Annotated in this window: 195 protein-coding genes, 3 tRNA genes, 3 pseudogenes and 1 riboswitch (1 of these 202 only partly in view); of the genes and pseudogenes, 88 read left to right on the forward strand and 113 right to left on the reverse strand. The window is 71.5% G+C overall.

Annotation, left to right across the window (positions count from 1 at the left end; translation table 11 throughout):
- Positions 1-629: 629 nt before the first annotated feature.
- Positions 630-2270 (reverse strand): DUF2142 domain-containing protein, encoded by a 1641-nt coding sequence (locus tag ACQEVI_RS07765; RefSeq protein WP_432896490.1) that lies wholly within the window; start codon positions 2268-2270, stop codon positions 630-632.
- 96 nt (positions 2271-2366) lie between these two features.
- Here ACQEVI_RS07765 and ACQEVI_RS07770 point away from each other — a divergent pair, with 96 nt between their 5' ends.
- On the forward strand, positions 2367-3767 hold the full coding sequence (locus ACQEVI_RS07770; protein ID WP_432896493.1) for a hypothetical protein: 1401 nt from the start codon (positions 2367-2369) through the stop codon (positions 3765-3767).
- On the forward strand, positions 3768-4385 hold the full coding sequence (locus ACQEVI_RS07775) for a metallopeptidase family protein (protein WP_432896496.1): 618 nt from the start codon (positions 3768-3770) through the stop codon (positions 4383-4385).
- 3 nt (positions 4386-4388) lie between these two features.
- Here ACQEVI_RS07775 and ACQEVI_RS07780 read toward each other — a convergent pair whose 3' ends face one another.
- From ACQEVI_RS07780 to ACQEVI_RS07790, 3 genes are all read right to left on the reverse strand, one after another.
- Positions 4389-5990 carry a DUF5719 family protein gene (locus ACQEVI_RS07780; RefSeq protein WP_432896499.1) on the reverse strand — a complete coding sequence of 534 codons (1602 nt, stop codon included), beginning with the start codon at positions 5988-5990 and terminating at the stop codon, positions 4389-4391.
- Positions 5987-9406: a glycosyltransferase gene (locus ACQEVI_RS07785; protein WP_432896502.1), complete on the reverse strand. Its 3420-nt coding sequence runs from the start codon at positions 9404-9406 to the stop codon at positions 5987-5989. The genes ACQEVI_RS07780 and ACQEVI_RS07785 overlap by 4 nt, the downstream gene beginning before the upstream one ends.
- A 101-nt stretch (positions 9407-9507) precedes the next feature.
- A complete protein-coding gene (locus ACQEVI_RS07790; protein WP_432905851.1) occupies positions 9508-9849 on the reverse strand; it encodes a WhiB family transcriptional regulator in 342 nt (113 codons plus the stop codon).
- A gap of 370 nt (positions 9850-10219) precedes the next feature.
- On the opposite strand from ACQEVI_RS07790, the gene ACQEVI_RS07795 reads away from it, so the two are divergent.
- The 3 genes from ACQEVI_RS07795 to ACQEVI_RS07805 all read left to right on the forward strand — a co-directional run bounded on the left by ACQEVI_RS07795 (position 10220) and on the right by ACQEVI_RS07805 (position 13983).
- Entirely contained in the window at positions 10220-10966 is a 747-nt protein-coding gene (locus ACQEVI_RS07795; protein WP_432896505.1) for a TIGR03089 family protein, read from the forward strand.
- Between the two features lie 147 nt (positions 10967-11113).
- Positions 11114-12409 (forward strand): LCP family protein, encoded by a 1296-nt coding sequence (locus ACQEVI_RS07800; protein WP_432896508.1) that lies wholly within the window; start codon positions 11114-11116, stop codon positions 12407-12409.
- Between the two features lie 53 nt (positions 12410-12462).
- Positions 12463-13983 carry an LCP family protein gene (locus ACQEVI_RS07805; RefSeq protein ID WP_432896511.1) on the forward strand — a complete coding sequence of 507 codons (1521 nt, stop codon included), beginning with the start codon at positions 12463-12465 and terminating at the stop codon, positions 13981-13983.
- Positions 13984-14073: 90 nt separating this feature from the next.
- Here ACQEVI_RS07805 and purE read toward each other — a convergent pair whose 3' ends face one another.
- The 4 genes from purE to ACQEVI_RS07825 all read right to left on the reverse strand — a co-directional run bounded on the left by purE (position 14074) and on the right by ACQEVI_RS07825 (position 17882).
- Positions 14074-14595, reverse strand: coding sequence for a 5-(carboxyamino)imidazole ribonucleotide mutase (gene purE, locus ACQEVI_RS07810; protein ID WP_432896514.1), 522 nt, complete (start codon positions 14593-14595; stop codon positions 14074-14076).
- On the reverse strand, positions 14592-15755 hold the full coding sequence (locus ACQEVI_RS07815) for a 5-(carboxyamino)imidazole ribonucleotide synthase (protein ID WP_432905854.1): 1164 nt from the start codon (positions 15753-15755) through the stop codon (positions 14592-14594). Before ACQEVI_RS07815 ends, purE begins: the two co-directional genes overlap by 4 nt.
- An 83-nt stretch (positions 15756-15838) precedes the next feature.
- Positions 15839-17194, reverse strand: a complete 1356-nt coding sequence (locus tag ACQEVI_RS07820) for a sensor histidine kinase (RefSeq protein WP_432896517.1) — start codon at positions 17192-17194, stop codon at positions 15839-15841.
- A gap of 4 nt (positions 17195-17198) precedes the next feature.
- Positions 17199-17882: a response regulator transcription factor gene (locus ACQEVI_RS07825; protein ID WP_026366105.1), complete on the reverse strand. Its 684-nt coding sequence runs from the start codon at positions 17880-17882 to the stop codon at positions 17199-17201.
- Between the two features lie 152 nt (positions 17883-18034).
- Between ACQEVI_RS07825 and ACQEVI_RS07830 the strand changes: the two genes are divergently transcribed.
- Together ACQEVI_RS07830 and ACQEVI_RS07835 are read left to right on the forward strand one after the other, a co-directional pair.
- Entirely contained in the window at positions 18035-19459 is a 1425-nt protein-coding gene (locus ACQEVI_RS07830; RefSeq protein ID WP_432896522.1) for a DUF7134 domain-containing protein, read from the forward strand.
- On the forward strand, positions 19456-20163 hold the full coding sequence (locus ACQEVI_RS07835; RefSeq protein WP_432896525.1) for a response regulator: 708 nt from the start codon (positions 19456-19458) through the stop codon (positions 20161-20163). The genes ACQEVI_RS07830 and ACQEVI_RS07835 overlap by 4 nt, the downstream gene beginning before the upstream one ends.
- Before the next feature lie 13 nt (positions 20164-20176).
- Here ACQEVI_RS07835 and ACQEVI_RS07840 read toward each other — a convergent pair whose 3' ends face one another.
- Genes ACQEVI_RS07840 through ACQEVI_RS07850 form a run of 3 tightly spaced genes read right to left on the reverse strand, consistent with a single transcriptional unit; the run spans position 20177 to position 26253 of the window.
- Positions 20177-22813, reverse strand: coding sequence for an FtsX-like permease family protein (locus tag ACQEVI_RS07840; RefSeq protein ID WP_432896527.1), 2637 nt, complete (start codon positions 22811-22813; stop codon positions 20177-20179).
- 3 nt (positions 22814-22816) lie between these two features.
- Complete coding sequence (locus tag ACQEVI_RS07845; RefSeq protein ID WP_432896531.1) at positions 22817-25408, reverse strand: ABC transporter permease; 2592 nt, start codon at positions 25406-25408, stop codon at positions 22817-22819.
- 11 nt (positions 25409-25419) lie between these two features.
- Positions 25420-26253, reverse strand: coding sequence for an ABC transporter ATP-binding protein (locus ACQEVI_RS07850; RefSeq protein WP_432896534.1), 834 nt, complete (start codon positions 26251-26253; stop codon positions 25420-25422).
- 410 nt (positions 26254-26663) lie between these two features.
- On the opposite strand from ACQEVI_RS07850, the gene ACQEVI_RS07855 reads away from it, so the two are divergent.
- A complete protein-coding gene (locus tag ACQEVI_RS07855) occupies positions 26664-29756 on the forward strand; it encodes an FtsK/SpoIIIE domain-containing protein (protein WP_432896537.1) in 3093 nt (1030 codons plus the stop codon).
- On the opposite strand, the gene ACQEVI_RS07860 is transcribed toward ACQEVI_RS07855, so the two are convergent.
- The gene (locus ACQEVI_RS07860) at positions 29704-30126 is read right to left on the reverse strand and encodes a hypothetical protein (protein ID WP_432896540.1); all 423 of its coding nucleotides are present in this window, start codon (positions 30124-30126) and stop codon (positions 29704-29706) included. The two genes, ACQEVI_RS07855 and ACQEVI_RS07860, sit on opposite strands and share 53 nt — an antisense overlap.
- A gap of 287 nt (positions 30127-30413) precedes the next feature.
- On the opposite strand from ACQEVI_RS07860, the gene ACQEVI_RS07865 reads away from it, so the two are divergent.
- Entirely contained in the window at positions 30414-30662 is a 249-nt protein-coding gene (locus ACQEVI_RS07865; RefSeq protein WP_026365970.1) for a WhiB family transcriptional regulator, read from the forward strand.
- A 218-nt stretch (positions 30663-30880) separates the two neighbouring features.
- Here ACQEVI_RS07865 and ACQEVI_RS07870 read toward each other — a convergent pair whose 3' ends face one another.
- Positions 30881-32359 carry a sensor histidine kinase gene (locus ACQEVI_RS07870; protein WP_432905858.1) on the reverse strand — a complete coding sequence of 493 codons (1479 nt, stop codon included), beginning with the start codon at positions 32357-32359 and terminating at the stop codon, positions 30881-30883.
- Positions 32360-32525: 166 nt separating this feature from the next.
- Here ACQEVI_RS07870 and ACQEVI_RS07875 point away from each other — a divergent pair, with 166 nt between their 5' ends.
- From ACQEVI_RS07875 to ACQEVI_RS07905, 7 genes are all read left to right on the forward strand, one after another.
- Positions 32526-33080, forward strand: a complete 555-nt coding sequence (locus tag ACQEVI_RS07875) for a DUF2505 domain-containing protein (RefSeq protein ID WP_432896543.1) — start codon at positions 32526-32528, stop codon at positions 33078-33080.
- Between the two features lie 274 nt (positions 33081-33354).
- The gene (locus tag ACQEVI_RS07880; RefSeq protein WP_432896546.1) at positions 33355-34701 is read left to right on the forward strand and encodes an ABC transporter substrate-binding protein; all 1347 of its coding nucleotides are present in this window, start codon (positions 33355-33357) and stop codon (positions 34699-34701) included.
- A 191-nt stretch (positions 34702-34892) separates the two neighbouring features.
- Positions 34893-36224: an ABC transporter substrate-binding protein gene (locus tag ACQEVI_RS07885; RefSeq protein WP_432896549.1), complete on the forward strand. Its 1332-nt coding sequence runs from the start codon at positions 34893-34895 to the stop codon at positions 36222-36224.
- Positions 36225-36334: 110 nt separating this feature from the next.
- Complete coding sequence (locus ACQEVI_RS07890) at positions 36335-37354, forward strand: carbohydrate ABC transporter permease (protein WP_432896552.1); 1020 nt, start codon at positions 36335-36337, stop codon at positions 37352-37354.
- Positions 37351-38268 carry a carbohydrate ABC transporter permease gene (locus ACQEVI_RS07895; RefSeq protein ID WP_432896555.1) on the forward strand — a complete coding sequence of 306 codons (918 nt, stop codon included), beginning with the start codon at positions 37351-37353 and terminating at the stop codon, positions 38266-38268. The genes ACQEVI_RS07890 and ACQEVI_RS07895 overlap by 4 nt, the downstream gene beginning before the upstream one ends.
- A gap of 8 nt (positions 38269-38276) precedes the next feature.
- A complete protein-coding gene (locus ACQEVI_RS07900; protein WP_432896558.1) occupies positions 38277-39878 on the forward strand; it encodes a GH1 family beta-glucosidase in 1602 nt (533 codons plus the stop codon).
- A gap of 29 nt (positions 39879-39907) precedes the next feature.
- A complete protein-coding gene (locus ACQEVI_RS07905) occupies positions 39908-40900 on the forward strand; it encodes a LacI family DNA-binding transcriptional regulator (protein WP_419705575.1) in 993 nt (330 codons plus the stop codon).
- A 68-nt stretch (positions 40901-40968) separates the two neighbouring features.
- On the opposite strand, the gene ACQEVI_RS07910 is transcribed toward ACQEVI_RS07905, so the two are convergent.
- Positions 40969-44532: a proline dehydrogenase family protein gene (locus tag ACQEVI_RS07910; RefSeq protein WP_432896561.1), complete on the reverse strand. Its 3564-nt coding sequence runs from the start codon at positions 44530-44532 to the stop codon at positions 40969-40971.
- 108 nt (positions 44533-44640) lie between these two features.
- Between ACQEVI_RS07910 and ACQEVI_RS07915 the strand changes: the two genes are divergently transcribed.
- The 3 genes from ACQEVI_RS07915 to ACQEVI_RS07925 all read left to right on the forward strand — a co-directional run bounded on the left by ACQEVI_RS07915 (position 44641) and on the right by ACQEVI_RS07925 (position 47863).
- Entirely contained in the window at positions 44641-45405 is a 765-nt protein-coding gene (locus tag ACQEVI_RS07915) for a helix-turn-helix domain-containing protein (protein WP_432896564.1), read from the forward strand.
- Positions 45406-45584: 179 nt separating this feature from the next.
- Complete coding sequence (locus tag ACQEVI_RS07920) at positions 45585-46892, forward strand: Glu/Leu/Phe/Val family dehydrogenase (RefSeq protein ID WP_432896567.1); 1308 nt, start codon at positions 45585-45587, stop codon at positions 46890-46892.
- A gap of 119 nt (positions 46893-47011) precedes the next feature.
- The gene (locus ACQEVI_RS07925) at positions 47012-47863 is read left to right on the forward strand and encodes a putative protein N(5)-glutamine methyltransferase (protein WP_432896569.1); all 852 of its coding nucleotides are present in this window, start codon (positions 47012-47014) and stop codon (positions 47861-47863) included.
- Between the two features lie 31 nt (positions 47864-47894).
- Here the strand turns inward: ACQEVI_RS07925 and hemQ are convergent, their stop codons facing one another.
- The 3 genes from hemQ to ACQEVI_RS07940 form a co-directional block, all read right to left on the reverse strand.
- A complete protein-coding gene (gene hemQ / locus ACQEVI_RS07930; RefSeq protein WP_432896572.1) occupies positions 47895-48644 on the reverse strand; it encodes a hydrogen peroxide-dependent heme synthase in 750 nt (249 codons plus the stop codon).
- Positions 48645-48678: 34 nt separating this feature from the next.
- Positions 48679-49833 carry a ferrochelatase gene (locus ACQEVI_RS07935; RefSeq protein WP_432896575.1) on the reverse strand — a complete coding sequence of 385 codons (1155 nt, stop codon included), beginning with the start codon at positions 49831-49833 and terminating at the stop codon, positions 48679-48681.
- A 132-nt stretch (positions 49834-49965) separates the two neighbouring features.
- Positions 49966-50853 (reverse strand): LysR family transcriptional regulator, encoded by an 888-nt coding sequence (locus ACQEVI_RS07940; protein WP_432896578.1) that lies wholly within the window; start codon positions 50851-50853, stop codon positions 49966-49968.
- A 21-nt stretch (positions 50854-50874) separates the two neighbouring features.
- Between ACQEVI_RS07940 and ACQEVI_RS07945 the strand changes: the two are divergent.
- Positions 50875-52083: pseudogene (locus ACQEVI_RS07945) on the forward strand (MFS transporter); the annotation flags it as partial.
- A 54-nt stretch (positions 52084-52137) separates the two neighbouring features.
- Here ACQEVI_RS07945 and ACQEVI_RS07950 read toward each other — a convergent pair.
- A complete protein-coding gene (locus tag ACQEVI_RS07950; protein ID WP_432896581.1) occupies positions 52138-53289 on the reverse strand; it encodes a glycerate kinase in 1152 nt (383 codons plus the stop codon).
- A gap of 26 nt (positions 53290-53315) precedes the next feature.
- Entirely contained in the window at positions 53316-54434 is a 1119-nt protein-coding gene (gene ald / locus ACQEVI_RS07955; protein ID WP_432896584.1) for an alanine dehydrogenase, read from the reverse strand.
- 86 nt (positions 54435-54520) lie between these two features.
- On the opposite strand from ald, the gene ACQEVI_RS07960 reads away from it, so the two are divergent.
- Positions 54521-55420 (forward strand): LysR family transcriptional regulator, encoded by a 900-nt coding sequence (locus ACQEVI_RS07960; RefSeq protein WP_432896587.1) that lies wholly within the window; start codon positions 54521-54523, stop codon positions 55418-55420.
- 31 nt (positions 55421-55451) lie between these two features.
- On the opposite strand, the gene ACQEVI_RS07965 is transcribed toward ACQEVI_RS07960, so the two are convergent.
- A complete protein-coding gene (locus ACQEVI_RS07965; protein WP_432896590.1) occupies positions 55452-55919 on the reverse strand; it encodes a MarR family winged helix-turn-helix transcriptional regulator in 468 nt (155 codons plus the stop codon).
- 147 nt (positions 55920-56066) lie between these two features.
- On the reverse strand, positions 56067-56828 hold the full coding sequence (locus tag ACQEVI_RS07970; protein WP_116676796.1) for an isoprenyl transferase: 762 nt from the start codon (positions 56826-56828) through the stop codon (positions 56067-56069).
- Between the two features lie 405 nt (positions 56829-57233).
- Here ACQEVI_RS07970 and trhA point away from each other — a divergent pair, with 405 nt between their 5' ends.
- Positions 57234-57917 (forward strand): PAQR family membrane homeostasis protein TrhA, encoded by a 684-nt coding sequence (trhA, locus tag ACQEVI_RS07975; protein ID WP_432905861.1) that lies wholly within the window; start codon positions 57234-57236, stop codon positions 57915-57917.
- Positions 57918-57925: 8 nt separating this feature from the next.
- Here trhA and ACQEVI_RS07980 read toward each other — a convergent pair whose 3' ends face one another.
- From ACQEVI_RS07980 to mca, 3 genes are read right to left on the reverse strand one after another with little or no spacing between them, the layout of a single operon-like run.
- Complete coding sequence (locus ACQEVI_RS07980; protein WP_432896593.1) at positions 57926-58792, reverse strand: carbon-nitrogen hydrolase family protein; 867 nt, start codon at positions 58790-58792, stop codon at positions 57926-57928.
- Positions 58773-59192, reverse strand: coding sequence for a hypothetical protein (locus ACQEVI_RS07985; protein ID WP_432896596.1), 420 nt, complete (start codon positions 59190-59192; stop codon positions 58773-58775). The genes ACQEVI_RS07980 and ACQEVI_RS07985 overlap by 20 nt, the downstream gene beginning before the upstream one ends.
- Positions 59189-60076, reverse strand: coding sequence for a mycothiol conjugate amidase Mca (mca, locus tag ACQEVI_RS07990; protein WP_432905863.1), 888 nt, complete (start codon positions 60074-60076; stop codon positions 59189-59191). Before mca ends, ACQEVI_RS07985 begins: the two co-directional genes overlap by 4 nt.
- Positions 60077-60218: 142 nt before the next feature.
- Between mca and ACQEVI_RS07995 the strand changes: the two genes are divergently transcribed.
- On the forward strand, positions 60219-60728 hold the full coding sequence (locus tag ACQEVI_RS07995; RefSeq protein WP_432896599.1) for a DUF4307 domain-containing protein: 510 nt from the start codon (positions 60219-60221) through the stop codon (positions 60726-60728).
- A 206-nt stretch (positions 60729-60934) separates the two neighbouring features.
- On the forward strand, positions 60935-61417 hold the full coding sequence (gene greA / locus ACQEVI_RS08000; protein ID WP_357454871.1) for a transcription elongation factor GreA: 483 nt from the start codon (positions 60935-60937) through the stop codon (positions 61415-61417).
- A gap of 48 nt (positions 61418-61465) precedes the next feature.
- Here greA and ACQEVI_RS08005 read toward each other — a convergent pair whose 3' ends face one another.
- The 6 genes from ACQEVI_RS08005 to ACQEVI_RS08030 form a co-directional block, all read right to left on the reverse strand.
- Positions 61466-62830 carry an RNA polymerase sigma factor gene (locus ACQEVI_RS08005; RefSeq protein WP_432896602.1) on the reverse strand — a complete coding sequence of 455 codons (1365 nt, stop codon included), beginning with the start codon at positions 62828-62830 and terminating at the stop codon, positions 61466-61468.
- Positions 62831-62832: 2 nt separating this feature from the next.
- Complete coding sequence (locus tag ACQEVI_RS08010) at positions 62833-63186, reverse strand: YciI family protein (protein ID WP_432896605.1); 354 nt, start codon at positions 63184-63186, stop codon at positions 62833-62835.
- Between the two features lie 107 nt (positions 63187-63293).
- The gene (ilvA, locus tag ACQEVI_RS08015) at positions 63294-64553 is read right to left on the reverse strand and encodes a threonine ammonia-lyase (RefSeq protein WP_432896608.1); all 1260 of its coding nucleotides are present in this window, start codon (positions 64551-64553) and stop codon (positions 63294-63296) included.
- 29 nt (positions 64554-64582) lie between these two features.
- On the reverse strand, positions 64583-65842 hold the full coding sequence (locus ACQEVI_RS08020) for an AI-2E family transporter (protein ID WP_432896611.1): 1260 nt from the start codon (positions 65840-65842) through the stop codon (positions 64583-64585).
- Positions 65843-65989: 147 nt separating this feature from the next.
- Entirely contained in the window at positions 65990-66589 is a 600-nt protein-coding gene (locus ACQEVI_RS08025; RefSeq protein WP_432896614.1) for a YdeI/OmpD-associated family protein, read from the reverse strand.
- A 55-nt stretch (positions 66590-66644) separates the two neighbouring features.
- Entirely contained in the window at positions 66645-67415 is a 771-nt protein-coding gene (locus ACQEVI_RS08030) for a metallophosphoesterase family protein (RefSeq protein WP_432896617.1), read from the reverse strand.
- 191 nt (positions 67416-67606) lie between these two features.
- Here ACQEVI_RS08030 and msrA point away from each other — a divergent pair, with 191 nt between their 5' ends.
- The gene (msrA, locus tag ACQEVI_RS08035; RefSeq protein WP_432896620.1) at positions 67607-68296 is read left to right on the forward strand and encodes a peptide-methionine (S)-S-oxide reductase MsrA; all 690 of its coding nucleotides are present in this window, start codon (positions 67607-67609) and stop codon (positions 68294-68296) included.
- 91 nt (positions 68297-68387) lie between these two features.
- On the opposite strand, the gene ACQEVI_RS08040 is transcribed toward msrA, so the two are convergent.
- The 3 genes from ACQEVI_RS08040 to ACQEVI_RS08050 form a co-directional block, all read right to left on the reverse strand.
- Entirely contained in the window at positions 68388-69284 is an 897-nt protein-coding gene (locus ACQEVI_RS08040; protein ID WP_432896622.1) for a hypothetical protein, read from the reverse strand.
- A 236-nt stretch (positions 69285-69520) separates the two neighbouring features.
- Positions 69521-70267: a hypothetical protein gene (locus ACQEVI_RS08045; protein WP_432896625.1), complete on the reverse strand. Its 747-nt coding sequence runs from the start codon at positions 70265-70267 to the stop codon at positions 69521-69523.
- Between the two features lie 439 nt (positions 70268-70706).
- Positions 70707-71681 (reverse strand): hypothetical protein, encoded by a 975-nt coding sequence (locus tag ACQEVI_RS08050; RefSeq protein ID WP_432896628.1) that lies wholly within the window; start codon positions 71679-71681, stop codon positions 70707-70709.
- Between the two features lie 136 nt (positions 71682-71817).
- Between ACQEVI_RS08050 and ACQEVI_RS08055 the strand changes: the two genes are divergently transcribed.
- From ACQEVI_RS08055 to ACQEVI_RS08065, 3 genes are all read left to right on the forward strand, one after another.
- Positions 71818-72420, forward strand: a complete 603-nt coding sequence (locus tag ACQEVI_RS08055; RefSeq protein WP_432896631.1) for a pentapeptide repeat-containing protein — start codon at positions 71818-71820, stop codon at positions 72418-72420.
- Between the two features lie 113 nt (positions 72421-72533).
- Positions 72534-75086, forward strand: coding sequence for a glycoside hydrolase family 2 protein (locus ACQEVI_RS08060; RefSeq protein ID WP_432896634.1), 2553 nt, complete (start codon positions 72534-72536; stop codon positions 75084-75086).
- A 66-nt stretch (positions 75087-75152) separates the two neighbouring features.
- The gene (locus tag ACQEVI_RS08065) at positions 75153-77330 is read left to right on the forward strand and encodes an alpha-galactosidase (RefSeq protein ID WP_432896636.1); all 2178 of its coding nucleotides are present in this window, start codon (positions 75153-75155) and stop codon (positions 77328-77330) included.
- 134 nt (positions 77331-77464) lie between these two features.
- Here the strand turns inward: ACQEVI_RS08065 and ACQEVI_RS08070 are convergent, their stop codons facing one another.
- The 4 genes from ACQEVI_RS08070 to ACQEVI_RS08085 form a co-directional block, all read right to left on the reverse strand.
- Complete coding sequence (locus ACQEVI_RS08070) at positions 77465-79069, reverse strand: IS1634 family transposase (RefSeq protein WP_432905779.1); 1605 nt, start codon at positions 79067-79069, stop codon at positions 77465-77467.
- A gap of 148 nt (positions 79070-79217) precedes the next feature.
- Entirely contained in the window at positions 79218-79898 is a 681-nt protein-coding gene (locus ACQEVI_RS08075; RefSeq protein WP_432896639.1) for an LPXTG cell wall anchor domain-containing protein, read from the reverse strand.
- Between the two features lie 597 nt (positions 79899-80495).
- Complete coding sequence (locus tag ACQEVI_RS08080) at positions 80496-81167, reverse strand: LPXTG cell wall anchor domain-containing protein (protein WP_432896642.1); 672 nt, start codon at positions 81165-81167, stop codon at positions 80496-80498.
- 134 nt (positions 81168-81301) lie between these two features.
- On the reverse strand, positions 81302-82300 hold the full coding sequence (locus tag ACQEVI_RS08085; RefSeq protein ID WP_432896645.1) for a LysR substrate-binding domain-containing protein: 999 nt from the start codon (positions 82298-82300) through the stop codon (positions 81302-81304).
- A gap of 121 nt (positions 82301-82421) precedes the next feature.
- On the opposite strand from ACQEVI_RS08085, the gene ACQEVI_RS08090 reads away from it, so the two are divergent.
- The 3 genes from ACQEVI_RS08090 to ACQEVI_RS08100 all read left to right on the forward strand — a co-directional run bounded on the left by ACQEVI_RS08090 (position 82422) and on the right by ACQEVI_RS08100 (position 86262).
- Positions 82422-82823 (forward strand): DUF5997 family protein, encoded by a 402-nt coding sequence (locus ACQEVI_RS08090; protein WP_419705540.1) that lies wholly within the window; start codon positions 82422-82424, stop codon positions 82821-82823.
- Positions 82820-84142 (forward strand): class I SAM-dependent methyltransferase, encoded by a 1323-nt coding sequence (locus tag ACQEVI_RS08095; protein ID WP_432896648.1) that lies wholly within the window; start codon positions 82820-82822, stop codon positions 84140-84142. Before ACQEVI_RS08090 ends, ACQEVI_RS08095 begins: the two co-directional genes overlap by 4 nt.
- A 104-nt stretch (positions 84143-84246) precedes the next feature.
- The gene (locus ACQEVI_RS08100) at positions 84247-86262 is read left to right on the forward strand and encodes an adenylyl cyclase (protein WP_432896650.1); all 2016 of its coding nucleotides are present in this window, start codon (positions 84247-84249) and stop codon (positions 86260-86262) included.
- Positions 86263-86476: 214 nt separating this feature from the next.
- On the opposite strand, the gene ACQEVI_RS08105 is transcribed toward ACQEVI_RS08100, so the two are convergent.
- Positions 86477-86878 (reverse strand): FKBP-type peptidyl-prolyl cis-trans isomerase, encoded by a 402-nt coding sequence (locus tag ACQEVI_RS08105; RefSeq protein WP_357454817.1) that lies wholly within the window; start codon positions 86876-86878, stop codon positions 86477-86479.
- 59 nt (positions 86879-86937) lie between these two features.
- On the reverse strand, positions 86938-87849 hold the full coding sequence (locus tag ACQEVI_RS08110) for a LysR family transcriptional regulator (protein WP_432896653.1): 912 nt from the start codon (positions 87847-87849) through the stop codon (positions 86938-86940).
- A gap of 82 nt (positions 87850-87931) precedes the next feature.
- Between ACQEVI_RS08110 and ACQEVI_RS08115 the strand changes: the two genes are divergently transcribed.
- Complete coding sequence (locus ACQEVI_RS08115; RefSeq protein WP_432896656.1) at positions 87932-88891, forward strand: DMT family transporter; 960 nt, start codon at positions 87932-87934, stop codon at positions 88889-88891.
- A 20-nt stretch (positions 88892-88911) separates the two neighbouring features.
- On the opposite strand, the gene ACQEVI_RS08120 is transcribed toward ACQEVI_RS08115, so the two are convergent.
- A complete protein-coding gene (locus ACQEVI_RS08120; protein ID WP_432896659.1) occupies positions 88912-90246 on the reverse strand; it encodes an RNA polymerase sigma factor in 1335 nt (444 codons plus the stop codon).
- Positions 90219-90641 (reverse strand): YciI family protein, encoded by a 423-nt coding sequence (locus ACQEVI_RS08125; protein ID WP_432896662.1) that lies wholly within the window; start codon positions 90639-90641, stop codon positions 90219-90221. Before ACQEVI_RS08125 ends, ACQEVI_RS08120 begins: the two co-directional genes overlap by 28 nt.
- A gap of 309 nt (positions 90642-90950) precedes the next feature.
- Between ACQEVI_RS08125 and ACQEVI_RS08130 the strand changes: the two genes are divergently transcribed.
- The 4 genes from ACQEVI_RS08130 (at position 90951) to ACQEVI_RS08145 (ending at position 95214) form a co-directional block, all read left to right on the forward strand.
- Complete coding sequence (locus ACQEVI_RS08130) at positions 90951-92879, forward strand: glycoside hydrolase family 15 protein (protein WP_432896665.1); 1929 nt, start codon at positions 90951-90953, stop codon at positions 92877-92879.
- Positions 92880-93033: 154 nt separating this feature from the next.
- Positions 93034-93954, forward strand: coding sequence for an alpha/beta fold hydrolase (locus tag ACQEVI_RS08135; RefSeq protein WP_432896668.1), 921 nt, complete (start codon positions 93034-93036; stop codon positions 93952-93954).
- Positions 93947-94573 carry a WHG domain-containing protein gene (locus ACQEVI_RS08140; RefSeq protein ID WP_432896671.1) on the forward strand — a complete coding sequence of 209 codons (627 nt, stop codon included), beginning with the start codon at positions 93947-93949 and terminating at the stop codon, positions 94571-94573. The genes ACQEVI_RS08135 and ACQEVI_RS08140 overlap by 8 nt, the downstream gene beginning before the upstream one ends.
- Positions 94570-95214, forward strand: coding sequence for a hypothetical protein (locus ACQEVI_RS08145; RefSeq protein WP_432896673.1), 645 nt, complete (start codon positions 94570-94572; stop codon positions 95212-95214). Before ACQEVI_RS08140 ends, ACQEVI_RS08145 begins: the two co-directional genes overlap by 4 nt.
- Positions 95215-95288: 74 nt before the next feature.
- Here the strand turns inward: ACQEVI_RS08145 and ACQEVI_RS08150 are convergent, their stop codons facing one another.
- Positions 95289-96188, reverse strand: coding sequence for a Bax inhibitor-1/YccA family protein (locus ACQEVI_RS08150; protein ID WP_432896676.1), 900 nt, complete (start codon positions 96186-96188; stop codon positions 95289-95291).
- A 222-nt stretch (positions 96189-96410) separates the two neighbouring features.
- On the opposite strand from ACQEVI_RS08150, the gene ACQEVI_RS08155 reads away from it, so the two are divergent.
- Together ACQEVI_RS08155 and ACQEVI_RS08160 are read left to right on the forward strand one after the other, a co-directional pair.
- Positions 96411-97364 carry an ABC transporter ATP-binding protein gene (locus ACQEVI_RS08155; RefSeq protein WP_432896679.1) on the forward strand — a complete coding sequence of 318 codons (954 nt, stop codon included), beginning with the start codon at positions 96411-96413 and terminating at the stop codon, positions 97362-97364.
- Positions 97361-98248, forward strand: a complete 888-nt coding sequence (locus ACQEVI_RS08160; RefSeq protein WP_432896682.1) for an ABC transporter permease subunit — start codon at positions 97361-97363, stop codon at positions 98246-98248. The genes ACQEVI_RS08155 and ACQEVI_RS08160 overlap by 4 nt, the downstream gene beginning before the upstream one ends.
- A gap of 94 nt (positions 98249-98342) precedes the next feature.
- On the opposite strand, the gene ACQEVI_RS08165 is transcribed toward ACQEVI_RS08160, so the two are convergent.
- Positions 98343-101780 (reverse strand): efflux RND transporter permease subunit, encoded by a 3438-nt coding sequence (locus ACQEVI_RS08165; RefSeq protein WP_432896685.1) that lies wholly within the window; start codon positions 101778-101780, stop codon positions 98343-98345.
- 265 nt (positions 101781-102045) lie between these two features.
- Between ACQEVI_RS08165 and ACQEVI_RS08170 the strand changes: the two genes are divergently transcribed.
- From ACQEVI_RS08170 to ACQEVI_RS08180, 3 genes are all read left to right on the forward strand, one after another.
- Complete coding sequence (locus tag ACQEVI_RS08170; RefSeq protein WP_432896687.1) at positions 102046-102261, forward strand: hypothetical protein; 216 nt, start codon at positions 102046-102048, stop codon at positions 102259-102261.
- 62 nt (positions 102262-102323) lie between these two features.
- The gene (locus tag ACQEVI_RS08175; protein WP_432896690.1) at positions 102324-103022 is read left to right on the forward strand and encodes an ArsR/SmtB family transcription factor; all 699 of its coding nucleotides are present in this window, start codon (positions 102324-102326) and stop codon (positions 103020-103022) included.
- 104 nt (positions 103023-103126) lie between these two features.
- Positions 103127-103729 (forward strand): ClpP family protease, encoded by a 603-nt coding sequence (locus ACQEVI_RS08180; RefSeq protein ID WP_432896692.1) that lies wholly within the window; start codon positions 103127-103129, stop codon positions 103727-103729.
- Between the two features lie 4 nt (positions 103730-103733).
- Here ACQEVI_RS08180 and ACQEVI_RS08185 read toward each other — a convergent pair whose 3' ends face one another.
- Positions 103734-104228 (reverse strand): helix-turn-helix domain-containing protein, encoded by a 495-nt coding sequence (locus ACQEVI_RS08185; RefSeq protein WP_432896695.1) that lies wholly within the window; start codon positions 104226-104228, stop codon positions 103734-103736.
- A gap of 155 nt (positions 104229-104383) precedes the next feature.
- On the opposite strand from ACQEVI_RS08185, the gene ACQEVI_RS08190 reads away from it, so the two are divergent.
- Positions 104384-106624, forward strand: coding sequence for an excinuclease ABC subunit UvrA (locus tag ACQEVI_RS08190; protein WP_432896698.1), 2241 nt, complete (start codon positions 104384-104386; stop codon positions 106622-106624).
- Between the two features lie 15 nt (positions 106625-106639).
- Here the strand turns inward: ACQEVI_RS08190 and ACQEVI_RS08195 are convergent.
- The 6 genes from ACQEVI_RS08195 to eno all read right to left on the reverse strand — a co-directional run bounded on the left by ACQEVI_RS08195 (position 106640) and on the right by eno (position 112535).
- Positions 106640-106713: transfer RNA gene (locus ACQEVI_RS08195), tRNA-Leu, on the reverse strand.
- Positions 106714-106829: 116 nt separating this feature from the next.
- Positions 106830-108287: an NAD(P)/FAD-dependent oxidoreductase gene (locus ACQEVI_RS08200; protein WP_432896701.1), complete on the reverse strand. Its 1458-nt coding sequence runs from the start codon at positions 108285-108287 to the stop codon at positions 106830-106832.
- A 247-nt stretch (positions 108288-108534) separates the two neighbouring features.
- A complete protein-coding gene (locus tag ACQEVI_RS08205; protein WP_432896703.1) occupies positions 108535-109485 on the reverse strand; it encodes an exopolyphosphatase in 951 nt (316 codons plus the stop codon).
- Between the two features lie 82 nt (positions 109486-109567).
- Positions 109568-110068, reverse strand: coding sequence for a DUF501 domain-containing protein (locus ACQEVI_RS08210; RefSeq protein WP_432896706.1), 501 nt, complete (start codon positions 110066-110068; stop codon positions 109568-109570).
- Between the two features lie 68 nt (positions 110069-110136).
- The gene (locus ACQEVI_RS08215) at positions 110137-111036 is read right to left on the reverse strand and encodes a septum formation initiator family protein (RefSeq protein ID WP_432896709.1); all 900 of its coding nucleotides are present in this window, start codon (positions 111034-111036) and stop codon (positions 110137-110139) included.
- Between the two features lie 218 nt (positions 111037-111254).
- Positions 111255-112535 (reverse strand): phosphopyruvate hydratase, encoded by a 1281-nt coding sequence (eno, locus tag ACQEVI_RS08220; protein ID WP_432896711.1) that lies wholly within the window; start codon positions 112533-112535, stop codon positions 111255-111257.
- Positions 112536-112866: 331 nt separating this feature from the next.
- Here eno and ACQEVI_RS08225 point away from each other — a divergent pair, with 331 nt between their 5' ends.
- The 10 genes from ACQEVI_RS08225 to ACQEVI_RS08270 all read left to right on the forward strand — a co-directional run bounded on the left by ACQEVI_RS08225 (position 112867) and on the right by ACQEVI_RS08270 (position 126963).
- Positions 112867-114393 (forward strand): ABC transporter permease, encoded by a 1527-nt coding sequence (locus ACQEVI_RS08225; RefSeq protein ID WP_432896714.1) that lies wholly within the window; start codon positions 112867-112869, stop codon positions 114391-114393.
- Between the two features lie 28 nt (positions 114394-114421).
- Positions 114422-115099 carry an ABC transporter ATP-binding protein gene (locus ACQEVI_RS08230; protein ID WP_432896717.1) on the forward strand — a complete coding sequence of 226 codons (678 nt, stop codon included), beginning with the start codon at positions 114422-114424 and terminating at the stop codon, positions 115097-115099.
- Positions 115100-115348: 249 nt separating this feature from the next.
- The gene (locus ACQEVI_RS08235; protein WP_432896720.1) at positions 115349-119377 is read left to right on the forward strand and encodes an endo-1,4-beta-xylanase; all 4029 of its coding nucleotides are present in this window, start codon (positions 115349-115351) and stop codon (positions 119375-119377) included.
- 284 nt (positions 119378-119661) lie between these two features.
- The gene (locus ACQEVI_RS08240; RefSeq protein WP_432896722.1) at positions 119662-121257 is read left to right on the forward strand and encodes a peptide ABC transporter substrate-binding protein; all 1596 of its coding nucleotides are present in this window, start codon (positions 119662-119664) and stop codon (positions 121255-121257) included.
- Positions 121258-121357: 100 nt separating this feature from the next.
- Entirely contained in the window at positions 121358-122362 is a 1005-nt protein-coding gene (locus ACQEVI_RS08245) for an ABC transporter permease (RefSeq protein WP_432896725.1), read from the forward strand.
- On the forward strand, positions 122355-123242 hold the full coding sequence (locus ACQEVI_RS08250; protein ID WP_432896728.1) for an ABC transporter permease: 888 nt from the start codon (positions 122355-122357) through the stop codon (positions 123240-123242). The genes ACQEVI_RS08245 and ACQEVI_RS08250 overlap by 8 nt, the downstream gene beginning before the upstream one ends.
- Positions 123239-124270 (forward strand): ABC transporter ATP-binding protein, encoded by a 1032-nt coding sequence (locus tag ACQEVI_RS08255; RefSeq protein WP_432896731.1) that lies wholly within the window; start codon positions 123239-123241, stop codon positions 124268-124270. Before ACQEVI_RS08250 ends, ACQEVI_RS08255 begins: the two co-directional genes overlap by 4 nt.
- The gene (locus tag ACQEVI_RS08260) at positions 124263-125402 is read left to right on the forward strand and encodes an ABC transporter ATP-binding protein (RefSeq protein WP_432896734.1); all 1140 of its coding nucleotides are present in this window, start codon (positions 124263-124265) and stop codon (positions 125400-125402) included. Before ACQEVI_RS08255 ends, ACQEVI_RS08260 begins: the two co-directional genes overlap by 8 nt.
- Positions 125399-126112, forward strand: a complete 714-nt coding sequence (locus tag ACQEVI_RS08265) for a type 1 glutamine amidotransferase (protein ID WP_432896737.1) — start codon at positions 125399-125401, stop codon at positions 126110-126112. Before ACQEVI_RS08260 ends, ACQEVI_RS08265 begins: the two co-directional genes overlap by 4 nt.
- Before the next feature lie 47 nt (positions 126113-126159).
- Positions 126160-126963: a serine hydrolase gene (locus ACQEVI_RS08270; protein ID WP_432896740.1), complete on the forward strand. Its 804-nt coding sequence runs from the start codon at positions 126160-126162 to the stop codon at positions 126961-126963.
- A 23-nt stretch (positions 126964-126986) separates the two neighbouring features.
- On the opposite strand, the gene ACQEVI_RS08275 is transcribed toward ACQEVI_RS08270, so the two are convergent.
- Positions 126987-128225 (reverse strand): kynureninase, encoded by a 1239-nt coding sequence (locus ACQEVI_RS08275; RefSeq protein WP_432896741.1) that lies wholly within the window; start codon positions 128223-128225, stop codon positions 126987-126989.
- A 175-nt stretch (positions 128226-128400) separates the two neighbouring features.
- Between ACQEVI_RS08275 and ACQEVI_RS08280 the strand changes: the two genes are divergently transcribed.
- Positions 128401-131790, forward strand: a complete 3390-nt coding sequence (locus ACQEVI_RS08280) for a discoidin domain-containing protein (protein ID WP_432896744.1) — start codon at positions 128401-128403, stop codon at positions 131788-131790.
- Between the two features lie 94 nt (positions 131791-131884).
- Here ACQEVI_RS08280 and ACQEVI_RS08285 read toward each other — a convergent pair whose 3' ends face one another.
- The 6 genes from ACQEVI_RS08285 to mfd all read right to left on the reverse strand — a co-directional run bounded on the left by ACQEVI_RS08285 (position 131885) and on the right by mfd (position 140091).
- Positions 131885-132772 (reverse strand): hydrolase, encoded by an 888-nt coding sequence (locus tag ACQEVI_RS08285; protein WP_432896746.1) that lies wholly within the window; start codon positions 132770-132772, stop codon positions 131885-131887.
- A complete protein-coding gene (gene kynA / locus ACQEVI_RS08290; protein WP_432896749.1) occupies positions 132765-133625 on the reverse strand; it encodes a tryptophan 2,3-dioxygenase in 861 nt (286 codons plus the stop codon). The genes ACQEVI_RS08285 and kynA overlap by 8 nt, the downstream gene beginning before the upstream one ends.
- Before the next feature lie 46 nt (positions 133626-133671).
- Positions 133672-134925: a type II toxin-antitoxin system HipA family toxin gene (locus ACQEVI_RS08295; protein ID WP_432896752.1), complete on the reverse strand. Its 1254-nt coding sequence runs from the start codon at positions 134923-134925 to the stop codon at positions 133672-133674.
- Between the two features lie 14 nt (positions 134926-134939).
- Complete coding sequence (locus ACQEVI_RS08300; protein ID WP_116676849.1) at positions 134940-135242, reverse strand: helix-turn-helix transcriptional regulator; 303 nt, start codon at positions 135240-135242, stop codon at positions 134940-134942.
- A gap of 194 nt (positions 135243-135436) precedes the next feature.
- Entirely contained in the window at positions 135437-136369 is a 933-nt protein-coding gene (locus ACQEVI_RS08305; protein ID WP_432896756.1) for an ABC transporter substrate-binding protein, read from the reverse strand.
- A 116-nt stretch (positions 136370-136485) separates the two neighbouring features.
- Positions 136486-140091: a transcription-repair coupling factor gene (gene mfd, locus ACQEVI_RS08310; protein WP_432896758.1), complete on the reverse strand. Its 3606-nt coding sequence runs from the start codon at positions 140089-140091 to the stop codon at positions 136486-136488.
- A 187-nt stretch (positions 140092-140278) separates the two neighbouring features.
- Here mfd and ACQEVI_RS08315 point away from each other — a divergent pair, with 187 nt between their 5' ends.
- A complete protein-coding gene (locus tag ACQEVI_RS08315) occupies positions 140279-141376 on the forward strand; it encodes an acyltransferase family protein (RefSeq protein ID WP_432896760.1) in 1098 nt (365 codons plus the stop codon).
- Between the two features lie 145 nt (positions 141377-141521).
- Positions 141522-143195 (forward strand): Coagulation factor 5/8 type domain-containing protein, encoded by a 1674-nt coding sequence (locus ACQEVI_RS08320; RefSeq protein WP_432896763.1) that lies wholly within the window; start codon positions 141522-141524, stop codon positions 143193-143195.
- 77 nt (positions 143196-143272) lie between these two features.
- Here ACQEVI_RS08320 and pth read toward each other — a convergent pair whose 3' ends face one another.
- The 6 genes from pth to ACQEVI_RS08350 form a co-directional block, all read right to left on the reverse strand.
- Complete coding sequence (gene pth, locus ACQEVI_RS08325; RefSeq protein ID WP_432896765.1) at positions 143273-143878, reverse strand: aminoacyl-tRNA hydrolase; 606 nt, start codon at positions 143876-143878, stop codon at positions 143273-143275.
- A gap of 111 nt (positions 143879-143989) precedes the next feature.
- Positions 143990-144589: a 50S ribosomal protein L25/general stress protein Ctc gene (locus tag ACQEVI_RS08330; RefSeq protein ID WP_432896767.1), complete on the reverse strand. Its 600-nt coding sequence runs from the start codon at positions 144587-144589 to the stop codon at positions 143990-143992.
- Between the two features lie 219 nt (positions 144590-144808).
- On the reverse strand, positions 144809-146014 hold the full coding sequence (locus tag ACQEVI_RS08335; RefSeq protein ID WP_432896770.1) for a glycosyltransferase: 1206 nt from the start codon (positions 146012-146014) through the stop codon (positions 144809-144811).
- A 115-nt stretch (positions 146015-146129) separates the two neighbouring features.
- Entirely contained in the window at positions 146130-147116 is a 987-nt protein-coding gene (locus tag ACQEVI_RS08340; protein ID WP_432896773.1) for a ribose-phosphate diphosphokinase, read from the reverse strand.
- Positions 147116-148753 (reverse strand): bifunctional UDP-N-acetylglucosamine diphosphorylase/glucosamine-1-phosphate N-acetyltransferase GlmU, encoded by a 1638-nt coding sequence (gene glmU, locus ACQEVI_RS08345; RefSeq protein ID WP_432896776.1) that lies wholly within the window; start codon positions 148751-148753, stop codon positions 147116-147118. Before glmU ends, ACQEVI_RS08340 begins: the two co-directional genes overlap by 1 nt.
- Positions 148754-148787: 34 nt before the next feature.
- Positions 148788-148862: transfer RNA gene (locus ACQEVI_RS08350), tRNA-Gln, on the reverse strand.
- Between the two features lie 232 nt (positions 148863-149094).
- Between ACQEVI_RS08350 and ACQEVI_RS08355 the strand changes: the two genes are divergently transcribed.
- Positions 149095-149697, forward strand: coding sequence for a TetR/AcrR family transcriptional regulator (locus tag ACQEVI_RS08355; RefSeq protein WP_432896779.1), 603 nt, complete (start codon positions 149095-149097; stop codon positions 149695-149697).
- Positions 149698-150505: 808 nt separating this feature from the next.
- Entirely contained in the window at positions 150506-151159 is a 654-nt protein-coding gene (locus ACQEVI_RS08360) for a class I SAM-dependent DNA methyltransferase (RefSeq protein ID WP_432896782.1), read from the forward strand.
- Positions 151160-151179: 20 nt separating this feature from the next.
- On the opposite strand, the gene ACQEVI_RS08365 is transcribed toward ACQEVI_RS08360, so the two are convergent.
- Positions 151180-152223, reverse strand: coding sequence for a maleylacetate reductase (locus ACQEVI_RS08365; RefSeq protein WP_432896785.1), 1044 nt, complete (start codon positions 152221-152223; stop codon positions 151180-151182).
- A gap of 103 nt (positions 152224-152326) precedes the next feature.
- On the opposite strand from ACQEVI_RS08365, the gene ACQEVI_RS08370 reads away from it, so the two are divergent.
- Positions 152327-152830 (forward strand): MarR family winged helix-turn-helix transcriptional regulator, encoded by a 504-nt coding sequence (locus ACQEVI_RS08370; protein WP_116676863.1) that lies wholly within the window; start codon positions 152327-152329, stop codon positions 152828-152830.
- A gap of 17 nt (positions 152831-152847) precedes the next feature.
- Here the strand turns inward: ACQEVI_RS08370 and ACQEVI_RS08375 are convergent, their stop codons facing one another.
- Positions 152848-153276, reverse strand: coding sequence for a hypothetical protein (locus ACQEVI_RS08375; protein ID WP_432896788.1), 429 nt, complete (start codon positions 153274-153276; stop codon positions 152848-152850).
- Positions 153277-153437: 161 nt separating this feature from the next.
- Here ACQEVI_RS08375 and ACQEVI_RS08380 point away from each other — a divergent pair, with 161 nt between their 5' ends.
- Together ACQEVI_RS08380 and lat are read left to right on the forward strand one after the other, a co-directional pair.
- Positions 153438-154655 carry an MFS transporter gene (locus tag ACQEVI_RS08380; protein WP_432896791.1) on the forward strand — a complete coding sequence of 406 codons (1218 nt, stop codon included), beginning with the start codon at positions 153438-153440 and terminating at the stop codon, positions 154653-154655.
- Between the two features lie 56 nt (positions 154656-154711).
- Positions 154712-156019 (forward strand): L-lysine 6-transaminase, encoded by a 1308-nt coding sequence (gene lat, locus ACQEVI_RS08385; RefSeq protein WP_432896794.1) that lies wholly within the window; start codon positions 154712-154714, stop codon positions 156017-156019.
- Between the two features lie 93 nt (positions 156020-156112).
- Here the strand turns inward: lat and ACQEVI_RS08390 are convergent, their stop codons facing one another.
- The 3 genes from ACQEVI_RS08390 to ACQEVI_RS08400 all read right to left on the reverse strand — a co-directional run bounded on the left by ACQEVI_RS08390 (position 156113) and on the right by ACQEVI_RS08400 (position 158209).
- Entirely contained in the window at positions 156113-156796 is a 684-nt protein-coding gene (locus ACQEVI_RS08390; RefSeq protein ID WP_432896797.1) for a hypothetical protein, read from the reverse strand.
- 1 nt (position 156797) lies between these two features.
- Entirely contained in the window at positions 156798-157328 is a 531-nt protein-coding gene (locus ACQEVI_RS08395; RefSeq protein WP_432896800.1) for a peptidoglycan-binding domain-containing protein, read from the reverse strand.
- A 161-nt stretch (positions 157329-157489) separates the two neighbouring features.
- The gene (locus ACQEVI_RS08400; protein ID WP_432896803.1) at positions 157490-158209 is read right to left on the reverse strand and encodes an SDR family NAD(P)-dependent oxidoreductase; all 720 of its coding nucleotides are present in this window, start codon (positions 158207-158209) and stop codon (positions 157490-157492) included.
- 61 nt (positions 158210-158270) lie between these two features.
- On the opposite strand from ACQEVI_RS08400, the gene ACQEVI_RS08405 reads away from it, so the two are divergent.
- A complete protein-coding gene (locus ACQEVI_RS08405) occupies positions 158271-158804 on the forward strand; it encodes a MarR family winged helix-turn-helix transcriptional regulator (protein WP_432896806.1) in 534 nt (177 codons plus the stop codon).
- Here the strand turns inward: ACQEVI_RS08405 and ACQEVI_RS08410 are convergent.
- Together ACQEVI_RS08410 and ACQEVI_RS08415 are read right to left on the reverse strand one after the other, a co-directional pair.
- Entirely contained in the window at positions 158783-159250 is a 468-nt protein-coding gene (locus ACQEVI_RS08410) for an Lrp/AsnC family transcriptional regulator (protein ID WP_432896809.1), read from the reverse strand. The two genes, ACQEVI_RS08405 and ACQEVI_RS08410, sit on opposite strands and share 22 nt — an antisense overlap.
- Positions 159247-161118: an ABC-F family ATP-binding cassette domain-containing protein gene (locus ACQEVI_RS08415; RefSeq protein ID WP_432896812.1), complete on the reverse strand. Its 1872-nt coding sequence runs from the start codon at positions 161116-161118 to the stop codon at positions 159247-159249. The genes ACQEVI_RS08410 and ACQEVI_RS08415 overlap by 4 nt, the downstream gene beginning before the upstream one ends.
- 185 nt (positions 161119-161303) lie before the next feature.
- Here ACQEVI_RS08415 and ACQEVI_RS08420 point away from each other — a divergent pair, with 185 nt between their 5' ends.
- A complete protein-coding gene (locus ACQEVI_RS08420; RefSeq protein ID WP_432896815.1) occupies positions 161304-162293 on the forward strand; it encodes an acetylxylan esterase in 990 nt (329 codons plus the stop codon).
- An 86-nt stretch (positions 162294-162379) separates the two neighbouring features.
- Positions 162380-163189 (forward strand): acetylxylan esterase, encoded by an 810-nt coding sequence (locus tag ACQEVI_RS08425; RefSeq protein WP_432896817.1) that lies wholly within the window; start codon positions 162380-162382, stop codon positions 163187-163189.
- A 24-nt stretch (positions 163190-163213) separates the two neighbouring features.
- Here ACQEVI_RS08425 and ACQEVI_RS08430 read toward each other — a convergent pair whose 3' ends face one another.
- The 10 genes from ACQEVI_RS08430 to ACQEVI_RS08475 form a co-directional block, all read right to left on the reverse strand.
- Complete coding sequence (locus tag ACQEVI_RS08430; RefSeq protein ID WP_432896820.1) at positions 163214-164164, reverse strand: 4-(cytidine 5'-diphospho)-2-C-methyl-D-erythritol kinase; 951 nt, start codon at positions 164162-164164, stop codon at positions 163214-163216.
- The gene (gene rsmA, locus ACQEVI_RS08435; protein WP_432896823.1) at positions 164161-165072 is read right to left on the reverse strand and encodes a 16S rRNA (adenine(1518)-N(6)/adenine(1519)-N(6))-dimethyltransferase RsmA; all 912 of its coding nucleotides are present in this window, start codon (positions 165070-165072) and stop codon (positions 164161-164163) included. The genes ACQEVI_RS08430 and rsmA overlap by 4 nt, the downstream gene beginning before the upstream one ends.
- Positions 165073-165091: 19 nt before the next feature.
- Positions 165092-166426 (reverse strand): ubiquitin-like domain-containing protein, encoded by a 1335-nt coding sequence (locus tag ACQEVI_RS08440; protein ID WP_432896826.1) that lies wholly within the window; start codon positions 166424-166426, stop codon positions 165092-165094.
- A gap of 433 nt (positions 166427-166859) precedes the next feature.
- Positions 166860-167840 (reverse strand): ubiquitin-like domain-containing protein, encoded by a 981-nt coding sequence (locus ACQEVI_RS08445; protein ID WP_432896829.1) that lies wholly within the window; start codon positions 167838-167840, stop codon positions 166860-166862.
- Between the two features lie 568 nt (positions 167841-168408).
- Complete coding sequence (locus tag ACQEVI_RS08450) at positions 168409-169578, reverse strand: ubiquitin-like domain-containing protein (RefSeq protein ID WP_432896832.1); 1170 nt, start codon at positions 169576-169578, stop codon at positions 168409-168411.
- Between the two features lie 93 nt (positions 169579-169671).
- Positions 169672-170673 (reverse strand): TatD family hydrolase, encoded by a 1002-nt coding sequence (locus ACQEVI_RS08455; protein WP_432896835.1) that lies wholly within the window; start codon positions 170671-170673, stop codon positions 169672-169674.
- Between the two features lie 7 nt (positions 170674-170680).
- Positions 170681-172399 (reverse strand): methionine--tRNA ligase, encoded by a 1719-nt coding sequence (gene metG / locus ACQEVI_RS08460; protein ID WP_432896838.1) that lies wholly within the window; start codon positions 172397-172399, stop codon positions 170681-170683.
- 117 nt (positions 172400-172516) lie between these two features.
- A complete protein-coding gene (locus tag ACQEVI_RS08465; protein ID WP_432896841.1) occupies positions 172517-173173 on the reverse strand; it encodes a nucleotidyl transferase AbiEii/AbiGii toxin family protein in 657 nt (218 codons plus the stop codon).
- On the reverse strand, positions 173173-173538 hold the full coding sequence (locus ACQEVI_RS08470) for a hypothetical protein (protein ID WP_432896843.1): 366 nt from the start codon (positions 173536-173538) through the stop codon (positions 173173-173175). Before ACQEVI_RS08470 ends, ACQEVI_RS08465 begins: the two co-directional genes overlap by 1 nt.
- Before the next feature lie 123 nt (positions 173539-173661).
- Positions 173662-174915 carry a PQQ-dependent sugar dehydrogenase gene (locus ACQEVI_RS08475; RefSeq protein ID WP_432896846.1) on the reverse strand — a complete coding sequence of 418 codons (1254 nt, stop codon included), beginning with the start codon at positions 174913-174915 and terminating at the stop codon, positions 173662-173664.
- A 140-nt stretch (positions 174916-175055) separates the two neighbouring features.
- Here ACQEVI_RS08475 and ACQEVI_RS08480 point away from each other — a divergent pair, with 140 nt between their 5' ends.
- Positions 175056-175652: an isochorismatase family protein gene (locus ACQEVI_RS08480; RefSeq protein WP_432896849.1), complete on the forward strand. Its 597-nt coding sequence runs from the start codon at positions 175056-175058 to the stop codon at positions 175650-175652.
- A 12-nt stretch (positions 175653-175664) separates the two neighbouring features.
- Here the strand turns inward: ACQEVI_RS08480 and ACQEVI_RS08485 are convergent, their stop codons facing one another.
- Positions 175665-177449 carry a dolichyl-phosphate-mannose--protein mannosyltransferase gene (locus ACQEVI_RS08485; protein WP_432896852.1) on the reverse strand — a complete coding sequence of 595 codons (1785 nt, stop codon included), beginning with the start codon at positions 177447-177449 and terminating at the stop codon, positions 175665-175667.
- A gap of 33 nt (positions 177450-177482) precedes the next feature.
- Between ACQEVI_RS08485 and rsmI the strand changes: the two genes are divergently transcribed.
- Positions 177483-178358, forward strand: coding sequence for a 16S rRNA (cytidine(1402)-2'-O)-methyltransferase (gene rsmI / locus ACQEVI_RS08490; RefSeq protein WP_432896855.1), 876 nt, complete (start codon positions 177483-177485; stop codon positions 178356-178358).
- A gap of 80 nt (positions 178359-178438) precedes the next feature.
- On the opposite strand, the gene ACQEVI_RS08495 is transcribed toward rsmI, so the two are convergent.
- Both ACQEVI_RS08495 and ACQEVI_RS08500 read right to left on the reverse strand, forming a co-directional pair.
- Positions 178439-180007: a family 20 glycosylhydrolase gene (locus tag ACQEVI_RS08495; protein WP_432896858.1), complete on the reverse strand. Its 1569-nt coding sequence runs from the start codon at positions 180005-180007 to the stop codon at positions 178439-178441.
- 48 nt (positions 180008-180055) lie between these two features.
- Positions 180056-181675, reverse strand: coding sequence for a hypothetical protein (locus ACQEVI_RS08500; RefSeq protein WP_432896861.1), 1620 nt, complete (start codon positions 181673-181675; stop codon positions 180056-180058).
- A gap of 185 nt (positions 181676-181860) precedes the next feature.
- Between ACQEVI_RS08500 and ACQEVI_RS08505 the strand changes: the two genes are divergently transcribed.
- The 3 genes from ACQEVI_RS08505 (at position 181861) to ACQEVI_RS08515 (ending at position 184262) form a co-directional block, all read left to right on the forward strand.
- Positions 181861-182451 (forward strand): TetR/AcrR family transcriptional regulator, encoded by a 591-nt coding sequence (locus ACQEVI_RS08505; RefSeq protein WP_432896863.1) that lies wholly within the window; start codon positions 181861-181863, stop codon positions 182449-182451.
- Between the two features lie 187 nt (positions 182452-182638).
- Positions 182639-183067, forward strand: coding sequence for an organic hydroperoxide resistance protein (locus ACQEVI_RS08510; RefSeq protein WP_432896866.1), 429 nt, complete (start codon positions 182639-182641; stop codon positions 183065-183067).
- A gap of 82 nt (positions 183068-183149) precedes the next feature.
- Positions 183150-184262: a DNA alkylation repair protein gene (locus ACQEVI_RS08515; RefSeq protein WP_432896869.1), complete on the forward strand. Its 1113-nt coding sequence runs from the start codon at positions 183150-183152 to the stop codon at positions 184260-184262.
- Positions 184263-184285: 23 nt separating this feature from the next.
- Here ACQEVI_RS08515 and ACQEVI_RS08520 read toward each other — a convergent pair whose 3' ends face one another.
- Positions 184286-184858, reverse strand: coding sequence for a TetR/AcrR family transcriptional regulator (locus ACQEVI_RS08520; RefSeq protein ID WP_432896872.1), 573 nt, complete (start codon positions 184856-184858; stop codon positions 184286-184288).
- 75 nt (positions 184859-184933) lie between these two features.
- Here ACQEVI_RS08520 and ACQEVI_RS08525 point away from each other — a divergent pair, with 75 nt between their 5' ends.
- A complete protein-coding gene (locus ACQEVI_RS08525) occupies positions 184934-185335 on the forward strand; it encodes a PaaI family thioesterase (protein ID WP_432896875.1) in 402 nt (133 codons plus the stop codon).
- Positions 185336-185485: 150 nt separating this feature from the next.
- Positions 185486-186166 carry a fasciclin domain-containing protein gene (locus ACQEVI_RS08530; RefSeq protein ID WP_432896878.1) on the forward strand — a complete coding sequence of 227 codons (681 nt, stop codon included), beginning with the start codon at positions 185486-185488 and terminating at the stop codon, positions 186164-186166.
- Between the two features lie 164 nt (positions 186167-186330).
- Here ACQEVI_RS08530 and ACQEVI_RS08535 read toward each other — a convergent pair whose 3' ends face one another.
- The 8 genes and pseudogenes from ACQEVI_RS08535 to ACQEVI_RS08570 form a co-directional block, all read right to left on the reverse strand.
- The gene (locus tag ACQEVI_RS08535) at positions 186331-187176 is read right to left on the reverse strand and encodes an anti-sigma factor domain-containing protein (protein WP_432896881.1); all 846 of its coding nucleotides are present in this window, start codon (positions 187174-187176) and stop codon (positions 186331-186333) included.
- Positions 187169-187753 (reverse strand): ECF RNA polymerase sigma factor SigK, encoded by a 585-nt coding sequence (gene sigK / locus ACQEVI_RS08540; protein ID WP_432896884.1) that lies wholly within the window; start codon positions 187751-187753, stop codon positions 187169-187171. Before sigK ends, ACQEVI_RS08535 begins: the two co-directional genes overlap by 8 nt.
- Positions 187754-187867: 114 nt before the next feature.
- Positions 187868-189082 carry a D-mannonate dehydratase ManD gene (manD, locus tag ACQEVI_RS08545; RefSeq protein WP_432896888.1) on the reverse strand — a complete coding sequence of 405 codons (1215 nt, stop codon included), beginning with the start codon at positions 189080-189082 and terminating at the stop codon, positions 187868-187870.
- 64 nt (positions 189083-189146) lie between these two features.
- Positions 189147-189782: pseudogene (locus ACQEVI_RS08550) on the reverse strand (zeta toxin family protein); the annotation flags it as partial.
- A gap of 185 nt (positions 189783-189967) precedes the next feature.
- The gene (locus ACQEVI_RS08555) at positions 189968-190390 is read right to left on the reverse strand and encodes a sigma factor-like helix-turn-helix DNA-binding protein (RefSeq protein ID WP_432896891.1); all 423 of its coding nucleotides are present in this window, start codon (positions 190388-190390) and stop codon (positions 189968-189970) included.
- Positions 190391-190581: 191 nt separating this feature from the next.
- The gene (locus ACQEVI_RS08560; RefSeq protein ID WP_432896894.1) at positions 190582-191436 is read right to left on the reverse strand and encodes an endo alpha-1,4 polygalactosaminidase; all 855 of its coding nucleotides are present in this window, start codon (positions 191434-191436) and stop codon (positions 190582-190584) included.
- 88 nt (positions 191437-191524) lie between these two features.
- Positions 191525-192175, reverse strand: coding sequence for an SDR family oxidoreductase (locus tag ACQEVI_RS08565; protein ID WP_432896897.1), 651 nt, complete (start codon positions 192173-192175; stop codon positions 191525-191527).
- Positions 192176-192256: 81 nt separating this feature from the next.
- Positions 192257-193120 carry a bifunctional 5,10-methylenetetrahydrofolate dehydrogenase/5,10-methenyltetrahydrofolate cyclohydrolase gene (locus ACQEVI_RS08570; protein ID WP_432896900.1) on the reverse strand — a complete coding sequence of 288 codons (864 nt, stop codon included), beginning with the start codon at positions 193118-193120 and terminating at the stop codon, positions 192257-192259.
- A 17-nt stretch (positions 193121-193137) separates the two neighbouring features.
- A riboswitch (ZMP/ZTP riboswitch) is annotated at positions 193138-193215 on the reverse strand.
- Between the two features lie 358 nt (positions 193216-193573).
- On the opposite strand from ACQEVI_RS08570, the gene ACQEVI_RS08575 reads away from it, so the two are divergent.
- Positions 193574-194659 (forward strand): phosphotransferase family protein, encoded by a 1086-nt coding sequence (locus ACQEVI_RS08575; RefSeq protein WP_432896903.1) that lies wholly within the window; start codon positions 193574-193576, stop codon positions 194657-194659.
- Positions 194660-194695: 36 nt separating this feature from the next.
- Here ACQEVI_RS08575 and ACQEVI_RS08580 read toward each other — a convergent pair whose 3' ends face one another.
- Positions 194696-195805, reverse strand: a complete 1110-nt coding sequence (locus ACQEVI_RS08580; RefSeq protein WP_432896905.1) for a TDT family transporter — start codon at positions 195803-195805, stop codon at positions 194696-194698.
- Positions 195806-195891: 86 nt separating this feature from the next.
- On the opposite strand from ACQEVI_RS08580, the gene ACQEVI_RS08585 reads away from it, so the two are divergent.
- Positions 195892-196782, forward strand: a complete 891-nt coding sequence (locus tag ACQEVI_RS08585) for a LysR family transcriptional regulator (RefSeq protein WP_432896908.1) — start codon at positions 195892-195894, stop codon at positions 196780-196782.
- 38 nt (positions 196783-196820) lie between these two features.
- Here ACQEVI_RS08585 and ACQEVI_RS08590 read toward each other — a convergent pair whose 3' ends face one another.
- Positions 196821-197192: a winged helix-turn-helix transcriptional regulator gene (locus tag ACQEVI_RS08590; RefSeq protein ID WP_432896911.1), complete on the reverse strand. Its 372-nt coding sequence runs from the start codon at positions 197190-197192 to the stop codon at positions 196821-196823.
- 94 nt (positions 197193-197286) lie between these two features.
- Between ACQEVI_RS08590 and ACQEVI_RS08595 the strand changes: the two genes are divergently transcribed.
- From ACQEVI_RS08595 to ACQEVI_RS08620, 6 genes are all read left to right on the forward strand, one after another.
- The gene (locus ACQEVI_RS08595; RefSeq protein ID WP_432896914.1) at positions 197287-197697 is read left to right on the forward strand and encodes a RidA family protein; all 411 of its coding nucleotides are present in this window, start codon (positions 197287-197289) and stop codon (positions 197695-197697) included.
- Between the two features lie 54 nt (positions 197698-197751).
- Positions 197752-197922 (forward strand): hypothetical protein, encoded by a 171-nt coding sequence (locus tag ACQEVI_RS08600; RefSeq protein ID WP_432896917.1) that lies wholly within the window; start codon positions 197752-197754, stop codon positions 197920-197922.
- Positions 197922-198638 (forward strand): DsbA family oxidoreductase, encoded by a 717-nt coding sequence (locus tag ACQEVI_RS08605; RefSeq protein WP_432896920.1) that lies wholly within the window; start codon positions 197922-197924, stop codon positions 198636-198638. Before ACQEVI_RS08600 ends, ACQEVI_RS08605 begins: the two co-directional genes overlap by 1 nt.
- Entirely contained in the window at positions 198635-199207 is a 573-nt protein-coding gene (locus tag ACQEVI_RS08610; RefSeq protein WP_432896923.1) for a TetR/AcrR family transcriptional regulator, read from the forward strand. Before ACQEVI_RS08605 ends, ACQEVI_RS08610 begins: the two co-directional genes overlap by 4 nt.
- A gap of 17 nt (positions 199208-199224) precedes the next feature.
- A complete protein-coding gene (locus tag ACQEVI_RS08615; protein WP_432896926.1) occupies positions 199225-199932 on the forward strand; it encodes a haloacid dehalogenase type II in 708 nt (235 codons plus the stop codon).
- 152 nt (positions 199933-200084) lie between these two features.
- Positions 200085-200468, forward strand: coding sequence for a zf-HC2 domain-containing protein (locus ACQEVI_RS08620; protein WP_432896929.1), 384 nt, complete (start codon positions 200085-200087; stop codon positions 200466-200468).
- Between the two features lie 45 nt (positions 200469-200513).
- On the opposite strand, the gene ACQEVI_RS08625 is transcribed toward ACQEVI_RS08620, so the two are convergent.
- Positions 200514-201047, reverse strand: coding sequence for a GNAT family N-acetyltransferase (locus tag ACQEVI_RS08625; RefSeq protein ID WP_432896932.1), 534 nt, complete (start codon positions 201045-201047; stop codon positions 200514-200516).
- A 151-nt stretch (positions 201048-201198) separates the two neighbouring features.
- On the opposite strand from ACQEVI_RS08625, the gene ACQEVI_RS08630 reads away from it, so the two are divergent.
- Entirely contained in the window at positions 201199-202524 is a 1326-nt protein-coding gene (locus ACQEVI_RS08630; RefSeq protein WP_432896935.1) for a glycoside hydrolase domain-containing protein, read from the forward strand.
- A 184-nt stretch (positions 202525-202708) separates the two neighbouring features.
- Here the strand turns inward: ACQEVI_RS08630 and ACQEVI_RS08635 are convergent, their stop codons facing one another.
- The 6 genes from ACQEVI_RS08635 to ACQEVI_RS08660 form a co-directional block, all read right to left on the reverse strand.
- Positions 202709-203371 carry an ANTAR domain-containing protein gene (locus ACQEVI_RS08635; protein WP_432896937.1) on the reverse strand — a complete coding sequence of 221 codons (663 nt, stop codon included), beginning with the start codon at positions 203369-203371 and terminating at the stop codon, positions 202709-202711.
- Between the two features lie 114 nt (positions 203372-203485).
- Positions 203486-204922 carry a copper resistance CopC/CopD family protein gene (locus ACQEVI_RS08640; protein ID WP_432896940.1) on the reverse strand — a complete coding sequence of 479 codons (1437 nt, stop codon included), beginning with the start codon at positions 204920-204922 and terminating at the stop codon, positions 203486-203488.
- 60 nt (positions 204923-204982) lie between these two features.
- Positions 204983-205552, reverse strand: coding sequence for a DUF305 domain-containing protein (locus ACQEVI_RS08645; protein WP_432896943.1), 570 nt, complete (start codon positions 205550-205552; stop codon positions 204983-204985).
- Positions 205553-205670: 118 nt separating this feature from the next.
- Entirely contained in the window at positions 205671-206141 is a 471-nt protein-coding gene (locus ACQEVI_RS08650) for a hypothetical protein (protein ID WP_432896945.1), read from the reverse strand.
- 109 nt (positions 206142-206250) lie between these two features.
- Complete coding sequence (locus ACQEVI_RS08655; protein WP_432896946.1) at positions 206251-207072, reverse strand: C40 family peptidase; 822 nt, start codon at positions 207070-207072, stop codon at positions 206251-206253.
- Between the two features lie 108 nt (positions 207073-207180).
- Complete coding sequence (locus tag ACQEVI_RS08660; RefSeq protein ID WP_432896954.1) at positions 207181-207642, reverse strand: hypothetical protein; 462 nt, start codon at positions 207640-207642, stop codon at positions 207181-207183.
- 135 nt (positions 207643-207777) lie between these two features.
- Here ACQEVI_RS08660 and ACQEVI_RS08665 point away from each other — a divergent pair, with 135 nt between their 5' ends.
- The 3 genes from ACQEVI_RS08665 to ACQEVI_RS08675 all read left to right on the forward strand — a co-directional run bounded on the left by ACQEVI_RS08665 (position 207778) and on the right by ACQEVI_RS08675 (position 210889).
- On the forward strand, positions 207778-208620 hold the full coding sequence (locus ACQEVI_RS08665) for an SDR family NAD(P)-dependent oxidoreductase (RefSeq protein WP_432896957.1): 843 nt from the start codon (positions 207778-207780) through the stop codon (positions 208618-208620).
- A 69-nt stretch (positions 208621-208689) separates the two neighbouring features.
- The gene (locus ACQEVI_RS08670; protein WP_432896960.1) at positions 208690-209205 is read left to right on the forward strand and encodes an N-acetyltransferase family protein; all 516 of its coding nucleotides are present in this window, start codon (positions 208690-208692) and stop codon (positions 209203-209205) included.
- A gap of 130 nt (positions 209206-209335) precedes the next feature.
- Positions 209336-210889, forward strand: a complete 1554-nt coding sequence (locus tag ACQEVI_RS08675; RefSeq protein ID WP_432896962.1) for an alpha-L-fucosidase — start codon at positions 209336-209338, stop codon at positions 210887-210889.
- Between the two features lie 90 nt (positions 210890-210979).
- On the opposite strand, the gene ACQEVI_RS08680 is transcribed toward ACQEVI_RS08675, so the two are convergent.
- From ACQEVI_RS08680 to ACQEVI_RS08690, 3 genes are all read right to left on the reverse strand, one after another.
- Positions 210980-211052: transfer RNA gene (locus ACQEVI_RS08680), tRNA-Ala, on the reverse strand.
- Positions 211053-211154: 102 nt separating this feature from the next.
- Positions 211155-212282 (reverse strand): hypothetical protein, encoded by a 1128-nt coding sequence (locus ACQEVI_RS08685; RefSeq protein ID WP_432896965.1) that lies wholly within the window; start codon positions 212280-212282, stop codon positions 211155-211157.
- A 60-nt stretch (positions 212283-212342) separates the two neighbouring features.
- Positions 212343-212954, reverse strand: a complete 612-nt coding sequence (locus tag ACQEVI_RS08690) for a GNAT family N-acetyltransferase (protein WP_432896968.1) — start codon at positions 212952-212954, stop codon at positions 212343-212345.
- Between the two features lie 227 nt (positions 212955-213181).
- Between ACQEVI_RS08690 and ACQEVI_RS08695 the strand changes: the two genes are divergently transcribed.
- On the forward strand, positions 213182-213832 hold the full coding sequence (locus ACQEVI_RS08695; RefSeq protein ID WP_432896971.1) for a 5-formyltetrahydrofolate cyclo-ligase: 651 nt from the start codon (positions 213182-213184) through the stop codon (positions 213830-213832).
- A gap of 32 nt (positions 213833-213864) precedes the next feature.
- Here ACQEVI_RS08695 and ACQEVI_RS08700 read toward each other — a convergent pair whose 3' ends face one another.
- Entirely contained in the window at positions 213865-216423 is a 2559-nt protein-coding gene (locus ACQEVI_RS08700; protein ID WP_432905866.1) for a penicillin acylase family protein, read from the reverse strand.
- Positions 216424-216756: 333 nt separating this feature from the next.
- Between ACQEVI_RS08700 and ACQEVI_RS08705 the strand changes: the two are divergent.
- Positions 216757-216897: pseudogene (locus ACQEVI_RS08705) on the forward strand (FmdB family zinc ribbon protein); the annotation flags it as partial.
- Positions 216898-216911: 14 nt separating this feature from the next.
- On the opposite strand, the gene ACQEVI_RS08710 reads toward ACQEVI_RS08705, so the two are convergent.
- Complete coding sequence (locus ACQEVI_RS08710; RefSeq protein ID WP_432906162.1) at positions 216912-217112, reverse strand: hypothetical protein; 201 nt, start codon at positions 217110-217112, stop codon at positions 216912-216914.
- Positions 217113-217512: 400 nt separating this feature from the next.
- Between ACQEVI_RS08710 and ACQEVI_RS08715 the strand changes: the two genes are divergently transcribed.
- Together ACQEVI_RS08715 and mscL are read left to right on the forward strand one after the other, a co-directional pair.
- Positions 217513-218370 (forward strand): SAF domain-containing protein, encoded by an 858-nt coding sequence (locus ACQEVI_RS08715; RefSeq protein WP_432896974.1) that lies wholly within the window; start codon positions 217513-217515, stop codon positions 218368-218370.
- A 172-nt stretch (positions 218371-218542) separates the two neighbouring features.
- Positions 218543-218968 (forward strand): large conductance mechanosensitive channel protein MscL, encoded by a 426-nt coding sequence (gene mscL, locus ACQEVI_RS08720; RefSeq protein WP_432896977.1) that lies wholly within the window; start codon positions 218543-218545, stop codon positions 218966-218968.
- A gap of 119 nt (positions 218969-219087) precedes the next feature.
- Here mscL and ACQEVI_RS08725 read toward each other — a convergent pair whose 3' ends face one another.
- Together ACQEVI_RS08725 and ACQEVI_RS08730 are read right to left on the reverse strand one after the other, a co-directional pair.
- Positions 219088-219381 carry a hypothetical protein gene (locus tag ACQEVI_RS08725; RefSeq protein WP_432896980.1) on the reverse strand — a complete coding sequence of 98 codons (294 nt, stop codon included), beginning with the start codon at positions 219379-219381 and terminating at the stop codon, positions 219088-219090.
- A 74-nt stretch (positions 219382-219455) separates the two neighbouring features.
- On the reverse strand, positions 219456-223493 hold the full coding sequence (locus ACQEVI_RS08730; protein WP_432896983.1) for a hypothetical protein: 4038 nt from the start codon (positions 223491-223493) through the stop codon (positions 219456-219458).
- A gap of 580 nt (positions 223494-224073) precedes the next feature.
- Between ACQEVI_RS08730 and ACQEVI_RS08735 the strand changes: the two genes are divergently transcribed.
- Positions 224074-225303: an MFS transporter gene (locus ACQEVI_RS08735; RefSeq protein ID WP_432896986.1), complete on the forward strand. Its 1230-nt coding sequence runs from the start codon at positions 224074-224076 to the stop codon at positions 225301-225303.
- A gap of 51 nt (positions 225304-225354) precedes the next feature.
- On the opposite strand, the gene ACQEVI_RS08740 is transcribed toward ACQEVI_RS08735, so the two are convergent.
- The gene (locus ACQEVI_RS08740) at positions 225355-226668 is read right to left on the reverse strand and encodes a winged helix-turn-helix domain-containing protein (protein WP_432896989.1); all 1314 of its coding nucleotides are present in this window, start codon (positions 226666-226668) and stop codon (positions 225355-225357) included.
- Positions 226669-226788: 120 nt separating this feature from the next.
- On the opposite strand from ACQEVI_RS08740, the gene ACQEVI_RS08745 reads away from it, so the two are divergent.
- Positions 226789-227667: a L,D-transpeptidase gene (locus tag ACQEVI_RS08745; protein WP_432896992.1), complete on the forward strand. Its 879-nt coding sequence runs from the start codon at positions 226789-226791 to the stop codon at positions 227665-227667.
- Positions 227668-227679: 12 nt separating this feature from the next.
- Here ACQEVI_RS08745 and ACQEVI_RS08750 read toward each other — a convergent pair whose 3' ends face one another.
- The 4 genes in view from ACQEVI_RS08750 to ACQEVI_RS08765 are tightly spaced (at most 1 nt apart) and all read right to left on the reverse strand, a layout consistent with a single transcriptional unit that may run on beyond the window.
- Positions 227680-228672, reverse strand: coding sequence for an ABC transporter ATP-binding protein (locus tag ACQEVI_RS08750; protein ID WP_432896995.1), 993 nt, complete (start codon positions 228670-228672; stop codon positions 227680-227682).
- A complete protein-coding gene (locus ACQEVI_RS08755) occupies positions 228672-229622 on the reverse strand; it encodes an ABC transporter ATP-binding protein (RefSeq protein ID WP_432896998.1) in 951 nt (316 codons plus the stop codon). Before ACQEVI_RS08755 ends, ACQEVI_RS08750 begins: the two co-directional genes overlap by 1 nt.
- Before the next feature lies 1 nt (position 229623).
- On the reverse strand, positions 229624-230556 hold the full coding sequence (locus tag ACQEVI_RS08760) for an ABC transporter permease (RefSeq protein WP_432897001.1): 933 nt from the start codon (positions 230554-230556) through the stop codon (positions 229624-229626).
- Positions 230553-230686: the end of an ABC transporter permease gene (locus tag ACQEVI_RS08765; protein ID WP_432897004.1), read on the reverse strand. Its footprint extends 862 nt past the window's final position; the window shows 134 of its 996 coding nt (coding positions 863-996); its start codon lies beyond the right edge, outside the window — the gene reads right to left on this strand; its stop codon occupies positions 230553-230555. Before ACQEVI_RS08765 ends, ACQEVI_RS08760 begins: the two co-directional genes overlap by 4 nt.

The raw sequence follows: 230686 nt of genomic DNA on the forward strand, positions 1-230686 counted from the left end.
GTCGCGCTGTCCGTGGCCGGGCCGCTGACCGTGCTCGCGGCCAGCGGGTGGTTCTACCTCCGCAACCTGGCCCTGACCGGGACCGTCACCGGCTCGCACTTCGACTGGGCGCTGGCGAACCAGAACCGCACGGAGCGCCCCGTCTGGCTGGTCCTGGTGGACCCGGTGACCTGGGCCCGGCTGCCCGACGTCTTCTGGTGGGCGGGCCGCCTGCCCCCGAGCAACCCGTACGTCATCACGACGCTCGTGGTCACGGCGCTGCTGCTCGTCTGGGTCCCCCTGGTCATCGCGGGCAGGGCCGCGCTGCGGCGAGCCCGCCGGCTCCCGCACGAGTCGACGACCGGCGGCGCCGATGCCCCCGGCACCCAGCACATCGACAAGCTGCTGCTCCTCGCGCTGCCGGCCGGAGCGGTCGCCGTGGCCGTCACCATGCAGGTGCTGTACGCGGCGAACAGCGGCGGCGTCTACCCGCGCTACCTGCTCGTGGTCTCGCTACCGCTGTGCCTTGCCGTGGCGGCAGGCCTGTCGACGCGCCTGCGCCGGTACCTCCCCGCCTGGACCGCGATCTCCTTGGCCGACCTCGTGGTCTGGCTGGCGGTGGAGCTGTCCTCGGCTCCGCCCGCGGGCTACTACGCGGAGCTGCCGGTACCGGCCGCGGTTGTCGCCGCGCTCGCCTGCGGCACCGCCGTCGTCTCCGCGAGGGTGGTGCTGCGGGCGAACAGGCCGCAGGCCAGCACCGCTGCCACGGCCGCCAGCGCGAGCAGCACGACCAGCGCCGCGAGCTGAGACCCGGTCAGCGGGCTCCAGCCGGCCCAGCGGACCGCGGCGTCGGCCACCGTCGACGTCGGGCCCTGGTAGAAGCCCCAGAACCCGAAGACGAGGCCGCTCGCGGCGGCCGCGCAGGCCGCGCCCACGATCCAGGGCACGGCCCGGTCGATCCGCGGACCGAGCAGGGCGGCCGCGCCGAGCGCCGTCGTCACCGACAGCGCCGTGAGCCCGGCGAACAGGTACCTGCCCTGCACCGCGACGATCAGGCCGGTCTCCTGGTAGCCGGGCCAGGCGTTGGCCAGGACCGCGAGCCATAGCGCGGCGGGCAGCAGCAGGAGCACGGCCACCGCGCGCCGGGCAGCGGACAGGCGCACCAGCGCGATCACGGCCAGCGCACCGATGGTGACCGCGGCGGTCCAGAAGACCGCGTCCGGTATCCGCAGCTCGAGCCAGCCGAAGTTGCCGAAGAACGACCTGGTCACCTGCGTCACCCCGGTCCGCAGGAAGTACCAGAGGCCGGCCGGCTCGCCGCCGGCGAAGCGGTCCGGGATACCGACCGGCTGCACGGTCCCCAGGACCAGGAGGTTGCGCAGCCACCACCAGCCCCCGACGACCAGCGCGACGGCGCCCGCGAGGAGCGTGCCGCGCAGCCGGCGGCTGCGGGAGCCGGGCGCGACCAGGTAGGCCGCGGCCACCATCGGCAGCGCGAACACGACCATCACCTTGGTCAGCAGGCCCACCCCGAGCGCGACACCCAGCCAGACGGCGGTCCGGACCCGCAGGTCGCCGCCGAGGACGACGACGCACAGGTAGGTGATCGCGGCCCCGCTCAGCGTCACGAGCGCATCGTTGGTCACGCTGCCCATGATGTGCCCGGCCTGTGGCACGAACAGCGTGAACGACGCCGCCACGAGCGCCACCGGACGCGACCCCGACAGCCGCCGCGCCGCCGCCGCGGCCAGCAGCGGCACCGGCACCAGCAGCGCGACGTCGAACAGGCGCAGGGCGAGCAGCTGGTGGTCCCAGCGCGCCTCGGCCAGCCCGGTCCCCCGCAGGACCAGCGCGGCGACCGCGTAGTACAGCGGCGGGTGCTGCGTCATCTGGTCGACGGCGTCCTCGGGCAGGTGCCGCGTGCTGGTGCCGGCAGGCACCGGGTCGGCCGGGGCGTTGCCGGCGTCGACCACGAACCGGTCGCCGTCCGGAAGGGGCGGGGCCGCGATGAACGGCGGGACGTCCTCCCGGTCGAAGTGCCTGCCGGGCAGATCGGTCTCCAGCTTCGCCTGGTCCCGGGCGGCGGTGACGGCGGGACCCACCAGGGCCTCGCCGGCGGCCGGCCACCCGCCGCCGTAGGCCAGCCGGAGCACGCTGTTGACGTGCTGCGGCTCGTCCGGCGCCCGGAACGGCGGGGCCAGCACCGTCCACAGCACACCCGTGAGCATGATCAGGGCGGTGATGAGAGCGAGGCCCCGGCGGTACGCCACCTCGGCAGGATCATCGCGCACGCTCACAGGATAGGGGGCACGTTCGCCGCCGTCCGGACGACGGCGGGACACCCTCGCGTCGTCGGCACGTCGACCGGGGCCCCTACTGTGGGCCCCGTGCGCCTCCTCGTACCCGTCGCCGTGCTGGCCGCGATCCTCACCTCGCTCGTCCAGGCGCTGCTGAGCCCTCCGCTGCACACGGGCGACGAGACGGCGCACCTCGACTACGCCTACCAGGTGTGGACCGGGCACCTGCCGGTCTTCGAGGACGGCCTGGTGCTCGCGCCCGAGGACGGCTCCGTGCCGCCCGTGCAGTGGGCAGCCCAGCATCCGCCGCTGTACTACCTGGTGCTGGCGCCCGTGGTCGGCCCCCTCGTGGACGGCGGGCACGTCTTCGCGGCCGTCTACGCCGCGCGGGGTCTGAACGTGCTGGGCGCGGGTCTGCTCGTGCTGGTGGCGGCCTGGGCGGCCCGGCGGGCCTTCCCGGCGTCGCCGCTCCTCGCCCCCGTGACCGCGCTGGTCGTCGGCACGACGGCGTGGGTCGCCCGGGTCGGCGGCTCGGGCTACAACGACATCTTCGCCGCCCTGCTCACCACCTGGCTGCTGGGGCTCGCGGCGGGTGCCGTCCGGTCCGGCCTGACCTGGCCGCGCGCCGCCGGGCTGGTCGTGGTCTCGGCGCTGTGCCTCGGCACGCGCCTGCACACGATGGTCATGGTGGGCGTCCTGGTCGCCGCCGTGCTGGCCGGGGTGCTCCTGCGGACCGCGGGCCCGATCGCCATTCACGGCGAGGCCGGACGCGGCGCGACCGTCCGGGGCGAGGCCGTGCGCGCAGCGGTCGTCGCGTTCGGCGTCCCGGCCGCCGTGGCGGCGACGTCCGGCTGGTTCTACCTGCGCAACGTCGCCCTGACCGGGTCCGTCACGGGCGGGCACCCGGACTGGGCGGCCGAGAACCTGGACCGGGTGGTCCGTCCCGTCCCCGAGGTGCTCGCCGACGCCGGGTTCTGGACCCAGCTCCTCGCGGTGTTCGGGCACGACAGGCTGCCCGACGCCGCGGTGGTGCTGCTCCTGCTGGTCGTGCCCGCCGCGCTGGCGGCCGTCGCGGGCGTCCGCACCGTGCGGGACGTCCGGCTGCCCGCGGCCGGCCGGGCCGACGTGCTGCTCCTCGTGACCGGCGCGACGGCGGTCGCGGCGACCCTGGCGATGCAGCTCGTCTACACAGCGGGCGGCGGCTCACCGCATCCGCGCTACCTCCTCCCGGTGATCGGGATCCTCGCGATGCTCGTGGCCCAGGGCCTGGTGTCGACGCGCCACCGGCTGCCCTGGGCGGTCGGGGTCTGGTGCGCGGTGCCCCTGGTGGACCAGGCCATCTGGATCGCGGTCTCCGCCCCGCGCTACGCCGGGCCGTGGCCCGACGGCTCGCTCTCTGCGCCCGGCGCGTGGGTGGCCTGGGGGTTCGCGTGCCTCGCGGTTGCCGTGGCGGTGGCGAACCGGGACCCCGATCGGACGTATCGTCGGTAGGTGCCTCCGTTCTCTCCACGCGGCCGGAACCGGCGGCCGGACCGCGGTCCCGGCCCGGCCGGCAGCTCATCCGGCAGCTCCAGCAGTGCCGGCAGCTCATCCAGCAGCTCGGCCGCCGGCCCGGCCGGTATCCCCAAGGCCTCCCAGGCAGACCTGCTCCGGCTCGCGGCGATCCGCTCCGGCGACACCTCCGGCGAGGCGGTACGTCCCCGCCGCAGGGACCGGCGAGGGCGCGGTCTACGGGGCCTGATGTTCCCGCCCGGCACTCCCGCGCACCGCACGCGGGCGCAGCGGTTCGACGACTTCGTGCTCGACGTCGTCGAGGACCTCGACCGGACCTGGGCCGCGCAGCTGCGGGGCACCGAGTTCGCCGTCGAGGACGTGCCGCCGTCGGACCCGGCGCCGTGGGAGGACGGCGGTGTGCTGCTCGGCCGGTTCTTCCCGGCGGAGGCCGGCCGGCCCGGGCGCGTGGTGGTCTACCGCCGGCCCGTCGAGGTGCGCGCGCTCGACCGCGAGGACCTCGCCGACCTGGTGCGCGACGTCGTGGTGGAGCAGGTGGCGCACATGCTGGCCCGGACCCCCGAGGAGATCGACCCGAACTTCGGCGACCGCTCCTGACCCTCAGCCGGCCGCGTCGACCCGGCGCACGCGCACGTCCCCGCCCGCGGCGAGCGGCGCCGTCGGCGAGAGCACCGAGAACAGGGACGTGTCGCTGTCCTCGGCGATGCGCACCGACCAGATGACGCCCGGCTGCCCGGCGGGCTGCTCCGCGACCACCGCGACGGTGGCGCCGAGCTCCTTCAGCTCCGCCCACCCCAGCTCGACGGTCTCGCCGGTCGGCACCTCCACCGTGCGGTTCCAGGCCTCCTCGCCGTCCGGTCCGACCCCGCGCAGCGTCACCGCCGTGCTGTCGTCCACGTCGTCGATCCGGTCCGGGTCACGCTCGTCGGGCACGCCGCTCAGCGTCACCACGTACGCGGCATGGTCGGGGACGGCGACCGCGCCGTCGGCCGCCGGGCCTGTCGCGCGTACCGCCTGCCCGGCCAGCCAGGCCCGGTCGTACGGGTCGCCGTCGACCACGGCGTCGTCGGCGGCGGAGCCCTTCTTGTCCAGGACACCGCCGGCGACGACCGGCACGTCGGCATCCACGACCACGGTGTAGGCACCGGCGGGCAGCCCGCCCAGGGGCAGGGTGGTGACCCTGCCCGGTTCGAGAGGCAGCTCCTCGCCACCACGCAGCCGGACCGGTCCGTCGGGCCCGAGCACCGCGACGTTCGCCGTGCCGGCCGCGGTGCCGGGAGTCAGCAGGTCGAGGCGCGGCGCGTGCGGGTCGTCCACCGGCTCGCCGGTGCTGACCACTCCGGAGACGGCGGTCGTGCGGGACGGCGCGGCGCCTCCCACGACGAGGTCGGCACCAGCGGGCACCAGGCCCTCGATGCGGTGGTGCTGCACGTAGGCGCCTACACGTCCGCCCTCGGCGGTGACGTGCAGCGCGAGCCGGGTCTGATCGGGTGCGACGGCCTCGAGCATCGTGACGACCTGCTCGCCAGGCGGCACGACGACGAGCGACTGGCTCCCCAGCACCACGGGACCGGACGCCCCCCAGGCCTCGAGCGACACCGTGGCCGGCGTCCGGCCGGGGTTCTGCAGCACCAGGCGGCCGCTCGAACCCACCGAGGTGCTGCCGCCGACCAGCCAGTGCTCGACGGACGGTACCGCGCACGGCCCCGCGACCATGCCACGCAGGTCGCCGTCGGTGGTCACCGACGCGACGGTCGCCGTCGCGTAGGTGGCACCGCTCGGCGTCACGCGCACCGCGCGCGCCCCGGTGACCGCACCCTCGCGCACCGCGGCGAGACCGCCGGTCACGAGCGGACCGGGGAGGTCCGGCGCCGCGGACCCGTCCAGGGTCGTGACAGAAGGTTCCGCACCCTCCGCGGCGTCCAGCACCGCGGCGGTGAGCGACGTGGTGGTCTCGCCACGGACCGCGCTGAACTCGTCGTCGCCGACGTCCGGCTGCTGCAGCTCGGCGGGCATGGGGCAGACCAGCCCGGTCTCGGCGGCGGCCACGGGGACGGCACGTACGGCGTCCGCCGGTGGCGCGACCCGCTCGCCGCCGCCCGTGGTGGCGAGGGCGGCGACCGCCATCGCGCAGAGCAGGCCACCCACTGCTGCGGCCGCCCGCCGGGCGACCGGCGGAACCACCAGCTTCTTGCGCTTCATCGAACCCTCCTGCGTCCCACCGGCAGGGCCAGCAGAGTGAAGACCACCAGCGTGAACGCCGTGAGCACCAGCCATGCCGTGCGGTGGGGCGCCTCGTAGCGCACCACGAGCTGCCCGGCGTCGGGCCCGAGCGCGAACGCCTGCAGGCCCGCCGACTCGTCGACGGCCACCGGATCCAGCCGGCGCCCGTCGAGGGTCGCGTGCCAGCCCGGTCCCGCGGCCTCCGCCAGCACGACGACGCGGTCCGTACCGCCCGCGGTCACGTCCGCGCGGAGGGCGGTGCCCCCGGACGGCAGCACCCGCTGCGTGGCGCCCGCCGCCTCGATCCGTGCCCAGCCCGGCGCGGGTTCGCCCGCCGGGGCGACCCGCCACACGGAGATCGCCTGGCCCTCGGTGACCCGGCTCATGCCAGGCACCATGTCGAGCGTCGCCACGAGATCGCCGACGGCGCGCGCGGAGTCCGTCCCGGGCGTCGCGCCCAGGCCGCCGTCCGATCGGACCTGGACCGCACCGATCCCGAGGTCGGCCAGCTGTTCGGGCACCCCTTCGGTGGCGCCGGAGACCAGCGCCGCGACCGCGGTGTCCAGCGTGCCCACCGGTTCGTCGCCCGCCCCGGCGCGATCGTCCGCCGTCGCCCGTGCCGTCGCCGAGATGTCGGCGAGCTGCGAGCCGTCGGCCCGCAGGAGGGCGTACTGCACCGTGTCTTCCGCACCGCCGCCACCCGCGCCGCCGGCTTCCACGTCACCGGCGAACCCGACCTCCAGCACGCGTGCCTGCCGTGGCGGCGCCTGCATCTGCTGCCCGACGGCGGGCACCACCGGGTCGGTGGTCACGTGCAGCATGCCGCTCCGCCCGGAGCCCGCGATGCTGCCCGAGCCGGTCAGCCACGCAGCAGCCTGCGCGGCGGGAAGCAGCAGCGCGGCCACGACCAGCCCGACCGCCGCGACCTTGCGCGCCGAACCGAGAAAGCCCTGGAACGACGCCCCGCTGTCGGCGAGCGCACGAACACCCGCGAGGGCGGCGGCGCTCAGGCCGAGCAGAACGAGTGACAGCCCGGGGCCGGACCACCTGCCGTCGCCCTGGGCCAGGACCGCGACGGCGAGACCCGCCGCCGCGGCCAGCCAGCCCACGAGCGACGTCGCGGCGACGAGCTGCGCCGACTCCGCGACCCGCTTGCGACCGATGCCGAGCAGCGCCGCGCCGAGGCCGACCGTCGCCAGCACGAGCACCAGCGCACCGAGCGCCCACGGGCCCGCCGTCACGATCGCGCGGACGGCGGACGGGACGAGACCGGCACCGGGCACGTCGAACCAGGGGGCGGGGACCGCGGGCAGGCCGAGGAGCAGCTCGAGGCCCGAGGCGGCACCCGGTGCCGGGACGCCGGACCCGGCCAGCGGTTCTGTTGTGAGCAGCCTGCTGTTGCCGTGGCGCAGCGCCGACCACCAGAGCGGGGCGCCGACCACCAGCGCCGGCACGACCGCGAGCGCGAGGTAGACGCGGCGGCGCGGGGCGGCGAGCAGCGCTCCGAGCAGCACCGCCACGGCCGCCGGGAGCAGCGCGGGCGCTCCGGCCACCACGCAGGCGAGCAGCAGACCGCTCGCGCCCGCCGCACCCAGCGAGCCGGAGCTCGTCCGGGACGCGCGTGCGGTAACGCCTGCGGTCTCCTCGGCGGCGCCGTCGGGCGGCCCGAGCCGGTCGACCGCCTGGACGCCCACCGCACGGACCAGCGCGACGGCCGTCCAGGGCAGCAGCGCATGTGCCAGCACTCCGCCGAGCAGGCCGCCGTCCAGTGCGCCGAGGAATGCCGGGGCGACGGTCCAGGCGAGCGCGGCGAGGACACGCGGCCACATCGACCGCGTCACGGCGCCGGCCGCGGCCCACGCTCCGACGGCGGCGACGGGCAGCGCGAGCAGGAGCACGGCGTTCACGGCATGCTGCAGCGATCCCCCGACCAGCGCGGAGAGGCCGGTCAGCACGAACAGCAGCGGGTCCGCCGGGGCGGCGGTGCCGAGCCCGTCGCGCACCCAGCCGGACGTCGCCGCCGACCAGGCGGTCGCCGTCGTGCCGCCCGCCGGGAGCAGCGCCCCGCCGACCAGGCGTCCGCCGGCCGCGAGGGCGCCGAGGGCGGGCCCGAACAGCGCCGCCGCCAGGCCGACGGCAGAGAGCACAACGGCGGCCAGCGCGGCCCGGCGCCGGACGGCGAGCGCCTGCAGCTCTGCCTGCTCCAGCTCGGACGGGGCGGCGTCCACCCGGTGCGCCTCGCCGCGGGCGAGCCGCTTGTCGCGTCGCTCGGCGGCCACCTCGCGCCAGGTGCCCAGCAGCGGCCGCAGCACGCTGCGGGGCACTGTCGAGGTGCGTGCGATCCGGCGTCGGGCGCGCAGCAGCGGCCCGAGCCGGAACACCGCCCACAGCGGTGCGAACAGCTCGTCACGCGCCTGGTCGGGCTGCTTCATCGCGAGCCGGTAGCTCGCGGCGAACGGCGCCCACAGCACCATCGCGAACATCGCGAACGGCAGGATCCACGGCGCCACCGAGGTCAGCCGCAGGTAGAGCTGGCTGCGGCGCCGGGCCCCCGAGGAGCCGGGAGCGTGCAGCGCGACCTGGGCGTGCCGCACCACGGCGTCGGGCACGACGACCACCCGGTGACCGGCGAGCCGTACCCGCAGGCAGAAGTCCGTCGAGTCACCGAGCTGGCCGTAGGCCGGGTCGGTGCCGCCGACCTCGCGCCAGACCGACGCCCGCACCAGCGCCCCGGCGAGACCGACGGCGAGCACGTCCTCGCGCGCGTCGTGCTGGCCCTGGTCGATCTCCGTGTCGTCGATGCCGGTCATGCGCCTGCCGAGCGGTGAGACGGTGTGCCCCACCTCGACGAGCACCCCCCGGTCGGACAGGTCGGGGTCGAGGGGCGTGCCGTCCGGGCCCGTCTCCCAGCGCCGCTGCTTGCAGCCCGCGACGGCCACCGTGTTCGAGTGCTCCACCGAACGGGTGAGGGCCGCCAGAGCGCCCGGGGCGGGGGCCGAGTCGTCGTGCAGGAACCAGAGCCAGCCCTGCTCCGGGGTGCCGACGGCGGCGAGCGCCGCCTCCACCGCGTCACCGAAGGTGCGGGCGCCGGCACCGGCCACGAAGCGCGCGCCACCGAGCTGCAGGTCCTGGTGGCCGGACGTCGCGGGTGCGGTGTCGACGTCGACGACCACGACGGAGTCAGGGGTGCGGGACTGCGTCCGTAGCGCCGCGAGCGTCGCGGCGAGGTAGGGACTGCTGCCGCGCGTCACGACGACGGCCGTGACCGTGACGGCCACCGGCGCAGCGGTGGCCGTCTGGGCCGGGACCTTGGCCCACACGGGACCGACCGTGTCCTCGTGGGGACCACGGTCCGGGCTGGGAGCCGACAGGCTGTCGGTACGTGGAGCGCTCATCTCGCTTCACATGATGCGGCGCGTCTGCGCCGACACGCCGCCGACGCGCCGGTCGAACGGTCAGACTCCGACGTTCGCTCTGACGTTCGGGGACAAGTCTCTCAAACGGCGCGGCGCTTCAGCTTGCGCCGCTCACGCTCCGAGAGACCGCCCCAGATACCGAACCGCTCGTCGTTCTCCAGCGCGTAGTCCAGGCACTCGGCCCTGACCTCGCAGCCGGAGCAGACCTTCTTGGCCTCGCGGGTGGACCCACCCTTCTCCGGGAAGAAGGCCTCGGGGTCGGTCTGCGCGCACAGGGCACGCTCCTGCCAGCCGAGCAAGGAGTCGTCCGCTTCGGTCAGCTCGTACAGCTCACCGAAGAGCGGCAGGACCCGTGCGACCGGTGCCGCCGTGTTCTCGGCGTCAGTCGGGAACTCCACGTCCGATTCCAGAATGTTCCACATGACGTGCCCCTCCATGCCGTGTCCGTGCTCCGGGCCTTGCCGGCCGACCATGCCGATCCATCTGCCGATCTGTTCCTGCCGATCCATCGTGCCTGGCCAGACCTGCAGCTTCGAGGCCCCGTTGCATATGCGCTACGAAAACTGCATACATGGAATTACACGCGTGTCGCCTGGAGTCGTCAAGCGGAAATGTGCTATCGCCCACGGATTCCACGGGTAATTCACCAGTCCTTCCGCAGGTCGTGGCGTACGTCTCACCTACTGCCCCGCTTTTCATATGCCGGGACACCCGGCGAGTCGCCACGCCGAAGGTCCGAGATGTGCCTGCCGGAGACCGAGCGAGCGCTGCCCGACGTCCTAGGCTGGCGGCATGCAGATCGCGCCCCGCACCGGCGGCCCCGTGCCCGACGTCGCCACCCTCCTCGCCCGTCTCGCCGCCGACGGCGGCCGGCCCCGCCTCACCTGGTACGGGGACGACGGCGAGCGCGTGGAACTCTCCGGCGCGGTCCTCGCCAACTGGGCGAGCAAGACCGTCAACCTGCTCGTCGAGGAGTTCGACGCCGCCCCCGGCACGCGGATCGTCGTCGACCTGCCCGTGCACTGGCGCACCGCGGTGTGGACACTGGCGGCGTGGCGCGCGGGCGTGACGGTCGTGCTCCCCGGCACCGAGGGGGCGTACCCGGACGTTGTGGTCACCGACGGCCCGGACCGCTGGGCCGACGACGGGGCGGACCTCGTCGTCGTCTCGCTGCCCGCGCTCGCCCGCCGGTACGACGGCGAGCTGCCGTCCGGCGCCATCGACGCGGCCTCCGCGGTGATGACCTACGGCGACGCCATCGGCTGGGTGCCGGAGGTGGACCCCGACCAGGAGGCCCTGGTGACCGCTGCGGGCGCCGTCGGGCACAAGGGCCTGGTCCCGGAGCCCGGCGAGGGTGCGCGCGTCCTGGTGGACGGGCGCGGGCCCGTGGCGGAGGTGCTGCGCGGACTGCTGGGTATCTGGGCAGGCGGCGGCTCGGTGGTCCTCACCTCGCCGGCGACCGCCGCGGAGCTCGAGCAGGACGAGGCCCGGCTGACGCGTCTGCTGAGTACGGAGCAGGCGCGGCTGCCGCAGGGGTAGGCGCCCGGTTGAGGGCGTCGAAATGCCCGGTCGCAGGCCGTTTCGGACGTAGCCGCACAACGTCTTCGGTCTTCTCCACGAACCCTCTACGGTCCGACCCCGGGGGGCGCGCCGCCGTCCGACAGGCAGCCCCTAGGATCTGAGGCCGTGACGTTCCCTGACTTCAGCGCCGCAGACGCGACGAGCCCAGACTCCGGGCCGTCCCATGCCCGCACGCTGAACGGGATGAGCGGCGCGGCCCGGACGGTGGCGCTGGTGCTCGTCGCGGCGGTCTCGCTCGCGACGGCGGGCGGGGTGGCGGCGGTGACCCAGCTGACCGGGAACATCGAGACCGCCCAGATGACCGTCCTCGGACCTGACCGGCCCAAGGTGGTGCTGCCGAAGGACCCGAATGCGGGCACCCCGCTGAACATCGTGATCATGGGCAGCGACTCGCGCGACGGGGACAACGGCGGTCTGGCCGGCGGCGGCGAGATGGGCGCCCGGTCGGACACGACCGTCGTCATGCACATCTCGGGCGACCGGTCGCGGATCGAGATGATCTCGATCCCCCGCGACTCGACCGTGGACGTCCCGAGCTGCACCACCGAGGACGGCGCGACGACCGCCGAGCTGTACAGCACCAAGTTCAACGCCGCGTTCTCCCAGGGGGTGCTGGCCGGCGGGAACGTCGCCGACGGCGCCCTGTGCACGGTCAAGACCGTCGAGAAGCTGACCGGCGTCTTCATGGACGGCTTCATCGTGGTCGACTTCGCCGGGTTCTCCTCGATGGTCGACGCCGTGGGTGGCGTGGAGGTCTGCGTCGAGGAGCCGATCTACTCCGAGGACGCGAACCACCTGTCGCTCGACGCGGGTGCGCACACGCTCAAGGGCGTCAAGGCTCTCGACTACGCCCGGGCCCGCAAGGGCGACGGACTGGGCGACGGCTCCGACCTGGGCCGGATCGGCAGGCAGCAGGAGGTCATGGCCTCGCTCGCCCGCAAGGTGCTGAGCCAGGAGGTCCTGACGAACCCCGCCAAGTCGCTCAACTTCCTCAAGGCGGTGACCCAGTCCCTCACCATGAACGAGGAGCTTGCCAGCATCGACGGACTCGCCGGGTTGGCTTACTCCATGCGGAACGTACGGCCTGACACGATCACCTTCATGACTGTCCCCAACGTGTACGACCCGGTACAGACGGCGAACGTGATCTGGACCGACGAGGCCGTACAGCTGTGGGACAACGTCAAGCACGACCGGCCCCTCGACTTCGACCCGGACGCGCCGTCGGCCGAGGCGTCGCCGTCCGCCTCGAGCGACGACGCGAGCCCGTCCGCTCCGAGCGACGACAAGAGCGCGGAAGGTACTTCCGAGCCCGGATCGCCCTCTCCCAGTTCGACAGAGATCAAGCAAGCCGGTGAAGAGGCCTTCACCGGCGCCGACACCACCAAGGTCTGCGGCTAGCCATGTCAGATCCCAGAACGTCGAACCGATCGGCCCCAGGTGCCGACGACGACGTGACGCGCGTCCGGATCCCACCCAGCTTCACGCCGCAGGGCGTGAGCGGGCGGCCGGGCGCCGACGATGCCATCCCGGTGGGTGACACCGGCGAGAGACCACGTACTCTGCCGGGCGTGGCGTCGAGCCCTGAGCAGGGCGGGCTCGCCAACGCGGAGACGCCGGGCGTCGGGGTTCCCGGCGTCGGCGGCGCGCACCGCATCGGACGGCCGGAAGGCTCCTCCGACGGTGCCCGCAGCGAACCACGCATACGCAGACAGTCTTCTCGGGAGGTACCGGTGTCCGGCCAGAGCAACAATCCCCCGCCCGTCCCACGGAGGTCGGGGATGCCGGCGCGCAACGAGTCCGGCGGGGCACCACGCTCCATCCCGCCGCGTTCCGCGCCGCGCGCCGGTGGCCAGCCACCGCAGGCGATCCCGCCGGGCCGCCCGGTCCGGGCGAGCGCGGGCCCCGTGCGTCCGACGCCGGTGCGCAGCGCGCCGCGTCCCCCGGCCGGCGGCGGTCGTGGTGGTGGCTACCCCGCTGGTGCTCTCGCCTCCGGCGGGCGTGGCGGACGCGGCGGCGGCGACATCCGCATCCGCAAGGGCCGCGTGGTCGGCGTCATCGCGGTGCTGGTGCTGCTCGCGGTCATCGCCTGGCCGGTCGGGCTCCTGATCTGGGCCAACGGCAAGATCCAGCACGTCGAGGCACTGTCCGGGGCGGAGAACACGCCGGGTACGACATATCTGCTCGCGGGCTCCGACGCGCGCGGCAGCGGCGGCATCAACGACTCCACCTCGGGTGCGCGCACCGACACGATCATGCTGCTGCACAAGCCGTCGTCGGGGCCGGTCGCGCTCATCTCGATCCCCCGGGACACCTGGGCGGTGATGCCCGACGGCTCGGGGAGCAACAAGATCAACGCCGCGTACTCCTACGGCGGCGCGCCGATGCTGGTCCAGACGGTCGAGACGCTCAGCGGGCTCACCGTGGACCACTACGTCGAGGTCGGCTTCGGCGGCGTCGAGGGGGTCGTGGACGCCGTCGGCGGCGTGCGGCTCTGCCTGGACTACGACGTGCACGACGTGAAGTCGAAGCTCAAGTGGCAGAAGGGCTGCCACGTCGCGGACGGCAAGACGGCACTCGCGTTCTCCCGGATGCGGTACGCCGACCCGACGGGCGACATCGGCCGCGCGCAGCGCCAGCAGCAGGTCATCGCCCAGATCGGCAAGAAGGTCGCGGACCCGGCAGTCCTGCTCAACCCGGCCACACAGGTCGGGCTGGCCGACGCCGGGCTCTCGGCCCTCGTGACCGACACCGACTCGGGCATCATCGACGTGGCCATGATGGGCCTCGCGTTCCGGACCGCGAACGGCGACGACGGTGTGACCGGCACCCCGCCGATCGCGTCGATCGGCTTCCGCACCCCCTCCGGTGCCTCGGCGGTGCTGCTCGACGAGAACCAGACCCCCGAGTTCTGGGCGAAGATCCGCGACGGCGGCTACGAGGCGGGCCAAGAGGTCGGCGGTATGCCGAAGTGATCTGGCCGTAGGGCCAGACCTGTCCGGTGGTCGGGCTTGTCGAGACCGCGCCTGGTCTCGACAAGCCCGACCACCGGGGGGCGACTCAGGTCAGAGCTGGGCGCGGAGCTTCGCGCCCTTGGCGTGCGCCACCGCGCTCAGCTCCGCCTGGAACGCCTCCATGCGCTCCCGCAGGGCCGCCGCCTCCTCGCCCGCGCCGGAGGCCAGGATGCGCGCCGCCAGGAGACCCGCGTTGCGCGCCCCGCCGATCGACACCGTCGCGACGGGCACGCCGGCGGGCATCTGCACTATCGACAGCAGCGAGTCCATGCCGTCCAGGTACTTGAGGGGCACCGGCACCCCGATCACGGGCAGCGGCGTCACCGAAGCGAGCATGCCCGGCAGGTGTGCGGCGCCGCCGGCGCCCGCGATGATCACGCGCAGCCCGCGCCCCGCGGCCTGCCGCCCGTAGTCGATCATCTCGGTGGGCATGCGGTGCGCGGAGACGACGTCGACCTCTACCGGCACGTCGAACTCGCGCAGCGCCTCGGCGGCCGCCTCCATGACCGGCCAGTCGGAGTCCGACCCCATCACGATGCCGACCTGTATGCCGGTCTGCGGAGTGGTGCTCATGCGTTCGCCTCTTCCTCGGTGTTGTCGCCGCGCAGCAGTGCCGCAGCCGCGATCGCCCGACGCCGGACCTCGTCCAGGTCGTCGCCGCTCACGTTCACGTGGCCGAGCTTCCGGCCGGGCCGGATGCCCTTGCCGTACAGGTTCACGCGTGCCTCCGGGAAGGCCGCGAGCAGCTCGGGCAGCGCGCCGGTGAGCTCGTCCAGCGTGGAGCCGAGCACGTTCGCCATGACGGTCCAGGCAGCTACCGGCTCGGTGGCGCCGAGCGGCAGGTCCAGGACGGCGCGCAGGTGCTGCTCGAACTGGCTGGTCACGGCGCCGTCGATGGTCCAGTGGCCGCTGTTGTGCGGGCGCATGGCGAGCTCGTTGACCAGGACCGTCGGCGTTCCGTCAGGCCCACCCGTGACCTCGAACATCTCGACCGCCAGCACGCCGGTCACGTCGAGCCCTTCGGCAACCGTCGTCGCGATCTCTCGCGCACGGACGTCGAGCTCCGCGGTCAGGCCGGGCGCCGGGGCGATCACCTCGGAGCACACGCCGTCGCGCTGCACCGACTCCACGACGGGCCATGCCCGCACCTCGCCGGACGGCCGCCGGGCCACCAGCGCGGCCAGCTCGCGCACGAACGGCACCTTCTCCTCGACCAGCAGGGGCGGGCCGCCGTCGGCCACCCCGGCGAACCAGTCGGCGACGTCGTCCGCGGACGAGACCACGCGGACGCCCTTGCCGTCGTAACCGCCGCGGGAGGTCTTGACGACTGCCTCGCCGCCCACCTCCGTCAGGAAGGCGGCCAGGGCGGCCCGCCCCTCCTCGGGGGACGACGACGGCAGCGGAGCCCACCGCGGGCACGGCACGCCGAGCTCCGTGAGCCGCTGCCGCATCACGATCTTGTCCTGCGCCTGCACCAGCGCGTGCGGGCCGGGGCGTACCGGCGTCCCGTGCTCGATGAGGTCCGTGAGCAGGGCGTTCGGCACGTGCTCGTGCTCGAACGTCAGCACCGACGCGGCAGCGCCGTCGGTGGGCGCGATGAGCGAACGGATCGCGGCCTCGTCCGAGGCCGCACCTACCGGCGTGTCCGTCACGACCTGCGCCGCGGACGAGCCCGGCTCCTCCACCAGGACCCGCAGGTGGATGCCCAGCTCGCCGGCGGCGGGGGCCATCATCCGGGCCAGCTGCCCGCCTCCCACGACTGCTACGACGGGCGGCCCGGACTGAAGAGTTTCTCTTGCGCTCACGTAGGTGAAGCCTACCGTCGGCCGCGGCTCTTCTTCTGGCCGAAGCTGGAGATCTTCGACCCCACCGGCAGCACCTGGTGCGGGTCGAGCGTCTTGGGCACGCCCGACAGGAACACCGAGAACACCGGCGGGGTGCGCTGGGTGAGCTGGAGGTTTCCGCCGTCCGCCGCGACCAGGTCCTTGGCCAGCGCGAGCCCGAGGCCCGTCCCGGCACCCAGCGTGACACCGCGCTCGAAGATCTTGCCCTGCATGTCCTCGGGCACGCCTGCGCCCTCGTCCGTGACCTCGATGGCCATGGCGCCCCGCTGGCCCTCACGGATCCGCAGGGTGGTGGTGCCGTCGCCGTGCTTGAGCGAGTTCTCCAGCAGCGTGGACAGCACCTGGGCGAGCGCACCGGGGGTGGCCAGGACGCGGGCTCCGCCGGAGTCCTCGACGTTCAGGTGCCGGCCCGCCCGTTCGAAGGACTCGCGCCACTCCTCCTCCTGCTGGAGGAAGACGACGGCGACGTCCACGGACTCCGTGGTGCCGCCCTGGGCACGCCGCGAGCGGGAGAGGAGATCGTCGACCACCCCGACCAGCCGCTCCACCTGCTCGAGCGAGATCCGGGCCTCCTCCTGCACGTCCGGCTCGGTGGAGGTGAACGTGATCTCCTCCAGGCGCATGGTGAGCGCCGTGAGCGGCGTGCGCAGCTGGTGGGAGGCGTCCGACGTGAACTGTCTCTCCACGGCGAGCCGCGCCGCGAGTCGGTCGGAGCTCCGCGCCAGCTCGGCCGCGACCAGGTCGATCTCCTCCACGCCGGACGGGTCCAGCCGTGGCCGCACCTGTCCCGCGCCGAGCTGTTCGGCCGAGGCCGCCAGGTACACGAAGGGTTGTGCGAGCCGGTTCGCCTGCCAGGCCGCCGTGACGGCACCCGCGGCGAAGGCGCCCACGCTGCCGAACACGACGAGCACGACGACGTTGATCGCCTTGATGTACGCCGGCCAGGCCGAGACGGAGACCAGCACACCCATCACCGGTTGCGCCTCGGAGATGAGGCCCAGCTCGATGGTGGCACCGGAGACGGGCTCGCCGGCGACGAGCTGCTTCCCGTCGGGCTGGTTCACCGTCACGTAGGCGACGATGTCCGTGTCCTGGGGCTGCACGGCCCGGTCGAGGACCGACTGGTCGACGAAGCCGGCCTCCGCGGCCGAACGGTTGCGTTCGTAGGAGTTGACGGAAGAGGACAGGAGGTCCTGCACCCGGGTCTCGACCCGCTGAACTTCCTGGCCGTAGATGTACCGGGCACCGAAGATCGCGAGCGGGATGCCCAGGAGCAGGACGGCGACCGCAACCGCGGCGATCGTCGCCTGCAGCACGCGGGCGCGCATCTGGCTAGCTCGCCCCGATCTCGAAGCGGAAACCGAGACCGCGCACGGTCGAGACGTAGCGCGGTGCGTTGGCGTCGTCGCCGAGCTTGCGGCGCAGCCAGGAGACGTGCATGTCCAGCGTCTTGGTCGAGCCGACCGGGTCCGAGCCCCAGACGTCGCGCATGAGCGTGTCCCGGACGACCACGGAGCCGGCGTTCTGCACGAGGACGCGCAGCAGGTCGAACTCCTTGGTGGTCAGGTGCAGCTCGCGGTCCCCCTGGAAGGCACGGTGCGCGGAGACGTCGACGCGGACGTCCTGCGCGTGCAGCTCCTCCTCCTCGCCGGTCTCGCCGTGCGAGCGGCGCAGGAGAGCCCGCACCCGCGCCAGCAGCTCGGCAAGTCGGAAGGGCTTGGTGACGTAGTCGTCGGCACCGGCGTCCAGGCCCACGACGAGGTCTACCTCGTCGGCACGGGCAGTCAGCACCAGCACGGGCACGGTGAGGCCGTTGGCCCTGATCTCGCGCGCGACATCGAGCCCGTCCATGTCCGGAAGGCCCAGGTCCAGAACTACGATGTCCGCACCGGTCGAGCTCTCGATCGCACCTTTGCCGGTTCCTTGCACGACGACGTCGTATCCCTCACGGGAGAGCGCTCGTGCCAACGGCTCGGCAATGGCCGGGTCGTCCTCGGCTAGGAGTACGTGAGTCATTTCGCCATCGTAGGGCATAACCGACGCTCTGGCGCTACCCGGGCACACACGGGACGGCCGTACTACCGAATCCTTTCGGCAGAGCGAGCCATGGCGCAAGTGCTACCACGGTATGACGCGCCACCGCAACGGTTCGACCTACTCTGACCTGCATGGGTTGGTACGAGCGGTGGGCGCAGTGGTCGGAGCGGTACCGGTTCCTCATGGACCTCGCTCTGACGGCGCTGGTTTGCCTGTTCGTGGTGGTGACCGCCGGCAACACGGGCCCCTACTACCTCACCTCCGTCGAGGCCGCCCTGATCTCCGCCGCGGTGGTCGCGCCGCTCGCCTGGTGCCGCACCCGCCCGGTCGCGTCGTGCATCGCCGTGTTCGTGGTGTGCATGGTGCAGATCATCGCCTTCAACGTCTCCCTGCTCCTGCCGGCCAACCTGGCCGTGCTGGTATCGATGTACTGCGTCACGGTCTACGGGCCCCGCTGGGCCTATCTGATGGCGTGCGGGATGGCCGTGGTCGGCCCGCTCACCTTGGGTGCCATGATGTGGCTTCAGGTCCAGGACGCGCCCTTCGCGGCCGATCCTGCCCCGACCGTCGGCACGGTCGTGGTGATCATGACCTTCTTGGCCTGCTCGTTCGCGTTCGGCCTCGTACGCCGGTCCCGACGCACGATGCTCGTGGCCATGCGAGACCGCGCCGAGCGCCTCGAGATCGAGCGGGACCAGCAGGCCCAGATCGCCACGGCGGCCGAGCGGTCGCGCATCGCCCGCGAGATGCACGACATCGTCGCCCACTCCCTGTCGGTGATCATCGCGCAGGCCGACGGAGGGCGCTACGCCGCGGCCGCGGACCCCGCCGCCGCGGCGCGCTCCCTCGGCACCATCGCCGAGACGGGCCGGGCCGCCCTCGCCGACATGCGGCGGCTGCTCGGGGTGCTGCGGCAGGACCAGCCCAGCGTCGCCACTCCGCTCGGCCTGATGGCGCCGGACGCGATAGCGCCCGGGCGCGCGCCGGGCTCCGGGACTCCGTCCGGCACGGCCCCTCAGGGCGCGGGCGGCTCCCCGCCCGCGGCGTCACCGTCGTCGGGCGGCGCTGCCCCCTTGCAGCCCCAGCCCGACACCAACGACATCGCGGGCCTGGTCGACCAGGCCCGCGACGACGGCCTGCGGGTCTCGTTCGCCCGGGTGGGCGCGGAGCGTCGCCTGCCGCCCGGTGTGGGGCTCACGCTGTTCCGGGTCTGCCAGGAGTCGCTCACCAACGTGCGCAAGCACGCGGGCCCGCGGCCCGCCGTCACGGTCCTGCTGCGCTGGGGCGAGGACGAGGTGGAGCTGCGGGTGGACGACGACGGACGCGGCCTGGCCGCCGACGGCTCCCCCGGCCCCGACGAACCACCGCCCACCGCCGGGTACGGCCTGCTCGGGATGCGCGAGCGTGCCGAGATGTTCGGCGGCACGCTCACCGCCGGCCCGCGCCGCGGCGGCGGGTTCTCGGTGCGGTTCGTCATCCCCATCCCGCGTGCCGAGCACGCGGGCCAGCACGACACCCAGAACGACACACAGGCCGACACACGAGGAGCACGATGACCTACGCCCCCGACGAACCCGCCCGGCCCGTGCGGGTCGCGCTCGTCGACGACCAGCCACTGGTCCGCGCAGGCCTGCGCATGGTCATCGACTCCCAGCCCGACCTGCAGGTGGTGGTCGAGGCCGACGACGGGCGCGACGCGCTGCACCGCCTGGCGACCACGGCGACCGACGTCGTGCTGATGGACGTGCGCATGCCCGGGATGGACGGTCTCTCCGCCACCCGGGCCCTCCTGGCCGACGGCGCCGCCGCCGCGGCGGGCGACCCCCGCGTCGTGGTGCTCACGACGTTCGACCTTGACGAGTACGTGCTCGACGCCATCCGGGCCGGGGCCAGCGGCTTCCTGCTCAAGGACGCACAGCCGGAGGAGCTGCTGACGGCGATCCGGACGGTGTACCAGGGCGACGCGGTGATCGCGCCGTCGTCCACCCGGCGGCTCATGGAGCGCCTGGTCACGGCGCTGCCGCCGGACGAGGCGGCAGGCCCGCAGGAGGCCCTGGCCGCCCTGACGAGCCGCGAGCGCGAGGTGCTCGTGCTCATGGCCCGGGGGCGTTCCAACACGGAGATCGCCACCGACCTGTTCGTCGCCGAGGCGACGGTCAAGACGCACGTCGGGCGCATCCTGTCGAAGCTCGACGCCCGTGACCGCGTGCAGGCCGTGGTCACCGCCTACGAGACCGGCCTGGTCCGTCCCGGCTCCTGATCCGCCGCACCCCTCACGCCGCCGCGAGCGCCGCCAGCGGATGGGTGCGGACGGCGGCCCGCGCGGGCCCCACCGAGGCGACCAGGCCTGCGACCAGCGCGACGCCGAGGACCACCGCGATCTCGGTCCACGGCACCACGAGCGGCACGCTGCCGAGGGCGGACAGCGCGGTCGTGGCGCCGGCCCAGCCGTACAGGAGGCCGAGCGCCACGCCGAGCACGGCGCCCACCGCGGCGATGACCATGCCCTCGACGGCGAGCGTGGCCCGTAGCTGTGCCTTCGAGAGCCCGATGGCCCGGAGCACGGCGTTCTCCCTGGTGCGGTCCATGACGGACAGCGAGAGGGTGTTGGCCACCCCGACGAGGGCGATGACCACGGCCACGGACAGCAGCCCGACCACGATGCCGAGGATCACGTCGACGATTCTCTGGTAGGCGGCCTGCTCGACGAACATCCCGGCGACCCGCACGGTCTCCCCGGTGGTCGAGACGGCCTCCTGCACGGCCGAGACGACGGCGGTGGCGTCCTGGCCCTCGTCGACCTTCGCCCAGACCTCGCCAGCGGCGGCGCCCGCGTCGAAGGCGACGAGGTCCTGCGGCGTCAGATAGGCACGGTCGGCCTGGGAGTCCGTGTGCACCACGTCGAGGATCGCGGCCCCGTCCGGCCCGGTGAGCTCTATCGCGTCGAGGCCCGCCAGGCCGTACAGCTCGGCCGCCCGCTCAGGGACCACGAGGGTGCCCGGCCGCAGCGCGTCCGCGTCGACCGGGGTGTTCGCGACCGACCGCAACGCCTCCGGGTCGACGACGGCGAGCTGGACCGGCCTCCCCCCGTCCGCCCGCTCGGCGGACACACCCGTCACCTCGATCACGGTGCGCAGCCCGTCGGCGCCGCGCAGGGCGTCGAGCACCGCTGCGGGAACGGCCGCGGCGGAGCCGTCCCGGTCGTACGTGGTGCTCGTGGCCTGGAGGTCGACGGGGAAGCGCTCGTCCAGCTTCTCGTCCATCGCGACCCGGGCGCTCGCGGCGCCGGCCGTCATCATCGAGACCAGGGTGACGCCGATGAGCAGCGCGGTGGACGTCGCCGCCGTCCGGTGCGGGTTGCGCAGGGTGTTGGCCGACGCGAGTCGTGCCGCCGGTCCTCCGACGCCCACGACGCGCCCGAACGCGGCGGCGACGCGGGGCAGCCAGAAGACGGATCCGACGATGACACCGACCAGCGACAGGGAACCACCGAGGACCGTGGCGAACAGTCCGACGTCGATGCTGCCGGACGTCCCGAGGGCCACGCCCCCGGCCAGGAGCGCGAGCCCGCCGACGGTGGCGAGCACGGCGAGCACCGCCCTGCCGCGAGCAGGCCCGCGCGGGCCGGGTGCGGCGGCGGCGCGCATGGCGGCGAGCGGGGCGACGAGGGACGCGGCCTTGGCCGGGGCGAGCGCGGCGGCGAGGGTCACCAGGAGACCGACCGCGAGGGGGATCAGGAGGGCGGGGGCGCTCGGGGTGATGGTCGCCGGCAGGGCGACGCCGAGGTCGAACCCTGGCGCGACCATGAGGCCGACCTGCACGAGCAGGGATCCGACGACGACGCCCACGGCCGAGGCGAGCGTGCCGAGGACCGCGGCCTCGAGCAGGACGCCGCGGTAGACCTGTCCGGTGCTCGCGCCCACGCAGCGCAGGAGCGCGAGGTCGCGCGACCGTCGCGCGACGAGGACCTGGAGCGTGTTCGTGATGACGAGTGCCGCGACCACCAGGGAGACGGCGGCGAGGGCGAGGGCGAAGACGAGGTAGACGATGTTCTGGCCGCCGGAGATCGCCGAGACGACGTCCTCCGCGCGTTCCTCGGGCGTGGTGATCTCGGTGGCGGACGGGACGGCCGCGGCGAGGGCGCTCTTCGCCGCCTCGAGGGCGGCCTCGTCGCCGGGCCGGTCCAGGGCGACGACGAGCGTCCTCATGCCTGGCGGCTCGGCCGCGCCCGCCTCGTCGGCGATCCGCTGCTCCAGCGCCCCGGCGGTGATGACCGCGACGCCGCCGCCCGCCGCGTAGGTGCCCTGCGGATCGTCGACGATGCCCGACACCGTCAGCTGCTCGGTGGTCTCCTGGCCGCCGTAGCACTCGGCGCCGTCCTTGTCGGCGGCGGGGTCGCCGCCCCGCAGACAGCGGGTCGACGCGATGGTGTCGCCCACGGAGACGCCGAAGAGCTTCGCGGCGTCCACGGGGAGCACTATCTGGTCGGGGCGGTCGAGGCGGTCGGCCCGGACGGGGCGGTCGGCCCAGGCGCCGTCGACCAGGACCAGGGGCGACAGCCGCGGGTCGGAGGGGTTGGCGACCAGCGACTGGTGGACCGTCCGGCCGCCGTGGCTGAGCTCCGCGTAGGCGCCGCGGAACCCGTCGGCCGCCGCCACACCCTCGACGGCGCGTACCGCCTCAGTGTCGGCGGAGGTCATGGTGCCGTCGCGTTCGAAGACCACGAGGTCGGCGGCGGCGTACTGCGCTGACACCTGGGCGTACGTGGTGCGGGTGACGATGTCTCCGGCCTGCAGCGTCGCGGCCACGAACGCGGTGCTGATGACCACGGCGACGCCTGCCGCGGCGAGCCGGCGGACGCTGTGCCGCAGCTGGCGCAGGGCAAGACGGGTGACGGGGGCGGTGGTCACGGGCTACTCCGCCGCGAGCGCCGCCACCGGGTGGGTGCGGACGGCGGCCCGCGCCGGCACGACGGAGGCGAGCAGCCCGGCCACGAGGGCAACGCCGAGCACCATCGCGATGTCGGCCCACGGGATCACGAGCGGCACGTCGCCCATCGAGGAGAGCGCGGTGGTGGCGCCGGCCCAGCCGTACAGGACACCGAGCAGCACCCCCAGCGCCGCCCCCACGCCGGCGATGAGCATCCCCTCGATGGCGAGCATGCTTCGCAGCTGCGCCTTCGAGAGCCCGATGGCCCGGAGCATGGCGTTCTCCCGGGTGCGCTCGATGACGGACAGCGACAGCGTGTTGGCGACGCCGATCAGGGCGATCACCACTGCCACTGCCAGCAGGCCCACCACGATGCCGAGGATCACGTCGATCACCTGCTGGTAGCTCTGGCGCTGGACCACCGCGCCGGTCACCTCCACCACCTCGTCGGTGGTGGACACCGCGTCCTGCACGGAGGCGACCGTGGCGGCGACGTCCTCTCCCTCGGCGACGCTCGCCCATACGCGGTTGGGTTCGAGATCCGGATGGATGGTCGCGAGGTCCTGCGGCACGAGGAACGCGTACGCGTACTGGGCGTCGACCCCGACGACGTCGAGGGTCGTCGTCCCGCCGGGGCCGGTGAGCTCGATCTGGTCCCGGCCCTCGAGCCGGTAGGTCTTGGCCACCCCGTCCGGGACGACGAGCGTCCCGGGCTGCAGCGCACCGAAGTCCTCCGGCGTGTTGACGACGTCGCGCAGCTGGTCGGGTGCCGCCGCGAGCGTGGGGATCCACTGCTCGTCGCCCGCCGTGGAGACCGATGCGTCGGTGACGGCCGCGGTGGACCGCAGCCCGTCGACGCCGTCGACCACGTCGGCGACCGCACCGGGCATGGCGGCCATCTGCTCGCCGTCGTAGGTGGTGGTCGCGACGTCGACGTCGACGGGGAACTGGGCGTCGAGCTCGTTGTCCAGGGTGGTGCGTGCGCTGGCGGCGCCCGTCGTCATCATGCCGACGAGGGTCACGCCGATGAGCAGCGCGGTGGACGTCGCCGCCGTCCGGCGCGGGTTGCGGAGCGTGTTGGCCGCCGCGAGGCGGGCCGACGGCCCTGCCGCGCCCACGAGCCTGCCGATGCCCGCGGCGACCTTCGGCAGCCAGAACACCGAGCCGATGATCACGCCGATCAGGGAGACGGACCCACCGCCGACGGCGGCCAGCAGGCCGACGTCGATGCGTCCCTGCAGGCCCAGCACGATCCCCAGGGCCAGCGACGCGAAGCCGCCGACGGACATGATCGTCGCGAGGACCGCGCGGGCCCGCCCGGCGCCCTTGCCCAGGGTCGGGGCGTCGGCCGGCCGGAGCGCGGCCAGGGGCGCCACCCGCGAGGCCGCACGCGCCGGGGCGAGGGCGGCGGTGAGCGTGACGAGGATGCCGACCGCGAGGGGGGCGATGAACACGGGTGCGCTGAGCTCGACGGTCTCGGGGAGCGGCACACCGAGGTCGAAGGCCGGCGCGACCATGAGACCGCCCTGGACCAGCGCGGTACCCACGACGATGCCCGCGAGGGATGCGAGCGTGCCGAGGATCGCCGCTTCGAGGAGGACGCTGCGGTAGAGCTGACCGGTGCCGGCCCCGACACAGCGCAGCAGCGCGAGGGTGCGGGACCGCTGCGCGACGAGCACCTGGAAGGTGTTCGCGATGACGAGGCCCGCCACGACGAGCGCGACGGCGGCGAACGTCAGGACGAAGATCAGGAAGACCAGGTCCTGACCGCCGGACATGCCGGCCACCATCTGCTCGGCGTGCTCGTCGGTGGTGGTGACGTCCGTAGCGGAGGGGACTGCGTCCGCCAGCGCGGCGCGCACCGACTCGACGGCGGCGGGGTCGTCGAGCGCGACGACTATCGTGCCGGTCGTCGACGACATGTCCGGCGATGACTCGTCGGACATCCACTGCGCGAGCGTGGGTGCGCTCAGGACGGCGACGCCGCCCATGGCGCTGTAGGCGTCGTACGGGTCCTGGACGAGGCCGACCACCGTCAGCTTGTCGACGACCTCGTGACCCTCGTAGGTCTCCGAACCGTCCTCGAGCCTCGTCGGCTCGGTGTCCGTCACCCAGCGGGAGGAGGAGACGGCGTCGCCGAGGCCGACGCCGAGCCGTTCGGCGACGTCCTCGGGCAGCGCGATCTCGTCGCCGGCCGCCGGCCACTCGCCGTCGGACACCTGGAGCGGCGTGAGTCGCGGGTCGGACGCTGCACCGACCACGCCCTGGAAGATCGACCTCCCGCCGTGGTTGAGCTCCGTGTAGAACGTCTCCTGCGCGTCGGCGGCGGCGACGCCCTCGACACCCCGGGCGGCCTCGACGTCGGCCTCGGTCAGGGACTGGGCGTCGTCGAAGACCACCAGGTCGGAGTCGGCGAGGGTCGCCGAGACCTGGGCGTACGTGGTGCTGGTGATGATGTTGCCGGCCAGCAGCGTGGCGGCGACGAAGGCGGTGCCGATGGCGATGGCGACACCTGCCGACGCCAGCCGGCCCGCGCTACGACGCATCTGCCCCAGGGTGAGGCGGGTTGCGGGCATGGAGCCGGCCATCAGGCACCTGCCGCACTGGTCGTGCTGCCCGGACCACTGGCGACGGCGGGTTCGAGGGTACGCAGCGCGTCCAGGCCGGCCATCGCGGAATCAGGCGTGGGATCACTGATGTCCCCCGCGATCCGGCCGTCAGCGATCAACACCGCACGATCCGCGTACGCAGCCGCCGACGGGTCGTGCGTGACCATGATGATCGTGCGACCCAGCTCCCGCACCGAACGCCGCAGGAACGACAGCACCTCGGCCCCCGAACGCGAGTCCAGGTTCCCCGTGGGCTCGTCCGCGAACACCACGTCCGGCTGCGCGATCAACGCGCGCGCGATCGCGACACGCTGCTGCTGCCCACCGGAGAGCTCACCCGGCCGGTGCGTGAGGCGCCCCTTCAACCCCAGGGTCTCCACCAGGGTGTCGAACCAGGCCCGGTCCACGCTCCCGCCCGCCAGCTCCACCGGCAGCGTGATGTTCTGCTCCGCCGTGAACATCGGCAGCAGGTTGAACTGCTGGAACACGAACCCGACCCGATCCCGACGCAACCGCGTCAACGCCTTGTCGTTCAGACCCGTGATCTGCGTGTCACCCAGGAACGCCTGCCCGCTCGTCGCCGAGTCCAGACCCGCCAGCAGGTGCATCAGGGTCGACTTGCCCGAGCCCGACGGGCCCATGATCGCCGTGAACCGGCCCTGCTCGAAGTCGACGTCCACCCCGTCCAGGGCCCGCACGGTCGCCTCACCCTTCCCATAGGTCTTGGTCAGGTTCCGGGCCCGTACGGCGCGGGCGGAGCTGCCCGGCATGGGGGCCGGCTGGTCCGCCGGGACGTACACGGTGGTGTCCACGAGTTTTCTCCTCGAGTCGTCGATCGCTGCTGGTACCGCGGGCGGGCGCTGCGGGCCGTGCCGCAGGCCTCTGCGGCACGGCCGCCGGTAGCGGCTCGCGCCGGGCGGTGCGTGCGGGGAGGTCCCCTGCTCGCCGCCCGGAAGTGGTCCGGCCTTCCCGGGTCTGACCCCGGTACGGCCGGCGGATACGAACCTACGGAGCCGGGACCGGTCTGGGCATCGGGCGTCGGCCTGATCCTTCCCGGACCGTGTCATCCCCTGGTCGTACATCCGGCCGACCCCGAGTAGGGGCAGTCACCCAGGGGTTGTGCCGTAGCGAACACGACGGCGAGCCTGTGGAAACCGGCATCGTGCACAGGAATCCCCGCAACGGTCCCGATCTGGGCACCTGAACGACAAGGCTGAGGTCCATGACCCGACCCCCGTCGTCCGACGGCGCCGTGCGCGTGACCCTGCACCCTGGTGAGGACCTCCTCCTGCGCCCCGGCACCCGCCTGGCCGACCTCCGTGCGCCCCTCGCCTCGCTCGTCCGACGTCCGGAGCTGCGGTACGCCACGTTCGCCGTCGACGGCGAACCGCTGACCGACGACCAGATGGTCGGCGAGCGCCCCCTGCTGCCCGGCGCGGTCCTCGGGGTGCTGCGACCGGGCCCGTGCGGGGCCGGACCTGCGCCGGGTCCTGATCTACGGTCCGCCGCGGCCCAGCCCTGGCTCGTCACCCGCGTGACCGGGCCCGACGCCGGGATCGTGGTCGGAGTCAGCGGACCGCTGGCCGTCCTCCGTGCCTGGGTCCGCATGCGGCGGGACGGGCGCGTCGAGGTCCGCAGGACGGGCGGCCCAGCAGCGTGGCTCGCGCCCCGCACCATGCCCCCGCACAGCGGTGTGCACTGGACGCTCACGCTGCTCCCTGCCGCCGCGTCGCTGAGCCTCGCCGCAGCGCTACGCCAGCCGCTCCTGGCGGTGTTTGCGCTGGTAGGCCTGGTTGTGGCGCTTCCGCAGCTCCGTGCCGCCCGGCAGCGGGCCAGGACCGACGGCGCGCCGCGGGACCGGTCGCGGGAGCTGCCGGGGCCGGGCGGTCTCCTGGCCTTCGCGCACGCCGCGCACCACGTGTCGCCAGGCGCCTGGGCCGCCGCGCTGGCCGCCCACGCCACGGCACACGCCTCCGGCACGCCCGGCGGCCCGGGCACTCCCCCTGGGACACCCTCACGCCTCATACCCCCGCCGTCCGACAGCCCCTGGGAACGGCTGCTGCACGACGGCGTCGTCGCCGTGCTCGGACCCCGGGAGCTGGCCCGCTCCGTCGCCCGCGCGCTCGTCGCCGACCGTGCCGCACGGGGAGCCGAGGTACGGGTCGGCCCCGGCACCCGTGGCTGGTCCTGGGCCCGCTGGCTCCCCCAGGGCGGACCGCTCGTCCTCGTCCTGGACGACGGCGACTCTGCCGCAACGCCCCCCGGTCCCCTTGCCCGTCCCCTTGCCGGCCCCGACGACCACCTCGTGGTGTCCGTCGGAGCCGTACCGCCCGGGTGCCGCGCCGTGGCCGACGTGCTCGACGCCCGCCGCGTCCGGATCACCGGACCCGACGGAACGGCCCGCACCGTGCCGCTCGTCGGCGTCACCACCGAATGGGCCGAGCACCTGGCTCGCCTCCTCGCCGGTGCCGCCCGGCTCGGCCGCACCGGACCCGAGCCGGGCGGCCGAGCCGGACGCCCGGAAGACGTCCTCCTACCCGCCGTCGTACCCCTGACCAGGGCCCACGGCCTTGCCCAGGTGCCCGGACCGCGGGCGCTCGCGACGGTCTGGGGCAGTACGGACAGCTGGGCGGTGCCGCTGGGCACCGGCACCGACGGCGCACCCGTACGCCTCGACCTGGTGCGTGACGGGCCGCACCTGCTCGTCGCCGGCACTACCGGTTCGGGCAAGTCGGAGCTGCTCCAGACCCTCGTGCTCGGGCTCGCCCTGACCCGCTCGCCCGCCGACCTGGCCCTCGTGCTGGTCGACTTCAAGGGCGGCGCCAGCCTCGGCGCGTGCCCGGGACTGCCGCACGTCGTCGGCCAGGTCACCGACCTCGAGCCGGGGCTCGCGGCACGGGCGCTCTCCGGGCTGCGAGCGGAGCTGCGCCGCCGTGAACGGGTCCTCGCAGCGCACGGTGTGGCGGACGTCGCCGCCCTGCCGCCCGGCGTGCTGCCCCGGCTCGTCGTGGTGATCGACGAGTTTCGCGCGCTGGCCGACGACCTGCCCGAGTTCCTGCCGGCCCTGCTGCGCGTCGCGGCACAGGGGCGGTCGCTCGGTGTGCACCTGGTGCTCGCGACGCAGCGGCCGGGCGGGGCCGTCGGGCCTGACCTGCGGGCCAACGTCAGTGCACGGATCGCGCTCCGCGTCACCAACCCCCTGGAGTCGCGTGACGTGCTCGACGATCCCGCCGCGGCGCGCATCCCGGTCGCGGCACCGGGCCGGGCGGTCCTGCGCCTGGGATCCGCACCGCCCGTGACCCTGCAGTGCGCGCACGTCACCGCACCGCCCGATGCCGAGCTCCCCCTGGTGCACCGTGCCCCGGCCTGGCCCGCGGCTCCCCGCAGCACACCGGACCAGCCACCCGTCGGCCGGCCGGATCCCGCACACCCGGATACCGCACACCCGGATACCACAGGGCCAGATACCACACGGCCGGACGCCGCAGCGCTCGTCGTCGACGCGGCCCGCCGTGCCGCGGCCAACTTGGGCCATGTCCCGGGCGCCCCGCCGTGGCTGCCGCAGCTCCCCCACCGGGCGACAGTCTCCGTCCTGCCACCGGCGACCCGGCGCGACCGCACAGGACTCGTCCTCGCCCTCGGCGACGACCCGGACCGGCAGCGTCGCACGACGGTCACGTGGAAACCTGGCGACGGCCATCTAGCGGTCGTCGGACGGGCACGCTCAGGACGAACCACGGCACTGGTCACCCTCGCGATCGACGCCCTGCGGCAGGGCTGGACAGTACGAGGGATCACCCGCGATCCGCGCTCGCTCGCGCCCCTCGAGCAGTTTCCCGGCTACGGCGGGACCGCCCGCCCGGACGACGCGGGGGCCGTCGCCGACGTGCTCACCGCCGCAGCCGTCGGCACGGCCACCGACGCAGACACCGACACCGGCCCGACCCGCACGCTGGTGCTCGTCGACGCGGCAGAGGACGTGCGCGGCACCCTGCCACCAGCAGCGTTGCAGTCAGCGGTAGCGTTCGCGCTCGCAGCAGACAGCCCCTCGGTGGGCGGTCTGTCGGCACGGGTAGGGCCGCGGCTGGTGCTGCTCGGCACCGACCGCGCGGCCGACGTGGTGCTCGGGGCGCCGGTGGCGCTCGCCGGTTCGGGTGGCCCACCGGGCCGTGCGGCATGGTGCGGCCGAGGCGAACCGGTGCTCTGCCAGGTGCTGGAGCCCCAGATCAGTCCTCGGATCAGTCCTCGGATCAGTCCTCGGATCAGTCCTCGGAGCCGGTCTCCGACGTCGCCGCCACGACGGATGGCGTCATGAGCAGACCGCCCACTACCACGGCGATCGTGAGAGCCACCCATCCACCCGGGACGGAGACCCCGGTGCCGCTGCCGGTCGCCGCGACCGAACCGACGATCTGAAAGAGCTGCCAGGTCACGACGGGTCCGCGGCCTGAACGACGTCCCGCGAGAAGAGCCCGGCAGGACACAACGAGAACCCAGGCGACACCCAGGAGGAAGAAAAACAGAAAGAGGCTCACCCCGAGTGAGGAGGAACCGCCAGTAAGGAGTTCACCAAGTAATGCCACGGCGAAAGCAACGAGGCCGATCACCTCGATCAGGACGCCGATCACGAGGGCACGAAGAAACACCGGGACACCGCGCGCGAAAAAGGCTTTCAGTACTGGCATGACGGACTAGGATACTGGTGAGCGGCTTATTCACAATAGTGTGACGGATACCTCAGGGTTCACGATGAAGAAACTTCGCCGTAACCCCTTGTGCGAGCGTTCACGAGCGTGTGAACCTAGACGCAGCAAGCCACCACACCCCGAACAAACCCCCGTCGGTTGTCGCCTGGCGCACAGGGATCGTAAATCCGATCCACAACCAGACCTGTGCGCCCCAGACGCACGACGACGATGCTCCCACTTGGCGAGCCGGACGGCGGGTAGTTCCTTCCAAGGAGTACGTGACCATGGACTGGCGCCACCGCGCAGCATGCCTCGAAGAGGACCCCGAACTGTTTTTCCCGATCGGTAACACGGGCCCCGCCCTGCTGCAGATCGAGGAGGCCAAGGCCGTGTGCCGTCGCTGCGACGTCGTCGATACCTGCCTCAAGTGGGCTATCGAGTCCGGCCAGGACGCCGGCGTCTGGGGCGGTATGAGCGAGGACGAGCGCCGCGCGCTCAAGCGTCGCACCGCACGCGCTCGTCGCGCGGGCTGACCTCCGCACCACAGCTTCTCCGCGAGCCGCGCCTGAGCACTCCCCCCTTCGCTCGGGCGCGGCTCGCGTCATTCCATTTCGGCTGTACCTGGGTGCGCGTGAACTGCGCGCCCAGTTCTTGGCGCCCAGTTCTTGTGTGCCCAGTTCTTGTGTGCCCGAATGCCGGTCCCGATGCCGCGACGCGGTGCTCAGGACGCCCGGCTCAGAGGCCGCCCGGCTCAGAACCGCGAGGAATCGGCCACGCGCAGCACCAGCTGCAGTTCCACCTGCGTGCCGCCGCCCTCGCGGGTCGACCATTCGATGGTGCCCCCGAGCTCGTTGGTGACCAGCGTGCGCACGATCTGGGTGCCCAGCCCGCTGCCGGGGCCCACCGCGCCATCGCCGTTCTGCGACAGCCCGACGCCGTCGTCGGCCACGACCACCCGCAGGGCCGAGTTCTCCCGCTCCACGCCGATGTTGATGGTGCCCACCGTGCGGCCCACGAACCCGTGCTCCACCGCGTTGGTGACCAGCTCCGTGAGCACGAGCGCGAGCGGCGTCGCGTCCTGCGCGGGCACCATGCCGAACGAACCGGTGCGCACCGTACGGACCGAGGTCCCGGCCGAGGCGACGTCGGCGGTGAGGCGCAGCGCCCGGCCCACCATGTCGTCGAGCTCGACCTGCTCGTCCAGCGTCTGCGAGAGGCTCTCGTGCACCAGCGCGATGGTCGAGACGCGCCGCATGGCCTCCTCGAGCGCCTCCTTCGCGGCCGGCACGTCCATCCGCCGGGCCTGGAGCCGCAGCAGCGCCGACACCGTCTGCAGGTTGTTCTTGACCCGGTGGTGGATCTCGCGGATCGTCGCGTCCTTGGTGATGAGCTCCCGCTCGCGCCGCCGCAGCTCGGAGACGTCACGGCACAGCAGCACGGCGCCGATGCGCTGGCCGCGGTCCGTCAACGGCATCGCACGCAGGGACAGCGACACCCCGTGCGCCTCGATGTCCGTGCGCCACGGCGCGCGGCCCATCACGACGAGCGGCAGCGACTCGTCGACGGGCTTCAGCTGCTCGACCATGTCGGCGGTGACCTCGACGAGCGACTGCCCCACGAGCGGGCCGATGACGCCGAGCCGGTGGAAGCACGACAGGGCGTTCGGGCTCGCGTACAGCACCTCGCCCTCGGAGTTGAGGCGGATCAGGCCGTCGCCGACGCGGGGCGCGCCGCGCCGCGACCCGGTCGCCGCGTTCGGCAGCGGGAACTCGCCGCGCGGGATCATCGCCACGAGGTCGTCGGCTGCCTCGACGTAGTTCAGCTCCAGGCGCGACGGCGTGCGGCCCGAGCCCAGGTTGGTCTGCCGCGCGATCACCGCGATCGCCGTGTCCTTGTGGACGACGGGGACCGCCTCCTCGCGCACCGCGTACGCGCCGAACCAGCGCGGCTCCCTGGCCCGCTGCGCCTTGGCCTCGGCCATCGCCTTCGCGAGCTGCGGGCGCTGCCCCTCGGGCGCGAAGGAGCCGACGATGTCGTCGTAGTGCACGGTCGCGCCCGTCGAGGGACGGCACTGCGCGATCGCGATGAACCGCCCGTCGTCGGTGGGCAGCCACAGCACCAGGTCCGCGAACGCCAGGTCCGAGACCACCTGCCAGTCGCCGACCAGCAGATGCAGCCACTCGACGTCGGCGGGCTCGAGATCGGCGTGCTCAAGGATCAGGTCACTCATCGCGGACACGCGCCCAGCCTATGCCGGAACCGTCCATCGCCCGGTGCGGGCCCGGTGCGCAGCCCGTTGCGGACGCTGTGCACGGCCCGTTGCTGGCCCCCGTCCGCGGTGTCACCGGTGCCTATCGGACGCACGCAACGTGTCGGGTTAGAGTTCCACCACCGGCATGCCCCGTCGTCGCGAGGAGGAAGAGCCCGTGCACCTGACAGTGGACCTGACGTTCCCCGCGGACATCGCCGACGTCTCCACGATGCTCGCCGACGAGTCGTTCGTGCGGTGGCGTGCCCAGCGTTCCACCGGATCCGTGAACGGTGTGGTCGAGCAGGCCGACGTCACAGGCACCGCGGAGACCGGCTTCACCGTGGTGGTACGCCGCACCCTGCCCACCGACATCATCCCCGTGCAGGCACGCCCGTTCGTCGGCGCCCACCTCGAGATCCGCCAGGCCGAGGCCTGGGAGGCGGCTTCCGAGGGCCGGCGCACCGGAACGGTGGCCGTCGAGATCATGGGCGCGCCGGTCCGGGTCACCGCGACGGCGGCCCTCACCACGCTGCCCGACGGCGGGACGCGTCTCGTCTATGCGGGCGACGTGCGGGCGACGGTGCCGCTCTTCGGCTCGGTGATCGAGGAGGCCGCGGTCACCGCGGTGCGGACGACTCTCGAGACCGAGGCGGAGGCCGGCCGTGACTGGCTCGCCGGCAAGCGCACCGGGACGGCCTGAGCCGCACCGCTCCGGACGCCCCGCCGTGGGCGCCCGCCGCACGGTCGCCGCGAGCACCGCTACCGTGGCGACACCCTTGCCAACCCGTGCTCGGTCCTGGCGCAACCTCGCCATCTCGGGCACCCCAATGCACCAGTATGGCTTCAACCCCTGCCCTTTTCGGGCGGCAGATGCTAGAACCTGAGCGAACATTCGTGTCGGATGTGGGCAACTTTGTGCTCTGATATCGCTTTCAAGCCCCGACACACACGAGTCCCGATCACGAGGAGTCCCAGTGCCCAGCAAAAACGGACCGGTCCGAAGCCGGACCGTCGCCCCCCGACGCGCGGTCCTCGCCGCGCTCACGGCCGCCGTCCTGCCCCTCACCGCCTGCGGCTCGCTCCTGGGGCAGAGCCCGACGGGCGACGGCGGCGACGAGGACGGCCCGATCACGCTGACCGTGTCGACGTTCAACAACTTCGGCTACACCGACGAGCTGCTCGCGGAGTACACGAAGGAGCACCCGAACGTCACGGTCGAGCACATCGTGGCCCCCACGTCGGACGAGGCCCGCCTGCAGATGCTCAAGGCCTTCACGACGGGTGACGGCGCCGAGCTCGCGGACGTCGTGGCCGCCGAGGTCGACTGGATGCCGGAGCTGATGCAGCACTCCGAGCTGTTCGAGGACCTGACGGACCCCGACGTCAGCAAGCGCTGGGTGGACTGGAAGGTGGCACAGGCCACCACGCCGGACGGCAAGCTGCTCGGCTACGGCACCGACATCGGCCCCGAGGCCATCTGCTACCGCGCAGACCTGTTCGAGGAGGCCGGTCTGCCGTCCGACCGCGAAGAGGTCGCCGAGCTCCTCGGCGGCAAGGACGCGACCTGGGAGCGCTACTTCGATGTGGGCCGCCAGTTCGCCCAGCAGTCCGACGTCGCCTGGTTCGACGGCGCGACCGGCACGTTCCAGGGCATGGTCAACCAGCTTCCCGCCGCGTTCGAGGACCCGGCGACGCAGCTGCCCCTCGACCTCTCGACCAACAACGAGGTCCGCTCGGTCTACGACCAGATCACCTCGGCGATCGACGACGGGCTCTCGGCCGGCCTCGTGCAGTGGTCACCCGAGTGGGCGGCAGGCTTCCAGGAGAACGCCTTCGCGACCATGCTGTGCCCTGGCTGGATGATGGGCCCGATCGAGTCCTACTCCACGGGTGTGCAGGGCTGGGACGTCGCCAACGTCTTCCCCGGCGGCGGCGGCAACTGGGGCGGCTCGTTCCTGGCGGTTCCGTCCGCCGGCGCGTACACCGAGGAGGCGAAGGAGCTCGCCGCCTGGCTCACCGCTCCCGAGCAGCAGACGCAGGCCTTCACGACCGCCGGTGCGTTCCCGTCGCAGATCGACGCGCAGGGTTCCGAGACCGTCCAGGGCTACAACAACAAGTTCTTCAACAACGCCCCGGTGGGCAAGATCTTCACGGCCCGGGCGCAGTCCATCGACGGCGCCCCCTACAAGGGCCCGTACTACTTCGCGTTCCGCGACGAGGTGGGCAACGCTCTGACCGCAGTCGATACCGGTAGCAGCGGTCCGGAGATCGCCTGGAACCGGGCAGTGCAGACCGTCGGCGACTTCCGGGTCAAGGAGTAAGGCGCGCAGTCTTCGCCCGCTACCCGTCTTGACACGACCCGGTCGACGGCGCAACGATCAGTGCCCGTGGGAGCGCTACCACACCTAGTTTTGGGAGCGCTTCCAGCGCCGGTACGCAGGCGTGCCCGCACGTGACGCGACCGCACCGAGCTTTACCGCTAGCCCCAGACCGCACGACAAGGGAGTCCCCAGTGCTGAGCAGTACCCGACCCACACGGCGCGCCGCCGCGCGCACCCTTCAGGCGACCGCCGGTGCCGCCGTCGTCGCCCTCGCCCTCACCGCCTGTGGTGGGTCCAACGAAGGCTCCGACGGAGAGAACACCGCGGACGACGGCCCCATCACGCTGAAGGTCGCCACGTTCAACAACTTCGGCTACACGGACGAGGTGCTCGCCGAGTACACCGAGGAGCACCCGAACGTCAAGGTCGAGCACGTCACCGCTGCGACCAGCGACGACGCTCGCACCAACCTGACCACCAAGCTCGCCGCCGGTGGCGAGGGCCTGGCTGACATCGAGGCCATCGAGGTCGACTGGCTGCCGGAGCTCACGCAGTACCCGGACCTGTTCACCGACCTGGCCGACCCCGAGCTCGAGGGCCGCTGGGTGGACTGGAAGGTCCAGCAGGCGACGACGCCCGAGGGCAAGGTCATCGGCTACGGCACCGACATCGGCCCCGAGGCCATCTGCTACCGCTCCGACCTGTTCGAGGAGGCCGGCCTGCCGACCGACCGCGAAGAGGTCGCCGAGCTCCTCGGCGGCGAGGACGCCACGTGGGAGGACTACTTCGCCGCGGGCCGCGAGTTCGTGAAGGAGTCCGACGCCGCCTGGTACGACAGCGTCGGTGGCACCTTCCAGGGCATGGTCAACCAGCTCCCCGAGGCGTTCGAGGACGCTGCGACCGGTGAGCCCAAGCCCCTCGCGGACAACACCGAGGTCAAGGACCTCTACGACGAGATCACCGCCTCGGTCGAGGACGGCCTGTCGGCCGGCCTGGTGCAGTGGGAGGGTGACTGGGACGCCGGTTTCCAGAACGACGCGTTCGCCACGATGATCTGCCCGGCCTGGATGACCGGTCCGGTCGAGGAGCGCGCCGGTGGCGTCGAGGGCTGGGACGTCGCCAACGTCTTCCCCGGTGGCGGCGGCAACTGGGGCGGTTCGTTCCTGACCGTCCCCGCCTCGGGCGAGAACGCCGAGGCGGCGAAGGAGCTCGCCGCGTGGCTCACCGCGCCCGAGCAGCAGACCCGGTTCTTCGAGTCGGCGGGCACGTTCCCGTCGCAGGTCGAGGCGCAGGGGTCCGAGGCCGTCCAGAGCTTCACGAACCCGTTCTTCAACGACGCGCCGGTGGGCGAGATCTTCGCTGCCCGCGCCCAGAGCATCGACAGCGCCCCCTTCAAGGGCGCGAACTACTTCGCCATCCGTGACGAGGTCACCAACGCGCTCAACCGTGTCGACGTCACGAAGTCGCAGGACGCCGACGAGGCCTGGGACGAGGCCGTCGAGAAGGCTTCGGCCCTCGGCTGAACCCAGCCGTAAAACCTGACGTGTCAGACACACAGGTCACCCCGGTGACCTGTGTGTCTGACACGTCAGCACGTAAGTGACCAACCGACGATGACGCGGCGGAAGATGAGATGGCTGTTCTGACACCCCAACGACCGGCACCGGGCTCCGGTGCGCCACAGCGCGAGTCGCGCAGAATCGGCTTCTCCCAGCGGCTCGGCCGCTGGGACGTGAAGCTCTCCCCCTACCTGTACATCTCGCCGTTCTTCATCCTGTTCGCGGTGACCGGCCTCTTCCCGCTCGGGTACACCGCATTCGTCTCGGTGCACGAGTGGAGCCTGCTCGGCGGGCAGGGCGACTTCGTCGGCCTGGAGAACTTCACGTGGGTGCTGGCCCAGCCCACGTTCTGGAAAGCCCTGGTCAACACGCTCTCGATCTTCGTGTTCTCCTCGGTGCCGCAGGTGATCATCGCGATCATCATCGCGGCCCTGCTGGACCAGAACCTGCGGGCGGCGACGTTCTGGCGCATGGGTGTGCTGATCCCCTACGTGGTCGCGCCCGTCGCGGTCTCGATGATCTTCGGCCGTCTGTTCGCCGACCAGTACGGCCTGATCAACGCCATGATCTCCGCGGTCGGGCTCGATCCGATCGCCTGGCACGGCGACCGGATCGCCAGCCACGTCGCCATCGCCACGATGGTCAACTACCGCTGGATGGGCTACAACGCCCTGATCTTCCTCGCCGCGATGCAGGCGGTGCCGCGCGACCTCTACGAGGCAGCGGTGATCGACGGTGCCGGCCGCGTGCGCCAGTTCTTCTCCATCACGGTGCCGCAGATCCGCGCCACCATCATCTTCGTCGTCATCACGTCGACCATCGGCGGCCTGCAGATCTTCGACGAGGTCCGCCTCTTCGACTCCGCCGGGCTCGGTGGTCCGGACCAGAACTGGATGACCACCGTCGTGTACCTGTACGACCTCGCCTGGGGCGACCAGCGCAGCATGGGCAGGGCGTCCGCCGTCGCGTGGATGCTGTTCCTCCTGATCGTCCTGATCGGTCTCGTGAACTTCCTGGTCACGCGGCGGATCTCGTCGTCGGGCACAGCTGTCAAGAAGTCCAGGCGCAAGAGCACTACCGGGGGTAAGTCATGAGCTCCGTCGCTGTCACCGCCCAGACCGCTGGTGAGGGTGCCGCCAAGGCCGCCCTCCGCCGTCGGGCGCGAACGTCCATCGGCAGCACCAACCGCCGCGCCGGCTGGATCGTCTACGCGCTGCTCGGCATCACGCTGCTGATCTCGGCCTTCCCGCTGTACTTCACGCTGCTCCTCGGCTCGTCGGAGCCGATCGCGATCTCGCAGAACCCCGTGCCGCAGTGGCTGCCGGACTCCTCGCTGTTCACCCAGTTCCGGACGGTCATCGAGGCCACCCAGATCAACTTCTGGCTCGCGCTGACGAACTCGGTGATCATCGCGGTGGTCGTCTCTGCCGCCGTCGTGCTGTTCTCGACCCTCGCCGGGTTCTCGTTCGCGAAGCTGCGCTTCCGCGGCCGCGGGCCTCTGCTCGTGTTCGTCATCGCGACGATGGCGGTCCCGACCCAGCTCGGCGTGATCCCGATGTACATCCTCATGTCGGACCTGGACTGGATCGGCAAGCTGCAGGCGGTCATCGTTCCGTCGCTGGTCGCCGCGTTCGGCGTCTTCTGGATGACGCAGTACCTGTCCGAGGCGCTGCCGTACGAGCTGATCGAGGCGGCGCGCGTGGACGGCGCGTCGATGATCCGCACGTTCTGGAGCATCGCGCTGCCCGCCGCCCGCCCGGCCGCGGCGATGCTCGCGCTGTTCACGTTCGTCCAGCAGTGGACGAACTTCTTCTGGCCCTCGATCGTGCTCAGCTCGTCGAATCCGACGCTACCGCTCGTCGTGAAGTCCTTGCAGGCAAACTACTTCGTGGACTACTCGCTCGTCATGGGCGGAGTGTTCCTCGTGACGCTCCCCCTGCTGGTGATCTTCGCCTTCGTCGGCAAGCAGCTCGTCGCGGGCATCATGCAGGGAGCTGTGAAGGGATGACCCAGGGGATGACACTCAACGTCAAGACGACCGCGGAGGCACGGCGCGAGCCGGCCCCGGGGATCGCGCTGCCGTACACGCCCACCGCACCCCGGACGGCGCCGACCGCCAACACCACGGGCACTGTCGGCTTCCCGGACGGGTTCCTCTGGGGTGCGGCCACCGCCGCCTACCAGGTGGAGGGCGCCGCCCACGAGGACGGCCGCGAGGACTCCATCTGGGACGTCTTCGCCAAGGTCCCGGGCGCCGTGCTCGGTCAGGAGGACGGCGAGGTCGCCTGCGACCAGTACCACCGCTACCCCGCCGACGTCGCGCTCATGAAGGACCTCGGCATCAAGGCGTACCGGTTCTCGACCTCGTGGTCCCGCGTGGTCCCGGGCGGCCGTGCGGTCAACCCGGCGGGCCTGGCGTACTACGACCGGCTCGTCGACGAGCTGCTCGGCGCGGACATCCTGCCGTGGCTCACGCTGTACCACTGGGACCTGCCGCAGGCGATCGAGGCCGAGTCGAACGGCTGGGCGGGCCGCGACACCGCGTACCGGTTCCGCGACTACGCCGTCACCATGCACGAGGCGATCGGCGACCGCGTCGACGTGTGGACCACGCTCAACGAGCCGTGGTGCGCCGCGTTCCTCGGCTACACGGGCGGCCAGCACGCGCCGGGCCGCCAGTCCCGCGAGGACGGCCTCGCGGCCGCGCACCACCTCTCGCTGGCCCACGGCCTGGCCGTGGAGGCGCTGCGGGAGCGGGCGCCCGAGGCGAACCTCGGCATCACGCTCAACTTCGAGGTCGAGGACCCGGTGAACCCGGACGACCCCGCCGACGTCGACGCCGCACGCCGGCTCGACGGCGGGTTCACCCGCATCTTCGCGGACCCGATCCTGCGCGGCGCGTACCCCGAGGACGTCCTGGAGGACGTGCGCGCGTACGGCCTCGAGCGGCACATCCACGACGGCGACCTCGAGATCATCTCGACGCCCATCGACTCGCTCGGCGTGAACTACTACCACGGCAACGCCGTCTCGGCGACGCCCGCCGAGCGGCCGCTGGAGGGTGGCGCCCCGGTCACCCGCCCGTCGTCGTCCCCGTTCCCGGGTGGCGACGGCGCGTACACGCACCCGCGCGGCCTGCCCGTCACGGACCAGAACTGGGAGGTCCAGCCCGAGGGCCTGACCAGGCTCCTCCTGCGCCTGCAGCGGGACTACACGGGGCCGCGCGGTATCGCGCTGTACGTGACGGAGAACGGCAGCGCGTACGAGGACGTCGTCGGACCGGACGGGTTCGTGGACGACCAGGACCGGCTCGAGTTCATCGACGTGCACCTGCGTGCCATCAAGGACGCCATCGACGAGGGTGCCGACGTGCGCGGCTACTTCGGCTGGTCGCTGCTCGACAACTACGAGTGGGCGTGGGGCTACGGAAAGCGCTTCGGGCTCGTGCGCGTCGACTACGAGACGCAGGAGCGGACGGTGAAGGCGTCGGGCCGCTGGTACGGTCAGGTCGCGCGGACCAATGCCGTTCCGGAGCGTTCTGCATCGGTCCTGACGCGCCCCGGCCACTCTGGCGACGGCGACACCACCGGCGAGGACAAGGCGGTTCCCCAGGCGTGACGACCTCAGGCCCACCCACCCTGGATGACGTGGCACAGGCGGCCGGGGTCTCCCGGTCGACCGCGTCGCGCGCCATCAACGGTGGCCTGCGAGTCTCCCCCGAGGCGCAGGCGGCTGTCGACGACGCCGTCGCGCGCCTCGGGTACGCACCGAACCGCGCCGCCAGGTCGCTGGTGACCCGGCGGACCGACTCGATAGCCCTCGTGGTGCCCGAGCCGGACCAGCGCATCCTCACCGACCCGTTCCTCAGCGGCACCCTCGCGGGTGTCAGCGAGGGGCTGGCCGGGACCGATCTCCAGCTCGTGCTGCTGCTCGCCCGGCCGGGCGAGCAGCGCGGGCGGGTCGGCCGCTACCTGCGCAGCGGTCACGTGGACGGCGTCATCGTGGCGTCGCACCACCGTGGCGACCACCTCGAGACCGAGCTCGGGCCGACCATGCTGCCCGCCGTCTTCGTCGGTCGCCTCTTCGAGCCCGACCCGATGTTCTCGCGCGGCCTGCGTTACGTCGACGTCGACAACGTCACGGGCGGGCGCATCGCCACGCAGCGGATGATCGATCGCGGCCGCCGCCGCATCGGCACCATCACCGGACCGCTCGACATGCCGGCCGGGGTGGACCGGATGGTCGGGTGGCGGGACGCGCTGCGCGACGCCGGCCTGCCCGACGACGCAGTGGTCGAGGGCGACTTCACGGTCGCCGGGGCGGCCGTCGCGGCCGCCCGGCTCCTCGACGCGCACCCCGACCTGGACGGCATCTTCGCCGCGTCCGACCTGATGGCGGAGGCGACGCTGCGCGTGCTCGCCGACCGCGGCCGGTCGGTGCCCGGCGACGTCTCGGTCGTCGGGTTCGACGACCTCGGCATCGCCGAGACGACGTCGCCCCGCCTGACGACCGTGCACAACCCGGTGGTGCAGATGGTCGGCGCGGCGACGAGCATGCTGGTCGACCTGGTAGCGGGCCGCCCGGTCCGCGACGAGCGCCGCATCTTCGCCCCCCGCCTGATAGAGGGCGACTCCGCGTAACCGTTGAGTGCTGGGTTTTCGCCCTTCTGAGGTACGAGGAAGGGCGAAAACCCAGCACTCAACGAGGGTCAGGTGGTGCGCTGGTGGCCGTAGCGGTGCATCGTGCGGCTCAGCGCCTGCTCGCGGAGCATCGTGAGGAGCTCGCGGCGGCCGCTCGCCAGGACCGGGGCGTCCAGCACGGTCACCGTGCCCAGGCGGCTCGCCGCCGCGTCGCGCAGGCCGGGGGCCTCGCCCACCACACGGATCCGGCCGGTCACCACCCCGTCGGCGACGGCGTCCGCGAACGCCTCGTCCGTCATCTCCCGCTGCCCGACGACGGTCGTCCGCACGTCCGCCCTCGCGGCGGCGGCCAGCACGCGCTGCACCTCGACGTCCTGGGCGTCGGCGCCGATCCGCACGGTGATGCCGGGGACCGGCCGGTAACGGAACACGTTCGACTCGACGCCGAGCCCCGAGGGGTCGTGCGCGGGGGCAAACTCGGTCACCCAGGCACGGTCGTCGTCGGCGCGTGCCCAGGCGAGCCAGCCGGACGGGTCGGCAGTGCGCGAGGGCACGTCCGCCGCGTCCTCCCACCGGCCGAGCTGCGCGACGTAGTTGGGCCCACCGGCCTTGGCGCCCGGTCCCACGGAGGACGCCTTCCAGCCACCGAACGACTGGCGCTGCACCACCGCGCCGGTGATGTGCCGGTTCACGTACGCGTTGCCGACCTCCACCCGGTCGAGCCAGTGCGCCACCTCGGTGTCGTCGAGGGAGTGGATGCCTCCGGTGAGGCCGAACGATACGGCGTTCTGCAGCGCGATCGCCTCGTCGAGCGTGCGGGCGGTCATGATGCCCAGCACCGGGCCGAAGCACTCGGTGAGGTGGAAGAACGAGCCGGGGCGGACGCCGTCCCGCACGCCCGGGGTCCAGAGCCTGCCGCGGCCCAGGCCCGCCTCGCGGGCCACCGCGTCCAGCCGGCGCGGCCGGACGAGCCAGGTCTCGCCGGTCTCCAGCGTGGTCAGGGCGTGCAGGAGCTTGCCCTGCGCCGGTTCGGTGAGCGGCCCCATCACGGTCGCCAGGTCGGTCGCGGGGCCGACGGCGAGCGAGGACACGGCGTCGACGAGCTGCCGCCGGAACCGCTCGCCGGTCGCGCTGCGCGGGTCGCCCACCGAGCCGACGAGGATCACCAGCGACGCGGCGGAGCACTTCTGCCCCGCGTGCCCGAAGGCCGAGCGCACGACGTCCGCGACGGCCAGGTCCAGGTCCGCCGACGGCGTCACGACCAGCGCGTTCTTGCCGGACGTCTCGGCGAGCACCGGCAGCTCGGGCCGCCAGGACGCGAACATCTCGGCGGTCTCGATGGCGCCCGTCAGGATCACGCGGGACACGCCGTCGTGCGTCACGAGCCTGCGGCCGAGGTCGCCGTCGGGCACGCGGACGAACTGCGCGACCGAACGCGCCAGTGCCGAGTCCAGCCCGATCGCCGGGGCGACCTCGTCGAGCGCGGCGTGCACCGCCTCGACGGCGATCTCCAGGCAGCGCGGCGTCGGCGGCGCGGGCTTCGCGATCACCGCGGTCCCGGCCGCGAGGCCCGCGAGCACGCCGCCGATCGGGATCGCGACGGGGAAGTTCCACGGCGGGGTGACCAGGGTGACGCCGTCCGGGGTGAAGCGGGCACCCGGCCAGGCCTCCGACGTCGGGTCGAGCGCCTCGGCCGCCTGCGCGTAGTACGCGGCGAAGTCCACGGCCTCGCTGACCTCGGGGTCTGCCTCGGCGACGGTCTTGCCGGCCTCGTGCACCATGGCGGCGACGAGGTCGGCACGGGCGGCCTCGATGTGCTTGGCCGCCGCGCGGAGCACGCGGCCCCGGTCGGTGGCGGACACCTTGGACCATGCGGCGCCGGCGCGGCGGGCGAGCGCCACGACGTCGTCCACCTGGGCGGACGTCGCCAGCGGCTCCGCGAGCGCCGGGACGTATCCGGAGAGCGGGCCCGTGACCTGCTGGGCCCACGCGCGGTGCTCGGCGACGGCGGGGTCGGTGTCGGCGGCGTTGCGGAACGGTCCCGTCAACGGCTGCGGCGCGGGGCGCGGACGGCGGCGCGGGGTGACGTCCTCGGGCGAGTAGTGCACGCCCAGCTCGACGGACGCGCGGAAGGCGGCCTCCTGCCGGCCCATGGGGGCCTCGGTGGACGAGGCCGTCGAAGCCGGGGCGAACGCCGCGTGCAGGAAGTTCTGCTCCGCCGCGTTCTCCTCCAGGCGCCGCACCAGGTACGAGATGGCGACGTCGAAGTCCTCGTCGCGCACCACGGGGGTGTAGAGCACCACGCGGCCGGCGTCCTTGGCGACCTCGTCGCGCACGGCCGCGGCCTCCGTCGGGGCCATGCCCTGCAGCATCTCGATGTCGAGCGCCTCGGAGACGCCGCGCGCCCGGCCGAGCAGGATCGCGAGCGCCACGTGGAACAGGTTGTGCGACGCCGCGCCGATGCGGACCGCGTGCGCGCGCTCAGGGCGCAGCGCGTGGTCGAGCATGCGGACGTAGTTGGCGTCGACGCCGGGCTTGGACGTGTAGGGCGCCTGGGGCCAGTCGTGCAGGGTGGCCTCGACGTGCTCCATCGCCAGGTTGGCGCCCTTGACGATGCGCACCTTGATGCGCGCGCCGCCGTCGGCGACCCGCTGGGTGGCGAACTCGGTGAGGCCGTCCAGGGCGCCCAGCCCGTCCGGGAGGTAGGCCTGGAGCACGATGCCGGCCTCCAGGTCGCGGAACTCGTCGCGGCCCAGGATCTCGGTGAACACCGCGGTGGTCAGGGCGAGGTCGCGGTACTCCTCCATGTCCAGGTTGAGGAACACACCGTGGTCGCGCGCGGCGCGGTACAGCGGCAGCAGCTGCTCGACGACGCGGTCGCGGGAACCCTCGAGGTCCCACGTGACGAGCTGCGCGGCGACGCTGGAGACCTTGACCGACACGTAGTCGACGTCCGGACGCTCCACGAGCGCGATGGTGCGGGCGAGCCGGCCTGCGGCCTCCTCGGCGCCGAGCACCGCCTCGCCGAGCAGGTTCACGTTGAGGGTGTAGCCCTCGGCCCGGGTGCGGGCGAGGTGGGCGGTGAGCCCGGCACCGGCGTCCGCCACGAGGTGACCCACGAGCTGGCGGAGGCGGGCGCGGGCCGCAGGGACCACGATGCCCGGGAACGCCGGGGCGGCCAGGGCGCCTGCCCGGAACAGGGCGCGGTCGGCGGGGCTGAGGAAGGTGGCGCTGCCGGCCTGCTTGCCGAGCCTGGCCAGAGCCTTCGCGGCGACGTGGGTGTCCTGCGGGCGGGCGACGTCGTCGACGAAGCCGACGGCGAGCTCGAGGCCGGCGGGGTCGGACACGAGTGCGCCGAGGGCGGCGGACGCGCGGGCCACGGCTCGGTCGGTCTTGGAGCCGGTTGCCTTGGAGCCGGTCTTGGAGCCGACAGTCTCCGAACCGGCGTCCGTGCCGGTGGCGGTGCCGATCCAGGTCCTGGCGAGGGCTACGGCGTCCTCGACGAGGGTGTCGGCGGCGGGCTGCACGGTCGGCTCGGTCGGAGCCTGAGGCGTGGCGCTGTCCGGTGCGCCCGCGCCCCCGGTCGGGACTGTGGCGGAAGCGGCGCGGTCGCGCCGGGCGGAGGTCTTCATTCCTCCAGAGTGCACCCGAAACTGCTCACATGTATTGGCGAGATCACTCGCTGTCCGCACTGGTTTTCGCCAACCGCGCGGCCCTGTGCCGCGTAGCATCGGAACCCCATGCGCAACCCGTCGAACAGCACGGCTCGGCCTGAGACGAGTGCCCTGCTGGCAGCACTGAACCCCGCGATGGTCTCGCTCATGGACGAGCTGTCCGGGGTCATGTTCTGCGCCAAGGACGCCGACGGGCGCTACGTGCTCGTGAACCAGGTCTTCGTGGGTCGCACGCGCGAGCGGTCCCGCCGGGATGTGATCGGCAAGCGCGCGGCCGACCTGTTCGTGCCCGAGCTCGCCGAACGCTACGAGAACCAGGACGCCCACGTCCGCACCACCGACAAGCCGCTGCGGGGTGAGCTCGAGCTGATCCGGCACGTCGGCGGGGCGCCGGGCTGGTTCCTCACCTCGAAGCTGCCCCTGCACGACGAGTCCGGTGCGTACGTGGGGCTGGTCTCCGTGTCGCAGGACCTGCGCTCCGGGGACGCCGACGACGCGACCATCCAGGCCATGGCCCGGCTGCGCGCCGACATCGAGAACCTGCTCGAGCACGGCGAGGTGCCCTCGGTGACCGATCTCGCCGTGCTCGCCGGGTGCAGCTCCGCGTCCCTGGACCGCCGGGTCCGGCGGGTCTTCGGGCTCTCCCCGCGCCAGCTCGTGCTGCGGCTGCGGGTCGACCGCGCGGCCCACCTGCTCACCACGAGCACCGTGCCGCTGGCCGACGTCGCGACCGCCGCGGGCTTCTACGACCAGCCGTCGTTCACGCGCACGTTCGCGCGCCTGACCGGCGAGACGCCGTCGTCGTTCCGGAGCCGGTCGAAGCGCGGCTAGGTAGTCCGCTGAATTTCCGGGTTACACAGTCGTTGCCGGAAAATTACCGGATGCATCCACCACCGTCGCGCACCGCGGCCCATCGAAGCGATACGGTGATGCCGAGGCGCAAACCCCGCGCCGCGCAACCCGCGCCCCGCTCCCAAGGCGGTAGGCGCCGTTCTCCCCGGAGGACCCACGTGACGACGACAACGACGTCCACACCCGCATCACCACCCAGCTTCGCGCCGTCAGGATCGCCCGCCGAGGGTTCCGCGCTCGCCACCGCGCACGCGCAGCTCGCCACGGCGGCCGAGATCCTCGGTTACGACGAGGGCCTGCACCGGATGCTCGCGACGCCGCGCCGTGAGATCCACGTCGCGGTGCCGCTCCGTCGTGACACGGGCGAGACCGTCCTCTTCCACGGCTTCCGCGTGCAGCACAACGTGAGCCTCGGCCCGGGCAAGGGCGGCCTGCGCTACCACCCCTCCGTCGACGTCGACGAGGTGCGTGCGCTGGCCATGTGGATGACCTGGAAGTGTGCGGTGGTCAACCTGCCGTACGGCGGCGCCAAGGGCGGCGTCGCCATCGACCCCCGCGGCTACTCGCAGGCCGAGCTCGAGCGCGTGACCCGGCGGTACACGTCGGAGATCATGCCGATGATCGGCCCGGACACCGACATCATGGCCCCGGACATGGGCACCGACGCCCAGACCATGGCCTGGGTGATGGACACCTACTCGGTCAACCGCGGGTACACCATCCCCGCGGTCGTGACCGGCAAGCCCCTCGCGGTCGGCGGTTCGCTGGGCCGCGGCACCGCTACGTCGGCCGGCATCGTGCACGTCACGTCAGCAGCGCTCGCCGAGGCCGGCATGGCCCTGAGCGACGTGTCCGTCGCCATCCAGGGCTTCGGCAAGGTCGGCTCGCACGCCGCGGAGATCTTCGCGGCGCGCGGCGCGCGCGTCGTCGCGGTCAGCGACCAGTACGGCGGCATCCGGGCCGACGGCGGGCTCGACGTGCCCCGGCTCATGGAGCACGTGCAGCGCACGGGCTCGGTGGTGGACTTCGCCGACGCGGACCGGGTCTCCAACACGGAGCTCCTCGCGCTCGACGTCGACGTCCTGGTCCCGGCCGCGATCGAGGGCGTGCTCGACGAGAGCACGGCAGGCAGCGTCAAGGCCCGCTGGGTCGTCGAGGGCGCCAACGGCCCCACGACGGCGGCCGGCGACGCGCTGCTCGCCAAGAACGACGTGACGGTGGTCCCGGACGTCCTGGCCAACGCCGGCGGTGTGGTCGTGTCGTACTTCGAGTGGGTCCAGGCGAACCAGACGTACTGGTGGACCGAGCAGGAGATCGCGGACAAGCTGGAGCACCGCATGGTGACCGCGTACGCGGAGGTCTCGGCGCTGGCTCAGCGTGAGCGCCTGTCGCTGCGGGACGCGGCGCTCATCATCGGCGTCAAGCGGGTCGCGGAGGCCCACCAGATCCGGGGTCTCTACCCCTGATCACGGCTTTGTCGGATCCCCAGGACGCTCCGGTGCCCTGGGGATCTGGCCTGTTCGCGGCTGGTTGCCTGCGCCGCTCCGGTGAGTTACCTGGAACTCCGCTCGCCTACCCTCAGGCCATGGACGAACTCGTAGCGCGCCTGCGCGCAGCCGGCTGTGTCTTCGCCGAGGACGAGGCCCGGATCATCACCGAGGCCGCCGACGGCGACGCCGCCCGCCTCGAGGAGCTCGCCGCCGCGCGCGTCGACGGGCTCCCGTTGGAGCACCTGGTGGGCTGGGCCGAGCTCGACGGCCGCCGCTGGCTCGTAGTGCCCGGCGTGTTCGTGCCGCGGCAGCGCTCCGAGCTGCTGGTCCGGGAGGCGGCCGTACGCGCCGCCGACGCCGGTTCCGGCCCGGTGCTGCTGGTCGACCTGTGCTGCGGCTGCGGGGCACTCGGCGGCGCCGTCGCGGCCCGCCTGCTCACGGCGGGACACGACGTCGAGATCCACGCCGCCGACGTCGACCCCGCTGCCGTGACCTGCGCCCACGAGAATCTCAAGGCGCTGTGCGACGACGACGCCGCCGCTCGCGGCGCCGGCGCACTCACCACGCACACCTACGCGGGCGATCTCGCCGACCCGCTCCCGATCGAGGTGTGGGGCCACGTCGACGTCCTCGTCGCGAACGCGCCGTACGTGCCGACCACGGCGATCAGCATGATGCCGCCGGAGGCCCGTGAGCACGAGCCGCACGCCGCGCTCGACGGCGGCGACGACGGCCTGGTCATCCTCCGCCGTGTGATCGACCTGGCCCCGAGGCTCCTGCGCCCGGGCGGGCACCTGCTGATCGAGACGAGCGAGGGTCAGGTGAGCTCCGCCGTCGAACACCTGGAGGCCGCCGGGCTGACCGCGACGGTCCTGTCCGACGACGACCTGGGCGCCACGGCCCTTGCCGCCACCCTGCCGCGCGCCGAGCCCGTCGAGACCTCGTAACAGGTCTCGACAGGCTCGACCAGCGTCCAGCTCAGCTCAGGGGCTGGCGCGCGGCCCAGTCCTCCAGCGACGTGCGCGGGCCCGTGAAGAACGGGATCTCCTCGCGCACGTGACGGCGGGCCTCGGTCGCCCGCAGGTCGCGCATCAGGTCGACTATGCGGTGCAGCGCGTCGGCCTCGAAGGCGAGGATCCACTCGTAGTCACCGAGCGCGAACGCGGACACCGTGTTGGCCCGGACGTCCTTGTAGCCGGCGGCCGCCATGCCGTGGTCGCGCAGCATGGTGCGGCGCTCGGCCTCGGGCAGGAGGTACCAGTCGTAGGAGCGCACGAACGGGTAGACGCAGATGTAGTCGCGAGGCGCCTCGCCCGCGAGGAACGCCGGCACGTGCCCGCGGTTGAACTCGGCCGGGCGGTGCAGCGCGGCGACCGACCACACGGGCTCCAGCGAACGGCCCAGCTCGGACGCGCGCAGCCGCTGGTAGGCGCCCTGCACGGACTCGATCGACGGGCCGTGGGTCCAGAGCAGGAGGTCGGCGTCGGACCGCAGGCCGCCGATGTCGTACCAGCCACGGGTCACGAGGTCGCCGGTGGTCGCGGCCGGGTCGCTGCCCCCGCCGACGGCGGCCTCGGCGTCGGCCACCACCGCCTTGCGCTCGGCCTCGTCCGCCGGAAGCGTCTCCGTCACGGAGAAGACCGAGAACATCGTGTACCGGATGCCCTCGTTGATGGCCGCCGTGTCGATCTCGTGACCGGTGTCCCCGTGCACGTGTGCGTCGTTCATGTGTTGCCTCTCGCTCGTGGCCGTCCCGCGGGACTCAGGAGTACAGGTCGGTGCTGCACAGCGCCGGGACGCCGCTCTGCTCGTCGTCGCGCCGCAGGCAGCAGCCCGGGGCGCAGACCGAGCGGAGGGCCGGGAGCGAGCCTACGGTCGCCTCGGTGATGTCGTCACCGCGGGCCAGGGCGGCCCGTTCGAGCAGCAGGTCGACGAGACCGCTGACGAACGGCCGGCGCGTGCCCACCGTGCCGGCGCGGACCGCCGTCATGCCGAGGTCCTTCGCGGTGGCCAGCGCCTCGGTGTCGAGGTCGTAGGCCACCTCCATGTGGTCGGAGATGAACCCGATCGGGGACAGGACGACGTTGCGCAGCCCCTCTCCCGCCAGGGCCTCCAGGTGGTCGTTGACGTCCGGCTCGAGCCACGGCTGGCTCGGCGGGCCGGAGCGCGAGCAGTACGCCAGGTCCCACGGCACGTCGTGCCCGAGCCGCTCGGCAACCTGCGCGGCGACGACCCCGGCGAGGTCGAGGTGCTGCTCGGAGTACGTGGCGCGCGCGATCCGCGACGCCGCCTCCATGGTGTCCGGGATCGAGTGCGTGACGAACACCAGCTTGGCGTCGGCGCCGGATCCGCCCTGTGCCGCCAGCTCGGTGTACGCCTCGACGACGGCGTCGACGTTGGCCTGGGCGAAGCCCGGGTGGTTGAAGTAGGAACGGACCTTGTCGAACTGGACGCCCGTCGACCCGTCAGGGCCGAGCTGTCCGCGCTTGTCCAGCGTGACCGCGAGGTCCTCGCGGTACTGGCGGCAGCCCGAGTACGACGAGAAGGCGCTGGTCACGAGCGCGACGGCGCGCTCGGCCCCCAGCTTCTCCAGCTCGTCGACCGCGTCGCTCGTGTACGGGGCCCAGTTCCGGTTGCCCCACACGACCGGCAGGTCGAGGCCGCGGTCGGCGAGCTCGGCCTCGAGCGCCGCCTTCAGCGCGAGGTTCTGCTCGTTGATGGGGCTCTTGCCACCAAAACCGTAGTAGTGCTCGCCCACCTCCTCGAGCCGCTCGTCCGGGATGCCCTTGCCCGCGGTGACGTTGCGCAGGAACGGCACCACGTCCTCCGGCTTGTTCGGGCCACCGAAGGAGTAGAGCAGGAGGGCGTCGTACGGCGCGGCGTCGTGCGCCGCAGGCTGGGGGGAGTTCGCGGGCATGCTCATATCTTTCCACCGTCCGCGCCGCAGGCCCGCCCGGAGAGCGGCGAACGGGACGTGACATCGAAGCGACGTCCTGTCAGAACCCACCCAGGCCGTGCCGAACGGGACGACCACGCCGACACTCGCGGTTCAGGACGCCTTGCGCCGGGCGTGCGTGTTGCCGCGGTCCAGGCGCTCGCGCAGTCCGGGGAGCACGTCGACCAGGCCCGACGGCGCCGGGCTCCGGGTGACCAGTGACAGCCGGACTCGGAACCGGACCGGCGCGGGCTCTATCCGGTCGCCGGGCGCCGCGTACCAGCGCGCCACCATGTCGGGCACGACGACGGCGCAGCGCCGCTCCCGCGCGGTCCGGACCGCCGACTCCGCGGTGGCGGAGTGCCGAACCTGCGCGCCGAGATCGGTCAGCCGCTGCAGCAGGATGTCGCGCGACAGGTCGAGCGCGCAGCAGACCACCGTCTGCCCGGCGTACGGCCGCCGCCCGGACCCGCGCTCCGGAGCGCCGTCGGGCAGCAGCGTGACCAGGTCGTGCTGGCCCACCTCCGTGACCACGAGGCCCCTGGCGATCGGTACCTGCTTCGCGATGGTCACGAACGCCGCGTCGAGCGTCCCCCGCTCGACCCATTCCAGCAGCCGCGGACCGTGCTCCACCTCCGGCTGGAGGACCACGTCGTCGAGCAGCACGTCCAGCACCGCGAACAGCGTGCCCGCGAGGCTCGGGATGGTGCCGACGGACACCGTCCGCGACTGGGCGGCCGCGAGCGCGCGGCCGACTATCGCGCCCAGGTGGTCGAGGACGTGCGCGGCCTGCTCGTAGAACTCCCGCCCGGCCGCCGTCGGACGCGCACCGGTGGTGTCCCGCTCGAACAGGGTGACGCCCACGCGCCGCTCCAGCGCGGCCAGCCGCTGGCTCGCCGACGGCTGGCTCACCAGCAGCTCGCGTGCGGCGGCGCCGAGCGAACCGTGGCGGGCGACCGCGTCGACCAGCCGGAGGTCCTCGACCGTCGGGTATGAGCTCATAGCCCCAGCCTATGTCCGGCCATGCCCAGTGGGCGTCTACCGGCCCCCGCGGCGCCCGCACAGGATGAGGCCGTGCGCCACCCCCACCTCACCACCCTGACCGCCACGACCTTCGTCACGTGGTCCGGCCAGCGCATCACCGCCGTCGCGCTGCCGCTGGTCGCGCTCGACCAGACCGGCGACGCCTGGACCACGGGTCTGGTCGGGGGCTTCGCCGGCCTGCCGCTGCTCACCTCCGCATGGTGGGGCCGGCACCTGCGGGCGCGGCTGACGTCGGGGCGCTCGCTCGCGATCCTGCTCGCGGTGCAGGTGCTCGGGCTGGTCATGGTGCCGGTGGCCGCGGCGACCGTGGGTGTGGGCGCGGTGGTGCTGTGCGCGACGGGTCTGGTCACCGGCACGACGTCGGCGATGCTCGCGCCCGCGCAGCGCGCCCTGACCGCCGACCTGGCCGAGCTGCCCGGCAACGGACCGGACGTCGGCCCGCGAGCGCTGGCCTGGCAGGACCTCGCGCACCGGTCGTCGATGATCTTCGCGCCGCCGCTCGGGGCGTGGCTGCTGGTCGTGTGGGGCGCGGAGCCGTTGCTGTGGTGCGAGGCGGCGGCCGTCGCGCTGAGCGCGGTGGCGATGCTGACGGTGCCGGGGGCGGCGCCCCACACTTCCCGTCGGACCGACGAGGGGCGCCCGACCAGCGAGGCGGACGAGCCCGCGCCGTCCGTCCGTGCGGTGCTGCGTCAGCATCCGGACCTGGCGGTGGGCATCTGGCTGGCCGGCATCGGCGGTATCACCTGGTTCGCGTTCACCCTGGGCCTCACCCTGCTCGGCGCGGAGCTCGACCGGCCCGGCGAGCTAGTCGCGGCGGGCATGGCGGGCTACGGGGCCACGACGGTCGGGATGTCGTTCGTCGTGCCGCTGGTGGTGCACCGGGTGCCGCGCATCCCCGCGATAGTGGTCTCGTGGGTCGTGTTCGGGCTGGCGTACCTCGCGCTGCCGCTGGCCGCGCCGAACCTGCTCGCGGTCGCCCTGGTGTCCGCCGTCGGGGGCGTGACCATGCCGTTCGGGATAGCCGCGCTCAACGCACTGATCGTAGAGCGGACGACCGGTGCGGAACGCCGGGCGGCGTTCACCGCGGAGACCGTGCTGCACAGCGGCGGCGCCTCGGCGGGACTGCTCGTCGGCGGCGCGCTGATCGGTGCGTTCGGCGCGGGTCCGGTCCTGGTGGTCACCGGGCTGGTACAGGTGGTCGCGGCCGTCGTGGCGGCGCTGTGGCTCCGCACGCGACGGGTGCTAGCGGCGGGCGGCGCCGACCAGGTTCGTGACGGCCGCCGCGAGCTCGCGCAGCCGCGGTCCGGTGCGGGCGATCAGGTCGTCCAGCTCGACCGGTCCGGGGGCGATCGAGAACGCGGCGGTGATACCTGAGGCGCGGGCCAGCGCCTCGGGAAGCAGCACCTGACCCGCCACGACCACCACCGGCGGCCGGGTGGGCGACGCCGCCGCGAGCCGCGCGACGCCGTCGGCCACCTTGCCGTTCACGGACTGGGAGTCGAAGGATCCCTCCCCCGTGATCACCAGGTCGGCGGAGGCGAGCGCGGCGGGCAGGCCCACCGCCTCGGCGACGAGGACGGCGCCAGGGGTGTTCTCGGCACCCAGCACGGCGATGAGCCCGGCGGGCACGCCACCGGCGGCTCCCGTGCCAGGGAGCTCGGCGACGGCGACGCCGGTCTCGCGCTCCAGGACCGCCGACCAGTGCCGTAGCGCATCGTCGAGGAACTCCGCCACCCCGTCGCGCGCGCCCTTCTGCGGACCGAACACCCGCGCCGCGCCGTGCTCGCCCACCAGCGGGTTCGTGACGTCGACGGCGAGGCGCCAGCGCACCGCGCGCGCCCGCGGGTGCAGTCCGGACAGGTCGAGGGACGCGACAGAGGCCAGCCCCTCCCCGCCGTCGGGCACCTGCTTGCCGTCCGCGTCCAGGAGGCGGGCACCCAGCCCGGTCAGGATGCCGGAGCCACCGTCCGTGGAGGCCGAGCCACCCAGGCAGAGGAGGATCTCCACGACGCCGGCGTCGAGCGCGGCCCGCGCGACGTCGCCGGTGCCCCGGGTGCTCGCGTGCAGCGGCTGGAGCGGCGCGTCGGAGACACCCGGCAGACCGCTGGCCTCGGCGAGCTCGACGACGGCGGTCCGCCCGTCCGGCGACACCGCCCACCGGGCGGTCGACGGACGGCCTATCGCGTCCACCGTCGCGACCGTCAGGGGTTCACCACCCCAGGCGGCGAGCAGCGCGTCGAGCGTGCCCTCGCCGCCGTCAGCCATGGGCAGGCAGGTCACGACGGCGTCCGGGGCGGCGTCCAGCACCCCGTCTGCGACGGCGGACGCGACCTCGGCAGCGGACAGGCTGCCCTTGAACGAGTCGGGACAGACAACGACGTGCAGCGGCTCCACGCGCCGATCGTAGGCGGTCGGGAGGCTCAGTCGGACAGGATTTCGGCCACTGGTACGGCGTGGGCGCCGAACGCCTCCGCGACGCCGGCGTTGGTGATCTGCCCGGCGTGCGTACTGAGCCCGTGGGCGAGCGCCGCGTCGGCGCGCATCGCATCCCGCCAGCCCTTGTCCGCGAGCGCCGCGACGTACGGCAGCGTCGCGTTCGTCAGGGCCCGGGTCGCCGTGACGGGCACGGCGCCCGGCATGTTCGCCACGCAGTAGTAGAGGGTGTCGTGCACGGCGAAGGTCGGGGCGTCGTGCGTGGTGGGGTGCGAGTGCTCGAAGCAGCCGCCCTGGTCGATGGCGATGTCGACGAGCACGGCACCAGGCCTCATCGCCTTGACCATGGCGTCCGTGACGAGCTTCGGCGCGGCGGCGCCGGGGATCAGGACCGAACCGATGACCAGGTCGGCGGTCTCCACCTGCTCGGCCACCTCGTACGCGGTCGACGCGCGGGTGGCCAGCGCCCCGCCGAACTGCACCTCGAGCTCGCGCAGCCGCGGGATGGAGACGTCCAGCACCGTGACGTCGGCGCCCATGCCCAGCGCGTTGGCCGCTGCGTGCTCGCCCGCCACGCCGCCGCCGATGACGACGACCTTGGCCTTCGGCGTACCGGCCACGCCGCCCATCAGCACCCCGGTGCCGCCCTGGGGCCGCATCAGGTGGTAGGCCCCGACCTGTGCGGACAGCCGTCCGGCGACCTCGCTCATGGGGCTCAGCAGCGGGAGGGAGCGGTCGGAGAGCTGGACGGTCTCGTAGGCGACGGACGTGGTGCCCGCTGCGAGCAGTGCGTCGGTGCACGGCGCTGACGCCGCGAGGTGGAGGTAGGTGAAGAGGGTCAGGTCGGGCCGCATGAGCGCGTACTCGGGCTCGATCGGCTCCTTGACCTTGACCAGGAGGTCGGCGCTGCCCCACACCTCCTCCGCGGTGTCGACGATCCGGGCACCGGCGAGCCGGTACGCGTCGTCGTCGAAGCCGGAACCCAGCCCGGCACCGGCCTGCACGAGCACGTCATGGCCGCGCCGGACCAGCTCGTGGGTGCCGGCGGGCGTGAGCGCCACCCGGCTCTCGTTGTTCTTGATCTCTGTGGGGACGCCGACGTTCATAAGGTGACGGTAATCACCGTGGGGTGTGCGGGTCCAGGACACGTTGCCGAATAGAATGTTCGGCGTTTGTGCACAACAATGGGCGGATGCTCAACCCCTGGCGACTGCGCCTCCTGCATCAGCTGCACCTGCTCGGCACCGTGCGCGCCGTCGCCGAGGCGGCCCGGATGAGCCCGTCGAGCGTCTCCCAACAGCTCGCGACGCTGGAGACCGAGGCGAAGGCTCAGCTCTTCGAGCGCGTCGGCCGCCGTATCCGGCTCACGCCCGCGGGCGTCACGCTCTCGGGCCACGCGTCGGACATCCTCGACCGGATCGCCGCCGCTGAGGCGGACATCGCCGGCCTGCGGTCCGAGCCCACCGGCGTGGTGCGGCTGGCCGCCTTCACGAGCGCCTTCCACGGCATAGTGGTGCCGGCGGTCGCCGCCCTCGCCGAGGAGCACCCCCGCATCACCGTGCAGCTCACCGAGGCGGAACCCCTGGTCAGCCGGCCCGCGCTGCAGCGCGGCGAGGTGGACGTCGCCGTCTGCGCGGACTTCCCGGACGCTCCCGTCCCGCCCGACACCGACCTCACGCGCATGCCTCTGACGGGCGACCGCGTGGTACTCGTGACGGCGCGGGACACAGTGACCGGCCCACGCTCCGGGCGGGTCGACCTGGCCACCCTCGCGAACGAGCCCTGGGCGTTCGAACACCCCGGCGCCCACCTCGCCGACCTGGCCGAACGCCTCTGCCGCCGGGCGGGATTCACACCGCGGACCGTTGCCAGGTTCGAGAGCCACGGCACGCTGCTCAGCCATGTCGAGGCGGGGCTGTCCGTCACGCTGCTGCCCCTGCTCGCCGTCCACGACCGGTACGCGGTGCACACGCTGGACCTCACGGACCCGCCCCGCCGGGACATCCATCTGGTGGTCCGGCACACCACCATGGACCGGGCGGCCGTGCGGGTGGTGGTGGAAGCGCTCCGGCACCAGGCTCGATCGGCCTGAGAGCTGGCCTGCGAGCCGGCCCGCGGTCCGGTCAGAAGTCGTCGATGTCCGCCTGGGCCGACCGCAGCATCTCCGTCAGCTCGCGCAGCCGCATCAGGTCCTCGACGTCCATCGCGGGAGTCACGTAGTGCGCTATCGACCGGACGTGGCTCCGGCCGAGCTCCTTCTGGGTGGCCGCACCTTCCGGGGTCAGGCTCACCAGGACGCCTCGGCCGTCGTCCGGCGACGGGTGCCTGCGGACCAGCCCGCGCTTCTCGAGCCGCTCCACCATGCGCGACAGCGACGACTGCGCCATGAGGATGTTCTCGTTGAGCTCGCGCAGCCGCAGCGTCTCCCCGGGGGCGAGGGCGAGAGTGAACAGCACGTCGTACTCGCGCATGCTGAGATCGCCCCAGATGTCGTCCGCCAGGAGCCGGCGCATCACTGTCACCTGCGCGCGGAACAGCGACTCCCACGCCTCAGCCGCCTCGCGAGCCGACGGCACACGTCGCTCGGTCATCAGCGAGCCCTCCTCGTCATCCAGGGCACGCTACCCGACTGAACTTTCAGTTACATACCTCAGTTAGTGGTGGCGAATTTCACCATACGGAGAACTGTCCAGAGGACCTGCAAGACCCCTCCCGACGAGCGTCCGGAGGGGCCCCGGTCAGCGTCCGAGACGACGTTCCCGCAGCGAGAAGTCGCGCAGCGCACGCAGAAAGTCCACCCGCCGGAACGCGGGCCAGTACGCCTCGCAGAAGTAGAACTCGGTGTGCTGGCTCTGCCACATCAGGAACCCGCCGATGCGCTGCTCGCCGGAGGTCCGGATGACCAGCTCCGGGTCCGGCTGCCCCTTGGTGTACAGGTGCTCGGCGATGTGCTCGACGTCTATCGACTCGGCGAGGTCCGCGAGCGTCGCCCCGTCCTTCGCGCGCTCGGTGAGGTAGCTGCGGACGGCGTCCGCGATCTCCGTGCGGCCGCCGTAGCCGATCGCGACGTTGACCTGGAGGCCCTTCACGCCGGCGGTCCGGTCGGCGGCCGCGCGGAGCGCGGAGGCCAGGCGCGCGGGCAGCAGGTCGAGCCGGCCGATGACGCGCAGGCGCCAGCGGCCCGACTCGGCGAGGTCCGACACCGCGTCCTCGATGATGTCGAGGAGGTTGCTCAGCTCGTCGGCCGACCGGCTCAGGTTGTCCGTGGACAGCATCCACAGCGTGACGACCTCGATGCCCAGCGACTCGGCCCAGCCCAGGAACTCGGTGATCTTGTCGGCGCCGCGACGGTGTCCCGTCGCGGCCGTCTCCCCGAAGGAGCGTGCCCAACGGCGGTTGCCGTCGAGCATCACGCCGATGTGCCGGGGCAGCGTCGCGCCGTGCAGGGCGAACGCCAGGCGTCGCTCGTAGAGGCGGTACAACGGGCTGGGCAGGCGCACGAATACCTCAGTGGATCGGGCCGTGGGAGCCGCGGGACGCGGCGGCACACGGAAGCTCTGACGCTGGGTCGAACCCGGCAGGACGTGGACAAAGGTACCTCTCGAACGCGCGCGTTCCTGCGCACGGAGACCCTTCTGGGACGCCGGACGGGCGACTCCCGCCAACCCAGCGCAGTATCTTCACAAGGCCCTTGTCAAGCAGGCGATCGCCTAACCTACGCTAGAGTAAGTTACGCAACCGTAGGTAGCGCCCCAGCACCCCGAGGACGCCGGTTGCCGAACGCAGAGGAGAGCAGCGTGCGAGCACCTACGGGCGAGCCGGACCACTCGGCGGGCCGCTCGGACGATGTAGCGGGAACGTTCAACGGCAAGTTGGACGACGTACGCGACAAGGCCTCCGACGTCATGCACGACATCTCCGACTCGGTCTCGGCCACCGTCGAGACGGTCGAGCGGAAGATCAAGCCGCGGCTGCGGGGCTGGATCCACGCGGGCACGTTCCCGCTCGCCCTGGCGGCGAGCATCGTGCTGATCGCGCTCGCCCCGACGGTGCCGGGCAAGATCTCCGCATCGGTGTTCGGCCTGAGCGCCTGCCTGCTGTTCGGGGTGTCCGCGGTCTACCACCGCGGCAACTGGTCCCCCCGGACCGACGCCGTGCTCCGCCGCCTCGACCACACCAACATCTTCCTGATCATCGCGGGCACCTACACACCGCTCGCGGTCCTGCTCCTGCCTCGCGACCAGGGCACCGTCCTGCTCTGGCTGGTGTGGAGCGGCGCCCTGCTCGGGCTGCTGGCCCGGGTGTTCTGGCTCAACGCGCCGCGCTGGGTCTACGTACCGGTCTACGTCGCGCTCGGCTGGGTGGCAGTCGCCTACATGGGTCAGTTCTGGGCCACCGGCGGACCCGCCGTCGTCTGGCTCATCCTGGCGGGCGGCCTCGCGTACACGGTCGGCGCGATCGTCTACGGCACCAAGAAGCCCGACCCCAGCCCCGCCTGGTTCGGCTTCCACGAGATCTTCCACGTGCTCACCGTCGTCGGCTTCGCCTGCCACCTGGTCGCGATCTACCTGGCCAACCTCGCGGTCTGACCGCGGCCCTATGCGCCGGTGGGCACCACCGTGTAGCGACGGTTCACCAGGGACGGGTTGGTCCTGCGGACCGCGGCGAGCGGGGCGGGGTCGAGATCGACCGTGCGATACGCCTGCTCCTCCCCCATCTCCAGTCCCACGACGCCGTCCGGCCCCACCAGGAGCGTGCGTCCCGTGACGCCCTTGCCGGTCATGCCGACGCCGATCGTCACCGCGGTGTTCTCGATCGCTCGCGCCTGCAGCAGCGTGCGCCAGTGGTCCGCCTTGAGCGGTCCCGCGACCCAGGCGGCCGGGTACACCAGCACGTCCGCCCCCGCGTCCACGAGCCGGCGGGCCGACTCCGGGAACCGCAGGTCGTAGCAGGTCAGCACACCGAAGGTGAACCCGCCCAGGCGCAGGGTGACCGGCTCGGCGTCGGCGGGACCGGGCTCGAGCAGCTCCGACTCCTGGTACCCGAACGCGTCGTACAGGTGCACCTTGCGGTAGACACCGGCGATCTCGCCGCCATCGTCGACCACGACCAGCGCGTTCACCGCGCGGACGCCGTCGGATCCCGGCAGGGTGACGCCTGCGATCACGGCAACCCCGTGCTTGCGCGCACGAGCACGCAGGAGTGTGACGAACGGTCCGTCGAGCTGCTCGGCGTGCTCCGGCCCGACGCCGTGCGGGTCGTAGGCGGACGCGTACTCCGGCAGCACCAGGAGGTTGGACCCGGCGCGTGCCGCCACCTTGAACGCGTCGAGCACGATCTGGCGGTTGGCGCCGTGGTCGTCGGAGACGGCCACCTGCGCGACGGTCACGCGGACCACGCCGGCCGGGGCGCCCGGCTCAGCGGCGTCCGCCGTGCCGGCCGTGTCAGTCACCTGACCCGCCATCGCTGCTGCCGCCTGAGGAGCCGCCGTCGGACGCCGAGCCGGAGGAGCCGGGCGACGAGCTGGACCCGTCGGGCGTGCTGGGCGCCGTGGAACCGTCGGCGCCCTGCTCGGCCTTGGTGTCATCGGTACGGGTGTCGTCCTCCGACCGGCGGAAGCTGACGACCTGCGGGACCGGGACCGGCAGGCCCTGCTCGCGCGCGTTGTGGCCCGCGCGGCGCAGGTGCTTGCTCATGTTCAGGAACAGCAGCACGCACGCGACCGCGAGCGCGAAGGTGACGACGAAGCCGATGAGCCCCGGCGAGACCTGCCACTCCTCCAGGCCCGGGCGGAGCCTGCCCTCGGTGGGGTTCGGCGACGGTTCGGTCGCGAATGCCATCGCTCCGGCGATCAGCGGGCTCATGCGGGGACCTCCGACCGGACGCCCTCGAACAGGTCCTGCTCGTACTCACCATCGGCATGCTCGGGCAGCGGCACGCGGGACTCCGCGAGCTCGTACTCGTCCCAGGGCCACACGTCGACCTCGAGGTCGCGCGGCACCGCGAAGAAGAAGCCCTTGGGGTCGATCTGCGAGGCGTGCGCCGTCAGGGCGGCGTCCCGCTGCGGGAAGAAGTCGGCGACGGGGACCAGCGTGGTGACCTGACGCTCCGGGATCTCCCGGGCGTCGCGCGACTCGACCCAGTCGCCGAAGGGCGACTCCAGCCCGGCACCTTCCATCGCCTCGTGCACCGCGCGGATGCGCTTCATCGAGAAGCCGTGGTTGTAGTAAAGCTTGAGCGGCTCCCACGGCTCACCCGTGCCCGGGTAGCGCTCCGGGTCCCCCGCCGCGTGGAACGCCTCGAACGACACCTCGTGGCACTTGATGTGGTCAGGGTGCGGGTAGCCGCCCGACGGGTCGTAGGTCGTGATGACGTGCGGGCGGAACTCCCGGACCGCCTGCACCAGCGGCGCGGCGGCCTCCTCCAGGGGGACGAGCGCGAAGCAGCCCTCGGGCAGCGGGGGCAGCGGGTCACCCTCGGGCAGGCCCGAGTCCACGAAGCCCAGCCACTGCTGACGCACGCCCATCGCCTCGGCCGCCCCGGCCATCTCCAGCCGGCGGACCGCGCGGCGGCCCTCTGTCGACTCGAACTCGTGGCCCTCAGGAACCTCGAAGGACGGGTTCAGGATGTCGCCCCGTTCGCCCCCCGTGCACGTCACGACGAGGACCTCGACCCCCTCTGCGGCGTAGCGGGCCGTCGTCGCGGCGCCCTTGCTCGACTCGTCGTCCGGGTGCGCGTGCACCGCCATCAGACGGAGCGGCTCGCGCTCGGGTACGGACACTGGGTCCTCCTGTGTGGGATGCGTACTGGGACAATCGCTCACATGGACCATGATGGTCCAGGGACAATCTTGCTACGAACCACTGACACCTCGAACCGAGCGAGCCGTGATGACCGACCCTGACCCTGCCGCCCCTACCGGCACCGCGCACCCGCAGGCACCGAGCCTCGCCGAGCGCTACGGCCGTGCAAGGCCCGGAGCGCAGCGGATACCCGCGCAGCACGGCGAGGACGACCCGTGGGACGAGGACGACGACGTCCGGCCCCGCCCGAAGCTCTCGGTGGGCGCCCGGATCGCGGTGGTCCTGGCCCTCGCCGCCGGTGTCGCGATCGCCGCGTGGTTCACGATCGTCGACACCCAGCGCGATCCCGTGACCTTCGCAGACGTCGGGTTCTCGGTGACGAGCGCCGAAGCGGTGGACGTCACGTTCGAGGTCAGCATGCCTCCCGGCACCGAGGCCGTGTGCACGGTGACCGCACTGAGCAAGAACTACGCGGAGGTCGGCGCGGTCGATGTCGAGGTGGGCCCGGACGAGGCGCGCACGACGCGACACACGGTGACCATAGCCACGACGGAGCTCGCGACCACTGGCATCGTCGACCACTGTGACCTGCGCTGAGGCCAAGCGGTTCGAAATAGATACCCCGTCCGCTCAGAGCGGAAACAGGGATTGTCTTGGCAAGTCTTTCCCGGGAATTGGTATTCTCGTCGTTTCACACGCTGTGTTGACCGGCTGACGCGCGTGCCCGATCCGCTCCGTCGGCCGGGCCCCGGCGCGCTGCCGTAACTGTGGCTCGATCGAGCAACGACGAAAGGAGAGCCCCCGTGGCCGACGCTTCTGTCACCTGGCTCACCCAGGAGGCGCACGACAAGCTCAAGGCTGAGCTGGAGCATCTCTCCGGCCCCTACCGGGCGGAGATCACCGAGCGCATCGCCGCTGCTCGCGACGAGGGCGACCTCAAGGAGAACGGCGGGTACCACGCCGCACGCGAGGAGCAGGGAAAGAACGAGCTGCGCATTCTCGAGCTCACCGAAAAGCTCCGTAACGTCCAGGTCGGCACTCCCGCGGACGACGGCAAGGTCGAGCCGGGCATGGTCGTGACGGCGATCGTCGCGGGCGACGAGATGAACTTCCTCTTCGGCTCGCGCGAGATGGCTGGGTCCACGGACCTCGACGTCTACTCGCCGACGTCGCCGCTGGGCGCCGCGATCGACGGAAAGTCGATCGGCGCGAAGACGAGCTACCACGCCCCGAACGGGCGCGACATCCCCGTGGAGATCACGGGTGCTAAGCCCTTTCAGGGCTGACAGTCAGGGCTGACAGTCAGGGCTGAAAGCCGAGCGAGACCGGGCCTGTCAGACGGCCGGATCACCCTGGTGACCTGGACGTCCGGCAGGCCCGTCGGCGTGTGCGAGGTCCGCGAGCCGACGCTCGAGGAGCTTCCGGTCGCCCTCCCGGTCGACCTGGTCGAGCGCCCGCCGGTACTCCGCCGCCGCCTCCGCCGGCCGGCCCGCACGCCGCAACAGGTCCGCCCGCATCGCCGGGAGCAGGTGATACGCCGTCAGCTCGGGCGCTGACGCGACGTCGTCGAGCGCGGCCAGACCAGCCTCGGGCCCTCGCGATATCCCCACGGCGACCGCCCGGTTGAGCTCGACGACCGGCGAGCGCGTCATATCCACCAGGACGTCGTAGAGGGCCTCGATCTCTGCCCAGTCCGTCGTGTCAGCGGCGGTCGCCCGGGCGTGCAGCGCGGCGATCGCGGCCTGCACCTGGTACGGACCGGCACGACGTGCCGCGAGCGCGTCGTCGAGCACGGCCAGCCCCTCAGCGATCTCGTCGTGCCGCCAGAGCGAACGGTCCTGCTCCTCGAGCGTGCGGGGCAGCGCTTCCGCCCCCGCACTCACCCGTGCCCATCGACGCGCGTGCTGGAGCAGCAGCAGGGCTAGCAGCCCGCGGGCCTCCGGCTCCTCGGGCAGCAGGCGCGCGACGAGCCGGGCGACACGGACCGCGTCGTCGGCCAGGGCGCGGCGGGCCGTGGCGCCCGCGTCGTCCTCGGCAGGTTCGGCCCACGCGTCGTAGCCCTCGGTGAACAGCACGTACAGCACGGCGAGGACCGCCGAGACCCGCTCGTGCAGCAGCTCGGGCGGTGGCACCCGGAACGCGATACCGGTGCTCCGGATCTTGCGCTTGGCGCGGGTCAGGCGCTGGGCCATCGTCGCCTCCGGGACCAGGAAGGCGCGTGCGACCTGAGCCGTCGTCATGCCGGTGAGGGACCGCAGGGTGAGCGCCACGCGGCCCTCCAGCGGCAGCGCGGGGTGACAGCAGGTGAAGACGAGGCGCAGCAGGTCGCCGTCGGGGTCCTCCGGTTCGACACCGGCCCAGCCGTCGCCGTCGTCCAGCGCGTCCGCCGCCTCGACGGCCGGGTCGGTGGCCCCTGGGCCGAGCCGCTCGGTCAGCCGCGCCGACGCCGCCACCTTCTCTGCCTCGACCTTGCGCCGCCGCAGCCGGTCCAGCGCGCGGTTGCGCGCCGTGGTGGTGAGCCACGCGCCCGGCAGGTCGGGCACGCCGTCGCGCTGCCAGGTGCGCAGCGCGACGGCGAACGCCTCCTGCGCGCAGTCCTCGGCGAGGTCGAGGTCACCGGTGCTGCGCGCCACGGCCGCGAGCACGCGGCCCCACTCGTCGCGGAAGGCCGCGGTGACGGCCCTCCCGACGTCGGTCATTCCTAGGCCTCGGCGTCGCTGTCGAGCTCCAGCGGCCAGAAGGGACGCAGCTCGACCGCGCCGACGTGTGCCATCGGATGGGCGGCGGCGATCCTGATCGCCTCGTCGAGGTCGGGCGCCTCCAGGACGTCGAAGCCCGCGATCACCTCTTTGGTCTCCGAGAACGGGCCGTCGGTGACGACCACCTCGCCGGTACGGACCTGCACACCGACTGCGTCGGCGGGCGGGCGCAGCCGGTCGCCGAGGACCGCGCGGCCGGTGCCGTAGGTGTCCCGCACCCAGTCCTCGATCTCGGGCACGTTCCCCGGGTCGGCCGGGGCGTCGGGGGTGGACAGGACGAGCATGAGATAGCGCATGGCGTGCTCCCTTCCGGGGCGGTCCCCGGTGTCATGGTCCCGCGGCCGACCGGCCGCGTCACCCCGACGACGAACGGGAGCGTGCCCGCACGACACCCGCGCGACGATCAGTTCGCGATGGCCTCGTAGCCCTCGGACTCCAGGCGTTCGACGACGGCGGTGCGGTGGTCGGCGCCCTTGGTCTCGAGCTGCAGATTGACCCGCACCTCGGACACCGCCAGCGAGACGTCGGTCCGCGTGTGGTCGACGGCGACGATGTTGGCGCCCGCCGCGGCGATCGTCTCGACGAGCCGGGCGAGAGCGCCTGGCTTGTCCATCAGCCGTACCTGCAGCTTCAGGTACCGACCGGCGGCCACGAGGCCGTGCTGCACCACGCGCAGGAGCACCAGCGGGTCGATGTTGCCGCCGGACAGCACCGCGACGATCGGGCCCTTGAACGCTCCAGGTCCGGCGGCCATGATGCCGGCGACCGCTGCCGCGCCGGCGGGCTCGACCATCAGCTTCGAGCGCTCGAGCACCGCGAGGAGACCGCGCGAGAGCTGGTCCTCGGTGACCGTCCGGACCTCGACGCCCTCCTTCTGCACGATCCCGAACGGCACGTCGCCGGGCAGCCCCACGGCGATGCCGTCGGCCATCGTGGAGCCGAGCTTCCCCGCCAGCGGCTTGCCGGCCTCCAGCGAGGCCGGGTACGCGGCGGCCGACGCCGCCTGCACACCCACCACCTTCACGTGCGGTGCGGCCTCGGCCAGCACCGCGGCGATGCCGGCCACCAGACCGCCACCGCCCAGCGGCACGACGACGGTGGCGACGTCCGGCACCTGTTCCAGGATCTCCAGGGCGACGGTGCCCTGGCCCGCCACGACGTCCACGTGGTCGAACGGGTGAATGAGCACCCGCCCGGACCGGGCGGCCTCGACGCGTGCGGCGGCGAGCGCCTCGTCCACCGACGAGCCCACCATCCGCACCTCCGCCCCGTAGCCACGGGTCGCGGCGACCTTGGGCAGGGCCGCGTCGACCGGCATGTAGACGACAGTGTCGATCCCGAGCATCCCCGCGGCTACCGCCACGCCCTGCGCGTGGTTCCCCGCGGAGGCGGCGACGACCCCGCGCTCCCGCTCAGCGGCCGACAGACGCGCGAGGCGCACGTACGCGCCACGCACCTTGAACGAGCCGGCACGCTGCAAGTTCTCGCACTTGAGCAGCACCTTCGTGCCGGCGATGGTGGAGAGCGCGCGGCTCTCGGTGATGGGGGTACGGGTGATGACGCCGTCGAGCATCGCTGCGGCGGCACGGGCGTCGTCGGCGGACACCGTGAGGTGGCCGCCGTACGACTCCAGGTCGAACGGATCCAGGGGCACAGCGGGCATGTTGCCCGACTCAGCCGCCGGATGCACGTTCAGCGCTTCTGATCGCCCTCTGAAGCGCCTCGGCCCGAGGGGTCCAGATCCTCGTGGGCGCTGACGTCCTCGGCGGCCGCCTCGGTCACCACACCGGTGCCGCGCCGCAGCCGGAGCGGGATCGGCGGGGCGTCGGCCGCTCGCCAGCGGATGGGCAAGGCGTCCTCGTCACCGAGCTCGGGGAACTTGTCGTGCCCGTTGAGGTAGAGGATCACGGTGTTCAGCACGGCTGCGAGCGGGACCGCGAACAGGGCACCGACGATGCCGGCGGCGTACGACCCGGCGGCCACGGCGAGGATCACGGCGACCGGGTGCAGCGAGACGGCCTGGCCCATGAGGAACGGCTGCAGCGCGTGCGACTCGATCTGCTGCACCAGCAGCACCACGCCGAGCATGATGAGCGCGGCGACCCAGCCGTTCGACACGAGGACCACGACGACGGCGATGGCACCCGTCACGATGGCACCGACCACCGGCACGAACGAACCGACGAACACCAGGATGCTGATCGGCAGGGCGAGCGACGGGACGAAGAACACCGCGCCGATCCCGATACCGACGGCGTCCACCGCGGCGACGAGGATCTGCGTGCGGGTGTAGGCGGCGAGCGTGACGGCCCCGCGCCGGCCGGCCTGGTTGACCCGCTCCCGGGAGGACCGCGGCAGCAGACCGACGAGCCAGCCCCAGATGCCCCGCGGGTCGTGCAGGAAGAAGAACGTGCAGAACAGCGCGATCAACGCCCCGACCAGCACGCTGCCCGCGGTGGCGGCGGCTCCGAGGGCACCGCTCACGATCGCGCCCTGCTGGGCCTCGAGCTGATCGAGGATGTCCTGGCTGTAGCTCTGCAGCTCGTTCTCGAGCCCGAACGTCGCCGAGACCTGCGTCCACAGCTCGTTGAAGCCGCTGATGGCCTGGGTCCGCAGATCGGCGAACCCGTTGGCGATCGACTGCCCGGCCAGCGTGATCAGGCCGGCGACCACGACGATCAGGCCGATCAGCGACAAGCCCGCGGCCAGCCCACGCGGCACGCGCAGCCGCTCGTTCAGCAGGCGACGTACGGGCGTCAGCATGATCGTGAGGAGCAGGGCCACCGCGACCGGGATCACTATCGTCTTCAGGAGCGTGAGGAGCCAGAACGCGGCGGCCACGAACGCACCGATGAGGAGCATGCGCCACGACCATGAGGCGGCCGCCCGAATGGCTGGTGGAACAGCGCCCGAATCGTCGATGGGCGGCGCGGTGGTCTGGCTGGACGTCACGCTTGTCTCCTCGGTCTGCGACACAGATACGACCCTAGGGGAGCACACCGACACACCGCTGACGTGCTCACGCGCCGCACGAAAGGTCCACCGCCCGTACACCGGTCCGACATGTCTCGAAAGTCGTCCGGGTGCCGCTCCCCACCGTCAGGCTTCCAGCTTCCGCTTCTGCGGATGCGGCGTCTCGCCGCGCTCCAGCATCTCGACGAACTTGGTGATGTTGCGGGCGCGGGTCTCTGCCTTCTTGACCCCCGTGATCCGGAACAGGATCGCGAACCGGTTCTGGGCCGTGAGGATCTCGAACATCGCCGCCGCCCGCGGCTCGGCCGCGAGCGCCTCGGCAAGGTCGGGCGGCACCTCGAAGTTGCTGTTGACCTCGTAGGCGGCTTCCCAGCGTCCGTCGGCCCTGGCCTTGTCGATCTCCTCCTGGCCGCGCGGACGCATCCGCCCCTCCGCGACCAGGCGGTCCGCGATGCGCACGTTGCGCGCCGACCAGCGGCTGCGGGACCGGCGGGGGCAGTACCGCTGCAGCGTGGTGATGTCGTCCCGGCTGAGCGCCTGGGCGTCGATCCAGCCGCTGCACAGCGCCTCCTCGAGCGCCTGGTCGCGGGTCAGGCTCGTCGCGGAGTCCTTGCCCTTCCTCGCGAGGACCAGCCAGACGCCGTCCGACGACCCCTCGTGCTCGTCGAGCCAAGCGCGCCACGCTGCGGCGTCGGTGATGAGTAGCTCGGGATCGGTGTCGGCCATGGGACGCACGCTACGCCGGGACACCGACATCGTCGGCTCGGTCCTGGTCCGCGTCTTACCCCTTCACCCGGCCGTCCCGGGGCGCGAACGCCCGCAGCGCGTCCGCGTCGCTGTTGGCCGAGGTCAGGTACTCCCGCGCCCACTCCTCGGCGCCGGGGTACGTGCTGGCCGTCGCGATCGCGGCCACCGCTGCCTCGACGTCGACCGGTGTGTGCCGCAGCTCGACCTGCCCGTCCCGCAGGAGCGCCCAGGATCCGCCCGAGCGACCGTAGGGCATGCCGACGCTGCCGGGGTTGACGCACAGCCGCCGGTCGACGAGGCGCACGAACGGCATGTGTGTGTGGCCCATGACGACGGTGCCAACGGAGGCGTCGAGCTCGCCGAGCACCTCTGCCCAGCGCTCCAGGGAGGAGTCGACGAGCACGACCTCGTCGTCGTCCCGCGGGGTGCCGTGGCAGAACACGACGCGGCCGAACCCGCGCACCGTCAGCTCAGCCGGGTGCGGCAGGCCGGCGAGCAGGGCGACGTCGTCGGGCCGCAGCTGGGCCGCCGCCCAGGGCGCGACCGGATCAGGGATGGCCGTGTCGCCGCCCCGCGCGAGCGTGACCAGCTCGCGGTCCGCGTTCCCACGCACCAGGAGCGCCCGCTCCCCCAGGGATCGCAGGCGGTCCAGCACCGCGACGGGCTGCGGCCCGGCGGCGTGGTCGCCGGTGACGACCACGCGGTCGGCAGCGATCACGTCCGGCTCGGCGAGCACTGCGTCCAGGACGGGGAGCACCCCATGGATGTCCGACAGGACCGCTACGGCACCGACCTCGCTGCTCATGTGCCGACGATCCCGCGCAGAGCCCAGCGGCGCCACCAGCGTCTGCCGACGGCAGAAGTGGACATAAGCATTGAGCAGGAATCCTGGGTGATGCTTATGCCCCGGGCCGCGCCGGAACACTGTCGGCCCCGCCGGCGTTGCCATAGGCAAACGTGCTGTCGCACGAAGCAGACCTTAAGGATGTGTGTCGGATGACGTTCCTCAACTCCCTCTTCGGCCCCGGCTCCGGTTCCGCGAAGACCACGATGGTCGCGCCCGAGAACGCCCTGCCCGGCCGTTCGGCGCCGGTGCTGCAGAGCCCGCGGCCGCACACGGTGCTCGGCTCGTCGATCACGGGCCCGTGGGAGCCCGGTACGCGCGTGCTGTACCTGGCGATGGGCTGTTTCTGGGGCGCCGAGGAGATCTACTGGCAGGTCCCCGGCGTGGTGAGCACCGCCGTCGGCTACATGGGCGGGACCTCGCCCAACCCGACGTACGACGAGGTCTGCACCGCGCGGACCGGCCACACTGAGACGGCGCTCGTCGCGTACGACCCGACCAAGGTGACCGAGGAGGAGCTGCTCAAGATCTTCTGGGAGCGGCACGACCCGACGCAGGGCTTCCGCCAGGGCAACGACGTCGGTACGCAGTACCGCTCGGCGATCTACTGGACGTCGCCGGAGCAGGCAGAGGCGGCGCAGGCGACGGCGAAGCGGTACGCCGAGGTGCTCAGCGCCAAGGGTTACGACGCGATCACGACGGAGATCGCCCCGGCCGCCGAGGCCGGACCGTTCTACTACGCCGAGGACTACCACCAGCAGTACTTGTCCCACGCGAAGAACCCGAACGGCTACCGGTGCCACGCCACCACGGGCGTCCCGTATCCGGCGCCTGCCGCGTAGCACCAAAGAACTGCGCCCGGTGATCCGTCGAACGGATCACCGGGCTCAGCCCTGTGTGGGGGCCTGCGGCAGGCCGGTCCCGCGGCTCAGGTCAGCGACCCATCACGCGGCGTCGCGCGATGATCAGCGAGACACCTGCCGCGACGGTGAGCAGGGCGGCCCCGCCCAGAACCGCCGCGTCCGACGGACCGGTGGCAGCCAGTTCGTCCGGCTGCTCCGGCTGTTCAGCTCCGGGCTCGCACGACACGTCGTCGAACTTCACCATGTAGTCCGCGATGCCCGGCTCCGTCAATTCCCAGCCCTCTGGAAACTTCCAGTGTGCGAACCTGTAGCCGTCCGTCGTCACCGCTCTCACGATGTACCACCAGTCGGGGTCGTTGCCCTCGATCTCCCGCATCGTGTAAGTGATCGCACCATCCGCCGGCAACGTAATTGTCGCTTCTTTCAGTTCACCGTCCACGCACTCCGGTGCCGTCACCACCGGCACCTTCGGCACGACCAGCTCCTCGTACGCGCACGGCACGTCCTCGAACTTCACCTTGAGCAGCGCCGCATCACCGGAAATCTGCACGAGCCAGCCGTCCGGCATCTCCGCCGTCCAGGTGTAGCCCTCGCTGAGTGTTGCGAGCACGCCCACGGTCAGAGGCACGCTGTCGAACGGGGGCCCGATCTCGGGGTCGTTCCACTCGTAGTCAATGGCGTCGGTGTCCGCCGGGAGCGTCATCGTCGGAGCGATGAACTCGTCGCCCTCGCATCTCGGCAAGGTGTACGCGGGCGTCTCGGGTGTGACTGCGACCGGCGCATCGTCCGTGGCGGACGGCTCCGGGGTGGCTTCCGGAGTCACTTCCGCGGTCTGGATCGGGGCCCCGGCGTCGGCCGCGATCGCCGGCATCGCGCTCAGTGCGCTGACGAGGCCGGTGAGGCCAAGAGCGATGACGACGCCAGTCGGCTTCGCACCGCTCAGCCTTCTTTTCTTGTTCTCGAACACGTCTCCTCCTCGAATGTCTGGGAATTGGTCCCACTCACCATGACGCACCACGAGAGGGTTTCGTTGGTCAACTGCGAAATACCCGAACGACAATCGTCGCCACGCGATCACGGGGGCCCCATATCCGACGCTTGCGGCGTAAAATCACATAGATGCACCCGGTGATCCATTGAACAGATCACCGGGCGCATCTATGTGTGCAGGGGCTAGCGGTCGGGCCGGTCCTGCGGTTCGGGTCAGCGACCCATCACGCGGCGTCGCGCGACGATCAGCGAGACACCTGCGGCGACGGTGAGCAGGGCAGCCCCGCCCAGAACCGCCGCGTCCCCCGGACCAGTGGCGGCCAGCTGCCCCGGCTGCGTGGGCTGTTCCGCTACCGGCTCGCACGACACCTCGTCGAACGTCACCGTGTACGTGGCGAGGCGCCTGCCGTGATCGACCCAACCGTCAGGGAACTCCCAGGACGCCCACCTATAGCCGTCGGTTACTCGCGCCTTCACCACGTACGACCGGCCGGGCTCGAGCCGGTGCAGCTCGTACGTCGCCGCACCGTCAGCCGGCAACGTGATCGTCGGCTTCGTCAGCCCACCGTCCACGCACTCCGCCGACTTCACGACAGGCGTTTCCGGCACGATCGGCTCGGGGCCCGCCGCGCACGGCACATCCTTGAACTTCACCGTGAAGACCGCCGGGCTCCCGGGTTCCACACGCCAACCGTCCGGCGGATCGTTCGCCCACTCCTCCGTCCAGACCCACTCCTCCTCCTGGTTCACCGTCCCTGGATACACCTCCACGGTGAGAGGCACGCTCGTGAACGGGGGCTTCTGGGCGCCCCACCTGTAGTTGAGGATCTCGGTGTTTGCCGGGAGCGTCACCGTCGGAGCGATGAACTCGTCGCCCTCGCACCTCGGCAAGGTGAACGTGGGCGTCTCGGGCGTGATCTCGGGCTTGTGATCGTACGTTGTGGGCGGTTCCGGAGTCACTTCCGGATCCGCTTCCGGAGTCACTTCGGGAGTCACTTCCGGAATCGCCTCCGGAGTCACTTCCGCGGTTTGGATCGGACCCTCGGTATCAGCCGCGACCGCCGGCATCGTGCCCAGCGCGCCGACGACACCGGCGAGGCCAAGAGCGATGACGACGCCAGTCGACTTCGCACCGCTCAGCCTTCCTTTCGTGTGTCCGAACACGTCTCCTCCTCAAATCTTTGGGAATTGCCCCCACCTACCATGACGCGCCGCGAGAAGGTTTCGTTGGTCAACTGCGAAATACCCGAACGGCTCCCGCTGCCGCGCCACCACGGGCGCCCCGTATCCGACGCCTGCCGCGTAGCACCACATAGCTGCGCCCGGTGATCCATTGAACAGATCACCGGGCGCACCTATGTGTGCAGAACGCGCCGTCAGGCCGTTCCCACGGTTCGGGTCAACGACCTATCACGCGACGTCGCACGACGATCAGCGAGACACCAGCCGCGACGGTGAGCAGAGCGGCCCCGCCCAGGACCACCACGTCTGACGGACCGGTGGCAGCCAGCTGCTCCGGCTGCTCCGCCCCCGGCTGTGCGGGCTGTTCCGCTCCCGGCTCGCACGACACCTCGTCGAACTCCACGTCATACCACGCGACGTCCACATCCGACCAGTGCCAACCCTCAGGGAACTTCTCTTCCTTCGCCCAGAAGTAGCTCCAGGAAAGCTTCGCGGACACGTCAAGGGTGGACTCGGGGTCGGACGCGCGGTCCATCAGCGTGTAGGTGATCCCATCACCATCCTCCGGCAACGTGACCGTCGGCTCCGTCAGCTCACCGTCCACGCACTCCGCCTGCGTCACCACGGGCAGTTCCGGCACGACCGGATCATTGTGCGGCGCACACGGCACATCCTCGAACTTCACCTCGTAGACCGCCGCATCTCCGGACTTCGAAGCGCGCCACCCGGCCGGCATCTCTGCCGCCCAGGTGTAACCCTCTTTCAGGAGTGCGAGCACTTCCAGGTCAATAGGCACGAGGAACGGATTCGTGTACCAGTAGCCCTCGAACACGTACTCGATGCCGTCGCTGTTCCCCGGGGCGCTGAGCGTCGGAGGGATGTACTTGTCGCCCTCACACCTCGGCCAGGTGATCGCGGGCATCGCGGGCACGACCTCGATCAGTGCATCGTCCGTGGCGGACGGTTCCGGGGTGGGCTCCGGGGTCGCTTCCGGAGTGACTTCCGGAGTGACTTCCGGCGTCGTCTCCGGAGTCGCCTCCGGGGTCACTTCCGCAGTCTGGATCGGACCCTCGGTATCGGCCGCGATCGCCGGCGTCGCGCCCAGTGCTCCGATGGCGCCGATGAGGCCAAGAGCGATGACGACGCCAGTCGACTTCGCACCGCTCAGCCTTCTCTTCCTGTGCTCGAACACGTCTCCTCCTCAGATCCCTGGGAACCGTTCCCACCCACCGTGACGCGCCACGAGAGGGTTTCGTTGGTCAACTGCGAAATACCCGAACGGCTACCGCTGCCCGGGGCGTGTCAGTGGGGCGCCGTAGGGTCGCTCCATGATCCGAATGCCCGCCACCGAGCTCACCGTCGCCCGCGAGGACTGGTACGGCCGTGACCTCACCGGCGAGGACCACATGGCCACGCTGTTCGCCGACGTGGACATGACCGAGACCACGGGGACGGGCGCGACGTTCGACTCGTGCGTCTTCCGGGGCGTTCGCTTCAACAGTGCCCACTTCACGGAGTTCGCGTTCACGTCGTGCGTGTTCGACGCGTGCGTGTTCTTCGACGCGCAGCTGGAGCGCTGCAAGCTCGTCGGCTCCCAGTTCGCCGACTGCCGGTTCGACATCCTCAAGGTCACCGGCGGCAACTGGTCCTTCACGGACCTGCACCGGGCCGCCCTGGCCGGCGCTGAGTTCGACGGCGTACGTTTCCGCGAGGCCGACCTGGCCGGCGTCAAGGCATCCGGTGCGGTGCTGATCGGCTGCGACCTGTCGGGCGCCGACCTCGAACAGGCCGACCTGAGCAACGCCGACCTGCGGGGCAGCGACCTGTCGTCACTGGACCCGCTCTCGGCCAGTATGACCGGGGCGATCGTCAGCGAGGCGCAGGCGATCGCGCTGGCCGAGACGCTCGGCCTGGTTGTCCGGCCGGACTGATCCACCAGCGAAACCACCCGGTGATATCGGTTCGATCGGGGCCACACGCGCCCTCTATGCTCGGGTCGGCTCGCACACGCACTGAGCACATTGCTCTGGGAGGACGAGGATCGATGAAGATCAGCCGCGACCTGACCGACTGGACCCTGACGGCCACGGGAGGCCCCGTCCCGGCGGACCTCGCCGGGGTTCCTGTCCCCGCGACGGTCCCGGGAACCAGCCACACCGCCCTGCTGGAGCAAGGGCTCATCCCCGACCCGTATCTCGGCACGAACGAGACCTCGCTCGCCTGGATGAAGCGCGCCACCTGGCGGTACGCGACGGTCCTCGACGAGCCGCCCGCGGAACCGGACGAGCGCGTCGACCTGCTCTTCGAGGGCATCGACACGGTGTCCACCGTCGTCGTCGACACGGACGTGGAGCGGACCGGCGCCGGCCAGGGTCGCATCAACCTGGGCCGTACCGCGAACATGCACCGCTCGTACCGGTACGACGTGCGCGAGCTCGTCGGGACTCCCGCCAACCTCGTGGTCGACCTGGACTCCGCGCTCGAGACGGCAGAGGCCGAGGCGCAGCGGCTCGGTACGCGCCCCATGGCCTACGACCAGCCCTTCAACATGGTCCGCAAGATGGCCTGCTCCTTCGGCTGGGACTGGGGTCCCGATCTGCAGACGGCCGGCCTGTGGAAGCCCGTCCGAGTGCAGCGCTGGCGCGTGGCACGCCTCGCGCAGGTCACGCCACTGGTGACGGTGGCCGACGACGGCACAGGACTGGTCGACGTCCGCGTCGAGGTCGAGACGTCCGGCCTGTCCGACGCCGGGCCGCTCACCGTCGATGTCTCCGTCGGGGGCCGGGGCCTGACCATCGGGTCGCGGGGCGGCGACGGCTCTGCCCACATCAAGGAGTTCACCGGCCGGCTCGAGGTGCCCGACGTCGACCTGTGGTGGCCGGCCGGGTACGGCGAGCAGCCGCTCTACCCCATCGAGGTGACCCTCTACGAGGGCAACGGGGAGGACCGCTCCGACCCGCTGGACGCCTGGTCCGGCAGGGTCGCCTTCCGCACCGTCGAGGTGGACCGCACACCCGACGAGCACGGCACACGGTTCGCGTTCCTCATCAACGGCAAGCCCGTGTTCGTGCGGGGCGCCAACTGGATCCCCGACGACCACCTGCTGACCTGCATCACGCGCGAGCGCCTGGAACAGCGTATCGACCAGGCGCTCGGCGCGAACCTGAACCTGCTGCGGGTGTGGGGCGGCGGCATCTACGAGTCCGACGACTTCTACGACGTCTGCGACGAGAGGGGCGTCATGGTCTGGCAGGACATCCTGCTGGCCTGCGCCGCCTACCCGGAGGAGTCACCGCACCGGGCCGAGTTCGAGGCGGAGCTGCGGCAGAACGCCGCCCGCCTGGCACCGCACCCCTCGCTCGTGCTGTGGAACGGGGGCAACGAGAACATCTGGGGCCACGAGGACTGGGACTGGAAGGAGCCGCTGGGCGACCTCACGTGGGGCGCCGGCTACTACTACGAGCTCTTCCCCAAGGTCCTGGCCGAGGTCGACCCGACCCGTCCCTACTCGGACGGTTCGCCCTACTCCCCCGGCTTCACGCCCGAGGAGATGCACCCCAACGACCCGGACCACGGCACGCACCACCAGTGGGACGTCTGGAACCGCGTCGACTACACGCACTACCGCGACGACGTGCCGCGGTTCGCGTCGGAGTTCGGCTTCCAGGGTCCGGCGACCTGGGCGACGATGCGCCGTGCCATCCTGCCCAACGGCGATACCGTGCCGCCGGGGTTCAAGGAGTCCGAGGTCTTCCTGCTCCACCAGAAGGCGGACTACGGCAACCTCAAGCTCGACGGCGGCATGGCCGCACACCTGGACGTCCCGGAGGACTTCACCGACTGGCACTGGGCCACGCAGCTCAACCAGGCGCGCGCCATCCAGTACGCCCTCGAGCACTACCGGTCCTGGTGGCCGCGTACGGCCGGGGCGATCGTGTGGCAGCTCAACGACTGCTGGCCCGTGACGTCCTGGGCAGCGGTCGACGGCGACGCCCGGCGCAAGCCGCTCTGGTACGCGCTGAAGCACGCGTTCGCCGACCGCATGGTGACGGTGCAGCCGCGCGGCACGGATCTGGTGGCGGCGCTCGTGAACGACTCCGACGAGCCGTGGACCGGGCAGGTGAGGGCGGCCCGGACCACCCTCGGCGGTGAGGTGCTGGCTACGTCGGGCGTGGCGGCAGAGACAGTGACCGTCGGTCCGCGGTCGGTGACCCTGGTGCCGCTCGACGGTGACCTGGTCGCCGTCGAGGACCCGGCGAACGAGGTACTGGTCGTCACGCTCGGCGAGGCCCTTGGGCTGCACCGGTGGGCGGAGAGCAAGGACCTCGCCCTCGACTCCGCGCCCGTGCGAGCCACCGTGACGGCGGAGGACGGCGGCTACCGCGTGGACGTGACGGCGACGTCGCTGGCTCTCGGTGTGACGCTGCTGGCCGACCACCTCGACCCGAACGCGCAGGTGGACGACCAGGTGGTCGACCTTCCGGCAGGGACGACTGCCGTGTTCCACGTGACGAGCCGTGGCCTGGACCAGGACGCGCTGGTCACCCGGCCGGTGCTGCGCACGGAGAACGACCTCGTGACGAGACCAGCAGGCTAGAACCCATTTCGAACGTGATGTCGGTGACCACTCGTACTGTGTGGTCCTGGGGCGGAGGGCAGCACTATGACGGATTTTGACGAGGTCACCAGCTGGTCGGTGCTGCGACGCGACGGCGTAGCCGTCGTCGTGGCACATCCGAAGGCGGGGCTGCCACTGGTGCTCCACTGGGGCGCGGACCTGGGCGAGCTCTCGTCCGCAGATCTGCAGGCGCTCGACCTGGCGACCAGCCGCCAGACCGCGCCCGGCACGCTCGACGCGGCCTGGCGTCCGTCGCTGCTGCCGCAGGAGTCGGACGGGTGGGCGGGCCGGCCCGGCCTCCTCGTCGTGTCGGACGGCGTCCCGCTCTACCCGCGGTGGACCGTCACGGAGACCGAGCGAGCTGCGGCCGAGCTGGTGGTCACGGCCTGGGACAGCGGGCTGGGCCTTACGCTCCGGTCGTACCTGGAGATCGGCCCGGGTGGGCTGGTACTCCTCCGGCACGAGCTCACCAACGATGGTTCCGTCGTGGTCGACGTGCACTGGCTCGAGGCGATGCTGCCCGTACCCCGCTCAGCGGATCAGCTCACGCAGTTCACCGGTCGCTGGTCCCGCGAGAAGGTGCCGGTCACGACCGCGATGCCGGCCGGCAGCACTGTCCGCCAGACCCGGCGCGGACGTTCGGGGCACGACGCGCCCTGGGTGACCCTGGCGTCGTCGGGCACACCGCGCAACCGGACCGGCGAGGTGTGGGCGACCCACCTGGGGTGGAGCGCCGACGTCACGCACCGGGTGGACCACCTCACCGAGCACGCCACGATGCTCGGAGCCGGCGAGCTGGTGCGACCAGGCGAGATCCACCTGACTCCGGGCGAGTCCTACCGGACCCCGGTGGCGTACTTCGCGTGGTCCCCGACGGGGCTGGACGGTGTCTCGGACCGGTTCCACACATGGATGCGGGCGCGCCCGCAGCACGTGACGAGCCCCCGGCCGCTGGTGCTGAACACATGGGAGGCCGTGTACTTCGACCACTCGCCGGACAAGCTGGAGCGGCTCGCCAGGCGCGCCGCGGCGGTCGGCGTGGAGCGCTTCGTGCTCGACGACGGTTGGTTCCACTCCCGTCGCGACGACACCACGGGCCTGGGCGACTGGGTCGTCGACCGCGACGTCTGGCCGGAGGGCCTGGACCCGCTCGCCGGCCTGGTGCACGAGCTGGGGATGCAGTTCGGGCTGTGGTTCGAGCCCGAGATGGTCAACCTCGACTCGGACCTGGCGCGCGCCCATCCAGACTGGATCCTGTCGAACACGGCAGCGGTCCCGTCGCCGGACGGTCTCTCGTTCCGCACGCAGTACGTGCTCAACCTCGCGAACCCCGAGGCGTGGGAGCACGTGCGCGCGCAGATCTCGGCCCTCGTGACGCAGCTGGGGATCGACTTCATCAAGTGGGACCACAACCGCGACCTCGCCGAGCCCGTCAACATGGGCTCCGATGGTGTCTCCCGGCCGGGCACGCACGTGCAGACCCTTGCCGCGTATGCGCTGATCGCGCGGCTCAAGGCGGACCACCCAGGGCTGGAGATCGAGTCGTGCTCCTCGGGCGGCGGTCGAACCGACCTGGGGATCCTGGAGGTCACCGACCGGGTGTGGGCGTCGGACTCCAACGACCCCCTGGAACGCCAGGACATCCAGCGGTGGACGTCGCTGGTCCTGCCGCCCGAGCTGATCGGGGCGCACGTCGGGCCGTCGCCGACGCACTCGTCGGGGCGGACCACCGATCTCTCGTACCGGGTGGCCACCGCGCTGCAGGGGCACGCGGGATTCGAGTGGGACCTGCTGACCTGCACCGAGGACGAGCTGGTCGCGGTCACGGCGTACGCAGCGGTCTACAAGGAGCTCCGGTCCCTCGTCCACACCGGCACGGTGGTGCACGCCGACACGGTGGACCCGGCACTGCGGGTCACCGGATTCGTGTCACCCGACCGCACGGCGGGCATGTGGACCGTCGCGACCGTGGCGTCGCCGCAGGACGCGCTCACCGAACGCGTGCGGCTCGACGGGCTCGACCCCGCCTTGCGGTACAGCGTGCAGGTGCGCGACGAGGTCGGGACGGCGAAGTGGCTCGGCGGGGTCACGCCAGGCTGGCTCGGCAAGGAAGCGATCGACATACCCGGCTCGGTGCTGGCCGGCGTCGGCCTGCAGCTGCCGACGCTGTGGCCGATGCAGGCGCTGATCATCCAGGTGACGGCCACTACCCCGGCCGAGTAGAGACCGCCGGCAGCAGGACCGACGCCACAGAACTGGGGCGACGTAGAACCGAGTCATCGGTTCTACGTCGCCCCAGTTCTATCTTGGAAGGGTCGGATCTGCGCGGATCGCTCAAGCGACCCGACTTGGCTCATTTAGTGCGGTCGATGGATGCGGTCGACGGCGGCTTGCAGGTCGTCGGGTAGCGGGTCGGCGGCGGTGATCGTCTGCCCGCCGGCGGCGATGGTGATCTGCCGGTAGCGGCGGGCGGTCTTGACGAACTTGCGGATGGACCAGCCGGTGGCGTTCTCGATCCACCGTGTGACGGCCAGGGCGGCGAACACGATCGTCAGATGCGCCTCGATGCTGTGGCGGACGTGGTGGAAGACGGGCCGGGCGGCCAGGTCGGACTTGGTCATCCGGAAGGACTTCTCGACGTTGAGCAGCGCGGAGTAGGTCGCGATGACGTGCTCGGCGCTCGGGTCGTCGAGGTTGGTGACGTAGGCCTTGATCCCGGCCAGTGCCCGGGCCTTGGTCTCCAGGTCACGGTTGACGGTCTTGGTCGCGCCGGCGAGCTTGACGAACCGGTTGCGTTTCACAGCGCTCTTCCCAGCGACGGCCTGCTCGGCCTTGCGGACCTGCTCGTCGATCCCGTGCAGGGTGCGCCGGGCGCGCGCGGCGGAGAACTTGTAGTAGTACGTGTGGTCACGCCGCTTGTCCGAGGGCGCGGCGGGCCACGGGCGGGTGAACACGTGCCCGTCGGGGATCTCCTGCCCGGGGTGGTCATCGCGCCACTTCTGGACCACGATCGGGACCTCGCCCATCCGCGCCCCCAGGACGAAGGACCAGCCCAGCTCCTCGATCGCGCGCCAGTTCGTCTCGGAGATCATGCCCGCGTCGGCCACGATCACGATGTCGGTCAGCCCGTGGGTGGCCATGAACGCCTGCAGCACCGGGACCATGGTCGTGGTCTCGGCGCGGTTGCCCTCGAACGCGTGGACCATCAACGGGAACCCGGCCGCGTCCGTGAGCAGCCCGACGGTGATCTGCGGCTCCAGCCTGCGTTCTTTCGAGAACCCGGGTTCGCGGAACCCGTCGCCCTCGTGGGCCTCGAAGTGCAGCGTCGTCACGTCATACAAGCAGTACGTCGCCGGCCCCAGCCCCACATGCTCGGCGCACGCGTTCGCAATCCTCGTCCGCCACGGACCACCGGTCGGATCCACGACCAGCGGTTCGCAGTCCTGCGGTTCGGAGTCCTGCGGCTCGCCGTCGGCGTCGTGGTCGAGTGGGGGCAGGCCCTTCGCAGGCAGGCCTGCGTAGACGCGCAGACGCCGCTTGAGCGTGGCATAGGACGGCGCGTCGATCCCGGCTTCGGCCAGCACCCGCAACGAGTCCAGCTTCGAGGTCGGCTCGATGATCCGCGCCAGGACGAGCTGCTTGAACACCTCGTCCTTGCGGGCTGCCCGGTCGAACCCGAGCGCCTGGTAGGCGCGCTCGAGCGCGTCGACGAGCACGCCCATCCGCGACCCCGTGATCGGCAACGGTCCACCACCAGCCGGAGGGCTGTCGGGCAGCCGCAGGTCCAGCTCGCCCTGCCCGGTCGCGATCTTCTGCCGCGCCGCAGCGACCAACAGCTCCCAGTCCGCGTCGGTGTGCGCCGACCCGAGGTGCTCGATGTCACGCGAACCACGCAGCTGGGAGTGCACGATCTGTACCGCCCGAGCCCCCGAAGCCGTCTTGACCGTCCGCACGTACGCCACGACGAGCACGATAGACACCACGATTAGTGCGCACCACCGCACACCTCAGCAAGCATCCCCGCAGGTCACCGGGCCGCTGTCACCACGACCTCAAAACCGTGAGCCAAGTCGGGTTCTATCTTGGAAGGGTCGGATCTGCGCGGATCGCTCAAGCGAGCCGTCGCCGAGCGAGCACGATGAATGCGATGCCTCCGCCGAGCAGGGCGAGGGCCAGCATCGAATAGCCGATCGTCTCGGCGGGGCCCGTCGAAGCAAGCTCAGACGGGGGCGCCTGGGCCGCCGGCTTGACGGGCGTCGGCTTCTCCGTCGGCGTGGGCTTGTCGGTCGGCTCCGTCGGGGTCGGCGTGGGTGTCGGCTCCGTCGGGGTCGGAGTCGGGGTCGGAGTCGGCGTGGGCTCCGTCGGCGTGGGAGTCGGCGTCGGCTCCGTCGGGGTCGGAGTGGGGGTCGGCTCCGTCGGCGTGGGAGTCGGCGTCGGCTCCGTCGGGGTGGGAGTCGGGGTCGGCGCGTAGGTCACGGAGTAGTGGCTGACGTCCTTGCCCGTCGAGTGCTCGATCGTCACCTCGGTGGCCGGTGGGACGACGTCCACGAACTCGGGGCCGTCACCCTGCTGTGCGGAGCCTGCCTTCACGCAGTACCCGATGATGACCATGCCTTCGGGTGCGGTGACGATGACGGACGAGTGGTTCCCGACGACGTCGATCTTGTCGCCAGGGCAGACCTGCTCCTCACCTGCGGCTACAACCGGGGCGCCGTTCGCCACGGCCGAAGCCGAGCCATAGAGTCCCAGCGCCAGAAGCGCAGCGGCTCCTAGCGCGGATATGGTCTTCATTTCGATGTTCCTTTTCTCGGCGCGGGACGCCGCAGAGAAGGTTCGCGGCGCATCTGTTGATTTCGACGCTAGATCCGCGGCCGACCCCATGCAAGAGCATCAAAACGGACATTGCTGTCGGCTCGTGAAGTGGCCCAGCACAGCGATTAACAGCTCGCCACCAGCCCTTTCTGAAGGGAGCGGGAAGATAGGGTGAAATTCTGCGGCGTTCAGTCACCGCGCCTCGCGTAGAGCCCTGGTGAACAGGAGCTTCATCCGAAACGCTGAGACCAGGGCATATACGCACGCGTTCACGCTCACCCGGACGTCAAGTGCGCCACGTTGCATGGATTCAACACTGAACACCCGCGAACAAGGCCGCTTCCAGATCTACACGTTGCCGCCGCGAGAAGGATTCGATCGCAACCAGATGCGCAATAGCCATTTACCACAAAACGCCCAGGTTCCCGGTAGTTGAATTCACCCGGCCCTCGGAGGAATTCACCCGCTCACGACAAGGAACGGGCGCCCGGCCGACCCTCCGCCCAGAGCCGGAGCTCATGGAACGAAGAACCTGCCGAACGCCCGCTCTACCAGCGGCCGCTCGGTGCGACTGGATCAGCTACCGAGAACGCCCTTGCGGCGAAGCACGATCAGCGTCACGCCGCCGCCCACGAGGGCCAGCGCGATCAGCGTGAAGCCGATGGCGGTGCTGGCGCCGGTGGCGGCGAGCTCGCCGGGCTCCTCGGAGGGCGCGGATGTCGCCTCGCCCTCGCCGGCCGGGACCGTGGACTCGTCGTCCGGGGTGCCCGTGGTCGGCTCGACGGCGGGCTCCGACGGGGTGCCAGACGAACCCTCGGAGGGCTCGCCGCTCGGCACGACGCTCGGCTCCTGGCTCGACTCCGTCGGGGTGGGCTCCGGCGTCGGCTCCGCCTTGACCGTCACGAGCGTGTAGTGGCTGATCGCCTTGCCGGACTCGTGTGCGATCACCACTTTGGTTTCCGGCGGATCCACCACCACCTCCTGAAGTCCAGCGCCACTCGCGTCTGCGCCGGCCTTCACGCAGTAGCCGACGATCACGTAGCCCGGCTCAGCAGTCACCTCGATCTCGGTCAGCTCCTCCCCCTCGGGAACCTCGACCTTGCCCTCCTTTGGGCAGGTCTCCTGTCCACCACCGGGAGTAGCCGCGACGGGAGCGCCTGCGATCGGTGCGGCGAACGCGGCGACAGGCGAGCCCATGAGGCCGGCGACGAGGAGCGCGGAAGCTCCCAAGACGGTCATCTTGCGCACTGAGCGCTCCTTCGAGACGGGGATCTGACGCGTGCCAATACTTTCAGGCACGACCCCGGAGCGTAGCGACAATGGCACAGTTCGCCAATATCCGTTATTTCATTGAAATGAATTACAGAAGCTTGGGATCTCCCCTACTTGCCCTTGCCCTTTTTCTTCCCCTTGGATGTCGGGCGCGCGCCCTTGCCCCGCTGGAGACCGCCACCAGCCCGCTGAACACCCCCGCGACCGCCTGCCTTCGCCCCGCTGCGCCCCGCACCGGAGCGTCCAGCGGCCCCACCCGAACCACTCTTCACCTGTTTCTTCACCCTGGCCATCGCCGACTTTCCGGCGGCGCCCGCGGCGGCATCCTCAGCCTGCTGAGCGGTCGGGCGGCCTCGGCCGCGCGAGCTGTTCACCGTGCGCCCGCGGACGATCCCGACGAGCTCCTCGACCAGGTCGGTGGTGCGGTCGTAGGGCCAGATCAGCCCTACCGGCGCCGTCGGCCCGTCCACGAGGGGGCGATAGACCACGTCCTTACGGCGGTGCAGGCGCGCGAGCGACATGGGCAGCACCGCCACCCCTACGTTCGCGGCGACCGTCGCCACGGCGTCGGCAGTCGTCGGGACCCTGTCCAGCGGGTTCCCGTCCGGATCCACGGGCACGACGCCGGGAACCGGATGTGCGGCGAAGAGGACGTCGTCCGCGGGGACCCAGACCGGATCACCCGCGATGTCGGCGGTGGACACCGTCTCCTCCTCGTCGAGGGCGGCGAGGAGGTGGTCCCGCGAGAAGCACACCACCGACGTTTCCTCGTAGAGCGGGATCGCGGAGAACACCTCCTTGTCCACGGGGAGCCTGCCGATCGCGGCATCGGCCTTCCCCGTCCCCAGTGCGGGGAGGACGGCGTCCGACTCGAGCTGCACCAGGTCTAGCCGCACGTCAGGCAGCCGTTCGCGCCACACGGACGCCCACTTCCCGGGTGTCGCACCCGGCACGTACGCCAGGCGGAAACGGGGCAGGCTCGGGTCGACGTGGACGTCGACGTCCTCCACCAGCTCCGTGCCGTCCTCGACCTCCGGCCCGGCGGTCGAGGGATCAGCGGGGTCGCCGCCCGGAACAGGCGGTCCGACGTCGGGCAGGGGCTGGCTCACGTCCCAAGGCTACGGGCTGGGCCCCGTCCCCGTTCCGCTGGATCCCCGCGGACCGGGATGAGCGGCGAGGATCACGTCCGCCATGGAGAGCGAGAAGGGCAGGCGCCGATACCCTGGGAACATGAGTTCCTCCTTCGCCTCGCAGCGGTTCAAGCCGTCCAATGCCGCCAAGCGACTCGGCGTCTACCTGCCTGCCACCCCGCAGGAGTTCCAGGACAACCCGATAACGCGCGCAGAGCTCGAGGAGCTGGAGACCAACCCGCCCGAGTGGCTCGCCGAGCTGCGCCGCAACGGACCGCACCCCCGGCCCGTCGTGGCCGGGCGCCTCGGCATCTCGATCGCCGGCCTGGCCCGCGGTGGCGTCACCGAACCGCTGACCACCGAGCAGATCAACGAGATGCGCGACGACCCGCCCGCCTGGCTGGCCCAGGAGCGCGAGATCGCCGCCCAGGTGCGCGCCGAGGAGGAACGCGTCGAGGAGGCCCGCAAGGCTGCGGAGAAGAAGGCCCGCTCCGCCCGGTGAGCCCAGAGGCCGAAGCCGTCCTGGCCGGGCTCCTGCCCTTTCCCGAGGATGGTTCGCGCGCCGACGGCCCGGTCGCCGTCGACGCGACCGACCGGCTCCTGCTCGACGAGGCCGCGCCGCTGATCGCGCAGGACCCTGACGGCGTGGTGGTGATCGGCGACCGGTTCGGGGCGCTGAGCCTGGGCGCGCTGGCGCTCGGCGCCCGCGACATCCGGGTGCACCAGGACTTGATCACGGCGGAGGCGGCGCTCAGCGCCAACTCCGCCCGCGTCTCCGAGGTCCTGTGGGATGGGCACGCGCGGGCCGCCGCGAACGCGCCGGTCCCGCACGAGCCGGCCCCGATCGGCCTGACCGTGCGCGACACGTTCGACTCCCACCTGCTCGAGGGCGCACGGCTCGTACTGCTCCAGCTGCCCACGTCGCTGGCGGAGCTGACGGAGATCGCCGAGCACGTGGCCCGGTACGCCGACCCGGCGGTCACGCTGCTCGCCGGCGGCCGGGTCAAGCACATGACGCACGCGATGAACGACGTGCTCGGCGCCTCGTTCGCGCAGGTCAGCGCTTCGCTCGCCCGGCAGAAGTCGCGCCTGCTGATCGCGCGGGAGCCACGGTCCGACGTCGGGCCGCTCACCTACCCCGTCACCGCCCGGCTCACCGACCGCGAGATCCTGGCCGCCACCGGCGCCCCGGAAGAATCGCCGGACGCCGGGCTGACCGTCGTCGCGCACGGGGCCGCCTTTGCCGGTGCCACGCTCGACCTGGGCACACGCTTCCTGCTGGCGCAGGCCGGACGCTGGCCCGAGCTGACGGATGCGCCAGGCACTCAGGGCACCCCGGCGGACTCCCCCTTCGGCCCGGACTACCTAGACGGGCGCCCCGTCGCGGTCGATCTCGGCTGCGGCACCGGCATCCTCGCGACCGTCCTGGCGCTGCGCTATCCCCGCGCCCACGTGATCGCGACGGACCGGAGCGCTGCCGCCTGCGCCTCGACGGCGGCGACGCTCGCCGCGAACGGTGTCAGGGCCGCCGTCGTGCGGGGCGACGCCGGGGACCTGCTCCCCGTCCCCGACGGTTCGGCGGACCTCGTGCTCCTCAACCCGCCGTTCCACGACCGCGCCGCGCTGAGCACCGACGCCGCGCACCGCATGTTCGCAGCGGCGGGCAGCGTCCTGCGCGAAGGCGGCGAGCTGTGGACCGTCTTCAACACGGGGCTGCACTACCGCGGCGCACTGCAGCGCGCCGTCGGGCCGACGGAGCACGTGGCCCAGAACCCGAAGTTCACGGTGACCCGCAGCCTGCGGAAAGCACTTACAGACTAGTCAGTGGCGTACCGCTAGCCTTGCGGGGCGCTCGCCCCGGGCGCACCCGCACCGGCAGCATGCCCGGTCACCACCGGCCTGCCCCGAGCTCGAAGGATCTGTCGATGAGGACACTCCGCACCACACTGCGCGGCGCCGCCGTCGCGGCGGTCGCAGCATCGCTCGCCGCCGGAGCCGCGGTCGCAGCACTGCCGGCCACCGCCGCGCCGTCCGCCGCCGACGCGGGCAAGGCCATGGCGAAGACCTCCGTGGCCAAGTCTGGCGCGGCGTCCGAGGCCAAGGATCAGAGGGTGAAGAAGCCAAAGGTGAAGAAGCCGAAGAAGGCGGCGGCCGACCCGGACTTCGGGCCCAATGTCACGTTCATCGACCCGACCTGGACGACCGAGCGGATCAACACGTTCCTCGACTCGGTGAACGACGAGGCCGAGATGAGCCTGGGCCGGCACCAGGTCTTCTTCGAGCCCGGCACGTACGGCAGCGCCGCCGGCCAGGACGACCCGGCCACGGCCACCGACATCGTCAACCAGACCGTCGGGTACTACGAGTCGATCTCGGGCCTCGGCGCGCAGCCGAACGACGTCCAGATCAACGGCGCGCTGCATGTGGAACCGGTGGTCGGCTGCCCGGACCGGCCGTGGGAGTGCGCCGCCCCCGGCTCGCTGAACCACTTCTGGCGGTCGATGTCGAACATGGCGATCAACCCGATCCAGCGCCCGGTCGGTGAGGACGCCGCTCGCCCGTTCCCGGCAGGTGTGACCGAACCGCACCAGATGCGCTGGGCGGTGTCGCAGGCCGCGCCGATGCGCCGCATGGACATCCAGGGCAGCCTCACGGTCTTCGGCCGGTACGGCGAGTTCGCGTCCGGCGGCTACCTCGCGAACTCCCGCGTGGCCGGCACCATCGCCACCGGCTCGCAGCAGCAGTGGTTCACGCGCAACAGCGAGGTCGGCACCTGGGACGGCGGCGTCTGGAACATGGTGTTCTCGGGCGTCGACGGCGCGCCGGACACCGACTTCGGGCAGGACCTCGGCGACGGGGTCAAGGGCGTCAAGACCACCGTCGACAACACCCCGATCAGCCGGGAAGCTCCGTTCGTGTACCGGGCCGGCAACGGCGAGCTCGCCGTCTTCGTGCCGAACGCGCGCACCGACAGCAGCGGCACCGACTGGTCGACGTCGGCCGGGTCGGGCACCTCGATCGGTATGAACGACTTCTACGTGGCCCGCGAGGACGTCGACACCGCCGCGTCGATCAACGCCGCGCTGGCCGACGGCAAGAACCTCATCCTCACGCCGGGCGTCTACGAGCTCGACGCCGCGCTGCGCGTCGACCGTGCCGACACGGTGGTGCTCGGCCTCGGCTACGCCTCGCTCACCCCGACGGCGGGCAACGGCGTGCTGGAGATCGGCGACGTCGCGGGCGTGAAGGTCGCGGGCATCACCGCCGACGCGAACGTGCCGGAGTCGGCGACACTGATCAAGGTGGGTCCCGAGGGCGCGAGCGTCTCGGACCCGGCCAACCCGACCACGCTCACCGACGTCTTCGTCCGCGTGGGCGGTCCCTGGGAGGGCAAGGCCGTCACGTCGATCGAGGTGAACAGCGACCACACTCTGCTCGACCACATCTGGGCGTGGCGCGCGGACCACGGCCAGGGCGTCTCCTGGGGCGGCAACACGGGCGCGCACGGCGTCATCGTCAACGGTGACGACGTGACGGCGACCGGCCTGTTCGTCGAGCACTACCAGGAGGAGCAGACGATCTGGAACGGCGAGAACGGCCGCACGATCTTCTACCAGAGCGAGATCCCGTACGACCCGCCGTCGCAGGCGGCGTTCATGGACGGTGACCGCCTCGGTTACGCCTCCTACCGCGTGGCGGACGACGTGACGACCCACGACGCGTCAGGCCTCGGCGTCTACTCGTTCTTCAACCAGGGCCAGGACATCCGCGTGGAGTCGGGCATCCAGGCCCCCACCACCCCGAACGTGAAGTTCCGCTCCATGACGAGCGTCTTCCTCAACGGCTCGGGCGGCATCAACCACATCATCAACAACACGGGCGCCCCGGCAGTAGGCAGCTTCGCCTCCCCCCAGCTGATCGCCTACCCCCCAACCAGCTGACCAACAGCAACCGACCAACCACCCGGCCGGCCAAGCCCAACCAACCCACCGGGAAGTGACGCCCACAGAAGAGCGGGCGGAGAACAAGAACGCCTGCGCGGACGTAAAAGGACGAAACAGGTGAGCCGCCTCTGGAGGCGCCTCGTCGGCCCAGTCCGCGCAGGCGTTCTTGTTCTCCGCCTGCGGGCCCTACAAGAGCAGCCCTAAAGAAGCGTCACTTCACGTCGACGACGTCCACGACGAAGACCAGCGTGTCCCCGCCACCGATCCCGGCCTGCGGCACCCCACGCGCACCGTAACCGTGCTCCGGCGGGATCGACAGCAGCAGGCGCGAGCCGACGTTCTGGCCCACCATGCCCTTGTCCCAACCGCCGATGACGGCACCGACGCCGATCGGGAAGTCGATGGTGGTGCCGCGGTCGTACGAGTTGTCGAAGACGTGGCCGCCCCAGGTCTGGCCCAGGTAGTTCACCACGATGGTGCGCCCGGACTCGACGACCGGGCCGTTGCCCTCGGAGAGGACCTGCACCTGCAGGCCGGCGGGTGCGCCACCCTCGGGGAACGTCAGCTCCGGCTTGTCACCGAAGGTGCCGGAGGCGGTAGGAAGCGTGGTCACGAGGATTACCTCTCGATCGGGAGGGCGCCGAGCAGTCCCAGCGCCGTTACCCGCCCACCCTATGCGGCCTCCACGGCTGCCCGCGAAGCGACGGCGGCCTGCCGCAGCGCGTCCAGGGCGGCGATCGCCGGCGGGGTGTGCGCGACGGCGTCCTGCAGCACCGCGTAGATCGAGCGCACGGGCGCGGGCCGCACCACGGGCACCGAGACGGTCGCCCGCGGCAGGTTGACGGCCCCGAGCTCGGGCAGCACCGTCATGCCGATCCCCGCCTCCACGAACGCGACCGCCGTCGGGTAGTCGTGCGCCTCGACGCGGAACGTGGGGCTGAAGCCCGCCGCCGTGCACGCCTGAAGGAGGTTGCGCCGGCACCAGCCGCGGGCGAAGTCATTGTCGATCCAGGACTCGTCCTCGAGCTCGGCGAGCTCGATCTCGTCCCGGTCGGCGAACCGGTGGTCCTGCGGCAGGACGGCGACGTAAGGGTCGTCGAGGAGGTGGTGGGCCGTGAAGCCGCTGCCCGCCGCGAACTCGGCGTTCGCGACGACGATCTGCAGGTCCGCGCGGTCCTCGGTCTTGTCCGGGATGTGCTCGGCCAGCTCCAGGTCGAGGCGGACGCCGGGGAACTGCGTGGTCACGGTGCGTACGACGTCGGGCAGCCAGGCGGAGCCGACCGAGGCGAAGTAGGCCACCGAGAGCGACCCGGTGCGGCCCGCGCGCAGGTCGGCGACCATGGCCTCGGCCTCGCCGAGCCGTTCGAGCACGCCGTCGGCCTGTGCGGCCAGCGCATGTCCGGCCGCGGTGGGCCGGATGCCGCGGCCGTGCCGGGCCAGGAGCTTGAGGCCCGTCTCGCGCTGGAGCGCCGAGACGTGCTGGCTGACGGCGGACGGCGTGTAGCCGAGGTTCGCCGCGGCCGCACCGATGGATCCGGAGGCGACGACGGAACGGAAGATGCGGAGACGGTGGACGTCGAGCATGGAGCCACTGTACAGCGCGACTGAATTCGGATGAAGAAAGAATCGCTGGTGCTTCACAGTGGTTCGGGGCGACCATCGCACCATGACCAACACCATGGCCGATAGCCGCCAGACCCTGGCTCCGACCTCGGGCAGGGTTCCAGACATGTCCCTGACTGCCGTGGCTGCCCCGCCGGCCACGAACCGCTTCCTCGTCCCCGCGGCCGCTGCGGTGACCGTGGTGCTGTGGGCCTCCGCGTTCATCGGGATCCGGGCCGCCGGTCACGACTTCTCCCCCGGCCCGCTCGCCCTGGGCAGGATGTTCGTCGGCGCCCTCGCGCTCACCGTCATCGCCGGCCTGGCCGGCAAGGTCCGGCTGCCGCGCGGCCGGACGCTGGTCGGCGTCATCGTCTGGGGCGTCCTCTGGTTCGGGCTGTACAACCTGGCCCTCAACACCGCGGAGCGCACCCTCGACGCCGGGACGGCATCCCTCCTGGTCGGGCTCGCCCCCATCCTGATCGCGGTGTTCGCCGGGATATCGCTCGGTGAGGGGTTCCCGGCACGGCTCCTCGCCGGTATCGGCATCGCCTTCGCCGGCGTCGCGGGGATCGCGCTCGCCACGTCGAGCGGTGCGTCCGACACGGTGAGCGTCGCCCTCGGCCTGGCCGCCGCCGTCATCTACGCCGGGAGCACGATCCTGCAGAAGCGCCTGCTGCCGAAGGTCGACTCCCTGACCATGACCTGGCTGGGCTGCCTGGTCGGGGCGGTCGCGTGCCTCCCGTTCGCGCCGGTGCTCCTGCGCGAGCTCGCCGCGGCCCCGACGTCGGCCACGCTGAGCGTCGTCTACCTCGGCGTCTTTCCCACCGCCATCGCCTTCATCACCTGGGGCTACGCCCTGACCCGCACGACGGCGGGCCGACTCGGCGCCGCGACCTACGCCGCCGCGCCGCTCGCGGTGCTCATGTCGTGGGCCCTGCTGGGCGAGGTCCCCACGCTGCCTGCCCTGATCGGCGGCACCCTGTGCCTGACGGGCGTCCTGGTAGCCACCCTCCGCCTCCGCTGAGACCGTTGAGTCCCGGACGGTCACGGGAGAGCCGAGGCCTTGCGCTCCAGGAGGCCTCGCTCCGCCGTGTTGCCGCACAGCTCGGCCGCGCGCAGGTACTCGCCCCGGGCCTCGGCGGTGCGGCCCAGCCGCGCGAGCAGCTCGCCACGCACGCCCGGCAGCAGGTGCGATCCCGCCAGCACACCCCGCTCCACCAGGCCGTCCACCACCCGCAGCCCGACGCCGGGGCCGTGCGCCATCGCGACCGCCACCGCCCGGTTCAGGTCCACCACCGGCGACGGCGCCACGCGGCCGAGCGCCTCGTAGAGCACGACTATCCGTTCCCAGTCCGTCTCGGCCACCGAGCGCGCCACCGCGTGACACTCCGCGATCGCCGCCTGCAGGGCGTAGACCCCCATACCCGCCGGGCCGACGGCGCGGCGCAGCGCCGCCCTGCCCCGGACGATCGCCGCCCGGTCCCAGCGCCGCCGGTCCTGCTCCTCCAGCAGGATCGGCTCGCCCGACGGGCCCGTCCGGGCCGGGAACCGGGCCGCGGTCAGCTCGAGCAACGCGAGCAGGCCGAACGTCTCCGGCTCGGGTGCGAGGCGGCTGAGCACGCGGGCGAGACGCACCGCCTCGCGCGCCAGGTCGTGCCGGATCCAGTCGTCGCCCGACGTCGCCGACGACCCTGAAGTGAAGATCACGTACAGCACGCCGCGCACCGAGGCGAGCCGGGCGGTCCGGTCCGCACCGTCGGGCACCTCGAACGGGACCTGTGCCGCAGCGATGGTCTTCTTGGCGCGCGTGATGCGCGCCTGCACCGTCGCGACCGGCACCAGGAACGCCCGGGCGACCTCGTCACTCGTCAGGCCGCCCACCACGCGCAGCGTGAGCGCGACCTGTGCCTCCCGCGAGAGCACGGGATGGCAGGACACGAACATGAGCGCGAGCACGTCGTCGTCGATCCGGTCGGGATCGACCTCGGCCGGGTCAGAACCTGGCTGAGCTGCGACGATGCTCGTCCCAGGCCCAGCGGGCCCCGTTCCGATGCCCGACGTCGCCTCCCCCTCGGCGAGACCGTGCGCGAGCGCGACGTACCGCTCGTCCCGCCCGGCGCGGCGCCGGTAGGCGTCGATCGCCCGGCGTCGCGCCGTCGCGATGAGCCATGCGGCGGGATCGCGCGGCGCGCCGTCGCGCGGCCAGGAGACGAGCGCCTCGGCGAGCGCCTCCTGGGCCACGTCCTCGGCGAGCTCGAAGTCACGCGTGTAGCGGGTGAGTGCGCCCACTATGCGCGCGGACTCGATCCGCCAGACCGCCTCGACGGCCCGTCGGGCGGCGTCCTCGCCGGTCAGAGCTGACCGGTCGACTCGCGCCACGCGCGCTCCTTCTGGATCCACTCGTTGTCCTGCGGGAAGTCGTCGATGTGCGTGACCTTGCGGATCTCGGCCTTGCTGCCCGGGCCGGCGAGCGGGGCCCGCTTGGCCCACTCGACGGCCGCCTCCTTGGAGGCGACGTCGAGGATCCAGAAGCCGCCGAACAGCTCCTTGGTCTCTCCGTACGGTCCGTCCGTCACGACAGGCGGCTCGGACGAGTAGTCGACGACCACCGTGTCGGCGGCGTCCTCGAGGCCTTCGGCCGCCACGAGCACGCCGGCCTGGACCATCTCGTCGTTGAACTTGCCCATCTCGTTCATGACCTGCTCGAAGTCGACGTCGGCGAAGGCAGCCCAGGTCTCGTCGGTCGAACGCATGATCAGCATGTACTTCGGCATGGTTTCTTCTCCTGTGTGTGCGGGCCCCCTGATGGGACCTTCTCACCCACAGGTCGAACGGGAAACCGCTCGATCGACACAACCCGGATATTCCCTGCCTGCGTCGATCAAGAGTTCATGACAGTGCATGGAGCGGGGATTCCGCGCGTCACACACGCCCGGCTTGCCACCTGCGCGGAACGTGCGGAACCCTTGAGTCTCATGACGCTCGAATCGATTGAGCCCGTGGGGGCCGATGCCGAAGTTCCCACGGCATCCGGCAGATCCCCACGGCGCCGCCAGACCCCGAAGCCCACGAACTCGGGTCCGGTGAAGGGACATACGACGAGCGACGGCGCCTCCCCGCGCGTCTGGGACGGACGCAGCAAGTTCCCGCACATCGGCGAGTACGGGTTCCTCTCCGACTGCGAGACCAACGCGCTGATCGCGCCCTCGGGCAGTGTCGAGTGGATGTGTGTCCCTCGACCCGACTCACCCAGCATCTTCGCCAAGATCCTCGACCGGGGAGCCGGCTACTTCCGCGTGGGACCGCACGGCGTGCGGGTGCCTGTCGCGCGCCGCTACCTGCCCGGCACGCTCATCCTCGAGACCACCTGGCAGACGCCGACCGGCTGGCTCGTGGTCCGTGACGCGATGCTGATGGGCCCGTGGCACGACCTCGAGTCGCGTTCCGGCACGCACCGCCGCACCCCCACGGACGACGACGCCGAGCACATCCTGATGCGCACCATCAAGTGCGTCTCGGGCACGGTGGACCTCGAGGTCGTGTGCGAGCCGCGTCCGGACTACGCCCGGTCCGAGGTCGACTGGGAGTACGAGAACAGCGGGTACTCGTCGGTGGTGGCCCACGTCGGCGACTCCAACCCTGACCTGCACCTGCAGTCCAGCCTGCGGTTCGGGCTGGAGGGCAAGCGCGCCACCGCGCGCACGCGGATGACGGAGGGCGCCACGCACTTCGTCGCCATGTCGTGGGGCTCGCAGAGCGCGCCGACGACGTACGCGGGTGCCCTCGACGCGATGTGGCGCACCGAGCGGTTCTGGCGCGACTGGATCACGCAGGGCGAGTTCCCGGACCACCCGTGGCGGGCCTACCTCCAGCGGTCGGCGCTCACCCTGAAGGGCCTCACCTACTCCCCCACGGGCGCGCTGATCGCCGCAGCCACGACGTCCCTGCCCGAGACCCCGGGCGGCGAGCGGAACTGGGACTACCGGTACGCGTGGATCCGTGACTCCACGTTCGCGCTGTGGGGGCTGTACACCCTCGGCCTGGAGCGCGAGGCGAACGACTTCTTCGCGTTCATCCAGGACGTCTGCCGCGACAACCGGCAGCTCCAGATCATGTACGGCGTCGGTGGTGAGGAGACCCTCGAGGAGTTCGAGCTACCGCACCTGTCGGGCTACGAGGGCGCGCAGCCGGTCCGCATCGGCAACGCCGCGTACGACCAGCGGCAGCACGACGTGTGGGGCGCGGTGCTGGACTCCGTGTGGCTGCACGCCAAGTCGCGCGACCAGCTGCCCGAGTCGCTGTGGCCCATCCTGAAGCGGCAGGTCGAGGAGGCCGCGAAGCACTGGCACGAGCCCGACCGGGGCATCTGGGAGGTGCGCGGTGAGCCGCAGCACTTCACCAGCTCCAAGCTCATGTGCTGGGTCGCGATGGACCGGGGCGCCAAGCTCGCCCGGCTGTACGACGAGCTCGACTACGCGCAGTCGTGGCAGAAGATCGCCGACGAGATCTTCGACGACATCTGCACCAAGGGTGTCGACGAGCGCGGCGTCTTCACGCAGCGCTACGGCGACCCGGCGCTCGACGCGTCGCTGCTGCTCGTCCCGCTGCTGCGCTTCCTGCCGCCGGACGACCACCGGGTCAGGGCGACGGTGCTGGCGATCGCGGACGAGCTCACCGAGGACGGTCTGGTGCTGCGCTACCGCACCGACGAGACCGACGACGGCCTGCAGGGCGAGGAGGGCACCTTCACGATCTGCTCGTTCTGGCTCGTGTCGGCGTTGGTCGAGATCGGTGAGGTGGAGCGGGCCAAGTCGCTGTGCGAGCGGCTGCTCGGTTACGCGTCGTCGCTCAACCTCTACGCCGAGGAGATCGAGCCGGGCACCGGACGCCACCTCGGGAACTTCCCGCAGGCGTTCACGCACCTGGCGCTGATCAACGCCGTCATGCACGTGATCAAGGCGGAGAACGGCGAGGCGGAGAAGGGCTACTTCGGGGTCCCCCGCCCCGCCTGACCCCACCGGAGCCGCACGCAAGAGCCCGCGCACCTGTCAGAACTTCGCGCACGTGTCAGACGCTCAGGTCACCCGGGTGACCTGAGCGTCTGACACGTGCGCGAAGTTCTGACAGGTCTTGCAACCTTTGGCTAATGAGAGTAGCTTTCTGGCTATGACAACCAGCCAGAGTGGCGCGGTCATCCACCTCACGCGGCCCGAGGGTCGAATCGCGTACAGCGACACGGGCGCCGGGCCGCTCGTCGTCGCCGTTCCCGGCATGGGTGACCTCCGGTCCACCTACGACGACGTCGCCCCCACCCTCGTCGATGCCGGCTACCGCGTCGTCGTCGCCGACCTGCGCGGCCACGGCGACTCGGACACCACGTTCCGCACGCACGGCGACGAGGCGACGGGCGCCGACCTGATCGCGCTCGTCGAGCACCTCGGCGCAGGCCCGGCGGTCCTGATCGGCAACTCGATGGGCGCCTCGGCCGCCGTCTGGGCCGCCGCGGAGCGCCCGGACCTGGTGCGCGGCATGGTCCTGCTCAGCCCGTACCTGCGCCAGCCCGGCTCCCCGGGCATGCAGAAAGTCATGGGGGTGGCCTACCGGGCGCTCTTCGCCCGGCCGTGGGGCGCCGCCTTCTGGGGGTTCTTCTACTCCTCGATCAGCAAGGGACGCCGTTCCTCCCGGCATGCCGAGCACGTCGCCGCGATCCGGCGGAACATGAGCGAGCCCGCCCGGCTGCGCTCCCTCCGCGACCTTGCGCTGTCGCTCGACCACTCGGTCGTCGAGGCCCGCCTGGCGGCCGTCAAGGCGCCTTCCGTGACCGTGGTCGGCGCGCTCGACCCCGACTTCTCCGACCCCGCGGCCGAGCTCGACTGGATCACCGGGGCGATCGACACCCGCGGCATCCTGGTCCCGGAGGTCGGCCACTACCCGCAGCACCAGGCGGCCGACGTCGTCGTACCCGCCGTGCTCGAGCTCCTCGCCGGTCTCCCGCCCCTGCCCGCACCCACCACGGCCACCACGGCCGACACGGCCGACATCGCCGACATCGCCGCAGAGACCCGGGACGGGGGCGCACGTGCCTAGGGCGGGCCTGTCCTCCGACGCCGTGGTGCGGCTGGCGGTCGAAGTCGTCGACGCCGGCGGGACGAGCGGGTTCGCCGACCTGACGCTGGCGAAGGTCGCCGCGAAGGCGGGCGTCGCGGCCCCCAGCCTCTACAAGCACGTCGGCTCGCTGGCCGACCTGCGCCGCGAGGTCACACTGATCGCCGTGGGAGAGGTCACGGCAGCCGCCACCTCGGCGACCGTGGGCCGAGCCGGGGCGGACGCCCTCCGCGCGCTGGCGACAGCCTGGCGCAGCTACGCCCTCGACCACCCGGGGCGGTACGCGGCCACCCAGATCGGCCCGGACCCTGACGCCCCCGCCGACGCCGCGCTCCGCGACGCCGCAGCCGAGAGCGTTCAGGTGGTGGTCGCCGTCCTGCGCGGCTTCGGCCTCCCGGACGCCCGCCTGATCGACGCCGTCCGCGCCGTCCGCGCCGGCGTGCACGGCTTCGTCACCCTTGAGCTCGGCGGCGGCTTCCGGATGCGGGAGGACGTCGGCCAGAGCTTCGCGGTGCTGCTCGACATGCTCGTCGCGGGAGTCGCCGCACTCGCGCCGTCCGATACACCTCCGAGCGACACCACCACCGGGAGCCACTCATGACCACCGCCCGCTGGACCCACGTCGCCTTCGTCGCCGCAGGCTTCACCTTCCTCCTCTTCCCCCTGTCGCGGCCCTGGCCGGACGAGACGGTGGCCACCATCAACCTCGCCACGGCTTTCGCGTCCGACCGCTGGGTGGTGGCGCACCTGTTCGGCATCCTCGGCCTCACCCTCCTCGCGCCCGCGCTCCTGGGGCTGCGGACGATCCTCGCCCAGGCCGGTCCCGCCGGCGTCGGCGCCGCGACCTGGGCGCTCGTCACCGCGTGGACCGGCGCCGGTCTGGCGGCGCTCTACTTCGGCGCCGAGATCTTCGGCATCCGCACCATCGCGGAAGCCGCGCTGCGGGACGGCGACCTCGGGCTGCTCGCCGACATCGAGGTGCTGCGCATGCAGCCGTGGGCAGTCACCCTGTTCGCCGCGGGCCTGCTCCTGCTCGCGGTGTCCGGAGTGCTGGTGGCGGTCGCCCTGTGGCGGGCCGGTACCCGCCTCAGGTGGGCCGGCATCCCGCTGGCGATCGGTCTGGTGCTCGTACTCCCCCAGTTCTTCGGTGGGCCGGAGCTGCGGATCACGCACGGGTTCCTCGTCGCCGCGGGATGCGTGCTGGTCGCCGCTGTCACGCGGTCCCGAACAGCTCGGGCATAGTCCCCCGCGCACGACGACGGCCCGGTCGCCTTCTGCTGGAAGGTGACCGGGCCGTCGCTGGTACAGCAGGTGGGTCAGTCGCTGCCGAAGCTGCTGATGATCGTCACGAGACGAAGCAGCTCGAGGTACAGCCAGATCAGCGTCACCAGCAGGCCGAAGGCCGCCGACCAGGCCATCTTGGCGGGCACGCCGGCCTCGACACCACGCTTGATGGAGTCGAAGTCGACGATCAGGGACGCAGCGGCAAGGCCTACCGCGACGAGGCCGATGATCACGCCGAGCGGACCGCTACGCATGCCGAAGCCCTCCAGCACGCCGGTCATCGTCAGCACGAAGTTGATCAGGCTGAAGAGGGCGTAACCCAGCAGGGCGAACATCAGCCAGCGCGTGAACTTGGGCGTCACCCGGACCTTGCCGCTCCTGAACAGGAACAGGCTCACGGCGAAGACCGACGCGGTACCGAGGACCGCCTGCCACACGGCGCCGTCGGCGATCTGGTTGTACATCAGCGAGATCGCGCCGAGGAACGCGCCCTCGAACACCGTGTACGCCACGATCAGCGCGGGGCTCGGGTTGCGCTTGAACGCGTTGACCAGGCCGAGGACCAGGCCACCGATCAGGCCGACCCACAGGACGACGCCCAGCATCGGCGTGGGCACCAGCGTCCACGTCGCCGCGGCCACCACGACCAGGAGGGCGAGCAGCCCACCGGTCTTGATGATCACGTCGTCGTAGGTCATGCGCTTGGTGTCCGCGGTGGTTGCGGACGGCGACTGATACATCGCGTCAAGATCTGACGCGTCCATGGGCTGCTGACCCGCGCCGTACTGGCCGTACTGGCCGGCCTGCGGCGGGGTGCCATATGCGGGAGTCTGGTTGGGGTAGGTGGCGGTGCCGCCGCGGCGGGCGCCAGCTGCACCGGTGCGACGGGGCTCACCGAAGACGTCGCTTCTCGAAAAGACGGGGTTGCTCATCTGCTCCTCCTGGTCTGTCTGACCATCCTAGGGAACGCTGGGCAGGTCTCAGTAGTTCCCAGGTCATACCTTCGGATGAACTCGGTCCGCCCGAGGGATGATCCGGGCGTGTAAAGGGTGCGGCGGACGCCGTCGGCTCCCTAGTCTCTTCATAACCAATCTTGTCGTGACCGACCAGTGGCCGCAGAGGCCACCCCGGCGTGCCAGATGGAAGGGCAAGTGATGATCGAGGCCACAGGCCTGACGAAGAGGTACGGCACGAAGACCGCCGTGGACGGAGTCACGTTCACCGTGCAGCCGGGCCAGGTGACGGGCTTCCTGGGCCCGAACGGCGCCGGAAAGTCGACCACCATGCGCATGATCGTGGGCCTGGACAAGCCCACCGCAGGCACGGTCACCGTGAACGGCAAGCCCTACGCCGCGCACCGCAGTCCGCTCGCCGAGGTGGGTGCGCTGCTCGACGCGAAGGCCGTGCACACCGGGCGGACCGCCCGCAACCACCTGCTCGCCATGGCAGCCACTCATGGCATCCCGACAAAGCGGGTCGACGAGGTGATCGAACTCACAGGCCTGCAGCCCGTCGCGAGCAAGCGCGTGGGCGGCTTCTCGCTCGGCATGGGCCAGCGGCTCGGTATCGCGGCGGCCCTGCTCGGCGACCCGCGCACGCTCATCCTCGACGAGCCCGTCAACGGTCTCGACCCCGAGGGTGTGCTCTGGGTCCGCAACATCGCGAAGTACCTGGCGTCCGAGGGCCGCACGGTCTTCCTGTCCAGCCACCTGATGAGCGAGGTCGCCCTCACCGCCGACCACGTGCTCGTCATCGGCAAGGGCCGCATCCTCGCGGACGCACCGGTCTCCGAGATCGTCGACGGCGCCGCGCGCAAGATCGTGCGGGTCCGGTCGCCGCAGGCCACGGTGCTCGCCGAGCTCCTGAAGGGCACGGCCGCCGAGGTGACCGACGTCGAGCCCGGCCTCCTGGAGGTCCGCGGCACGGACGCCGCCGCCGTCGGCGAGCTGGCCGCCTCCGCGCGGGTCGTGCTGCACGAGCTCACGCCCGTCGCGTCCACGCTCGAAGAGGCCTACATGTCGCTGACCGCCGATTCGGTGGAGTACCAGTCCGAGGCCATCGCGGGCCACGCGGGCACCCGGTCCGACCTCGAGGGGAGCAAGGCATGAGCACGACGGTCACGGCTCCGGCGGGCGGATCCGCGTCGGGCATGACGACGGGAGGGACCTCGGTCCACAACGTCACCTTCTGGCGGGTGCTGCGCTCCGAGTGGATCAAGCTGTGGAGCCTGCGCTCGACGTGGTGGACGCTCGGTTCGACGGTCGTGGTGATCGTCGGCTTCGCGCTGATGATGGCCCTCATCGTCCAGCTCGTCGGGAACGAGATGGAGGGCGCCGCACCTGAGGACCAGGCCGCCATGGGCGGGATGCTCGGCGGGACCATGGTCGTCAGCGCGGGCTTCGAGATGGCGGCCCTCGTGGTCGCGGTGCTCGGCGCCCTGATGATCACCGGTGAGTACTCGACGGGGATGATCCGTTCGACGTTCGCGGCGGTGCCCAGCCGGCTTCCGGCCTTCTTCGGCAAGGCAGTCGTGCTGGCGCTCGTCACGATCGTGCTCATCACCGTGTCGCTCGCCCTCAGCTGGCTCGTCACCTACCCGATGCTGAGCTCGAACGACGCGACGGTCGACTTCGGCGACGGCGGCCAGGTCCGGTCGCTGCTCGGCACCGTGCTGTACGTGACGCTCGTGGCGCTCTTCGCACTGGGGCTCGGCGCCCTGCTGCGGCATACGGCGGGCGCGATCTTCACGGTGGTCGCGATCTTCCTCGTGATTCCGACCATCGTCCAGATCGCCACCTTCGCGGCCTCCCAGCTGGAGTGGGTAGGCACGGTGAACAAGCTGCTGCCCAGCGTGGCCGGGGCGCAGATCACCCCGAACGCCGGCGCGTTCCCCGACGTGCTCGACCCGTGGGTCGGCATCAGTGTGCTCGCCGGCTACACGGCGCTGGTGCTGGCCGGCGCTGCGATGCGCCTGAGGCTTCAGGACGCGTAGCGCATCTCGTCCCGGCCCCGTGGCCCGCACCGCCGTCTCTCCGGACGGACGGCGCGGGCCACGGGGCCAAGGTCTTTTCCCGGGCGGCTATTGATCAGTCCGGCGGATCCAGCGGGTGAGGCCAGGCCAGAGGGGGCGTGGGCCGTTCGTAGGCAGGCTCGGCGACCGGCCCGGGCTGCGGCGGCCACGGTGACGGCGGGCGCCGCTGGGGCGTCTGGTTCTGCGGCTGGAACTGGGGTGGCTGGTGCGGCGCGGGCTGGAACTGCGGCTGCTGCACCGGCGGCCAGCTCGGCTGGACCGGTCCGCCCTGCGTGCGGCGCTGCGCCGCCGCCTCCCGTCCGACGGTCCGGAAGGCACCGGTCGCCACTCTGGGGAAGGCACCGGTCAGCGGCCGGCGCGTGGTGCGCCCGGCCGCCTGGTCCGCCGCTCGTCGCCGCTCGGACCGGCGTTCGAAGATGGTGTAGATCACCGGCACCACGTAGAGCGTCAGCAGGGTCGAGGACACGAGCCCACCGATCACCACCAGCGCCAGCGGCTGCGAGATGAACGCCCCGCCGCCGGTCAGCCCGAACGCCATCGGCAGCAGCGCGAAGACCGTCGCGAGGGCGGTCATGACGATGGGCCGCAACCGTTTCCGGGCACCCTCGCGCACGGCTTGGTCGAGCCCCATACCGTCCTGCCGGTACTGGTTGATCAGGTCGATCAGGACGATCGCGTTCGACACGACGATGCCCACCAGCAGGAGGGTGCCGATCAGCGCGGGCACGCCCAACGGCGTGTTCGTGGCGACCAGCGCGACCAGGGCCCCGACCGCCGCGAACGGGATCGACACCAGCAGGATGAACGGCTGCGCCATGCTGCGGAACGCCGCCACCATGACGATGAACACGAGAGCGATGGCGGCCAGGAGCGCCATCCCCAGGTTCTCGAAGGCCTCTGCCTGGTCGGCCGCCGCGCCACCCACCGACACCGTCGCCCCGGCCGGCAGGTCCGTCGTCCCGATCTCGGCCTGCACCGTGTCGGTGACCGCGCCGAGGTCGTCACCGGCGGGCGTCACCGACACGGTCGCGGACCGGTCGCCGTCGATCCGGCTGATCGACGTCGGTGTCGTCGCGACCTCGACGTTCGCGAGGTCGCCCAGCGGTATGGCGCCGACCGCCGTCGGTACCGGGATCTTCCTGATCTCGCCCATCGTGCTCGGCACCGCACCCGCGGCGAGCGTGACCCCGACCGGACCCTCGGCGGTGTGCAGCTCGCCGATCTCCCGTGCACCGGCCATCGCGGCAGACGCGACGGTGGTCACCTGGGTCTCGGTGAGCCCGTACCCGGCGGCGGCCTCGCGGTCGACGGTCACCTCGACGATCTCCTGCGCCGCCGCCAGGTCGTTGCTGACCTCGGCCACCCCGTCCAGGCCACTCGTCGCTTCCTGCAGCTGATCGGTGGCCTCGGTCAGGATCGCGTCGTCGCGCGCACGGACCACGAGGTCGATCGACGACGTGCCGACGGAGTCACCGGCGGACACGGAGACCTCGGTAGCGGGTTCCTCGGTCAGCCCTCCGACGGCGGCGCGGATGTCGGCTGCGGCGTCCGCGCCGTCGGCGCCCTCGGCGAGGGTGACCGCGAAGGATGCCTTGAGGCCCGCGCTGGCCCCGCCGAAGGCCGCCATAGACATGTCGTCGCTGCTGCCGACGGTGGCCTGCACGCTCTCGACCGCGTCGACGTCGGCCAGCGCGGCCTCCACCCGCTGCGCCGCCTCGTCCTGCCCGGCGAGCGACGTGCCGGGCGCGTAGTGCTGCATGACGGTCACCGTGTCCTGGCCGCTGTCCCCGAGAAAGCTCGTCTCCATGTTCGGGACGAGGGCGGCCGTGCCGCCGAGGATCGCTACGGCGACGGCGATCGTCGCGACCGGCCGGCCCAGCGCGCCGTTCAGCGTCGGCACGTAGATCCGCTGCCAGACGCCGCGGCTCTCCTTCTCCTCCGCCGCCGCCCTGGCGAGCGCCGCGCCGCGGCCCGCCTTCTTCGGCGGGCTGATGAACCAGTACGCCAGCACCGGCACGATCGTCAGTGCCACGACGAGCGAGGCCAGCATCGCTATCGACACGGTCAGGGCGAAGGGCCGGAACAGCTCGCCGACCATGCCGCCCACGAACGCGATGGGCAGGAACACGGCGACGGTGCAGATCGTGGAGGCGGCGATGGCCCCGCCGACCTCACGCACGGCCGCGAGGACGGCAGCGGTCTTCTCCTCGCCGTACGACAGGTGCCGCTTGATGTTCTCGATCACGACGATCGCGTCGTCGACCACGCGGCCGATCGAGATCGTGAGCGCACCCAGCGTCAGGATGTTGAGGGTGTAGCCGCTCGCGCTCATGGCGATGAACGTCACCGCGAGCGACAGCGGGATCGAGATCGCGGACACGAGCGTGGAGCGCAGCGACATCAGGAAGACCAGGATGACGAGGACGGCGAACAGCAGGCCGAGCCCGCCCTCCGTGGCCAGCCCGTGGATCGAGTCCTCGACGAAGGGCGCCTGGTCGAACACGACGGCGGTGTCGACGCCGCGCTCGGTCAGCGTGTCCGCCACCTCGGCCTCCGCGAGCGCCCGCTCGATCGCGTGCGACACCTCGACGGTGTTCGCCTCCGGCGTCTTCGTGACGGCCAGCCCGAGGGAGGGCTCTCCGTCGAGGCGTGAGTAGGACGTCGCCTCCACGGGCGCGAGCTGCACGGATGCGACCTGCCCCAGCAGCGGTGGGCTGTCCGGTACGGCGGGCGCACTCGGGTCGGTGGCGTCGCCCGGGACGACGGGGAGCTGTGCGATCTGGTCGACCATGTCGACGGGCTTGCCGAGCTGGACGGACCAGGCGCGCCCGCCCTCGGTGATCTCGCCCGCCGGCAGGACCACGCCGTTGTCCTGCAGCACGGTGGTCAGGTCCTCGGCGGTGAGGCCAGCGGCGGAAAGCTTCTCCTGGTCGGGCAGGATGCGGACCTCTGTCTCACGCTCGCCGGTGACCGCGACCCCGCGGACGCCGTCGACGTCTTCCAGTGCGGGTACGACCACGTCCTCGACCGTGCCGGCGAGGGCGTCGGGGCTCTTGTCGCCCGCCACGGCCAGCTGGACCACCGGGACGTCGTCGACGGAGCCGGTGGTGACCTGTGGGCGCACGCCCTCGGGCAGGGCAGGCTGGATGCCCGCCACCGCGGTCTGGAGACGCTGGGAGGCGGCCTCCATGTCGGTGCCGTAGGTGAGCTCGACGGTGGTGAGCGAGACCCCGGTGGACGCGGTGGACCGGACTGCGGCGATCCCGTCGATCGAGGCGACGGCGTCCTCGATCACGTCGGTGACCTGCTCCTCCACGACCTCGGGCGACGAACCCTGGTACTGCGCGCTCACGATGCCGGTCGGGAGCTGCAGGGACGGGATCAGCTCCTGCTTCAGCGAGGTCATGCTCAGCACCCCGAACACGGCTGTCGCGATGGTCACCAGCGCCACGACGGCTCGGTTCGCGAGAGACAGCCGGGCGAGATGGAACACGAGGACTCCACGGTGCGGACGAGATTTCGGGCATACGGCGCGACGCCGCCGTCGCGGCCAGGTCGGACCAAGGGGGTGAAAAACGACGGAAGTCACAGAGTAGGGCAGCGCCCTGCGGCGCCTGCAAGCCCGACTGGGGCAGCTTTGCGTCGGAGCCAGTTCCAAAGACTTAGTTGCAAAGGATGTCTTGCAAAGAGATGTTGGCATGCGTAGGGCGATGCACACCTGCTACTCCCCTCACGAGCCCCGAAGCCAGGAGATCGCGATGAGCGTCTACGCCCCCGCCGTCCGCACCACCGTTCCGCAGCGCCTCGGGATGCTCCGCGCTGCCGCGCCCGCCAGGGTCCGGCAGCCCGCTGCGCCGAGGCAGACCGACTCCGAGGCACAGCGCCGCGAGATCGAGCGCGCCGAGCGACAGCGCGCCCACGCCGAGCGGGTGCGCGACAACATGGCGGCTCGCCACCCGCTCGCCCTGCGCTGATCGCCGTGCGCCCTGTGCCCGCTCCTCGGCCCCGGCCACGTCGAGTGGGTAACGTCCTGCCTATGGCGACAGCACGTAAGAACCTCCCGGGCGGGCAGGCGGGACGAGACTCTCGCTCCTCGGCGCCATCACCTCGTATGGTGCCGGACGGCGCCGCGCCCCCCGTCGCAGGCCCGCCGGCCGAGCTCGGCCCCGCAGCACTGCGCGCGCTCGCCCACCCGCTGCGCATCCGCATCCTCGACCTGCTGCCGATCCGCGGACCCCTCACCGCCAGCAAGCTCGGCGAGATCGTCGGCGAGTCCAGCGGTTCCACGAGCTATCACCTCCGCCAGCTGGCCAAGCACGGACTGGTCCGCGAGGTCGAGGGCAAGGGCACCGCGCGGGAGCGCTGGTGGGAACGCACCCCCGGTGGGTTCAGCATCTCCAGCGCGGGCAAGGAGTCCCCCGCGAGCCGGCAGACCGCCGAGGCCGTCAACATCGAGTTCCTCCGCCTCCGCAACGAACGGGTGATGGCCTTCATTCGTTCGGGCCAGGAGGCCGACGAAGAGACCCTGGCGTCGTGGATGGGCTCCACCACGTTCGTCACGGTCAACAAGTGGGCCACGCGGGAACAGGCGGAGGCGGTCGTCGAGGCCTGGGATCGGTTCGCCGCGGAACATCTCGACCCGCTGAGCAGGCAGGAGGGTCTGCCGGGAGCGATGCCGTTCGAGATCCACTTCGACGTGTTCCCCACGATCGACCCCGAGGGCAGACCGCTCTGACGCTCCCGCTCCGCCGCACGGTCCGACGCGCGGTCTGCCATGAGCAGATCTGCGGCGGGCAGAGATCGCTACCCGGCCGGTCCGCACGGGCTGATCGTGGGGACATGACCGAGACAGCGCACACCCAGCCCTTCGACGACCACCTCGGCTCGCGCCTGCTGCACCAGCGCATGGTGCTCATCGGCACCGAGATCGACGACGCCGTCGCCAACCGCGTCACCTCGCAGCTCCTGCTGCTCTCCGCCGAGGACTCCAGCGCGGAGATCAGCCTCTACATCAACTCCCCCGGCGGCTCCATCAGCGCTGGGCTGGCCGTACACGACACGATGAGGCTCCTGCCGAACGCCGTCTCGACGGTCGCCGTCGGGTTCGCGGGCGGCATCGGGCAGTTCCTGCTCGCCGCGGGTACCAAGGGCAAGCGCTACGCGCTGCCGCACGCCCGGATCATGATGCACCAGCCTGCGGGTGAGGCCAGCGGTACGACGGGCGACGTCGTCGTCCAGGCGGAGAACGTCCGGTACCTCGAGGACGTCATGACCCGGCTGCAGTCCGAGCACACCGGACAGCCCGTCGAGACGGTCGCCGCGGACGCGGACCGCGATCGCTGGTTCACCGCCGAGCAGGCGCTGGCCTACGGCATGATCGACAGGATCGTGGACCAGGTCGACGACGTCCGGCCCGGCGGAAGGCGGCGCGCCGGCCTCTGAGGCCTCACGCCGCGAGCAGCGCCGCCTCGCCTCGCCGGCCGGCGCCGGAGGTGCCGGCCGGTGCCGCCTGCTCCGCCTGCAGCGGGTGGCGGGACGACGAGAAGCCTGCCGCACGACGAGCAGCGGACGACAGGACCCGAACCCTGCGGCTCTCCTCCTGCGCCGCCAGCGCGAGGGCGAGCTCGGCCCACGCCCGCTCGACCAGGTCGACGAGCCGCATGCCGAGCGCCTCGCACACGGCGGCGAGCACCTCGGAGGATGCCTCCTTGCGCCCGCGCTCGACCTCGGACAGGTAGGCGGTGGAGACCCGGGCGTCGGTCGCGACGTCGGCGAGCGTGCGCCGTTGCTCACGTCGCGTGCGCCGCAGGATCCCGCCGACCAGGTCGCGCAACAGCGGTTCGCGGGTGTGTTCGAGCGTGCCGGGTCTCGCTCCGGGCCTGCCCTCGTTCGTGGTGCCGGGCCCAGCAGTACGTGCGGTACCTGTTGAGATCATTGCCATCTGCCCACTCCCGCCGTTGGTACCCGTCACGGTACCCAACCCCACTGACACCGAAGGTCGTTCCGGCGTCTGCTCCTGGCGTAACGCCCGACAACGCAGTCAAGGTGCGTGTCAGTGCCTGCTGGCACCATGGGACCACCGACCAGGAAAGGACAGTGGTGTTCGGATCTATCGAGGTGCGCGGAGCTCGCGAGAACAACCTGCGGGGAGTCTCCGTCGACATCCCCAAGCGGAAGCTCACCGTCTTCACGGGAGTGTCCGGCTCGGGTAAGAGCTCGCTCGTGTTCGGCACTGTCGCCGCCGAGTCGCGGCGTCTGATCGACGAGACGTACTCGGCATTCCTCCAGGGCTTCATGCCGTCCCGGCCGCGGCCCGACGTCGACACCCTGTCCAACCTCTCCGCGGCGATCGTCGTGGACCAGGAGCCCATGGGCGCCAACGCGCGCTCGACGGTCGGCACGGCCACCGACGCCTACACGATGCTGCGCGTCATCTGGTCGCGGCTGGGCCAGCCGTACATCGGCGGGTCCAACCTCTTCTCCTTCAACGACCCACAGGGCATGTGCGCCGACTGCGAGGGCCTGGGCCGCGTCTCGGCCATCGACACCGAGGCCCTGGTGGACCGCAGCAAGTCGCTGAACGAGGGCGCCATCACGTTCCCGAACTTCGGGGTGGGCAGCTGGTACTGGAAGGTCTACGCCGACTCGGGCCTCTTCGACGTCGACAAGCCGCTGGCGGAGTACAGCGAGACCGAGTGGCACGACCTGATGCACGGCGCCGAGCGGAAGATCGTCGCGGGCGGCATCAACGTCACGTACGAGTCGCTGGTCCCCAAGATCACGCGCCTCTACCTCGTCAAGGACGTCGAGTCGATGAAGGGTGCGATGCGCGCCGCCGTCGACCGGCTCGCCACGTTCACGGCCTGCCCGGCGTGCGGCGGCACCCGGCTCAACGACCGGGCCCGGTCGTCGCTGGTCAAGGGCAAGCACATCGGCGAGGCGGCGGCCATGCAGCTCACCGACCTCGCCGAGCTCGTGCGCGACCTCACCGACCCGCAGGTCCAGCCCATCCTCGACGGGCTGAGCGACCTGCTCGCCGCGTTCGAGCAGATCGGGCTGGGGTACCTGTCGCTGGACCGCGAGTCGTCGTCGCTGTCCGGCGGGGAGGCCCAGCGCACCAAGATGGTGCGGCACATGGGTTCGGCCCTCACCGACATGACCTACGTGTTCGACGAGCCGACGATCGGCCTCCACCCGCACGACGTGCGGCAGATGAACGCGCTGCTCCAGCGTCTGCGGGACAAGGGCAACACGGTGCTCGTCGTCGAGCACAAGCCGGAGGTCATGGCCGCGGCCGACCACCTCGTCGACATGGGGCCCGGCGCCGGCACGCACGGCGGCACCGTCGTCTACGAGGGCGACATCGCGGGGCTGCGCAACTCCGGGACCGCGACGGGCAAGCACCTGGACCAGGCCGTCACGGTCAAGCAGACCCCGCGCACCCCCTCCGGCTTCCTCCGGATCGAGCACGCGACCCTGCACAACCTGCAGGACGTATCGGTCGACGTCCCGCTCGGTGTGCTCGTCGCGGTGACCGGAGTCGCGGGGTCGGGCAAGAGCTCCCTCATCCACGGCTGCCTGCCGCGCGACGGCGTGACGTTCGTGGACCAGTCGGTGATCCGGGGGTCGCGGCGGTCGAACCCGGCCACCTACACCGGGATCCTCGAGCCCATCCGCAAGCAGTACGCCCGCGCGAACGGCGTCAAGCCCGCTCTGTTCAGCGCGAACTCGGCCGGCGCGTGCCCGGCATGCAAGGGGGTCGGCCTGATCTACACCGACCTCGCCTTCATGGCGGGTGTCGCGAGCCCGTGCGAGGCGTGCGGCGGCAAGCGGTTCACCGACGAGGTCCTCGGCTACACCCTGCGTGGCAAGAACATCGCCGACGTGCTCGCCATGTCCGTAGAGGAGGCGCTGGGCTTCTTCACGGAGAAGGCGATCGTGCCGATGCTCTCCCGGCTGTCCGACGTCGGGCTGCACTACATCTCGCTCGGCCAGCACCTCAACACCCTGTCCGGCGGCGAACGGCAGCGGCTCAAGCTCGCGATCGAGATGGGCGGCGACACCCCGGCGTTCGTCCTCGACGAGCCCACCGCCGGCCTGCACATGCAGGACGTCGACAACCTGGCCGGCCTGCTCGACCGCCTGGTGGACTCCGGCCGGTCGGTCATCGTCGTGGAGCACAACCTGTCGGTCGTCGCGCGTGCCGACTGGGTGATCGACATGGGCCCCGGCGGCGGGCACGACGGCGGCCGGGTCGTCTTCGCGGGCACCCCGGCCGACCTGGCACGGGAGGAGGCGTCGCTGACCGGCCGTCATCTCGCCGAGCTGGTCTCCTGACGCCGGAGCACCGGGTGCCCCCACCCGGGTTCGAACCGGGACTGTGCCGGGTTTAAGCCGGCTGCCTCTGCCAGTTGGGCTATGGGGGCGCACCCCAGAGACTACCGAGCGGTGCCGCGGACGTGTCAGACGCTGGGGTCACCAGAGTGACCTGTACGTCTGACACGTCCGCGCCGGTCTGACAACTCCAGGCAGAGTGCTCGCGTCAGGACCTGGCGCCCGACTCGGCGCGCTCGGCAGACGACTCCGCCTTCTGCTCGACCTTCTCGCCCGCCGGCTTCGGCGGCACCGACGCGTTGCGGAACTCCTGACGCGGGTCGTGCAGCGAGCCCAGCGAGACCAGCTCGCGCCCCATGAGGAACTGGCCGATCCAGCCGATCAGGATCCGGACCTTGCGGTTCCCGGTCGGCATCGCCATCACGTGGTAGCCACGGTGCGCCACCCAGGCCAGAAAACCGCGCAGCTTGATGAAGCCGAACAGCTCGGCGACACCCTTGTACAGGCCCAGGGACGCGACGACGCCCACGTTCTTGTGGTCGTAGTCGACCGCGGGCTTCTCCTTGTAGAGCGCCACGATGTTGTCGGCCAGGCGCACGGCCTCGCGGATCGCGTGCTGCGCGTTCGGCGGGCAGAACTTGCCCGGGTTGTTCACGTCCGGCACGGCGGCGCAGTCGCCCGCGGCCCAGGCACCCTCGACGATCTCGCCGTCCTCGGTCGCGACCTGCAGCGTGGGCAGCACGGTGACGCGGCCCATCTTGTCGAACGGGAGGTCGGACGCCTCCTTGATGACCGGGTTCGCCTTGACGCCCGCGGTCCACACGATGGTCTCGGTGTCGAACTCGACTCCCGTCGACGTGACCACGTGCCCGTCCACGCAGGACGACAGGAAGGTGTTGAGGTGGAACTCGATGCCGCGCTTCTTCAGCTCGGCGAGCGCGTACTCGCCCATCGGCTCCGTGACCTCGGGCAGGATGCGCCCGGCGCCCTCGATCATGACGAACCGCAGGTCGGACGCCTCGATCGTCTGGTACTGCCGCGTCGCGTAACGCGCCATGTCCTCGATCTCGGCGAGGGCCTCGATGCCGGCGAACCCGCCGCCGACGAAGGTGAACGTGAGCATGCGCTTACGCAGGTCGGCGTCCCACGTGGAGGAAGCGACGTCCATCCGGTTGATCACGTGGTTGCGGACCGCGATGGCCTCTTCGACGTTCTTGAAGCCGATGGCCGACTCCGCAAGGCCGGGGATGGGCAGCGTGCGGGACACCGAGCCGAGACCGACGACCAGCTGGTCGTACGACACCTCGTACTCGTCGCCCGACTCGGGCTGGATCTTCACGTGCTTGCGGCCGTGCTCGATCGTGGTGACCTTGCCCTGCAGCACGTCGATGCCCTTGAGGGCCTTGCGGTGCGGTGCCACGACGTCGCGGGCGTCGATCGACCCGGCGGCCGCCTCGGGCAGGAAGGGGGCGTACGTCATGTACGGCCGCGGGTCGACGACGACGATCGCCGCCTCCCGCTTCTTCAGCTTCTTTCGCAGGCGGCGCGCCACGTAGAGGCCGACGGACCCGCCGCCGAGCACCACGATGCGCGGCACCTTCCGCGGGCGCGGCGTGCTCGCCGCATCGGAAGCATGGCTGACCGAGGTCAGGTCGTTCTGAGGCATGATTCCCAGGATACCGCGCGCCACGCATCAGCATTGACATGCCAAAGGGCGGCGTGTGCGTGATGCACCCCACGCCGTCGTCGCCGCTGCAGGAACGTCTTCGATCCTCTGGCACCCACAACGGGCCGTCACCGCCGGAAGTTCCCGGCGGACGGAAGTCACGCCCTGCGGGCATGGCGTGAGCCTGCGGTTCCGCTTCGGGCGCGTGCCTCGTTCCTCGGGCCGCACCCTGCGCTTCACCTCCGGCTCACGCCATGGACAACGCGATCCCGTCGAGGATGTCGTGCTCGCTCGTCACCACGCTCGTCAAGGAGCCGCCGGCCGCCGCGACGTCGGCGGCCACGCGGATGATCACCTCGGACCAGACGAGCGCCCCGGCCGCGATGACGTCGACCCGGCCCGGGTGCAGGAAGCCCATCGCCGCTCGCTCGGCGCGCGGCGCCTCGACCAGCGCCGCGCAGGAGTCCAGCACCGCCCGCACCGGCAGCTCCGCCTGGTTCACCCGCTCGCGCCGGTACTCCGGCAGTCCCAGCGCGTGCGCGGTCACCGTGGTGATCGAACCGGCCAGCCCGACCAGGGTGGCCGTCTTCGCGAGCGGGACCGCGCGGGCGGCGTCGTCCAGGTGAGCCCGTACGTCCGCGCGGGCCGCCGCGATCTGAGCCGCCGACGGCGGATCGCTGTGCAGGTGCCGCTCCGTCATCCGCACCGAACCGACGTCCATCGAGACGCTCGCGTCGACCGAGCCGGTACCGAGCACCAGCTCGGTGGATCCCCCGCCGAGGTCGACCACGAGGAAGGGACCGGCGTGCGCCTCGGCCACCGCGCCGGTGGCGCCGCGGAACGAGAGCTGCGCCTCCTCGGCGCCGGTGATGACCTCGACGTCGACGCCGAGCGCGGCCCGGACGCCGTCGAAGAACTCGTCGCGGTTCCGCGCGTCCCGCGTGGCCGACGTCGCGACGAACCGCACGCGCTGTGCCCCCGCGGCCTCGATCGCCGCCGCGTACTGCCGGGTCGCCGCCAGCGTGCGCTCCAGCGCCTCGGGCGCCAGCTCGCCGGTGCGGTCCACGCCCTGGCCGAGCCGCACCACCTCCATGCGGCGGTCGAGCTCGGTGAGGTTGCCGGCGGCGTCGACGTCCGCGACGAGCAGGCGGATCGAGTTGGTGCCGCAGTCGATCGCGGCCACACGAGAGGGAGTCACACGAAGATTCTTCCAGCCGCGCCACCCTGAGGGCGTCGGACGTGCCGTTCCGCGAGAAACCTCACGTGGTCGTGAGCCAGGTTCAGCAGGTGCAGCGGTCCGGGCGCCAGGTGTCCCTCGCCAGCTCCAGTGCCTCGTCGCCCAGCGGGTTCACGCCGGGCCCGGCGGCCAGGGCGTGCGCGAAGAGGACGTGCAGGCACTTGACGCGCGTCGGCATGCCGCCGGCCGAGATGCCGGCGATCTCCTCGACGTGCCCGATCGCCTCACGCTGGGCGAGGTAGTGCTCGTGCGCCTTGCGGTAGGCGGCGGCGAGCTCCTCGTCCTGCTCGAGGCGCGCCGTCATCTCCCGCATCACGCCGTTCGCCTCGAGGGTCGAGGCGGCCGCGGTCGCGCCCGGGTGGGTCAGGTAGAAGACCGTCGGGAACGGGGTGCCGTCGGGCAGGCGCGGCGCGGTGCGCACCACCGTCGGACGGCCGCACACACAGCGCGCCGCGATCCCCAGGACGCCGCGCGGCTCGCGGCCGAGCTGCTCGGCCAGGACGCGCAGATCGTCGTCGGACACGGTCTCGGTCACGGAGTTCACCGCTCCATTGTCCCCCAGGAGATCGTCCCCTGGAGCGCCGTGGCACGTGATCTGGCGAACGCTCGCGGCTACCCCTCGCCGCCCGCGATCCGCACCGAGTCCCACACGCTCGTGAACCAGGGGGTGTCCGCATCCTCCGACGCGCCGGGCGACGGCTCGACGACGCCGGGCGGCGGCTCCTCCTGCTGCACGGAGTCGGTGTCCAGGGGGCGCCACACCTTGTCCCCCGGCATGACGAAGTGCAGCCGCGACCGTGCCTGCTCGATCACGTACGACGGGTCGTCCCAGCGGGCGAGCTCGGTATCGAGCTCCTCCTTCTGCACCAGCTGCTGGTTCAGCTCGGCCCGCAGCTCGCGCAGCTCGGCCTGCTGTGTCACGACGGCGCGCACGGTCGGCAGCAGCAGCACCACCGCGAGGAGCACCACCACGGACAGCACCATGGCGCGGACCGTCAGCACCTCGGGCAGCACGAGCCCGAAGCTGCCGCGCTTCCGGTCGGCGCGCGGCGGCGGGACGCTGCCGTTGACAGCGCTGCGGCGCCGCGGCTGCGTGGGTCGCTTCACCCCGCCGCCCGACGCCGGGCGCGCAGCCCTCGGGGCGGCCGCGGCCGGGCGCGCGGCGGACCGAGCCGGCGCGCTCCGCGGCGCGGCGGTGCGTCGGCTCGCCGACGACGGCGCGGCGGGCTGACGAGCGGCCGACCCGCCGGACGGCGCGCTGGGCTTCCGGTCCGCGCCCTTCGCCGTCGCGCCCTGGCCCGTGGCACCCCGGGGCGTGGAACCCTTCGCCGTCGAACGGGACGGCTTCTTCGGGGAGGCCTTGCCCGTGGGCTTCGGCGTCGACCCCCTGGCCTTCTTCGCCCCCGACGCGCCGGAACCCGCAGCCGAACCCGCACGCGGGGTCGACGACGGTCGCGCACCCGAGTCGCGCGCCGAACCCGAGGGCCGCGCCGGACGACGTGAGGAAGGCATGGGTCGATTGTGCCGATTCGCGAGGCCTTTGTACCGGCATTACCTCCGGCGCGCCGTGTGCCAACCCTGTGAAACACAAAAGCTGTCAGACACCCCAAGACGTGTCAGACACTCAGGTCACCCACGTGACCTGAGTGTCTGACACGTCGGGGGGTGTCTGACAACTCCGCGCAGCGGGCCGCCGCGCGCCGCTCAGTGTGCGGAGCGCGCTACCGGCATCAGCCCTGGAAGCGCGGGAACGCCGACCGGCCGGCGTAGGTGCCGGCCTCGTCGAGCGCCTCTTCGATGCGCAGGAGCTGGTTGTACTTGGCGATGCGCTCGCCACGTGCCGGGGCACCGGTCTTGATCTGGCCGGCGTTGGTCGCCACGGACAGGTCGGCGATGGTGGTGTCCTCGGTCTCGCCGGAGCGGTGCGAGGTCATCGTGGTGAAGCCGTTGCGCTGGGCCAGCGTCACCGCGTCGAGCGTCTCGGTGAGCGAGCCGATCTGGTTGAGCTTGACCAGCAGCGAGTTGGCCGACTTCTCGGCGATGCCGCGGGCGAGGCGCTCGGGGTTGGTGACGAAGAGGTCGTCACCGACGATCTGCACCTTGTCGCCGACCTTGCTCATGAGCCCGGCCCAGGCGTCCCACTCGTCCTCGGACAGCGGGTCCTCGATCGAGACCAGCGGGTAGTCGGCCACCAGCTGCTCGTAGTACGCGATCATCTCGTCCGACGTCTTCTTGCCGCCCTCGAACGCGTACACGCCGTCGGAGAAGAACTCCGTGGCGGCGACGTCGAGCGCGAGCGCCACGTCCTTGCCCGGCGTGAGGCCCGCCCGCTCGATGGCGACGAGGATCAGGTCGAGCGCCTCACGGTTGCTGCCGAGGTTCGGCGCGAAGCCGCCCTCGTCGCCCAGCCCGGTGGCCAGGCCCTTCTCCTTCAGCACGGACTTGAGGGAGTGGTACACCTCGGTGCCGGTGCGCAGCGCCTCGCGGAACGTCGGGGCGCCGATCGGGGCGACCATGAACTCCTGGACGTCCACGTTCGAGTCGGCGTGCGACCCGCCGTTGAGGATGTTCATCATCGGCACGGGCAGGACGTGCGCGTTCGGGCCGCCCACGTAGCGGAACAGGTCCAGGCCCGAGCTCTTGGCCGCGGCCTTCGCGACGGCGAGCGACACACCGAGGATGGCGTTCGCGCCCAGCTTGCCCTTGTTCGGCGTGCCGTCCAGGTCGAGAAGAGCCTGGTCGATGATGCGCTGCTCGTCGGCGTCGTACCCGATGAGCTCGGGGGCGATCTCGTCGTTGACGGCCGCGACGGCCTTCTCGACGCCCTTGCCCAGGTAACGGCCCTTGTCGCCGTCACGCAGCTCGACGGCCTCGAACGCGCCGGTCGATGCGCCGGACGGGACCGCCGCACGGGCGAAGGTGCCGTCGTCCAGGACGAGCTCCACCTCCACGGTGGGGTTGCCGCGCGAGTCGAGGATCTCGCGTGCTCCAACGGCTTCGATGCTAGCCACGGAATCTCCTTCTAAGGATGTTGCTCGATGGTTACGACCTCAGCGTAGGACGTCCGACGGCGCTGCGCGGAACCGTCCACGGCTCGCTCGCACCTGAACGGCGAGGCCGGTCGCCGCGCCGTGCGCCCGCGGTTCACAGGGTCACCACAGGTCCGCGACAGGGCCACCACAGCGAGCCCACCTAGCGTTCCGGACGTCCGGCGCAGACCGTCCGAGGCGCGAACCGCTTCGTCCGCTCGTCCCTTGACGGAGCGCGGAGCCACGGCCCGCGAGGCGGTCCGCGCGGACACCAACTTTCCGCACGTCCCCTCCCGACCCCAGGCAGGAGCCCATGTTCTTCACCTATCTGCGCAGAGAGCTGCGCAACCGACGCAAGCAGACCGTCGTGGTAGCGATCGGTCTCGCGGTGGCGATCGCGCTCGTCATCGTCGTCAACGCGGTATCGACGGGCGTCAGGAACGCCCAGTCCGAGGTGCTCGAGTCCGTCTACGGCGTCGGGACGGACATCACCGTCGACCAGCCCAGCGACGGACCTGTGGCGGCCGGCGCCCGCCCGGGCCGCTTCGACTTCGAGGAGGGAGAGGGCGAGGCGAACGAGGACGGCACGCGCGACCTCTCGGAGGACCGCCTCAGCACCGCCATGGGTTCGACGTCGTTCGACGCCTCCGCCCTGGAGACCGTCGCGGGCCTGGACCACGTGTCCGGCGTCGCCGCGACGCTCGACCTGCAGAACATGTCCTTCTCCGGCGAGATGCCGGACATGGAGGCCATGCAGGAGGGCGAGGGCGGCGCCACCCTGCGGATGGGCCCGGACGGTGCCGGCCAGGGTTCGGCGGGCGGCTCGTCCTTCGAGATCGACCAGTTCACGGTCACCGGCGTGGACCCCGACGCCACCGCCGTCGGCCCGCTGACCACCGCCGAGGTGGCCGACGGCCGGACGCTGGAGGCGGACGACGAGAACGTGGCCGTCCTGGACGCCACCTACGCGGAGCAGCAGGAGCTCGCCGTCGGCGACACGATCACGGTGGGCGGCAAGGACCTGGAGATCGTGGGCACGGTCACGTCCACGACGGGCGACGGCGTCGCGACGGCGTCCGACGCCTACCTCCCGCTCGCCACGGCGCAGACCCTCGCGGACCTCGCCGACCAGGTCACGGACGTCTACGTGCAGGTCGACTCGGCCGAGAACGTGGACGCCGTCGCCGCCGCCATCGAGAGCGAGCTGCCCGACGCGTCGGTGAGCACCCAGTCCGATCTCGCGGAGGGCGTGACCGGATCCCTCTCGACGGCGTCCAACCTGATCGGCACGCTCGGCACCTGGCTGAGCGTCATCGTGCTCGCGGCGGCGTTCGGCCTCGCCATCCTGTTCACCGTCTCGGGCGTGAACCGCCGGACGCGTGAGCTGGGCACCCTCAAGGCGATCGGCTGGAGCCGGAACCGCGTGGTGGGACAGGTGGCGGGCGAGTCCGTCGTGCAGGGCCTGATCGGCGGCGCGGTAGGTCTGGCGCTCGGCGCGCTGGCCGTGTGGGCGGTGAACCTGGCCGGCATCACGCTCAGCGGGGCGTCGGGCGGCCTCACCATGGGCGGACCCGGCGGGCTGATGCCGGCCGGCGGCGCCGTCCAGGGCGGCAACAGCGCGCCCGACGGCGGTGGGGGCGGCGCGTTCGGTGAACGCTCCGACGCCTTCGCCGGGGCCGGGGGCAACGCCGTCGACGTCGTGCTCCAGGCGCCCGTGAGCCTGTGGATAGTCCTGGCGGCGGTCGGTCTCGCGGTGCTGGGCGGGCTGCTCGCGGGCGTCGTGGGCGGTCAGCGCGCGGCGAGGCTGCGTCCCGCCGAGGCCCTCCGGTCCCTCGCCTAGCTCACTCCGACTCCAGAAGGGCAAGTCCATGTATCAGATCGACGACCTGACCAAGACGTACCGCCAGGGCAAGCGCCAGGTGCGCGCGCTCAGGGGGGTGTCGGTGACCATCGGCGACGGCGAGCTCGTGGCCGTCCAGGGACCGACGGGCGGCGGCAAGTCCACCCTGCTGCAGATGCTGGGCGGGCTGGACCGGCCGACGTCCGGCACGGTCAAGCTGGACGGCAAGGACCTCGCGGGCATGAGCGACGCACAGCTCACGGCCGCGCGGGCCGAGACCATCGGCTTCGTGTTCCAGAACTTCAACCTCATCCCCACGCTCACCGCGCTGGAGAACGTGGAGACGGCGCTCGTACCGGCCAAGGTCGCGCGGCAGAGCCGGACGGCGCGCGCGCTGGCCGCGCTGGAGGCGGTGGGCCTCGGCGACCGCGGCGACCACCTGCCGGGCGAGCTCTCGGGCGGGCAGCAGCAGCGCGTCGCGATCGCGCGGGCGCTGGTGAAGAACCCGAAGGTGCTGCTGGCCGACGAGCCCACCGGCAACCTCGACGAGGAGACGCGCGACGAGATCGTGGACCTCATCGAGGGGCTGTGGAAGGACCAGGGGCTCACGATCGTGCTGGTCACGCACGACTCGGTGGTCGCGCGCCGCACCCCTCGCCGCCTCCGCATAGCAAAGGGAACCCTGAAGGAGCTGCCGGCGGCGTGATGGGAGGCTGAGCGATCGGGCCCATGACTCACGTGAGTCATGGGCCCGATCGCTCACCGAAAGCGCTGCTCGACGGGGCTCGACGGCAGCGCGTGGCCTGGCTACGCTGCCCCTACGTTCGCCATGGCACCGTCGCCCGGCGTTCGCCCACCGGAGACACGCGCAAGGGAGCGCAACATGCCTCGTCGAAATCGTTTCACCACCGTTCTTCCGAGATCGCGAAATCGTTTCACAGCCGCTGGCGTCGCGATGCTCGTCGCCGCGGGAACGCTGGCGGCGACACCCGCGTCCGCGATCAGCACGGCCGCCGGCACAGCGACCGGCACCACCGCCGCCACCGCCGCGGCCGACACCGTCGTCACCGCCGTCGACTTCGAGGACGGCACCACCGGCACCTGGACCGCCAGCGGCGGCGCGGGCCTCGAGGTGCTGCCCGACCCCGACGGCGCGGGCAGCGTGCTCGCCATCACCCGGGCCGCGGACTACGAGGGCATCCAGTCCCCCACCGGCGTCTTCCAGGCAGGCGTGACCTACACGTTCAGCATGCGCGCCCGCGTGGCCGAACCCGCCGAGCCCACCGGCCCCACCAGCGCCGACGTCCGGTTCGTCATGAAGCCGTCCTACACCTGGATCGGCAACACCACGATCGGCACCGACTGGACCACCGTCACCGGCACGTACACGGCCGACGGTGACCCGGCCGAGCTGCAGGCCTACCTCGGCAGCACCGACCAGGCCGCTCCCTACACGATCCTCGTGGACGACATCATGGTGACCACCTCCGACACCGTCCCGCCGGGCGACACCGTCCCCGGCGGCGCGATCAACCCCGTTCCCACCCCCGCGTACGCGGCGGAGGGCACCGGCGACGTGTCCGCCCTGACCTTCGACGACGGCCCGAACCCCGGCACCACGCCGGCCCTGCTCGACTTCCTCGCGGAGCACGAGATCAAGGCCGTGTTCTGCGTGATCGGCCAGAACATCCAGGCCGACGGCGGGGCCGCGATCCTGCGCCGGATCGTCGCCGACGGCCACGTGCTGTGCAACCACTCGACGGGCTACGCCGACATGGGCTCCTGGACCGAGGAGCAGGTGCGCGCGGACCTCGTCGAGAACCTGGGCATCATCCGCGACGCGCTCGGCGACCCGAACCAGAAGATCCCGTTCTGGCGCGCGCCGAACGGCTCGTGGGGCGTGACGCCCGGCATCGCCGTCGAGCTCGGCATGCAGCCGCTCGCCGTGCGCAACACCATCGCCGACTGGGAGACCCAGGACGTCGAGACCCTCACCGCCAACCTCCGTACCGCGATGGTGCCCGGCGAGCTGGTCCTCGCGCACGACGGTGGCGGCGACCGGGCGGGCACGCTCGCAGCGGTCCGGACCGTCGTCACCGAACGGCTGGCCGACGGCTGGACCTTCACGTTCCCGCAGGGCACTCCCCCGGCGTCGGGCCAGGTGATCAGCACCGACTTCGAGGACGGCACGCTCGGCGGCTGGGTGCCGCGCGAGGGCACCGAGACCTCGGACTTCACGCTCGCGGTCACCGACTCGGACGCCCACGACTCCACCCGGTCCGCCGCGCTGACCAGCCGGGACGCCACGGGCGACGGGATCGCCCGGGACGTCACCGGCGTGCTCCGGGCGGGCGTCACCTACGAGGCCTCGGCCTGGGTCCGCTTCGCCGAGGGCCAGACCCCCGGCGACGTCTGGCTGAGCCTGGCGACCACCACGGACGGCGCCCAGACCTTCTCGACGCTCGGCCAGTTCAGCGGCATCACGAGCACCGGCTGGACCCAGGTGACGGCCACCTTCACGGTGCCGGACCACGACGACGCCCTGCTCTACTTCGAGACCGCCTACAACGGAGGCAACACCAGCGACTGGTTGATCGACGACATTGTGGTGTCCGTGCCGGAGCCGCCGCTGATCGAGGACCTGACCGGTATCAAGGAGACCGTCGACTTCCCGGTGGGAGTCGCCATCGACAGCCGTGAGACGTCGGGCGCGGCCGCCCAGCTGCTGAACCGCCACTTCGGGCAGATCACTCCCGAGAACCACATGAAGCCCGAGGCCTGGTACGACGACGAGCGCACGTTCCGCCGTCATCCCGAGGCGACGGCGCTCATGGACTTCGCCCAGGCCAACGACGTGCGGGTCTACAGCCACGTGCTGGTCTGGCACGGCCAGACCCCTGAGTGGTTCTTCCAGGACGACGCCGGTGAGCCGCTCCCGGCCACCGCGGAAGGCCAGGCCGTCCTCCGCGAGCGCCTGCGCACCCACATCTTCGACGTCGCGGAGGACCTCAGCACCGAGTACGGGTTGTTCGGCTCGGACACCAACCCGCTGGTCGCGTGGGACGTGGTCAACGAGGTCGTGTCCGACGGCGCGGAGAACCCGGACGGGCTGCGGCGCAGCGAGTGGTTCCGGGTGCTGGGCGAGGAGTTCATCGACCTCTCGTTCCGGTACGCGGACGAGGCGTTCAACGAGACGTACGCCGCGCCGCCGTCCGACACGGTCACGGAGCGGCCGGTGACCCTCTTCATCAACGACTACAACACGGAGCAGGGCGGCAAGCAGGACCGGTATCTCGCCCTGGTGGAGCGGCTGCTGGCGCGCGGCGTGCCGGTGGACGGCGTGGGGCACCAGTTCCACGTGTCGCTCGCCATGCCGGTCAGCGCGCTGGAGACGGCGCTCGCACGGTTCGCGGACCTGCCGGTCACGCAGGCGGTGACCGAGCTCGACGTCACGACGGGCACGCCGGTGAGCCAGGCCCGGCTGATCGACCAGGGGTACTACTTCCGGGACGCGTTCGAGGCGTTCCGCGCGCACGCGGACGACCTGTTCTGCGTGACGGCGTGGGGCCTGACCGACGGCCGGTCGTGGCGGGCGGACAGCGGCGCGCCGCTGCTCTTCGACGACCGGTACCAGGCCAAGCCCGCGTACTACGGCGCGGTGGACGCCGAGCTGCCGGCTCGGCTGCGCACGGCGAACGTGTTCGCGGGTGATGTTCCGCTGGACGGCTCGGCGAGCGCGTCCCCGGTGTGGGACCGGCTGCCGCTGCACACGTTCGACGCCCCGGACGGCGGCGAGGCCGCCTTCCAGCTGCGCTGGGCGGCCGACCACCTGACGGCGTTCGTCTCGGTGGACGACGCCGGGGCCGCCGCCGGCGACGCGGTCACGCTGGCGCTCGGCGACGCGGAGTACGTCATCGCCCGGGACGGGTCCGTGACCGGCGGGGCCGAGGGCGCGGACGCGGTGGTGACCGAGCGGGAGGGCGGCTACGACGTCGTCGTGCACCTGCCCGCCGCCTTCGAGGAAGGCACCACCGCGGCGTTCGACGCTCGCGTGACCAGCGGCGACGAGACCACGACGTGGAACACGCCGGGTGCGCTGGGCACCTTGACGCTGCTCGAGGAGCTGTCGTACCTGGAGGTCGCGGAGGCGGCGTCGGCCCCGGAGATCGACGGCGAGCTGGACGACGTGTGGGCCACGGCAGGCACGGTGACCACCACCAAGGAGGTCGAGGGTTCGGGCGGCGCGGTCGCCACCGTCCGCACGCTGTGGCACGACAACCGGCTGTACGTCCTGGCCGACGTGGCCGACCCGGTGGTCGACGTCTCCGGCTCCGACCCGTGGATCCAGGACTCCGTGGAGATCTACGTGGACGGCGGCAACGCGAAGAACGGCGGGTACCGGGCCGACGACACGCAGATCCGTGTCTCGGCGCAGAACGCGGTGTCGTTCGGGACGGGTGACGAGGCGGCGCAGCGCGCCCGCCTGACGAGTGCCACCACGCTGACCGACGGCGGGTACCGGGTGGAGGCGGCGATCGACCTGCTGTCCTATGGCGGTCCCGGCACGTTCCACGGCCTGGACTTCCAGGTCAACGACGCGGCGGACGGCGCGCGGACCGCCGTCCGCAACTGGGCCGACCCGACCGGGGCCGGCTATCAGTCCACCGCTCGCTGGGGCGTGGGTCAGCTCGTGGCCGATCCCGGGCTGGTCAGCCTCACGCCGCCTGTGGTCAAGGGCAAGCCGGCGAAGGGAAAGACCCTCACCGCCGACCCCGGTACGTGGTCGCAGGAGGCGACGTTCACCTACCGCTGGCTCCGTGACGGCGAGCCGATCCGGGGCGGCGGCAAGTCGTCCGGCAGCGGCCCGAGGTACAAGGTCAAGCCCTGGGACGCCGGGCACGAGCTGTCCGTGGAGGTGACGGCCCGGGCCGGGGACGGCACGACTGCCTCGGCGACGAGTGCGGCGGTGCGAGTGCGGCGCTGACGGTCCTGACCTGAGAGACCGGGCCGGAGTTGTTTCCGCTGTGCATACGCGCGGCGGAACAACTCCGGCCCGGCCACTTCCCGCACTCCGTTCATCCCGTGAAGCATGAGGAAACGGTCCTGACGCATCGTTACAGACGGTTTACGCGAATTTCCAAGCGACCGGCCTCCCGTGGCGATATGGTCCAAACCTCCCCGACCTCCGACCGGGGAGTCGAACAGGGGAGGCAAGCAGTGAGGCAAGCACGGAAAGCACCACTCGCCACAGTTGCCGCGTGTGCCGCCGTGGCTCTGACCGTCGCCGGGTGCACCCCGGACGACACCGAGCCGGACAGCACCGGGCCGCTCACGCTCGAGACCTGGCTCAGCCAGGACATGGAGACCCTCTTCCCGGGCGACGCGGGCTCCTACGACAACATCAGCGTTCTCGACACCGTCTACGACGGTCTGGTCCGGTACGACCCGGAGACCACCGAGCCCTACAACTACGTGGCCGAGTCGATCGAGCCGAACGACGACAACACGGTCTGGACCATCACGATCAAGCCGGACCTGACCTTCCAGAACGGCGAGCCCGTCGACGCCGAGGCGTTCGCCCGGGCCTGGAACTACACGGCCGACGGCGACAACGGCCTGTACTCCAACTACTTCTTCGGCATCGTCGAGGGCTACGACGAGATGCAGCCCGAGACCAACGACGCGGGCGAGATCACCGCGGAGGGCGCGGCGGACGAGCTGTCCGGGGTCGAGGTCGTCGACGACCTGACGCTCGAGGTCACGCTCGACTCCCCCTTCGCGGGTTTCGCGACGATGCTCGGCTACACCGGATTCTTCCCGATCGCCCAGGAGTGCCTGGACGACGTCGAGACGTGCGCCACGCAGCCCATCGGCAACGGCCCGTTCCAGGTCACCGAGTGGCAGCAGGGCCAGGAGCTGAGCGCCGAGCGGTGGGCCGACTACCCGCTGGACGAGGCCCCGAGCTACGACGCGATCCAGTGGACCGAGTACTCGGAGGGCGAGACCGCGAGCTGGGCGGACTTCCGGACCGGCGACGTCGACCTGTCCTTCCCGCCCACGGCGGAGGTCGAGGCCGCGCGGAGCGACCCGGAGCTCTCCGAGCGCTACGTCGAGCAGCCCGGCTCGGCCCTGACGTTCCTCGGCTTCTCCGGCTACACCGAGGGCCCGTGGAACGACAAGGAGTTCCGCAAGGCGATCTCGATGGCGATCGACCGCGAGGGCATCATCTCCTCGCTGGGCAGCGGCCAGGCCACCCCCGCCGACTCGTGGGTGGTCCCCGGCGGTGTGCCCGGCGGCGAGGCGGGCACGTGCGAGTGGTGCGTCTTCGACCCGGAGGCCGCCGAGGCGGCGCTGGAGGCGGCCGGTGGCTGGCCCGAGGGCGAGAAGCTCCAGATCAGCCTGGGCGACGACGACGCGGAGGTGGAGTACTTCACCGCGATCGGCAACTCGATCGAGGAGGTGCTGGGCATCCCCTACGAGCTCGACATCGTCTCGAGCGACGACTACTTCACTCTGCGCGCCGAGCAGGGCTTCGACGGCATGTTCCGGAACAACTGGTTCCCGGACTACCCGCTGAACGAGAACTACCTCAGCTTCTACGCCTCGGGTGAGCCCGGCGCGGGGCGCTGGGGCTGGTACAGCGAGGAGTTCGAGGACAAGCTCGACGAGGCCGCTGCGGCGCCGTCGCTGGACGAGTCCGTGGCGCTCTACCAGGAGGCCGAGGCGGTCCTCGCCGAGGAGTTCCCGACCATCCCGTTCCGGTGGAGCTTCAGCGCCACCTACTACAGCGAGCGGCTCGGCAACGTGATCCTCAACCCGTTCTCGGGTGCGCCGATCCTGCGCGACATAGAGATCACCGCGTAAGCCCTTGTCGTGGGCGTGACCGTTGCGGCCAAGCGTCCGTCCCAGGCGCACCGGTCGCGCCCACGACACAGAAGTCAGCAAGGGGGATCTGCTGGAAGCCATGGGTCGCTACATCCTCAGGCGCGTGCTCCAGGCGCTCGGCACGCTGCTGCTCGTGATGTTCGTGCTGCACCTGCTCACGACCGTCGCCATCCAGCTCAACGGCACCCCGGCGCAGGCCTTCTTCGGCGACCGGGTCGCGTCGCCGGCGCAGATCGCCTCCGTCGAGCGGCGGTTCAACCTCGACGACCCGTGCTTCGACCAGGTCGGCAACCCCTGCCTCGGCCCGTTCGTCGAACGCCTCGGCCAGTACGCGCGCGGCGACCTCGGCACCAACCTGCGGGGCCGCGAGGTCACCGACATCGTCGCGGCCGCGGCGCCCAACACGCTGCGGCTCTTCAGCGTCGTGCTGGTCACGTGGCTCGCCCTCGGCATGCTGCTCGGGTCGGCCGCCGCACGGTGGCGCGGCTCCGTGGGTGACCACGGGATCCGGCTCAGCTCGGTCCTCATCGACGCGTTCCCGGTCTTCGTGCTGCTCGTCGTCTACCGGTACGTCGTCGCCGTGCCGCTGAACCGCTGGTCCGAGCAGACGTTCGGCGAGAACTCGTGGCCGCCGTACTGGTTCAAGCCGTCCTTCGACCCCAGCCACCCGTGGGCCACGATCGTCGTCCCCGGCATCCTGCTCGGCCTGGCGGGCTCGGCCGCGTTCATCCGGCTGGTCCGTGCCAGCCAGCTCGAGTCCTACCAGGGCGACCACGTGCGCACGGCACGCTCGAAGGGACTGGGTGAGCGGCGCGTCGTCCTGCACCACGTGGTGCGCAACTCGTCGGTGCCGGTGGTCACCGCGATCGGCCTGGCCTTCGTCGAAGGGCTCGGCGGCGCCGTCATCACCGAGGGGATCATGAACATCTACGGCATCGGCGGTGTGCTGTGGCAGGCGGTGCGGGACGACGACGTCGCGCTCGTCATCGCCGTCGTGACCCTGCTGACCGTCGTGACCGTCCTCGTGATGATCGTCGTCGACATCGTCTACGCCCTGCTCGACCCGAGGATCCGTTATGAATGACGCCGGTCTCCTCTCCGCCGCATGGCGCACGCTCCGCCGTCGGCCCGACGTGATCGTCGCGGCCCTCATCGTCCTGCTCTTCGCGGTCATGGCCGCGTTCCCGCGGCTGTTCACCGCGACGAGCCCGCGGTCCTGCGCCATCCGCGAGGCGCGGCTCGACCCGCAGGGCTGGGGCGCGGCACATCCGCTCGGCACCGACGCGCTCGGCTGCGACGTGCTGGCCACCGTGGTGGCCGGGGTGCGGCCGTCCCTGCTGCTCGCGTTCGTCGTGGTGGGCGTCTCGCTGCTCATCGGCGTCACGCTCGGCCTGCTCGCCGGCTACTACCTGGGCTGGGCGGACTACCTCGTCTCGCGCACCATCGAGGTGTTCCTCGTGGTCCCGCTGCTGCTGGCGGCGCTGCTCCTGCTCTCCCTGTTCAAGAACGTGGACCTGGGTGCGGGCACGTTCGACGTGATCCTGCTGCCCGCCGTCGTGCTGATCCTGTTCAACTGGATGGGCTATGCCCGGTACGTCCGCGCCAGCGTCCTGGAGGCGAAGAACCTGGACTACGTGACGGCCGCCCGATCGCTGGGCGCCTCGGACCTGCGCATCATGTTCCGGCACGTCCTGCCCAACGCGGTCGGGCCGGTCACGGCCCTCGTACCGACGTCGATCGCGGCGGTCATCGGCACGGAGGCCGTGCTGTCCTTCCTGGGTATCGGGGTGCGGCCGCCCGCGACGAGCTGGGGCATCCAGATCTCGCAGGGCTCCGAGTGGGTGCTCGGCGGAGCGCCGCACATCCTGATCGCCCCGCTGGTCTGCCTGATCGCCGCCGTCCTGTCCCTGGTGGTGCTCGGTGACGCCCTGCGCGACGCCCTCGACCCGAGGCTCACGGCATGAGCGCCCTCCTGGAGGTCACCGACCTCGCCGTCGAGTTCCGTACCTCCGACGGCGTCGTGCGCGCCGTCGACGGCCTGTCCTACCGGGTGGAGGCCGGCCGCACCCTCGCCATCGTCGGCGAGTCCGGCTCGGGCAAGTCGGTGTCGTCGCTGGCCGTGCTGGGTCTGCTCCCGGAGACGGCGCGGGTGGCGGGCGGCAGAGTCCGCCTCGCGGGCACCGACCTGCTCACCCTGAGCCGCAGGGAGCACCGCGCGCGCTGCGGCGACCAGGTGGCGATGGTGTTCCAGGACGCGCTGGCCGCGCTCAACCCCGTGCACACCGTGGGCTACCAGCTCACCGAGGCCCTGCGGGCGCGGCGCGGGATGTCCCGGGGCGACGCCCGCAAGCGGGCAGTCGAGCTGCTCGACCTGGTCAAGGTGCCGAACGCGAAGGCACGGGTCAAGGAGTACCCCCACCAGTTCTCCGGCGGGATGCGGCAGCGCGTCATGATCGCGTCCGCGCTGGCCCTGGACCCCGACGTGCTCATCGCCGACGAGCCCACCACTGCCCTCGACGTCACCGTCCAGGCGCAGGTGCTGCGGCTGCTCGCGGAGATCCAGGCGGAGCGGCAGATGGGCCTCGTGCTGATCACGCACGACCTCGGCGTCGTAGCCGGCGTGGCCGACGACGTCACGGTCATGTATGCGGGCCGCGCCGTCGAGCAGGCGCCCGTGGTCCCCACGTACAAGGCGCCTGCCCACCCGTACACGCGGGCGCTGCTGCGCTCGATCCCGTCCGCGTCCGGCACCGGACGTCTCCCCGTGATCCCCGGACGCCCGCCGAGCCCCGCGGCCAGGCCTGCGGGCTGCCCGTTCCACCCCCGGTGCGACGCGGCGCGGGACATCTGCCGCACAGAGGTGCCGCCGCTGGCCGTCCCCGCCCCGGGCCGGGCCTCCGCGTGCCACTTCGCCTCGGACATCATGACGGGCCGGGACCCGCGGCCCGACGACGCCCCGAAGGCCCCGGACAGCGGAGGTAGCCATGACTGAGCCCGTGCTCGAGGTGCGCGACCTCGTCAAGCACTACCCGGTGCGCAACGGGCTGCTGCGCCGTTCGGTCAGCGCCGTGAAGGCCGTCGACGGTGTCTCGCTCGCCCTCGGCCGTGGGCAGACCCTCGGCCTGGTGGGCGAGTCCGGTTCGGGCAAGTCGACGCTCGCGCGCGTGCTGGTCGGTATCGAGAAGCCGACGTCGGGCGCGGTGCTCGTGGACGGCGAGGACGTGACACGGCTGTCCCGGGCGGGCCGCAAGCGGCTCCGCCGCGACGTGCAGATGGTGTTCCAGGACCCCTACACGTCGCTGAACCCGCGGATGTCGGTGGGCGAGATCGTGGGCGAGCCGTTCGCGATCCACGGCATCGACCCGGCGGGCGGACGACGGGCCGCGGTGAGCGAGCTGCTGGAGCTCGTCGGCCTGGACCCCGACCACGCGAGCCGGTACCCCCACCAGTTCTCCGGTGGCCAGCGGCAGCGGGTCGGGATCGCCCGCGCACTCGCGCTGCGGCCCAAGATCCTGGTGTGCGACGAGCCGGTCTCGGCCCTCGACGTGTCGGTGCAGGGCCAGGTCATCAACCTGCTCGAGGACCTCCAGGCGGAGCTCGGCCTGTCGTACCTGTTCGTGGCGCACGACCTGGGCGTGGTGCGGCACATCGCCCACGACGTCGCGGTGATGTACCTGGGGCGCATCGTCGAGCAGGGGCCCGAGGCCGAGGTGTACGACCGCGCGCAGCACCCGTACACCCAGGCCCTGCTGTCGGCGGTGCCCGTGCCGGACCCGTCGATCCGGCTGGTCGCGCCTTCGCCGGCCGAGGTCGGCGGCGGCGCCATAGTCCTCGAGGGCGACCCGCCCTCCCCCGTGGACCCGCCGTCCGGCTGCCCGTTCCACACGCGGTGCTGGCTCGCGCCCACGCTACCCGAGGCGCGTACGGCGCCGTCGGCGCGCACGGCGCCGTCGTCAGACCGCCCCCAGACCGGCCTGCGGCTGATCCCGGCGGTGTGCGAGACGGAACAGCCCGCCCTCGTCGAACGCGCCGGCTCGGGCTCTGGCGGTTCGCAGGCCGGCGGTTCCCACCTGGCGGCCTGTCACTTCGCGCGAGAACTGGTGGCGCCTAAGGTCGAGGCATGACGCGCGTCCTGGTCGTCCTGAACTCGCCCACCAGCCTGATGGGCCGGCTCGAACAGTGGCTTCCCGAAGCCGGCCTCGAACCCGTCCTGACACCTGGCGCCGAGCTTCCTGAGGATCTCGACGGTTTCGCGGGCATGGTCCTGCTGGGCGGCGGCTTCATGCCGGACGACGACCTGCACCACCCGTTCCTGGCGCGCGAGCGACGGCTGACCACGGAGGCGCTCGACCAGGGGATGCCGCTGCTCGGCCTGTGCCTCGGTGGCCAGCTGCTGGCGCACGTCACGGGAGGCGGCGTGACCGCGCGGTCCGGTGAGACGGAGCGCGGGATGTGCCCGCTGACGGTCCTGCCCGCCGCCGTCGACGACCCCCTCTTCGGCAGCCTGCCGGGCACCCCCGACGAACCGTTGTGGATGATCGAGAACCACGAGGACTCGGTGACCGCCCTGCCGCCGTCGGCGACGCTCCTGGTCTCCAGCGGGGAGTGTCCGATCCAGGCCTTCCGGGTGGGGGACCGTGCCTGGGGGCTGCAGTTCCACCCCGAGGCGCGGCCGGAGCGGGTGGCGACCTGGGACGAGGCCGCACTCTCGGAGCAGGGCATCGACCGGGCGGCCCTGGCCGCGGCGGCCATGGTCCACGCGGCGGAGAACGAGGCGCAGTCGCGAGCGCTGATCCGGGCGTGGACCGACGTCGTCCATCGGACCGCCAGGTAGAACCCGTCAGAGCGGGCAGGCGAGGACCGACGAGAGGACTGAGCTGGATGGTGTCGACAGGGACGCACGGCGACGGGGTGCCGGTGGTGGCCTACCGGATCGCCCGCGCGTCGGGCGAGGTGCTGGCCGCGCGCCAGGACCGGCTGGACTTCTACGCCGCCTCGACGGTGAAGCTCGCGGTGCTGGTCGCGGCGGCCCGCGAGCTCGACGCGGGGACGGCGAGCCTGGCCGAGACCTGCACCGCCACCCGCACGTTCACCTCGCAGGTGCCCGGCGCGGGCGAGTACACGATCGAGCCGGACGACGTCGACAGCGGCCTGCCGCCGGACGGCACCCCGATGCCGCTGGGCGACGTCGTCGAACGCATGATCGTGGTCTCGTCCAACGAGGCGACCAACATCGTGACCGAGCGGGTGGGCCTGACCGCCGTGAACAAGGTCCTCGCCGACGCCGGTGCCGCCGACTCGGTCTTCGGCCGCAAGTACTCCGACCTGGCCGCGGAACAGGCGGGCGCTTCGCACCGCACGACGGCGGCCGACCTGTGCCTCCTCATGTCCGCCCTGGTCACGGGCAGGCTGGCCGGCCCGGAACGGACCGCGTGGATGTGCGAGACGCTCGGCCGCCAGACCGACCGCCAGCTCACCGCCGCCGTCCCGCAGGGCATCCCGTTCGGCTCGAAGTCCGGCTGGGTGGACGGCATCCGGCACGACGTCGCGTTCGTGGGCGAGCCGGGTCCGGACGCCGTGGTGATCGCGGTATGCACCCGCGGCTACGACGAACAACAGGCGGAAGAAACCCTCAAGTCCCTGGGCGCCCTGTCCCTATCCCTGACCACCCCTTCGCCGAAGTAGAGCGTGTGTCCCGTACACACGCTCTACTTCGGCGGAAGGGTGAGGAGGTCGCGGATCAGCCAGAGGCCGTTCGCCACCTCACCGAAGCTCGTGCTCAGCGGGGAGAGGCCCACGCGCAGGCCCTGCGGCGGGCGGAAGTCCGGCACGACACCGCGCGCCCAGGCCTGGGCGACGACGCGCTTGAAGTCCGGGTGGTCGAGCATGATGTGGCTCCCCCGGCGTTCCGGGTCGCGCGGCGATGCCACCCGCACACCGGCCAGGTACTCGTCGGCGATCTCCATCGCGAACCCGGTCAGCGCCAGCGACTTCTCGCGCACCGCCGGCATGCCGACCTCCTCGACGAGCGCCAGCATGTCGCGCATCGGCAGCATCCCGATCACCGGCGGCGTGCCGCTGATGAGCTGACGGATCCCGCTCGCGGGCTCGTAGTCCGGCCCCATCGCGAAGGGGTCGGCGGCGCCCATCCAGCCCTGGACCGGCTGCCGCACCTCGTCCTGCAGACCCGCCGCGAGGTAGGCGAAGGCGGGTGAGCCCGGCCCGCCGTTGAGGTACTTGTAGGTGCAGCCGACGGCGATGTCCACGCCGTCGGCGTCCAGGTCCAGCGGGACCGAGCCCGCGGAGTGGCACAGGTCCCACAGGACGAGTGCCCCGGCGTCGTGCACGATCCGCGTGATCGCCGGGAGGTCGGCGACATAGCCGGACTTGTAGGCGACATGGCTGAGCAGGACCAGGGCGGTGTCCGGCCCGACGGCGGCCGCCACGTCCTGCGGCGTCACGCCCGCCTCGGCGTCCGGCGTGATCCAGCGGAGCTCCAGGCCGCGTTCGGCGGCGATGCCCTGCAGCACGAAGCGGTCGGTGGGGAAGTTCTCGGTGTCGGCGACGATCACGCGGCGCCCGGGTCGGGCGTCGACCGCGGCGCGCGCGAGCTTGTAGAGCAGCACGGTCGTGGAGTCGGCGACGACGGTCTGCCCCGGCGCCGCGCCCAGCACCACGCGGCCGAGGGTGTCGCCGAGCTCGGTCGGCGCGTCCATCCAGCCCTCGTCCCAGGACCGGATCAGGCGCGCAGCCCACGGCCCGTCGACGAAGGAGGCGAGCCGCTCGCGCGTGGCGGTCAGGGGCCGGCCCAGCGAGTTGCCGTCCAGGTAGGCGACAAGGCCCTCGCTCGGGGCGAAGAGGTCGCGACAGCGGGCGAGCGGGTCGCCGGCGTCGAGCGCGGCGGCGCGTTCGCGCAGCGCGGCGGGCAGGTTCACGGGGTGGGTCACGAGTGCTCCAGGTCGTTCGGTTCCGGCTTGAGCGTACGACCTGTGCCAGGCCGCCCTGCCGCAACCCTTGACGCCCCAGTCCCCCGATCAGTAATGTCCATACCGCTGTAACGCAAGAACTTGACAAGAGTTTGCATGTTGTTCACAGGTCCACAGCAACTACCGAATCCTGGTGATGACACCCGTCAATGAGGACGGGAGATCGGGGACGTCGATGTTCCGCTCCGCCGCACCACGCCACGCGCTCAGACCGGGACTCGCTCCCGCTCTGCTGTCCGTGCTCACCGCCGCCGCCCTCACCGCGGCGGTACTCGTTCCGGCTCCGGCTGCTGCCGCGCCCGTAGTTCTCTCCGCGGGCGCGCCCGCGGCCGCAAGCAGCAACAACGCGCCCTACCTGGCCGGCAACCTGACCGACGGCAACCAGGCGACCTACTGGGAGTCCACCAACAACAGCTTCCCGCAGTGGGCCCAGGTCGACCTGGGCGCAGGGGCCACCGTCGAGGAGGTCGTCCTCAAGCTCCCCGCCGCCTGGGAGGCCCGGACGCAGACCTTGTCGGTGCAGGCCGGCGCCGACGGTGCGTCCTTCACCACGATCGCCGCGAGCGCCCAGCGCCGGTTCGACCCGGCGTCAGGCAACACGGTGACGATCGACGTGCCGAACACCGCGGCGCGGTACCTGCGCGTCGCCATCACGGCGAACACCGGCTGGTCCGCGGGCCAGCTCTCCGAGCTCGAGGTGCGCGGCACGCGCGACGCTCCCGACCCGGAGGAGCCGGTCGAAGGGACCGATCTCGCCCCGGACCGCCCCATCACGGCCTCGTCGACGGAGTGGAGCTACGTGGCGAGCAACGCCAACGACGGCAACACCTCGACCTACTGGGAGGGCGCGGGCGGCCAGTACCCGAGCACGCTCGCGGTGACGCTGGAGTCGTCGGCCACGCTGAGCGACGTCGTCGTGAAGCTGCCCCCGGCCACCGCCTGGGGACCACGGACCCAGACCTTCGAGGTGCAGGGGCGCACGGGGAGCGGCGACGCGTGGGCCACGCTCGCGCCGTCCGCCGCACGAGCCTTCTCCCCCGCCACGGGCAACACCGTGACCGTCCCGGTCACGGGTGCCGCGCGCGAGGTGCGTCTCCGGTTCACGGGCAACACCGGTTCGGGGAACGGTCAGGTGGCCGAGCTCCAGGTGTTCGGGGTGCCGGCAGCGAACCCCAACCTCACGGTCACGGGGGTCTCTGCGACCCCGGCGTCACCGACCGAGTCCGACGACGTCACGCTGTCCGCCACCGTGCGGAACATCGGGACGCTGGGGTCGCCGGCGACGAACGTCGCGCTCACCGTCGACGGTGAGACCGAGGCGACCGTCCCGCTCGGCGCGCTCGGCGCCGGCGCGACGGCTACCGTCAGCGCGAACGTCGGGGCGCTGCCCGCCGGATCCTACGAGATCGGGGCCGTGGCGGACCCGTCGAACACCGTTCCCGAGCAGTCCGAGGGCGACAACGAGTACGTCGGACCAGATCCGCTGGTGGTCGCCCAGGTCGCCAGCTCCGACCTGGTCCCGACGGTGTCGTGGACGCCGAGCACCCCGGCGGCGGGCGAGACCGTCACCTTCTCGGCGACGATCGCGAACCGGGGCACGGTCGCCACCTCGTCCGGGGCGCACGGCCTCACCGTCGTCGTGAAGAACTCGTCGGGGACGACGGTGCGCACCCTCACGGGTTCGGTCTCCGGCACCATCGCTGCGGGCGCCACCAGCCAGAGCGTGAACCTGGGCACCTGGCCGGCCGCCAACGGCTCCTACGACGTCACGATCACCGCCGCCCCCGACCCGACGGAGGTCGAGGCGCGGCGTGCGAACAACGAGGTGACGCAGTCGCTGTTCATCGGCCGCGGCGCCAACATGCCGTTCGACACCTACGAGGCGGAGGACGGCGTGACCGGCGGCGGGGCGACTGCCATCGGGCCGAACCGGGTGGTCGGCGACCTTGCGGGCGAGGCGTCCGGGCGCCGAGCGGTCACGCTCGACGCGACGGGCGAGTATGTCCAGTGGACGACGCGCGCGCCCACCAACTCCCTGGTGGTGCGGTTCTCCATGCCCGACGCCGCGGGCGGCGGTGGCACCAACTCCACGCTCGCCGTGTACGTGGACGGTCAGTTCCTCAAGAACATCGACCTGACCTCGCGGTACGCGTGGCTGTACGGCCCGGAGGCGAACCCCGGCAACCAGCCGGGCCAGGGTGCTCCGCGGCACGTCTACGACGAGGCGAACGCCCTGCTCGGCACCACCGTCCAGGCCGGGCACACCATCCGCCTGCAGAAGACGGCGAGCAACACCAGCACGTACACCGTGGACTTCGTCGACCTGGAGCAGGTGACGGCGCAGGCCAACCCGGACCCGGCCCGCTACGTCCAGCCCACGGGTTTCACGCACCAGGACGTGCAGAACGCGCTGGACCGGTTCCGGATGGACACGACCGGCAACCTGGCCGGCGTCTACCTCCCCGCCGGTGACTACCAGACCGCCAGCAAGTTCCAGGTCTACGGCAAGGCGGTCGACATCGTGGGGGCCGGGCCGTGGTTCACGCGCTTCCACGCGCCGGCCACGCAGGAGAACACGGACATCGGCTTCCGGGCCGAGGGCACGGCGAACGGGTCGACGTTCCGCGACTTCGCCTACTTCGGCAACTACACCTCACGGATCGACGGCCCGGGCAAGGTGTTCGACTTCGCCAACGTGTCCGACATGACCATCGACAACATCTGGGTCGAGCACATGATCTGCATGTTCTGGGCCGCCAACATGGACGGCTCGGAGATCAAGGACTCCCGGATCCGGAACACGTTCGCCGACGCCCTGAACATGACCAACGGCAGCGCGAACAACCACGTGCACAACAACCAGGCACGCGGCACCGGGGACGACTCGTTCGCGCTGTTCGCGGCAACCGACGCCGGGGGCAGCGGCCAGCGGGGCAACGTGTTCGAGAACCTGACGTCCACGAACACCTGGCGTGCCGCGGGCCTCGCGGTCTACGGCGGGCAGGACAACACGTTCCGCAACATCTACATCGCCGACACGCTCGTGTACTCGGGCGTGACGATCAGCTCGCTGGACTTCGGGTACCCGATGGAGGGGTTCGGCCCCGCGCCGACCGTCTTCGAGGGCATCTCCGTGGTCCGCTCCGGCGGGCACTTCTGGGGTGACCAGGTGTTCCCGGCGGTGTGGATGTTCTCGGCGTCGAAGGCGTTCACCGCTATCCGGGTGAACGACCTCGACATCGTGGACCCGACGTACTCCGGGATCATGTTCCAGACCCAGTACATCGGCGGCCAGCCGGTCAACCCGATCCAGGACACCGTGCTCACCGACGTGTCGATCACCGGGGCCCAGCGCAGCGGCGACCAGTACGACGCGAGGTCGGGCTACGGCATCTGGGCCAACCCGCTGCCGGAACAGGGGCAGGGTCCGGCCGTCGGCTCGGCGACGTTCAACGGCCTGACGCTGCAGAACAACTACCGCGACATCGAGAACCCGACGTCGACGTTCACGATCAACCGCAACTAACCCCTTCGCCGAGGTAGAGCGGGTGTCCGCGACACACGCTCTACCTCGAGGGTCGCCGGTCGCCGAGGTAGAGCGTGTGTCGCGGACGCACGCTCTACCTCGGCAATCGGGGGAGACGGCGGGAGGCTCGGAGCCAGGTGATCAGGTCCGTCGCCGTCTCCGGCGGGGGGAACGGAGCGGTGAGGGCGGGGGCCGACGGCGGTCCCAGGACCGCCCGCCGCAGGGCCTCACCCTCGAGAACCCGCCCGAGCAGCTCGATCTCGCGCTCGTTGACCCCGACCGGCGTCGGACCGTTGCCCATGTCCGTGCCGTAGACGAGCGTCCCGCCCTCGGCGACGAAGCGCCGCGCGTTGTCGAGCGCCAGCTCCAGACCGGCCGGCCGGCCGGGGCCGTCGTGGATCGCGAAGGTCGAGATCCAGGTCATGTGCGCGGCCCGGGCGATCAGGGCGTCAGGCAGCGCCTCGGTCCACGGCACGTGCACGAGCGCGTCCGCGCCGACGTCGATCGCCCGCCGGGCCTGACCGTCGCCCTCCGCGTGCACCAGCACCGCCAGCCCTGCCGCGTGCGCCTGCGTGACGAGAGCACGCAGCACGTCGTCGGGCAGCAGCGGCATACCCGCGTGCAGGGCCACCTTGACCGCGAACCCGCCCACGGCGACGACGTCGGCCACCGCGGCGGCGGCCTCGCGCGGCGTCGCGACGTGCCGCACCGCGGCGTCCGGCGCCCACGACCGCCCGGTGGGATACCCGCCGGGCGCGGCATGGAAGGGCCCGGCGTACCGCACCCGGATGCCCGACGGCGGGTCGGCCGCCCAGGTGGCCGCCTCGCGCGGGTCCCAGCCCAGATCGTGCACCTCGGTGACCGGGCCGTCCGCGAGGAGCGCGCGATCGACCAGACCCAGGTGCACATGGCGGTCGACGACGCCGGGAAGCGTCACCTCCGGCACGCCGTCGGGCCCCCGCACGGGCGCGTCGTCACGCACCGAGCGGGCCGTCGATCTCGGTGCGCACCGAGATGAGCTCGGGGAAGAACGTCAGGTCCAAGGCCCGCTTGAGGAAGCCGACGCCGCTCGACCCTCCGGTGCCGGTCTTGAAGCCGATGGTCCGCTGCACGGTGCGCAGATGGCGGAACCGCCACAGCTGGAACGCGTCCTCGATGTCGACCAGGTCCTCGCAGGCCTCGTACAGCTCCCAGTTGTCGTGCGGGTCCTCGTAGATCGTCTTGAAGACCTTGATCAGCTCCGGGTGCTCGACCCATGCCTGCGTGACGTCCCGGTCCAGGATCTCTGCCGGCACCGGATGTCCGCGCCGGGCCAGCAGCCGCAGGAACGCGTCGTACACGGTGGGCTCGGCCAGGAGGTGCGCCAGCAGCGCGTGCACCTCGGGCTTGTCGCGGAACACCTGCAGCATCCCGGCGTTCTTGTTGCCCAGCAGGAACTCCACGGCGCGGTACTGGTGCGACTGGAAGCCCGACGACTGCCCCAGCGACCCCCGGAACTCCGCGTACTCGCTGGGCGTGAGGGTGGCCAGCACCGACCACTGCTCCGTGATGGTGCGCTGGATGTGCTTCACGCGGGCCAGGCCCTTGAGCGCCCGCGACAGGTCGTCGCTGTCGAGAAATCCGCGGACGGCGCGCAGCTCGTGCACCACGAGCTTGAGCCACAGCTCGGTGGTCTGGTGCTGGATGATGAACAGCAGCTCGTCGTGGTGCGGAGGGTCGCTCATCGGGTGCTGTGCCGAGAGGAGCGCGTCGAGCCCCAGATAGGAGCCGTAGTCCATCTCGTCGCGGAAGTCCGTGCGGATGGAGGCCTCGATGGGCCGAGTATTACCGGTCACCTCTGGAGCGTAACGCCGCGCTGCCCCGCCCTGGCATGCCCGCAGGTCAGGCTGCCAGCGCCTCGTCCCGGTTCGGGTTCTCGAACGCCTCCGCCATCAGGGCGATCTCCTCGGACGGCAGCGACATGTCGCGCGCTACCCGCGACCAGCCGGACGTCGCACCCGCCACCTCGGCCAGCACCCGCCGGGCGTCCTCCTGCCGCAGGCCGTACGAGTCCGCGGTGGCCAGCAGCACCCGCACGTCCCGGTCGATACGCGTGTCGCCGGGCCGCAGCGGCGTCGACTCCGCGACGGCGAAGGGGTTGGGGTTCACGTCGAAGAGCGGGGAGAGCGACCAGCCGTCGGAGCGGCGCAGGAAGCCATGGTTCTTCATGTGGTCGTCCACGTTGCGCACGAGCAGCGTGAAGGCCACCCGGCGGAACAGGTCGTGACCGTCGGTGGCCGGCCTGCCCGAGTGGTCCGCGAGCGTCTCCGCGAGCGTCCGATAGTCGATGACCTCGAAGAACGCCTTCTGCGTGAGGCTGTCGGCGGACAGGAAACCGATACGTCCGCCGTCCGGCCGCCGGTCGAACCGGCGGGTCAGCAGGATCGATCGCGCGGGACCGATGCGGTGCAGCCGTGCCACCGGGACCTCGATGCCCGCGTCCGAGGCCAGCCGCAGCGTCAGGTACTCCCAGGCCTGCATGTCCCACCGGTCGCCGCTCTCCGGCAGCTTCGCCATCCACAGGTCGCCGGCGCTGTCCTTCACCGTCACCTTGGGTCGCGCCCCGCCCATCGAGGTGCCGGCCGCGACCAGGAGCCGCACGTCGTGGTCGGTCTCCCGGTGCTGCGCGACGGCGTCCGCGGCGGCCGTCAGCGACGGCAGGTCGACCAGGTCGGGGACCTCCGCCCGCGGCGGGCCCATGAAGGTCCTGCCGTCGTCCAGCGAGAAGCGCAGCGCCCCCAGGCGGGTCTCGTCCTGCACGCCGAGCAGGAAGTCCACCTCGGTGAGGGTCATGAACCCGCGACCCTCCGCGCGCGCGGCGCGCCGCTCCGCGTTGAACAGCAGGGTGCGGCCCCACTGGTCGGGCTGGCAGTCCGCGAGGACGCCGAACAGGGGCCGGTCGCTGCCGGACGGGATGTTCCCCGGCGTCAGCGGCAGCTCCGGGCACAGGGCGTACGCCCGCGCGTCACGCAGGTAGGCGTCGTCGTAACGGAACGTGCAGCCGACCAGGGCGCCGCCCCGGTTGAGGTGCATGTCGAGGTCACCGGCACGGGTCTGTCCGCCGCCTGGCAGCTCGACCTCGACATGTATCGACATCGCGGTTCACCTTCTCAGCTTGGAACTCTTACCCGCTGCGGCAGGGCCCGTTCCGCGTGGAACCTGCCCATCTCGGTGGTCAGCGGGTCGGTCGCGCCGACGACGGCGTCGGCCACCCCGAGCACACGGAGCACCGCGAACGTGTTCTCCAGGCTCACCGTTCCGGTACCCGTCTCGAGCGCGCGGAGCGTGGTGCGCGTGATGCCCGCACGATCGGCGACGAGCTGGGCCGTGAGGCCGTGGATCTTGCGCCAGGCCCGGACGTGGTCGCCGAGTGAGGCGAGGTCGCGCCGGGTCCGGAGGGAAGTTCTGGCCATGACTGCTCCTTTCGGTTACCAGGCTAACCGACGAGCGACGTAATGGTCACTAGGGTGACCACTAATTCCTGGGACGACTTGGTGGACGCCACAGCGGCCGCCGCGGAGCCGCGTCTGGCGGTTCCCGACAAAGCAGGACGGGCCGCCCCACGGTGTGGGACGGCCCGTCGCGCGCGACGTTCAGCGATGCGGCACTACGACGCCGGCTGGTTGTTGACGGTGGCGGTCTCCAGCGCACCGACCGAGAGGTCGTGCTTCTCGAGGATCTTGGCGTACGTACCGTCGTCGATGATGCTCTGCATCGCCGCCTGGTAGGCCCGCACCAGCTCGACGTCGCCCTTCAGGAACCGGAAGCCCAGGGGCGTCGGGTTGATGATCTCGCTGTTCGCCACCTCGAAGACATCACCGGAGCCGATCTGCTTCGCGTTGTACACACCGGTGGACCACTGCGTCAGCTCGGCGTCAGCGGTGCCCGCCTCGACCTGGGCGAGTGCGTCGGCGTCCGTGCCGAACGGCATGATCGTGACCGGCTCGGCCTGGCACTCGTTCTCGTTGAGGGCGACCAGCGCGGTCTGCTGCGACGAGTAGTCCTCCACCGCGGTACCACCGAGAACGGCGACCTTACGGCCGCACAGGTCCGCGAGCGTCTTGATCTTGCCGGGGTTCCCGGCCGGGACCATGATCGCGTCGCTGTCGTTGTAGTAGTCGACGAAGTCGGACTCGATCTGGCGTTCCGGGGTGTCCGACATGGCGGCGGCCACCACGTCGACGTTGCTCGCGTACAGCTCGTTGATCAGCGAGTCCCACGGCATGTCGTGGAACGTGTACTTCAGGCCCAGCCGGTCCGAGGCGGCGTCGAACAGGTCGATCTCGAACCCGACGATGCGGCCTGCCTCGTTCGTGTACTGGAAGGGCGGGTAGCCCGACTCGGTACCGACCGTGATGCGGGTGGACTGGGCCATCAGCTCACCGGGCAGCAGCGCGCGCAGCTCCGGATCCACCTCGACCTGCTCCGCGGCTGCTGCCGTCTCGTCCGAGCTGGCCGCGCAGCCGGTCAGCAGCACTCCGAACGCGGCTGCTGCCGTGATCGAGCCGATGACCGCACGCGTACGGTGTCCGAGAGCCATGCGGGGTCCTCCACAAAAGACATGATGAGCGAGTTACGCGGGTGGAGCCTATACGTTCCAGGCCAGTTGCCGTGAATCCGAGTTTCACCTACGCCCACATGCCGCGACACCAGGGCTCAAGCGCTGGTGCCGACCTTAGCCGCCGCCCCCACGTCCGCCAGAATCACCGCATCGATAAGGCCCCTGGCCCATTCCAGGACCTCGGTACCACGCAGCGGCCGGCCGCCGATCCGCGCGGTGGTCGGGAACGGTACGAGGATCGCCCGGATGGCGGGCTTGAGCACGGTCCCGGGGTAGAGCCGCTTGAGGCGCAGCTGCGCCGACTCGGGCAGGCTCACCGGCGCGAACCGGACGAACTTGCCCTGTGCGGTGATGTCCGTGAGCCCCGCCTGACGTGCGTGGTTCCGGAAGCCCGCGACGTCGAACAGCGCGTCCGCGACGTCGGGCAGCGCGCCGTAGCGGTCGGTGAGCTCGGCGCGCACCTCGTCGAGGGCCGCGGCGTCGTGCGCGGTCGCGATCTTCTTGTACGCCTCCAGCCGCAGCCGCTCCGTGGCGATGTAGGACTCGGGCAGGTGCGCGTCCACGGGCAGCTCGATGGTGACCTCGGGGGCCTCCTCCTCGGCGTCGCCGCGGAACGCGGAGACCGCCTCGCCCACCATGCGCACGTAGAGGTCGAAGCCGACGCCGGCGATGTGCCCGGACTGCTCGCCGCCCAGCAGGTTGCCGGCCCCGCGGATCTCGAGGTCCTTCATGGCGATCTGCATGCCCGCGCCGAGGTCGGTGTGGGCGGCCATGGTGGCGAGCCGGTCGTGCGCCGTCTCGGTGAGCGGCTTCTCCGGCGGGTAGAGGAAGTACGCGTAGGCGCGCTCGCGCCCACGGCCCACCCGGCCCCTGAGCTGGTGCAGCTGGGACAGGCCCAGCATGTCGGACCGCTCGAGGATCAGGGTGTTGGCGTTGGAGATGTCCAGGCCGGTCTCGATGATCGTGGTGCAGACCAGGACGTCGAGCTCCTTCTCCCAGAAGGCGCGGATGACCCGGTCGAGCTCGTGCTCGCCCATCTTGCCGTGGGCCACGCCGATGCGGGCCTCGGGCACCAGCTCGTTGAGCCGGGAGGCGGTGCGCTGGATGGTCTCCACCTTGTTGTGCACGTAGAAGACCTGGCCCTCGCGCAGCAGCTCGCGCCGCAGCGCGGCGGCGATCTGCTTCTCCTCGAAGGCGCCCACGTAGGTGAGCACGGGGTGGCGCTCCTCCGGGGGCGTGGCCAGCGTCGACATCTCGCGGATGCCGGTCACCGCCATCTCGAGCGTGCGGGGGATCGGGGTCGCCGACATGGCCAGCACGTCCACGTTGGTGCGCAGCTGCTTGAGCGTCTCCTTGTGCTCGACGCCGAAGCGCTGCTCCTCGTCGATGACCACCAGACCCAGGTCCTTGAACTGGACGGACCCGGTGATGAGCCGGTGCGTGCCGATGACGACGTCGACGCTGCCTTCCTTCAGGCCCGCGAGCGTCTCCTCGGACTCCTTGGCGGTCTGGAAGCGGCTCAGCGCCCGCACGTTGACGGGGAACCCGGTGTACCGCTCGGAGAACGTCTCGAAGTGCTGCTGCACCAGGAGCGTCGTGGGGACCAGGATGGCGACCTGCTTGCCGTCCTGCACCGCCTTGAACGCTGCCCGGATGGCGATCTCCGTCTTGCCGTACCCGACGTCGCCGCACACCAGGCGGTCCATCGGCACGGACTTCTCCATGTCGGCCTTGACCTCGTCGATCGTCGCGAGCTGGTCCGGGGTCTCGACGTAGGCGAAGGCGTCCTCGAGCTCACGCTGCCACGGGGTGTCGGGACCGTACGCGTGACCCTGCGTGGCCATGCGCGCGCTGTAGAGCCGGATGAGCTCGCTCGCGATCTCCTTGACGTGCTTGCGCGCCTTGGCCTTGGTGTTCTTCCAGTCGGCGCCGCCCATCTTGGACAGCGACGGCGACTCCCCGCCGGTGTACTTGGTGACCTGGTCGAGCTGGTCGGTGGGCACGAACAGCCGGTCGCCCGGCTGTCCGCGCTTGCTGCTCGCGTACTCGATCACGAGGTACTCGCGCGTGGCACGGTTGCCGCCGGTGCCCATGGTGCGCTGCGCCATCTCGACGAACCGGCCGACACCGTGCTGCTCGTGCACCACGAAGTCGTCGGCCTTGAGCTGGAGCGGGTCCACCACGTTGCGCCGTCGGCTGGGCATCTTGCGCATGTCGCGCGTGCCGGAGCCCGCCCGCCCGGTCAGGTCCTGCTCGGAGAAGACGGCGAGCTTCAGGTCGGGCGCCACGAAGCCCTTGCCGACGCCGCCCGCGACCACGTGCACGACGCCCGGCTCGGGCTCGTCCTCGAGCGAGATCGCCAGCCGGGCCGCGGTACCCGCCGCCGACAGCTGTTCGGTCATGCGCTTCGCGGGGCCGTGTCCCTCGGTGGTCAGCACGAGCCGCCAGCTCGCGACCTGCAGGCCGTGCACGTCGTCGAGGGCGCGGGCGAGGTCTCCGCGGTACGACTCGACGTCCCGAGCGCTCACCACGAACGTGTCAGACGCTGAGGTCACTCCGGTGACCTGTGTGTCTGACAGGTCGGCGAGCTCCGTGTCCTGCGTGAACGACGACAGCGTCCACCAGCCCAGGCCGCGCCGAGCCGCTACCTCGCGGACCTCGGCGAACGTCGCGAAGGACGCGGCGGACAGGTTGATGGGCGCCGCGCCGCCGGCCACGGCCCCGGTCCAGGCCGCGGCGAGGAACTCCTCGGTGGTCGCCACGAGGTCGTGGGCTCGACGACGTACGCGCTCGGGCTCGTCGACCACGAGCAGCGCGTCGTCGGGCACGAGCTCCAGGACGGAGATCATGCGGTCCACCAGCACGGGCGCCAGCGACTCCATGCCCTCGACGGCGACACCGGCGGCCAGCTTGTCGAGCATCTCGACCGCGCCGGGCAGGGTCTCGACGAGCTCGGCGGCACGCGCCCGGACGGCGTCGTCCAGCAGGATCTCGCGGCACGGCGGCGCCCAGAGCCCGCGCTCCGCGATCTCCAGGCTGCGCTGGTCGGCCACGGCGAACCAGCGGATCTCCGTGACCTCGTCGCCCCAGAACTCGCACCGCAGCGGGTGGTCCTCCGTGGGCGGGAAGATGTCGAGGATGCCACCGCGCACCGCGTACTCGCCGCGCCGCTCCACCATGTCCACGCGTGTGTAGGCGGCGGCGGTGAGCCGCTCGGCGACGTCGGTCAGGTCAGCGGTGGCGCCGATGTCCAGCTGGACCGGCTCGAGCTCTCCGAGGCCCTCGACGACGGGCTGCAGCAGGGCGCGGACCGGCATCACGAGGATCCGGATCGCGCCGGCCTGCCCGTGCCCCTCGGCCGGGTGCGCCAGGCGGCGGAACACGGCGAGGCGCTTGGCCACGGTGTCCGCGCGCGGGCTGAGCCGCTCGTGCGGCAGCGTCTCCCAGGCGGGGAGCACCGCGACGTCGTCGGCCTGGTCCTCCGGGAGATAGCTCCGCAGGCTCGCGGCCAGGTCGTCGGCCTCGCGGCCCGTCGCGGTGACCACCACGAGCGGGCGCCGCGCGGACGCGGCGACGAGCAGCGGCGGGCGCACGCCCGCCGGACCCACCACGTCCGCGAAGCCGCGGGCGCGTACGTGCTCCACCGCGGCGGCGGCGCCGGGATCGCGCAGAAGAGTGGGAAGCAGGCCGGTGAGGTTCATGGGTTCTGTCCTTCGAGGGCGCACGACGACGGGCCCATCACGAGCACGACCGGGTGCGGTCGACGGCGTGAGGGGCTGATCCCAGGCTACTCCCGGACACTGACAGTGCCTCCCACGGTGCGCGCGGCGCCACCGCCCTCTGGCGCCACCACCCTTGAACAGAGCACTGCACGTACGATGACCCGCGATGTTCACCCCTCCCGGATCCCCGCGGCACGCAGGCGTGCCGGGGCACGACCCCGCCGTCGGGCCGCGCACCCCCGTCCGTCTCGCCTGGCCCGACGCCGCCCGCGGCCTCGCCATCGGTCTCGTGGTGCTCTACCACGCGACCAACTGGACGTGGTCGACGGGGTACGAGGTGAGCGTGCTGCGCGAGGTGAACGAGACGCTGCGCAGCCTGCGCATGCCGTTGTTCTTCGCGGTGGCCGGCATGTTCGCCGCGAAGTGGACGACGGTGCCGTGGTCCCGCCTGGCGCGCGGCAAGCTCCTGTTCTTCGCCTGGGTGTTCGTGCTGTGGGAGCCGATCTCCCTCGTGGTCCGCCTGCTCACCGGCTACTACCAGGTGGCCGACGCCGACTGGGGCACCCTGTGGGGCCACCTGGCCTGGTCGCTCCTGGTCCCCCGCTCCGAGCTCTGGTTCGTCTGGACGCTCGCCGCCTTCTTCGTGATCGCACGAGCGCTGCGCCGGGTGCCCGCCCCCGTGCAGCTCGTGCTCGCCGCATGCGTGAGCGGGTGGGCCCTGGCGGGCTGGGAACCGGAGAGCATCGCATGGCGGGGCACCGCACAGTTCCTGCTCTTCTTCCTGGGCGGCCTGCACCTGCGGTCGCTGCTGGAACGGTTCGCCCGGCGGGTCACCTGGCTGTGGGCGGTGGGCGCCGTCGTCGTCTGGCTCGGGATCCAGGTGGCCGTGCGGGAGCTGGGCGTCGCCGACGCGCCAGGCCTCTACCTACTGGCGAACATCGCGGGCGTCCCTGCGGGGGTGGCCGTGAGCGTGCTGGCCTCCCGTGTGCCCGGTACCCGGTATCTGCCCAGCTCACTCGGGTTGCAGTGGATCGGAGCGCGGACGCTGCCGGTGTTCGTCACGCATACGTCGGTGGTGCTCGGGCTGCTGTGCCTGCTCTACCGCAACGCCATCTGGATCCCCGCGCCGCAGTCGCAGTGGCTGCCGGTGGCGCTCTGGGTCGCGGCGATCGCCGTCGGGCTGGGGCTCGGTGCCCTGGCGCCCCGCATCGGCGCGCGCTGGCTCTTCGCGCCGCCGCGGCGGCTGACCGGCGCCAGCCGCTGAACCTTGGCAAAAAGTGGCTTGTTACTTTTTGCCGACATCTACCCTGAACGTGACAAGTCCTGTTATTGTGTCGAACTCAGCAACGGCAACGGCGCCGTCGCGACCCGGCGGAGCCCTGGCCTCGCCCCGGCCAGCGGGAGGTCTTGTGCGACGCATCAGACGAACGGCGGTTCTCGCGGCCGCGGTCACCGCCGCCTGCCTCAGTGCGACGGCGCTGCTGGCACCGGCTCAGGCCGCACCCGAACAGGCCACGCGGGAACAGGCCACGGCAGCGCTCGCCGAGCCCACGCTGCCCAGCCCGGAGTCAGAGATCAACGCCACGGGCACGCCGTTCACCGGCACCCGGCCGGACGGCACGGTGTACGGCCTGATCGATGCGCACAGCCACATGTTCATGCAGGACGGCATGGGCGGCGCGGCCCTGTGCGGCAAGGTCTTCTCGGAGGACGGGATCGAGACCGCGCTGCGGGACTGCCTGTCCCACGAGCCGCACGGGCTCGGCGCGCTGCTGGAGAACCTGACCCGCGACGGCTCCCCCATCGGCACGCACGACACCACCGGCTGGCCCACGTTCGCCGACTGGCCCGCCCACGACTCGCTGACCCACCAGCAGATGTACTACCGCTGGGTCGAGCGGGCCTGGCGCGGCGGCCAGCGCGTGCTCGTGAACGACCTGGTCACCAACGGCCTGCTGTGCTCCATCAACCCGGGCACCTACCAGAGCTGCGACGAGATGACGGCGATCCGCCGCCAGGCGCAGGACACCTACGACCTGCAGGCCTACGTCGACGCCCAGTACGGCGGGGCGGGCAAGGGCTGGTTCCGGATAGTGACCACCAGCGAGCAGGCCCGCCAGGTGATCGAGGAGGGCAAGCTCGCCGTCGTGCTCGGCGTCGAGACGTCGGAGCCGTTCGGGTGCAAGCAGACCCTGCGCATCCCGAACTGCTCGCGGGCCGACATCGACGCCGGCCTCGACGAGCTGTACGACCTGGGTGTGCGCTCGATGTACCTCTGCCACAAGTTCGACAACGCGCTGTGCGGCGTGCGGTTCGACGAGGGATCCATGGGCACGATCATCAACGCCGGCCAGTTCCTCTCGACCGGCACCTGGTGGGACGCTCGCTCCTGCCCCGCCGACCAGCCGCACGACCACAACCCGGGCAACGGTGAGCTCCCGCCCGCGCTGGAGGACGACCTCCCGCCCGTCCTGCCCCTCTACCCGCCGGGGACCGTCTGCAACACGAAGGGTCTGAGCGGGCTGGGCGCATACGCCGTCCGCGGCATGGTCGAACGCAACATGATGGTCGAGATCGACCACATGAGCGCGAAGGCCGCCGACCAGACGCTCGACATCCTGGAGGCCGAGGACTACCCGGGCGTCCTGTCGACGCACTCCTGGATGGACGAGCGGTACCTCGACCGGCTCTACGCCCTCGGTGGGTTCGCGACCATCTACGGGCACGCCGCCCACGAGTTCGTCGAGGAGTACGAGCGCACCGCACCGGTACGCGACCGGTACGGCGCGGGCATCGGCTTCGGGTTCGACATGAACGGTTTCGGCGGCACGCCGCCCCCCAGGGGCGAAGCGGCCAACCCCGTCACCTACCCGTTCCGGTCGTTCGACGGCGGCACGCTGCTCGACCGGCAGACCACCGGTGAGCGCACGTGGGACATCAACGTCGACGGCGTAGCGCACTACGGGCTGGTGCCCGACTACGTCGAGGACCTGCGGCTCGTCGGCGGGCAGGAGATCATCGACGACCTGGTACGCGGCCCGGAGAGCTACCTGACGACCTGGGCGGGGGCGGAGGCGCACTGACGCGCGCCGCCGATTGAGCAGCTCCGGTGGCCGGGCGGTCGAGAACTGGGTCTCGACCGGCCTGGCCACCGCGAGCATCACGCCTTCGCGGTGTGGAACTTCCCCTGGGCGGCGAGCAGACCCTCGATGACCAGCAGCTCGACGGCGTCGGCGGCGTCGTCCACCAGGATCGGCAGGTCCTTCTTCTCCGTGGCGGAGAAGTCCTTGAGCACGTGGTCCGCGGTGTCCATCCGGCCCGGCGGCCGGCCGACGCCCACCCGCACGCGGTGGTAGTCCTTGGTCCCAAGAGCCTTGGTGGTGTCGCGCAGGCCGTTGTGGCCGCCCTCGCCGCCGCCGAGCTTGAGCTTGATGGTGTCGAAGGGGATGTCCACCTCGTCGTGCACCATGACCACCTGCTCGGGGTCGACGTCGTAGTACTTGGCGAGGGCGCTGACCGGGCCCCCCGACGTGTTCATGTAGGTGGTCGGCTTCGCGAGGATCACGCGGGGCCCGGGGGCTCCGCCGGGGAGCACGCCGAGCCGCGCCTCGGCGACGACCGCCTGCGCCCGCGCGTGCTTCGAGAAGCGTGCGCCTGTGCGCTCCGCGAGCAGGTCCAGCACCATCTGGCCCACGTTGTGCCGGTTGCCGGCGTACTTGGGGCCAGGATTGCCGAGCCCGACGACGAGCCAGGGCCGGTCGCTCATGTCACGTTCCCTTACGTCAGAGCGAAATGGTCGGCAGATTGTCAGGTGATCGGCAGTTGGAGCTACCGATCACCTGACGATCTACCGACCACTCGGAAGTACCGAGAGGGGTCAGCTCTCCGAGGACGCCTCGGCGGGCGACTCGGCGGAGTCGGCGTCGTCGTCGCCGGCCTCGCCGCGCGGCTCGGTGACGAGCACGACGACGGCCTTCGGGTCGGTGAGCAGTGTCGAGCCCGCGGGCAGGGCGACGTCCTCGGCGTGGATCTGCGCGCCGGCCTCGAGGCCCTCGATGGAGACCTCGACGAACTCGGGCAGGTGCGTGGCCTCGGCCTCGACCGAGAGCGTCTGCTCCTCGACGAGGTGGATGGTGCCCGGGGCCGACTCGCCGACGATGTTGACGGAGATGTCGACGGTGATCTTCTCGCCGGCGCGCACGACCTGCAGGTCGATGTGCTCGATGGTGTTGCGGACCGGGTCGCGCTGGACGTCCTTGGCGACGGCCAGCTGGCCCTTGCCGTCCACGTCGATGTTGAGCAGCACGTTGGTCTGGCGCAGCGCCAGCATGGACTCGTGGCCCGGCAGGGTCACGTGCACCGGGTCGCCACCGTGCCCGTAGAGGACGGCGGGGATCTTGTTGTCGCGGCGGATGCGGCGGGCGGCGCCCTTGCCGAACTCGGTACGGGCCTCAGCGGCGAGCTTGATCTCGGCCATGGGAATTCACTCCTGAAAGGTCTGTGTGTGCAACTCGGTCGGCGGCTGCGTCGGCGCGGGACACGTGACGGGCGCGGAGCGGGCACGTGGGACGGAGTGCTGGAGGAACTCCACCCAGGGGCCGCCGACGGCCGCCCAGTCGATCACGGACGCCGGCCTGGTGCTAGCGGGATCGAGTCCCGCCGCGGCCGTCAAGCGTCCCTCGCCGAGGCAACCTGACTACTGTACCCGCTCGTCGGCGCGATCCGCACCGAGAGGCGGTGTGACGCCGATCGACGGCTGCGTGCGACGCGGCTTGTAGACGACCTGGACATGGAACACGAAGCGCAGCAGGAACGCCACGACGAGGGTCACCGCCTGCACGAGCACCGGCCACATGCCCGTGAACTCGACGAGCCACCACAGCACGGGCAGGCGGATCGCCGCCTCGGTGCCGTTGAACGCGAACGAGTGCGCGAACCGCGACCAGACGCCCCGGCCCTCGTTCCGCAGGTCGCGGAACACGAACCGCTCCTGCAGCAGGAAGTTGGTCAGGATCGTGACGACGGCGGAGATCACCGCACCCGCCACGTAGTGCATGCCCAGCCCGGTGAGGAGCCACAGGATAAGGATGTTCAGCACGGCTCCGAAGCCGCCGATGATCGCGAACCGCGACATCCGCCCGAACCGCAGGGCGGCGAGCTGCTCCAGGTAGCGCAGGCCGGTCTTGAAGGTGGCCTTCGAGTGCCCGGCGTACCGCTCGCCGAACACGAACGGCTCCTCCCCCACGGCCAGTCTGTTGCGCGTGAGGAGCTCGAGCAGGATCTTGAAGCCGCGCGGGTGCAGCGCGTCGAGGTCCAGCCGGTCCACCCGTGTCGCGAAGAACCCGGTGAGCGGGTCGGTCACGTTGCGCAGCCGCACCGGGAACATCGAGCGCGCCAGGAGCGCCGAGGCGATCGACACACCGTGGCGCCACCAGCCGTCCAGGCCCCCTGCGTCGCCGTCGCCGGTGTAGCGGGAGGCGACGACGATGTCGAGCCCCGCCTCCTGCCCCCGCGTGACGAGCGCGGGTACGAGCTCCGGCGGGTGCTGCAGGTCGCCGTCCATCACGACCGCCCACTCGGTGGTGACGGTCCGCAGCCCGGCCACGACGGCGCCGCTGAGCCCGCCCTCGGCCCGCTCCCGGTGCAGCAGGCGGACCGGGACCGGTGCGGTGGCCGCGACCTCACGGATCAGCTCGGGGGTGTTGTCGGTGGAGTCGTCGACGAAGAGGATCTCCGCCAGGTCCGGCGCCCCGATCGGCGCCGGGCCGCCCTCGGGCCCGTGGGCGGCGCCCGAGGGCCGACCGTCGTCGGGCAGCACACCGAAGGCGGCGCACAGCCGCTCGGTGAGCACCCGGACGTTGGGCCCCTCGTTGAACGTGGGCACCACGACGGTGACGGTCACTGACCCTCCCAGATCGATGTCAAGACACGGTCCTCCGTTGACCGTGTCCGAGTCAAGAGTCAGACCGTATACCCAGACGGGCACCCTGAAGGACACCCGGGTTGACCTCGAAGGATCAGGAATTACCGTCGAAGAGCGATGTCACCGAGCCGTCGGAGTGGACCTCGTTGATCGCCGACGCGAGCAGCGGCGCGATCGAGAGCACCTTGAGGTTGGGGAACCGGCGGTCGTCCTCGATGGGCAGGGTGTCGGTCACGACGACCTCGCGTGCACCGCACTCCGTGAGCCGCTGCGCGGCCGGGCCGGAGAGCACGCCGTGCGTCGCCGCGACGGTCACGGACTTGGCGCCCGCGGCCATGATGACCTTGACCGCCTCGGCGATCGTGCCGCCGGTGTCGATGAGGTCGTCGACCAGCACGCAGTCGCGGCCCTGCACGTCACCGACGACGCGGTTGGCGACGGACTGGTTGGGGCGCGTGACGTCGCGCGTCTTGTGCACGAACGCCAGCGGGCCACCGCCCAGCTTGGAGGCCCAGATCTCGGCGACGCGGATGCGCCCGGCGTCCGGCGAGACGACCGTGACGTTCTCGACGTCCACGCGGGAGCGCACGTAGTCGACGAGGATCGGCATGGCCCACAGGTGGTCCACCGGGCCGTCGAAGAAGCCCTGGATCTGCGCCGTGTGCAGGTCCACGCTCATCAGGCGGTCGGCGCCGGCCGTCTTGAACAGGTCCGCGATGAGGCGGGCCGAGATCGGCTCGCGGCCACGGCTCTTCTTGTCCTGGCGGGCATAGCCGAAGAACGGCGCCACGACCGTGACGGAGTGCGCCGAGGCGCGCTTGGCGGCGTCGACCATGAGCAGCTGCTCCATGATCCACTGGTTCACCGGCATCGTGTGCGACTGGAGCAGGAACAGGTCCATGCCACGCACCGACTCGCTGAACCGCACATAGGTCTCGCTGTTCGCGAAGTCGTACGCGGAGACACCGAGCAGATCGATGCCCAGCTCCTTCGCGACGTTCTTCGCCAGCTCAGGGTGTGCCCGTCCCGCTGCGAGGACGAGCGGGTGGCGGTTCGGACCGGGAGCGATGGTGCTGGACATCAGTGGGACTTTCCTTCCTTGTCGGCCCCGGGGACAGGGGCCAGGTCGGCCTCGGCCTGGGCGGCCGCGGCCTGCGGGGCAGTGGGCGCCCCGGCGGCATTCTGCTGGGCAAGCTGTCGCTGCGCCTGATCACCGAGTCCGGACGCCCCACCGTGGGCGTTCGCCGCGGCGTCCGCGGCAGCCGTCCCCGGCCGACGGCGGGCGACCCAGCCGTCGATGTTCCGCTGCTGCCCGGCGGTGACGCCGAGCGCGCCGGCGGGCACGTCCCGGCGGATCACGGAGCCGGCGGCGGTATAGGCGCCGTCGCCCACCGTGACGGGCGCGACGAACATGTTGTCCGCGCCCGTGCGGGCGTGCGAGCCGATCACCGTGCGGTGCTTGTGCACACCGTCGTAGTTCACGGTCACCGACGCCGCACCGATGTTGGAGTGCTCGCCGATCGTCGCGTCGCCCACGTAGGAGAGGTGCGGCACCTTGCTGCCCTCGCCGATCACCGCGTTCTTGGTCTCGACGAACGTGCCGATCTTGCCCTTGCGGCCCAGGCTGGTGCCCGGACGCAGGTAGGCGAACGGGCCGACGGACGCGCCCTCGCCGATCACGGCGAGCGACCCGTGGGTGCGGATCACCGTCGCGCCGACCCCCACCTCGACGTCGGTCAGCGTGGTGTCGGGACCGATCGTGGCGCCGGTCGCGACCACCGTCGCGCCCTTGAGCTGCGTGTTCGGCAGGAGCGTGACGTCGGGGGACAGCTCCACGTCGACGTCGATCCACGTGGTGGCCGGGTCCTGAACGGTGACGCCCGCGCGCTGCCACTCCTCGACGATGCGGCGGTTCATCTCGCGGGCCAGGACCGAGAGGGCCACCCGGTCGTTGACGCCCTCGACCAGCATCGGGTCGTCGGCGAGCAGCGCCCGCACGTGCAGGCCCTCGGTACGGGCGAACGCGATGACGTCGGTCAGGTAGACCTCGCCCTGCGCGTTCCGGCTGTCGAGACCACCGAGACCCTTGCGCAGCGTCGCGGCGTCGAACACGTAGACCGACGAGTTGATCTCGCGGATCTCGAGCTGGTCGGCGGTCGCGTCCTTGTGCTCGACGATCTCGAGCACGTCGCCGGTGTCCGGCTCGCGGACGATCCGGCCGTAGCCGGTGGCGTCGGCGACCTCCGTGGTGAGGACGGTCACCGCGTTGCCGTCGGCACGGTGCGCCGAGAGGAGCTGGCCGAGGGTGGCGCCGTCGAGCAGGGGTACGTCGCCCGCCACGACCACGACGGCGCCCTCGACGCCGTCGCCCACGATCTCGCCGTCGGCGATACCCGCGACCGCCGCGGCGGCCTGTGCCTTGGCGTCGAGCGCCGCGAGGGCGCACTGCACCGCTCGGCCGGTACCGGGGATGTCGTCCTGGTCCACGAGGATCGCCTCGGGGTCGAGCTGCCCGATCGCCTCCGCGACCAGCTCGCGCTCGTGCCGGACCACCACGGCGACCTGCAGGGGCTCGAGCTCACGAGCGGCAGTCAGCGCGTGCCCGACCATCGGCTTGCCGCCGAGCGGATGCAGGATCTTCGGCAACGCTGACTTCATGCGGGTGCCCTGGCCGGCGGCAAGAACGATGACTGCTGCCGGCTGAGGTGTCTCGGTCACGAGTGCTCCGATCGGTGGGTTCGTCAGATCCGGATGGCTCCGCCCCCAGGATTCGAACCTGGACTAAAGGCACCAAAAACCTCTGTGCTGCCGATTACACCAAGGCGGACCGGGCGCGCGCGGCTCCGTCGTGACCCGAAGCGGGCGTGTGCCACCGTCGCACGTCCGTGAACAGTCTGCCAGGTCCTGAGCGATGCCCCCGCCCGTACCGGGCGAGTCGTCAGCCACATCCTGGTTCGACCGCGTTCGCTCGTCCGGCACGTTCCGGACACGTCCGGAACTGTCGCTCGGGCACAATGAGCACCATGGCCGCCGACAACCGACGTACCCACCGACCTCGTATGACGGCCAGTCAGCGCCGCGAGCAGCTGCTCACGGTCAGCCGCGGACTGTTCGCCGGAAAGGGCTTCGAAGGCACGAGCGTGGAGGAGATCGCGGCTCGCGCCGAGGTCTCCAAGCCCGTCGTGTACGAGCACTTCGGCGGCAAGGAGGGCATCTACGCGGTAGTGGTGGACCGCGAGGTCCAGGCGCTCACCACCGCGCTGACGGGTGCGCTCGGCTCGGGTGGTCACCCCAAAGTCCTGCTGGAGCGGACGGCGCTCGCCCTGCTGGACTACATCGAGTCGTCCGAGGACGGTTTCCGCATCCTCGTGCGCGACTCCCCCGTCGCGCAGGCGACCGGGACTTTCTCGAGCCTGATCGGCGACGTCGCCACCCAGGTCGAGTCGATCCTCGAACCGCAGTTCAGGGCTGCGGGGCTCGAGCCGAGGACCGCCCCGCTCTACGCGCAGATGCTCGTCGGCATGATCGCGCTCACCGGCCAGTACTGGCTGGACGCCCGCAGCCCCAAGAAGACCGAGGTAGCGGCCCACCTCGTGAACCTCGCCTGGAACGGCCTGCACAACATGGAGAAGAAGCCGGAGCTGACCCGGCACTCGCGCTGATGCGCCGAGTCCCCGAGCAATGCGCCCGAACTGCCATCATCCGGGCGCGGAGTTGCGTTGGCGCACCCGCTTTTTCCCTGAGGCAAAAAATGTGCGCGGCGCATTTATATAACGAACACCCCTCGCGGTGAACCGCGAGGGGTGTTCGTTCAGCTGGGGATGCTACTCATGCCGCCGCAGCACGCGGCTGACAACGTACCTGCAGGTCAGAGACCGATCAGGCAGAGGATCTGCTCGACGGTGTAGCCGAGGTTGTGCAGGAGCTCCGACAGGATGTCAACAACGGTCATGGGGCTATTCCTTCCAAAAAACGGGAAATCACAGGATGATCACCTGTGAGCGGAACAGTGTTCGCGTTCCATACATTAAGCACACGACACGGACTCTGCAACGGGAAAGGGATATTCACCCCCAATAGGCGCCTGGTTTCACCCTGTGATATTGGGTCAGGAATCGGACCACGGTTCGCCGCAAAGTGGACATATTCTTGAGCACGAGTCACCGATTGTCGGCCGACGGTGAGCTCGCGGACGGGAACCTCCGCCCAGCGGCCCACCCCGCCACTTCGCCGAACCGCAAGTTCCGCGCCCACCACAACGCATGACGGTGCCGAACCGAAGGCTGCGCGTCGGCACATCCCTCGAACCGAACGTTGTGGGTCCATCGAGCTCCAAGTAGGCCCGCTACCTTCGGTTCGGCAGCCGCTACCCCATCAACCTTCGGTTCGGTCGCCGCTGGGCTCACAACCCTCGAGTCGGCTCCGACGCCGCCCGTCCTCCCGCCCGGACATACCGTCTACGCTGCCGGCGTGACGTCTTCCGAGCATCTCGCGACCGTTCGAGACGACTACGACGGCATGGCGGATGCCTATACGGCGTTCATCGGTGAGGCGTTCGCCGGCCGGCCGCTGAACCACGTCATGGTGCGAGCGTTCGCGGACCTGGTCCGGCAGGGCGGCGGGGGCCCGGTGGCCGACGTCGGCTGCGGGCCCGGGCACGTGACCGCATACCTGCGTGACCGGGGCGTCGACGCGTTCGGCGTCGACCTCTCGCCGCAGCTCGTGGCGACCGCCCGCGCGGCCAACCCCGGCGTCCGCTTCGACGTCGGCGACATGGGCTCGCTCGATATCGCCTCCGGGACGCTCGCCGGGGTGCTGGCGAACTACTCGATCATCCACACGCCGCCCGACGCTCTCCCGGCGACGCTCGCCGAGCTCAGCCGGGTCGTGGCGCCCGGCGGTCATCTCCTGGTCGCGTTCCAGTCGCTCGGCGACGCCGGTCGCACTGCCGAGCACTTCGACCACAAGGTGTCGCCCGCGTGGCGGTACTCGCCCGACCACGTGGTCGGGCTGCTGGCACAGACCGGCGCGGACGAGGTGGCCCGCCTGGTGATCGCGCCCGCCGAGGATCCGACGCGCGGCTTCCCGCAGGCGCATCTCCTCCTGCGCAAGCCACCCGCCTAGCGCTCAGCTCGCCATGGACCTCACCAGGCGGCGAGCAGCAGCTCCTCCACGGCATCGGCGGTCACGGGCCGAGGGTTGGGGTACGGGTCGGCCGCCACCCGTTCGGCCACCTCGCGCAGAGCGGTGCGCGGCACACCGAGCGCGCCGAGCGACGTCGGCCCGTCGTGCTCGCCTGCCAGGACGGAGACCGCGAGCACCGGGTCGCCGTCCGCGACGCGTGCCAGGCGTGCGGCGGCGTCGGGCGCGGCGGGCAGGTTGAACCGCATGACGTGCGCGAGGAGCAGGGCGTGCAGCTCCGCGTGGGGCAGGCCGAAGGTCCCGCCGAGCGCGTGCGCGAGCTGGTGGTGCAGGCCCATCCGGGCCTGTGCCAGGCAGGCGCCCGCCAGCCAGGCGGCTTCCTGGAGCCGGCCGCGGGCGACGACGTCGGACGGGTGGTCCAGGACCACGGGGAGCGCCGTGAGGATGCCGTCGGCGGCCTCGACGCCGTACGCGCGGGTCGCCGCGCTCGCAGCGGTGTCCCACAGCGCCTCGACGGCGTGCGCGAGCGCGTTGAGGGCCGAGGTCAGCGTGAGCTCGCGGGGCAGGGACAGCGTCAGCTCGGGGTCGTACACGACGGTGCCCGGCGCGAAGGCGGGGTCCCGTCGCGTCGTCTTGACGCCGTTCTCCGTCTCGCCGAGCACCGGTGTGGCCTCCGATCCCGCGTACGTGGTCGGTACCGCCACCTGGGGCATGCCCGTCCGGATGGCCAGCGCCTTCGACAGCCCGATGGCCGAACCACCGCCGATGGCGACGATCGCGTCGGCCCGCGCCTCTCCGGCCAGGACGAGCGCCTCGGCGGTCACCTCGACGGGCGTGTGCTGGACCGGGCGCGCGAAGGTCGCGACATGCCGCTCCCCGAGGGCGACGGCCAGGTCCTGGCCCACCTCGGCCGACGACGGCGTCGTCACCAGCAGCACCCGCTCCGACCCGAGCCGCTCCAGCTCGTCCGGCACGAGGGACCGCGCGCCCGGACCCTGCAGCACTCGGCCGGCGTAGACCTGGTGCACCCTGATGTCTGTACCCACGAGACCTGAGCCTACGGTCGCCGGACACCCCCTGACCAAGAGCGACACCGCACGGACATCCTGTCGAGATTCTTGATGTCGAGATATCCGGTAGCCTCTCGCCATGGAGCACACAGGTCCCGCCGACGAGGTCGACCGCATCGTCGCCGCGTGGCGCCATGTGCGCCCGGACCTGGAGCTCGAACCCCTCACGGTGTTCAGCCGCGTGTCCCGCCTCGCGCGGCACCTCGATCTCGCCCGCCGCACCGCCTTCGCCCGGCACAGCCTGGAGACGTGGGAGTTCGACGTGCTCTCCGCGCTGCGCCGCGCCGGTGAGCCGTTCCGGCTGTCGCCCGGCACACTCGTCACCCAGACCCTGGTCACCAGCGGCACCATGACGAACCGGATAGACCGTCTGGAGTCGCGCGGGTTCGTGCAGCGGCACCGCTCCCCCGACGACCGCCGCGGGGTGCTGGTCGAGCTCACCGACGAAGGGCTGGCGCGCGTCGACGCGGCGATGAGCGACCTCCTGGACATCGAGGCCAAGGTGCTGACCGCCCTGTCGCCCGCGGAGCGCCCGCAGCTCGCGGACCTGCTGCGCACGGTGACCGCTCAGTTCGACGACTGAGCTCGGGCGGTCCCGGCTCAGCGGTCCCGGCTGACCACTATCTTCTCGCGCCCGAGCTGGTCGGGCAGGAAGAACAGGTCGTCGGCGTCCGCGACGTACAGCGGCAGCTCGCCCAGCTCCGCAGGCACGCCGTCGGCGTCGGTGACCGTCAGCTCCACGTGGTCGGCCGAGCTCTTCGAGTCGTACTTCCAGGTGCCCTCGATCTCGGCGGGGACCTCGTCGACCTTGCCGCCCGCAGCGGCGGCCAGCACCTCGTCCGGGACCCCGACGGCGGTGAAGGTGCGGTCCTCACCGAGCGCGACGACGGTCGTGGCGCCGTCGGCCACGTACGAGCCGACGAACTCCGGCTCGGTGTAGTCGAGCTTCCCCAGGTCGAACGCGCACCCCGAGAGCATGAGTACGCCGACGAGTGCTCCCACACCTCGGAAGACCTGTCGCTGCTTCATCTCGACACCCCTGTTGTCCCGGACCCGTTGACCGGTCGCCCAATCTAACGGGAAAGCCGCAGTCCCTCCTGGGAAGCCGTTATGACGATCCGCACACCATGTGCGGATGTGTTGGACGCCCGACGCAACCAACAGACCCCGTCGCGCACAATGACAGCATCATGAGCAACATCCGCACAGCGGCAGGCGGCTCCGCGCTGCTCGTCGCGGTCCTCGTCTTCGCCCTGAACCTGCGCACCCCCATCACATCCCTCCCGCCGGTCATGGCCGACGTCGCGACGGGTCTGGGTCTGGACCAGACCCTCGCCGGGCTGCTCGTGGGGATCCCCGCGCTGTGCTTCAGCGTGGTGGCGCCGGCGGCGTCGACCCTGATCGCCCGGGCCGGGCCGTACTCGGCGGTCACGGTGGCCCTGGTGGGCGTGATCGCCGGGACCCTGATCCGGTCGGCGGGCACGGGCACACCGGGTGTGGTCGCGGCCTTCGCCGGCACGGTGCTGCTCGGCTGCGCGATCACGGTGGGCAACGTCGTCGTTCCGGTCATCATCGCGCGGGACTTCCCGGCCAGGACGGCGCTGGCGACCGGCCTGTACTCGTCGACGATGAACCTCGGCAGCGTCTTCGCGACGTCGCTCACCGCCCCGTTCGCGGCCCTCGTCGGCTGGCGGGGCGCCGTCGCCTCCTGGTCGCTCGTCGCGGCGGCGGCACTGGTCGTCTGGCTCGTCACCACCCGCCGCACGACGGACCCGCACGTCACCCGCGCGCCCCGGGCGCCAGGCACATCGGGGGACGACGAGACCTGGAGCGGCGTGGTGCGTCGTCCGATCACCTGGGCGCTGGCCGTCGCGTTCGCCGCGCAGTCGTTCTCGTACTTCGCGGTCACCGGCTGGCTCCCCGAGCTGCTGCGCGACCTGCTGGACCTGTCCGTGACCACGGCGGGCAACGCGGCCGCGCCCTTCCAGGGCCTCGCCATAGCAGGCAGCGTGCTGGTCCCGCTCGCCCTGGCTGCCCGGGTACCGATGCGGGGTGCGGCGGCGGCGATGGGCCTGCTGTGGCTCTCGCTCCCGGCGGGCCTGCTGCTGGCGCCGCAGTGGTGGCTGCTGTGGGTGAGCCTCGCCGGGATCGCCCAGGGCGGGAACTTCGTCGTGATCTTCACCATCGTCGCGCAGCGGTGCCGCACGGTGGCGCAGACCCGGCGGACGGTGGCCACCGTGCAGGCGTTCGGCTACGCCGTGGCCGCTACCGCTCCCGCGGTGATCGGCGCCGTGCACGCGGTGTCGGGCGGCTGGACCGCAGCACTCCTGGTGCTGCTCGGGTCCACGCTCACGCTCGGGACCGCTGAGCTGCTGGCGACACGACGCCCCAGACCCAAGCGTGCCTAACAGGAACATTTCCATAGGCATTGAAACTTGGCAGGATCATTGCCTACCTTTCCAGCATGACGACACATCTTGAGCCCACCGCAGTGCTCCCCACCCTTCGCGAGCACCTCCTGGTCGACGGGTTCGACCTCGTCCTCGACCTCACCCGGTCGCACGGCTCCACGCTTGTCGACGCGCGCGACGGTCGCGAGTGGCTCGACCTGTTCACCTTCTTCGCCTCCTCACCCCTCGGCATGAACCACCCCGCGCTTGCCGACGACGCGGCGTTCCGCGAGGAGCTCGCCACGGCGGCGATCAACAAGCCGTCCAACTCCGATATCTACACGGTCGAGATGGCGCGCTTCGCCGACACGTTCGCGCGTGTACTCGGCGACCCCGCGCTGCCGCACCTGTTCTTCATCGACGGCGGCGCGCTCGCCGTCGAGAATGCCCTCAAGGTCGCGTTCGACTGGAAGTCCCGCTTCAACGAGGCGAACGGACGCTCCCCCGAGCTCGGCACCCGGATCATGCACCTGGAGCACGCGTTCCACGGCCGTTCGGGGTACACGATGTCCCTGACGAACACGGAGCCGGGCAAGGTCGCCCGGTTCCCCAAGTTCGACTGGCCGCGCATCCCCTCGCCGTACATCGCCGAGGGCAAGGACATGGACGCGGCAGAGGCCGCGGCGCTCGGGGCCGCTCGCGCGGCGTTCGAGGCGAACCCGCACGACATCGCGGCGTTCATCATGGAGCCCATCCAGGGCGAGGGCGGCGACCACCACTTCCGCACCTCGTTCCTGGCGGGCATGCAGGAGCTGTGCCGGGAGTTCGACGCGCTGTTCATCGTGGACGAGGTCCAGACCGGCGCCGGGATCACCGGCACGACCTGGGCGTACCAGCAGCTCGGCATCACCCCCGACGTCGTCGCCTTCGGCAAGAAGACCCAGGTCTGCGGCGTCATGGCCGGTGGCCGCGTCGACGAGGTCCCGGACAACGCGTTCGCCGTCTCGTCGCGCATCAACTCCACCTGGGGCGGCAACCTCACCGACATGGTGCGCTCGCGCCGGATCCTGGAGACCTACGAGGCCGAGGGCCTGGTCGACCGGGCGCGCACGATGGGCAAGCGCCTGCACGACGCGCTCACCGAGCTGGCCACCCGGCACGACGGCGTGACCGACGTCCGCGGCAAGGGCCTGATGTGCGCGCTGACGCTGCCCTCCCGCGAGGTCCGCGACCGGGTGCTGGGCGCGCTCACCGAGCGGAGCGTCCTGCTGCTGGGCTGCGGTGAGCGATCGGTCCGGTTCCGGCCGGCACTGACGGTCACCACCGAGGCGCTGGAGGCCGGCGTCAAGGCCCTGGACGAGGTCCTGACCGAAGCCCTCTGACCCTGCAGCGGGACCGCGAGGTAGAGCGTTTGTCCGCAGTCTCTCTGGCGGCACCCAGGAGACCGCGGACAAGCGCTCTACCTCGCGGTCGCGTTACTCGTCTTCTGCTGCGACGCTGTCCGCGATCCTGATCAGCTCGGCCACGGTCGGCCCCGAGCCGCCCTCCGGCGTGCGGCCCATCGTGCCGAGCAGCAGGTAGGAGCCCGCGTCGTCGGTCCACTCGACCCGCACCGGCCCGAACCCGTTGTTGTCCACACGGGTCACCCGCGCCTCCCGGCCCGAGTCGGCGAGATCCGACCACTCGACGGACACGTTGTCGCCGGACAGCTCGCCGGACAGCTCGGCGGAACCCGGGTACGCCACGTAGATGATGGCCGACGCCGGGTGGTACGCGCCCGAGCGGACCTCGTCCTCGGGCCAGGACAGACCGGGCCCGCCACGGAACGTCTGACCGTTGTCCTCGCCCTCCAGCGGGTAGGTGATCCACGTGCCGAGGTGATCCTCGGCGGTCGTGCGGCCGATCGCTGCCGAGATGTCCGCGGGGCACTCGACCTCCGCCCGCTGGACGGACTCCGGCACCCAGTGCGGTTGGCGCAGGTCCTCGGCGCAGGTCCCTTCGGTGAGCTCCGTGGCGTCCACCGGCGTCACGACGGGCTCGTCCTCCCGCGCCCCGAGGATCAACGTCACCACGATGATGATGATCGCGCCGAGCAACGTCACCGCGCCGCCGAGCAGCCACTCCGGCCGGATCCTCGGCTCCTCGATGGTGGTGACCACGTCAGCCCTCGCACTCGATCTCGACTACCGCGTCCCGCGAGAGTGCGGTGATCTTGTTCGACGTGACAGGGCTGGCGGCGACGCCCGGCAGCACGTACGAGCCCCAGTCGCACTCGTTGTCGGCGAAGAAGGCCTCCCGCGCTCCGTCCGGCGCGGTGTACCGCACGCGGTGGTCGGGCCCCCGGCAGTCGAACTCCGGGTCGCACAGGGAGATCAGGTACGCGCGCATGGTGAGCCACGTGCTGGTGTCGACGCAGCCGTTCACCGGCAGGCCGTTGTAGGCCTGGAACGCCTTGGCCGCGACCTCCGACTCGGTGTCCCACGCCCCGTCGACCGGCTCCAGGCCGGTGCCCGCCCACAGCACGTTCTGCGCCGCGACCACCGCGCCGCCGGACGTCTGGCCGCACTCGCCGACGGGGTCGTTGGACACCCACATCGCGCTCGAGTTCATCGCCTGCACCACGGCGGCGATGATCAGGGCGGCTGCGACGGTGCCACCGCCCGCCTGCAGCCAGGTTCGGGTGGTGGGCATTCCCTCGGCGCTCCTTCGTCGGCCCGACACCGGGGCCGGGCGATCTACTGGCGACCGCGAGCGTAACAATCCGCCCGTAAAAGACGGAAGCGACGCACCGGGAGAAACCAGGGCTGATGGCCGGGGGACCCGACCGATTCGCGTTCCCCGCCTGCCGAACCTCAGCGCGTCGTGTGGGCGCCGCCGTTGACGTGCAGGGTCTGGCCGGTGATGTGGCGCGCGTCCGGCGAGGCGAGGAAGGAGACCAGCGCGGCGACGTCGTCGGGCAGGCCCGGGCGGCCGTCGTGCGTGGCCGCGACGAGCCGGTCGCGCCGCTGCTCGGTGAGGCGGTCCTTGAAGTAGCCGGTCTCGGCGATGTAGCCGGGCGCCACGCAGTTCGCGGTGATCCCGCGCGGGCCGACCGACGCGGACAGCCCCGCGGTCCACGCCTGGACCGCCGCCTTCGCGACCCCGTACGACGTGCCCGCGTACTCGGCGCCGATCGAGCCGACGGTGACCACCGCTCCGCCGTCCGGCATGGTCTCCAGGGCCGCGGACGCCACCAGCACGGTGCTGATCAGGTTCGCCTCGAGGTTGGCCCGCCAGCCGTCGGCCACCTGCGCGAGGCCTTCCGGCTTCGGCCGGTCGAAGTCGGTGTTGCCGCCCGCCATGGCCACCAGGACGTCGACGGGGGCGTCGAGCTGCGCCATCAGCGCGGCGACGCCGTCCGGCTGCCCGACGTCGCAGCGCACCCCGCGCGCACCGGTCGCCTCCACCGCCCGGTCGAGCCGCGCCGCATCGCGGCCGGTGATGACCACGCTGTCCCCCTGCTCGACGAACCGGTGCGCCACCGCGCGCCCGATGCCGCCGGACCCACCTGTGACGAGAACGAGTCTGGGCATGATGCTGCCTCCTGCTCCTGCATGAATGGTATGTTTAGACCTAAACATACAGGAGGAGCCGGTGACCGAGTACCCCTTCGACTCCACGGCGGCCATGCCGCCCGAGGCGATCGCCGCCGCATGGGAGCGCGAGCTACCGGGCGTCCCGGTGTCGTCGATCGGCGTGATCACACCACTGTGGCGCGCGGCGAAGACACTTGCGGACGATCGCCGCAGGACCCTGCACCGGATAGGGATCGATCCGGCGACCCTCGACCTGCTCAGCACCCTGCGGCGCGCGGGCGAGCCGTGGGCCCTGACGACCAAGGAGCTGGCCGCGCAGACCCTCGTGACGGCCGGTGCGATCTCGCAGCGCGTGGCCCGGGCCGAGCGCGAGGGCCTGGTGACGCGGTCGCCGTCCGACGCCGGGCGGCGCGCGGTGGCCGTGACACTGACCGTCGCCGGGCACCAGCTCGTGGAGCGCGCGGTCCGCGACCTGCTCACGCACGAGGAAGAGCTGGTCGGCGGCCTGACGACGGAGGACCGCCGGACGCTCGCCGGACTCCTCGCCCGGCTCGACCCGGGCGCCGGCCGTCAGGCCGGTTCGGTCGTCTGACCCTCGAAGTACGTCTGCAGCACCACGGTGGTGCGGGTCGAGACCTTGGCCGTGCGGCGGATCCGCCCGAGCAGCTCCTCCAACGACCTCGGGGAGGCCACCCGCACAGTGAGCAGGTAGTTCGCGTTGCCCGCCACCGAGTAGCAGGACTCGATGCCCGGCATGCCCCGCAGGCGTTCGGGCGCGTCGTCCTCCTGCGCCTGGTCCAGGGGCGTGATCTCCACGAACGCGGAGAGCGGCAGCCCTACCGCCTCCGGGTTCACCACCGCTCGATAGCCCGTGATGACGCCGCGCGCCTCGAGCTTCCGCACCCGCACCTGCACCGCCGACAGGGACAGCCCCGAGATCTCGGACAGCACCGCGAGCGTCGTGCGCCCGTCCTTGCGCAGTGCGTCCACGAGCGCTCGGTCCACCCCGTCGAGCGGTGCCAGATCGTTGTCGGTCATCCCGCCACCTCCGCCGCTTCCAGCCAGGCCGCCTCGAGCTCGTCGCGCTCGCTCACCAGGTCGCGGAGCTCCGCGTCCAGCCGAGCGACAGCCTGGTAGTCCGTGGCCTGCTGTGCGATTGTTTCGTGCAGCTCGGCCTCCTTCTGGGCAATCTTCGCAAGACGACGCTCGATTCGGGAGACCTCTTTCTTGGCGGCACGGATGTCGCGCTGGTTGACGGCCTCTCCCCCGGGGTCGCCGCCCGACGCCGGAGCCGTGCCCGACGTCGTCCTCCCCGTGGCCGAGCCGCCCGGCGTACCGGCGCCGCCCCCTGCCGGGGTGCCCGAGGCGGAGGCGCCGGCGGCCTTGGCCGCTGCCCGGAGCCGCAGGTACTCCTCCACCCCGCCGGGCAGGTCCCGGATCGTCCCGTCGCCGAGCAGCGCGACCTGCCGGTCCGCCACCCGTTCCAGCAGGTACCGGTCGTGCGAGACCACGATCAGCGTGCCGAGCCAGCCGTCCAGCAGGTCCTCGACCGCGGCGAGCGTATCGGTGTCGAGGTCGTTGGTGGGCTCGTCGAGCAGCAGCACGTTGGGCTCGGCCACCAGCAGGCGCAACAGCTGCAGCCGACGCCGCTCGCCGCCGGACAGGTCCTTCACCGGCGTGTAGGCCCGCTCCCGGGTGAAGCCGAGCTTCTCCGTGAGCTGCGACGCCGTGAGCTCCTTGCCGTCGACGACGACCCGGCCCTTCTCCGACTCGATCACCTCGACCGCCGTGAGTCTCCCGAGCTCGTCCAGCTCGGAGACGTCCTGCGTCAGCTCCTTGACGTGGATCGTCTTCCCGCGCTTGACCCGGCCCGAGCCGGGCTCACGGCGACCGGCGAGCAGCGCGAGCAGCGTCGTCTTGCCCGCACCGTTGACGCCGACCACGCCGTACCGGTCCCCGGGACCGAGGCGCCACGTCACGTCGTCGAACAGGACCTTGCCGCCGAGCTCGAGCGAGACCGACTCCAGGTCCAGCACGTCCTTGCCCAGGCGACGCGTCGCCATCCGGGTGAGCTCCATCGAGTCGCGCGGCGGCGGCTCGTCGTCGATCAGCGCGGACGCGGCGTCGAGCCGGAACTTCGGCTTGGACGTACGGGCCGGGGCCCCGCGGCGCAGCCACGCGAGCTCCTTGCGCAGCAGGTTGTCCCGCTTCTCCGCGGCTGTCGCGGCCTGCCGCGCCCGCTCGGCGCGCGCCAGGATGTAGGCGGCGTAACCACCCTCGTACCCGTCGATCGCGCCGGTGCCGTCGCCGCGCACCTCCCACATGCGCGTGCAGACCTCGTCGAGGAACCAGCGGTCGTGCGTCACGACGACCAGTGCACCGGTCGCGCCGGGGCGGCCGTAGCGCTCGCGGAGATGGGCGGCGAGCCAGGCCACGCCCTCGACGTCGAGGTGGTTGGTGGGCTCGTCGAGCAGCAGCACGTCCGGGTCCTGCACGAGCAGGGCCGCGAGCGCCACGCGCCGGCGCTGACCGCCGGAGAGCTTGACGACCGGGGCGTCCCAGGCGAGGTCGGCGAGCAGGCCTTCCTGCACCTGGCGGACCCGGGCGTCGGACGCCCAGACGTGCGTCTCCGCGTCGCCGTGGACGACGTCGAGGATCGTCGCGTCCTCGTCGAGCTCGTCCCGCTGGTCGAGCATGCCGAGGACCGTGCCGCCAACCTTGGTGACCCGTCCGGCGTCGGGCTGCGAGGTGCCGGTGAGGATGCGGAGGAGGGTCGACTTGCCGGCGCCGTTGGGGCCGACCACGCCGACGCGGTCGCCGTCGTCGAGGCCGAGGGAGACCTCGGACAGGAGGGTGCGAGTGCCGATGGTCAGCGCGATGCCGTCCGCGCCGAGTAGATGTGCCACCTCAGCAGCCTAGTTCGCCGCGGGCCGAGGGTCGGACACGAGCCGTTGTTCTGTCTCGCCCGGGAGGCGCTGACAGGTGTCTGTTCGATGTCGGACGCCGCGGTTACGCTGTCCACCGTCGACGGCGATCGTGCCCGTCGACTCCGCCGTCGGCCCCGCTGACGACTACGCCGAGGAGCATTCACGTGGCCCAGTTCGACATGCCGCTGTCCGATCTCGAGAGGTATCTTCCCGAGATCGACGAGCCCGCCGACTTCGACGAGTTCTGGTCGACGACCCTGGCCGAGGCGCGCACGTTCGACGAGGCGCCGGAGGTGGAGCGCATCGACGTCGGGCTCACCGAGGTGGTGGTCGACGACGTGACGTTCCCCGGCTTCGGCGGGCATCCCGTCAAGGCGTGGCTCACCCGGCCCGCGCACGCGGACGGCGACCTGCCCGTGGTGGTCGAGTACGAGGGCTACGGCGGCGGGCGGGGCCTGCCCCACGAGAAGATCCACTGGGCGGCGGCCGGTTACGCGCACCTGCGGATGGATACGCGCGGGCAGGGTTCGGGCTGGGGCGCAGGCGGGGACACCCCGGACCCGGTGGGGTCCGGGCCGTCGACCCCCGGGTTCATGACCCGCGGCGTGCTCGACCCGTACGACCACTACTACCGCCGGGTCTTCACCGACGGCGTCCGGGCCGTCGACGCCGTACGCACCGTTCCCGGTCTGGACCCGCTGCGCGTGGCGGTGAACGGCGGGAGCCAGGGCGGGGGCATCAGTATCGCGGTGGCCGGGCTGGTGCCCGACGTCGTCGCCGCGATGCCCGACGTGCCGTTCCTGAGCCACTACCGCCGCGCGGTGTCGACCACCGACTCCTTCCCGTACGGCGAGATCACGAAGTACCTCTCCGTCTACCGTGACCCGGCGGTCGAGGCGCAGGTCTGGCGTACCTTCTCGTACCTGGACGGGGTGTCGTTCTCCCGGCGGGCGCGCGCGGCCGGGCTGTTCTCGGTGGCGCTCATGGATGCCACCTGCCCGCCGTCCACCGTGTACGCGGCGTTCAACAACTGGGCGCCCGACCAGGCCGAACCGGTGGTCAAGGAGATGGACGTCTACCCGTACAACAACCACGAGGGCGGCGGGGACTACCGGTTCCCCCGCAAGCTCGCCTGGCTGGGCAAGATCATCTGACGGGAGGCCAGGGCACAGGCGGGAAATTTACCTGTCTCGCCCGGGCGGTAGGCTCCGCAGCGCACGTTCATCCCCGGAGGTTTCCCGTGCCCCAGTACGACCTTCCGCTCGTCGCGGTGGCGCCGGCAGCGCCACCGGCCACCGACGAGCCCGCGAACTTCGACGCGTTCTGGTCGCAGACGTTCGCCGCGCACCGCGACGTCGAGGTCGCGCCGGTGCTGTCGGCTGCTTCCGCCCGGGCACGGGACCTCACGGTCGAGGCAGTGACGTTCGCCGGGTTCGAGGGATACCCCGTGCCGGGCCGGCTCATCACCCCCACCGGCGCCGGCAGCACGCTGCCCGGCCTGGTCGAGCTACGGCCCGCCGGCCGTACGGCGGACCGGGACCTCGAGTGGCTCGCGTCGGGCGGGTTCGCGCACCTCGTGGTCGAGCTGCCACCGGACGACCTCGACGACCCCTACAACCGCGTCGTCTTCACCGACGCCGTCCGGGCGGTCCAGGCGCTGCGGACCCTCGCGAGCGTGGACCCGTCGCGGGTCGCGGTGCTCGGCAGCGGTCCGGTGGCGGCGGCGGTGGTCGCGGCGGCAGGGCTGCTCCCCGACCTGGCCTGCGCGATGGTCGAGGGCGACATCCCCGCAGCGCACAAGGACTCGCTCGTCGCGTTCGCCCGGCGGGCGAGCACACCGCTCCAGCTCACGCAGGGCGCCGGAGCGCAGGTGCTGCTGGAGGAGTGGGGCGGCAACGCCGCGCAGGCGCTGGCCGCGATGACGGGCTCCGTCGAGCGGGTGGTCGAGTGCGTGCTGACCACCGAGAGCAGCACGGTGACGCGCCGCACGCGCTGGATCGCGGCGCACACGCAGCTGACGAACGTCTTCGTCCCCCAGATCGCCTACTGACCCTCCCGCGAAGCAGGGCTGCGGTCAGCGGGTGATCGAGGTGATGACCTGCGTGCCCGGGGCGGGGCCGCTCGCGCACCAGACGGCGTCCACGACGTCGGCCGCCGTCCACGCGGCGCCCAGTGCCAGCGCGTGCTGCCGGGAGCGCCCCAGTGCGGCGACCGTCGGACCGGACCCGGACACGATCACGCCCAGTGCCCCCGACTCGGTGGCGACGTCCAGCACCTCGGCGAGCTCGGGTCGCAGATCGAGCGCCGGCGCCTGCAGGTCGTTGTGCAGCGCCTTGCCGAGCGCCACGGGGTTCCCGGCCCGGAGCGCGTGCATCAGCTCGGTGTCGTCGGCGGGTGCGACGGCGGGAGTCGACGGGCCGGCCAGCTCGTCGAACCGCTTGAAGACGCTGGGCGTCGACAGGCCGACGCGCTGTGTGCCGAAGCACCAGTGGAACTCCCCGCGCGTCATCGCCGGTGTCAGCAGGTCGCCCCGCCCCGTGCCGACGGCGGTGTGTCCCAGGAGCGAGAACGGCACGTCCGCGCCGAGCTCGGCGGCGATCTCCACCAGCTCGGACCGCGGCACCCCGGCCTCCCAGAGCGTGTCGCAGGCCAGGAGCGCGGCAGCGGCGTCGGCGGATCCGCCGGCCATGCCCCCCGCGACCGGCACGCCCTTGGTGATGTGCAGCGCGACGTCGGGCGCGAGCCCCGTGCGGTCGGCGAGCAGCGCGGCCGCACGCCAGGCGAGGTTCGTCTCGTCGGTGGGGACGTCGTCCGCCTGCGGGCCGGAGACGGTCAGCGAGATTCCGGCTCCCGGCGCGGCCAGCGTGGCCGTGACCTCCTCGAACAGGGTCACCGCCTGGAAGATGGTCGCCAGCGGGTGGTAGCCGTCGCTCCCGACCGGTCCGACGCGCAAGGCGAGGTTGACCTTCCCGGGCGCACGGACCCGGACCGACGGCAGTGGCGCCGCGCTCAGCCGCCCGCTCACTCGTCCCCCTCCACGTTGTCAGACGTACGGGTCACCGGAGTGACCTGTGGGTCTGACACGTTGGGGAGCTGCTCCGCTATGCGCGCGAACTGCTCGACCACCAGCGTCTCCCCGCGCGCGCCCGGGTCGACACCCGCGGCACGGAGCGCCGCCTCCGCGGCGACCCCCGAGCCGAACAGCCCGGACAGCGCGGCCCGCAGGGTCTTGCGGCGCTGTGCGAACGCGGCGTCGACGACCTTGAAGACCCGTTCGCGCGGCGCGGTGGTCGACGGCGGCTCCCGGCGCTCCAGGTACACGAGCGCGGAGTCGACGTTCGGGGCGGGCCAGAAGACGTTGCGCCCGATGGTCCCCGCGCGGCGGGCCGACGCGTACCAGGCGGCCTTCACCGACGGGATGCCGTAGATCTTGGAACCCGGCACGGCGGCGATCCGGTCGGCGACCTCTGCCTGGACCATGACGAGCACGCGCTCCAGCGAGCCGAACCGCTCCAGCATGGTGAGCAGCACGGGGACCGCCACGTTGTACGGGAGATTCGCCACGAGCGCCGTCGGCGGGGCACCGGGCAGGGTGGTGACGTCGAGCGCGTCGGAGAGCACCACCTCGAAGTCGGCGTCCGGGAACCGGGCCCGCACGGTCTCGGCGATCTGCCCGGCCAGGAGCCGGTCGATCTCGATGGCCACCAGCGAGGCTCCGGCCTCGACCAGGCCGAGGGTCAGGGAGCCCAGCCCGGGCCCGACCTCGACCACGCGCTCACCGGGCTTCAGCCCGGCGATCCGCACGATCTTGCGGACGGTGCCGCCGTCGTGCAAGAAGTTCTGGCCCAGCGTCTTCGTGGGCCGAACGCCCAAACGCCCTGCCAGGTCGCGGATCTCCGCGGGACCGAGCAGGGCGTTCGAGGTTTCGTTCATGTAGGGGAGCCTAACCGGATCAGTACCAACCCACCGACTCCGAGTGGCCCCACGCGCCGCACGGCGTGCCGTAGCGGTCCGCGATGTAGCCGAGACCCCACTTGATCTGCGTGGCCGGGTTGGTCGCCCAGTCCGCACCCGCGGAGGCCATCTTGTCGCCCGGCAGCGCCTGCGGGACGCCGTAGGCGCCCGACGACGGGTTGGCCGCCAGGTGGTTCCAGCCGGACTCGCGCTCCCACAGGAGCTCGAGGCAGGTCCACTCCTGGCCGGTCCAGCCACGCGCGGCGGCCATCTTCTGGCCGATCTCCTTGACGGAGCCCGCCGGCACCGGGGTGCTCGACTCGCTGGGCGGGTCGACCTCGACGGAGGCCTCCTCGACGGGACGCTCCTTGGTGCCCTCGACGACGACACGGTCGACCGGCTTCTTGGTGACCTCGTTGGAGAGCTCCTTGCGGGACACGACCTCGCCGTCGACCATACGCACGAGGAGGACCCGGGTGCGTACACCCTGCTCGCCCTCGCGCCGAACCAGGTTGCCCTCGTCCTCGTAGCGGTCGTCGTCCTGGACGGTCCTGGTGTCGAAGCCCAGGCCGGCCTTCCTGGTGATCTTCTTGCTCTCGACACGCTGCACCTGGATGGCGACGTCGGCGCCCGACTTCTCGGCGGCCCGCGCGTCCTTGGCTGCGATCGCCTTGTCCTGCACCAGGGAGGCCACGGGGGCGATGCTCACGCGGTCGTCCTCGTCGAGCTCGACCTCGAGGCCGTCGAGCACCTCGTCGACGCTCGCCGAGTGGTCCTCGACAACACGGGTGGTGCCGTCGGCGACAACCGCGACGGGGCCGTCGTCGTTCAGGCGGAGCGGGAGGGAGGCGCGGTCGCCGGAGCGGGACGCCACCAGTGCGACGTCGCCGCCGCGCTCGGCGAGGGTGGTCAGCGCCTCTCCCGCGTCGGTGACGGTGACCCATACGTCACGCTCCGCGTCGCCGTTGGTCATGGTGACCTGGCGGGCGTAGCGGACGACTACCTGGTCGCCGTCGGAAAGCTTGGCATCGGCCCCGGGGGCGACGACGTCGCGCTCGCCCAGGCGGACACCCTGCGACTCGAGCATGCCCGCAACGGAACCGGCGTAGGTGGTGATGGTCTTGGTGGTGCCGTCGACGTCCAACGTGACGGTCTTGTGTACCTCGGCGAATGCGACCGAACCGGACGCGACGACCGCGACGGCCGAGAGGCCGGCGACGAGCGGCCAGCGACGGCGGTGCTTCGAGGGGGTGTCCTGAGGTGCTACAGCCTCGGACTCTGAGTTGATGCTGGGGATGGAGCCAGAACTCTGCTGCTCAAAACGGGGGTTCACGCGTGTCCAGTCGTCGGACGTCCCGGGCACGGGCGGCGAGGCGGGTATCCCGTTTGGGGCGAGATTCCCTACCACGAAGCGGCCGAACAGGCCCTGCCGCTCTTGCGAGCCGTCGTGGTCTCGACCGGCCGATCCGGCGGTCTCACACTGCCCGCGAGGCTCCGCGTCCAGTGCCGCCCTGCCACCGCTGGAGTGCCGTGGCGTACACCACGTGGCACCCCCGCGCCAGCGAGGACAACCGAAAGTAACTGATTTGTTACCGCTCGGCCAACCATCCTGGTGGGTTGCAACTGTGTTGTCGGTCACTCGTCCAGGACAAGCGTCCAACTCTTGGGAGGCCCCGAACAGGGCCCACGGGACGGGGTATGACCGAACGGATGGAGGATCTCCGCAGGCCAGGACGGGCGTGGAGGCTGCGGGGCCGCATCGATCGTTAGTCGGAATCAGGCTTCGAATCAGACTTCGGTTCGGGTTCCGGTTCCGGTTCGGGTTCCGGCTTCGGCTTCGGCTTCGGATCGGACTTCGGCTCCGAGTCGGACCTCGAGTCAGCCTTCGAGTCGGACTTCGACGTGGGCTTCGGTTCCGGCTTGGGCTTGGGGCGCTCCTTGGTGCCGTACACGATCACCTTGTCGACGGGCGTCCGCGCGACCCAGCTGTTCACCTTCTCCTTGCTCACCACCTTGCCGTCGATCCGGGTGACGTCCCAGGCCGTCACGCGCTTGCCGTCGGCACCTTCGGACGCCAGGTACGGCCCCAGGTCCGCGTAATGGCCCGGATCGGTAGTCGTCACCGTCTTGTGCGGAATCCTGCTGGCGACCTCCTCGATCGTGGCCTTGACCTCCTTGACGACGACGGTCAGCACCGGCTCGCTCTGTCCGCGCACGTCCCGGTGCAGGACCGATACCCGGTCGTCGCTGTCGACAGCAGCCTCCTGGGCCGCGAGCAGCTCGTCGAGCCGCACGGCGCCGTCGGCCACCCGCCGCACCTCTCCGCCGATCGCCAGGTGCACGGGACCGTCGACGTCGAGCTGCATCGGGAGCGTCACCCGGCCCTCGACCCGCGCTGGAACCAGGACCGCCTTGCCGTCCCCTCGCGAGATCTGGGTCAGCGCCTCGTCGGCGTCGAGTGCCGTCACCCAGGCGTTCCGCTGCTCGCCGTCGGCCCACACGGCGACCTCGTGGCCGTAGCGCACGACCACCGTGCCACCGTCGCGCAGTGCACCGTCGAGACCGGGTGTCACGGCGTCCCGCCCGGTGACCTCGACACCCTGGTCGGTCAGCAGGTCGGCGACATCACCCTGGAAGGTCTCGACGGAGGTGACCTTGCCGCCGACGTCGAGCAGGACGGTCTTGTGAGCCGCCCCGTAGACCGCGACACCACCGGCGCCGACCAGGGCGACGGTGACGAGGCTCACGAGGACCGCTACCCCGCGGCGACGCCGGGGCGGTCCGGGCACAGGCGGTGGCGGCGGAGGCGGTGGAGCCGTCGCGACCCCTGCGCCGTCGGTCGCCAGTACCGGCATCGGGCCGGACGGGTGGCCGGGCGGAAGGGTATCCATCACCTCGGAACGGGTGTTGGCAATGTCCGCGACGGTCATTCCTGCGGGAAATACCTCGTCCGCCGGCGGCGCCGGTCCGAACTGCGCCGAACCAAAGAAAGGCGAGTCGGAGAAAGGCGCGTCGAAAAGGTCGGTGAAGCCGGCGTCGCCGTCGGCCTCAGAGTCGGGGAATTGTCCGGGGCTGCCCTGAGCCGGATGCGGAGATGTCACGCGAGTCCAGTCCTCGAGCGGTCCGGGCACGGAAGACAAGACGGCGCGCCTCCCACGCAGCTCCCGCGCGAGGCACGAGCCCGGCCGACCGATCCGGCGGTCCCTGAGACGGTAACTCCGCCGTTACCGAATGCAAGCCGAAAGCGGCAATACGTTCAGCAAAGGGTCCGGAACGCCGGACAATATCCCAAATGTCGTCCAGGAAGAACGTGGATCAGTACCAACCGATCTCGACCGAGTGCGCCCACGCGCTGCACGGTGTTCCGTAACGCCCGGATATGTAACCGAGGCCCCACTCGATCTGGGTGGCCGGGTTCGTCAGCCAGTCGCTGCCGACCGTGGCCATCTTGGATCCCGGGTTCGCCTGCGGGATGCCGTACGCGCTGCTGCTCGGGTTGTCGGCGTTCCAGCGCCAGCCGCTCTCCTTCTCCCAGAGCTGGTCCAGGCACGAGAACTCGTCGGCGCCCCAGCCACGCTCGGCCGCCATCGCCTGGCCCAGCGCCCGGGCGGAGCCGGGATCCACGGGGGCGGTGGCGACGTCCATCGTCCCCACCACCACCTCCTCGTTCACCGGCTTCCGGACGACCTTGCGCTCCACCTCGGTGCGTTCGACGACGGCCCCGCCCACGGTCTTCATCGCATACGTCACCCTGACCTCGCCTGCCACGCCCGCGGTGCGGATCGACTCGTAGCCTTCCGGAAGGCTCGGGTCCTCGATCGTCTCGGTCTCGAACGGGAGCACCTCGGTCACCGTGCGCGACGACGAGGCGTCGCGGCTGACCATAACGACCATCCCGTCCACCGCCGCGGCGTCGGGCGGTACGGAGGTGACGTCGCCGTCGGCCAGCGTGACGCCCGCCTCGCGGAACACTCCGCGCACCGTCGACTGGGTGGTGTGGAACTCGAGCACCGAGCCGTCCACTGCGATGTTGACCTGCTTGACCGTCGAGAACCGGACCGGGTCGCGGTCCAGCCGCGCGGTGCGGGAGGCGGTGGCGAGCGCCCCGTCGCCGCGCGGCCCCAGCGCCGCCAGCAGCTCGCCGACGGTGCCTGCGGTGGTGCGCAGCGTCATGACCTGGCCGTCGAGCTCGACGGTGACCTCACGGCTGGTCCGGACCACCACTGTGGCGCCCTGCCCGACGCCGGAGGTCGCGGCAGGCTGCACGACGTCGTCCCGCCCGAGCTCGATGTGCTGCGACGCGAGGGCCTCACCGACGGTGTCCCCGTAGACGCCCACGGTGTGGATCTCGCCGTTGTAGTCGATGTTCAGGACGTTCGCGTTGGCGACGTAGACGCCGGTCACAGCAAGGAGCGTGCCGACGACGGCGCCACGGACCACCCAACGGGCCGCTCTGCTCGCGAGCCACGGCCGTGCGTACCTCACCACGAGCACCAGACCGTAACGGAACAATCTCTCCGGGAAAAGCCATGCGGGTATGAAATGAAATACCGCACTCTTCGTTTCAACGCGCCATTCTCACCAATTGCCGTAGACCCGCTCCGAGTTCGCGGTTATGGCAGCGCACAACGTGCCGAGGTCCTCTTCGAGATGAGCCGCCATCGCCCGGACCGTGTGGGCCGCCGCGAAGGGGGCGTTCGGCTGCCCGCGGAACGGGTGCGGTGTGAGGTAGGGAGCGTCGGTCTCCAGCAGGATCAGCTCCCGCGGCGCCGCCGTCAGGGCGTCCCGCAGATGGTCGTTCGCCTTGAACGTGACCGGTCCGGCGAACGAGAGGTACCAGCCGTTCTCGGCGCAGACGCGGGCCATCTCGGCGTCGCCGCTGAAGCAGTGGAAGACGGTGCGCTCAGGGGCGCCGTCGGCCAGCAGGACCTCGATGACCTCGGCGTGCGCGTCCCGGTCATGGATCTGCAGGGCGAGACCCAGCTCCTTGGCCAGGGCGATGTGCGCGCGGAAGCTCGCCCGCTGCGCCTGTTCGCCGCGCGGGCCCGTGCGGAACAGGTCCATACCCGTCTCGCCGATCGCCCGGATGCGCTGGTTGCCCTTGGCCAGGTCGGCGATCTCCGCGACGGCGTCGTCGAGGCTCACGGCGTGGTGCGGCTCGGCCTCAGGCGTGAGCCCGTCCGGCCCCACCTCGAGCACCCCGGCATGCAGGGTCGCCTCGTTCGGATGAATGGCCACCGCCCCCACCACCCTGGCCTGTTGAGTGCTGGATTTTCGCCCTGTTTCAGGCCCTGAAAGGGGCGAAGATCCAGCACTCAACGGAGCTAGGAGGGCGGCGGTCCAACGGGCCGACGGGAGGTCGCAGCCCACCTGGACCACCCGGTCCACGCCCGCACGCGCCGCACGGGCCAGGTGGTCGGCCACGGTCGGCGGCCAGGCCTGGCCCGCCGGCTCGCCGTCGGGCGCCGCCTCGGCGAGGACAGCACCGATGTGGTCGAGGTGGGTGTGGTTGTCCACGACGGGTACGGGCAGCGGCTCCGGATCTACCGGAAATCCGCGCTCGCGCGTGCGCTTCGCCATCCTCGGGTCAGTCCACCGATCCCGCGCCGAACCGCTCGCGGTACCCCTCCAGGTCCTCGTCGCTGATCTTGGCGAACAGCACGGGGGGCACGGTGAAGCTCGCCCCGGCGGGCACCGCGTCGAGCGCAGCCGCAGCCTCCGGGGTCACCCAGGTCGCGGTGTCGTCGTCGAGCGCGAACACCCCGCGCAGCGTCGCCGCGCTCGCCGGGATGAACGGCTCGGACACCACCGCGTACAGGTGGATCAGGTTCATCGCGGTACGCAGCGTCACGGCGGCCGCGGCCTCGTCCGTCTTGACCTGCTTCCACGGCTCCTTCTCGACCAGGTACGCGTTGCCGGCCGACCAGAGCGCCCGCAGGGCGTTGGCGGCCTTGCGGTACTGCAGGGCCTCCATGTGCTCCTCGAGCTCGGCCAGGAGGCGCGTGACCTCTGCCCCGAGCTTCGCCTCGGCCTCACCGGGCTCACCGCCGGCGGGGACGGTGTTCCCGAACCGCTTGGCGGAGAACGTCAGCACCCGGTTCACGAAGTTGCCGAGCGTGTCGGCCAGGTCCTTGTTCACGGTCCCCGCGAAGTGCTCCCACGTGAACGAGGAGTCGTCGGACTCCGGCGCGTTCGCGATCAGGAAGTACCGCCAGTAGTCGGCCGGCAGGATCTCCAGGGCGGCGTCGGTGAAGACACCGCGCTGCTGCGAGGTGGAGAACTTGCCGCCGTAGTACGTGAGCCAGCTGAAGCCCTTGACGTAGTCGACCATCTTCCACGGCTCGCGGACGCCGAGCTGCGTAGCCGGGAACATCACCGTGTGGAACGGGACGTTGTCCTTGGCCATGAACTGCGTGTAGCGGACGTCGGCGGCCTCGTACCACCAGGACTTCCAGTCCCGGGTCTCACCGTCGGCGGCGTCCGCCCACTCCTTGGTGGCGCCGATGTACTCGATCGGGGCGTCGAACCAGACGTAGAAGACCTTGCCGTCGGCGGCGAGCTCCGGCCAGGTGTCAGCCGGGACCGGCACGCCCCACTCGAGGTCACGCGTGATCGCGCGGTCGTGCAGCCCCTCGGCGAGCCACTTGCGCGCGATCGACGTCGACAGCAGCGGCCACTCCTTGCTGTTCTCGTCGATCCACGCCTCGACCTCGCCCTGCAGCTTGGACTGGAGCAGGAACAGGTGGGTCGTCTCGCGCACCTCGAGATCGGTGGAGCCGCTGATCGCCGAGCGGGGGTTGATCAGATCGGTCGGGTCCAGCACGCGGGTGCAGTTCTCGCACTGGTCGCCGCGCGCCTTGTCGTAGCCGCAGTGGGGGCACGTGCCCTCGACGTAACGGTCGGGCAGGAACCGGCCGTCGACCGGCGAGTACACCTGCCGGATGGCGCGCTCCTCGATGAACCCGTTCTCGTGCAGGCGCCGTGCGAAGTGCTGCGTGATCTCGGCGTTCTGCGGCGACGAGCTGCGGCCGAAGTAGTCGAACGTCAGGCCGAAGCCGTCGTAGATCGCCTTCTGCGTCTCGTGCGCCCCGGCGCAGAACTCGGCGACGGGCTGGCCGGCCTTCGCGGCGGCGAGCTCCGCGGGCGTGCCGTGCTCGTCGGTGGCGCAGATGTACAGCACGTCGTGGCCGCGCTGGCGCAGGTAACGCGCGTACACGTCGGCCGGGAGCATCGACCCGACCATGTTCCCCAGGTGCTTGATGCCGTTGATGTACGGAAGCGCACTGGTGACAAGGTGGCGAGCCATCGCTGGATGCTCCAATTCGTAAGGACGGGAAAACTGCTCTCCAATCCTAGGGCCACGGGCCCAGCGGAATACGCCGGTGGTTGTGGTCCCTGGATCACTCCGCCGAAGCGGCGGCAGTCAGCGGACGACGGCGGGGTCGATCTCGTCGGCCCAGTCGAGGAAGTGCTCGACGATCGATAGCCGCCAGACGTCACCCACCTCGTACGCCTTGAAAGATTTCGGGGTCTTGGCCCGCACGGAACGAAAACGGTCCGCCAGGATCGCCCGGTCGAACGGCAGCGCCTCCTGCTTGTCCCCGATGTCGAGCACTGCGACGCGCGAGAATCGCCCCGAGCGCACCACCGCGTCGATGTCGATGAAGTCGCGGGTCTCGCCTCGCGACCAGAGCGCGCTCATCTTCCCCGCCACTGCGTCCCGGACGTCCAGCACAGGGCCGACTTCAAACGTCGCGGGTGCGAACTCCCGGTAGTTCACACCGAGCTGGATCGAGCTCGTCTCCTGAGTCGTCTCGTCGGTCACGCTGAAGTCCGCGAAGGTCTGACCGATCCGGTTGTCGTGCACGGAAAGACCGGAGGCCAGGAACGCCGCCCGCAGTCTGGCGACAGAGATCTCGAACAAGCCCGGCGCGTAGACATTGGTGAACAGGTCGACGTCAGCGGACGGCCGGTCACCGATTCCGTGGGCGGAGATCGCGTAGCCGCCGGCGAGGACGAAGCCATGGCTTTCCAGCGCCTCGAGCCCGATCCGGGCGAGGCGCTCGTGGAACGGCAGCATCAGGCGGTCCGCATCTTCCGGCTTCGGGCCGCGAGCTCCGGGAATCTCTGCTCCCAGAGCGCTCGACACTGGCTCGGAAGGGTCAGCCTCGGCCAGAACCGGAGCAGGAGACCGCGGTCCAGGATCCGCACATGGTCGGAGGCGGTTCCGTCGCGGACGGTCGCGCTGTACAGCTCACGCACCCGCTGTGGGTTGGCGACGTCGTACGTGGGGTCGGTGCTCGTGTCGATGTGCGGCCCAACCGTCACCACACCCGACGTCGGCCCCCGCAGGTCGTCGAGCGAGTCCGGGGTGACGTAGGGGATGTGGTCGGCGTAGACGTAGCCGCGCGGCACCGTCCGGTACGCACCGGGTTCTGCGGACATCCTGTTCACCCCTTCCGGGCTCGACTCGACAACGCTCCGAGCCTACGACGCGGCCCGCTCTCGGCTTCTAGGCTATCCACACACCTAGTCGTCTGCAACTGTGCACGACGGCCCACGGCAGGGCTACTCCGACGGCGTCAGCGTGACCCGCAGCAGCCGGTCGTCGACCACCCGGCCGTCCTCCGTCGTCGGCTCGCCCCTGCCGTCGGTGTTGTTCGTCAGTACGTGGAGCACGCCGTCAGGCCCCGCGTGCACCGCCCTGAGCCGGCCGAACTCCCCCTCCAGCAGCGCCCGCGGCTCCCCGAACCCGTGGCTCTCGCCGTCCGCCACCGCCGACGCCTCCCCGAGCAGCGGCACGCGCCACAGGCGCTCGCCCCGCAGGGACGCCAGGTACACGGCCTCCTCGGTGACGGCGATGCCCGACGGCGATGCCTCCGACGTCGGCCACCAGGCCACCGGGTCGACGAACCCGGCCTGGTCGCCCGGGCCCTCGACCTCGGGCCAGCCGTAGTTGCCGCCTGGCTCTATGACGTTCAGCTCGTCGAGCTGGTCCTGGCCGAACTCAGCGGCGAACATCCGCCCGCCGGGGTCCCAGCCGAGGCCCTGCACGTTGCGGTGGCCCATCGACCACACCGGTGAGCCGGCCTCCGGGTTGCCGGGCGCCGGCTCGCCGTCGGGCGTGACACGCAGGATCTTGCCCGCCAGCGACTCCGGGTCCTGCGCGTTGGCGGGGTCCCCGGCGTCGCCCGTCGCGACGTACAGGTAGCCGTCCGGCCCGAACGCTATCCGGCCGCCGTTGTGGTTCGAGGCCTTGGGGATGCCGTCGAGGACGGTCGTGAGGTCGCGCAGGACTCCGCTGTCGAGGTCCAGCTCGGCCCGTAGGACGGCGTTGTCCGTCTCCCCCGTGCGGTACAGGAAGACGGTGAACAACGGGCCGGCGTCGTCCGGGCCGACCGCCACGCCGAGGAGCCCGCCCTCGCCGTCGGCCACGGTCTGGTCGGCGAGCTCCTGCGCTCCGCTCGACCAGGCGAGGTACTCGACACCACCGTTCGGGTCGACACCACCGCTCGGGTGGACCACGGCAAGCATGGCGTCGTCCCGCATCGTGACGAGGAACCTGTCGCCCGGTAGCGGGGCCAAGCCCCACGGGACCGGGAGCTCCTGCATGACCACCTCGACGTCGGCAGTCACCTGCCCGTCCCAGGGGTCGTCGCCCGACGCCGAGCCCGACGCCGCGGAGGACGCCGAGACCGTCGGGCTCGGCGACACGACGCCCGGTTCGGGCGAGCCGGTGCAGCCGAGGAGCAGCAGGGCCACACCGGTCGACCCAGCAATGGCAGAACCCGAGCGCCGCAGCCTGGAGGTGATGGAATCCACGGCCCCATCCAAGCACCCTGCGGCTGCGGTCGGTCAGAATTTTGCGACCCCTACACACGGCATCCCGTCGTCGGCGTGTCGCGTGCAGTGTGTTGGGGTGGACGGTCACAGGCCACCGGCCGCGGTGGCAGAGTAGAAGCATGAGCCTCACTGAGTCCGAGCCTGTACGGCGGGCCCTCGTCGTCGTCGACGTACAGCCCACGTTCTGCGAGGGTGGCGAGCTCGCCACCGAGGGCGCGAACGAGATAGCGCACCGCGTCGCGGCCTATGTCGCGGCCCACCGCGACCGGTACACCACCGTGGTGACCACGCAGGACTGGCACATCGACCCGGGCGAGCACTTCAGCGACACCCCCGACTTCGTCGACTCCTGGCCGCCCCACGGCATCGCCGGCACGCCCAACGCCGAGCTGCATCCGGCGCTGGCCGACCTCGACCCGGACGTCCGGCTCAAGAAGGGCCAGTACTCGCACGGGTACTCGGGCTTCGAGGGCGCGGACGAGCACGGCCGCACCCTCGCGACGGTCCTGGAGGACGCCGGTGTCTCCGCCGTCGACGTCGTCGGCCTCGTGGAGTCGCACTGCGTGAAGCACACCGCGCTCGACGCACGGCGCGCGGGCCTGGCGGCCCGGGTGCTGACCGACCTGACGATTCCCGTGTCGGAGGCGCAGGGCGAGGTCGCGGAGAAGGAGCTGACGGCCGCGGGCGTGGACCTGCGCGACTCGTCCGCCGTCTGACCGACGAAAGCGTCAGATCCAGCTGGGTAGCACCATCAGCCGCTGCCAGTAGTCGTAGGGCACGGGCATCGCCGTCCAGATCGGGTAGTAGAGCACGCTCACGCCCACGATCAGTACCACCACCACGGCCGCGAGCCAGCACACGATGCGCCGGTCACCGCTCCTGCGCGAGGTCCGTTCGATCCCCATGGCCAGCAGGTACACGAGGGTCAGGATCACGAACGGCGTGAACACGATCGTGTAGAACGTGAAGATGGTCCGGTCGGCCAGCGGCCACGAGTACTGGAACCAGGGCAGCCAGCCCGCGGCGATTCCCGTCAGGGCGGCGGCGCCGCGCCAGTCGCGGAACCGGATGGCGAGCACCAGCACGATGGGGATCGCCACCGCGCCCAGCCACCACAGCAACGGGTTGCCGAGCGACGTCACGGCGGTCGCGCAGTCGCCCACGGCATCGGCGGGGCAGGGGCCCTGGCCCGGCGCGTACTTGTCCCAGTAGAACGACGTCGGACGCCACTGCACTATCCAGCCCAGCGGGTGCGACGCGTAGTTGTGGTCCGAGTCCAGGCCCGTGTGGAAGTCCCACATCATGTGGTGGTACTCCCACAGCGACCGCCCGGCCTCCCACGCGCCCTGCGCCCAGCTCCAGTCGGGCCACCACGTCGGCGGCGCGACGCCGTTCACCTCGGCCCAGTTGCGCAGGTACGACTTCGGGTGCGCGAACCACGCGGACCAGGACGCGATGTAGACCGCGAGCACGGTGGGCAGCATGATCAGGGCGGCCGGGACGGCGTCGACCACCAGCGCGTCCTCCCACCAGCGCTCGACGCCTGCGGTGCGCCGCGCCGTCATGTCCCAGACGACGGTGAGCACGCAGAACGCCGCCACGAAGTACAGGCCCGACCACTTGACGCCGCACGCGAGGCCCAGAGACACCGCGGCCGCGAACCGCCAGCCGCGGAACCCGAGCCGCGGACCGTACTTGCCGATCGCCCCGCCGGCGTCGACGATCTGCGCCACGCGGTCGGCGAGCCGCCGTCGGGCCCATTCCCTGTCCAGCACCAGGCAACCGAACGCGACGAGTACCCAGAACATGAGGAACTGGTCCAGCAGGCCCGTGCGCGAGTGGACTATCGCCTCGCCGTCGACCGCGAGCAGCAGGCCCGCGACCAGACCCAGCATCGTGGACGAGAACATGCGCCGGGCGATCCGCACCATCAGCAGCACGGCCAGGATGCCGATCACGGCGCTGGCGATCCGCCAGTGCATCGGGTCCTGCGCCCCGCCCATGAGGCGCATCCCGATGGCGATCATCCACTTGCCGACCGGCGGATGGACCACGTACTCGGCCTCGTCGGTCTTGTACGAGCTGACGTCGCCCGCCTCGAACGCCGGGTTCGGTTTGTCGGGCCACGCGGCCTCGAAGCCGAGGCTGGCCAGCGACCAGCCCTCCTTGACGTAGTAGGTCTCGTCGAAGACCAGCTTGCCGGGGCGCCCGAGCTCCCACAGTCGCGCTCCGGCAGCGATCGCCGTCACGACGAGCGCGCCGAGCACGCCCCAGAACCGGTCGGAGACGGTCCGCCCGAGCGCGAGGCGGCGCTCGCCCAGGAGATCGCGCAGGAGCCGGTCGCGCACCGGTGGTTCAGGCTCCGCGGCCCGCTGTCCGACGGCGGGGAACGACCCGGTGCGCGTCATGTGGCCGGCGACGGCTTCACGGCGCATGTGCGCGCCGTACGTTCCGGGCAGAGCCTGCTCCGTTGCGGCGAAATGCGCTCCTGTGGCGTCAGGCTGCTGAGACACCGGGCCAGCATAGAGCGTGGGACCCTGTGGTTCATGACCGAACCGTCCCTGGTTCCCGGGCCCGCGCCCGAGGCCGGCTCCCTCGTCCTGGCCGCCACGCCGATCGGTAACACGGAGGACGCCTCACCTCGGCTGATCCGCCTGCTGGCCCAGGCCGACGTCGTGGCCGCGGAGGACACCCGCCGTCTGCACGGTCTGGTCGGCCGGCTCGGGGTCGAGGTGCGCGGCCGGGTGACCAGCTATCACGAGCACAACGAGACGGCGCGGGCCGACGCGCTGCTCGACGTGGTCGCCGGGGGCGGCACGGTGGTGGTCGTGACCGACGCCGGGATGCCCTCCGTCTCAGACCCGGGGTACCGGATCGTGGAGCGCGCCATCGAGCGCGACCTGCGGATCACCGTCGCCCCCGGGCCGAGCGCGGTGCTGACCGCGCTCGCGCTGTCCGGCCTGCCGACCGACCGTTTCACCTTCGAGGGCTTCCTGCCCCGCAAGGCCGGTGACCGCGCCCGGACGCTCGGCGCCCTGGCCGCCGAGCCGCGCACCATGGTGTTCTTCGAGGCGCCGCACCGGATAGCGGAGACGCTGGCCGCCATGGCCGTCGCGTTCGGGGAGACCCGGCCCGCCGCCGTCGCGCGTGAGCTCACCAAGACCTACGAGGAGGTGCTGCGCGGCCCGCTGGCGGACCTCGCCGAACGGGCCGCGGCGGAGCAGCTCCGCGGCGAGATCTGCGTGGTGGTCAGCGGCGCACCCGAGGTGCACACGAGCGTGGACGACGTGGTGGGCGAGGTCCTGGAACGGGTGGCGGCCGGTGAACGCCTCAAGGCGGCGGTGGCCGAGGTGGCGGAGACGGCGGGCGTCCCGAAGCGGGACCTCTACGCGGCCGCCCTGGCCGCCCGCCCCCCGAAGTAGTCAGAAGCTCGCGCACGTGTCAGACGTACAGGTCACCCGGGTGACCTGTACGTCTGACACGTGCGCGAGCTTCTGACAGGTCACCAGTCGATCTGGGGGGTTGGGTGGTAGGCCGCGTTCTCGCGGCGCCAGGTGGCCGCCTCGATCGCTACCCGGGTCCGGAACGACTCCCAGTCCTTCGCCTCCGGCTGCGACCACGCGGTCTCGGCCACCGCGGCGAGCCGGGGCAGCAGCATCGAGAACAGGTCGTCGCGGCTCTGCAGCGTCTCGGTCCAGACGGCGGCCGAGACACCCTCGATCGCCGACTCGGGCAGGCCGTCGATCAGGGCCGCCGGGTCCCAGTCGTAGGAGTCGTGCAGCTCGACGAACGCCGCCCAGTGCTGGCCCAGCGGATGCTCGGGCGTGTACTTCATGTCGAGGTACGCGCGGTCCGCCGGGGACATCACGAACTTCGCACCGGCCCGCGCCGCGCGCACGAACGGCGCGGGGTCCGGCCGGGTGTCCCAGTACTGCAGCACCGTGCCGGGCCGGACGAGCGCGGGCTCCTCGGCGGCGTCCGTCGCTTCCGACGCCGCGGTGCCGGACGCCGCGGGCGTGCCCGCCAGCGCCGCGACCGCCGCCTGGTCGCCGTGCGCGGAGCCCGCTGCCTCCTGCCATGCGACGGGCGTCTTGCCCGCGCCCGCGATGATCTCCTGGCACAGCACCACGAACCGGCCGAACTCCTCGGCCTGCATCACCAGCACCTCGTCGCCGCCGAAGTGCACCCACGGCCCCAGCGTCATGCGCGCGACGTCGGTGAACACGTCCCGCAGGAACGGCTCCGTGGCCGGCAGGTCGATGTGCAGCTTCGAGAAGCCGACCTCGATCCCGTCATAGGTCTCGGTCGGCTCGCCCGAGGGCATCAGCTCGCCGTAGGCGTGGGTCGCCGCGTTGACGTGCCCGGGGACGTCGATCTCCGGCACGACGACGATCTCCCGCTCGGCCGCGTACTCCTGCAGCTCGCGGTAGTCCTGCGCGGTGAGGAACCCGCCCGGCGCGCCCGACACCGCACCCTGCGACGATCGCTCCGTCAGCGCGGGCCGGGACGGGATCTCCAGCCGCCAGCCCTGGTCGTCGGTCAGGTGCAGGTGCAGCCGGTTCATCTTGTACGAGCCCACGAGGTCCACGACGGCCCGTAGGTCCGCCGGCCCGAACCAGTGCCGCACCACGTCCAGCGACAGTCCGCGCCACGCGTACCGCGGCTCGTCCCGCACGACGACGGCGCCCACCTCGAGCGGTTCGCCGGCCTCCCGGCGGCCGGCGGCGACGAGCTGCCGCAGGGTGCGGACGCCGTGCAGCAGGCCGCTCCGCTCGGGCGCCGCGACGGTCACGCCGTCCGCGGTCACGGTCAGCGTGTAGCGCTCGGGGTTGCTGGAGCCGGAGGGTCCCGCTGCGGGATCCGGCGTGAGGGTCACCGGCACCCCGCCGTCCGGCACCACCAGGGCGCCGGCCGCGAGGAGGAGCTCGCCCGCGAGGCCCGCGACCGCGTCGTCAGCCGCGCGGACGGTGACCGTCGTGAGGTCCAGCACCCCCTCGGCCGGCTCGAGCTCGACAGGTGCTGGGATGACGGCGTCGGCGACGATGCCCGCGCCGCTGCTCACGGTGGTCACGATTGTTAGGGCCCCTTCGCTCCGATGGTTGCCCGCAGTTTCGCAGGTTCAGCTGGCGGAGACCAGACCCAGGAGCGGTTCGGTGGGCATGATGCTGGTGGGATCGGCCGGAACCGCGCCCGGTGCGGACCAGCCCAGGACGGCGCCCCGGGGGAGATCGGCGGCGACGTCGGCCCACACGCCGTTCGCCGTGGCCTGCCCCTCGGCCGGACCCGCGGCGGTGAAGACGACCGCCACCTGCGGCGGGACCCGCAGAGCCGCCCGGTCCACCACCGACGCCGCCGTGGACTGGTGCACCTCCAGCATGATCTGCGGCAGGCCGCGCGAGGTCGCCATCGCGGCAAGCCGGTCGACCACTGCCTGCAGCTCCGCGAGGGGCACCGCGCCCGCCTCCGCGCCGTCGCCGGCCACCCGGAACTCCGGGTGCACCGACAGGCCGACGCCCGGCTTGGCCAGCAGCGGCTCGATCTCCTTGAGCTTCGCGGCCAGCGGCTTGTTGCCGGGCGCGACGTCGAGCAGCACGGGCTGGCCCGCCTCGCGGATCGCGTCGACCGCCGGTGCCAGCAGCTCCAGCGGCTGCTCGTCGACGTAGTCGCCGTCCTCCCCCGCCACCCCGGACCGCACGCTCGCGGTGACGGTGACCAGGGGCGTGCCGCCCAGCAGCTCGCCGTTGGCAGCGGCCGTGGCCACGGCGCCGGCTGCGGCGGCGGCCGGGTCGGTGGAACCGGCGGGCACGGTGTACGACGTCGACACGTACCGGCCCGGGAACAGCTGCAGCGTGCCGTCGGGCCGCGTCGTGCCCGACGTCGCCACGGCCACCTGCCAGCCCAGGTCGTCGGCCGAGCCGAACTCCCTGCCGATCCCGACCACGCCGAGCGGCTGGAGCGTACGGATGGTCTCGACGGTCTCCGGTCCGGCGACGATGCTGCCGCGCGGGACCGTCACCGGGACGGCGCCGGCGGCGAGTGCCGTGCCGATCGCCGCCTCCTGCCCGAGCTTCGGGTCCACCGCGACGAGGATCTCCTGCAACAGCTCAGGGTCCGCGACGTCGGGGATCTTCGCGCGCAGCCCGTCCACCTTGTTCGCGTCGAGGCGGTCAGCGGTGGGCATCTCGACCTTGGTCTCGTTCTGCTTCTTGTCGTCACCGCCGCCACGACCCGCGGCGGCAGCGGCCTCGGCGGCCGCGCTCAGCGCACCCGGGTCGAACCGGACCACGTCCGCCTTGCCGGTGGCCTCCCCGGCGGCGGCGACCGCCGCCTCGTCACCGATGACCACGACGGTGCTCACGCCGAGCCGTTCGAGCTCCGTGACGAGGTTGTCGTCCGAGACGCCGCCGTCGGTGAGGAGCACGGGGGCGGTGACGGCGGCTCCGGTGGCCGCGGCGGTCGAGCGCGCGTCGTCGTCGTCGGCCGATGCGAGCACGGCCACGGGAGACGCGTGGAAGAAGGCCTGGCTCGCGGTGAGCGCGAGCTCTGCGGGGTCCGTCGAGTCGAGCACGAGTGCCGGCCCGGACGGTTCACGGACCTGAAAGTTCTCCCCCGTCCTGCCGTCGACGCCCTCGGCCGTCGGCACCGTACAGCCGGTGAGGACGAGGGCGGCTGCCGCGAGCAGAGCCGCAGCGGTCGCAGATCGGTGGTGCGGGACAAATCGGGCGTTCCGGATGACCACGGATCACATTCTCCCCCACGACGCCGAGATGTGGAAACCCCGGGGTGGCGGCGGACCCAACGTCGGCCGACCTCCGGGTGAACAGGTCGCATGCGGACGAAGCGAGGTAGACGAACCCGTCAGTACACGTCCGCGTAGACTGTTCGTTCCGATCACCCGGACCGAACACGGAAGCAGATGGCGCGATGAGCACCACCACATCGAGCGGCCCGACCACCCGGGACCGCATCCTCGACGCGGCGACCGAGCTGTTCTACTCGCAGGGGATCCGCGCGGTGAGCGCGGACAAGATCATCGAGCGTGCCGGGATCACGAAGGTCACGTTCTACCGGCACTTCCGCACCAAGGACACGCTGGTCGTGGCCTATCTCGAACGGCAGGCAGCCTGGGAGCGCCAGGCGCTCGACGGCGTGCGCGCGGCCACCGGCGACGACGCCGAGGCCCTCCGCCGGTTCGCCCGCGCCGTCGGTACCGAGTCGTGCCGCCCGGGCTTCCGCGGCTGCTCGTTCATCAACGCGGCCGCCGAGTACGCCGACCCGGACAGCCTGGTCCGGAAGACCGTCGCGGAGCACCGCGCCTGGTACCGGCAGACGTTCGCCGCGATGGCCGGGCAGCTGGGCGTGGCCGACCCCGAGCAGGCGGCCGACGAGCTGATGATGCTGCGCGACGGTGCCATGCTGACCGGCTACCTCGACGACCCGTCCCGGGTGGGCGCCGCTCTGGAACGCGCGATCTTCGCGGTGGTCGACGCCGCCCGGGCCGGCTCACCCGCGTAGCCCGCACCCCGCACCGACCTGCGCGAGCCTGCCGCCACCTCATGTGGCGGCAGGCTCGCGCCGCTCGCCCCACAGCCCCCGTTCGGAGCGCTACTTGTGCCGTGCACATTCACCCCTTACGGTAGACGTACTAGTTCGTCTACATGGTCGGGGCTGCACGCGCACCGGCCTCGAGAAGGAGCACAACATGGCTGACAGCATCTACACAGCGGTCGCGACGTCCACCGGCGACGGCCGCCGCGGAGGCCAGGTCGTGTCCGACGACGGCGTGCTGGACCTCAACCTGGCCGTCCCGACCGCGATGGGCGGCCCGGGCGGGGGCACCAACCCGGAGCAGATGTTCGCCGCCGGCTGGGCGGCGTGCTTCCACAGCGCGCTGAAGTCCGTGGCCGCCGCGCACAAGGTGCAGATCAACGACTCCGCGGTGGTCGCCGAGGTCGGCATCGCACCGCTGGACGGCGGCGGCTACGGCCTGAGCGCCGCGCTGCACGTCGAGGTCGCCGGGGTGGACCAGGAGACCGCCGACAAGCTGGTCGAGGGCGCGCACGCGATGTGCCCGTACTCGAACGCGACGCGCGGCAACATCCCGGTGACGGTCGACGTCACGATCGCCTGAGCCGGAGCGCCAGTGTCAGAGGCTCAGGTCACCATGGTGACCTGAGCCTCTGACACGTCCGCCCTCGTCGAGAAGGAATCGCATGCCGTTCGCCGACCAGCTCATCAGTGACCGCACGGCCACCACCCTCACCGAGGCCGTGGCCGCGGCGGCACCGGGCGTCGCCCTGCACGCGCTGCCCGCGACGGTCGGCCGGCTCGACGAGCTCTCGCTCCGCGAGCGGGCGGACCTCCTGCGCGACGCGCTGCTGGCCGACCTCCCGGGCGGGTACGCGGACCTCGCCCGCGTGGTCCGCGCGGCGCGCGACGGCGCGAAGCCGTTCACCGGCTGGCTGATCTGGCCCGTCACGAGCGCCGTGGCGGCCAGGGCCGTCGAGGAGAAGACGGACGCCGCCTTCGACGACGCGATGGCTCTCCTGGCCGAGCTCACCGGGCGCCTCACCGCGGAGTTCGCGGTGCGCACCCTGCTGCGCCACGACCTGGACCGAGCCCTCGGCATCGCCGCGGACTGGGCCCGGTCGGACGACGTCGACGTGCGCAGGCTGGCCAGCGAGGGCACGCGCCCGTACCTGCCCTGGGCGGTGCGTGTGCCGGAGCTGCTCGCGCGCCCCGGGATGACCGTCCCCCTCCTCGACGCCCTGTACCGGGACGAGAGCGACTACGTGCGCCGCTCCGTCGCCAACCACCTCAACGACCTCAGCCGTGACCATCCCGAGCTGGTGGTCACCACGGCCGGGCGCTGGCTCGCCGAACCTGTCGCGACGACCCAGGGCCTCGTCCGGCATGCGCTCCGCACGCTGGTCAAGCGCGGGCACCCGGGCGCCCTCGGGCTGCTCGGGTTCGGCCCCGCCGCGCTCGAGATCGACGGTCCGGTGCTCGACGGCGACCGCGTACCGTTCGGCGGCACGCTCCGGTTCACGGCGGAGGTCCGCAACGTCGGCGCCGAGGAGGCGCGACTGTCCATCGACTACGTCGTCCACCATCGCAAGGCCAACGGCTCCCGGACCGCCAAGACGTTCAAGCTGACCACCCGCACCCTCGCCCCCGGCGAGCAGGTGCGGCTCAGCCGCGAGCACTCGTTCCGGCCGATCACGACCCGCCGCTACTACCCCGGGCCGCACGCCGTCGCGCTCCAGGTCAACGGTGTCGCCACGGATCTGGCCTCGTTCGAGCTGGACCAGCCGGCCGGCGTCTGACCGGCGGCGCAGGTCCGACGCCGTCAACCCAGCGAGGTCCGGACGATCCGGGTGACCACGTCGGCGAGATCCTGCGGGATCGGCCTACCACCGCTCAGGTACCGCCGCACGGCGGCATAGGGCAGGTCGACGACGACGAGCAGGAGCTCGGTGGTCGTCACCGACGTCGTGGCGCGGACCCGGCGCGTCAGGCCTCGGATCGCCTCGTTCCAGCGTGCGCTCTCCGCAGCCTCGGTCTCACGAGCCGCCTCGGGCCAGGCTTCGGCGTCGAACCGCGAGCGCCCCGCGAGCAGCACGTGCGCATGCGCCGGCTCCGCCTGGCACCACCGCACGGTGTAGGCGGCGAGCGCGGCGGACGCCTCGACCGGGTCCCCGTCGAACAGCGGGTACGCGTCGCTGTGGTAGCTCGCTGTCGCACGGTTCCAGAGGGCGGCGAGGAGCGCCGGCCGGTCGGGGAACCGGTAGTAGAGAGAGCCGCTCGGCACGCCGGCCTCGCGGATGACCGCCGCCATCGTGACCTTCGCCGGCCCGTCCGCACCGAGGATCCGGCCTGCCGCGTCGAGGATCGCCGAGGTGTCGTGGGTCGCGCGAGGCATGCGTTGACCGTACTCCAGCACCTCGTTAGAGTCCTGTCTCTAGAGAGTGCTCTCTACAATGATCTGGAGGAGACCATGCCACTGACCGCTGACGAGGTCTATGCGGCGGCGCCGTTCGTCAAGACGCTCGGTGTCGAGCTCGACCAGATCACGCCGGAGGCCGTCGTCGGGCGGCTGCCGTTCACGCACGACCTGTCGACGGTAGGGGGCGGGCTGCACGGCGGGGCGCTGATGGGGCTGGCCGACGGCACCGCCGCCGTCTGCGCCGCTGCGAACGGAGAGCCCGGAGCGCTGCCCGCGACCGTGGACTCCACCACCCACTTCCTGCGCCCCGTCGTGGGCCAGGCGGTCGCCACGGCCTCCCCGATCAGGTCGAGCGGCCGTCAGGTGCTCGTCGAGGTGCGGGTGACCGACGAGTCCGGCGAGCTGTGCGTGCACGTGCTCCAGACCGTGCGCCTGGTCCACACGGGAACGTAGCCGGGTGCCGTCGGACACCCTGCCGAGGACCGCGAAGGACCGCCGGAAAAACTCGTGCACATCCAGTCCCATCCGGTTGGCGATCGGCTCCGAACCACGGGCAAGACGCTCCGTGAGAACGCGGAGCGACGCCACACCGAGGAGAGACCGATGAACGTTCGTACCCGTAAGTCCTACGCAGCAGTCGGCATCACGGCCATCGCCCTGCTGGGCCTCACGGCCTGCTCGGGTTCGGAGGACGGCGCATCCGGCGGGAGCGAGACGACGGCGAGCGAGGAGACCGCGGCTCCCGAGGAGGAGCCCACGGACGAGATGACCGACGACATGGTCGACCCGGCCGCCAACCTCGTGGGCCCCGGCTGCGCGGGCTACGCCGAGCAGGTGCCGGACGGCCCCGGCTCGGTCACCGGCATGGCCACGGACCCGGTCGCCGTGGCCGCCTCCAACAACCCGCTGCTGAAGACCCTGGTCGCGGCGGTGAGCGGCGAGGTGAACCCCGACGTGAACCTCGTCGACACCCTGAACGGCGACGAGTTCACCGTGTTCGCTCCGGTCGACGACGCGTTCGCCGCGATCGACGCCGCGACGATGGACACCCTGTCCACGGACAGCGACCTGCTGACCCAGATCCTGACGTACCACGTGGTGCCCGGCCAGCTCACCCCTGACGAGGTCGTGGGCGAGCAGACCACCGTCCAGGGCGAGACCGTCGAGGTCACCGGCAGCGGTGACGAGCTCAAGGTGAACGACGCGAACGTGATCTGTGGTGGCGTGATGACCCAGAACGCGACCGTCTACCTCGTCGACTCGGTGCTCATGCCGAAGATGTGACAGTGCCCTGAGCGCTGAGCGGGCCCTCCGGGTCTCGACAGGCTCGACCACCGGTGGTCGAGCCTGTCGAGACCCGGAGGGCCCGCTTTTCTGTGCGCGCAGGAAGGAACGGGCGCGCACGAAGGAGCGGGCAACCCGTCGTGCGGGTTGCCCGCGGCCGGCGATCAGGCGCCGAGGACCACTACCGGGTCGGTCGTCGGCTGCTCGGAGCCGGCCTCCGGCTCGACGGTCACGGCCATCCCGATGCCCTCGACACCCTGGACCAGCGACGCCGTCTCGCCGTCCCGCACGGAGAGGACACCCGCCGAGGAGACGCTGCCGTCCTCCGCGACCACCCAGAGCTGGTAGGCGCGCCCGGCGCCCGGCTCGGGCAGATCATCGGCACGGAAGAACATGTCGTCGTCGGCGACCAGCACCGACGCCTGTCCGCCGCCCTCGACGGTGCCGCGGAGGATCGAGGAGTCAGGGTCGACCAGCATCTCCGACACGATCTCGCTCTGCTCCCGGAGCCGGTCGCGGTCCGCCGTCACCTGCACGGCGATGGTCGTCGGCACGGCGATGGCCGCCGCGGCGGCCACGGCGGTGAGCCCGACACCCCAGCGACGGACCCGTCGGCGCGCGGCGAGGTCGACGACGTCACCGCCACCACCCGCCGTCGGTCCCTGACCCGTCGGTACGGCCGCAGCCGGCGACGGCGTGACCGTGCCGGACGACTCATCAGTGCCCGACGGCTCAGTCGGAGCGCTCGTGCCGAAGACCTGCGGTGTGTTGCGCACGCGGTCGAGCACGCTCGCACGCAGCGCGGCCGGGGGTTCGGTGTCGACGGCGAACGACGCCAGGACCTCGTGGTACTCGTCCAGGGCGCGGCGCGCGGCGGCGTCCGACTCGAGGAGCCGCTCCACGGACCTGCGTTCCAGGTCGTCGAGGGCGTCCAGTGCGTACCCGGGCAGGAGGTCACGGATGTCGCCGCGCGCGTCGCCCCTGGTCCCGCCGTCGTTTCGGTCAGACACGGTGCGCCACCCCCAGGCAGTCCCGCAGCCGGATGAGCCCGTCGCGGATCCGGCTCTTCACCGTCGGGAGCGCCGCGTCGAGCTGCTCCGCGACCTCGCGATAGGTGAGGCCGCCGTAGTACGCGACCACCACCGCCTCGCGCTGGGTCGGCGTGAGCCCCTCGATGCAGCGGCGCACGGCAGAGCCTTCGAGGCTGCGTTCGACGTCCTCGACGACGACGTCACGCGCCGACTCACCGGTGCGCAGGTCGGTATCGCGCTGGTCCCGGTCACGGCGGGCCTGCTCCGAGCGGACGCGGTCCACCGCGCGCCGTCGGGCGAGTGTCGCGACCCAGGTGCGTGCGGAGCCGCGCGCCGCGTCGAACCGTGCCGCTGTCTGCCACACCTCCACCATTACCTCCTGGGTCACTTCGGCCGCGTGGTCGGGGTCCCGGAGGACGCCGAGCGACGCGCCGTACGCTACCGGGGCCAGCGCGTCGTACACAGGAGTGAACGACGCCGGGTCACCGCCGGCGCACGCCGTGAGGAGCGCGTCGACGGAATCGCGCGAGGAAGTCCGGACTGGTGGTGATGCCACCGGCCCAGTCTGCCTCACGCAGACCCGTTCATCTCTACACACCAGGTTCGGTGCCGAGACGTTATCGGATGGGCGTGCATCAGCCGCACATCTGTGATCCGGCGCACGCTCGCCTCACCAGTCGTGGACGGATCCGTCCTGGAGGCGGTTGACCGGGAGGTAACCGGGCTCGTACGGGTGGGCGGCGGCCAGCTCCTCGTCCAGCTCGACGCCGATACCCGGGGCCGCGCCCGGGTGGAGGTAGCCGTCGTCGAACGTGTACGCGTGGCGGAAGACCTCGTTGGTGAGGTCCGTGTGCCCCGAGTACTCCTGGATGCCGAAGTTGTGGATCGCGAGGTCGAGGTGCAGCGCGGCGGCCATCCCCACCGGCGAGATGTCCTCCGGCCCGTGGATCGCGCTCTTGATCCCACGCTGGCCGGCGTAGTCGAACAGCTTCTTCAGGGGGCTCACGCCGCCGAAGTGCGTGACGGCGGAGCGCACGTAGTCGATGAGCCGGTCGTCGACGAGCGTCTGGTAGTCGAAGACGGTGTTGAACACCTCGCCGATCGCCAGCGGCGTCGTCGTGTGCTGCCGCACCAGGCGCAGCGCCTCCTGGTCCTCGGCAGGCGTGCAGTCCTCGAGCCAGAACAGGTCGTACGGCTCCAGGTCCTTGCCGAGCCGGGCCGCCTCGATCGGGGACAGCCGGTGGTGCGCGTCGTGCAGCAGCGGCAGGTCCGGGCCGAACTCGTTGCGCACGGCCTCGAACACGCGCGGGATGTACCGCAGGTACGCGGCGGTGTCCCAGTCCTCGACCACTGGCCGGGCGAGCACGTCCGGCGCCGACCCGTCTGCCGACGTCGTCGCGTGGACCCCGTAGACCGACTTCAGACCCGGCACGCCGCTCTGCACGCGGATACTGCGGTAACCGCGCTCCTGCATCGCCCGCACGGAGTCGAAGATCTCGGGCAGGCTCGCGCCGCTCGCGTGCCCGTAGGCCATGATCCGGTCCCGGCTGGCGCCGCCGAGGAGCTGGTACAGCGGCAGGCCGGCGACCTTCGCCTTGATGTCCCACAGCGCGACGTCGACGGCGGCGATGGCCGCCATCGTGACGGGACCCCGGCGCCAGTACGCGCCGCGGTAGAGGTACTGCCAGGCGTCCTCGATCCGGTGCGGGTCCCGGCCGATCAGCAGCGGCGCGACGTGGTCGCGCAGGTAGCTGACGACGGCCAGCTCCCGCCCGTTGAGGGTCGCGTCGCCGAGCCCCGTCACACCGTCGTCGGTGGTGATCTGGAGCGTGACGAAGTTACGGCCGGGCGAGGTGACGACGACCTTCGCGTCGACGATCTTCATGCGGAGACCTTCTGCTGGCAGTTGAGGATTTCGGGACTGGCAGTCCGAACCGTGGGGCCTCGACTCAGATGATCGAGGCAGCCCTGTCGACGGAGGTGGGTGGATCTGCGTCGACCGCGATCAGCACACCGTCGTCGTACTCCATCAACGTGACAGTATCCAGCGTGCTGCCACCGCTTCGGATGATGCGCACCAGATCGCGGGCACAGCGACGGGACGAACTGACCACATCGCCACTACCGAAGCCCGCGTCGATGGCCTCGGGAGACACCAGACGCCCACCAAGCTCGTGGTCGTCGAGACGCCCTGCCCACCACCGCGCACGCGCGCGTTCGTGTGCAGTCGCCCTGTCTGTCTCGACCGACACGATGATCAGCTGCCGACAGGCAGCCTTCGAGAGCGACAGGAGCAGCCGCTCTCCGAAGGCAGGTGTGGACATGGTGCTCTCGACCACGATGTCGAGCCCGCTCTCGAGCGCGGGCCGCCGCACCGCGTTGCACACCTCGGTCGACACCGTCTGCAGCAACGGGGAAAGGTCCAAGGGCATGACATTCCGCCCATCGGGCAGAACCCGCGAGAGGACGGCGCTGTAGGTCCCAGCATCCACACACCAGCGCGCGAGGAATTCCTTGGCGACGTCGGCATCGATCACAAGACGTGAGCGGACGTCCTGCACGGCTGTCGACAAGGTCGAGCTCTTGCCCGCGCCAGGCGGTGACCACCACGCACGTCCCGCCTCGCGTCACGCTCTCAGCGTGCGTCTCCAGGTACCAGTCACGAGCGACCCGCACGAGTCGGCGCCGCTCCGCGCGCGTAAGGATCACATCCAGCGGGCGCTCTTCCGAGATCACGGCCAGCGCCGCTGCGTGAACCTCGTCGTGCAGCTCACTCACGCGCATCAAGGATCAGGTCAACCTCGGACTCGGTGAGAAACCCACCTTCGAGCAGTACCTCGACGTCTTCCTCAGACGAACCGGGTAGAACACCATCGACAGGGTCAACAATGCGGGGCAGCCAAGCCCTCATCTCCCGCAGACGTCGGAGCATCTGGTCGGTCGTGCACTTGCCCACGTGCCTCTCGAGGACGATTTCTTCGACAGACTCACCGACGCCCAACACCTTGGCCCTTGCGATCAGCCGATGCACGGCGGACTGAGACATATGCACGGCACGCGCGATGTCGCGCTGTGGCATTCCACCTTCAGCCGCGAGGTACACGCGCCGGGTCCGCTCGATCTCCGCCAGACGCGCGCGGACATAGGCCATCTTCAGGTCCGACTCATCAACACGGGCAATGTTGTTCGACATGGCGACCTCCTGCCACGAGGCTACGCGGTGATTCATTTTGAATCAACCGCCGACAGCAGCTCCGCCACCTCGCCGGGGATCGGTACTGAACGCGCGACCGGATGCCACCTCGATGAGGTCGGTGGCCTCCAGGCGGCGCAGCACCTCCCGGACCACCTTCCGGCTGGACGCGGAGCCGCGCAACGAACAGCTCAGCACTGGTCGTACGTGTACCCCTGGTCGCCCGGGCCCACCAGCATGGTGTCGCGCAGGATCGTCAGCGGCGCGCGGTCAGGGTCGTCGCAGACCGCGTCGAACCCACCCTCGAGCTCCTCGATGTACTCGATCTGGAGCACGTGCTCCTTGTAGACGTCGGTGTAGGCGGCGCACTCGTTCCAGACGGAGCACTCCTCGGTGACCGCGAAGTCGAACCCGAGCGCCTCCCCGTCCACCGTGACCTCCGCGGCGTTCTTCTGCCCGATTGCGAGGCCTGCGTCGTGGGCCAGCTCGATGTACGAGGAGGCGAGCGCGAAGGCGTCCTCCTGCTCGATCAGCCCCGTGCCCGGGTCGGGGAATCGCGTCCACGTGTCGAAGTTGTCGATCTCGACACCGTCGAAGCCGTCGGCCGAGCACCCGGTGATCACGGAGCCGAGCACATCGAGGATGCCGTCGCGCTTCGCCTCCGTCGAGGGGTCGAGGATGTACTCGTCAGGCCACTCCGGATCGATGACGAGGTCTCCGGAGGCGTCGTGGAGCAGCAGGTCCTCGTGCTCGTCGAGCCAGAAGTCCGCGTCGCCCGGCTGGGTCTGGAACCCGTTGACGTAGCAGATGTTGTAGGCACCGGCGGCGGGCTCGGCCGTGGCGTCGCGGACCACGACGTCGAGCCCGCCGTCGAGCTCGTAGGCGGCACCGAGCTGGTAGTCGAACACCCCGCTCGTGGGCGGGAGGGTGACGGCGGCGGTGTCAGCCACGTCCGCGCTCGGATCCACCTCCTGCCCCGTGGCGGAGCCGGCCTGACAGGCCGTGAGCGTGAGGACGACAAGCGCTGCGGTGATGAGCTGAGGCATCTGGCGATCGTAGGGGGAACCTCGCGGCGACAACCCTGACGGCGGGCAACTGATCAATCGGGGTGATCGGTTCCGCCCGGCACAGGGCCTACGGCACCGTGGCGAGCGCCTGCGCGATCGGCGTCTCACCGTTGCCGAACGGGATGGTGCGTCCGACGGTGCTGTCGTCGGCCAGGACGGCCGCGGCCACGGCCGCGACGTCGGCACGGGAGACCCTGCCGTCGCCCGGGTCGGCCACCTCGACGAGTCCCGTGGGCTCGTCGAGCGTCAGCGGGCCGGGCTGCAGGATCGTGTAGTCGAGGTCGGAGGCACGCAGGTGCTCGTCGGCCGCCGTCTTCGACTCGGCGTAGGCGAAGAACGAGTTGTCCTCCGGCACCCCGTGACCAGGCCCGGCACCGAGGTACGACACCATCACATAGCGCGATACGCCCGCCGCCTGCGCGGCGTCCATCGAGCGGACGGCGGCATCGCGGTCGACGGCGTAGGTGCGCTCCGGGTTCCCGCCGCCCGCGCCGGCCGACCAGACCACCGCGTCCTGCCCGTCCAGGAGCGCGGTCAGCCCGTCGGTGTCGAGGTGCTCGACGTCGGCGATCACCGGGATCGCTCCGGTGGCCGCTACCTCGTCCCCGTGGTCGGGATTGCGGATCACGCTCGTGACGACGTCGCCTCGCTCCACGAGGAGAGGGGCGAGCCGGAGCGCGATCTTGCCGTGGCCACCGATGATCAGAACGCGGGACATGGTGCTTCCTTCCGTCGGGTTCGGCTCCAGGCTATGCCGGAAGTCGCTGATTCCAGGTCAGCGACTGCTGTGGCGGGAGGGTCAGGCCGAGTGTTCCCGGGTATCACCTTGGTTGGCCTCAGCGGCGTCGACGGTCTGGGCCAGGAGGACGGCGATGGTCGTGGGTCCGACACCGCCGGGCACTGGAGTGATGAGGCGAGCTCGGCTTGCTGCTGACGTGTATTCGACGTCGCCGATGTTGCCGGGGTTGTAGCCGGCGTCGATGACGACCGCGCCGGGCTTGATCCAATCGCCCCTGATGAGTTCGGGTCGTCCGACGGCAGCGACGACGATGTCGGCCTCACCGACGACATCGGGCAGGTTCGCGGTCTTGGAGTGGCAGTAGGTGACGGTCGCGTCGCGGGCGAGCAGCAGCATTCCTACCGGCTTGCCCAAGATGGGGCTGCGACCGACCACGACGGCCCGCTGCCCGGCGGGGTCGACGTCGTAGGCGTCGAGAATGCGCATGATCCCGCCGGGCGTGCACGAGGCGAACCCAGGCTCGGCCAGGGCCATGGCGGCGAAGGACGCTGCTGTCACGCCGTCGACGTCCTTGGTTGAGGCGATCGCCTCGAACACGGCCCGCTCGTCGATCTGGGCGGGCATCGGGTGCTGGACCAGGATCCCGTCGACACTCTCGTCAGCAGACAGGTCGCGCACGAGCTGAACGGCGTCCTCGGTGGTGGCGTCGTTGCCGAGATGGTATCGACGCGAGTCCAGACCGGCCGATCGGCACCGGTTGGTCTTCATTCGTACGTAGGTCTGCGAGGCCGGGTCGTCACCGACAAGGAGTGTCGCTAAGCATGGCTTGCGACCGCTGGCACGCTCGAACCGCGCAGCCCGGCGCGTGGTGTCCTGATGTATGGCGTCGGCGACTGCGGTGCCATCCATGATGATCGCGCTCATGGCAACTCCTCAAGAGTGAGGAGCACCCAGGCGGTCGATGCGTCCGAACGTCGCTCCCTGGTGGTGACCCACCCGCGCCAGTCGCGATGTCGTAAGACTACCGGTCGGTGAGACTGCCGGCGGTTACGGCTGGAGCGAAACCGTTGGCCCTGCGCCGTGAGATCGAAAGCGATCTTACTGGCCAAGCTTCCGGGTTCGGGTCTGCGGTCGGGCTCTTCAGCACCAGATCACCGCTGGCTACCCGGCGGACAGTTGTACGGCCCGTGGGGCCGGCGCGGCTCGTGCGGCCGCCTCTGACCCTGGGACGGAGCCGCCGCCGGAATCTCGACATGCGCCACGAGAGCCGGCCGCGAGATCCCGTCACATCAAGAATGAAATGCGCATTTTTCGCCCAGTCGTGGTCGGATGTGGTACGTCCGAAAATTCCACAGCACCGTTGCCGTGAGGAAACCGATGACCGAGCGTGTCCTGCCCGACGCCGACACGATCGAGGCCGCGCTGGCCTCGCACGACGGCCCCTGGGGAGCGGGCGCGCGAGTTCTCTCGGTGGTGGACCAGTCGACCGCCTTCGGTCAGGCAGCGGTCCTGCGGGCGAGCATCGCGGCGCCGAACACCTGCCCTTCCCTGTGGGCGGTCAAGATCCTGGGCTGGGGCCGCCATACCCTGCTCGACTCGCGCGACAGCCTCCTGGACCGCCGCGAGGCGCACTTCTACGGCAGCGGCATCTCCGACCTGCTGCCCAACGGGCTGACGACGCCACCGGCCGCGACGGTGTTCAGCCACCACGGCTTCACCTGGGTGGTGATGCGTGACATCGGCGCCGTCCTGCAGCAGAGCTGGACCCCCGACACCGCGACGATCGCCGCCAGGCGTGCCGCACTCCTGTACATCCCGGGCGTGCTGCGCCCCGGCCTGCTGGACGCCCCCTGGCTGGAGCTGGAGGGCTACGCCGCCTACACCCATCACATCCAGGCGGGCCACGAGAACCTCGAGGCACTGGCCGACGACCCGCTGCTCCGGGCGCTGTTCACCCCCGATCAGATCCGCGACCTGCACACCTGCCTGGACGCGTCGGAGAGCCTGGGCGCACGCGCCGCGGAACTGCCCAAGACCCTGGTCCACGGCGATCTCACGCCCCGCAACGCCGGGCTGGACCCGCGCGGCACCCTCGCCCTCATCGACTGGGAGCACGTAGGCGTCGGCCCCGTGGGGTTCGACCTCGGCACCTTCGTCTCCCTCTACCGCGGGTTCGGCGGCTCCGGCGAGCTGGACGAGCCGGCAGTCCTCGAGACGTACGGCCGAGCCCTCAGCGATCTCGCCGGGATCGACCTGCGCCATGCCGCGGCCCTCGGCTTCGCGATCGCGCACCTGACCTGGGGGCTGCACCTCCGCCTCGGCCCCGGTCTGACGCTGGTGCGCCAGGGTTTCCAGCACGACAACCCGGCGAAGCTCGCCGCGCACCTCGACGACATCCGGTCCGGATGCCTGCGCGCCCTGTCCTGGGCGGCCGCGGCCAGAGTCGTGACGGCGGTCCGCTGATCCCGTCCTCAGCCGCCGGCCCGAGCGCCGGCCGGCTCAGCCCACAGTGGTCAGGGCGCGGCGCTCGCCCAGCACCTCGGCCGGTGCCGGCACCAGCCGCCACCCGAGGCCGTCCCACACGGTCCGGACGGCGACAGCCGCCCACGCCACCACCAGCCCGGCGAAGAGCAGCACGGAGAGCACCGCGAGCGCCGTCAGCCCGGTGTGCGCGGCGAGCCCGGCGGTCGCCGTCACGCAGGTGCCGACCGGGAACGTGAACGACCACCAGGTGAGCGAGAACGGCAGCCCGTGGACCGCGGCGCGCACCGTGACGGCGGCGGCGATCGCCGCCCACATCAGGGCGAAGCCCAGCACCGAGACCCCGAAGACGACGGCGAAGTACACGAGCCCACGCTCGAACGTGGCCCCGAACGTGCCGGCGGCGTTGGCCGCCAGCAGGCTGGCCGCGGTGACCGACTGGCCGAGCGGGCCGAGCGCTATCCACAGGGTGGGGACCATCCTGGCCGCGCCCACCTGGTGGTGCATCAGCCGGCTCCAGAGCTGGGGCAGGATCACGAGCGACGCGACGAGGCTCAGCCCGAACATCGCGTAGCAGGCCAGGAGCATCGTCTCGCGGGCCTCCCCCGGCGCGATGTGCGGCAGCAGGAGCGCGCCGGTCGCGGCCGAGACCATGGGCGGGACCACGGGCATGAGCCATCCGGCGAACGCCGCGTCGGGCGCGTTCCGGTGCCGGGTGAAGGCGAGGTAGGGCACGGCCACGGCGCTGACCAGGCCTGCGAGCGTCCCTACGGTCCACAGCACCGCGTCGATGGCGACCGCGGCCTGCAGGCCCACCACGTCCCGGCCGATCAGGAGCGTCCCGGCGCCCACGGTGAGCAGCGCCATCGGCGGGGCGCCGTAGAAGTGCGCCATCACCGGGTCGGCGTGGTGCGCACGCGCGGCCGCGGGGTGCCGCAGCCAGTGCAGCACGGTGGCGGTCAGGAAGAAGACGAGCATCGCGGACGCGAGCAGCCAGAGGCCGACCGCGGCCTGGCGCAGGCCCGGGATGTGGACGGGCAGCGTCACCGCGGCGTTGGCGACTATCCCGGTGCCCATCACCGAGGCGAACCAGTTGGGTGTCACGTTCGCGATGCTGAAGCGGGCCATACGCCTCAGTCTCCCTACCGGTGGACCTGGCCGGTATCCTCGATCTCATTGTGGAACCACAACCTCACGTTGTAGCTGGGAGCGGTGTGGATCTCCCGTCGCTCCGGCTCCTCTCGGCGATCGCGGAGGTCGGCTCGATCACCGCCGCGAGCAGGACGCTGGGTATCACCCAGCAGGCGGCGTCGACCCGGATGCGCCGGCTGGAACGCATGCTCGGGGTGGCGCTCCTGGTCCGCGGGCCGCGCGGCAGCACGCTCACCCTCGACGGCACGATGGCGGCGCAGTGGGCAGCCGAGACGGTCGAGGCGGCCGACCGGTTCGACGCCGGTGTCGCCGCGCTGCGCACCGCCGGTCACGCACGACCCCTGGCGATCGCCGCGAGCCTCACGGTCGCGGAGTACCTGCTCCCTCGCTGGCTCATGACGCTCCGGGGCCAGGACGCCACCGAGCACGCCGTCTCGGTGACCGCGACGAACAGCGCGCACGCCATCGAGCTGGTCACCGACCGCAGCCACCAGCTCGGGTTCGTGGAGACGCCCACCGAGATCCCGGGCCTGGTCACCACCATCGTCGCGAAGGACGAGCTCGTCGCCGTCGTCGCACCGCAGCATCCCTGGGCCCGACGGCGGGGCGTGACCGCCGCCGAGCTCGCGCGCACACCGCTCGTCACCCGCGAGAAGGGCTCCGGCACCCGGCTCAGCGCCGAACGGCTCCTGACCGACGCCGGGCACGAGATCGCCACCCCGCTGGCCGAGCTCCCGACCACAGCGGCGGTGCGGACGGCCGTCGCGTCGGGTGCGGCGCCGGCGGTGCTCAGCATCCTGGCCGTCCGGGACGACCTCACCGCCGGCCGGCTGGTCCGCGTCCCCGTCAAGGGCCTGCGCTTCGTCCGTGAGCTGCGCGCCATCCGGTCCCCCGGGGCGTCGCCCCTCCCGCTGCTGGAGAAGCTGCTGACAGTCGCGGCGCGAAACGGCTGAGCCGACGGCGCCCTCGCCGGCCACCTCACGCTCCGGGATCAGCCCTCGGCGTCGAACCGCACCCGCGCCCGCTCGACGTCGGGCATGTTCTCGGCACTCCAGTGGAACAGCGCGTCGATGAGGTCCTGGATGGATCGCCCGAGTGCCGAGATGCGGTACTCGACGGCGATCGGGCGCGAGCTCACGACGACCCGGTCGACCATCCCGTTGCGCTCGAGGCGCCGCAGCGTCGCCGTCAGCGACTTCTGGGTGACGACCGGGATGGCGCGGCGCAGCTCGTTGAACCGCAGCGGCTGCTCGCACAGCTCGTCCAGCACCTGCAGCGACCACTTGTCGAGCACCTGGTCGAGCAGCTCACGGTGGTGCGCGGAGATCAGTATGCGCTCTGCGTGTTCGGTGGTATCCGGCATGAAACCTAGTCTCGTTGAAGTTCCCTTCGGACACCAGGTAGACATGCGATACCGCTCCACCGACAACCTAGACCCCGCGACGAAGGGACCTCCCATGACCGTCCAGCTGCTCACCCCCGAGGGCATGTTCCAGCCAGTCCCCTATCACCACGTCTCGATCGGCACGGGCAGCCGCCAGGTGCACGTGGCCGGCCAGATCGCGCGCGACGCCGAGGCGAACCACATAGCGCCCGACGACCTCACCGGCCAGGTGGCGCAGGCGCTGCGCAACACGGCCCGCGGCCTCGCCGGTGCCGGCGCGACCTTCGCGGACGTCGTGCGCCTCCGGTTCTTCGTCACGCACTGGAGCCCCGACAAGATGGGCGACTTCATGGCGGGCCTCGAGAGCGTGTCCGACGAGCTCGGCATCCCGCGGCCCCTGCCGCCCGTCTCGCTCATCGGCGTCGACTACCTGTTCGAGCCCGACGTGCTCGTCGAGGTGGAGGCGTTCGCCGTCCTCGACTGAGCAGCGGACCGCGATCTTGACGCACGGTTCAAGTTCTGCCTAGGGTTCTTGACCATGACGTCAAGTAATGTGATCGCGGATCCGGCCCCGGTGGTCGGCTCCCCCGCGGAGAAGACCACCGAGGCCGTCGACGCCACCGCGTCGCCCCCGCCCGCGTCGCCGTTCGAGCTCCTGCCCACGGGCGAGGCGTTCGGCGTCTGCGACCTGGACGGGGTGTGCTCCTGATGGCCGGCGAGGCATTCGGCCAGGCCACGGACCGCCTGGTGGTCGACGTGTGGAGCGACGTGATGTGCCCGTTCTGCTACATGGGCGACACGCTCCTGGCACAGGCCCTGGAGAAGTTCCCGCACGCCTCGGGCGTCGACATCCGCTACCACAGCTTCCTCCTGATGCCCCACCTGACCGACGACGACGCCCCGGTCACCCCGACCGAGCTGCTGTCGGCCAAGCACGGCCTCCCGCGCGAACAGGCCCAGGCGATGAACGACCAGGTCACCGAGCGCGCCCGCCAGATCGGCCTGGACTACCGCCTGGACCAGGCCCAGGCGGTGGCCACCCGCACCGCGCACCAGCTCAGCCACTTCGCGGCCGCGCACGGCAAGCAGCACGAGCTGGTCCAGCAGCTGTTCAAGGCGTACTTCACCGACGGGCTCAACGTCGCCGACCACCAGGTCCTGGCAGACCTGGCCGCCGAGGTCGGCCTGGACCGAGACGCCGCTCTCGCCGCGCTGGAGAGCGGGGAGTTCGCGGACGCCGTCGAAGCCGACATCCAGCAGGCCCACCAGTACGGCATACAGGGTGTGCCGTTCTTCGTGTTCGGCGGCAAGTACGCCGTCTCGGGCGCGCAGCCGGTCGACGCGTTCCTGCAGGCCCTGGACACGAGCTGGGCCGAGACGGTCGGTACGCCCGCCGATGCCACCCCGGCCGGGGCCGGTCGGTGACGTCCAAGAACCCGCGCCTGCGCGCCGACGCGCAGCGCAACGTCGAGGGCATCCGCCTGGCTGCCCTCGACGTGTTCCGCGCCCACGGGCTGAGCACCCCGCTCGAAGCGGTGGCGCGCGCGGCGGGCGTCAGCAAGGGCACCATCTACCACCGCTTCGGGGGCCGGCAGGGCCTGATCGACGCGGTGGTCGAGGAGCTCGTCGCCGAGCGCATCACGGGCATCATCACGGCGGTCGGTGCGATCGACGACCCGGTCGAACGGTTCGAGAGCTATCTCCGGCAGATCTGGCTGCTCCAGTACGACGAGCCCGCCGCGAACGACGTCCTGCTGCGGTCCATGCCCGCCTCCGGGGCGGTCAACGCCCTGTGCGAGCACGCCAACGAGAACGCCGGAAGGCTCCTTGCCGACGCCCAGGCCACCGGCAAGGTCCGGGCGGACCTCACCGCCGAGGACGTCTGGCTCCTCATCTGGGAACGCGGCATCATCGCCCGGGCCTGCGCCGAACAACCGCGCGACGGCTACCGCCGGCGCTCGGAATACACCCTCCGGGGCCTGCGCGGCGACTAGTCATCTACGGTGAACGTATGGAACCTGCGACGAAAGGGACCACCCGTCCGACCCTCGTCTTCGACGTCCTGGGCACCCTGGTCGACCAGACCGGGAGCATGGAACGGCGCGTGACGGCGGTGGCCGGGATCGACAGCGGTGCAGCGGCGGAGGTGGCCCGCCGGTGGCTGGGACACGTCGCCGAGCAGGAACGCTCGATCGTCGAGGGACGGCGCGCGTTCGTACCCAGTCACGAGCTGGACGGCGAGGCGCTGGGCGCGCTGGTTCGCGAGGACCTGCTGCGGCCCGACGCCGCCGCACGGCTCGCCGACGCGTCCGAGTGGCTGCAGCCCTGGCCGGACAGCGTCGCCGGCCTGGACCTGCTCGCCGCCGACTTCTCGGTGCTCGGCGTGTCCAACGCCAGCCGCCGGGTGCTGGCCGGCATCAGCACGAAAGCCGGAATGCGGTGGCACCAGGTGCTGTCGAGCCAGGACGCACGCACGTACAAGCCGGACCCGGCGATCTACGCGCTGGCGATCGACAGCGCACCCACCGGGTCCGGCACCCCGGTCATGGTGGCCGCGCACGCCTGGGACCTGCGGGCCGCCGCGAAGGCCGGCATGCGGACGGCGTACGTGCCGCGGCCCGACGGCGACCCTCCCGGCCCGGACGACACGTTCGACCTGCGGGCGACGAACCTGCTGGACCTGCACGGACAGCTGCTCGACCTGGCTGAGCACGGCTGACGGGAACGGCGTCGGAACTGCTCGGACGCACTCTCGCCGGTGACCACTACAAAGGGCATATCACACCCAAATTTCGATGAATCCACATCCACAGTAAAACTAGGTCCCAGCCGGTCAAAACCGGACGCCGTGCGCACAGGGGGCTGGAACGCGTGACGATCGCCATTGACCTGGGTATCGACGACCTGCGCGCGGTCCTCGACACCGAAGGTGAGGCCAACGGTTCCATGGCGGACTTCCCGCTGCCCGACGAGGTCCGGGCAGGCGCGGCACCCCGTGTCGCCCACGTCCGCGCCGTCACCGGACCGGAGTGCCGCTCCACCCGCGCCGCCATGCACGACTACCTCGGCCGGCACCTTCCGCCTCACCGCGTGCGGCGCCTGGAGCTCCACCTGGACGGCTGCGCCGAGTGCATCCGTGCGTTCATCGACATCCGGGAAGCGTCCTGGGCGCGCCGCACCGTGGCCGAGTCGGAGACGCTGACCGTCAGCCGCGCGGACGTCTCCGAGCGGCTCGGTCCGCGCCGCCGTCGATAGCCCGGAAGCCTTCGGTGAAGGCCGCTCGCTGAACCGCCCGGCCGGTCACAGCCGCTTGGCCAGGAACAGCGAGTCCCCGTGCGCCTCGTCGCATTCCACGCGGCCGGTCTCGACGAACCCGAGCTTCGCCAGCACACCGAGCGAGGCGGCGTTCCAGGCACGGACCGTCGCCCAGAGACGTCGGTAGCCCGACTCGTGCGCCCAGCCGAGGACCGCCCGCGCGGCCTCCGTCGCGTACCCCTGGCCCCAGGCCCGGCGCAGCAGCTCGAAGGCCAGCTCCGGCTCGTCGTCCTGCCCGTGGGCGCTGGCGATCAGCCCGCAGTAGCCGACGACGTCGCCGGACCCCTTGCGCTCCGCCGCAAGCAGGGCGAGAGAGCCGGATCGCGACTGCCCGCGGATCCAGCCCTTGATGTCCTCGAGGCTGGGGCGGCCCTCGGCGTCGATCCGACGGTGCGGAGGGACCCGCGGGTCGCGCTCGGTCCACATCTCGCGCTGTACCGCGGCCTCAGACACCCGCCAGGGCCGGAGGAGGAGGCGATCGGTCTCGAGCACTACCTCCCGCGAGGTGGGATCTTCCATGGCCGCGACGGTAACAGGCGCCCCGACGCCGGATCCGCAGCGGGTGAACCTCGGGACCACCCACGAAGTCGGGGCTTTCGTCCCTCGCGCAAGGGCGCGAACAGGCGCACACTTTCGACAGGACGACTGGTCCGTGAGCAGGAGGTGCGCCATGGCCGCCACACACACGATCCTCCGCGCTGCGGCCGTTCTCGGCAGCAGCCTGGCGATCCTCCTCGCAGGGCTGACCGCCCCCGCGGCCGCCGAGCCCGAGACCCCTGTCCTGTATCCGTCCGGCTCGACGGTGACGCGCGCCGTCGGCCTCGGGTTCGACGCCTGTACCGCGCCGTCGCTCGCCGCGCTGCAGGCCTGGAGAGGCACTTCGCCGTACACCACCGTGAACATCTACTTCGGTGGCAACAACCGCGCCTGCGCACAGCCGAACCTCACCTCGAGCTGGGTCCGCGACGCTGTCGCGGGCGGCTGGAAGCTGCTGCCCACCTACCTCGGCTACCAGCCGTACTGCATGTTCGGCGACAAGCCGAACCACTTCACCGCCGACAACGCCACGAGCCGGGGGACCTCGGACGCGAGTGACGCGGTCACCAGGGCCAAGGCGCTCGGCCTGCTGCCGGGAAGTGCCCTGTACGCGGACATCGAGCACTACGACCGCGCGGTCTCGTCGTGCCGCACCGCGGTGCTCAGATATGTCTCGGCGTGGACGAAGAAGCTGCACGCCTCGGGGTACCTGGCCGGCGTGTACGTCCACCAGGACTCCGGGCTGCGCGACCTCTCCGACTCGTACGGCTCGACCACGTACGCCCGTCCGGACGCGGTGTGGATGGCCCGCTGGGACGGCAACTCCGCGCTGACCGGCTGGCCGACCGCGCCGAACTCGCACTGGGCCGACTTCCAGCGGGCGAAGCAGTACCGCGGCGACCACGACGAGACCTGGGGCGGAGTGACCATCAACATCGACTCCGACTCCCTGCGGGCACCCGTCGCCACCGTCGCACGCGCCTACAGGGTGACGAGCAGTACGCCGCTGAACGCCCGCACCGGCCCGTCGTCGACCTACCCCGTCGTCCGCTCCTACTCGCCCGGCGCCACGCTGTCCGTGATGTGCCAGACGACCGGGCAGAAGGTCGGCACGACCGCCGTGTGGAACCGGCTGACCAGCGGTGCGTGGGTCAGCGACTACTACGTCTCGACGCCGTCGAGCACCGGGTTCACCCGGGTGCTCCCGCGGTGCATCTACCCGGGACAGGTGACCGTCACCTCGCTCAACGCCCGCACCGGGCCCGGGACCTCGTACGCGGTCACCGGAAGCCCACTGCCTCGTGGCGCCCTGGCCCACGTGGTGTGCCAGAAGTCGGGCACCAGGATCGGGACCTCAGCGGTGTGGAACAAGCTGCGCGACGATCGCTGGGTCAGTGACTACTACGTCTCGAACCGTTCGAGCCACACCTGGAGCGCACCGGTCCCGCGCTGCCCGTGACGCTTCGACAACCTCGACGTGGCGACCTGGCACCGCGTGGCTCCCCGGCTCGTCGACGCGGGCTTCTCCGTGGGGTGTCCCGACCATCGCGGATACGCACCGCACCGCGTCCTGTGGTCGCTCCGTAACCTGGGCCGGAGCCAGGACCTCCCCTGCCAGCGCCGCCGGGTTCGAGGTGAACGACCTACTCGTCGTACGAGAACGTCACGCGGCGTTCGAGCACGTCCCGGGCTGCGGACAGCAGGCTCGTCGACCTCGAGAAGGCATGCGCCCGGATCATCGCGGACGCGTCGTCGGGGCCGATCCCCAGCTGGGCGACGACCATGCCGGTGGCCAGGTGGAACGGGTTCCTCTCGGACCAGTCGAGCAGCTCGGTGCTGCCCAGCAGGACCGCGCCGACGGCGTCGGCCACGAACTGGAGGCCCTCCGCGCTACGGGCACGCGGGTCAGCGGTCACGTACAGGCTGAACGCCCCGACGACCAGGCCTTCATCGCGTACCGGCACGGCGTACAGCAGCGCCCCACCACCGACCGACCTGGTCAGCTGCGAGAACACGGGGTACTCGTCCACCAACGTGCCGATGCGCACGACCACCAACCGGTCCTCGGCCATGGCCTGGTGCACCGGGCCCTCACCCAGCACCTCCTGGAGCGGCTCGAGCTCCTCGAACACACCTGGCGTGCTGACGGCGGTTTGTTCTCCCGGGCCGGCCGAGACGGTCAGCGCCCCGCCCTGTGCCTGGAAGGTATCGACCCATGCCTCACACAGCCGCATCAGCAACGGCCGATCGTCGCCGGTCTCGGCGAGATTCCGTACGAGCACGCTCAAGAGTTCCGGTGGGTCCATCAGTCCACACCTCCTTGCCCCCACGCTCACTCTTGCATCACGGCATTCCAGTCGCACTGCCTGATTTGTCACCGTGCTGAGCGGTCAGGCACGTCGACCAGCAGCCGGACGGGCTCAGGTCTGGACCGACGCGGCGACCAGCCAGGCCGTGAGCAGGACGATCACGACCATCAGGGTGGTCTCGCGTCCTGCGCTGCGCAGCAGCATGCTGCCGGCCACGCGGGAGCGTCCGGCATGGCGCACCACCCCGCGGCGTCGGGCCGTGAGCCTCGGCACGACGCGGAAGTGGTTGTACGCACCGATCGCGCCGACCACCAGGACGACGCCGACCTTGGCCAGCAGCAGGAGTCCCCAGGTGCTCTGCCAGAGCTGCTCCGGGCGGTCGATGATGCCGACCGCCAGCACCACGCCGGCCACGCCGACCACTGTGACGGAGAGGGCGGCTACGACGGAGAAGCGGGCGGCCATCAGCGCCGCGTCGAGGTCGTAGCCGTCCCGGTGCCGGGCGCGCAGCAGGAGGCCCATCGAGACGACGCCGCCCACCCACGTGGCGGCTGCGGCGAGGTGCGCGACGTCGGCGGACACGACGAGCCATCGTGGCTCGACGGTGTTGCTGTGACCGCCGAGGACGTGCCCGGCACCCACCAGCACGGCACCGATCACGGCGAGCCACGAACCGCGCAAGGTCCGCCGGGCGCCCACCGCGAGCGCGACAGCACCGGCGGCCTGGAGGCCGACCTCCCGCAGGGTGGTGCCGGTGAGCGAGTCGGCGATCGCCGCTGGTGAGACGGCCGCGGCGAGGTCGCCGTGAGCGACGAACACCGATCCGGCCAGCACCCGGACGGCGAGCCCGCCGAGGATCAGCACGCCCGCCCATCGGGCGAGCCGCAGCACTACGGGCGCGTCCGCCTCGTCGCGCCCCCGGAGCACGAAGGCCGCGAACGCCAGGGCACCGGCCGCGACCAGCCCGCTCCAGAGCGTGACCGCGCTGCCGAGCCGGGCGACCGTCGCCGCGGCATCGGTCACCGGGCTGTCCATCGCTGAGGGTTCGTGGCCCATGTCGTGGTCCATGCCGCTCATGTCGTGACCCGCACCGGGGCTCGCACCCGCAGACGGCGTTCCTGTGTCTCCGGGCGCCGGCTCGCTCGGGCCCGCGCCCGCGCCCGCGACGATGAAGCCGAAGGTGCCCTCCAGCGGGTGGCCGTCCTGGGCGGCGGCCGTCCAGGTGACCGTGTAGTCGCCGGCGGTCAGCGCCTCGGACGGCGTCGCCACCACGACCAGGCCGTCCTCTGCGGCGGCGACGTCGGCCACGACGGCGCCCTCCGGTCCGTCGATCACCATCCCCTCGCCGAGCAGGCTCACCGGCAGCGTGAACCGCAGCGTGACCTCGGCGACGGGAGCGTCCGACGTCGACCCCGCGGCAGGAGCGGAGGATTCCAGCCGGGTGTGTGCCGTGGCAGACGGTGCGCACCACAGCGCGAGCACGAGCGCCGCGAGCACCCCGACGGCCGCCCGGATCACGACCGTGCCGGAGCGCGAGGTTCGGCGCATGTGCGGACTCCTTCACAGCAGGGGTGGTGCGCCGGCGTGTGCCGGCGCACCACCGGAGGGTCACATCGAGGCGAGGAGGTCCTCCATCGTCGCGATCTCGGCCTGCTGCGTGTCGACTATCGTCTGCGCCATCTCTACCGCGCCCGCGTCCTGGCCGGACTCGATCTCGGTCTGCGCCATCTCTACCGCGCCCTGGTGGTGCGCGATCATCTGCTCCAGGAACAGCCGGTTCGCCTCGGGGCCCGCGGCGTCGGTGAGCGCCTGCATGTCCTCCTCGGACATCATGCCGCTCATCCCGGCGTGGCCCGAGTGCTCAGCGGTGCGCTCGGCGCCCCAGGTGTCCAGCCACTGGCCGAGCTCCTCGATCTCGGGCGCCTGGGCGGCCTTGATCTGCTCGGCGAGCTCGGTGATCTGAGGGTCGACGTCGGGCTTGGCCAGGACGACGTCGGCCATCTCGATCGCCTGCTCGTGGTGCGGGATCATCATCTGCGCGAACATGGCGTCCGCGTCGTTGTGCTCTGCCTGCTCGCCGGCCACGGTCGTGGTGTCCTGCGCGGGCTCCTCGCCTGAGCAGCCCGCGAGGGCAAGTGCTCCGGCCAGGACGATGACAGACATAACGGTGCGCTTCATGGGTATTCCTCTAGCTCGTCTCGGGGTAGCAGTCACTGACCCGGCCGCGCTGGGCACGGCAGGGCTGTCGGTTCGGCGCGGGTAGCGGCGCTGAACCCGGGTCTACGTCCGAGAACTTCTACGTCCGCGAGATACAGAGCTCGTGCAAGGAAGGAGCGGCGACGGCGCGGACGCCGACCACCGCCGTCGTGAGGGACATCGCCAGCTCGAGCGGGGCTCGCCACAGCAGCCGGCGTGCGGGCACGACGAGGGACAGGAGCGCGACGAGGATCATGAGGCACATCGCCGTCGCGAGACTGTCGCCGCAGCATCCCTCGCAGGCGCCCGAGCCCCGTTCGCCGTGGCCGTCCGGCGCCTCCGCCACCGGCCTGACGACGGCGGTGGCGGTGGCAGCGGTGGCGGCTGAGGTGACCTGCTCCGCGACGACCACGGGGGCCTCGTGCGGCACGGCATGCGAGTGCATGGTCGGTGACCCACTCATCGAGTGCATGATGACCACGCCGACGATCACCGTCAGGATCGCCAGCACGCCGACCGGGCGCCGGCGAGGCCCGGCGACGGTCGAACGAAGAAGCGAGATCACACGCACGGCACGGAGGCTATCCCACCGCCGATGGCGATGAAACCGCGACCGTGGACCGCGCTGCCCGTTGCCGGCGCGAGGGGCGGCGCGACGTCCGCCCCTCGCGCCGGGTAGGTCAGCCAACGCGCAGGACCACCGGGTTGGACTGCCAGACCTGGGTGTACCGGACGGACTTGCCCGGCACCGGTGCCTCGATCTGCATGCCGTCACCGGCGTAGATCGCGATGTGGCCGGGCGACCAGAGCAGGTCACCGGGCTGCGCCTGGGACCAGGGCACCTCGGTCCCCGCGTACCGCTGCTCGGACGACGTCCGGGGCAGGTTGATCCCGACCTGCGCGAAGACGTAGGACGTGAACCCGGAGCAGTCCATCCCGGCCGGGGTCGCGCCGCCCCACAGGTACGGCACCCCGAGGTACCGCATCCCGATGGACACGATGGCCGATCCATTGGCCGACGCCGGGATCTCGACGGCAGCGGCGGCTTCTGCGGCTGCGGCTGCCTCGGCCTCCGCCTCTGCTTCGGCCTCAGCGGCCAGCTCCGCCTGGTACTCCTCGTTCTCCTCGGCGGAGATCACGGAGACGGCGGTGGCCTCGACGTTCAGCTTGGCGTCGGTGGCGACGGTCACCACGGGTGCGGCGGCGACGGACTCCTTGGCCTGGGTGGTCAGGGCGTTGAGGTCGACCGTATCGAGCGTGCCGCTGACGGCCTTGCCGGCCAGCGACGAGCTGACCTCTGTGGCGGGTGCCGCCTGGGCAGACGGGGCCACCAGGGACAGCAGGACGCCGGAACCGGCCGCCGCCGCCACGGCGGTGCGGCCGGCGAACGCGGCGGCCTGCTCGGTGGCGGTTCGGGCGACGTCGGCCAGGACGGGGCGGTGCGCCGCCCGGTGACGACCACGGCCGCGCACGGCCGGGTTCAGGTTGAAGCTGGGCTCCATGAAAGCTGGGACCTTTCGGATCGGAGTAGAACCACACGCGCGGCCCGGGTTCGGGGCGCGCTGAACCGGTCGACACCCGGATGGGTGGTGTCGACGGGACGTGGTGGTCTACGTCCGGGAGATCCCGAGGGCGTGCAGCGACGGCGCTGCGGCTACGGCCAGGCCCGACGGCTCCTGCGGGCAGTGGTGCGCGAGCTCGGGCACCAGCCACTGCATGGCGAGGGTCGGGGCCCGTGCCAGGTCGATGGAGGGCGACACCGACCGATCGGACCGTGCGGTCACCGGGCGATCTTCGGCGCAGTGGTTCGGACCCTCGCCGTGGTGACCGTCGCCGTGCTGCCCGGGAGCCACGCCGGTGACCTGGTCCGGGGCGGTCGCCGTGGCCTGCGCCGCGTGATGCCCCGCCGCGCCGTACGCGGATGGGCCACCGTGACCGGCGTCGTCCAGGTGGACACCGCAGACAGCCTGCACGCCCAGGACCACGAGCGTGAGGAACATGGCCGTCAGGACGCTCGCGAGCCCACGCCGAGGAGCGGCGAGCGGCGAACGGGCGGCACGTGTCAGGTTCATGGCGAGCCCCAGAGTAACGGAATGGACACGCTGGGACGCAACCATGCGCTGTGATCGGGCTCGCTGGGAGGGATGATGCGCGTACGACGCGCCGCACCGAGCAGCACGCCACCGCACCCAGGGGAAAGAAGAACCATGAACGACACAGCGATAGTCACCGGCGGCGCCGGCGGCATGGGCCTCGCGACAGCGCGAATCCTCGGCCGCGACCACCGCGTCGTCATCGCCGATGTGAACCAGGAACGCCTCGACGACGCGGTGGCGCAGCTGACCAAGGACGGGGTCGACGCCGTCTCCGCCCGCTGCGACATCACCAGTCGGCAGTCGGTCGAGGACCTGTTCGGCGAGGCCGACGCCGACGGCACCCTGCGCGCGGTCGTGCACAGCGCCGGCGTCAGCCCGCAGATGGGTGATGCCGGGAAGATGATCGCCATCAACGCCCTGGGGACCATCCATGTCACCGAGGCTGCCCTCGCCCTCGCGGACGAGGGTTTCGCCATGGTCAACGTGGCCTCCTCCGCCGCCCACATGGCGCCCCGGGCCCTGATATCCCACCGTGCCTACCGGCTGGCGTTCACAGACCCCGCCCGCTTCGCGTCCCGGCTCACGGCCCGCGCGAACCTGCTGCCGCGCAACCTGCGCTCCGGGCTGGCCTACGCCCTGAGCAAGAACTTCGTCATGTGGTACTCCCAGGAGATGGCCGCGCGGTTCGGCGCCAAGGGTGCACGCATCCTTTCCGTCTCCCCCGGCAGCTTCGACACCACCATGGGTCGGCTGGAGGAGAAGAGCGGATCGCACAAACTCGTCGAGTACGCGGCCCTGCACCGCTACGGGAAGCCCGAGGAGATCGCAGAGGTCCTCGCCTTCTGCGCCAGCGACCGGCCCGGCTACCTCACCGGCGTCGACATCCTGTGCGACGGCGGGACCAAGGCCGGGCTCGACCTCAGGGGCACCCTCGCCATGGCCAGAGGCAACTGAGCTCGACCCGGGCACGGAGCGGGGAATTCCCGTGCGGGCCGCGTCGTGGGTCTGCGAGCATGCGCCGCTGTGCAGACCAACGACTTCGCCGTCCGCCGTGCGGTCGACTCCGATGCCGCCGCGGTAGCCGAGGTATGGCTGCGTGCCTTCACGGCGGCGCTGCCGAGCGTGCGCCGAGCTCATACGGACGACCAGGTCCGATCCTGGTTCCGCGAGGTGGTCGTGCCCGACCAGGAGACGTGGGTGGCGACGGTCGAGGGTTCGGTGGTCGGGATGATGGTGGTGGACGGCGAAGCCCTGGACCAGCTCTACCTCGACCCGGCCTGGCAGGGTCGAGGCATCGGCGGCCAGCTCGTGCACCTGGCGAAGCGGCTTCGCCCGGCCGGGTTGACGCTCTGGACGTTCCAGGTCAACGAGTCGGCGCGTCGCTTCTACGAGCGGCACGACTTCGTGGCTGCTGAGTACACCGACGGTCAGGGCAACGAGGAGCACGAGCCGGACGTGCGGTACGTATGGCGCCCCGGTCGGGCATCAGAAGGCCATGCCTGTCAGCCAGGGCAGCCAGCGAGGAGGTTGACGGACTAAAGATCGGATGATTACGCTTCGGATGCGGGCCGATGGCGGTCCGGTGCTCCCATGGGGAACGCATTTGTCTGATCAGCTTGCGCCTTGGTCACCGATGACCACCTCCACGTCCCCTTGGGAGAGAGCAGCCATGCCACTTGATCTCAACACCCTGCCGGACCCGGTCGATGTCTCCGACAACCGTGATGCGCTGCGTCGTGTGGACGAGGTCGTCGCACGCGGGCCCTATTCCGCCGACTGGGAATCGCTCAAGGGCTATCGGCCGCCCCGCTGGTACCAGGACGCCAAGTTCGGGATCTTCCTCCACTGGGGCGTCTACTCGGTGCCGGCCTACGGCTCCGAGTGGTATCCGCGCACCGCGTACACGGAGGGGTCCCGCGAGTTCGAGCACCACGTCGCGACATACGGACCGCACCGTGAGTTCGGGTACAAGGACTTCATCCCCGACTTCCACATGTCGGGCTTCGACCCGGACGCGTGGGCCGAGCTCTTCCGCGTCGCGGGCGCTCAATTCGTCATGCCGGTAGCGGAACACCACGACGGTTTCGCGATGTACGACAGCGCGCGCAGCCGGTGGACGGCGGCCCGCCTGGGACCGCAGCGCGACGTGTACGGCGATCTCGCCGCCGCGACCCGGCGCGCGGGCATGGTCGTCGGTGCCTCGTCGCACCGCGCGGAGCACTGGTTCTTCCTCAACCCGGGCACGCGGTTCGACTCCGACGTGCTGGACCCGCGCGTCCACGACTTCTACGGGCCGGCTCAGCGCGAGGAGACCGCGCCGAACGAGGCGTTCCTGCAGGACTGGCTGCTGCGCACGATCGAGATCATCGACCTCTACCGGCCGCAGGTGCTGTGGTTCGACTGGTGGATCGAGCAGCCCGCCTTCGAGCCGTATCTGCGCCGTCTCGCCGCGTACTACTACAACCGCGCCGCCGAATGGGGTGTCGAGGTCGTGATCCAGTACAAGTGGGGGGCGTTCGCGCCGGGCAGCGCGGTGCGCGACATCGAGCGCGGGGCGAAGCCCCGGATCCAGTCCGAGGTCTGGCAGAACGACACGTCGGTCTCGCGCAACTCGTGGAGCTGGCATCCCGACCAGGACTACAAGGAGCTGCCCGAGCTGGTCGCCGAGCTCGCCGACGTCGTCTCGAAGAACGGTGCGCTGCTGCTGAACTTCTGCCCGAAGGCCGACGGCACGTTCGACGAGCGTGAGGTCGAGCTCGCCCGGGGCCTGGGCCGCTGGCTCGGCGCCTACGGCCAGGCCATCTACGGCACCCGGCCCTGGATCGTCGCGGAGGAGGGCCCGACGCGCGTCGCGGAGGGCTCGTTCGTCGACGGCACCCCGATCGCCTTCACCGAGCACGACATCCGCTTCACCCGCCGCGTCGACCACATGGGCGAGCAGGTCTACGCGATCCTGCTGCGCCGGCCCGAGTCAGGGGTGGCACGCGTGCGGTCGTGGGGCACCCACCTGGGGCTGCTGACCGACGAGATCGCCGGAGTCGAGGTGCTCGGCCACCCCGAACCTCCCCGCTGGCGGCGCACGGCCGACGCGCTCGAGGTCGAGATCGGCCCTGCCCACGCCGACCTGCCCGGCGTCGCCCTGCGCATCCAGCTGGCGCCTCGCACAGAGCCGCGACGTCACGACTACATCCATGAGGGAACGGTGGCGCCGGCGCCGGCGTGATCCCACGCCGAACGACCAGATCGGTGCCCTGCGAGGAACGTCGAAGGCCGCTGACCTGCTCTTTCGAGCGGATCAGCGGCCTTCACCGGGTGGAGCTAGGGGGATTCGAACCCCCGACCTCTTCATTGCGAACGAAGCGCGCTACCAACTGCGCCATAGCCCCTCGGACTGCAGAAGAGTAGCACTTCACCTCAGGTGATCCGCAACTTCTCCCGGTGTCGCGCGGGTCACGAGCACGTGACCCGCGCGGCCTCGACCGGCGACGTCACCCGGCCGCCCGGCGTCGCGCCAGGATCTCCTCCAGCGGCTTGCCCAGCGTCTCGGACTTCGTGCGCGGCGCCTCGCCCCGGATGAGCTCGTCCTCGGCAACCGGGTCGGCCCCGACCCGGGCGGAGCCGGACACGGGGATCGATGGCGGCAGCACCGCACCGGACCCCGGCTGCCGGCCCGGAGCACCCGCCGTCGGCCCCGAAGAGGTTGCCGAGCCCCTGGACGCCGTCGACGAGCCCGGAAGTGCCGCGGGCTGACGCTGCGGCGCCGCCGGCTTGGTCACGTAGGTGGGCAGCGGAACCGGGACCGGGTCCCAGGCGCGCCCGCTCGGCGGCTGGTCCCGCTTCGTCGGCTCCTTGGCCTCCGCCGGGGGCTCCGCCTGCACGTCGTCCTCGACGGGTACCTCGACGACCTTCGGCTTCGCCGGGCCGTCGAGGATCTCGTCGAGCACGTCCTTGCGAACGACCCGTGGGATCGCCTGCGTCTGCGTGCTCGAGCCGTGGGTCGCCAAACCGGTGACCTGCGCCCGGTTTCGCGGCGCGTAGGGCCCGCCGTTCGCCAGGACGCGAGCCTGCGTGGCGCGCTGCCGCGCCGCCCGCACGGTCGCCTGCCACCGGGCGTCCGCCCGCCGTGCCGCCCGGGCCGCACGGCGGCCCAGGAACAGCACGAACAGCAGCATCGCCGACGGCGCGACGGCCATGCCCCAGTGCAGCCGGTCGAGACCGACGAACACCCAGGCAGCGATGCTGCACACCATCAGGAACGCGGACACGATGAGACGACGCCGGGCACGCGCGGCCCGCCGCGCACGCCGCTCGACCCGGCGGATGCGCTCCGCCGTCAGCGGGCGGCCACGGACCATGATCTGGAGCGGGTGCCCCTTCGGGGTCGGGCGGGCGACGCGCGGCACACCCTGCCCGGTCCCCCGCGGCTTGCCGTCAGTAACCATCGCCCCTCCTTTCCGTCCGGAGCCACTCATCGCGACGATGCGCAGCCCTGCCGAGAACCGGTCGGTCACTCGCGCGTCGGCGAGCTCTGACCGGTAACGCACCAGGCTTGGCAGCCAGTAGCCCAGCCACAGGACGAACAGCGCTACCGCTGTCAGTCCTGCAGTCGATTCCACGACACGACGTTAGGCGAGCATTGCCGCGCCCAGCGGCACCACGCGCGGCGTGTCCTGCCGTCAGAGCGCCTCCCGCAGGCGCTGCCAGCGCGTCAGCAGCCCCTCCGGGACCTCCTCGCGGGTGACCGCGAAGGTTCGGTGGTCCCGCCACTGACCCTGGATGTGCAGGAACCGCTCGCGCACGCCCTCGTCCCGCAGCCCCAGCTTCTCGACCACACGAAGGCTCGGCTTGTTCTCGGGCCGGATGTTGATCTCGATGCGGTGCAGCCCCAGGAAGAACGCGTAGTCGGTGGCCATCGCCACGGCTGTGGGGATGACGCCCCGACCGGCCACGCTCTCGCTCACCCAGTACCCGATGCTCGCCGAGCACATCGATCCCCACGTGATGGAGGAGACCGTCAGCTGTCCCACGAGCGCGCCGTCGAGCTCCACACCGAAGGGAAGCGACGTCCCTGCGCGGGCCTGCGCGGAGAGCGAGCGCACGTACTCACCGAACGTCGAGGCGATGTACCGGTTCGCACCGGGCGCCGTCGCCTCCCAACGCTCCAGCCAGGCTGCGTTCTCGGCCCGGAGCCGGGACCAGTCGGTCGCGTCCCGACGCCGAAGAGGGCGCAGCACGACCGCACCCGCCGACGTGTCCTCGCGCAGCGTCACCGGCCATGGCTTGGCCACCGTCCACCCCTTAACAAACTTTCCCGTCGTGCCTTCTGGCACGTCCGACTTGCTCGACGGCATCATCGTTCGCCCCTTGCCACGTTCCAAGACGAATCCCGGCGTTGGAGCGGGTCTACCACGCTCGGTGGTGTCGGACCCGTCGAGCAGCCGCTCGGTCATGTTCTCGCCTTCTTCGTACGCTGTTCGTAACAATCTTGTCTCGGAGTCTTGGCACAATAGCGGTCATGAGCGGCATCTCTGTTCCGACGCCACAGCCTTACCCCGTCACGCCCGGGATGGAGACAGGTGACGCCAAGGAAGAGCTCCGCCGCGCGATCCGCGCACAGCGCGGCCATCGGTCGGCCCGGCAACGGGCCCAGGCTGCTGAATCGCTAGCGGACATCATCGAGTCAATTCCCGACGTTCGCGACGCGGGCTGTGTTGCGGCCTACGCGGCACGGAGCGCCGAACCCGGCATGCTGCCGCTCCTGGACCGCCTGATGGACCGCGGGATCCGGGTGCTGCTTCCCGTGCTCGGGGCCGGCCTGGCCCGCGACTGGGCCGACTACACCGGCCCGCACGACCTCCTCGAACGCGCGCCCGGCCGGCCGCCCGAGCCCGGCGGCGCCACGCTGGGCACCGACGCCATCAAGCTGGCCGACGTCGTCCTGGCGCCGGCTATCGCGGTCGACACCCGTGGGGTGCGGCTCGGGCAGGGCGGCGGCTGGTACGACCGGGTGCTCACGCACCTGCGGCCGGGGGCGAAGGTGATCGCCGTCGTCTTCCCGGAAGAGGTGTACGACGCCGCGGACCACCCGCTCCCGCTCGAGGAGCACGACGTCCGCGTGGACGCCGTCGCGACGACCACCGACTGGCGCCTGCTCGGCGGGAGCTAGGGCTCCGCGTCCCGCCGAGCAAGCGGCCTACCTCACGGGGTGAGGGTCAGCTCGTCCACCTGCGCGGCAGTCACTGCCTCGGGGCTGGACGGCCACGGGAAGGTCTCCCCCGCCGCCCATGTCTCGAGCTGGTCGTCGTAGTGCGCGGATGCCGGGTGCGCGGACGTTCCGGTCACCACCACCCAGGTGGAGGCGTCGAGGTCCGCGAGGTCGACGACCATGCGCATCGACGGGCCGCTCGTCACGTCGAAGCTGCCGCTGGCGGCGTCCCACGCGGTGGCGTTCACTACCGAGGTCCCGCCACCGACCTTGACCGGCGCCGGGTTCATGTACGCGGCCAGCGGCGCCGGGATGCTCGGCCCGCCGAGCACCAGGTGCTCCAGCTTGAGCTGGTGGAGCGTGCCCCACTCCCAGTCGCTGGTGTCCTTGCCCAGCTCGACCGTGAGGTCCTGGCGCGCGCTGACCAACGCCTCCGTGAGCACCTGGTCGCGGCTCTCCACGACGGCCACCGTGGTCTGGTCGTCCCAGAACGGGTCGTCCTCCTCGCCGAGCATGTTCTGGATCACGGCGAGCCAGCGGCTGCCGCCGTCGGGCCACATGGCCTGCGGCAGCTCGTCGTTGAACGTGATCTCCAGGAGGTTGCGCCACACTGCCGCGAAGTAGGCGGCGGCCGCGGAGTCCGGGTCCATGGAGTAGTCGGCCCAGTCGTCCAGGAGCTTCTGACCGTCCGAGTCGTAGCCGGCTGGGAGCTCGACCTCGCGCAGCACCGGCACCAGGGTCTGGGCGAACACGCTCCACTGGTCCATCTGGAACTCCGACATGTCCGCGGCCGTGAGCTTGCGGCCCTCCGCGATCCGCTGGCTGATGAGCGTGCGGATGCGTTCCGACCGGTACCCGTAGTCCCAGTCGCGGGTGATGAACGGCCCGGACCCGCTGGGCAGGACCGCCTGGTTGGCCGCGACGATGAACCCTTCCTTCGGGTCCACGACGCCGGGCATCTGTTCCGGAGCCACGTAGCCGGTCCAGTCGTACCGAGCGTCCCAGCCGGGGCGCGGCCAGGAGCCGTCGGACTCCACGGCGCCGGGGATGCTGGCGCGTACCGGGATCTTGCCCGGCGCCTGGTAGCCGATGTGGCCGTCCGTGGTGGCGAAGACGATGTTCTGCGACGGGACCTCGAACTTCGCGGCCGCAGCCTTCATGTCCGCAGGGGTCTTCGCAAGATTCATCTCGAACACGGCGTCAGCGGTGCGGCCCGGCTCGAGCGCCGTCCACTGCAGCGAGATCTCGTACTGACCACCCTGATCCTCGGTGGGTGAGTTGCGCACGGCGTCCATGGTGGCCTCGTCCATGACGGACGAGATGATCGGGCCGTGCACGGTCCGCCGGACCTCCAGGTCGACCGGGCTTCCGCCGTCCACCCGGATCACCTCGGTCTCCTTCTCCATCTCGACCCACTTGTCCACGCCGCGCCGGTACGTGTCGTTGCGTACCCGCTCGATGAAGAAGTCGGTGACGTCGGCGCCCATGTTCGTCAGGCCCCAGGAGATGTCCGCGTTGTGCCCGATGATCACGCCGGGGAAGCCGGAGAAGGAGAACCCGGAGACGTCGAAGGGGCACTCCGGGCCCACCTGGTTGCAGTGCAGACCCACCTGCGCCCAGATACCGGGGGCCGCGAGGTCGAGGTGCGGGTCGTTCGCCAGGAGCGGCTTGCCCGACTCCGTGTACTGCCCTGACACCACCCACGAGTTCGAGCCGGTGCCCTCGCCGCGCGCGATCTGCACCGGAACAGCGTCCAGGGCCCGCTGCGCGGACTCCAGGGCCTCGGTGAGGTGCGGGCTCTCGTAGGCGAGCCCGGTGCTCGACAGCGTCTGGGTCGCCTGGGTGTCCTGGGTGTCCTGGGTCTGCTGCGTCGCCTGCGTGGCACCCGCCTCGGCGGGGTCCAGGATCGGCGTGTTGCCGGTGCCCGAGAATGCCGGGAACAGCTCGTTGACTCGCGAGGCGTCCTTGTCGAGCGTGCTGTAGGCCAGAGCCCGGTCCAGCTCGTCGTCGTAGTTGCTGCGCAGGTCCCAGGCCATGGCCTTGAGCCAGGCCAGCGAATCGATCGGGGTCCACGTCTCCGGCTCGTTCACCTCGACGCTGACATCGAGCACCGTGTACTCGAACGCCGTCTCGGCGGGGCTGCGGTTCTTGAGGTAGGCGTTGACGCCGTCCGCGTACGCCTGCAGGTACTGGCGCGTCGTGTCGTCGAGGATGTTGAACTCCTCCTCCGCGACGTGCCGCCAGCCGAACGTGCGGGTGACCATGTCCGCCTGGATCGCGTCGGGGTTGTTGCCCACGAGCTCGGCCAGCCGGCCCGCCGTCACGTGCCGGCGGTAGTCCATCTCGAAGAAGCGGTCCTGCGCGTGCACGTAGCCCTGCGCGCGGAACAGATCCTCTGCCGAGTCGGCGTAGATCTGCGGCACGCCCTGGGCGTCGCGGCTGACGCGCACGTCAGAGCTCAGTCCCTCGACCTGGATCTCCCCGGAGTACGCCGGGAGCGGCCGGCGTGCGGTCAGCCAGCCGAAAGTCGTCAGGGCGACGAGGACGAGCACCAGGATGACGGCGGTACCGACGATGAACTGGCGGACACGAGTGGTACGAGTCCGACGGGGCTTGGTCGGTCCCGCACCGTCGGAGGTTGCTGTTTCGGCGGGCTCTACGGGCTCGGCGGCAGTGGTCGCGGACACGCACTGGAGACTACCGCCCGCCCCTGTGCTTGATGAACGCACCGGCGTGAACGCGCCGGAGTGAACACACGCGGGAGGTCCTGGGACTATCCCCCGCCACCGGGCCGTTACTATTGGCACTCGGAAACCCCGAGTGCCAGAGCCGGTTCCAGTGAGCGCGCGCCGCTCCGCCCGGCCTGATGTCCAAGAGGAGTGCACGTGCCCACCTACGCGTACCGGTGTGCCGACTGCGGCCACGCGTTCGACATCCACCAGGAGTTCAGCGACTCTTCGCTGACCGTCTGCCCCGAGTGCCAGGGCAAGCTGCGAAAGGTGTTCAGCTCTGTGGGCGTCACCTTCAAGGGCTCCGGCTTCTACCGCACGGACTCGCGCAGCACGTCGACGACCAGCACCGTGAAGCCGGGCAAGTCTGAGTCCTCCTCGGGGTCGTCGAGCTCCTCGTCCTCGGACAGCTCCGGGTCGTCGTCCTCGTCCTCCTCGTCGGGGTCGTCGAGCTCTTCCGGGTCCTCTGGCTCGTCCGGGTCCTCCGGTTCGTCGTCGAGCGGGTCGAGCACGTCGAAGGCCGCCTCCGCCTGACCAGCGGCCCTTGCTCGGTCCGTTGCCGGCCCTTGCGTGGCGGGTGAGGCAATGGGCCGAGGTCGGCACCTTGCTGACGCTCGTCGCTGAGGTCGGCACTTGGCATCGAGGTCGGTCCAGCGCTGGACCGACCTCGATGCCAAGTGCCGACCTCGCTCCCACTGTGCCGACTTCGAGACCAGCCGCCGATCTGCGAGGCACGCGGCCCAACCTCGTCGCCGACGGAACTGATCCCAGATCGTTTCGGCGGGGCAACCGACCCGCTCGACGAGCTTCCAACGGTACGAGCGCGACCACAGGCAGCGTTTTCCGCTCCTCGTGCACAGGCTGCCCGACGGCGGCGGCGCGCTCCCTCTGCCGCTGCATAACGTCGCAGCCATGGGACTTCTCGACACGATCGCCGAACCGGCCGCGCGCCGCGGTTCGCCGCCCGGCTCCGACGCGCGCACGCCGTGGGACATTGCGGCCGGGACCGCTCCGCCCACCGACCAGCCGACAGGCCTCGGTGGTCTGCTGACCTTGCCGAGCAGGCCCCGGACAGGCCCGTCACGTGCGGGCCGGTCGAGTCCGGGCGGCTCCCGTTCGGCCGCCCTCCGGCGTGCCCGACGGATCCTGTGGCGCTGGCGCTTCGCGCTGGCGGCCGCCCTGTTCGGTCTCGCGGCCTCGGTGACCGTGCACCTCCTGCGCCCCCCGCCCCCACCGACGATCGACGTGGCAGTCACCGCACGGCCTGTCGCGGCGGGCACCGAGCTCACCCGGGACGACGTCGTCGTGCACTCCGTCGCCGCCGACCTCGCCCCGCCCGGCGCGCTGCACACCGTGCGCGGCCTGCTGGGCCGCGCGGCGGTCGTCGGGCTGCCCGCGGGTGCGCCGCTGCACGCCACCCTCGTGTCCGACGACGGCGTCTCCGCCGCCGCCCCGCACGGCACCGTCGTCGTCCCGGTCCGCCTGTCCGACGACGCCGTCGCCACCCTCTTGCGCCCGGGCGACCGGATCGACCTGCTGGCCGGGACGACGTCGGGCAGCGAACCGGACGGAGCGCCCCAGTACCTCGCGCGCGGCGCGCTGGTGCTGCCTGTCCCCGCCGGGCGCGAGCCGGAGGCCGCGGGCGGGCTGCTGGGCGCGGCGTCGGACGGCGACCGTCCGGTCACGCTCGTCGCGGTGCTCCCGGACGACGCGCCGGAGCTGTCGGCGATCTCGGGCTGGGGCGCGGTGACGGCGGTACTGGTGCCGTAGGGCGGTCCGGTCGCTGCCCCCCGGGCATAGCGGGGCAAACGGCGCCGCAATTCGGCAGAATGTCCGTTCGAGGTGCGGAATGTTCGAAGTAACCGCAGAATCCTTGACCGGGCCGGTCCCGGCGGCCCGCGACCACAGACGAGCAACAGCGAACAACAGCAGGGGACACCGAATGTTTCAGGGTTTCAAGGAATTCATCACGCGCGGCAACGTGCTCGACCTCGCGGTCGCCGTTGTCATCGGCGCCGCCTTCTCCGGGGTCATCAGCGGCCTCGTGGAGGGCTTCATCATGCCGCTCGTCGGGTGGCTCGTCGGCGCGCCGGACTTCTCGGGTATCGCCTTCCACGTCCCGAACTGGCGCGGCGAGACCACAGAGTTCCCGATCGGGCTGTTCATCCAGGGCCTGATCATGTTCGTGCTGATCGCCTCCGCGATCTACCTCTTCGTGATCCTCCCGATCAACAAGCTGAAGTCCCTGCGCAAGACCACGGAAGAGGTTGTCGAGGAGGCCGCAGCGGAGGAGGTCGTGCTGCTCACCGAGATCCGCGACCTGCTGCGTGCGCAGTCGGGCACGCGGTCCCCGTCGCAGCCCAGCTGAGCCCCCGCCGGTTACTTGCGGGATGTGAGAACGGGGTTATGTTCCGGAACGAGCGCGCCGCGAACACAACCCCGTTCTCGACTTGTCAGCAGCGTCGTCCGTGGGCACCGGTGACGGGTTCAGGCCCAGTGTGGCGGGACGTCCCGGCGGAGCTGCTCGTCGTTCGAGTCGTGGCCGACGCCGGCCGCACCGCCGCCGTCGGCTCCTTCGCTCCAGCCGGCCGGCCGCTCGTCGGCACTCACCCCGAGCACTGCCTCACGTTCGTTCCCGCGCCGCACGGCCCGCCGAGGCCCGCGCCGCCGCAGGGTGGCACCCCCGGGTGTCGCATCGACGTTGCCCTCGGCCGAGTTGGCGGACGCTGTCGAGTCAGCCGAGGACATCGGCTCGAACGGCTGGTTGACGGACTCGCTCACGGCACCATTGTCACCCCGTGCGGGTCCGACCGACCGAGCGCACGCAAGCCCGAGGCCCAGAAACCGCCCAGGGATCAGTCGTCCAGCACCTGCGGGACCACCAGCTCCGCCGCCGGCGACACGCCGCCCGAGACACCCACGCGAGCGTCCCGCACGGCCAGCACCACGCGGCGCACCCGCTCCGCCTCGGCGTCCGGGTCGAGGAACGCGGCGGCCGACCACACCTGCGCGACCACCCAGCCGAGCCGTTCGAGCTGTTCGGCGAGCTGCCTGTCGCGCACGCGGATGGAGGGTTCCGCCACGTAAGCGGCGTCGTCGGTCAGGACCGCGACCAGGAGCTCGCCCGGCAGGTCCGGGTGCCCCACCGCGAGCGGGATCCGGTCGCCGCCGGGCAGGCCGTAGTCGGTCTCGACCACGAGGCCCGAGCGCCACAGCCGCTCCCCCAGGTCCACGACCAGGCGGTCGAGGGACCGCGCCACGTCCACGCCGTTGCCGATCTCCACCTGGTCGGCGAGCCCTGAGCGCTCCTCGGCGAAGGCCAGCACCTCCGCCAGCAGCTGCGGCCCGGGGCCGCGCAGTCGTTCGGGATCGAGGTCGGCGGCGGGGAAGCACGACACGACGTGCAGCCGCTTGCGGGCGGCGCCCAGCGAGCCGAGGAGCATCGCGTCGCCGCCGCCGTCACCCAGTACGCCGAACCGGTGCAGCACGCGGCCGTGCGGCGTCCGCCCGAAGCCGAGCGTCAGCACGATCGTGTCGCGGGCGAGCCCGGCGACACCCGTGACGTCGGCGACCACCACCGGCTCGGGCCGCGACCCGGCGAAGAACGGCGCCAGCGCGGGGTTCGCGCGGACCTCGGCGAGCAGCCGCTCGCGGATGCGGTCGGCGTGCGCGGCGGTGACGGTGACGATGCCGAAGGTCTCCTCCGGCCGGGTCATCGCATGCTCGATCGCGAGGTCGACCACCTGCTCCACCTCGGCCTGCGTCGACTCGACGGTGCCGGAGACCGGATCGGGCATTCCCGTGCCGTCCACGAGCGAGAAGTGCACGAGCGCCTCGGTTCGCGGCATGGGCGCCGGCCGCATGATGCCCTCGTACCCGTGGGCGGCCAGCAGGCCGGTGAGCTGCGGGTCCCGTCGCGCGGGCTCCGGCTGCAGCGTGACGCGCGGCAGCAGCCGCGCGAGGTCACGCACCGCGGTGCCCGACGCCGACCGCGGGTCACCGACCACGACGATCTGCCGGCCGCGGGCCAGCGCCGGCACGACCACCTCGACCGGCACGTGCTGCACCGCGTCGAGGATCACCAGGTCCGCGCTCCGCTCGGCGGGCAGCAGGTGCGGCACCATGGTCGGCGTCGACACCCAGGTGGGCCGCAGGCGCCGCACGGTGGAGCCGTGCCCGGCCACGAGGTCGCGCATCGAGCTGAGCCCGCCCTCGACCAGCGTCGCGTAGAGGGTCTCGGCGTCCTCCCGCTCGTCACGCATCGCCGCACCCAGGTGCGCACGCACCGCCGCCCGCACGGGCGCGGACAGGGACTCGATGTGCAGGCGGTCGAGCTCGCGGAACCGGCCGGCGAGCGCGTCCAGCCCGGCGCCGTCCTGTCCGGCGAGGTCGGGCTCGGTCGAGAGGATCTGCTCGAACACCGACGACCACCACGACAGCTCCAGCTCCGGCCCCACGAGGTCGGTCTCCACACGGCGGTCGCCGAGATCGTCGACCAGCTCACCCAGCCCGGCCGTGCGCAGCCGGCGCAGCACCGCGGTCCGCTCGGGCAGCGGGGTCAGCGCGTCCGCGGTCTCCGCGAGGGACGCGAGCCGCTGGACCAGCGCGAACAGGTCGAGGTCGAGCAGCCCCCCGCCCGCCTGCGAGGAGCGCAGCACCGGCTCGAGCGCCTCGAGGTCGATGCGGACGGCCTCGTAGGTCTCCTCCACCGCGGCCAGGCCCTCCGGCAGGGTCGGCCAGCCGCCCCGGGGACACTGTGCCTGCCACACCTCGCGCTGCCGCTGCACCTCGACGAGGGCGGCGTGCATGTCGGGCACGCGGACCCCGGGACGGACCATCTCGCGGGCGCGCCGCTTCAGCCGGCGCCGGGCGAGCCAGCCCATCTCGACACCCTGCTCGGCCCGCGCCCGGCTCGGGGCCGTGGCCTGCACCATGTCCGCGGCGGTGCGCTCGAAGACCATCGGCTGGAACACGTCGAGCGTGCCGCGCATGCCGCCCAGCATCGCGAGCTGCTCGCCCCACTGGTTGGCCGTCGTGGCCTCGACCAGGCCGGTCACCTGGGCGACGTACTCGATCTGCTTACGCAGCTCCGGCAGCGTGTGGTCGGCGAGGCGCATGACCCGGGCCAGCGCCGAGCGAGCGTCCTCGTCGGTGAGGATGTGCGCGCCGAACCACGGGCTCGACGCCGACCGCAGCGAGAACGCGCCCAGCTCGGCCGCCCGCTCGAGGTCCGCGGCGAGCTCTGCACGGCGCTCCGCGCCCAGGACGAGCACCGTCTCCGAGGCCAGCCGCACCCGGGTCGCCGGGGCGGGGCGCTCGGAGGTGAGCCGGGCCAGGGCCTGCAGGGCGTCGTACGCGGAGACCCGCCACGGGTCGCGCACCCGGTGCAGCGCCCCGATGTAGCCGGCGAGCTGCGCCCGCGAGCCGATCAGCGCGTCCCGTACGCGAGCCACCCCGTCGGCGTCGATCCGCTCCTGCGCGGGCGCCATCGCCTCCAGCAGACGGCGCGCCGTCGACGTGCGCCAGGTCGGGACCGGCGCGATGTCGAGCAGCAGCCCGCCCAGGCCGAGCGAGTCGAGGCGCGCGGCCAGCGCGTCGGTGGCCCGGCGGTGCCCCGGGACGTACAGCACGGACCGGCCGCTGGCGTTCGCCTCCGCGACGACGGCGGCGAGCGTGCCCGCGACGTCCGACCCGACGGGCGCGTCGACGAACAGGTGGCTGCCCGTGGCCAGGGCGTCCACGACGTGTCGCTGGTGCGGGTCCAGGTCGCCGACGCCGCGCTCGTGCGCCGGGTCGGCGTCGCCCACGCGCCGCTCCGGGAGCTCGACCTTGCCCAGCCGGGTCACCGAGCTGTCCACCCCGCCGAGCGCCGAGACCACCTCGTGCTGCCCGAGGGTGGGGGCCAGCTCGTCGAGGTCGTCGACCAGCACCTGCCCGGGGTGGACGAACGTGCCGACCAGGACGCGCCGGTCGAGCTGGAACTCGCCGAGCACCGCCGAACCGAGGCTCGCCACGCGATCCAGCACGTCCGACGGGTTGAAGCCCGCGAGCGTGAACGTCGCCTTGGCCAGCGCCGTCGGGTCGAGCAGCGCGCCGTGGGCGCGCAGCGTACGCGCCACCACCGGGTTGATCTCGACCGTGGAGTCGAGCGTGATGTCGTAGTCACCCTCGCCGTCGCTCCGCGGTGTGAGCATGACGGGCCGGAGCAGCACGGGTGCGCGCACGACGCGCGGCTCGTCCTCCTCGCCGTCCGACGGCGGCACGGGCCGGCCGGAGGGCATGGCCAGCGTCACGACGGGGACGGAACCGGTGAGCGCCGGCGCGTCGGCCGGGCTGTCTGCGGACTCGTACTCAGGAGCGGTCACCGTGCTCGCCGGGCCGAGCACCCGGGTGATGGCCTCCATGTCGCTCTGGTCGCCACCGGTCGTCGGCCGCTCGATCCACGTGGCCACACCGATCGCCAGGTACGTGGGCGACACCCCGTAGCGCTGCGCGTGCTCGGCGGAACGTGCGGCGACCGCCCGTGCCCGACGACGAGCCGCCGGCAGCGAGCCGGACTCCCGCACCAGGTTGGACAGGCGGGTCGGCCGGCCCGCGAAGAGCTGGGCCACACCCGAGGGATGGGCGGTCGACAGGTCGATGACCGCCTCGCCCAGGAGCCCGACGTCGGCCAGGGAGGATCCCCCGGCGAGCCGGACCAGCCCGGCGCGCCAGCGCGCGACCGACTCGGTCATGGTGTCCCGGACACCGTCCGGCGTGGACCCCGGGGCCTCCGACACTGCCAGCTCGGTGGCCGGGTCCGTTGTCTCGTCCTTCAGCGCGGCCGAGAGCTCCTCGGACAAGTCGGCCGAGATCTCGGAGGCGGCTGCGGTCTGGCGGCGTGCAGCGTTCACACCAGCACGCTAACCGCGTCGCGTCCGCAAGGGTCGGACGCCACGCCGCGCGACACGCCGGGTACTCGGAAGTCCCTGGCGTGTCCCGCGTGCAGGTCACCCGGGGCACGCCGGGCGGACGGCGTGGAGCGCCGACCCGGGGCACGCGCGGTCGCGGTGACCGTCGTCGGGGAATGCAAGAGCCCCTTCGGCAGGGGGTCCGAAGGGGCTTCGCAGACGGGCCGAAGCCCGACGGGGTATGACAGTGCGCACCGCGCAGGGGGCGGGCGATGCGCACCGTCTTGTGAGAGTCTGCACCTGTTCCCGGCGGACGTCAACACCGAGTCGGACGATCGTCCAACTGTTGAGTCGTGGGATCCTAAAACGTTATCGAAGCGTCCGTTATATCAGATATGCGGCCGGGCCAACCGCAGGATCTCGCCGATCCCGCGTGTAGCCACCGCCGCACCGCCGACACCGGCCGAAGGGCCCTCTCGACGCCCGGAAAGCCCTGTCCGGCGCCGGCGATATCACCCCCCTCGACGGGCCCGGCCCGGCCGGAAGAAAAAAGCCTGGACGCCGTACCTAGACTCGAAGGTTTGTGAGAGCACTCCTCGAGGCAGTCTTCCCCAGTCGGATGGGCCGGTCGTTCCGCTGGCTCGTGAGCTCGTCCTGGACCAGCAACATCGGCGACGGCATAGCGCTCGCCGCGGGTCCCCTCCTCGTCGCCTCACAGACCGACAGCCCGTTCCTCGTCGCGCTCGCCGCGATGCTCCAGAGCCTGCCGTGGCTCCTGTTCGGCCTCTGGGCCGGCGCCCTGGCCGACCGCCTGGACCGCCGCCGCATGGTGATGATCGCCAACGGTCTGCGCGTCGCGGTGATCGTCGCGCTGTGCGCCTTCATCGTCACGGACGTCGTGAACGTCGTCCTCGTGCTGGCGGTCATGCTCGCGCTCGGGGTGGCCGAGGTGTTCGCCGACTCCGCGAGCCAGACGCTCCTGCCGATGGTGACCCCCAAGGAAGACCTGGCGATCGGGCAGGCCCGGCTCATGGCCGGCTTCGTGACGGCGAACCAGCTCGCCGGGCCGCCCATCGGCGCGTTCCTGTTCGCCGCGGGGATGGCCTGGCCGTTCGCCGTCCAGGCGGTCACGGCGACGCTGGCGATCGTGCTGATCTCGCGGATCTCGGTGACCCAGGCTGCTGTCCGCGAGACCCGTACCCACATCCGCCAGGACATCACCGAGGGCCTCCGCTGGGTGTGGCACACCCCCGCCGTCCGCACGCTGATGCTCACCATCCTCACGTTCAACATCACCTTTGCCGCGCCCATGGGCGTGCTCGTGCTCTACGCGACGGAACACCTGGGGATGAGCACGCTCCAGTTCGGCATGCTGACCACGGCGACGGCAGTGGGCGGCCTGCTCAGCACCGCCTTCTTCGACCGGCTGCAGAAACGGGTCCCGTTCGCGACGCTGATGCGCGTGGTCCTGACCTGCGAGGTGATCTGGCACCTGGCGCTGGCGCTCAACACGACGGTGTGGGGCGCCTTCGTCGCGATGTTCGGGTTCGGCGTCTACGCGTTCGTGTGGGGCTCCGTCTCCAGCGCCGTGCGCCAGCGCGCCACCCCTCTCGACCTCCAGGGGCGCGTGGGGTCGCTCAACATGGTGAGCGTGTACGGCGGGATGCTCCTGGGCACCGCGTTGGGCGGTTTCATCGCCGAGCAGTGGGGGCTGGCCGCGCCGTTCTGGTTCGGGTTCGTGGGCGCCGGGATCACCCTGATCCTGATCTGGAAGCCCCTCGGAAGCATCGCGCACGCCGACTCGGGAGAGTAGACCGCCCCGCCCCGCCCCGACCGGGGCCGGGCCGGGGCGAACACATTCCGCTCAGTGCGCCCTGACGATCGGGATCGAACCCGTCTCCGTGAACTCGCGCATGCGCTTGCCCACCGTCGACCGGCTGACGCCTACCTCCTCGGCGATCTCCCGGTACGTACGACCCTTGGTGCGCAGCTGGATCATGCGCTCGGCGTCCTCGGTCCCGAGCCCCGTGTTGCGCCGCGGACGGCGACGCGGGGGCAGCGCCTCCCGGACGTTCGCCGTGGCCCGGTCCGCCGCCTCCGCGGGCTCCGCGGCCGGTGCCTCCGCACCCTCACCCGCCAGATCGGGCGCGGGTGCGCGCCCGCTCACGCCCTGACGCGGTGTGTCCAGGGCGGCGCTGACGCGCGCGGACCGGCGATCGGTCTCGCCGTCGAACACCTCGCCGTCGTACACCCCGTCGTCGTACACGTCCCGGTCGAGGAAGTCCTCGCCGTACGTGTCCCCGTCCCGGCCCCGCGCGGCGGGGCGGGGGTCGGCGAACTCCGCGGCGACGGCGTCGGCGGCACGGCGCTCGTAGTCGGGCGCACCCACCCCGACGTCGGCACGCGCGCCGTCCCGCGTGTCCGACACGCGGCCGTCCATAAGCTCGTCGTCCACGAGGATGCCGGTCAGCCGCTGCCGGTCGGCGAGGTGCAGCCGGGCGACGTCGGCGGTGCCGTCCCCCACCGCGGCGAGCGCCTCGCACCAGGCGGCGACCTGCGCCCGCATCTCCATGGGCGGGACGGTACGCAGGGCTACGGAGCGCGCCCGGCGGCGTCCGGCCTCGGCGCGGGCGAGCCGACGGCGGGCGGCACGTGACCCGTCGTGCAGGCTCTGTGCCCGGAACAGGTCCTCGGTGCTCAGGAAGAGCGCGTGCATGCGCGCGGACTGCCGCATCGCCGACCAGGACGTGCCGGTGGCGAGATGCCGGTCGCCGATCAGCGCCAGGTGCCACATGAGCGCGGCGAGCAGCGGCACGATGAACCTGAACAGGATCGCGCCGACGGGGTGGCCGATGTAGGCCTCGTGCCACGCGGCGAACACACCGGACGCGGACGACAACGCCCAGGTCAGGGCAAGCAGGGTGCCGCCGGGCCGGTTGTCCCGGGCGGCCTCGCGGGCGAGGAGGGCGACGGTGACGAGGGACAGCTCGAAGACGCCGGCGGTCGCGTACGCGGTGCCCTGGTTCATGGCGAGGACGTCGATGCCAAACTGGACCATCGCCAGGTACGCGGACCCGGTCGAGATGAGGGCGACGGATATCGCGCCGGTGAGGACCAGTCTGCGGGAACGGCGCGTCGGGACGGTCGTGACGGGGAACGTCCGGTCGGCGGGTGCCACGGTGATCTCTCCTTGGTCGAGGGGTGCCGGGTGAGAATATCGAACAAGAGTTCGGATTCCCAGGGGTTGGGCGAAACCGAAGATATCGGACATAGATGTCGGGCCGGTATCGTGCGGTGCATGTCGCGGAAGCTCTGGGCCTGGATCGCGGGCGGTTTGGCGGTCGCGCTGCTCGGCGCCGCGGCGTGGGTCGGCCTGTCACCCCGCGACGAGCCCGCTCCGGCGGCAGCCACCCCGTCGGCGAGCCCGTCGCCGTCGCCGAGCCCCACACCGTCGCCGACGCCGACGCCGACCCCCGCCGTCTACTCCCTGAAGTCCCTGCCCAGGCCCGACATCGCCGAGCTCCTGCCGCGCGCGCTGCCGCAGGCCGAGGTCGGGTCCCTGGAGGACCTGCCCGGTTCGGTGGCCCGGCCGAACGACCCCCGCATCCCGGTCTGGGCGAGCCCTGACGTGGCCGAGGCGCCGGTTCTCGCCCTCGAGTCCCGCTACTACGACGCCGAGGCGCGCTGGCTCGTGCTGGACAGCAGGCCGGGGTGGGTGCAGGTGCTCGTCCCGTACGGGCGCGGCGCCCTGCCGTCGCGCGATCCCGAGAAGGTCAACGGAACCGCGGGCTGGCTCCGCGGGAGCGACGTCCTGCTGATCCGGGAGAAGCGGTCGGTGCTGGTCGACCTGTCCGACCGCACGGTGACGGTGACGCATGCCGACGGCTCCAGCGACCAGCTCCCGGCGGCGGTCGGTGCGTCCGCCACGCCGACGCCGCTGGGGATCACCCAGGTGTTCACCGTCACGGAGGCGGTGAACACCGGGATGTCGGTGTTCCTGTCGATGCAGAGCGAGACCCTCGACGGGTTCTACGGCACCGACTACGCCGCGACCGCCATCCACGTGGGCGAGGGCCAGGGCCAGGCGGTGAGCAACGGCTGCGTCCGGCTCACAGCCGAGGACTTCGCCGGACTCACCGACCTGACCCCGGGCGTCCCGGTTCTGATCAGGTCCTGACCAGCGGGTGCGTCATGGCCCGGCCGGGCACGGGTCCCCGGCCGCCTTGCGGAAGCACCCCACGAAGTGTCCGGGCGTGTACTCGACCAGGCCGACGCCGTCCGGCGTGCCGTCGGCAGCCTCCGCCTCCTCGCCCAGGGACCGGCCCTGTGCAGTGACCGCCTCGTGGTAGAGGCAGCGGCCCGCCAGACGCCTGGTGCGCTCTGCCTCCTCGGCCTCGACCTCATCCCACGTCCGGTCCAGGTGCGGCACCGAGGCCAGGAGGTCGCGGGTGTAGGGGTGCAGGGGGTCGTCGAAGACGGCGTTCGTCACGCCCCGCTCGACCACGCGCCCCTTGTAGAGGATGACCACGCGGTCGGAGACGTAGTTGCCGAGCGAGAGGTCGTGCGTGACGAACAGGATGCCGAGGCCACGCGCCTTGAGCTCACCCAGCAGGTTGAGCACGTCGATGCGGGTCGAGGCGTCGAGCATCGAGATGATCTCGTCCGCGACCAGCAGCTCGATGTCGAGGAGCAGGGCCCGCGCGATGAGCAGGCGCTGCAGCTGCCCGCCGGAGAGCTGGTGCGGGAACTTGCCGAGGATGTCGTCCGGCTCGAGCGTCACGGCGGCGAGCGCGTCCTCGAGCCGCTTGCGCCACTCCCCCGACGAGACCCGGGGGAAGTAGGAGCGGCGCAGCGTCTCGAACGTGCGGTCCACCTTGTAGATGGGGTTGAACGACGAGAACGGGTCCTGGAAGACGCCCTGGACCTTGCGGTAGTAGTCACGGCGGGCACGGAACGAGAGCTTGGTGACGTCCTTCCCGTCGAACGTGATGGTGCCGCCCGAGGAGTCGAGCAGGTGGAGCACCAGCTTGCCGATCGTCGACTTGCCGCTGCCGGACTCGCCGATGAGCGACACCACCTCGCCACGCTGCACGTCGAGGCTCACCTGCCGCACCGCATGCAGGTCGGAGGTGCCGAAGGTGCCGGTCCGGTAGACCTTGTCGAGGTGGTCGAGGGTAAGCATCAGCTCACCGCCCAGCAGGCGACGTGGTGCCCCGGGGCCACTTCCCGGAAGGGTGGCGCCTCCGCGCACCGGTCGTGCGCCAGGGGGCAGCGGGCACGGAACCGGCAGCCGGCGGGCGGTTCGAGGAGCGACGGCGGCCGACCCTCGATGCCTTCGAGCTGTTGCTCCTCGTACCGGTCGCCGACCTTGGGCAGCGCCCCGATGAGCATCTTCGTGTAGGGGTGCAGGGGGTCGCTGATGATCGTCCTGGCCGGCGCCTTCTCGGCGAGGTGCCCCGCGTACATGACGAGGATGGTGTCGGCGACCTGGAACAGCACGGAGATGTCATGCGTGATGACGATCATCGACTTCACGAACCCGTGGTCGCGGAACTCGACGAGCGCCCGGGCCACCGCCTTCTGCGAGGAGACGTCGAGCGCCGACGTCACCTCGTCGCCGATCAGGAGCGACGGGTTCAGCAGCGTGGAGAGCACGAGCACCACGCGCTGCTTCATGCCGCCGGACAGCTCGATCGGGTAGCGCTTCAGCACGTCCGGCTCCAGCCCGACGAGCTTGAGACGCCGCTCGAGCTCGGGCAGCACGTCGGCGTACCGGACGTTGTGCGCCCCGAGGAGGTCCTTGATCATCCGGCCGATCTTGCGGGTCGGGTTCATCGCGGACATCGCGTACTGCGGGATGAGGGACACCTCGCGGTAGCGGTGGCGGCGCATGGCGGCGTCGTCGGCCAGCGGCAGCTCGTCGTCGTCCAGGACCACCGTGCCGCCCACGTGCCGCATGCGGGTGTCGAGGCGGATCAAGGCCTTGCCGAGCGTCGTCTTGCCGCATCCGGACTCGCCGGCCACGCCCATGATCTCGCCGTCCGCCACCTCGAAGGTGACGCCGTCGAGGGCCTTGACGTCGCCGCGGCGGGTCCGGTACCAGACCTTGAGGTCGTTCACAGCCAGGGCCATGTCACATCTCCCGCAGCTTGGGGTTGAAGACCTCGTCGAGGCCGACGTTCATGATGTAGAGGGACCCCACGATGAGCGTGATCCCCAGCCCCGGTGGGATGAACCACCACCACAACCCCAGATGGAGCGCGCTCCACTGCACGGCCTGGTTCATCATCAGGCCGAGCGACATCGCGTTGGTGGGCCCGAGCCCGATGAAGTCGAGCGACGCCGCCGTGAGGATGGACCCGCCGAACAGCAGCACGAACGTCATGAAGAGGTAGGAGTACATGTTGGGCGCGACCTCGCGCCGCAGGATCGTGCCCACCCCCACACCGGACAGCCGCGCCAGGTCGATGAAGTCCCGCGTGCGCAACGACAGGGTCTGCGAGCGGACGGCGCGCGCCACCCACGGCCAGCTGAAGACGCCGATGTACAACGCCTGCATCGGGACGCTCCGCACGCCCAGGTAGGCGTTGATGATGATGAGCACCACGAAGCCGGGGATCACGAGCACCACGTTGGTGAGCATGTTCAGCAGCTCGTCGATCAGGCCGCCGCGGTAACCCGCGACGAACCCGATGGTCATGCCGATGACGGCGGAGACCGCGCCGCCCAGCACGCCCACGAGGAACGTGGACCGCAGGCCGGCGACGAACTGCGCGAAGACGTCCTGGCCGAACGTCGTGGTGCCGAACGGGAACTCCGCGGACGGCGGCGCCATGGGCGGCCCCGCGTAGTCCATGGGCGCGTACTTCAGGAACATGGGCCCGATCAGCCCGAGCAGCAGGAAGCCGAGCACGACCACCATGCCGATGATGACCTTGGGGTTGCGCAGCGCGAAGTACAGCGTCTCGCGTGCGTCTCCCCCGGGTTTGCGGGCCGCCACCGGGCCGGCCGCACCGGGTTCGGCCGCCTCGGAACCGGGCCCCGCGACGGGCTGTGTCGCCGTCATGCCGTTCCCCCTGTCAGTCCGGTCCTGGTGCGGGGATCGACCAGCACGTAGACGATGTCGATCACGAAGTTGGCGACCAGCACGCCGATCACCACGAACAGCAGGGTGCCCTGCAGCAGGAAGAAGTCCT

The sequence above is a fragment of the Promicromonospora sp. CA-289599 genome (assembly GCF_050936155.1).
GTDB lineage: Bacteria > Actinomycetota > Actinomycetes > Actinomycetales > Cellulomonadaceae > Promicromonospora.

Excerpts from the sequence above, each read along its gene's own strand:
- ACQEVI_RS08715 (WP_432896974.1), top strand. The coding sequence starts at position 217,513 with ATGGGACTTCTCGACACGATCGCCGAACCGGCCGCGCGCCGCGGTTCG.
- ACQEVI_RS07960 (WP_432896587.1), top strand. The coding sequence starts at position 54,521 with ATGCTCAACCCCTGGCGACTGCGCCTCCTGCATCAGCTGCACCTGCTC.
- ACQEVI_RS07965 (WP_432896590.1), bottom strand. The coding sequence starts at position 55,919 with ATGACCGAGCGACGTGTGCCGTCGGCTCGCGAGGCGGCTGAGGCGTGG.
- ACQEVI_RS07940 (WP_432896578.1), bottom strand. The coding sequence starts at position 50,853 with ATGAGCTCATACCCGACGGTCGAGGACCTCCGGCTGGTCGACGCGGTC.
- ACQEVI_RS08225 (WP_432896714.1), top strand. The coding sequence starts at position 112,867 with ATGTTCTTCACCTATCTGCGCAGAGAGCTGCGCAACCGACGCAAGCAG.
- ACQEVI_RS08250 (WP_432896728.1), top strand. The coding sequence starts at position 122,355 with ATGAATGACGCCGGTCTCCTCTCCGCCGCATGGCGCACGCTCCGCCGT.
- ACQEVI_RS08640 (WP_432896940.1), bottom strand. The coding sequence starts at position 204,922 with ATGCGCCGAACCTCGCGCTCCGGCACGGTCGTGATCCGGGCGGCCGTC.
- ACQEVI_RS07910 (WP_432896561.1), bottom strand. The coding sequence starts at position 44,532 with ATGAAGACCTCCGCCCGGCGCGACCGCGCCGCTTCCGCCACAGTCCCG.
- ACQEVI_RS08370 (WP_116676863.1), top strand. The coding sequence starts at position 152,327 with ATGGAGCACACAGGTCCCGCCGACGAGGTCGACCGCATCGTCGCCGCG.
- ACQEVI_RS08135 (WP_432896668.1), top strand. The coding sequence starts at position 93,034 with ATGACAACCAGCCAGAGTGGCGCGGTCATCCACCTCACGCGGCCCGAG.
- ACQEVI_RS08630 (WP_432896935.1), top strand. The coding sequence starts at position 201,199 with ATGGCCGCCACACACACGATCCTCCGCGCTGCGGCCGTTCTCGGCAGC.
- ACQEVI_RS08075 (WP_432896639.1), bottom strand. The coding sequence starts at position 79,898 with ATGAAGACCATATCCGCGCTAGGAGCCGCTGCGCTTCTGGCGCTGGGA.
- ACQEVI_RS08655 (WP_432896946.1), bottom strand. The coding sequence starts at position 207,072 with ATGGAGCCCAGCTTCAACCTGAACCCGGCCGTGCGCGGCCGTGGTCGT.
- ACQEVI_RS07860 (WP_432896540.1), bottom strand. The coding sequence starts at position 30,126 with ATGCCAGTACTGAAAGCCTTTTTCGCGCGCGGTGTCCCGGTGTTTCTT.
- ACQEVI_RS07925 (WP_432896569.1), top strand. The coding sequence starts at position 47,012 with ATGGACGAACTCGTAGCGCGCCTGCGCGCAGCCGGCTGTGTCTTCGCC.
- ACQEVI_RS08110 (WP_432896653.1), bottom strand. The coding sequence starts at position 87,849 with ATGCTCGACGTCCACCGTCTCCGCATCTTCCGTTCCGTCGTCGCCTCC.
- ACQEVI_RS07785 (WP_432896502.1), bottom strand. The coding sequence starts at position 9,406 with ATGAGCGCTCCACGTACCGACAGCCTGTCGGCTCCCAGCCCGGACCGT.
- ACQEVI_RS07855 (WP_432896537.1), top strand. The coding sequence starts at position 26,664 with ATGACCCGACCCCCGTCGTCCGACGGCGCCGTGCGCGTGACCCTGCAC.
- ACQEVI_RS08010 (WP_432896605.1), bottom strand. The coding sequence starts at position 63,186 with ATGCGCTATCTCATGCTCGTCCTGTCCACCCCCGACGCCCCGGCCGAC.
- ACQEVI_RS08480 (WP_432896849.1), top strand. The coding sequence starts at position 175,056 with ATGAGCCTCACTGAGTCCGAGCCTGTACGGCGGGCCCTCGTCGTCGTC.
- ACQEVI_RS08745 (WP_432896992.1), top strand. The coding sequence starts at position 226,789 with ATGTCGCGGAAGCTCTGGGCCTGGATCGCGGGCGGTTTGGCGGTCGCG.
- ACQEVI_RS08230 (WP_432896717.1), top strand. The coding sequence starts at position 114,422 with ATGTATCAGATCGACGACCTGACCAAGACGTACCGCCAGGGCAAGCGC.
- ACQEVI_RS08065 (WP_432896636.1), top strand. The coding sequence starts at position 75,153 with ATGACGGATTTTGACGAGGTCACCAGCTGGTCGGTGCTGCGACGCGAC.
- ACQEVI_RS08455 (WP_432896835.1), bottom strand. The coding sequence starts at position 170,673 with ATGGCGAAGCGCACGCGCGAGCGCGGATTTCCGGTAGATCCGGAGCCG.
- ACQEVI_RS07915 (WP_432896564.1), top strand. The coding sequence starts at position 44,641 with ATGCGCAACCCGTCGAACAGCACGGCTCGGCCTGAGACGAGTGCCCTG.
- ACQEVI_RS08175 (WP_432896690.1), top strand. The coding sequence starts at position 102,324 with ATGGCGACAGCACGTAAGAACCTCCCGGGCGGGCAGGCGGGACGAGAC.
- ACQEVI_RS08125 (WP_432896662.1), bottom strand. The coding sequence starts at position 90,641 with ATGCCGAAGTACATGCTGATCATGCGTTCGACCGACGAGACCTGGGCT.
- msrA (WP_432896620.1), top strand. The coding sequence starts at position 67,607 with ATGACGTTCCTCAACTCCCTCTTCGGCCCCGGCTCCGGTTCCGCGAAG.
- ACQEVI_RS08595 (WP_432896914.1), top strand. The coding sequence starts at position 197,287 with ATGACCGTCCAGCTGCTCACCCCCGAGGGCATGTTCCAGCCAGTCCCC.
- ACQEVI_RS08330 (WP_432896767.1), bottom strand. The coding sequence starts at position 144,589 with ATGGCCGAGATCAAGCTCGCCGCTGAGGCCCGTACCGAGTTCGGCAAG.
- ACQEVI_RS07825 (WP_026366105.1), bottom strand. The coding sequence starts at position 17,882 with ATGACTCACGTACTCCTAGCCGAGGACGACCCGGCCATTGCCGAGCCG.
- ACQEVI_RS08580 (WP_432896905.1), bottom strand. The coding sequence starts at position 195,805 with ATGGCCCGCTTCAGCATCGCGAACGTGACACCCAACTGGTTCGCCTCG.
- ACQEVI_RS07780 (WP_432896499.1), bottom strand. The coding sequence starts at position 5,990 with ATGAAGCGCAAGAAGCTGGTGGTTCCGCCGGTCGCCCGGCGGGCGGCC.
- ACQEVI_RS08305 (WP_432896756.1), bottom strand. The coding sequence starts at position 136,369 with ATGGCTCTCGGACACCGTACGCGTGCGGTCATCGGCTCGATCACGGCA.
- ACQEVI_RS08400 (WP_432896803.1), bottom strand. The coding sequence starts at position 158,209 with ATGCCCAGACTCGTTCTCGTCACAGGTGGGTCCGGCGGCATCGGGCGC.
- ACQEVI_RS08395 (WP_432896800.1), bottom strand. The coding sequence starts at position 157,328 with ATGCCCACCACCCGAACCTGGCTGCAGGCGGGCGGTGGCACCGTCGCA.
- ACQEVI_RS08750 (WP_432896995.1), bottom strand. The coding sequence starts at position 228,672 with ATGCTTACCCTCGACCACCTCGACAAGGTCTACCGGACCGGCACCTTC.
- ACQEVI_RS08410 (WP_432896809.1), bottom strand. The coding sequence starts at position 159,250 with ATGACCGACAACGATCTGGCACCGCTCGACGGGGTGGACCGAGCGCTC.
- ACQEVI_RS08355 (WP_432896779.1), top strand. The coding sequence starts at position 149,095 with ATGACGGCCAGTCAGCGCCGCGAGCAGCTGCTCACGGTCAGCCGCGGA.
- ACQEVI_RS08090 (WP_419705540.1), top strand. The coding sequence starts at position 82,422 with ATGAGTTCCTCCTTCGCCTCGCAGCGGTTCAAGCCGTCCAATGCCGCC.
- ACQEVI_RS08185 (WP_432896695.1), bottom strand. The coding sequence starts at position 104,228 with ATGGCAATGATCTCAACAGGTACCGCACGTACTGCTGGGCCCGGCACC.
- ald (WP_432896584.1), bottom strand. The coding sequence starts at position 54,434 with ATGAACGTCGGCGTCCCCACAGAGATCAAGAACAACGAGAGCCGGGTG.
- hemQ (WP_432896572.1), bottom strand. The coding sequence starts at position 48,644 with ATGAACGACGCACACGTGCACGGGGACACCGGTCACGAGATCGACACG.
- ACQEVI_RS07935 (WP_432896575.1), bottom strand. The coding sequence starts at position 49,833 with ATGCCCGCGAACTCCCCCCAGCCTGCGGCGCACGACGCCGCGCCGTAC.
- metG (WP_432896838.1), bottom strand. The coding sequence starts at position 172,399 with ATGGCTCGCCACCTTGTCACCAGTGCGCTTCCGTACATCAACGGCATC.
- ACQEVI_RS08625 (WP_432896932.1), bottom strand. The coding sequence starts at position 201,047 with ATGGAAGATCCCACCTCGCGGGAGGTAGTGCTCGAGACCGATCGCCTC.
- ACQEVI_RS08265 (WP_432896737.1), top strand. The coding sequence starts at position 125,399 with ATGACGCGCGTCCTGGTCGTCCTGAACTCGCCCACCAGCCTGATGGGC.
- ACQEVI_RS08560 (WP_432896894.1), bottom strand. The coding sequence starts at position 191,436 with ATGCCTCAGCTCATCACCGCAGCGCTTGTCGTCCTCACGCTCACGGCC.
- ACQEVI_RS08760 (WP_432897001.1), bottom strand. The coding sequence starts at position 230,556 with ATGACGGCGACACAGCCCGTCGCGGGGCCCGGTTCCGAGGCGGCCGAA.
- ACQEVI_RS07820 (WP_432896517.1), bottom strand. The coding sequence starts at position 17,194 with ATGCGCGCCCGCGTGCTGCAGGCGACGATCGCCGCGGTTGCGGTCGCC.
- ACQEVI_RS08180 (WP_432896692.1), top strand. The coding sequence starts at position 103,127 with ATGACCGAGACAGCGCACACCCAGCCCTTCGACGACCACCTCGGCTCG.
- ACQEVI_RS08060 (WP_432896634.1), top strand. The coding sequence starts at position 72,534 with ATGAAGATCAGCCGCGACCTGACCGACTGGACCCTGACGGCCACGGGA.
- ACQEVI_RS07795 (WP_432896505.1), top strand. The coding sequence starts at position 10,220 with ATGCAGATCGCGCCCCGCACCGGCGGCCCCGTGCCCGACGTCGCCACC.
- ACQEVI_RS08380 (WP_432896791.1), top strand. The coding sequence starts at position 153,438 with ATGAGCAACATCCGCACAGCGGCAGGCGGCTCCGCGCTGCTCGTCGCG.
- ACQEVI_RS08160 (WP_432896682.1), top strand. The coding sequence starts at position 97,361 with ATGAGCACGACGGTCACGGCTCCGGCGGGCGGATCCGCGTCGGGCATG.
- ACQEVI_RS08255 (WP_432896731.1), top strand. The coding sequence starts at position 123,239 with ATGAGCGCCCTCCTGGAGGTCACCGACCTCGCCGTCGAGTTCCGTACC.
- ACQEVI_RS07865 (WP_026365970.1), top strand. The coding sequence starts at position 30,414 with ATGGACTGGCGCCACCGCGCAGCATGCCTCGAAGAGGACCCCGAACTG.
- ilvA (WP_432896608.1), bottom strand. The coding sequence starts at position 64,553 with ATGCCCGCTGTGCCCCTGGATCCGTTCGACCTGGAGTCGTACGGCGGC.
- ACQEVI_RS08260 (WP_432896734.1), top strand. The coding sequence starts at position 124,263 with ATGACTGAGCCCGTGCTCGAGGTGCGCGACCTCGTCAAGCACTACCCG.
- ACQEVI_RS07895 (WP_432896555.1), top strand. The coding sequence starts at position 37,351 with ATGAGCTCCGTCGCTGTCACCGCCCAGACCGCTGGTGAGGGTGCCGCC.
- ACQEVI_RS08300 (WP_116676849.1), bottom strand. The coding sequence starts at position 135,242 with ATGGCCAGAACTTCCCTCCGGACCCGGCGCGACCTCGCCTCACTCGGC.
- trhA (WP_432905861.1), top strand. The coding sequence starts at position 57,234 with ATGCACGACATCTCCGACTCGGTCTCGGCCACCGTCGAGACGGTCGAG.
- ACQEVI_RS08525 (WP_432896875.1), top strand. The coding sequence starts at position 184,934 with ATGCCACTGACCGCTGACGAGGTCTATGCGGCGGCGCCGTTCGTCAAG.
- ACQEVI_RS08635 (WP_432896937.1), bottom strand. The coding sequence starts at position 203,371 with ATGGACCCACCGGAACTCTTGAGCGTGCTCGTACGGAATCTCGCCGAG.
- ACQEVI_RS07995 (WP_432896599.1), top strand. The coding sequence starts at position 60,219 with ATGACCGACCCTGACCCTGCCGCCCCTACCGGCACCGCGCACCCGCAG.
- ACQEVI_RS08245 (WP_432896725.1), top strand. The coding sequence starts at position 121,358 with ATGGGTCGCTACATCCTCAGGCGCGTGCTCCAGGCGCTCGGCACGCTG.
- ACQEVI_RS08145 (WP_432896673.1), top strand. The coding sequence starts at position 94,570 with ATGACCACCGCCCGCTGGACCCACGTCGCCTTCGTCGCCGCAGGCTTC.
- ACQEVI_RS08695 (WP_432896971.1), top strand. The coding sequence starts at position 213,182 with ATGAGCGGCATCTCTGTTCCGACGCCACAGCCTTACCCCGTCACGCCC.
- pth (WP_432896765.1), bottom strand. The coding sequence starts at position 143,878 with ATGAGCGACCGGCCCTGGCTCGTCGTCGGGCTCGGCAATCCTGGCCCC.
- ACQEVI_RS08315 (WP_432896760.1), top strand. The coding sequence starts at position 140,279 with ATGTTCACCCCTCCCGGATCCCCGCGGCACGCAGGCGTGCCGGGGCAC.
- ACQEVI_RS07845 (WP_432896531.1), bottom strand. The coding sequence starts at position 25,408 with ATGCCCGCAACCCGCCTCACCCTGGGGCAGATGCGTCGTAGCGCGGGC.
- ACQEVI_RS08605 (WP_432896920.1), top strand. The coding sequence starts at position 197,922 with ATGGCCGGCGAGGCATTCGGCCAGGCCACGGACCGCCTGGTGGTCGAC.
- ACQEVI_RS07835 (WP_432896525.1), top strand. The coding sequence starts at position 19,456 with ATGACCTACGCCCCCGACGAACCCGCCCGGCCCGTGCGGGTCGCGCTC.
- ACQEVI_RS08530 (WP_432896878.1), top strand. The coding sequence starts at position 185,486 with ATGAACGTTCGTACCCGTAAGTCCTACGCAGCAGTCGGCATCACGGCC.
- ACQEVI_RS08150 (WP_432896676.1), bottom strand. The coding sequence starts at position 96,188 with ATGAGCAACCCCGTCTTTTCGAGAAGCGACGTCTTCGGTGAGCCCCGT.
- ACQEVI_RS08615 (WP_432896926.1), top strand. The coding sequence starts at position 199,225 with ATGGAACCTGCGACGAAAGGGACCACCCGTCCGACCCTCGTCTTCGAC.
- rsmI (WP_432896855.1), top strand. The coding sequence starts at position 177,483 with ATGACCGAACCGTCCCTGGTTCCCGGGCCCGCGCCCGAGGCCGGCTCC.
- ACQEVI_RS08340 (WP_432896773.1), bottom strand. The coding sequence starts at position 147,116 with ATGTCCAGCACCATCGCTCCCGGTCCGAACCGCCACCCGCTCGTCCTC.
- manD (WP_432896888.1), bottom strand. The coding sequence starts at position 189,082 with ATGAAGATCGTCGACGCGAAGGTCGTCGTCACCTCGCCCGGCCGTAAC.
- ACQEVI_RS07985 (WP_432896596.1), bottom strand. The coding sequence starts at position 59,192 with ATGAGCCCGCTGATCGCCGGAGCGATGGCATTCGCGACCGAACCGTCG.
- ACQEVI_RS08235 (WP_432896720.1), top strand. The coding sequence starts at position 115,349 with ATGCTCGTCGCCGCGGGAACGCTGGCGGCGACACCCGCGTCCGCGATC.
- ACQEVI_RS08755 (WP_432896998.1), bottom strand. The coding sequence starts at position 229,622 with ATGGCCCTGGCTGTGAACGACCTCAAGGTCTGGTACCGGACCCGCCGC.
- ACQEVI_RS08520 (WP_432896872.1), bottom strand. The coding sequence starts at position 184,858 with ATGCCTCGCGCGACCCACGACACCTCGGCGATCCTCGACGCGGCAGGC.
- mfd (WP_432896758.1), bottom strand. The coding sequence starts at position 140,091 with ATGAACCTCACCGGCCTGCTTCCCACTCTTCTGCGCGATCCCGGCGCC.
- ACQEVI_RS08025 (WP_432896614.1), bottom strand. The coding sequence starts at position 66,589 with ATGGCCGACACCGATCCCGAGCTACTCATCACCGACGCCGCAGCGTGG.
- ACQEVI_RS07815 (WP_432905854.1), bottom strand. The coding sequence starts at position 15,755 with ATGATGGCCCCCGCCGCCGGCGAGCTGGGCATCCACCTGCGGGTCCTG.
- mca (WP_432905863.1), bottom strand. The coding sequence starts at position 60,076 with ATGGCGGTGCACGCGCACCCGGACGACGAGTCGAGCAAGGGCGCCGCG.
- mscL (WP_432896977.1), top strand. The coding sequence starts at position 218,543 with ATGTTTCAGGGTTTCAAGGAATTCATCACGCGCGGCAACGTGCTCGAC.
- ACQEVI_RS08575 (WP_432896903.1), top strand. The coding sequence starts at position 193,574 with ATGACCGAGCGTGTCCTGCCCGACGCCGACACGATCGAGGCCGCGCTG.
- ACQEVI_RS08465 (WP_432896841.1), bottom strand. The coding sequence starts at position 173,173 with ATGCTGCCGTTCCACGAGCGCCTCGCCCGGATCGGGCTCGAGGCGCTG.
- ACQEVI_RS08570 (WP_432896900.1), bottom strand. The coding sequence starts at position 193,120 with ATGAGCGCGATCATCATGGATGGCACCGCAGTCGCCGACGCCATACAT.
- ACQEVI_RS08155 (WP_432896679.1), top strand. The coding sequence starts at position 96,411 with ATGATCGAGGCCACAGGCCTGACGAAGAGGTACGGCACGAAGACCGCC.
- ACQEVI_RS08600 (WP_432896917.1), top strand. The coding sequence starts at position 197,752 with ATGACGTCAAGTAATGTGATCGCGGATCCGGCCCCGGTGGTCGGCTCC.
- ACQEVI_RS08270 (WP_432896740.1), top strand. The coding sequence starts at position 126,160 with ATGGTGTCGACAGGGACGCACGGCGACGGGGTGCCGGTGGTGGCCTAC.
- ACQEVI_RS08100 (WP_432896650.1), top strand. The coding sequence starts at position 84,247 with ATGAGGACACTCCGCACCACACTGCGCGGCGCCGCCGTCGCGGCGGTC.
- ACQEVI_RS08675 (WP_432896962.1), top strand. The coding sequence starts at position 209,336 with ATGCCACTTGATCTCAACACCCTGCCGGACCCGGTCGATGTCTCCGAC.
- ACQEVI_RS08200 (WP_432896701.1), bottom strand. The coding sequence starts at position 108,287 with ATGCCTCAGAACGACCTGACCTCGGTCAGCCATGCTTCCGATGCGGCG.
- ACQEVI_RS08505 (WP_432896863.1), top strand. The coding sequence starts at position 181,861 with ATGAGCACCACCACATCGAGCGGCCCGACCACCCGGGACCGCATCCTC.
- ACQEVI_RS08470 (WP_432896843.1), bottom strand. The coding sequence starts at position 173,538 with ATGTCCGCAGAACCCGGTGCGTACCGGACGGTGCCGCGCGGCTACGTC.
- ACQEVI_RS08665 (WP_432896957.1), top strand. The coding sequence starts at position 207,778 with ATGAACGACACAGCGATAGTCACCGGCGGCGCCGGCGGCATGGGCCTC.
- purE (WP_432896514.1), bottom strand. The coding sequence starts at position 14,595 with ATGAGCACCACTCCGCAGACCGGCATACAGGTCGGCATCGTGATGGGG.
- ACQEVI_RS08115 (WP_432896656.1), top strand. The coding sequence starts at position 87,932 with ATGACCAACACCATGGCCGATAGCCGCCAGACCCTGGCTCCGACCTCG.
- ACQEVI_RS08590 (WP_432896911.1), bottom strand. The coding sequence starts at position 197,192 with ATGCCGGATACCACCGAACACGCAGAGCGCATACTGATCTCCGCGCAC.
- ACQEVI_RS08295 (WP_432896752.1), bottom strand. The coding sequence starts at position 134,925 with ATGTCGATACATGTCGAGGTCGAGCTGCCAGGCGGCGGACAGACCCGT.
- rsmA (WP_432896823.1), bottom strand. The coding sequence starts at position 165,072 with ATGAACGAAACCTCGAACGCCCTGCTCGGTCCCGCGGAGATCCGCGAC.
- ACQEVI_RS08375 (WP_432896788.1), bottom strand. The coding sequence starts at position 153,276 with ATGAAGCAGCGACAGGTCTTCCGAGGTGTGGGAGCACTCGTCGGCGTA.
- ACQEVI_RS07900 (WP_432896558.1), top strand. The coding sequence starts at position 38,277 with ATGACACTCAACGTCAAGACGACCGCGGAGGCACGGCGCGAGCCGGCC.
- ACQEVI_RS07875 (WP_432896543.1), top strand. The coding sequence starts at position 32,526 with ATGCCCCGTCGTCGCGAGGAGGAAGAGCCCGTGCACCTGACAGTGGAC.
- ACQEVI_RS08510 (WP_432896866.1), top strand. The coding sequence starts at position 182,639 with ATGGCTGACAGCATCTACACAGCGGTCGCGACGTCCACCGGCGACGGC.
- ACQEVI_RS07790 (WP_432905851.1), bottom strand. The coding sequence starts at position 9,849 with ATGTGGAACATTCTGGAATCGGACGTGGAGTTCCCGACTGACGCCGAG.
- ACQEVI_RS08515 (WP_432896869.1), top strand. The coding sequence starts at position 183,150 with ATGCCGTTCGCCGACCAGCTCATCAGTGACCGCACGGCCACCACCCTC.
- ACQEVI_RS08660 (WP_432896954.1), bottom strand. The coding sequence starts at position 207,642 with ATGAACCTGACACGTGCCGCCCGTTCGCCGCTCGCCGCTCCTCGGCGT.
- ACQEVI_RS07890 (WP_432896552.1), top strand. The coding sequence starts at position 36,335 with ATGGCTGTTCTGACACCCCAACGACCGGCACCGGGCTCCGGTGCGCCA.
- ACQEVI_RS08645 (WP_432896943.1), bottom strand. The coding sequence starts at position 205,552 with ATGAAGCGCACCGTTATGTCTGTCATCGTCCTGGCCGGAGCACTTGCC.
- ACQEVI_RS08215 (WP_432896709.1), bottom strand. The coding sequence starts at position 111,036 with ATGCCTTCCTCACGTCGTCCGGCGCGGCCCTCGGGTTCGGCGCGCGAC.
- ACQEVI_RS08030 (WP_432896617.1), bottom strand. The coding sequence starts at position 67,415 with ATGAGCAGCGAGGTCGGTGCCGTAGCGGTCCTGTCGGACATCCATGGG.
- lat (WP_432896794.1), top strand. The coding sequence starts at position 154,712 with ATGACGACACATCTTGAGCCCACCGCAGTGCTCCCCACCCTTCGCGAG.
- ACQEVI_RS08555 (WP_432896891.1), bottom strand. The coding sequence starts at position 190,390 with ATGTCGAACAACATTGCCCGTGTTGATGAGTCGGACCTGAAGATGGCC.
- ACQEVI_RS08565 (WP_432896897.1), bottom strand. The coding sequence starts at position 192,175 with ATGTCCCGCGTTCTGATCATCGGTGGCCACGGCAAGATCGCGCTCCGG.
- ACQEVI_RS07980 (WP_432896593.1), bottom strand. The coding sequence starts at position 58,792 with ATGGCGGGTCAGGTGACTGACACGGCCGGCACGGCGGACGCCGCTGAG.
- ACQEVI_RS07830 (WP_432896522.1), top strand. The coding sequence starts at position 18,035 with ATGGGTTGGTACGAGCGGTGGGCGCAGTGGTCGGAGCGGTACCGGTTC.
- ACQEVI_RS08280 (WP_432896744.1), top strand. The coding sequence starts at position 128,401 with ATGACACCCGTCAATGAGGACGGGAGATCGGGGACGTCGATGTTCCGC.
- ACQEVI_RS08005 (WP_432896602.1), bottom strand. The coding sequence starts at position 62,830 with ATGACCGACGTCGGGAGGGCCGTCACCGCGGCCTTCCGCGACGAGTGG.
- ACQEVI_RS08170 (WP_432896687.1), top strand. The coding sequence starts at position 102,046 with ATGAGCGTCTACGCCCCCGCCGTCCGCACCACCGTTCCGCAGCGCCTC.
- ACQEVI_RS07870 (WP_432905858.1), bottom strand. The coding sequence starts at position 32,359 with ATGAGTGACCTGATCCTTGAGCACGCCGATCTCGAGCCCGCCGACGTC.
- ACQEVI_RS08055 (WP_432896631.1), top strand. The coding sequence starts at position 71,818 with ATGATCCGAATGCCCGCCACCGAGCTCACCGTCGCCCGCGAGGACTGG.